Origin of the sequence: Kribbella aluminosa (genome assembly GCF_017876295.1) — a bacterium.
Taxonomy (GTDB): Bacteria; Actinomycetota; Actinomycetes; order Propionibacteriales; family Kribbellaceae; genus Kribbella; species Kribbella aluminosa.
Window position 1 is genome coordinate 1,410,089 of the sequence record NZ_JAGINT010000001.1, and the last position, 228,443, is coordinate 1,638,531.

At 68.4% G+C, this 228,443-nt stretch carries 221 protein-coding genes, 1 tRNA gene and 2 pseudogenes (2 of these 224 running past the window's edge); 128 read left to right on the plus strand and 96 right to left on the minus strand.

The genetic code is table 11. From position 1 onward, the window contains the following. The 4 genes from JOF29_RS07050 to JOF29_RS07065 form a co-directional block, all read left to right on the plus strand. A protein-coding gene (locus JOF29_RS07050; protein WP_209693415.1) for an LOG family protein crosses the window boundary here: on the plus strand, positions 1-49 show its 3' portion. 797 nt of this gene lie to the left of the window's left edge; the window shows 49 of its 846 coding nt (coding positions 798-846); its start codon lies off the left edge, out of view; it ends in the stop codon at positions 47-49. A gap of 103 nt (positions 50-152) precedes the next feature. Continuing rightward, positions 153-2,531, plus strand: coding sequence for a DivIVA domain-containing protein (locus JOF29_RS07055; protein ID WP_245358102.1), 2,379 nt, complete (start codon positions 153-155; stop codon positions 2,529-2,531). 47 nt (positions 2,532-2,578) lie between these two features. After that, entirely contained in the window at positions 2,579-3,004 is a 426-nt protein-coding gene (locus JOF29_RS07060; protein ID WP_209693417.1) for an SRPBCC family protein, read from the plus strand. Beyond that, entirely contained in the window at positions 3,001-3,561 is a 561-nt protein-coding gene (locus JOF29_RS07065) for a DNA-3-methyladenine glycosylase I (RefSeq protein WP_209693418.1), read from the plus strand. The genes JOF29_RS07060 and JOF29_RS07065 overlap by 4 nt, the downstream gene beginning before the upstream one ends. 191 nt (positions 3,562-3,752) lie before the next feature. Here the strand turns inward: JOF29_RS07065 and JOF29_RS07070 are convergent, their stop codons facing one another. From JOF29_RS07070 to JOF29_RS07080, 4 genes are all read right to left on the minus strand, one after another. Then, positions 3,753-5,306, minus strand: a complete 1,554-nt coding sequence (locus tag JOF29_RS07070; protein ID WP_307863186.1) for an SBBP repeat-containing protein — start codon at positions 5,304-5,306, stop codon at positions 3,753-3,755. Beyond that, positions 5,209-5,844 carry an alpha/beta hydrolase gene (locus tag JOF29_RS42775; protein WP_307863187.1) on the minus strand — a complete coding sequence of 212 codons (636 nt, stop codon included), beginning with the start codon at positions 5,842-5,844 and terminating at the stop codon, positions 5,209-5,211. The genes JOF29_RS07070 and JOF29_RS42775 overlap by 98 nt, the downstream gene beginning before the upstream one ends. Positions 5,845-5,983: 139 nt before the next feature. After that, on the minus strand, positions 5,984-6,775 hold the full coding sequence (locus JOF29_RS07075) for an enoyl-CoA hydratase/isomerase family protein (protein WP_209693420.1): 792 nt from the start codon (positions 6,773-6,775) through the stop codon (positions 5,984-5,986). 34 nt (positions 6,776-6,809) lie between these two features. Next, entirely contained in the window at positions 6,810-7,628 is an 819-nt protein-coding gene (locus JOF29_RS07080) for a PaaX family transcriptional regulator (protein ID WP_209693421.1), read from the minus strand. A gap of 176 nt (positions 7,629-7,804) precedes the next feature. On the opposite strand from JOF29_RS07080, the gene JOF29_RS07085 reads away from it, so the two are divergent. Both JOF29_RS07085 and JOF29_RS07090 read left to right on the plus strand, forming a co-directional pair. After that, the gene (locus tag JOF29_RS07085; RefSeq protein ID WP_012923066.1) at positions 7,805-7,972 is read left to right on the plus strand and encodes a DUF3117 domain-containing protein; all 168 of its coding nucleotides are present in this window, start codon (positions 7,805-7,807) and stop codon (positions 7,970-7,972) included. A gap of 195 nt (positions 7,973-8,167) precedes the next feature. After that, positions 8,168-9,613 carry a leucyl aminopeptidase family protein gene (locus JOF29_RS07090; protein WP_307863188.1) on the plus strand — a complete coding sequence of 482 codons (1,446 nt, stop codon included), beginning with the start codon at positions 8,168-8,170 and terminating at the stop codon, positions 9,611-9,613. Positions 9,614-9,619: 6 nt separating this feature from the next. Here the strand turns inward: JOF29_RS07090 and JOF29_RS07095 are convergent, their stop codons facing one another. Beyond that, positions 9,620-10,594, minus strand: coding sequence for an alpha/beta hydrolase (locus tag JOF29_RS07095; RefSeq protein WP_209693423.1), 975 nt, complete (start codon positions 10,592-10,594; stop codon positions 9,620-9,622). Between the two features lie 72 nt (positions 10,595-10,666). On the opposite strand from JOF29_RS07095, the gene JOF29_RS07100 reads away from it, so the two are divergent. Further along, entirely contained in the window at positions 10,667-11,218 is a 552-nt protein-coding gene (locus JOF29_RS07100; RefSeq protein ID WP_209693424.1) for a TetR/AcrR family transcriptional regulator, read from the plus strand. A gap of 48 nt (positions 11,219-11,266) precedes the next feature. On the opposite strand, the gene JOF29_RS07105 is transcribed toward JOF29_RS07100, so the two are convergent. From JOF29_RS07105 to JOF29_RS07120, 4 genes are all read right to left on the minus strand, one after another. Next, entirely contained in the window at positions 11,267-12,121 is an 855-nt protein-coding gene (locus JOF29_RS07105; protein WP_209693425.1) for an oxidoreductase, read from the minus strand. A gap of 207 nt (positions 12,122-12,328) precedes the next feature. Then, positions 12,329-13,591 (minus strand): dienelactone hydrolase family protein, encoded by a 1,263-nt coding sequence (locus tag JOF29_RS07110; protein WP_209693426.1) that lies wholly within the window; start codon positions 13,589-13,591, stop codon positions 12,329-12,331. A 70-nt stretch (positions 13,592-13,661) separates the two neighbouring features. After that, positions 13,662-14,819, minus strand: a complete 1,158-nt coding sequence (glgA, locus tag JOF29_RS07115; protein ID WP_209693427.1) for a glycogen synthase — start codon at positions 14,817-14,819, stop codon at positions 13,662-13,664. A gap of 16 nt (positions 14,820-14,835) precedes the next feature. Continuing rightward, positions 14,836-15,384, minus strand: a complete 549-nt coding sequence (locus JOF29_RS07120; RefSeq protein ID WP_209693428.1) for a GNAT family N-acetyltransferase — start codon at positions 15,382-15,384, stop codon at positions 14,836-14,838. Positions 15,385-15,612: 228 nt separating this feature from the next. On the opposite strand from JOF29_RS07120, the gene glgC reads away from it, so the two are divergent. The 9 genes from glgC (at position 15,613) to JOF29_RS07165 (ending at position 24,059) form a co-directional block, all read left to right on the plus strand. Continuing rightward, the gene (glgC, locus tag JOF29_RS07125) at positions 15,613-16,872 is read left to right on the plus strand and encodes a glucose-1-phosphate adenylyltransferase (protein WP_209693429.1); all 1,260 of its coding nucleotides are present in this window, start codon (positions 15,613-15,615) and stop codon (positions 16,870-16,872) included. Then, entirely contained in the window at positions 16,869-18,104 is a 1,236-nt protein-coding gene (gene kynU / locus JOF29_RS07130; protein WP_209693430.1) for a kynureninase, read from the plus strand. Before glgC ends, kynU begins: the two co-directional genes overlap by 4 nt. Then, positions 18,101-19,399, plus strand: a complete 1,299-nt coding sequence (locus JOF29_RS07135) for an FAD-dependent oxidoreductase (RefSeq protein ID WP_209693431.1) — start codon at positions 18,101-18,103, stop codon at positions 19,397-19,399. The genes kynU and JOF29_RS07135 overlap by 4 nt, the downstream gene beginning before the upstream one ends. A gap of 136 nt (positions 19,400-19,535) precedes the next feature. Then, the gene (locus JOF29_RS07140; RefSeq protein WP_307863189.1) at positions 19,536-21,038 is read left to right on the plus strand and encodes a 2-hydroxymuconic semialdehyde dehydrogenase; all 1,503 of its coding nucleotides are present in this window, start codon (positions 19,536-19,538) and stop codon (positions 21,036-21,038) included. Beyond that, entirely contained in the window at positions 21,035-21,448 is a 414-nt protein-coding gene (locus JOF29_RS07145; RefSeq protein ID WP_209693433.1) for a RidA family protein, read from the plus strand. The genes JOF29_RS07140 and JOF29_RS07145 overlap by 4 nt, the downstream gene beginning before the upstream one ends. Before the next feature lie 3 nt (positions 21,449-21,451). Continuing rightward, positions 21,452-21,967, plus strand: a complete 516-nt coding sequence (locus JOF29_RS07150) for a 3-hydroxyanthranilate 3,4-dioxygenase (RefSeq protein ID WP_209693434.1) — start codon at positions 21,452-21,454, stop codon at positions 21,965-21,967. Then, positions 21,964-22,977 (plus strand): amidohydrolase family protein, encoded by a 1,014-nt coding sequence (locus tag JOF29_RS07155; protein WP_209693435.1) that lies wholly within the window; start codon positions 21,964-21,966, stop codon positions 22,975-22,977. The genes JOF29_RS07150 and JOF29_RS07155 overlap by 4 nt, the downstream gene beginning before the upstream one ends. Continuing rightward, positions 22,974-23,696, plus strand: a complete 723-nt coding sequence (locus JOF29_RS07160; protein ID WP_209693436.1) for an alpha/beta hydrolase family protein — start codon at positions 22,974-22,976, stop codon at positions 23,694-23,696. The genes JOF29_RS07155 and JOF29_RS07160 overlap by 4 nt, the downstream gene beginning before the upstream one ends. Before the next feature lie 87 nt (positions 23,697-23,783). Beyond that, positions 23,784-24,059: a hypothetical protein gene (locus tag JOF29_RS07165; protein ID WP_209693437.1), complete on the plus strand. Its 276-nt coding sequence runs from the start codon at positions 23,784-23,786 to the stop codon at positions 24,057-24,059. Positions 24,060-24,307: 248 nt separating this feature from the next. Here the strand turns inward: JOF29_RS07165 and JOF29_RS07170 are convergent, their stop codons facing one another. Then, positions 24,308-24,997 (minus strand): O-methyltransferase, encoded by a 690-nt coding sequence (locus tag JOF29_RS07170; protein ID WP_209693438.1) that lies wholly within the window; start codon positions 24,995-24,997, stop codon positions 24,308-24,310. Between the two features lie 148 nt (positions 24,998-25,145). After that, positions 25,146-25,928 (minus strand): DeoR/GlpR family DNA-binding transcription regulator, encoded by a 783-nt coding sequence (locus tag JOF29_RS07175; protein WP_209693439.1) that lies wholly within the window; start codon positions 25,926-25,928, stop codon positions 25,146-25,148. Positions 25,929-26,047: 119 nt separating this feature from the next. Between JOF29_RS07175 and JOF29_RS07180 the strand changes: the two genes are divergently transcribed. The 5 genes from JOF29_RS07180 (at position 26,048) to JOF29_RS07200 (ending at position 31,297) form a co-directional block, all read left to right on the plus strand. Continuing rightward, positions 26,048-26,911 carry an SIS domain-containing protein gene (locus JOF29_RS07180; protein ID WP_307863190.1) on the plus strand — a complete coding sequence of 288 codons (864 nt, stop codon included), beginning with the start codon at positions 26,048-26,050 and terminating at the stop codon, positions 26,909-26,911. A gap of 387 nt (positions 26,912-27,298) precedes the next feature. Further along, the gene (locus JOF29_RS07185; protein ID WP_209693441.1) at positions 27,299-28,672 is read left to right on the plus strand and encodes an extracellular solute-binding protein; all 1,374 of its coding nucleotides are present in this window, start codon (positions 27,299-27,301) and stop codon (positions 28,670-28,672) included. A gap of 34 nt (positions 28,673-28,706) precedes the next feature. After that, entirely contained in the window at positions 28,707-29,549 is an 843-nt protein-coding gene (locus JOF29_RS07190; protein ID WP_307863191.1) for a carbohydrate ABC transporter permease, read from the plus strand. After that, on the plus strand, positions 29,546-30,430 hold the full coding sequence (locus JOF29_RS07195; RefSeq protein WP_307863192.1) for a carbohydrate ABC transporter permease: 885 nt from the start codon (positions 29,546-29,548) through the stop codon (positions 30,428-30,430). The genes JOF29_RS07190 and JOF29_RS07195 overlap by 4 nt, the downstream gene beginning before the upstream one ends. A gap of 39 nt (positions 30,431-30,469) precedes the next feature. Continuing rightward, positions 30,470-31,297, plus strand: coding sequence for an NAD-dependent epimerase/dehydratase family protein (locus JOF29_RS07200; protein WP_209693442.1), 828 nt, complete (start codon positions 30,470-30,472; stop codon positions 31,295-31,297). On the opposite strand, the gene JOF29_RS07205 is transcribed toward JOF29_RS07200, so the two are convergent. Beyond that, on the minus strand, positions 31,270-32,268 hold the full coding sequence (locus JOF29_RS07205; protein WP_209693443.1) for a LacI family DNA-binding transcriptional regulator: 999 nt from the start codon (positions 32,266-32,268) through the stop codon (positions 31,270-31,272). The two genes, JOF29_RS07200 and JOF29_RS07205, sit on opposite strands and share 28 nt — an antisense overlap. A 100-nt stretch (positions 32,269-32,368) precedes the next feature. Here JOF29_RS07205 and JOF29_RS07210 point away from each other — a divergent pair, with 100 nt between their 5' ends. From JOF29_RS07210 to JOF29_RS07240, 7 genes are all read left to right on the plus strand, one after another. Beyond that, entirely contained in the window at positions 32,369-35,131 is a 2,763-nt protein-coding gene (locus tag JOF29_RS07210) for a sugar-binding protein (protein WP_209693444.1), read from the plus strand. Positions 35,132-35,264: 133 nt separating this feature from the next. Beyond that, complete coding sequence (locus JOF29_RS07215; protein WP_307863193.1) at positions 35,265-35,474, plus strand: biotin/lipoyl-binding carrier protein; 210 nt, start codon at positions 35,265-35,267, stop codon at positions 35,472-35,474. Between the two features lie 150 nt (positions 35,475-35,624). Then, entirely contained in the window at positions 35,625-36,290 is a 666-nt protein-coding gene (gene sigE, locus JOF29_RS07220; protein WP_209693446.1) for an RNA polymerase sigma factor SigE, read from the plus strand. Continuing rightward, positions 36,287-36,925 (plus strand): anti-sigma factor family protein, encoded by a 639-nt coding sequence (locus tag JOF29_RS07225; RefSeq protein WP_209693447.1) that lies wholly within the window; start codon positions 36,287-36,289, stop codon positions 36,923-36,925. The genes sigE and JOF29_RS07225 overlap by 4 nt, the downstream gene beginning before the upstream one ends. Positions 36,926-36,928: 3 nt before the next feature. After that, positions 36,929-37,981, plus strand: a complete 1,053-nt coding sequence (locus JOF29_RS07230) for a transcriptional regulator (RefSeq protein ID WP_209693448.1) — start codon at positions 36,929-36,931, stop codon at positions 37,979-37,981. A gap of 82 nt (positions 37,982-38,063) precedes the next feature. Further along, positions 38,064-39,581 (plus strand): trypsin-like peptidase domain-containing protein, encoded by a 1,518-nt coding sequence (locus JOF29_RS07235; protein ID WP_209693449.1) that lies wholly within the window; start codon positions 38,064-38,066, stop codon positions 39,579-39,581. A gap of 57 nt (positions 39,582-39,638) precedes the next feature. Then, on the plus strand, positions 39,639-39,974 hold the full coding sequence (locus tag JOF29_RS07240; RefSeq protein WP_209693450.1) for a sec-independent translocase: 336 nt from the start codon (positions 39,639-39,641) through the stop codon (positions 39,972-39,974). 110 nt (positions 39,975-40,084) lie between these two features. Here JOF29_RS07240 and JOF29_RS07245 read toward each other — a convergent pair whose 3' ends face one another. From JOF29_RS07245 to JOF29_RS07265, 5 genes are all read right to left on the minus strand, one after another. Then, complete coding sequence (locus JOF29_RS07245) at positions 40,085-41,230, minus strand: Mrp/NBP35 family ATP-binding protein (protein ID WP_209693451.1); 1,146 nt, start codon at positions 41,228-41,230, stop codon at positions 40,085-40,087. A 77-nt stretch (positions 41,231-41,307) separates the two neighbouring features. Beyond that, positions 41,308-41,871 (minus strand): PspA-associated protein PspAB, encoded by a 564-nt coding sequence (pspAB, locus tag JOF29_RS07250; RefSeq protein ID WP_209693452.1) that lies wholly within the window; start codon positions 41,869-41,871, stop codon positions 41,308-41,310. Between the two features lie 4 nt (positions 41,872-41,875). Beyond that, positions 41,876-42,775, minus strand: a complete 900-nt coding sequence (gene htpX, locus JOF29_RS07255; RefSeq protein WP_209693453.1) for a zinc metalloprotease HtpX — start codon at positions 42,773-42,775, stop codon at positions 41,876-41,878. Between the two features lie 43 nt (positions 42,776-42,818). Next, positions 42,819-43,331: a DUF1003 domain-containing protein gene (locus JOF29_RS07260; RefSeq protein WP_209693454.1), complete on the minus strand. Its 513-nt coding sequence runs from the start codon at positions 43,329-43,331 to the stop codon at positions 42,819-42,821. After that, entirely contained in the window at positions 43,321-44,604 is a 1,284-nt protein-coding gene (locus JOF29_RS07265) for a magnesium transporter MgtE N-terminal domain-containing protein (protein WP_209693455.1), read from the minus strand. The genes JOF29_RS07260 and JOF29_RS07265 overlap by 11 nt, the downstream gene beginning before the upstream one ends. 88 nt (positions 44,605-44,692) lie before the next feature. Between JOF29_RS07265 and JOF29_RS07270 the strand changes: the two genes are divergently transcribed. Beyond that, positions 44,693-44,938 carry a hypothetical protein gene (locus JOF29_RS07270; RefSeq protein WP_209693456.1) on the plus strand — a complete coding sequence of 82 codons (246 nt, stop codon included), beginning with the start codon at positions 44,693-44,695 and terminating at the stop codon, positions 44,936-44,938. Between the two features lie 11 nt (positions 44,939-44,949). Beyond that, positions 44,950-45,198 carry a helix-turn-helix domain-containing protein gene (locus JOF29_RS07275; protein WP_209693457.1) on the plus strand — a complete coding sequence of 83 codons (249 nt, stop codon included), beginning with the start codon at positions 44,950-44,952 and terminating at the stop codon, positions 45,196-45,198. A gap of 16 nt (positions 45,199-45,214) precedes the next feature. Here the strand turns inward: JOF29_RS07275 and JOF29_RS07280 are convergent, their stop codons facing one another. After that, complete coding sequence (locus tag JOF29_RS07280; protein ID WP_307863194.1) at positions 45,215-45,745, minus strand: hypothetical protein; 531 nt, start codon at positions 45,743-45,745, stop codon at positions 45,215-45,217. Positions 45,746-45,844: 99 nt separating this feature from the next. Between JOF29_RS07280 and JOF29_RS07285 the strand changes: the two genes are divergently transcribed. Next, entirely contained in the window at positions 45,845-46,807 is a 963-nt protein-coding gene (locus JOF29_RS07285) for an HpcH/HpaI aldolase/citrate lyase family protein (RefSeq protein ID WP_209693458.1), read from the plus strand. 46 nt (positions 46,808-46,853) lie between these two features. On the opposite strand, the gene JOF29_RS07290 is transcribed toward JOF29_RS07285, so the two are convergent. Both JOF29_RS07290 and JOF29_RS07295 read right to left on the minus strand, forming a co-directional pair. Continuing rightward, on the minus strand, positions 46,854-47,468 hold the full coding sequence (locus JOF29_RS07290) for a VOC family protein (RefSeq protein WP_209693459.1): 615 nt from the start codon (positions 47,466-47,468) through the stop codon (positions 46,854-46,856). A 40-nt stretch (positions 47,469-47,508) separates the two neighbouring features. Further along, positions 47,509-48,168, minus strand: coding sequence for a peptidylprolyl isomerase (locus JOF29_RS07295; RefSeq protein WP_209693460.1), 660 nt, complete (start codon positions 48,166-48,168; stop codon positions 47,509-47,511). 151 nt (positions 48,169-48,319) lie between these two features. Between JOF29_RS07295 and JOF29_RS07300 the strand changes: the two genes are divergently transcribed. Both JOF29_RS07300 and JOF29_RS07305 read left to right on the plus strand, forming a co-directional pair. Beyond that, positions 48,320-49,729, plus strand: a complete 1,410-nt coding sequence (locus JOF29_RS07300) for a serine/threonine-protein kinase (RefSeq protein ID WP_245357477.1) — start codon at positions 48,320-48,322, stop codon at positions 49,727-49,729. Between the two features lie 91 nt (positions 49,730-49,820). Beyond that, positions 49,821-51,011: an acyl-CoA dehydrogenase family protein gene (locus tag JOF29_RS07305; protein ID WP_209693462.1), complete on the plus strand. Its 1,191-nt coding sequence runs from the start codon at positions 49,821-49,823 to the stop codon at positions 51,009-51,011. A 91-nt stretch (positions 51,012-51,102) separates the two neighbouring features. Here JOF29_RS07305 and JOF29_RS07310 read toward each other — a convergent pair whose 3' ends face one another. Both JOF29_RS07310 and JOF29_RS07315 read right to left on the minus strand, forming a co-directional pair. Beyond that, positions 51,103-52,125: an ArsR/SmtB family transcription factor gene (locus JOF29_RS07310; RefSeq protein WP_209693463.1), complete on the minus strand. Its 1,023-nt coding sequence runs from the start codon at positions 52,123-52,125 to the stop codon at positions 51,103-51,105. A 204-nt stretch (positions 52,126-52,329) separates the two neighbouring features. Then, entirely contained in the window at positions 52,330-53,436 is a 1,107-nt protein-coding gene (locus JOF29_RS07315; RefSeq protein ID WP_245357478.1) for a magnesium and cobalt transport protein CorA, read from the minus strand. A gap of 76 nt (positions 53,437-53,512) precedes the next feature. Here JOF29_RS07315 and JOF29_RS07320 point away from each other — a divergent pair, with 76 nt between their 5' ends. Both JOF29_RS07320 and JOF29_RS07325 read left to right on the plus strand, forming a co-directional pair. Further along, positions 53,513-54,043 carry a YflT domain-containing protein gene (locus JOF29_RS07320; protein ID WP_209693464.1) on the plus strand — a complete coding sequence of 177 codons (531 nt, stop codon included), beginning with the start codon at positions 53,513-53,515 and terminating at the stop codon, positions 54,041-54,043. 108 nt (positions 54,044-54,151) lie between these two features. After that, the gene (locus JOF29_RS07325) at positions 54,152-54,658 is read left to right on the plus strand and encodes a MaoC family dehydratase (protein WP_209693465.1); all 507 of its coding nucleotides are present in this window, start codon (positions 54,152-54,154) and stop codon (positions 54,656-54,658) included. Positions 54,659-54,985: 327 nt separating this feature from the next. Here JOF29_RS07325 and JOF29_RS07330 read toward each other — a convergent pair whose 3' ends face one another. The 4 genes from JOF29_RS07330 to JOF29_RS07345 are packed head-to-tail and all read right to left on the minus strand — an operon-like array spanning position 54,986 to position 59,320. Next, a complete protein-coding gene (locus JOF29_RS07330) occupies positions 54,986-56,281 on the minus strand; it encodes an alpha-L-fucosidase (protein WP_209693466.1) in 1,296 nt (431 codons plus the stop codon). 18 nt (positions 56,282-56,299) lie between these two features. Continuing rightward, a complete protein-coding gene (locus JOF29_RS07335) occupies positions 56,300-57,130 on the minus strand; it encodes a carbohydrate ABC transporter permease (RefSeq protein ID WP_209693467.1) in 831 nt (276 codons plus the stop codon). Beyond that, a complete protein-coding gene (locus tag JOF29_RS07340; protein WP_209693468.1) occupies positions 57,120-58,046 on the minus strand; it encodes a carbohydrate ABC transporter permease in 927 nt (308 codons plus the stop codon). Before JOF29_RS07340 ends, JOF29_RS07335 begins: the two co-directional genes overlap by 11 nt. 5 nt (positions 58,047-58,051) lie before the next feature. Next, on the minus strand, positions 58,052-59,320 hold the full coding sequence (locus JOF29_RS07345; protein ID WP_209693469.1) for an ABC transporter substrate-binding protein: 1,269 nt from the start codon (positions 59,318-59,320) through the stop codon (positions 58,052-58,054). Between the two features lie 189 nt (positions 59,321-59,509). On the opposite strand from JOF29_RS07345, the gene JOF29_RS07350 reads away from it, so the two are divergent. After that, complete coding sequence (locus JOF29_RS07350; protein WP_209693470.1) at positions 59,510-60,271, plus strand: FadR/GntR family transcriptional regulator; 762 nt, start codon at positions 59,510-59,512, stop codon at positions 60,269-60,271. Here the strand turns inward: JOF29_RS07350 and JOF29_RS07355 are convergent. From JOF29_RS07355 to JOF29_RS07380, 6 genes are read right to left on the minus strand one after another with little or no spacing between them, the layout of a single operon-like run. Then, on the minus strand, positions 60,165-61,988 hold the full coding sequence (locus tag JOF29_RS07355; RefSeq protein WP_209693471.1) for a GH39 family glycosyl hydrolase: 1,824 nt from the start codon (positions 61,986-61,988) through the stop codon (positions 60,165-60,167). The genes JOF29_RS07350 and JOF29_RS07355 overlap by 107 nt on opposite strands. Further along, the gene (locus JOF29_RS07360) at positions 61,989-63,530 is read right to left on the minus strand and encodes a glucoamylase family protein (RefSeq protein ID WP_209693472.1); all 1,542 of its coding nucleotides are present in this window, start codon (positions 63,528-63,530) and stop codon (positions 61,989-61,991) included. A 10-nt stretch (positions 63,531-63,540) separates the two neighbouring features. Next, complete coding sequence (locus tag JOF29_RS07365) at positions 63,541-64,353, minus strand: carbohydrate ABC transporter permease (protein WP_209693473.1); 813 nt, start codon at positions 64,351-64,353, stop codon at positions 63,541-63,543. After that, positions 64,353-65,294 (minus strand): carbohydrate ABC transporter permease, encoded by a 942-nt coding sequence (locus JOF29_RS07370; protein WP_209693474.1) that lies wholly within the window; start codon positions 65,292-65,294, stop codon positions 64,353-64,355. The genes JOF29_RS07365 and JOF29_RS07370 overlap by 1 nt, the downstream gene beginning before the upstream one ends. A gap of 5 nt (positions 65,295-65,299) precedes the next feature. After that, positions 65,300-66,598 carry a sugar ABC transporter substrate-binding protein gene (locus JOF29_RS07375; RefSeq protein WP_209693475.1) on the minus strand — a complete coding sequence of 433 codons (1,299 nt, stop codon included), beginning with the start codon at positions 66,596-66,598 and terminating at the stop codon, positions 65,300-65,302. 12 nt (positions 66,599-66,610) lie between these two features. Further along, positions 66,611-67,660, minus strand: coding sequence for a LacI family DNA-binding transcriptional regulator (locus JOF29_RS07380; protein WP_209693476.1), 1,050 nt, complete (start codon positions 67,658-67,660; stop codon positions 66,611-66,613). Positions 67,661-67,776: 116 nt separating this feature from the next. Between JOF29_RS07380 and JOF29_RS07385 the strand changes: the two genes are divergently transcribed. Beyond that, positions 67,777-68,352 carry a histidine phosphatase family protein gene (locus tag JOF29_RS07385; RefSeq protein ID WP_307863195.1) on the plus strand — a complete coding sequence of 192 codons (576 nt, stop codon included), beginning with the start codon at positions 67,777-67,779 and terminating at the stop codon, positions 68,350-68,352. Positions 68,353-68,378: 26 nt separating this feature from the next. Here JOF29_RS07385 and JOF29_RS07390 read toward each other — a convergent pair whose 3' ends face one another. Both JOF29_RS07390 and JOF29_RS07395 read right to left on the minus strand, forming a co-directional pair. Next, entirely contained in the window at positions 68,379-69,359 is a 981-nt protein-coding gene (locus JOF29_RS07390; RefSeq protein WP_209693477.1) for a PDDEXK family nuclease, read from the minus strand. A gap of 77 nt (positions 69,360-69,436) precedes the next feature. Next, entirely contained in the window at positions 69,437-70,015 is a 579-nt protein-coding gene (locus JOF29_RS07395) for a TetR/AcrR family transcriptional regulator (protein WP_209693478.1), read from the minus strand. 90 nt (positions 70,016-70,105) lie between these two features. Here JOF29_RS07395 and JOF29_RS07400 point away from each other — a divergent pair, with 90 nt between their 5' ends. Next, positions 70,106-70,513: a DUF4267 domain-containing protein gene (locus tag JOF29_RS07400; protein WP_209693479.1), complete on the plus strand. Its 408-nt coding sequence runs from the start codon at positions 70,106-70,108 to the stop codon at positions 70,511-70,513. Here the strand turns inward: JOF29_RS07400 and JOF29_RS07405 are convergent. Continuing rightward, a complete protein-coding gene (locus tag JOF29_RS07405) occupies positions 70,477-71,238 on the minus strand; it encodes a GNAT family N-acetyltransferase (protein ID WP_307863196.1) in 762 nt (253 codons plus the stop codon). The two genes, JOF29_RS07400 and JOF29_RS07405, sit on opposite strands and share 37 nt — an antisense overlap. Positions 71,239-71,255: 17 nt before the next feature. Continuing rightward, a complete protein-coding gene (locus tag JOF29_RS07410; RefSeq protein WP_209693480.1) occupies positions 71,256-72,065 on the minus strand; it encodes an NAD(P)H-binding protein in 810 nt (269 codons plus the stop codon). Positions 72,066-72,151: 86 nt separating this feature from the next. Here JOF29_RS07410 and JOF29_RS45205 point away from each other — a divergent pair, with 86 nt between their 5' ends. After that, positions 72,152-73,045, plus strand: a complete 894-nt coding sequence (locus JOF29_RS45205; protein WP_209693481.1) for a helix-turn-helix domain-containing protein — start codon at positions 72,152-72,154, stop codon at positions 73,043-73,045. Here the strand turns inward: JOF29_RS45205 and JOF29_RS07420 are convergent. Next, a complete protein-coding gene (locus tag JOF29_RS07420) occupies positions 73,042-73,440 on the minus strand; it encodes an NUDIX hydrolase (RefSeq protein WP_209693482.1) in 399 nt (132 codons plus the stop codon). The two genes, JOF29_RS45205 and JOF29_RS07420, sit on opposite strands and share 4 nt — an antisense overlap. A gap of 151 nt (positions 73,441-73,591) precedes the next feature. Between JOF29_RS07420 and JOF29_RS07425 the strand changes: the two genes are divergently transcribed. From JOF29_RS07425 to JOF29_RS07455, 7 genes are all read left to right on the plus strand, one after another. Then, positions 73,592-74,476 (plus strand): PHP domain-containing protein, encoded by an 885-nt coding sequence (locus JOF29_RS07425; RefSeq protein WP_209693483.1) that lies wholly within the window; start codon positions 73,592-73,594, stop codon positions 74,474-74,476. Further along, positions 74,473-75,090, plus strand: a complete 618-nt coding sequence (locus tag JOF29_RS07430; RefSeq protein ID WP_307863197.1) for a MarC family protein — start codon at positions 74,473-74,475, stop codon at positions 75,088-75,090. Before JOF29_RS07425 ends, JOF29_RS07430 begins: the two co-directional genes overlap by 4 nt. 14 nt (positions 75,091-75,104) lie before the next feature. Beyond that, entirely contained in the window at positions 75,105-75,974 is an 870-nt protein-coding gene (locus tag JOF29_RS07435) for a RecB family exonuclease (RefSeq protein WP_209693484.1), read from the plus strand. A gap of 144 nt (positions 75,975-76,118) precedes the next feature. Next, positions 76,119-76,958: an alpha/beta hydrolase gene (locus tag JOF29_RS07440; RefSeq protein ID WP_209693485.1), complete on the plus strand. Its 840-nt coding sequence runs from the start codon at positions 76,119-76,121 to the stop codon at positions 76,956-76,958. A gap of 263 nt (positions 76,959-77,221) precedes the next feature. Beyond that, positions 77,222-78,019: an ABC transporter permease gene (locus JOF29_RS07445; RefSeq protein ID WP_209693486.1), complete on the plus strand. Its 798-nt coding sequence runs from the start codon at positions 77,222-77,224 to the stop codon at positions 78,017-78,019. Beyond that, on the plus strand, positions 78,012-78,827 hold the full coding sequence (locus JOF29_RS07450) for an ABC transporter permease (protein ID WP_307863198.1): 816 nt from the start codon (positions 78,012-78,014) through the stop codon (positions 78,825-78,827). Before JOF29_RS07445 ends, JOF29_RS07450 begins: the two co-directional genes overlap by 8 nt. A gap of 3 nt (positions 78,828-78,830) precedes the next feature. Then, complete coding sequence (locus JOF29_RS07455; protein WP_209693487.1) at positions 78,831-79,781, plus strand: ABC transporter ATP-binding protein; 951 nt, start codon at positions 78,831-78,833, stop codon at positions 79,779-79,781. Here JOF29_RS07455 and JOF29_RS07460 read toward each other — a convergent pair. The 4 genes from JOF29_RS07460 to JOF29_RS07475 form a co-directional block, all read right to left on the minus strand. After that, entirely contained in the window at positions 79,771-80,613 is an 843-nt protein-coding gene (locus JOF29_RS07460; RefSeq protein WP_209693488.1) for a hypothetical protein, read from the minus strand. The genes JOF29_RS07455 and JOF29_RS07460 overlap by 11 nt on opposite strands. A gap of 126 nt (positions 80,614-80,739) precedes the next feature. Next, on the minus strand, positions 80,740-81,054 hold the full coding sequence (locus JOF29_RS07465; RefSeq protein ID WP_209693489.1) for a hypothetical protein: 315 nt from the start codon (positions 81,052-81,054) through the stop codon (positions 80,740-80,742). Between the two features lie 17 nt (positions 81,055-81,071). Continuing rightward, positions 81,072-81,386 carry a hypothetical protein gene (locus tag JOF29_RS07470; RefSeq protein WP_209693490.1) on the minus strand — a complete coding sequence of 105 codons (315 nt, stop codon included), beginning with the start codon at positions 81,384-81,386 and terminating at the stop codon, positions 81,072-81,074. Next, on the minus strand, positions 81,383-82,207 hold the full coding sequence (locus tag JOF29_RS07475; RefSeq protein ID WP_209693491.1) for a hypothetical protein: 825 nt from the start codon (positions 82,205-82,207) through the stop codon (positions 81,383-81,385). Before JOF29_RS07475 ends, JOF29_RS07470 begins: the two co-directional genes overlap by 4 nt. Positions 82,208-82,398: 191 nt before the next feature. On the opposite strand from JOF29_RS07475, the gene JOF29_RS07480 reads away from it, so the two are divergent. The 5 genes from JOF29_RS07480 to JOF29_RS07500 all read left to right on the plus strand — a co-directional run bounded on the left by JOF29_RS07480 (position 82,399) and on the right by JOF29_RS07500 (position 87,694). Then, entirely contained in the window at positions 82,399-82,938 is a 540-nt protein-coding gene (locus JOF29_RS07480) for an RNA polymerase sigma factor (RefSeq protein ID WP_245357482.1), read from the plus strand. Next, the gene (locus JOF29_RS07485) at positions 82,935-83,951 is read left to right on the plus strand and encodes a hypothetical protein (RefSeq protein WP_209693492.1); all 1,017 of its coding nucleotides are present in this window, start codon (positions 82,935-82,937) and stop codon (positions 83,949-83,951) included. The genes JOF29_RS07480 and JOF29_RS07485 overlap by 4 nt, the downstream gene beginning before the upstream one ends. Before the next feature lie 109 nt (positions 83,952-84,060). Next, positions 84,061-85,578: a family 43 glycosylhydrolase gene (locus tag JOF29_RS07490; RefSeq protein WP_209693493.1), complete on the plus strand. Its 1,518-nt coding sequence runs from the start codon at positions 84,061-84,063 to the stop codon at positions 85,576-85,578. Then, on the plus strand, positions 85,575-86,369 hold the full coding sequence (locus tag JOF29_RS07495) for a hypothetical protein (protein ID WP_209693494.1): 795 nt from the start codon (positions 85,575-85,577) through the stop codon (positions 86,367-86,369). Before JOF29_RS07490 ends, JOF29_RS07495 begins: the two co-directional genes overlap by 4 nt. 56 nt (positions 86,370-86,425) lie before the next feature. Next, the gene (locus JOF29_RS07500; protein ID WP_209693495.1) at positions 86,426-87,694 is read left to right on the plus strand and encodes a hypothetical protein; all 1,269 of its coding nucleotides are present in this window, start codon (positions 86,426-86,428) and stop codon (positions 87,692-87,694) included. 40 nt (positions 87,695-87,734) lie between these two features. Here JOF29_RS07500 and JOF29_RS07505 read toward each other — a convergent pair whose 3' ends face one another. After that, the gene (locus JOF29_RS07505) at positions 87,735-88,610 is read right to left on the minus strand and encodes an alpha/beta fold hydrolase (RefSeq protein WP_209693496.1); all 876 of its coding nucleotides are present in this window, start codon (positions 88,608-88,610) and stop codon (positions 87,735-87,737) included. A 133-nt stretch (positions 88,611-88,743) separates the two neighbouring features. Between JOF29_RS07505 and JOF29_RS07510 the strand changes: the two genes are divergently transcribed. Beyond that, positions 88,744-89,496: a ParA family protein gene (locus JOF29_RS07510; protein ID WP_209693497.1), complete on the plus strand. Its 753-nt coding sequence runs from the start codon at positions 88,744-88,746 to the stop codon at positions 89,494-89,496. On the opposite strand, the gene JOF29_RS07515 is transcribed toward JOF29_RS07510, so the two are convergent. After that, positions 89,490-90,425 carry a DUF4349 domain-containing protein gene (locus JOF29_RS07515; RefSeq protein ID WP_209693498.1) on the minus strand — a complete coding sequence of 312 codons (936 nt, stop codon included), beginning with the start codon at positions 90,423-90,425 and terminating at the stop codon, positions 89,490-89,492. The two genes, JOF29_RS07510 and JOF29_RS07515, sit on opposite strands and share 7 nt — an antisense overlap. A 2,158-nt stretch (positions 90,426-92,583) precedes the next feature. After that, positions 92,584-93,960: pseudogene (locus JOF29_RS46265) on the minus strand (DEAD/DEAH box helicase); the annotation flags it as partial. A gap of 372 nt (positions 93,961-94,332) precedes the next feature. Between JOF29_RS46265 and JOF29_RS07525 the strand changes: the two are divergent. Then, entirely contained in the window at positions 94,333-95,013 is a 681-nt protein-coding gene (locus JOF29_RS07525; protein WP_209693500.1) for a ferritin-like fold-containing protein, read from the plus strand. 421 nt (positions 95,014-95,434) lie between these two features. On the opposite strand, the gene JOF29_RS07530 is transcribed toward JOF29_RS07525, so the two are convergent. From JOF29_RS07530 to ligD (JOF29_RS07550), 5 genes are all read right to left on the minus strand, one after another. Then, positions 95,435-95,710: a GlsB/YeaQ/YmgE family stress response membrane protein gene (locus JOF29_RS07530; RefSeq protein WP_209693501.1), complete on the minus strand. Its 276-nt coding sequence runs from the start codon at positions 95,708-95,710 to the stop codon at positions 95,435-95,437. Between the two features lie 146 nt (positions 95,711-95,856). Then, positions 95,857-96,084, minus strand: a complete 228-nt coding sequence (locus JOF29_RS07535) for a DUF3107 domain-containing protein (RefSeq protein WP_209693502.1) — start codon at positions 96,082-96,084, stop codon at positions 95,857-95,859. Between the two features lie 155 nt (positions 96,085-96,239). Then, positions 96,240-96,869 carry a TetR/AcrR family transcriptional regulator gene (locus tag JOF29_RS07540; RefSeq protein WP_209693503.1) on the minus strand — a complete coding sequence of 210 codons (630 nt, stop codon included), beginning with the start codon at positions 96,867-96,869 and terminating at the stop codon, positions 96,240-96,242. A gap of 176 nt (positions 96,870-97,045) precedes the next feature. After that, positions 97,046-97,255, minus strand: coding sequence for a hypothetical protein (locus JOF29_RS07545; RefSeq protein WP_209693504.1), 210 nt, complete (start codon positions 97,253-97,255; stop codon positions 97,046-97,048). Positions 97,256-97,275: 20 nt separating this feature from the next. Beyond that, positions 97,276-98,205, minus strand: coding sequence for a non-homologous end-joining DNA ligase (gene ligD / locus JOF29_RS07550; protein WP_209693505.1), 930 nt, complete (start codon positions 98,203-98,205; stop codon positions 97,276-97,278). 42 nt (positions 98,206-98,247) lie between these two features. On the opposite strand from ligD (JOF29_RS07550), the gene JOF29_RS07555 reads away from it, so the two are divergent. The 3 genes from JOF29_RS07555 (at position 98,248) to moeZ (ending at position 103,391) form a co-directional block, all read left to right on the plus strand. After that, entirely contained in the window at positions 98,248-99,165 is a 918-nt protein-coding gene (locus JOF29_RS07555) for an alpha/beta fold hydrolase (protein WP_209693506.1), read from the plus strand. Positions 99,166-99,342: 177 nt separating this feature from the next. After that, positions 99,343-101,982 carry a Calx-beta domain-containing protein gene (locus tag JOF29_RS07560; protein ID WP_307863199.1) on the plus strand — a complete coding sequence of 880 codons (2,640 nt, stop codon included), beginning with the start codon at positions 99,343-99,345 and terminating at the stop codon, positions 101,980-101,982. A 218-nt stretch (positions 101,983-102,200) separates the two neighbouring features. After that, the gene (moeZ, locus tag JOF29_RS07565; RefSeq protein WP_209693507.1) at positions 102,201-103,391 is read left to right on the plus strand and encodes an adenylyltransferase/sulfurtransferase MoeZ; all 1,191 of its coding nucleotides are present in this window, start codon (positions 102,201-102,203) and stop codon (positions 103,389-103,391) included. On the opposite strand, the gene JOF29_RS07570 is transcribed toward moeZ, so the two are convergent. Continuing rightward, entirely contained in the window at positions 103,388-104,167 is a 780-nt protein-coding gene (locus JOF29_RS07570; RefSeq protein WP_209693508.1) for a maleylpyruvate isomerase family mycothiol-dependent enzyme, read from the minus strand. The genes moeZ and JOF29_RS07570 overlap by 4 nt on opposite strands. Further along, positions 104,164-104,805: a TetR/AcrR family transcriptional regulator gene (locus tag JOF29_RS07575; RefSeq protein WP_209693509.1), complete on the minus strand. Its 642-nt coding sequence runs from the start codon at positions 104,803-104,805 to the stop codon at positions 104,164-104,166. Before JOF29_RS07575 ends, JOF29_RS07570 begins: the two co-directional genes overlap by 4 nt. Before the next feature lie 78 nt (positions 104,806-104,883). Here JOF29_RS07575 and JOF29_RS07580 point away from each other — a divergent pair, with 78 nt between their 5' ends. From JOF29_RS07580 to JOF29_RS07600, 5 genes are all read left to right on the plus strand, one after another. Then, a complete protein-coding gene (locus JOF29_RS07580; RefSeq protein ID WP_209693510.1) occupies positions 104,884-105,150 on the plus strand; it encodes a DUF2277 domain-containing protein in 267 nt (88 codons plus the stop codon). A gap of 47 nt (positions 105,151-105,197) precedes the next feature. Beyond that, the gene (locus JOF29_RS07585; protein ID WP_209693511.1) at positions 105,198-106,037 is read left to right on the plus strand and encodes a TIGR03560 family F420-dependent LLM class oxidoreductase; all 840 of its coding nucleotides are present in this window, start codon (positions 105,198-105,200) and stop codon (positions 106,035-106,037) included. A gap of 39 nt (positions 106,038-106,076) precedes the next feature. Next, on the plus strand, positions 106,077-106,373 hold the full coding sequence (locus JOF29_RS07590; protein WP_209693512.1) for an MGMT family protein: 297 nt from the start codon (positions 106,077-106,079) through the stop codon (positions 106,371-106,373). A 168-nt stretch (positions 106,374-106,541) separates the two neighbouring features. After that, positions 106,542-109,670 carry an ATP-dependent helicase gene (locus tag JOF29_RS07595; protein ID WP_372446237.1) on the plus strand — a complete coding sequence of 1,043 codons (3,129 nt, stop codon included), beginning with the start codon at positions 106,542-106,544 and terminating at the stop codon, positions 109,668-109,670. Between the two features lie 133 nt (positions 109,671-109,803). Further along, on the plus strand, positions 109,804-113,028 hold the full coding sequence (locus tag JOF29_RS07600) for an ATP-dependent helicase (RefSeq protein WP_209693514.1): 3,225 nt from the start codon (positions 109,804-109,806) through the stop codon (positions 113,026-113,028). 276 nt (positions 113,029-113,304) lie between these two features. Here JOF29_RS07600 and JOF29_RS07605 read toward each other — a convergent pair whose 3' ends face one another. The 4 genes from JOF29_RS07605 to JOF29_RS07620 all read right to left on the minus strand — a co-directional run bounded on the left by JOF29_RS07605 (position 113,305) and on the right by JOF29_RS07620 (position 116,778). Beyond that, a complete protein-coding gene (locus JOF29_RS07605; RefSeq protein ID WP_307863200.1) occupies positions 113,305-113,847 on the minus strand; it encodes a Uma2 family endonuclease in 543 nt (180 codons plus the stop codon). Between the two features lie 124 nt (positions 113,848-113,971). Then, positions 113,972-114,463 (minus strand): Uma2 family endonuclease, encoded by a 492-nt coding sequence (locus tag JOF29_RS07610; RefSeq protein ID WP_307863201.1) that lies wholly within the window; start codon positions 114,461-114,463, stop codon positions 113,972-113,974. A gap of 39 nt (positions 114,464-114,502) precedes the next feature. Beyond that, a complete protein-coding gene (locus tag JOF29_RS07615; protein WP_209693516.1) occupies positions 114,503-116,191 on the minus strand; it encodes an IucA/IucC family protein in 1,689 nt (562 codons plus the stop codon). Then, complete coding sequence (locus tag JOF29_RS07620; RefSeq protein WP_209693517.1) at positions 116,191-116,778, minus strand: GNAT family N-acetyltransferase; 588 nt, start codon at positions 116,776-116,778, stop codon at positions 116,191-116,193. The genes JOF29_RS07615 and JOF29_RS07620 overlap by 1 nt, the downstream gene beginning before the upstream one ends. 119 nt (positions 116,779-116,897) lie before the next feature. Here JOF29_RS07620 and JOF29_RS07625 point away from each other — a divergent pair, with 119 nt between their 5' ends. Then, on the plus strand, positions 116,898-117,569 hold the full coding sequence (locus JOF29_RS07625) for a GOLPH3/VPS74 family protein (RefSeq protein WP_209693518.1): 672 nt from the start codon (positions 116,898-116,900) through the stop codon (positions 117,567-117,569). Here the strand turns inward: JOF29_RS07625 and JOF29_RS07630 are convergent. Genes JOF29_RS07630 through JOF29_RS07640 form a run of 3 tightly spaced genes read right to left on the minus strand, consistent with a single transcriptional unit; the run spans position 117,555 to position 121,044 of the window. Next, the gene (locus JOF29_RS07630) at positions 117,555-119,114 is read right to left on the minus strand and encodes an AMP-binding protein (protein WP_209693519.1); all 1,560 of its coding nucleotides are present in this window, start codon (positions 119,112-119,114) and stop codon (positions 117,555-117,557) included. The two genes, JOF29_RS07625 and JOF29_RS07630, sit on opposite strands and share 15 nt — an antisense overlap. Continuing rightward, positions 119,114-120,238 (minus strand): DUF5938 domain-containing protein, encoded by a 1,125-nt coding sequence (locus JOF29_RS07635; RefSeq protein WP_209693520.1) that lies wholly within the window; start codon positions 120,236-120,238, stop codon positions 119,114-119,116. The genes JOF29_RS07630 and JOF29_RS07635 overlap by 1 nt, the downstream gene beginning before the upstream one ends. Next, positions 120,238-121,044, minus strand: coding sequence for an SDR family NAD(P)-dependent oxidoreductase (locus tag JOF29_RS07640; RefSeq protein ID WP_209693521.1), 807 nt, complete (start codon positions 121,042-121,044; stop codon positions 120,238-120,240). Before JOF29_RS07640 ends, JOF29_RS07635 begins: the two co-directional genes overlap by 1 nt. 161 nt (positions 121,045-121,205) lie before the next feature. On the opposite strand from JOF29_RS07640, the gene JOF29_RS07645 reads away from it, so the two are divergent. Next, on the plus strand, positions 121,206-121,832 hold the full coding sequence (locus JOF29_RS07645; protein WP_209693522.1) for a TetR/AcrR family transcriptional regulator: 627 nt from the start codon (positions 121,206-121,208) through the stop codon (positions 121,830-121,832). Positions 121,833-121,835: 3 nt separating this feature from the next. On the opposite strand, the gene JOF29_RS07650 is transcribed toward JOF29_RS07645, so the two are convergent. After that, positions 121,836-122,213, minus strand: a complete 378-nt coding sequence (locus JOF29_RS07650; protein ID WP_209693523.1) for a hypothetical protein — start codon at positions 122,211-122,213, stop codon at positions 121,836-121,838. 182 nt (positions 122,214-122,395) lie between these two features. Then, complete coding sequence (gene deoD, locus JOF29_RS07655; protein ID WP_209693524.1) at positions 122,396-123,109, minus strand: purine-nucleoside phosphorylase; 714 nt, start codon at positions 123,107-123,109, stop codon at positions 122,396-122,398. 39 nt (positions 123,110-123,148) lie between these two features. Between deoD and nudC the strand changes: the two genes are divergently transcribed. Continuing rightward, a complete protein-coding gene (gene nudC, locus JOF29_RS07660) occupies positions 123,149-124,063 on the plus strand; it encodes an NAD(+) diphosphatase (RefSeq protein ID WP_307863202.1) in 915 nt (304 codons plus the stop codon). Here the strand turns inward: nudC and JOF29_RS07665 are convergent, their stop codons facing one another. Both JOF29_RS07665 and JOF29_RS07670 read right to left on the minus strand, forming a co-directional pair. Further along, the gene (locus JOF29_RS07665) at positions 124,064-126,421 is read right to left on the minus strand and encodes a PQQ-binding-like beta-propeller repeat protein (protein ID WP_245357483.1); all 2,358 of its coding nucleotides are present in this window, start codon (positions 126,419-126,421) and stop codon (positions 124,064-124,066) included. A gap of 90 nt (positions 126,422-126,511) precedes the next feature. Beyond that, positions 126,512-126,751: a mycoredoxin gene (locus tag JOF29_RS07670; RefSeq protein ID WP_209693527.1), complete on the minus strand. Its 240-nt coding sequence runs from the start codon at positions 126,749-126,751 to the stop codon at positions 126,512-126,514. A 99-nt stretch (positions 126,752-126,850) separates the two neighbouring features. Here JOF29_RS07670 and JOF29_RS07675 point away from each other — a divergent pair, with 99 nt between their 5' ends. The 4 genes from JOF29_RS07675 (at position 126,851) to JOF29_RS07690 (ending at position 130,449) form a co-directional block, all read left to right on the plus strand. Beyond that, positions 126,851-128,968, plus strand: coding sequence for an ATP-dependent DNA helicase UvrD2 (locus JOF29_RS07675; RefSeq protein WP_209693528.1), 2,118 nt, complete (start codon positions 126,851-126,853; stop codon positions 128,966-128,968). A 592-nt stretch (positions 128,969-129,560) separates the two neighbouring features. Continuing rightward, a complete protein-coding gene (locus JOF29_RS07680; protein WP_209693529.1) occupies positions 129,561-129,758 on the plus strand; it encodes a hypothetical protein in 198 nt (65 codons plus the stop codon). A 151-nt stretch (positions 129,759-129,909) separates the two neighbouring features. Then, on the plus strand, positions 129,910-130,197 hold the full coding sequence (locus JOF29_RS07685; protein ID WP_209693530.1) for a WhiB family transcriptional regulator: 288 nt from the start codon (positions 129,910-129,912) through the stop codon (positions 130,195-130,197). Between the two features lie 33 nt (positions 130,198-130,230). Continuing rightward, positions 130,231-130,449: a putative WhiB-interacting protein gene (locus JOF29_RS07690; RefSeq protein ID WP_245357484.1), complete on the plus strand. Its 219-nt coding sequence runs from the start codon at positions 130,231-130,233 to the stop codon at positions 130,447-130,449. Between the two features lie 67 nt (positions 130,450-130,516). On the opposite strand, the gene JOF29_RS07695 is transcribed toward JOF29_RS07690, so the two are convergent. Beyond that, a complete protein-coding gene (locus tag JOF29_RS07695) occupies positions 130,517-131,038 on the minus strand; it encodes an NUDIX domain-containing protein (protein ID WP_209693531.1) in 522 nt (173 codons plus the stop codon). 95 nt (positions 131,039-131,133) lie between these two features. On the opposite strand from JOF29_RS07695, the gene JOF29_RS07700 reads away from it, so the two are divergent. Genes JOF29_RS07700 through JOF29_RS07715 form a run of 4 tightly spaced genes read left to right on the plus strand, consistent with a single transcriptional unit; the run spans position 131,134 to position 133,502 of the window. Beyond that, complete coding sequence (locus JOF29_RS07700) at positions 131,134-131,583, plus strand: PGDYG domain-containing protein (RefSeq protein WP_209693532.1); 450 nt, start codon at positions 131,134-131,136, stop codon at positions 131,581-131,583. Positions 131,584-131,587: 4 nt separating this feature from the next. Continuing rightward, positions 131,588-131,755 carry a hypothetical protein gene (locus JOF29_RS07705; protein WP_209693533.1) on the plus strand — a complete coding sequence of 56 codons (168 nt, stop codon included), beginning with the start codon at positions 131,588-131,590 and terminating at the stop codon, positions 131,753-131,755. A gap of 22 nt (positions 131,756-131,777) precedes the next feature. Next, positions 131,778-132,008: a hypothetical protein gene (locus JOF29_RS07710; RefSeq protein WP_209693534.1), complete on the plus strand. Its 231-nt coding sequence runs from the start codon at positions 131,778-131,780 to the stop codon at positions 132,006-132,008. A gap of 30 nt (positions 132,009-132,038) precedes the next feature. Further along, positions 132,039-133,502, plus strand: a complete 1,464-nt coding sequence (locus tag JOF29_RS07715) for an MFS transporter (protein WP_209693535.1) — start codon at positions 132,039-132,041, stop codon at positions 133,500-133,502. Here JOF29_RS07715 and JOF29_RS07720 read toward each other — a convergent pair. Beyond that, the gene (locus JOF29_RS07720; RefSeq protein ID WP_209693536.1) at positions 133,489-134,802 is read right to left on the minus strand and encodes an ABC1 kinase family protein; all 1,314 of its coding nucleotides are present in this window, start codon (positions 134,800-134,802) and stop codon (positions 133,489-133,491) included. The two genes, JOF29_RS07715 and JOF29_RS07720, sit on opposite strands and share 14 nt — an antisense overlap. Positions 134,803-134,896: 94 nt before the next feature. After that, positions 134,897-135,055, minus strand: coding sequence for a DUF5679 domain-containing protein (locus JOF29_RS07725; protein WP_012922897.1), 159 nt, complete (start codon positions 135,053-135,055; stop codon positions 134,897-134,899). Positions 135,056-135,578: 523 nt separating this feature from the next. Here JOF29_RS07725 and JOF29_RS07730 point away from each other — a divergent pair. The 6 genes from JOF29_RS07730 (at position 135,579) to JOF29_RS07755 (ending at position 142,318) form a co-directional block, all read left to right on the plus strand. Next, a complete protein-coding gene (locus tag JOF29_RS07730) occupies positions 135,579-136,115 on the plus strand; it encodes a M48 family metallopeptidase (protein ID WP_209693537.1) in 537 nt (178 codons plus the stop codon). Positions 136,116-136,290: 175 nt separating this feature from the next. Further along, positions 136,291-138,489, plus strand: a complete 2,199-nt coding sequence (locus JOF29_RS07735; RefSeq protein ID WP_245357486.1) for an MMPL family transporter — start codon at positions 136,291-136,293, stop codon at positions 138,487-138,489. Between the two features lie 523 nt (positions 138,490-139,012). Then, on the plus strand, positions 139,013-139,678 hold the full coding sequence (locus JOF29_RS07740) for a nucleoside/nucleotide kinase family protein (protein WP_209693538.1): 666 nt from the start codon (positions 139,013-139,015) through the stop codon (positions 139,676-139,678). 238 nt (positions 139,679-139,916) lie between these two features. Further along, entirely contained in the window at positions 139,917-141,422 is a 1,506-nt protein-coding gene (locus JOF29_RS07745; RefSeq protein WP_209693539.1) for an RHS repeat-associated core domain-containing protein, read from the plus strand. Positions 141,423-141,438: 16 nt separating this feature from the next. Further along, the gene (locus JOF29_RS07750; RefSeq protein ID WP_209693540.1) at positions 141,439-141,915 is read left to right on the plus strand and encodes a hypothetical protein; all 477 of its coding nucleotides are present in this window, start codon (positions 141,439-141,441) and stop codon (positions 141,913-141,915) included. 13 nt (positions 141,916-141,928) lie between these two features. Then, entirely contained in the window at positions 141,929-142,318 is a 390-nt protein-coding gene (locus JOF29_RS07755; protein ID WP_209693541.1) for a hypothetical protein, read from the plus strand. A 101-nt stretch (positions 142,319-142,419) separates the two neighbouring features. Here the strand turns inward: JOF29_RS07755 and JOF29_RS07760 are convergent, their stop codons facing one another. Next, positions 142,420-143,016, minus strand: coding sequence for a CGNR zinc finger domain-containing protein (locus tag JOF29_RS07760; RefSeq protein ID WP_209693542.1), 597 nt, complete (start codon positions 143,014-143,016; stop codon positions 142,420-142,422). 107 nt (positions 143,017-143,123) lie between these two features. Between JOF29_RS07760 and JOF29_RS07765 the strand changes: the two genes are divergently transcribed. Then, on the plus strand, positions 143,124-144,251 hold the full coding sequence (locus JOF29_RS07765; protein WP_307863203.1) for an MFS transporter: 1,128 nt from the start codon (positions 143,124-143,126) through the stop codon (positions 144,249-144,251). Here JOF29_RS07765 and JOF29_RS07770 read toward each other — a convergent pair. Beyond that, on the minus strand, positions 144,226-146,481 hold the full coding sequence (locus JOF29_RS07770) for an FdhF/YdeP family oxidoreductase (RefSeq protein WP_209693544.1): 2,256 nt from the start codon (positions 146,479-146,481) through the stop codon (positions 144,226-144,228). The genes JOF29_RS07765 and JOF29_RS07770 overlap by 26 nt on opposite strands. A 147-nt stretch (positions 146,482-146,628) precedes the next feature. On the opposite strand from JOF29_RS07770, the gene JOF29_RS07775 reads away from it, so the two are divergent. The 6 genes from JOF29_RS07775 to JOF29_RS07800 all read left to right on the plus strand — a co-directional run bounded on the left by JOF29_RS07775 (position 146,629) and on the right by JOF29_RS07800 (position 151,892). Further along, positions 146,629-147,357, plus strand: coding sequence for a 3-hydroxybutyrate dehydrogenase (locus JOF29_RS07775; protein ID WP_209693545.1), 729 nt, complete (start codon positions 146,629-146,631; stop codon positions 147,355-147,357). 15 nt (positions 147,358-147,372) lie between these two features. Continuing rightward, the gene (locus JOF29_RS07780) at positions 147,373-148,674 is read left to right on the plus strand and encodes an MFS transporter (protein ID WP_209693546.1); all 1,302 of its coding nucleotides are present in this window, start codon (positions 147,373-147,375) and stop codon (positions 148,672-148,674) included. A 4-nt stretch (positions 148,675-148,678) separates the two neighbouring features. Then, the gene (locus tag JOF29_RS07785) at positions 148,679-150,445 is read left to right on the plus strand and encodes a helix-turn-helix domain-containing protein (protein ID WP_209693547.1); all 1,767 of its coding nucleotides are present in this window, start codon (positions 148,679-148,681) and stop codon (positions 150,443-150,445) included. Positions 150,446-150,657: 212 nt separating this feature from the next. Continuing rightward, complete coding sequence (locus tag JOF29_RS07790) at positions 150,658-150,855, plus strand: hypothetical protein (protein WP_209693548.1); 198 nt, start codon at positions 150,658-150,660, stop codon at positions 150,853-150,855. A 270-nt stretch (positions 150,856-151,125) separates the two neighbouring features. Further along, positions 151,126-151,284, plus strand: coding sequence for a hypothetical protein (locus tag JOF29_RS07795; protein WP_209693549.1), 159 nt, complete (start codon positions 151,126-151,128; stop codon positions 151,282-151,284). Continuing rightward, positions 151,281-151,892 (plus strand): DUF2064 domain-containing protein, encoded by a 612-nt coding sequence (locus tag JOF29_RS07800; RefSeq protein WP_209693550.1) that lies wholly within the window; start codon positions 151,281-151,283, stop codon positions 151,890-151,892. The genes JOF29_RS07795 and JOF29_RS07800 overlap by 4 nt, the downstream gene beginning before the upstream one ends. Positions 151,893-152,338: 446 nt before the next feature. Here the strand turns inward: JOF29_RS07800 and JOF29_RS07805 are convergent, their stop codons facing one another. Both JOF29_RS07805 and JOF29_RS07810 read right to left on the minus strand, forming a co-directional pair. Next, complete coding sequence (locus JOF29_RS07805; RefSeq protein ID WP_245357487.1) at positions 152,339-152,818, minus strand: NUDIX hydrolase; 480 nt, start codon at positions 152,816-152,818, stop codon at positions 152,339-152,341. 174 nt (positions 152,819-152,992) lie between these two features. Beyond that, positions 152,993-154,327, minus strand: coding sequence for a zinc-dependent metalloprotease (locus JOF29_RS07810; protein WP_245357488.1), 1,335 nt, complete (start codon positions 154,325-154,327; stop codon positions 152,993-152,995). 304 nt (positions 154,328-154,631) lie between these two features. Here JOF29_RS07810 and JOF29_RS07815 point away from each other — a divergent pair, with 304 nt between their 5' ends. The 5 genes from JOF29_RS07815 to JOF29_RS07835 are packed head-to-tail and all read left to right on the plus strand — an operon-like array spanning position 154,632 to position 160,015. Further along, complete coding sequence (locus tag JOF29_RS07815; protein ID WP_209693552.1) at positions 154,632-155,057, plus strand: molybdenum cofactor biosynthesis protein MoaE; 426 nt, start codon at positions 154,632-154,634, stop codon at positions 155,055-155,057. A 30-nt stretch (positions 155,058-155,087) separates the two neighbouring features. Continuing rightward, positions 155,088-155,360 carry a hypothetical protein gene (locus JOF29_RS07820; RefSeq protein WP_209693553.1) on the plus strand — a complete coding sequence of 91 codons (273 nt, stop codon included), beginning with the start codon at positions 155,088-155,090 and terminating at the stop codon, positions 155,358-155,360. Then, positions 155,357-156,391, plus strand: coding sequence for a YlbL family protein (locus tag JOF29_RS07825; RefSeq protein WP_209693554.1), 1,035 nt, complete (start codon positions 155,357-155,359; stop codon positions 156,389-156,391). The genes JOF29_RS07820 and JOF29_RS07825 overlap by 4 nt, the downstream gene beginning before the upstream one ends. 46 nt (positions 156,392-156,437) lie before the next feature. Further along, positions 156,438-157,049, plus strand: coding sequence for a PPA1309 family protein (locus tag JOF29_RS07830; protein ID WP_209693555.1), 612 nt, complete (start codon positions 156,438-156,440; stop codon positions 157,047-157,049). Further along, on the plus strand, positions 157,046-160,015 hold the full coding sequence (locus JOF29_RS07835) for a UPF0182 family membrane protein (RefSeq protein WP_209693556.1): 2,970 nt from the start codon (positions 157,046-157,048) through the stop codon (positions 160,013-160,015). Before JOF29_RS07830 ends, JOF29_RS07835 begins: the two co-directional genes overlap by 4 nt. 86 nt (positions 160,016-160,101) lie before the next feature. Here JOF29_RS07835 and JOF29_RS07840 read toward each other — a convergent pair whose 3' ends face one another. Both JOF29_RS07840 and JOF29_RS07845 read right to left on the minus strand, forming a co-directional pair. After that, a complete protein-coding gene (locus tag JOF29_RS07840) occupies positions 160,102-160,662 on the minus strand; it encodes a hypothetical protein (RefSeq protein WP_209693557.1) in 561 nt (186 codons plus the stop codon). Between the two features lie 128 nt (positions 160,663-160,790). After that, positions 160,791-161,756 carry a GNAT family N-acetyltransferase gene (locus JOF29_RS07845; protein WP_209693558.1) on the minus strand — a complete coding sequence of 322 codons (966 nt, stop codon included), beginning with the start codon at positions 161,754-161,756 and terminating at the stop codon, positions 160,791-160,793. A 104-nt stretch (positions 161,757-161,860) separates the two neighbouring features. Between JOF29_RS07845 and JOF29_RS07850 the strand changes: the two genes are divergently transcribed. The 3 genes from JOF29_RS07850 (at position 161,861) to JOF29_RS07860 (ending at position 164,614) form a co-directional block, all read left to right on the plus strand. Then, positions 161,861-161,934, plus strand: a tRNA-Met gene (locus JOF29_RS07850). A gap of 697 nt (positions 161,935-162,631) precedes the next feature. Next, complete coding sequence (locus tag JOF29_RS07855) at positions 162,632-163,330, plus strand: FadR/GntR family transcriptional regulator (protein ID WP_209693559.1); 699 nt, start codon at positions 162,632-162,634, stop codon at positions 163,328-163,330. A 96-nt stretch (positions 163,331-163,426) separates the two neighbouring features. Beyond that, a complete protein-coding gene (locus JOF29_RS07860; protein ID WP_209693560.1) occupies positions 163,427-164,614 on the plus strand; it encodes a mandelate racemase/muconate lactonizing enzyme family protein in 1,188 nt (395 codons plus the stop codon). Between the two features lie 211 nt (positions 164,615-164,825). Here the strand turns inward: JOF29_RS07860 and JOF29_RS07865 are convergent, their stop codons facing one another. The 4 genes from JOF29_RS07865 to JOF29_RS07880 are packed head-to-tail and all read right to left on the minus strand — an operon-like array spanning position 164,826 to position 169,001. Next, positions 164,826-165,632, minus strand: a complete 807-nt coding sequence (locus tag JOF29_RS07865) for an SDR family NAD(P)-dependent oxidoreductase (protein WP_209693561.1) — start codon at positions 165,630-165,632, stop codon at positions 164,826-164,828. Beyond that, positions 165,629-166,471, minus strand: coding sequence for an amidohydrolase family protein (locus JOF29_RS07870; protein WP_209693562.1), 843 nt, complete (start codon positions 166,469-166,471; stop codon positions 165,629-165,631). Before JOF29_RS07870 ends, JOF29_RS07865 begins: the two co-directional genes overlap by 4 nt. After that, positions 166,468-167,655: a mandelate racemase/muconate lactonizing enzyme family protein gene (locus JOF29_RS07875; protein ID WP_209693563.1), complete on the minus strand. Its 1,188-nt coding sequence runs from the start codon at positions 167,653-167,655 to the stop codon at positions 166,468-166,470. The genes JOF29_RS07870 and JOF29_RS07875 overlap by 4 nt, the downstream gene beginning before the upstream one ends. Before the next feature lie 2 nt (positions 167,656-167,657). Beyond that, the gene (locus tag JOF29_RS07880; RefSeq protein ID WP_209693564.1) at positions 167,658-169,001 is read right to left on the minus strand and encodes an aspartate aminotransferase family protein; all 1,344 of its coding nucleotides are present in this window, start codon (positions 168,999-169,001) and stop codon (positions 167,658-167,660) included. Between the two features lie 218 nt (positions 169,002-169,219). Between JOF29_RS07880 and JOF29_RS07885 the strand changes: the two genes are divergently transcribed. The 11 genes from JOF29_RS07885 to JOF29_RS07935 all read left to right on the plus strand — a co-directional run bounded on the left by JOF29_RS07885 (position 169,220) and on the right by JOF29_RS07935 (position 182,736). Beyond that, positions 169,220-170,041, plus strand: coding sequence for an IclR family transcriptional regulator (locus JOF29_RS07885; protein ID WP_209693565.1), 822 nt, complete (start codon positions 169,220-169,222; stop codon positions 170,039-170,041). Positions 170,042-170,232: 191 nt separating this feature from the next. Further along, positions 170,233-172,338 carry a putative phage tail protein gene (locus JOF29_RS07890; protein WP_209693566.1) on the plus strand — a complete coding sequence of 702 codons (2,106 nt, stop codon included), beginning with the start codon at positions 170,233-170,235 and terminating at the stop codon, positions 172,336-172,338. Positions 172,339-172,357: 19 nt separating this feature from the next. Further along, positions 172,358-174,526: a putative phage tail protein gene (locus tag JOF29_RS07895; protein WP_209693567.1), complete on the plus strand. Its 2,169-nt coding sequence runs from the start codon at positions 172,358-172,360 to the stop codon at positions 174,524-174,526. Between the two features lie 16 nt (positions 174,527-174,542). Further along, complete coding sequence (locus JOF29_RS07900) at positions 174,543-175,820, plus strand: Gfo/Idh/MocA family protein (RefSeq protein ID WP_209693568.1); 1,278 nt, start codon at positions 174,543-174,545, stop codon at positions 175,818-175,820. Next, positions 175,817-177,055 carry an extracellular solute-binding protein gene (locus tag JOF29_RS07905; RefSeq protein ID WP_209693569.1) on the plus strand — a complete coding sequence of 413 codons (1,239 nt, stop codon included), beginning with the start codon at positions 175,817-175,819 and terminating at the stop codon, positions 177,053-177,055. The genes JOF29_RS07900 and JOF29_RS07905 overlap by 4 nt, the downstream gene beginning before the upstream one ends. Further along, on the plus strand, positions 177,052-177,993 hold the full coding sequence (locus tag JOF29_RS07910) for a carbohydrate ABC transporter permease (protein WP_209693570.1): 942 nt from the start codon (positions 177,052-177,054) through the stop codon (positions 177,991-177,993). The genes JOF29_RS07905 and JOF29_RS07910 overlap by 4 nt, the downstream gene beginning before the upstream one ends. Continuing rightward, the gene (locus JOF29_RS07915) at positions 177,990-178,808 is read left to right on the plus strand and encodes a carbohydrate ABC transporter permease (protein WP_209693571.1); all 819 of its coding nucleotides are present in this window, start codon (positions 177,990-177,992) and stop codon (positions 178,806-178,808) included. Before JOF29_RS07910 ends, JOF29_RS07915 begins: the two co-directional genes overlap by 4 nt. A 4-nt stretch (positions 178,809-178,812) precedes the next feature. Beyond that, positions 178,813-179,835 carry an NAD-dependent epimerase/dehydratase family protein gene (locus tag JOF29_RS07920; protein ID WP_209693572.1) on the plus strand — a complete coding sequence of 341 codons (1,023 nt, stop codon included), beginning with the start codon at positions 178,813-178,815 and terminating at the stop codon, positions 179,833-179,835. Further along, the gene (locus JOF29_RS07925; RefSeq protein ID WP_209693573.1) at positions 179,835-180,860 is read left to right on the plus strand and encodes a dihydrodipicolinate synthase family protein; all 1,026 of its coding nucleotides are present in this window, start codon (positions 179,835-179,837) and stop codon (positions 180,858-180,860) included. Before JOF29_RS07920 ends, JOF29_RS07925 begins: the two co-directional genes overlap by 1 nt. Next, a complete protein-coding gene (locus JOF29_RS07930; protein WP_209693574.1) occupies positions 180,848-181,837 on the plus strand; it encodes a hydroxyacid dehydrogenase in 990 nt (329 codons plus the stop codon). The genes JOF29_RS07925 and JOF29_RS07930 overlap by 13 nt, the downstream gene beginning before the upstream one ends. Further along, complete coding sequence (locus tag JOF29_RS07935; RefSeq protein WP_209693575.1) at positions 181,825-182,736, plus strand: GNAT family N-acetyltransferase; 912 nt, start codon at positions 181,825-181,827, stop codon at positions 182,734-182,736. Before JOF29_RS07930 ends, JOF29_RS07935 begins: the two co-directional genes overlap by 13 nt. Positions 182,737-182,784: 48 nt before the next feature. Here the strand turns inward: JOF29_RS07935 and JOF29_RS07940 are convergent, their stop codons facing one another. The 3 genes from JOF29_RS07940 to JOF29_RS07950 are packed head-to-tail and all read right to left on the minus strand — an operon-like array spanning position 182,785 to position 187,358. Beyond that, positions 182,785-183,513 carry a polysaccharide deacetylase family protein gene (locus JOF29_RS07940; protein WP_209693576.1) on the minus strand — a complete coding sequence of 243 codons (729 nt, stop codon included), beginning with the start codon at positions 183,511-183,513 and terminating at the stop codon, positions 182,785-182,787. Then, positions 183,510-184,538, minus strand: a complete 1,029-nt coding sequence (locus JOF29_RS07945; RefSeq protein ID WP_209693577.1) for a beta-propeller domain-containing protein — start codon at positions 184,536-184,538, stop codon at positions 183,510-183,512. The genes JOF29_RS07940 and JOF29_RS07945 overlap by 4 nt, the downstream gene beginning before the upstream one ends. 57 nt (positions 184,539-184,595) lie before the next feature. Next, a complete protein-coding gene (locus tag JOF29_RS07950; protein ID WP_209693578.1) occupies positions 184,596-187,358 on the minus strand; it encodes a DOMON domain-containing protein in 2,763 nt (920 codons plus the stop codon). 169 nt (positions 187,359-187,527) lie between these two features. Between JOF29_RS07950 and JOF29_RS07955 the strand changes: the two genes are divergently transcribed. The 5 genes from JOF29_RS07955 (at position 187,528) to JOF29_RS07975 (ending at position 194,202) form a co-directional block, all read left to right on the plus strand. Further along, positions 187,528-188,607 (plus strand): LacI family DNA-binding transcriptional regulator, encoded by a 1,080-nt coding sequence (locus JOF29_RS07955; RefSeq protein WP_209693579.1) that lies wholly within the window; start codon positions 187,528-187,530, stop codon positions 188,605-188,607. Positions 188,608-188,764: 157 nt separating this feature from the next. After that, on the plus strand, positions 188,765-189,757 hold the full coding sequence (locus tag JOF29_RS07960) for an ABC transporter permease (RefSeq protein WP_245357490.1): 993 nt from the start codon (positions 188,765-188,767) through the stop codon (positions 189,755-189,757). Next, entirely contained in the window at positions 189,754-190,680 is a 927-nt protein-coding gene (locus JOF29_RS07965) for a carbohydrate ABC transporter permease (protein WP_209693580.1), read from the plus strand. The genes JOF29_RS07960 and JOF29_RS07965 overlap by 4 nt, the downstream gene beginning before the upstream one ends. Positions 190,681-190,720: 40 nt before the next feature. Continuing rightward, complete coding sequence (locus tag JOF29_RS07970) at positions 190,721-192,355, plus strand: type 2 periplasmic-binding domain-containing protein (protein WP_209693581.1); 1,635 nt, start codon at positions 190,721-190,723, stop codon at positions 192,353-192,355. 5 nt (positions 192,356-192,360) lie between these two features. After that, a complete protein-coding gene (locus JOF29_RS07975) occupies positions 192,361-194,202 on the plus strand; it encodes a DUF8769 domain-containing protein (protein ID WP_209693582.1) in 1,842 nt (613 codons plus the stop codon). 661 nt (positions 194,203-194,863) lie between these two features. On the opposite strand, the gene JOF29_RS42785 is transcribed toward JOF29_RS07975, so the two are convergent. After that, positions 194,864-195,598 (minus strand): FadR/GntR family transcriptional regulator, encoded by a 735-nt coding sequence (locus JOF29_RS42785; RefSeq protein ID WP_209693583.1) that lies wholly within the window; start codon positions 195,596-195,598, stop codon positions 194,864-194,866. 56 nt (positions 195,599-195,654) lie between these two features. Between JOF29_RS42785 and JOF29_RS07985 the strand changes: the two genes are divergently transcribed. From JOF29_RS07985 to JOF29_RS08015, 7 genes are read left to right on the plus strand one after another with little or no spacing between them, the layout of a single operon-like run. Further along, entirely contained in the window at positions 195,655-196,905 is a 1,251-nt protein-coding gene (locus JOF29_RS07985) for a lyase family protein (protein ID WP_209693584.1), read from the plus strand. Positions 196,906-196,938: 33 nt separating this feature from the next. After that, on the plus strand, positions 196,939-197,079 hold the full coding sequence (locus JOF29_RS07990; protein ID WP_209693585.1) for a hypothetical protein: 141 nt from the start codon (positions 196,939-196,941) through the stop codon (positions 197,077-197,079). Between the two features lie 9 nt (positions 197,080-197,088). After that, complete coding sequence (locus tag JOF29_RS07995; RefSeq protein ID WP_245357491.1) at positions 197,089-198,138, plus strand: ABC transporter substrate-binding protein; 1,050 nt, start codon at positions 197,089-197,091, stop codon at positions 198,136-198,138. Then, positions 198,135-199,004, plus strand: coding sequence for an amino acid ABC transporter permease (locus JOF29_RS08000; RefSeq protein ID WP_245357492.1), 870 nt, complete (start codon positions 198,135-198,137; stop codon positions 199,002-199,004). Before JOF29_RS07995 ends, JOF29_RS08000 begins: the two co-directional genes overlap by 4 nt. Beyond that, the gene (locus JOF29_RS08005; protein WP_209693586.1) at positions 199,001-199,768 is read left to right on the plus strand and encodes an amino acid ABC transporter ATP-binding protein; all 768 of its coding nucleotides are present in this window, start codon (positions 199,001-199,003) and stop codon (positions 199,766-199,768) included. The genes JOF29_RS08000 and JOF29_RS08005 overlap by 4 nt, the downstream gene beginning before the upstream one ends. Beyond that, positions 199,765-200,907, plus strand: coding sequence for an N-methyl-L-tryptophan oxidase (gene solA, locus JOF29_RS08010; protein WP_209693587.1), 1,143 nt, complete (start codon positions 199,765-199,767; stop codon positions 200,905-200,907). The genes JOF29_RS08005 and solA overlap by 4 nt, the downstream gene beginning before the upstream one ends. Beyond that, a complete protein-coding gene (locus JOF29_RS08015; protein WP_209693588.1) occupies positions 200,904-201,896 on the plus strand; it encodes an aldo/keto reductase in 993 nt (330 codons plus the stop codon). The genes solA and JOF29_RS08015 overlap by 4 nt, the downstream gene beginning before the upstream one ends. On the opposite strand, the gene JOF29_RS08020 is transcribed toward JOF29_RS08015, so the two are convergent. Together JOF29_RS08020 and JOF29_RS08025 are read right to left on the minus strand one after the other, a co-directional pair. Further along, positions 201,884-202,999, minus strand: coding sequence for an aminotransferase class I/II-fold pyridoxal phosphate-dependent enzyme (locus tag JOF29_RS08020; protein ID WP_209693589.1), 1,116 nt, complete (start codon positions 202,997-202,999; stop codon positions 201,884-201,886). The two genes, JOF29_RS08015 and JOF29_RS08020, sit on opposite strands and share 13 nt — an antisense overlap. A 10-nt stretch (positions 203,000-203,009) precedes the next feature. After that, positions 203,010-203,906, minus strand: coding sequence for an ornithine cyclodeaminase family protein (locus JOF29_RS08025; RefSeq protein WP_209693590.1), 897 nt, complete (start codon positions 203,904-203,906; stop codon positions 203,010-203,012). 33 nt (positions 203,907-203,939) lie between these two features. Between JOF29_RS08025 and JOF29_RS08030 the strand changes: the two genes are divergently transcribed. Then, a complete protein-coding gene (locus JOF29_RS08030) occupies positions 203,940-204,506 on the plus strand; it encodes a helix-turn-helix domain-containing protein (RefSeq protein WP_209693591.1) in 567 nt (188 codons plus the stop codon). An 18-nt stretch (positions 204,507-204,524) separates the two neighbouring features. Here JOF29_RS08030 and JOF29_RS08035 read toward each other — a convergent pair whose 3' ends face one another. The 7 genes from JOF29_RS08035 to JOF29_RS08065 all read right to left on the minus strand — a co-directional run bounded on the left by JOF29_RS08035 (position 204,525) and on the right by JOF29_RS08065 (position 211,534). Beyond that, the gene (locus JOF29_RS08035; RefSeq protein WP_209693592.1) at positions 204,525-206,126 is read right to left on the minus strand and encodes a S53 family peptidase; all 1,602 of its coding nucleotides are present in this window, start codon (positions 206,124-206,126) and stop codon (positions 204,525-204,527) included. Between the two features lie 105 nt (positions 206,127-206,231). After that, positions 206,232-206,555 carry a putative quinol monooxygenase gene (locus JOF29_RS08040; protein ID WP_209693593.1) on the minus strand — a complete coding sequence of 108 codons (324 nt, stop codon included), beginning with the start codon at positions 206,553-206,555 and terminating at the stop codon, positions 206,232-206,234. 49 nt (positions 206,556-206,604) lie between these two features. After that, positions 206,605-207,561: a proline racemase family protein gene (locus JOF29_RS08045; RefSeq protein ID WP_209693594.1), complete on the minus strand. Its 957-nt coding sequence runs from the start codon at positions 207,559-207,561 to the stop codon at positions 206,605-206,607. Positions 207,562-207,639: 78 nt separating this feature from the next. After that, positions 207,640-207,837, minus strand: a complete 198-nt coding sequence (locus JOF29_RS08050) for a hypothetical protein (RefSeq protein WP_209693595.1) — start codon at positions 207,835-207,837, stop codon at positions 207,640-207,642. A 451-nt stretch (positions 207,838-208,288) separates the two neighbouring features. Further along, positions 208,289-209,254 carry a non-homologous end-joining DNA ligase gene (gene ligD / locus JOF29_RS08055; protein ID WP_209693596.1) on the minus strand — a complete coding sequence of 322 codons (966 nt, stop codon included), beginning with the start codon at positions 209,252-209,254 and terminating at the stop codon, positions 208,289-208,291. Between the two features lie 35 nt (positions 209,255-209,289). After that, positions 209,290-210,426: a branched-chain amino acid aminotransferase gene (locus JOF29_RS08060; protein ID WP_307863204.1), complete on the minus strand. Its 1,137-nt coding sequence runs from the start codon at positions 210,424-210,426 to the stop codon at positions 209,290-209,292. A gap of 22 nt (positions 210,427-210,448) precedes the next feature. Then, positions 210,449-211,534, minus strand: coding sequence for a helix-turn-helix domain-containing protein (locus JOF29_RS08065; protein ID WP_307863205.1), 1,086 nt, complete (start codon positions 211,532-211,534; stop codon positions 210,449-210,451). A 166-nt stretch (positions 211,535-211,700) separates the two neighbouring features. Between JOF29_RS08065 and JOF29_RS08070 the strand changes: the two genes are divergently transcribed. Both JOF29_RS08070 and JOF29_RS42795 read left to right on the plus strand, forming a co-directional pair. Beyond that, entirely contained in the window at positions 211,701-212,048 is a 348-nt protein-coding gene (locus tag JOF29_RS08070) for a hypothetical protein (RefSeq protein ID WP_209693598.1), read from the plus strand. Positions 212,049-212,396: 348 nt separating this feature from the next. Then, positions 212,397-212,702: pseudogene (locus JOF29_RS42795) on the plus strand (response regulator); the annotation flags it as partial. A 32-nt stretch (positions 212,703-212,734) separates the two neighbouring features. On the opposite strand, the gene JOF29_RS42800 reads toward JOF29_RS42795, so the two are convergent. Then, on the minus strand, positions 212,735-213,067 hold the full coding sequence (locus tag JOF29_RS42800; protein WP_245357493.1) for a hypothetical protein: 333 nt from the start codon (positions 213,065-213,067) through the stop codon (positions 212,735-212,737). Between the two features lie 68 nt (positions 213,068-213,135). On the opposite strand from JOF29_RS42800, the gene JOF29_RS42805 reads away from it, so the two are divergent. Then, positions 213,136-214,059 (plus strand): NAD(P)/FAD-dependent oxidoreductase, encoded by a 924-nt coding sequence (locus JOF29_RS42805; RefSeq protein WP_307863206.1) that lies wholly within the window; start codon positions 213,136-213,138, stop codon positions 214,057-214,059. Continuing rightward, complete coding sequence (locus JOF29_RS44375; RefSeq protein ID WP_209693599.1) at positions 214,059-215,543, plus strand: ATP-binding protein; 1,485 nt, start codon at positions 214,059-214,061, stop codon at positions 215,541-215,543. Before JOF29_RS42805 ends, JOF29_RS44375 begins: the two co-directional genes overlap by 1 nt. Here JOF29_RS44375 and JOF29_RS08085 read toward each other — a convergent pair. Continuing rightward, positions 215,540-216,445, minus strand: coding sequence for an alpha/beta hydrolase family protein (locus JOF29_RS08085; RefSeq protein ID WP_209693600.1), 906 nt, complete (start codon positions 216,443-216,445; stop codon positions 215,540-215,542). The genes JOF29_RS44375 and JOF29_RS08085 overlap by 4 nt on opposite strands. 55 nt (positions 216,446-216,500) lie before the next feature. Here JOF29_RS08085 and JOF29_RS08090 point away from each other — a divergent pair, with 55 nt between their 5' ends. Then, the gene (locus tag JOF29_RS08090) at positions 216,501-217,037 is read left to right on the plus strand and encodes a helix-turn-helix domain-containing protein (RefSeq protein ID WP_209693601.1); all 537 of its coding nucleotides are present in this window, start codon (positions 216,501-216,503) and stop codon (positions 217,035-217,037) included. A 57-nt stretch (positions 217,038-217,094) separates the two neighbouring features. Here JOF29_RS08090 and JOF29_RS08095 read toward each other — a convergent pair whose 3' ends face one another. Together JOF29_RS08095 and JOF29_RS08100 are read right to left on the minus strand one after the other, a co-directional pair. Continuing rightward, positions 217,095-218,093 (minus strand): sugar kinase, encoded by a 999-nt coding sequence (locus JOF29_RS08095; RefSeq protein WP_209693602.1) that lies wholly within the window; start codon positions 218,091-218,093, stop codon positions 217,095-217,097. A 61-nt stretch (positions 218,094-218,154) separates the two neighbouring features. Next, positions 218,155-218,775 carry a bifunctional 4-hydroxy-2-oxoglutarate aldolase/2-dehydro-3-deoxy-phosphogluconate aldolase gene (locus JOF29_RS08100; RefSeq protein ID WP_209693603.1) on the minus strand — a complete coding sequence of 207 codons (621 nt, stop codon included), beginning with the start codon at positions 218,773-218,775 and terminating at the stop codon, positions 218,155-218,157. Positions 218,776-218,876: 101 nt separating this feature from the next. Between JOF29_RS08100 and JOF29_RS08105 the strand changes: the two genes are divergently transcribed. Next, positions 218,877-219,062 carry a hypothetical protein gene (locus JOF29_RS08105; protein WP_209693604.1) on the plus strand — a complete coding sequence of 62 codons (186 nt, stop codon included), beginning with the start codon at positions 218,877-218,879 and terminating at the stop codon, positions 219,060-219,062. A gap of 2 nt (positions 219,063-219,064) precedes the next feature. On the opposite strand, the gene JOF29_RS08110 is transcribed toward JOF29_RS08105, so the two are convergent. The 4 genes from JOF29_RS08110 to JOF29_RS08125 are packed head-to-tail and all read right to left on the minus strand — an operon-like array spanning position 219,065 to position 222,394. Beyond that, the gene (locus JOF29_RS08110; RefSeq protein ID WP_209693605.1) at positions 219,065-219,796 is read right to left on the minus strand and encodes a hypothetical protein; all 732 of its coding nucleotides are present in this window, start codon (positions 219,794-219,796) and stop codon (positions 219,065-219,067) included. Positions 219,797-219,804: 8 nt separating this feature from the next. Then, positions 219,805-220,950, minus strand: coding sequence for a galactonate dehydratase (gene dgoD / locus JOF29_RS08115; protein WP_209693606.1), 1,146 nt, complete (start codon positions 220,948-220,950; stop codon positions 219,805-219,807). Continuing rightward, a complete protein-coding gene (locus JOF29_RS08120) occupies positions 220,947-221,699 on the minus strand; it encodes a FadR/GntR family transcriptional regulator (RefSeq protein ID WP_281067217.1) in 753 nt (250 codons plus the stop codon). Before JOF29_RS08120 ends, dgoD begins: the two co-directional genes overlap by 4 nt. After that, positions 221,672-222,394, minus strand: a complete 723-nt coding sequence (locus tag JOF29_RS08125) for an SDR family NAD(P)-dependent oxidoreductase (protein WP_209693607.1) — start codon at positions 222,392-222,394, stop codon at positions 221,672-221,674. The genes JOF29_RS08120 and JOF29_RS08125 overlap by 28 nt, the downstream gene beginning before the upstream one ends. Positions 222,395-222,574: 180 nt before the next feature. Here JOF29_RS08125 and JOF29_RS08130 point away from each other — a divergent pair, with 180 nt between their 5' ends. The 5 genes in view from JOF29_RS08130 to JOF29_RS08150 are tightly spaced (at most 25 nt apart) and all read left to right on the plus strand, a layout consistent with a single transcriptional unit that may run on beyond the window. Beyond that, positions 222,575-223,858, plus strand: coding sequence for an ABC transporter substrate-binding protein (locus JOF29_RS08130; RefSeq protein WP_209693608.1), 1,284 nt, complete (start codon positions 222,575-222,577; stop codon positions 223,856-223,858). Continuing rightward, positions 223,855-224,778 (plus strand): carbohydrate ABC transporter permease, encoded by a 924-nt coding sequence (locus JOF29_RS08135; RefSeq protein ID WP_307863207.1) that lies wholly within the window; start codon positions 223,855-223,857, stop codon positions 224,776-224,778. Before JOF29_RS08130 ends, JOF29_RS08135 begins: the two co-directional genes overlap by 4 nt. Further along, the gene (locus JOF29_RS08140) at positions 224,775-225,590 is read left to right on the plus strand and encodes a carbohydrate ABC transporter permease (protein ID WP_209693609.1); all 816 of its coding nucleotides are present in this window, start codon (positions 224,775-224,777) and stop codon (positions 225,588-225,590) included. The genes JOF29_RS08135 and JOF29_RS08140 overlap by 4 nt, the downstream gene beginning before the upstream one ends. Continuing rightward, positions 225,587-227,563 (plus strand): alpha-galactosidase, encoded by a 1,977-nt coding sequence (locus JOF29_RS08145; protein ID WP_209693610.1) that lies wholly within the window; start codon positions 225,587-225,589, stop codon positions 227,561-227,563. Before JOF29_RS08140 ends, JOF29_RS08145 begins: the two co-directional genes overlap by 4 nt. Before the next feature lie 25 nt (positions 227,564-227,588). Continuing rightward, a protein-coding gene (locus JOF29_RS08150; RefSeq protein WP_209693611.1) for an NPCBM/NEW2 domain-containing protein crosses the window boundary here: on the plus strand, positions 227,589-228,443 show its 5' portion. 1,209 nt of this gene lie beyond the right edge of the window; the window shows 855 of its 2,064 coding nt (coding positions 1-855); the start codon lies at positions 227,589-227,591; the stop codon falls past the right edge of the window.

Below are 228,443 nucleotides of genomic sequence, written 5' to 3' on the forward strand. Positions count from 1 at the left end.
GGTCGACGGCAGCTCGCGCTCCCACCCACTCGGCTCCGACGGGAGCTGAGACGTCACGCTGGTGGATGACGCCTGCTACGCGCTGGCGTGACCCCGCAAATCCCGGGTGATTGTGCGGTTGACTCGGGCGGCATGGCACGATCGGTCCCGTGATGTGGTTCTTCGGGCTGATCGTGGTGCTGTTGATCGGGGCTGTCGCGGTGGTGGCCTCGGGTCGTTGGGGTGCCATGAGCACGGCGTACGACGACCGTCCCGACATGTCGGTGCCGGCCCGGCAGGCGCTGACCTCGACCGACATCGAGTCGGCCCGGTTCGCGGTCGGCGTGCACGGATACCGGATGGACGAGGTCGACACCCTGCTCGAACGCGTCGCGAAGGAGGTCGCCGAACGCGACCGCCGCATCGCCGACCTCGAACGCGCCGTCGCCCCCATCGTCGACTCCCCCGAGGGCCACGGCTTCACCTCGAACCCGTACAGCACCCCCGAATTCGACGACACCGGCACCCACCAGCCCATCCTCGTCGGCGGCACGTTCCCGAACCCCGCCACCACACCCGAAACCACCCAAGCCGCAGCCCCCAGCCCCGAAGCCCCCACCACCGAACCCGGTGCCGTCGACCCGATGGGCGAGCGGACAGAGCCCGGCGCCCTCGCCGAACAGACGGGTGCAGCAGTCGCCGCTGGTGGAGCCGCCGGCGCGGCGAACGCTGGCAGGTCGGAGGGCGCTGCGCCCGGTGGGACGAATGCTGGCAGGGCGGGTACGCCGGATGCTGCAGCCGGCGCTGGCACCGCAGCAGGCTCCGGAATGGCAGCTGCTGGGGCGGCGGCTGGCGCAGCGCTTGTCGGAGGAACCGCTGGTACGACGGACGCCCGGAGAGCTGCTGGTACGACGGATGTCGAGGGAGCGGCTGGTACGACGGATGCCGCAGGAGCGGCTGGTACGACGGATGCCGCAGGAGCGGCTGGTACGACGGATGCCGCAGGAGCGGCTGGTACGACGGATGCCGTCGCCGGGGCGGATGACGACGAGCCGGAGACACGTGAGCTCCCCCGGGCGAGCCAGGCCGCCGCGGACGAGTACGAACGCCTGCAGGCCGAAGCACGCGCCGTACTGGAAGCCCAGTCGCAGCCAGTAACCCCCCGCCGCGCCCCGGCCCCCCACGAGCCGGCCAGCACGCAGCCGCCGCACGAAGCGCCTCCCACGCAGCCGCCTGAAGACGCGCTGTCGCAGGCGCCACAAGATGAGCAGCCGCAGGCTTCCTACCAATCGTCCCAGGCTCCTTACCAGCCTTCCCCGGACTCCTTCCAGCAGTCCAGCCAGGGCGTGTCGCCCGTGGAGGCGGTGCCGCTCACCCCCGCGCAGCAGTACGACCAGTTGAAGCTCAACCAGCCGGCGCCCGTACGGCTGCAGCAGCCGACAGCACCACCTGCGACCGACGAGCAAACCCACACCGAGCCCGCGCCGGCATCCCCAGCACCCGCGGCTCCCGCGGAGCAGTCAGCTGCCGCGGAGCAGGCAGCACCCGCGGAGCAGTCCGCGGGAGCTGAGCAGCCGACCCGGGTGGAGTGGCAGCAGGCATCGGCCGCGTCAGCTGACCAGCCGTCCCGCTCGGAGTGGCAGCGGGCGCCGGCCGGGTCGGGTGAGCAGCCGTCCGACGTGGAGTGGCAGCAGGCATCGGCCGCGTCAGCTGACCAGCCGTCCCGCTCGGAGTGGCAGCGGGCGCCGGCCGGGTCGGGTGAGCAGCCGTCCGACGTGGAGTGGCAGCGGGTGCCGGACGCGTCAGGTGAGCGACCATCCCGCGGGGATTGGCGGCAGGCGTCGAGCGAGCTGACTGCGTCGAGCGAGCAGCAGGCGGGTGCTGGCCAGGCGGACGGGCTTGGTGGGCGGGCTGCTGCTGATGGAGACGTGGGTACGGCGTCCGCGGTGCACTGGACGGCGCAGCCGGCAGTACAACCGGAGCAGCCAAACGATCGACACCAGCCCCAGCCGGAGACCCAGCCACAGCAGGAGCCGCAGCACCAGCGGGAGCCGCAGCAGAAGTACCAGCAGGAGCCGCAGCACCAGTACGAGCAGGAGCCTCAGCACCAGCAGGAGCTGCAGCACCAGTACCAGCAGCACCCGCAGGAGCCCGAGTACCCGCAGGAGCCGCAGCACCAGGAGCACCAACAGGTGGCGCGGCAGCCGTACGACGGTGGTCAGCGGGACGGGAACCTCGGGCAGGGGCAGGACGGTTGGCAGCAGCGCGGTGGCCCTGCGCGCAGTGAGGGTGCGCAGCAGGCAAGTGTTGAGAGGCCGGGCCGGGCGGAGCCAGCTAGCGGACCGCAGTCGGCTGACGAGGCGCGGTCGGTTAACGGGCCGGAGTCGGCTAGCGGGCCGGAGTTGGGTGACGGGTTGGGCTCGGCGGGCGGCGGGGTGGGGGACGAGTCTGGGAACGGGGCGGTTGATGGTGAGGCGAGTGGTGCGGAGGGGTGGCGGTTTTGGCCGCCGGCGGGGCAGGAGGGGGAAGGGGCCTATCAGCGGCCTAGCTGATGGGGGTTTCGGGGAGTTGTCACGCGGCGGCGTCGGTGGAGTTGGGGTTGGCGCCTGAGGATGCGTGGGCGGTGGTGATGGACTGGGAGCGGCAGTCGCGGTGGATGTTGTTCACGCGGGTGTGGGCGACCGGGAACGCTGGCTCCGGCGTCGGCGGGGGAGTTGCGGCGCGTACTTCTGTCGGTGGCATCGGGTTCACTGACGACATGGTCATCACCCACTGGGATCCGCCGCGCGACTGCACGGTGAAACACCTCGGCAAGGTCGTCCGCGGCACTGGTACGTTCACGATCGAGCCGAGGGCGTACTGCGGTGCGGGGCCGGACGACTTGTACGGCAGCGCGTTCATTTGGTCCGAGGACGTCGTGCCGCCGTTCGGACGGCTCGGTGTGTTCGCCTGGCCGATCGTCCGGCCGGTGTTCGAAGCCATGATGCGGATCTCGCTCCGCCGGCTCGTGAAGGAGATCCAGTGACGGTGACGGGCCCGGACGGGCAGCAGCGGTGTGGTTGGGCGACGTCGGCTCCGGAGTACGTCGAGTATCACGACACCGAGTGGGGCAAGGAGATCCGGAACGACGTCGGGCTGTTCGAGCGGATGACGCTCGAAGGGTTCCAGTCGGGCCTGTCCTGGATCACGATCCTGCGCAAACGGGAGAACTTCCGGACCGCGTTCGCGCACTTCGACCCGGAGACGATCGCGAAGTACGGCGACGCCGACTTCGACCGGCTGATGGCCGACCCGGGGATCGTCCGGAACCGGTTGAAGATCAACGCGACGATCTCGAACGCCCGCGCGCTGCTGGACCTGGCCGACGGCGAGTTCACCGAGCTGCTCTGGTCGTTCCGGCCCGCGAAGCAGAAGATCCCGAAGACCCTCGCCGACGTACCGGCCACCACGCCGGAGTCGATCGCCCTGTCGAAGGCGTTGAAGAAGCACGGATTCGTGTTCGTCGGACCCACCACGGCGTACGCGTTGATGCAGGCTACAGGCATCGTGAACGACCACCTGAAGACCTGCATCGCACGCTGAATCTCGTGCACGTGCATCTGCAAAAGGCAACTGCATAAGGCTCTTTGCCGAAATCCAAAGACAAACGGCTGAACGAGTTGTGCTCCGGGCACAGAACGTGATGAGGTATTCAGCGGGCTCCCCGACTGTCAGGTGGTTGTCCGGCCGTGACTCGCCCGGCCGGAACGCGGTCGTGGAGCCCACCAAACGTTCTACGGGTGCCTGTTGATCCCGTCCGAAGTGAAGCTGGTCCGGAACACATCTGTTCCGGTCAGCCCGCTCAGTTGGGTGCCGTCCGCGGTCGTGGTGAGGTACAGGTTGGCTTCCGCGTAGGCGTCCGCGGCGTCGTCGTTCGCAGTACCGAACTGTCGCGTCCAGGTCGGCGTGTGATCCGGCGAGTACTTCGCCAGCACGCCGTCGAACTTCCCGAGTGGCGTCTCCAGCGCGCCGTCCGTGAACCCGCCGACGTACACCGAACCGCCTGCGTCCACAGCGATCGCGGCGCCCTTGTCGTTGCCGCTCGTCCCGAACTGGTCGCGCCAGGTCAGTACGCCGTCCGCGTCCGCGCGGGCGACCACGATGTCCTTGTCGCCGATCGACGTCCGCGCGAAGTCGCCGGCCGTGTACCCGGTCAGATACACCCCACCAGCAGGATCCGCCGCGAGCCCCCACACCTCGTCGGACTCCGACGTACCGAACTGCTTGGTCCACACCGCATCACCTGCGGTCGAGTACCTCGCAAGGAACCCGTCGACGCCACCGGCCGACGTACCGAACGAGCCGCCCGTCATCCCGCCGACGTACACCGAACCATCGGACACGGCGACAGCCATCCCCTTGTCCTCGCCCGCGCTGCCGTTCTGCCGCAGCCACACCTGCTTCCCGTCGCCGTCGTACCGCGCGACGAACACGTCCTTGTCGCCCTGGTTCGCACCGCCCAGCGCGCCCTTCGTATAACCACCGACGTACACATCCGTCCCGTCGATGGCCACCGAATAGCTGCGATCCGCCACCCCCGGTACGCCGAACTGCGTCAGCCAGCGCCGATTCCCGTCACCGTCGTACTGCGCCACGAACGCATCGTCGGTGGAGTTCCCCGGATGCGCCCCGTCCAGGTCGCCGTTCGTGTACCCGGTCACCACGACCCGCCCGTTCGCGTCCACCGCAACGCCGTACGCGCGGTCGGTCCCGCTCGACCCGAGCGACCGCGTCCAGGCCCTCGACCCGTCCGCGGCGTACTTGACCAGCGACACGTCCGTCCCGGAAACCGCCTGGTAAACGTTGCCCGAGGCATCGGTCGCGATCCCGCCCGCGCGGTCGTCGCCGCCGGTGTCGGTGATCTCGGCCTGCATCGGCGTGGCCGGCGGCTTCCCGAGGTACTGGAAGATGTACTTCGCGCCTTCGGCGAACGTCGGCCCCCAGACGTCCCAGTCGTGCCCGCCGTCGACGACGCGGAACTCCGACGTCAGGTTCGGCACCCGGGACGCCTGGTTGAACACCACGTGTGCCTCGAAGTCGAGGTCGTGGGTGGCGTCGATCGGCTTCGGGTTCTTGTACTCGTCGTCGCCGACCGCGATGAACACGTGCGACTGCTGTCCGCTCGCCGCGAACGACTTCAGCGCCGCCGGCCAGTTCAGCTTCAGGTACGTCGCCTCGACGAACGGATCCTTACCCTTGCCGAAGGCACCGAAATCGCGGGTGCTGGAATCGCTCGGCGGCAACGGGAAGTACACCGCCGGGCTGAGCACGATGCCGGCACCGAACACGTCCGGGTGCGCCAGCGTGTACCGCAGCGCGCCGGCCCCCGCCCATCGAGTATCCGGCGATCGCGCGGCCGGTGCGGTCGGCGATCGTCCGGTACGTCGCATCGACCTGCGGCACCAGGTCCTTGAAGAACGCGGTCTCGACGGGCCGGCCGGGGTCGGCGCCCTTGTACGCCGAGTCGACGTACCAGCTCGCCCGGCTGCTCCACGGCGCGTCCGGCATGATCGCGATCGCGGGCGGGATCTCGCCGCTGCCGATCAGCTCGTCCAGGCGGCTCTTCACCTGCGTCCACGCGCTCATCGAGTCGCCGCGGCCGTGCAGCAGGTAGATCACCGGGTACCGGCGGGTGGACTCGTCGTACCCGGCCGGCAGGTAGACGTTGTAGTTGATGTCCTCACCGAGCGTCGCGGAGCGAACGGCGGCGGACTTGATGACTCCGGGCGGCCCGGGCGGCGCAGGCGGCGCGGCACCGGATCCAGGGACGACGAGACTCCCGACCAGCGTGGCAGCGGTCAGGACAGGCAGCAGCAGTTTCCTCACACGGCAGTTTGTAATCGCTTACGTAAACGATTACAAGAGGCTGGGCTGTACCGAAGAACGGGCAGTGGTGACCGATTGCGCGGCGTGTCGGGCCGCCGGCGCCTCGAACAGGCGACCACTGCTCGTTCTTCGGTACGCCCTACCGCCCGTTGAAGGTCGGCTTCTGCTTCGCGACGAAGGAGGCGACGGCGTTGTGGTGGTCTTCGGTGGCGCCGGTCTCCTGCATCTTGCCCGCCTCGAAGGCGAGGGACTCCGCCAGCGTGTGGCTCGCGGAGTGGCCGAGGGACTGGCGTACGGCGCCGTACGCCACCGTCGGGCCGGCCGCGAGCTTCCCGGCCAGCTCGGCGACCGTGCTCTCCAGGTCGGCGGCAGGTACGACGGAGGTCGCCAGGCCGAGGCCGAGTGCCTCGGCGGCGGGGACGGTGCGCGGGAAGTAGAGGAGTTCGAGCGCCTTCGCGTGGCCGATCAGCCGGGGGAGTGTCCAGGAGATGCCGGTGTCGCAGGACAGCGCGATGCCGGTGAACGCGAGGTTGAAGCCGGCCGTGTCCGCGACCACCCGGAAGTCGCACGCGAACGCCATCGACGCGCCGGCCCCGGCGGCCACCCCGTTCACCGCGGCGATCACCGGCTTCGGCATCTCGGCGAGCGCCAGCGCGATCGGCGCGTAGTGGTCCGGCACCGTGCTCCATAGTGCGGCCTGGTCGTTCGCCTGTAGCAGTCCGATGTGCTCCTTCAGGTCCTGCCCGACGCAGAACGCCCGCCCGGTCCCGGTCAGCACGACGACCCGCACGGCCGGGTCGTCCGCGGCGGCCTGGATCGTGTCGCGGAGCAGCACCTTGGTCGGCGTGTCGAGCGAGTTCATCGCGTCCGGCCGGTTCAGGGTGATGGTCGCGACACCTTCCGCTACGGCGTACGTGACGGAATCACTCATCGTGGTCAGCTCCTTGACTGTCGGTAAGGGAATTTCAGTGCTGCGTCAGGCAGTCGTCGACGAAACGCCCGGCCGCGGGGCCTAATCGGTCGGCGTGGAAATCGAAGAACGCGGCCGCCTTCGTCCCGGCCCAGCCGGCCGGCAGCAGCTCGTCCGGCAGCCCCGGATCCCGGAACAGGAACTTCCGCCATTCGTGCACCAGCTCGGACCGGACCGCGAACGCCTGCTCGTCGCCCGCGTCCGCGCCGCCGCCGTCGACCAGCGCCTTCGCCTCGATCAGCCAGCTGTCGTACGACGCGCCGAGCTCGTCGAGCTTCCAGACCCGGCGGGCGAACTCGACCGCGCCGGCGTCGACCGGGGCCCGGAACCGGTCCGCGGCGATGCCCTCCATGTCGAGGATCTGGTCCACTTCGATGTCGTTGCGCAGCCCCACCCAGGCGCCGTCGGACAGCGGAGCCCAACCCAGGAAGGAGAGTTGGCTCGCCAGCTGGTCGCGGCGCCGGGCGTTCGGCACCTCGCGGAGGATGCCCAGGTGCCAGTGCCGGTCCCAGTCGCCCGGCCCCTCGGAGCCGGTCACCACCGGCGTGCCGTCCGGCGCGGTCCGGTAGATCCGCGCGGCGGCGTCGTCGAGCCGGCGACGCGCCCGGGAGGTCAGCCCGTATCCGGGTTGTCCTTCGATCCGGACCGGCTCCAGCCAGCCCTGCCGGACCATCCGCGACACGGCGGTCCGGACGGCCGGTGGATGCACGCCCAGCGGCGCGAGCAGCCGGACGAGAGCCGCGACCGGGGCCTGCGCACCTCGCGCGCGCAGGTGGTCGCCGTACAGGTCGAAAAGGGCTGAACGGGCGTGCACAAGACTCGAGTCTGCCGTATGGTGCACGGCCTTGGCCTGAGATCGGGAATAATGGGGTGCGACACACACCGATACACACTGCGATACGCGCCGACGGCGCATCACCGCAACGGCGCCGGCCACGGTCCGCCGCGCGGTGTCGTCGCTCAACACCGACACTGGGAAGGGGTGCGCGCATGGCGGCGATGAAGCCGCGGACGGGCGATGGTCCGCTCGAGGTCACCAAGGAGGGCCGCGGGATCGTGATGCGGGTTCCGCTCGAGGGCGGCGGACGGCTCGTCGTCGAGCTGAACGCCGACGAGGCGACCGAGCTCGGCAACGCACTGAAGGCCGTCGTCGGCTGATCACAACCTCCGGGGGTGCCAGCGCCCCCTGTCTATCACTCCGACCCCGGTGGGTGCCTTCGCAGGCACCGGCCGGGGTCGTTACGGTTGTCCAACCTATTTGATCAAACCAGTGAGGTCGTCCTAGTGGCTCGGCGCAGCAGTTCGTCTCCTTTCCCCAGTCTTCCGGGTGTCAGCTGGCAGCCCGGTCTGCCGGTGCACGGGTCGTCGACGTGGGTGGTCGTCGTCGGCGACGAGTTGCCGGCCGCCGCCAAGGAGGCGGGGGAGCGGCTCGGGATCGACCTCGACCGGCTGCTCGAGGTGCAGCGGGATACCGGCTTCACGCCGTCCGCCGGCAGTACGGCGGCGTACCCGCTGCTGACCGGAGACGTGACCGAGATCCTGCTGGTCGGGGCCGGCGACGGCAGCGCGAAGGACCTGCGACACGCCGGGGCGGCGATCGCCCGGTTCGGTCGCGGCAAGGACGAGCTCACCACCGTCGTTGCCGAGGGCATCGACGACGCGGCGCTCCAGGCGTTCGCGGAGGGCGTGGTGCTCGGCTCGTTCTCGTACACCCAGAAGACCGTCGACCCGGGCAAGCCCGCGGTCGGTACGGTGACGCTGACCGACGGGTCGGCCGCGGCACGGCAGGACGTGCTGGACCGCGGCATCGTGATCGGGCGCACCGGCTGGCTGGCGCGGCAGCTCGCGGTCACCCCCTCGAACGAGAAGGACCCGTCCTGGCTGGCCGCGCGGGCGACCGAGATCGCGGCGGCGACCGGGCTGGTGGCGACGGTCTGGGACGAGAAGAAGCTCGCCGCCGACGGCTTCGGCGGGATCCTCGCGGTCGGTCAGGGCTCGACCCGCCCGCCGCGGTTCATCCGGCTGGACTACGCCCCCGCCGGTTCCGGCAAGGACACGCCGTACGTCGTGCTCGTCGGCAAGGGCATCACGTACGACACCGGCGGCCTGTCGCTGAAGCCGCGCGAGGGCATGGTGTCGATGAAGCGCGACATGACCGGCGGCGGCTCGGTGATCGCGACCATGTCGGCGCTCCGCGACCTCGGTGCGAACGTCCGCGTGACCGGCCTGGTCTGCGCGGCGGAGAACATGCCGTCGGGTACGGCGTACCGCCCGGACGACGTGATCCGGCACTTCGGCGGTCGCACCACCGAGGTGAAGAACACCGACGCCGAGGGTCGGCTGGTGCTCGCGGACGGTCTCGCGTACGCCGTCCAGGAGCTGAAGCCGGACGTCCTCGTCGACATCGCCACGCTGACCGGCGCGATCAAGGTGTCGCTCGGCGCGATGCTGTACGGCGGGCTGTTCGCGACCGACGACGCGCTCGCGGACAACCTCGCCGACGCCGGCCGGGTCTCCGGTGAGGAGCTGTGGCGGATGCCGCTGCCGGCCGAGTACGAGGAGCTGATCGCGACCCCGGTCGCGGACTCGGTGAACAGCTCGAAGGGCCCGGGGTCGATCACCGCAGCCCTGTTCCTGAAGGCGTTCGCGGGCGACGTCCCGTGGGCGCACCTGGACCTGTCGTCGATCGCGGAGTCGCCGCGGGACCGCTTCGAGTACTCGACCGGCGCGACCGGGGCCGGCGCGCGGCTGCTCGGCACCTGGCTGGCCTCCGACGCGCCGACCTCGGGCATCAGCTGAACGGCATTACCTGAACCTCGCGCAGAGGAAGTCGACGATCCGGTCCCGGGCCGGTTTCGCCTGCGGTACCAGGCCGGGCATGCTGATGAACGCGTGCCCGGCCTTCGCGTACTCGCTCACCTCGACCGTGGTCCCCGCCGCGCGCAGCCGGTCGGCGTACACCCGGCCGTGGTCCGCGACCGGGTCGAGCACCGGGATCACCACGAGCGTCGGCGGCAGCCCGCCCAGCTCGTCGGCGTACAGCGGGGACAACGACCGCGGATCGGTGCCCTCTGGTACGGCGAGGCGCCGGAAGAACTCGAGGCCCTCGCGGGTGAGCGTCGGCGTCTCCGGGTACTGCGACACCGAGTCGTAGTCGAGCGCCGTCGAGGTCACGTCGACGCAGGGGTTGACCAGCACCTGCGCCCGCAACGACAGGCCGGCGTCCCGGGCCCGGAGCGCGGAGAGCGCCGCGACCATCGACCCGGCGCTCTCGCCGGCGACCGCCACCCGGGTCGGGTCGATACCCCAGTCCGCCGCGTGCTGGAACACGTACCGCAGGACGTCCCAGCCGTCGTCGACGATCGCGGCCAGCGGGGTGTCGTGGTCCATCAGCCGGTGCTCCACGGACACCACCACCGCTGACGCGCGGGCGGCCAGGTGGCTGTTGATCCAGTCGCACTGCACCGCCGTACCGACGTAACCGCCGCCGTGGACGTGCAGTACGAGCGGGAGTTTTGCCTGGCTGTCCGGGCGGTAGACCCGGACCCGGATCGTGCGGTCGGGGAGCTGGACCTGCTGCCAGCCGATCGTCACGCCGCTGTGCGGGAAGCCCGTCAGCAGGTGGGCGAACCGGGAGGTGACGATCCGGTTCGCGACCTCGCCGAACGCGGCCAGGTCCGCGGGCGACATCGTGCGGTAGTCGGGCTCCTTGCGGAGCGCGTAGACCAGGCGAACACCCAGCGGCGGCTGGTGCGTCGTGCTGGCGGCGGTCTTGAGCATCGGGCACCGTCCTGCGGTTTCGCTACGATTAGTATCGATACCGACGGTAGCATAACTGGGTAGGGTAGGCCCATGGCTTCCAGCACCCGGCCGCCCGGCCGGCCCCGGTCCAGCGTCGACGCGGAGGTGTTCGCGGCGACGCTGCGGACGATCGACCAGCTCGGGTACACCCGGGCCACGGTCGACCGGATCGCCGCCGCGACCGGGATCGCGAAGACGACGATCTACCGCCGCTGGCCGTCGAAGGGTGCGCTGGTCACCGCGACCCTGGTCGACTCGTTCGGCCCGTTGCCGCTGACCGGGCGGGACGGCGCCGCGGACATCGCCGCCGCGATCCGGTACGGCGTCCGCGCGGTCGCCGAGCCCGGCGTGGCCGCGGCGTTCGCCGGGGTGTTCACGGACGCGATCGGGGATCCGGCGCTGCGGGAGATCCTCGCCACCCAGCTGCAGGACCCGTACCGCAAGGTCCTGATGGAGACCCTCGGGCTGTCGGAGCAGCGGGTGCTGTTCGTCATCGACGTGGTGATCGGCACGCTGCTGCACCGGATGGGCATGACCGGCGAGCCGATGGTCGAGGCGGACGTCGACGCCCTGATCCAGATGCTCCAACGCGAACTGGCCTAGCTTTCCGGAACTTTTCCTGCCTGGAGCGACGGAAAAGTACCGGAAAGCCTAGGCGCCGATCGCGTCCAGTTCGGCGACCGCGTCGGCGGGCAGTTCCAGATCGCGGGCCGCGACGTTCTGGCGGAGGTGGTCCACCGACGACGTACCCGGGATGACCACGCTGGTGCTCGAGCGCTGCAGGAGCCAGGCGAGGGCGACCTGGTACGGCGTGGCGTCGAGCCGGGCCGCGACCTTCGACAGGGTCTCCGACTGCAGAGGGCTGAATCCGCCGAGCGGGAAGAACGACGCGAACGCGATGTTGTGCTCCTCGGCGTAGTCGACGACGTCGTCGTCCGCGCGCTCGACCAGGTTGTACAGGTTCTGCACGGTGACGATCGGGGCGATCGTCTGCGCCTCGCGGAGCTGGGCGACCGAGACGTTGCTCAGGCCGAGATGCTTGATCAGGCCCTGCTGCTGCAACTCGACGAGCGTCGTGAACGGCTCCTCGATCGATTCGGCGCGGCCGCCCTCGCGCTCGGCGGTCCGCAGGTTCACCACATCGAGGACGTCGACGCCGAGGTGCTCGAGATTCCCGTGTACCTGCTGCTTGAGCTCGTCCGGCGACAGCGCCGGGAGCCAGGACGCGTCGTCGCCGCGCCGGGCGCCGACCTTGGTGACCAGGTGCAGGCCGTCCGGGTACGGGTGCAGCGCCTCCTTGATGATCTCGTTGACCACGGTCGGGCCGTAGAAGTCGCTGGTGTCGATGTGGGTGATGCCGAGGTCGACGGCCTCCCGCAGTACGGCGATCGCCTGGTCGCGGTCCTTCGGCGGTCCGAAGACGCCGGGGCCGGCGAGCTGCATCGCGCCGTACCCCATCCGGGTGATGGTGAGGTCGTCGGCGAGCGTGATGGTTGAGTTCGTCATGTCTCCAGTGTTCGCCGGCGCGCGCGGAACAGGGAGTGCCCCGTTGTTCCTGGTAGTGACAGGGCACAGGCTATTGCGGCGGACCCGGTCTACCGTGGACAGATGGAGAACGCGCTGGGCGACCAAGGTCCTGGCTGGTGATCCAGCGCAGCGGCGGGGTGGTGCGCCGCCGGACGCGGGCGGCGCGGCCGAGTGGCGGGGCTCGGGTCAGGCCCGGGGAGCGTAGGCCCGAATGATTTCCGGGTAGGCCGCGAAGGCGGTGCCCGTGTGATCCACCGCGCCCATCGAGTGCACTGTCACGTCGGTTCCGCGCCGCCTGAGTGAGGCCGCGCAGGAGTCGGCGTTGGCGGCGGCGACGTCGGTGTCCTTGGTCCCGCTGTACAGGTGCACCGGGATGCGCGGCGTCCAGTCCTGGCAGACCTGATCGGCGGCTTGGGTCGCCCGCAGCAGTCGCCCTGTCGGGTGCTGCAGCCGAGCGGCGAACTCCGGCGTGAACAGCTTCTCCGGCGAGTCCGGCAGCCCGGCGACGATCTCCTCGTCGGTGTGCGACCCGTCGAACAACCCCTCGACGGTCGACGCGTACGGCGCTTGGAACGCCTGCCGCGGGTCGTCGTACAGCCCGACCGTCCGGTTCCACGCGGTCACCAGGTACGCCAGGTAGAACGTCGCGGTCGGCGGGATCACGCGTCCGTCGAAGGCGGCCGGCAGCTCCTCGCCGAGCAGGTCGTACGGCCCCGCGACCGCGTGCAGCGCCCCCAGCCGGAACGGCCCGACCTCGCCGCGACTCAACGCGCGACCGAAGGCAAGCGACGCCCGGCCGCCCTGCGAGAACCCGGTGACCAGTACGTCGCGCTTGAACGCCACCCCGTGGTTGGCCGCGAACGTCCGCGCCGCGAGCAGCAGGTCCGCCGACGCGGACGTCTCGGTCTTCGTGTCGAGGTACGGATGCGGTCCCGGGCCAAGTCCGAGCCCGAGGTAGTCCGGCGCCACCCCGACCAGCCCCTGCCCGGCGAACAGCGCCGTGACCAGCCGATCCGTCGACCGGTCGTCGACCGACGCGGCGGCCGCCTTGGTCGCGTTCGTCCCGTGCAGGTACTCCGTCACCGTCAGCGCACCGCTTCGACCGTCCGGCAGCACGACGATCCCGCTGGCCGTCGTGGGCCGCCCGTGAGTGTCGACGGTCCGGTAGATCAGCCGGTACGCCGCGACGCCGTACGACGACTTCGGCGTACCCGGGAAATCCGCCGCTGCCGCATCGAGCTGAGCCGCTGTCAGTTGCCCAACAGGAACCGCCGAGACCAGCGCACCACGTGGCGTGTGGACGCTGGACACAGCCGCTTCGGACAGCGTCGGCCGATGAACGGCGGCGAACGCCGACGCGGGGAAGGCGAGCAGAGCGGCGGTGGCGAGGGTGGCGGCGACGGTCTGTGTCAGGCGATGGGTCAGGCGATGGGTCAGGCGAGAAGTCATACCCCAACCCAACCGCCGCCGGCCTCGTCACAGAATGGTGCGAAACCCCCGGATACCGGTGGGGTTTCCCCTACCCGAGCAGGCTGTTGTACAGCTCCACGGTCCGTTGCGCCACCGCGTCCCAGCCGAACTGCGAGACGGCCCGTTCGCGCCCAGCCTTGCCCATTGCTGCCGCCCTCGCCGGGTCGTCGACGAGTGCGTTGATCCCGTCCGCGAGCCCGCGTTCGAACGTGTCGGTGTCGTTCACGTCGTACGGCACCAGGATGCCGGTGACGCCGTCGTCGACGACCTCGGGGATCCCGCCGACCGCGCTCGCCACGACCGCTGTCTCGCAGGCCATCGCCTCCAGGTTCACGATGCCGAGCGGCTCGTAGATCGACGGGCAGCAGAACGCCAGCGCGTGCGTGAGGACCTGCCGGACCTCCTCGCGCGGCAGCATCTCCGACACCACGAACACGCCGTCGCGGGCCAGCCGCAGGTCCTCGATCAGCGCGTCGGTCTCGGCCTTCAGCTCGACCGTGTCGGCCGCGCCGGCGAGCAGCACGAGCTGCACCGACGGGTCCAGCCGCAGCCCCGCGCGGAGCAGGTGCGGCACGCCCTTCTGCCGGGTGATCCGGCCGACGAACGTCACGTACGGCCGGCTCAGGTCGACGCCCAGCCGCTCGAGCACTGTCGTCGACGGGTCCGGGTGGTAGAAGTCCGCGTCGATCCCGTTCGAGATCACGTGCACCTTGGCCGGGTCGATGGACGGATAGCATTCGAGTACGTCGTCCCGCATCCCGCGGCTGACCGCGACGATCGCGTCGGCGGCCTCGTACGCGGTCCGCTCGGCCCAGCTCGACAGCCGGTACCCGCCGCCGAGCTGCTCGGCCTTCCACGGGCGCCGCGGCTCCAGCGAGTGCGCGGTCACCACGTGCGGTACGTCGTACAGCAGCTTCGCCCAGTGGCCGGCCATGTTCGCGTACCAGGTGTGCGAGTGCACGAGCTGCGCGTCCCCGACCGCCGCGGTCATGGTCAGGTCGGTGGAGAGGATCCGCAGCGCCGCGTTCGCGGTCGGGATCCGCGGGTCGTCCTCGGAGTGCGCGGTCGCGCCCTGCCGGGGCTCGCCCATGCAGTGCACGTCCACGTCGATCAGCCGGCGCAGCTCGCGGACGAGGAAGTCCACGTGCACTCCCGCCCCGCCGTACACGTCCGGAGGAAACTCACGCGTCAGGATGGCGACCTTCACAATCTCCGACCATAGGTCATCTGGCGACGTGTGTCGGCACCCAGAAGCGCAGCTTTCCGTGTCGTTCGCCTTCCAGTTCGCCACCAGCTGCCTCGATCACCTTGCGCGATCCGGTGTTGTCCACGTCGCAGGTGACCAGCGCCGGGTCGATCCCGAGGGCGCCCGCGATCGGGAGCGACTGGGCGAGCATCTGGGTCGCGTACCCCTGCCGGCGCGCGGACGGCCGGACCCAGTACCCGATGTGGCCGCCGACCTCGGTGAGCGGCGGAGTCAGGTCGTGCCGGATCGAGAGCCGGCCGAGGAGCTCCACGCCGTCGACGAACCACAGCACGGTCTGGTGCACGATGCCGGGCGGCAGCACGGTGTCCGGTTCGGCCTCCCGCCGGATCGCCTCGACCAACTGCCGGAACCCGGCCGGATCCGCGGCCCGGTCCCGGCTCCACAGCTCGTCGTCGCCGGCGATCGACTTCGGCCCCAGCCAGTGCAGGTCCTCCGGAGCGAGCTCGTCCCAGGCCGCGAGGAACGAACGGTGAACGGCAGCGGTCGGAACGACGAGGATCGGCATCTTTACAGTGTCGCGACACTCGCAACCGCTTATGTACCGGGGCATCCGGAGTAAGGCCATGCACCCCCCTCCTGCACAGCGCGATCGCGCACTCGGTGGGCACCTCGCGGCACCGGAGCGGCGTCCACGATGCTCCGCATCGAGGACGCCACTCCGGCACCCCGATGCACTCCACCGAGCACACGCTCGCACTGCACATGAGGGGGGCGCATGGCCTAAGGTGCGGACATGGCAAAGGCGCCCAGAGTTCTCGGAATCGTGCTGGCCGGTGGTGAGGGGAAGCGGCTGATGCCGCTGACGGCCGACCGGGCCAAACCGGCTGTGCCGTTCGGCGGCAGTTATCGGCTGATCGACTTCGTCCTGTCGAATTTGGTCAATGCCGGCTATCGAAATCTCTGCGTGCTGACCCAGTACAAGTCGCACTCGCTGGACCGGCACGTCACGCTGACCTGGCGGATGTCGACCCTGCTCGGCAACTACGTGACCTGCGTCCCGGCGCAGCAGCGGCTCGGTCCGCAGTGGTACCAGGGCAGCGCGGACGCGATCTACCAGTCGATGAACCTGATCAAGGACGCGGACCCGGAGTACATCGTGGTCTTCGGCGCCGACCACGTGTACCGGATGGACGCGTCCATGATGGTCGCCGCGCACATCGAGCGCGGGAACGGCGTGACCGTGGCCGGTATCCGGGTCCCGAGGGCCGAGGCGACCGAGTTCGGCGTGATCAAGACCGCCGCCGACGGGCACGCGATCGAGGAGTTCCTGGAGAAGCCGGCCGACCCACCCGGGCTGCCGGACTCGCCGGACGAGGCATTCGCGTCGATGGGCAACTACGTGTTCAGCCGCGACGTCCTGGTCGAGGCGCTCCGCAAGGACGCCGCCAACCCGGCGTCCCGGCACGACATGGGCGGCGACATCGTCCCGATGCTCGTTGCCGAGGGCAAGGCGGGCGTCTACGACTTCCAGGAGAACGATGTACCGGGGGCCCTGGACCGGGACCGCTCGTACTGGCGGGACGTCGGGTCGCTGGACTCCTACCACGAGGCTCACATGGACCTGGTGTCGATCCAGCCCGTGTTCAACCTGTACAACTCCGACTGGCCGATCTTCACCTCGCATCCGCAGCTGCCGGGCGCGAAGTTCACCGACGACGCGACCGTCGGTGAGTCGATCGTCTGCCAGGGCTCGATCGTGTCCGGTGCGCATGTCGACCACTCGGTGCTCGGATCGAACGTGGTCGTCAGCGCCGGCGCCGACCTGCTGAACTGCGTGATCATGGACAACTGCAAGATCGGCCGGGACGTGGTGCTGAAGAACGTCATCCTGGACAAGAACATCGTGGTCCCGGACGGTACCGAGATCGGCGTCGACCCGGACTACGACCGGCAGCGCGGGTTCACGGTCTCCAAGGGCGGCGTCACGGTGCTCGGCAAGGGGCAGGTGATCGAGGCCGCTGTCGCTCCCGCCGCTGAGGTTGCTGAGGCGTGACCCTCTCGGAGACAGGTGCACTGCAGCTCGATGCGGCGGATCCCGGGCATCGGGAGCTGTTCGACGTACCGCCGGCGCAGGGTGGTGACTACCCCGACGTCGCGTACTTCGCCGGGAACTCGCTCGGCCTGCGCCCGAAGGCGACGCGCACCGAGCTGCTCGAGGACCTGGACGCCTGGGCCGCGCTCGGGGTCGAGGGGCACCTGGACGCGGCACGGCCCTGGCTCCCGTACCACGAGCTGCTGACCGGTCCCGCGGCGCGGCTGGTCGGTGCGCTGCCGAGCGAGACGGTCGTGATGAACTCGCTGACCGTCAACCTGCACCTGCTGATGGTGTCGTTCTACCGGCCGACCCGGTCGCGGCACCGGATCGTGATCGAGGACGCGGCCTTCCCGTCGGACAGCTACGCCGTACGGTCGCAAGCTCTGTTCCACGGGTACGACGCGGAGGACGCGGTCATCCGGCTGCGGCCGCGGCCGGGGGAGAACAGCCTGCGTACGGCGGATGTCGTCGAGCAGCTCGGCGGTGACGTCGCGCTCGTCCTGCTGGGCGGGGTGAACTACCTGACGGGGGAGCTGATGGACATCCCCACGATCACGAAGGCCGGACATGCTGCCGGTGCGGTCGTCGGGTGGGATCTTGCGCACGCCGCCGGGAACGTGCCGTTGTCCTTGCACGACTGGGATGTGGACTTCGCGGCGTGGTGTTCTTACAAGTACCTGAACTCGGGGCCGGGGGCGCTCGCCGGGGCGTTCGTGCACGAGCGGCACCTCGGCGGGGATCTGCCGCGGTTCGAGGGGTGGTGGAGCACGGAGGCGGCGACCCGGTTCGAGATGCGGCCGGAGGCGCGGCCGCCGGCGACCGCGGACGCGTGGCAGGTGTCGAACCCGCCGATCTTCTCGATGAGCCCGGTGCGGACGTCGCTGGAGCTGTTCGACAAGATCGGCATCGGCGTACTGCGGGAGCGGAGCGTGCGGTTGACCGGCTGTCTGTCGGAGTTGCTGGCGACATTCGAGGTCATCACGCCTGCTGATCCTGGGCGCCGGGGTGCGCAGCTGTCGCTCCGGGTTCCCGGTGGGGCGGGTGCGTTGTCGCGGCGGCTACGGTTCGAGTACGGCGTGATCGCGGACGCGCGGGAGCCCGACGTACTGCGGCTCGCGCCGGTGCCGCTGTATTCGACGTACCACGACTGCTGGCGGGCCGCCGCCGCGTTGACCGAGGTGCTGGGATGAAGGTCGCGATCGTCGGAGCCGGACTGACCGGGTCGCTGCTCGCCTGCTACCTGGCGCGGCGCGGGCTCTCGGTGGCGCTGTACGAACGGCGGCCGGATCCTCGGGTGGCCGAGGTCGAACGCGGCCGGTCGATCAACCTGGCGATCTCCGAGCGCGGGCTGGACGCGCTGCGGCGGATCGGTCTCGTGGACCACGTGATGGCCGACGCGCTGCCGATGAAGGGCCGGATGATCCACCCGGTCAGCGGGCCGCTGGACTTCCAGGCGTACTCGGCGTCCGGTGAGCGGGCGATCAACTCGATCAGCCGGGGCGCGTTGAACAACGCGCTGCTGTCCGCGGCGGCGGCTGCCGACGGGGTGACCGTGGAGTTCGAGCACCGGTTGGTGGAGCTGGACTCGGCCGCGGGGGAGCTGGTGTTCGCGACGCCGGCCGGGAAGGTGTCGGCGACGGCGGACGTGGTGCTGGGGGCGGACGGGTCCGGGTCCGCCGTACGCGAGCAGTTGCTTGCCGAGGGCATCGTCGCGGAGAACGTCGAGTTCCTGGACTACGGGTACAAGGAGCTGTCGATCCCCAGTGCTGCCGGGGAGTTCGCGCTGGATCCGGGGGCGTTGCACATCTGGCCGCGCGGTACGTCGATGATGATCGCACTGCCGAACCCGGACCGCTCGTTCACCTGCACGCTCTTCTGGCCGGCCGGATCCTTCGACGCGCTGACCACGGCGAGCGGGATCGCCGAGCACTTCCGGGAGAACTACCCGGATCTGTTGCCGCTGGCCCCTGACCTGGTCGACGACTACCTGAACAATCCCGTCGGGGTCCTGGGCACGGTCCACACCCTCCCGTGGCAGGCGCACGGCCGTACGGCGCTCCTCGGCGACGCGGCCCACGCGATCGTCCCGTTCTACGGGCAGGGCGCCAACTGCGCCTTCGAGGACGTCGTGGAGCTGGACCGCTGCCTCGACGACACCGGCGGTTCCTGGGCCCGGGCGCTCCCGCTCTTCGAGGCACGCCGCCGCGAAAACACCGAGGCGATCGCGGACATGGCCCTCGCCAACTTCGTGGAAATGCGCGACAAGGTGGCGTCCCCCGTCTTCCGCCTGCAGAAGCGGCTGGAACACGCCCTGGAACGTGCTCTCCCCGGCACGTACGTCTCCCGCTACGAACTGGTCTCCTTCTCCACCACCCCGTACGCCGAAGTCCAACGCCGCGTCCGCCGCCAGCATCAGGTCGTCGGCGCCGGGGCGCTCGCAGTGGCCGCCGCCCTCACCCTCGCCCGTCGGAAGCTGCGCCGATGACACTACGCCGGCCCCGGCCCCACCCCGCGGCATACGCGACGGGGTTATCCACTCGTCTGTGGGGTTCTGCGCTGGTACACCGATGGAGAAGCCAACACTTCAGTGGATATCCACTCGTGCCGGGGAGGTGGGCAGGGTGACGTTGTGGTCGGCTGAGCTGTTGACAGGGCAGCCGCGGTCTGTGGGGTTGTTGCGGCACTTCGTGGATGGCGCGTTCGTCGAGAGTGTGGCGCGGTTTGCGAAGGTTTCGCCGGTTACCGGGGAGCAGATCTTCGACGTCTGTGAGGCGGACGAGGGGACTGTGGATGCGGCAGTGGGGGCTGCGCGGGCGGCTCTGAAAGGGCCGTGGGGACGGATGAGCGAGCAGGAGCGGGCGGCCGTGCTGCGGCGGGTCGCGGACGGGCTCGAGCAGCGGTTCGAGGAGTTGGTAGCGGCGGAGGTGGGGGACACCGGGAAGTCGGTGGCACAGGCGCGGACGTTGGACATCCCGCGCGGCGCGGCGAACTTCCGCACGTTCGCGGACTTCGCGAGCACGCTGCCGACCGAGTCGTACACCACGGTTCTCCCGGACGGCCGGCGCGCGGTGAACTACGCCGTACGGAAACCCGTCGGCGTGGTCGCGATCGTCGTACCGTGGAATCTTCCGCTGCTGCTGCTCACCTGGAAGGTCGCCCCGGCGCTTGCCTGCGGCAACACCGTCGTGGTGAAACCGTCCGAGGAGACCCCGGCGTCGGCGACCGTACTCGCCGAGGTGATGGCGGAAGCCGGCGTACCCAACGGGGTCTTCAACCTCGTCCACGGCTTCGGGCCCTCGTCAGCAGGGGAGTACCTCACGAAACACCCCGGCGTGGACGCGATCACGTTCACCGGCGAGTCCGCCACCGGTACCGCGATCGCCAAGGTCGCCGCGGACCGCGTCAAGGCGGTCTCCTTCGAGCTCGGCGGCAAGAACGCCGGCCTGATCTTCGCCGACGCCGACCTGGACGCGGCTGTCGAGGGCTCCGTCCGCTCGGTCTTCACCAACGGCGGCCAGGTCTGCCTCTGCACCGAACGCCTGTACGTCGAACGCCCGATCTTCGAGCAGTTCGCATCCCGCCTGGCGGCCCGCGCCGGCGAGCTGACGTACGGCTGGCCCGCCGACGAGGCAACGATGAACATGCCGCTGATCTCCAAGCAGCACCGCGACAAGGTCCTCTCGTACTACGACCTCGCCCGTCATGAGGGCGCCGACGTACTGACCGGCGGCGGCGTGCCGACCTTCGGCGACGCCCGCGACGGCGGTTGCTACGTGCAACCAACCGTGGTCACCGGACTCGGCGCTGACGCCCGCACCAACCGCGAGGAGATCTTCGGCCCGATCTGTCACATCGCGCCCTTCGACACCGAGGAAGAGGCCCACGCCCTGGCCAACTCGTCGGACTACGGGCTGGCGGCAACGGTCTGGACCCGCGACGTCGGCCGTGCCCATCGCGCCGGCGCCGCCCTTGACGTCGGCCTGTGCTGGGTCAACACGTGGTTCCTTCGCGACCTCCGCACGCCGTTCGGCGGAGTGAAACTGTCCGGCGTCGGCCGTGAAGGTGGGCGGCATTCGGTGGACTTCTACACCGAAACCACCAATGTGTGCGTGGAGTTGTCGTGACGGTCGTACCGGGGAAGGCGACGCCGCGCGGACGGTTCCCCCATGTGCGGGTGTCCGGCGGGTTCGCGTTCGTCTCGGGTACGTCGAGTCGCCGGCCGGACAACTCGATCGCGGGCGCGTCCGTGGACGAACTCGGGACCGTGTCGCTGGACATCCGCGCGCAGACGCGGGCGGTGCTGGAGAACATCCGGGACATCCTCGGCGCGGTCGGGGCGGGGCTCGAGGACCTGGTCAGCGTGACGACGTACCTGGTGTCGATGAACGACTTCGGCGGGTACAACGAGGTGTACGGCGAATTCTTCGACGAGTCCGGCCCGGCCCGGACCACCGTCGCGGTTCATCAGCTGCCGCATCCCCAGCTGCTGATCGAGATATCCGGCATCGCGGCGATCCCGCGTCAGGAGGAGTAGGACATGGTCAACCTGGAGTCGACGAACTTTCCGCAGTGGATCGAGGACAACAAGCACCTGCTGAAGCCGCCGGTCGGCAACAAGCAGATGTTTCCCACCGGGGACGACTTCATCACGATGGTGGTCGGCGGCCCGAACCAGCGCACCGACTTCCACGTCGACCCGTACGAGGAGTTCTTCTACCAGATCTCCGGCGAGCTCAAGGTCAACGTGATGACGGACGACGGCCCGGCGACGGTCGCGGTGAACGCCGGCGAGATGTGGGTCCTGCCCCGGAACATGCCGCACTCCCCGCAACGCGGCCCGAACTCGATCGGCCTGGTGATCGAGCGGGTCCGCGAGCAGGGCACGCTGGAGAAGTTCCGCTGGTACTGCGCCAACTGCAACGGGATCGTCCACGAGGTCGAGCTCCAGGTGAACGACATCGTCGAGGACCTGCCGCCGGTGTTCAAGGCGTTCTACGAGAGCGCGGAAGCCCGCACCTGCCCGAACTGCGGGACGGTGCACCCGGGTAGATGACGGTCGACGTCCACACCCATCTGGTCCCGCACGGTTGGCCGGATCTCGCCGCGGCCTGCGGCGGGGGCGGCTGGCCGTGGTTGCGGATCGACTCCGAGCGGGCCGCGATGATCATGATCGGGCAGACCGAGTTCCGGCCGATCGGACCGCAGGCCTGGGATCGCGGCGTACGGCGTGCCGACATGGATGCCGACGGCATCGACCTGCAGGTGGTGTCGCCGACGCCGGTCTTCTTCTCCTACGATCGACCCGCCGGGCAGGCGGTCAAGCTCGCGGAGATCTTCAACGACCTGACGCTGCAGACGCTGGCCGGAGATCCGCGGTTCGTACCGTTCTGCCAGGTGCCGCTCCAGGATCCGGACCTCGCCTGCGCGGAGCTGGACCGCTGCCGCGCGAACGGGCACGTCGGCGTCGAGATCGGCAACCACGTCGGCGACAAGGACCTCGACGACGCCGGGATCGTTGCCTTTCTCAAGCACTGCGCGGAGACCGGTACGCCGGTTCTCGTGCACCCGTGGGACATGCCGGGCGGGCCGCGGCTGGACAGGTGGATGGCCCGCTGGCTGACCGGGATGCCCGCCGAGACGCACCTGTCGTTGCTGGCGATGATCCTCGGCGGGGCCTTCGACCGGTTGCCGCCGTACCTGAAGATCTGTTTCGCCCACGGGGGCGGGAGTTTCGCGTTCTGGCTCGGCCGGCTGGAGAACGCCTGGCACCGGCGCGGCGACGTCGTCCGCGGTTGCTCGGAGCATCCACCGTCGACGTACCTGGACCGGATCCTGGTCGACACGGTGGTGTTCGAATCAGCGCCTTTGCGGCTACTTGTCGATACCTTGGGGGAAGACCGCGTTCTGGTCGGCAGTGACTATCCCTATCCACTGGGTGAGCGGCCGGTCGGGGAGGTGGTACGGAAGTCCGGCTTCCTGACCGCGGAACAGCAACACAAGCTCCTGACCGCGAACGCCCTGCACTTCCTTGGAATCGAACACAGTCTCGGGAGGTCTGTATGAGTGAGGACCGGTCGGTTCTGTCGCGCAAGGCGCCCGAGCCCGATCAGGAGCTGCGGTACGGCGACCACGCGGACCAGGTGATCGACTACTGGCACGCGAAGGACTACCGGCCGCTCGTGGTGTTCATCCACGGCGGTTTCTGGCGGCCGCAGTACGACCGGCTGCACGCCCGCTCGCTCGGCGCTTCCCTGTCCGACCTCGGCTGGCCTGTGCTGCTGCTGGAGTACCGCCGTGAGGCCGGCAACCCCGACGTGTCCACGGCTGACGTCCGTACGGCGCTGGACGCTCTGCCGGACCTGCTGGACGTCCCGGCCGGGTACGTGCTCATGGGGCACTCCGCAGGCGGTCAGCTGGCGCTGTGGGCCGCGGCGACGCTCAACCCGGTCCGCCTGCGCGGTGTGCTCGCTCTGGCGCCGGTGGCGGACCTCCTGATGGCGGACCGGCAGAAGCTCGACAAGGGCGCCGTACAGGACTTCATCGGCGGCGGAGTCCGCAACGACCTGGACCCCGTCCACCTCCCCGCACCAATAGCCCCGGTCACCCTCCTCCACGGCGTCAACGACTCCGTAGTACCGATCTCCCTCACCGAGTCGTACTACACCGCCCACCCCACCTCCCACTTCCACCGCATCGAACACTGCGGCCACTACGAACTAATAGACCCCCAGTCCGACCCGTGGCACGAAGTACCCGCCCAACTGACCCGCCTCACCGGATGACCCTTCGGACCCCCTCGAAAGGGTTGGTCCCACCTCCAACACCAACCAGACTGGCCCAGACCAGTAAATCGAGTGTTGGAGCCGAACATGCGCAAGCTGATTCCCGCGGCGGCCGCCGTCGCGTTGGCCGGTAGTGCTCTGATGGCCACACTGCCCGCGCAGGCCACGACGTACCCTGCCGTCTGCACCGTCATCCATGACGGCGCCCACTGGGTCTATGCCGGCGGGCAGATGGTCGGGGTCGCGTCGTACGGAGACACCTTCTATGCCGACCATGAGGCCGCCGGCAACCTGTACGGCGCGTTCAGCCCTTCCGGCGGCAGCCTCTGGCAGATGCGAGCCACTGACCTCAGCTGCCCCTGACGATCGCCGGCAGGCGCGGCGGGCCCGCAAGCCGGAACACCGGTCCGGCGTGCCGAAGCAAATGCGTTCGTACCCGTTCCTGCGTCGTGCCGCCAGTCCGATCGGCGGCCGCTCGGCGCACTGAATCCTTCAAGGAAACCGACAAACATACTAATCGGGTTCGATTTTAGTATGTTTGTTGGTTCTATTGGCGAATTCTAGGCGGATTCGACGACCTAAAGCGGTCGAGTGGTCGCACTAAGTCAAGATCACTTCAGGCGTTTGGCGGCGGTGAGGAGGCCTTCGGAGGTGGGGAGGAGGGCGGAGACCAGGTTGTCGTCGTCGCGGACGGCGCGGATCAGGTCGCGGAGGGCCATCGTGTCGGGGTCGCGGTGGGCGGGGTCGGCGACCTTGCCTGCGGTGAGGATGCCGGCGAAGGCGACCGTGCCGCCGGGGCGGAGCAGCCGGAGGGCCTCGTGCAGGTACGCCGTGTTCTCGCGGCGGTCGGCGTCGCAGAACACCAGGTCGTAGTGGCCGTCGGTGAGCCGGGTGACGACGTCCAGGCCGGCGCCCGCGATCAGCCGGAACCGGTTCGACGCGACGCCGGCGTCCAGGAACGTCTTGCGCGCGAGCCGCTGGTTCTCCGCGTCGATGTCGACCGTGGTCAGGGTGCCGTCCGTGCGCATCCCACGGAGCAGTGCGAGTCCTGAGACGCCGGTCCCGGTGCCGATCTCGACGACTGCCTTCGCGCCCGCGCCGGCGGCCAGCAGACTCAGCGCGGCGGCCGTGCCGGGGCCGATCGGGGCGACACCGCTGTCCGCGGCGCTCGCCCGCGCACCGGTGACGACTTCGTCCTCACCGGTGTAGTCCTCGGCGTACGCCCAGGACGTCGGGTCGATGCCGGTGGCGATGGCGTCCTCCCAGTGGTCGGCTGCGTGATGTGCGGCTGCGGTACCCATGCTGAACCGAAGCCTAGCGTCTGGCGGTGCGCTTTCCGTGCTGCACGCGCGGAGGTTGCGCACTCCTGCTCATAACAACCTTGCCCTGATCAGATATGATCGCTAGCACGAGACATGACTCACCTGTTGAGGGAGGTGCGGAGTGGGGTCAGGCGCGGATGACGTCGATGCCGGCTTCCTTGAAGACGGTCAGCTGGATGTCGTCGGCCTGGGCGTCGGTGACGAGAGTGTCGATCTCGCTCAGCTCGCAGATCCGGGCGAAGGCGCGCTGCCCGAGCTTGGAGGAGTCGGCCACCACGCACACCTTCGCGGCCCGGCTGACGATCAGCTGGTTGATGTTCGCCTCGCCTTCGTGATGAGCGGTGGCGCCGGTCTCGTCGATCCCGTCGACGCCGATGAAGGCGATGTCCAGCGACAGGTCGGACAGGATCCGGTGCGACAGCGGCCCGATCATCTCGTAGGACTGCGGCCGCGCGACGCCGCCGGTCAGCACCATCTTCACGTGCGGCCGGACGATCAGCTCGTTGGCGATGTTCAGCGCGTTGGTGACCAGCGTGAAGGCCGGCTCCCCGTGCTCCGCGGACAGCTCCGGCCGGGTGGCCAGCGTCCGCGCCACCTCGGAGATCGTGGTCCCGCCGTTCATCCCGATCACCATGCCGCGACGGACCAGCGTCGCCGCCGCCTGCGCGATCCGCTGCTTCTCGGACGCGAAACGCGCAGTCTTGTAGCGCAGCGGCAGGTCGTACGAGACCGCGTTGGCCACGGCGCCGCCGCGGGTCCGGGTGAGGAGCTGCTGCTTGCCGAGATGGTCCAGGTCACGCCTGATCGTGGCCGCGGACACGTGCAGTTGCTCGGCGAGCTCGTCGACGTCGATGGCGCCCTTCTCGGCGAGCGACTCGAGCAAGGTGTTGAGGCGTTCGTAACGCTTCACCCGGGGCTCCTCCTTCACACAATCGGTCAGCCGGGTGGCGGCTGGTTGGCACCATTCGATCACGTTCGAGCAGTTTCGACCATGAGAAGTGCGGAGACGACATGACCCAGACGCCTTTTGTGAGCACTGAGATCGCCACTCAGCCCGACCTCTGGCGACAGGTCTCGGAGGGTTTCGCGCAGTACGGCGGTGCACTTCCGAAGGCCGGCCAGCGGGTCGCCGCGGTCGGCTGCGGTACGTCGTGGTTCATGGCGATGGCGTACGCCGCGCTCCGCGAGGACCTCGGCCAGGGGGAGACCGACGCGTTCGCCGGCTCGGAGTTCCCGGCCGGGCGGACGTACGACGCGATCGTGGTGATCAGCCGCTCCGGCACCACCACCGAGGTACTGGAGCTGATCCGGGACACCGACCTGCCGACCGTGGCGATCACCGCGACCCCGGACTCGCCGATCTTCGAGCTGGCCGACGAGACGATCCTGCTGGAGTTCGCCGACGAGCAGTCGGTGGTCCAGACCCGGTTCGCGACCACGACGCTGGCGCTGCTGCGTGCGTCGCTCGGCGAGGACCTGTCGAAGGCCGCCGCGGACGCTCAGACCGCGTTGACCGTCGACGTCGACGACCTCGCGAAGCTCGAGCAGGTCACGTACGTCGGTACGCGCTGGACCGTCGGACTTGCACACGAGGCAGCGCTGAAGCAGCGGGAGGCCGCGTCGGCGTGGACCGAGGCGTACCCGGCGATGGACTACCGGCACGGCCCGATCGCGATCGCGCAGGCAGGTCGCGGCGTCTGGATCTTCGGTGACGCCCCGGCCGGCCTGATCGAGGACGTCCAGGCCACCGGCGCGACGATCGTCCAGCACGCCGACCTGGACCCGATGGCATCCCTCGTCGTCGCCCAGCGGGTCGCCGTCGCCAAGTCCCTCGCCCTGGGCCTGAACCCGGACCAGCCCCGCAGCCTCACCCGCTCGGTCATCCTCGACTGAAGCTCGACCGTTTGAGTGGTTAACCATCGGCCGTGCCCGTTCGCCTCCTGCATGCCGGGGGTGATGGGCCAACCTCCGTGGTTAACCCCTCAAACGGGCCAAGGGGCGGGCAGGCGGCCGAGGAGGTGGCGGGCAGGAGGCCGGTGCCCGCGAGGATCAGAGCGCGACCGCTGCCGACCGCCCGGACCTGGTCACGCCGCCGCCCGACGTCAGGGCCACGCCGCTCCACTTGCCTGACTGCCCGGCACCTCTTTCCACCGCTTCGGGTGGACCGATACCAACTTGTTGCGAAAGCAGTTTCGCTTGAGGTCTGGTATTTGCGAAAGCGCTTGCGCTACCGTGCGGAACGGTCGGCCTGCCGACCGACATCCCCGCAGAGGAGTTCCGATGAACAGGTTTGCAATCCGTTGTGCTGCAGGGCTTTCCGTGCCGTTCCTGCTCGTGGCCTGCTCGAGTGCACCGTCCGCGGGCGGTGGTTCCGGTACCGGAACAAGCCCAGGCGGACAGGTCACGATCACGGTCGGTGACCGGCCGCCGAGTTCCGATCCGGAGAACCGCAAGCAGTTCGACCAGAAGGTGGCCGACTTCGAGACGGCCAACCCGGACATCAAGCTGAAGCCGGTGGAGACCATCTGGGACGCGACCACGTTCCAGGCGCAGGCGGCCGGCGGGCAGCTCCCCGACGTACTGAACGTGCCGTTCACCGAGCCGCAGGGCATGATCGCCCGCAAGCAGGTCGCCGACCTGACCAAGGTGCTCAAGGACGACGGCCTGCTGGACCAGCTGAACCCGAACGTGCTGAAGATCGCCCAGGACCGGTCCGGCAACGTGTTCGCGGTCCCGACCGCCGCCTACTCGGTCGGCCTGGTCTACAACCGGGACCTGTTCACCAAGGCGGGGCTGGACCCGAACAAGCCGCCGGCCACCTGGGACGAGGTCCGCGCGGACGCCAAGCAGATCGCGCAGAAGACCGGCCAGGCCGGCTACGCGCAGATGACCACGAAGAACACCGGCGGCTGGATGTTCACCACCCAGACGTACGCGTTCGGCGGGTCGATCGAGAACCCGGACGGTAGCAAGGCGGCGTTCGACGACGCGCCGTCGAAGGCCGCGCTGCAGGCGTTGCACGACATGAAGTGGGTGGACAAGTCGATGGGCCAGGCGGTGCTGTACGACATCGACGGCATCTCCAAGGCGTTCGCGGCCGGCAAGATCGGGATGTACATGTCCGCTCCGGACGCGTACCACACGCTGGTCGACATCAACGGCCTGAAGGCGTCCGCGCTCGGCATCGGCCCGATGCCGCAGCAGGGCGGCGACCACGGCACCCTGACCGGTGGCAGCGTGCAGATCGTCAGCCCGAGTGCCACCGACGCCGAGAAGGCGGCGGCGATCAAGTGGATCAGGTTCAACTACCTGAACAGGTACGTCGACGAGACCGCCGCGGTGAAGAGCGCCAAGAACGGCGTGGCGGCGAAGTTGCCGGTCGGCGTACCCGGGCTGCCGGTGGTCGCGGCCGGCCAGTACTCGAAGTACCAGTCCTGGATCAAGCCGTACGTCAACGTGCCGCTGGAGAACTTCGCTCCGTACACGAAGGTGGCGGCCGACCAGAAGATCATCCCTGAGCCGCCGGTGAAGGCTCAGGAGGTGTACGCCGCGCTCGACCCGGTCGTGCAGACCGTGCTGGGCAACGAGAAGGCCGACATCGCCTCGCTGCTCACCAAGGCCGCGGGCACCGTGGACGCGAAGCTCGGGCGCTGAGTTGCTCCGCCGTCTGCGCAACGGAGTACCGGCAGTGCTGTTCGCGCTGCCGGTACTCCTGGTCTTCCTGGTGTTCTCGTGGGGCCCGATCGTCAAGGGCCTCGTGATGAGCCTGCAGCAGACCAACCTGGTCGATCCGGTCAAGTGGGTCGGGCTGGAGAACTTCCGGTACGTGCTGACCGACCCTGGAGTCGGTCAGGCGTCGCTGAACACGCTCTGGTTCACCTTGCTGGCTTTGCTGTTCGGCTTCCCGGTGCCGGTGCTGCTGGCGATGTTCTTGTCCGAGCTGCGCGGTAGGTCGTGGCTTTACACCACGCTGGCCTATCTGCCGGTCATCACGCCGCCTGTGGTCGCCATCCTGCTCTGGCGGTTCTTCTACGACCCGTCGCCCACCGGCATGTTCAACAGCATCCTCGGCACCGTCGGGCTGGGACCGTACCTGTGGCTGGACAGTCCGTCGTCAGCGATGCCGTCGATCGTGCTGGAAGCCACCTGGGCCGGTGCGGGCAACGCAGTGATCATCTACCTGGCCGCACTGACGTCCGTACGCGCTGACCTCTACGAGGCGGCCGAGCTGGACGGTGCCGGAGTCGTACGCCGGGTGTGGCACGTCATGCTGCCGCACCTACGGGGAGTACTGCTGCTGATGCTCCTGCTTCAGGTGATCGGGACGATGCAGCTGTTCACCGAGCCACTGCTCTTCACCGGTGGCGGACCACAGGGGTCGACGATGACGATTCTGTTGCTCATCTACAACTACGCCTTCGTCAATGGGGACTACGGCGCAGCCACTGCGTTGAGCGTCCTCCTGGCACTGGTACTCGCAGTACTGTCGGCTGTCTTCCAGCTGGCGACACGTGGTTGGAGTACCGAGTGAGTGCGGAGCGCAGTGCGCTGTCCGACGCGGACCGGAAGCTCTCACGAGTACGGGTGCCGTTCGTCATCGGACAGGTCGTCGTACTGATCGGGCTGCTCGTTGCTGGTCTGGGGCCGATGCTGTGGTTGCTCAAGGCAGCTATCTCGCCGACCCAGGACAGCATCCGCTCACCGCTCGGATGGTTCCCGTCCGGGCGCGTGGAGTGGCAGAACCTCGGCACCGCGTGGCAACAGGGCCACATCGGCTACTACCTCGGCAACACCGCCTACATCGCAGCAGGTACGGCGGCTGTGTCGCTGATCGTCTGTACGACGGCCGGCTACGTGCTGAGCGTGCTACGACCGCGCTGGGGCGTGCTGCTGTCCGCCGCGATCCTGGCCACGCTGTTCGTCCCGCACATCGTCTCGCTCGTCCCGCTGTACCTGACCGTGCTGAAGCTGCCTCTGGTGCACACCAACCTCACCAACACGTTCTGGGCGGTCTGGCTGCCACCTGCGGCCAGTGCGTTCAACGTACTGATCGTGAAGCGGTTCTTCGACAGCATCCCTCGTGAGTACTTCGAAGCGGCGCGCATCGACGGTGCGGGGTCGCTCCGGGTGTTCACGTCGATCGTGCTCCCGCTGTCGCGGCCGATCCTCGGTGTGGTCGTGCTGCTCAGCATCATCTCTTCGTGGAAGGACTACCTGTGGCCCCTGCTGGTGCTGACGAATCCGGATCTGCAGCCGGTCTCGGTCGCGTTGCCCAAGATCGCCAAGGTGACGGAGCTCAACATCCAGTTGGCGGGGCTGTTCCTGGCGCTGCTGATCCCGGTGTTGCTGTTCCTGGTCTTCCAGCGGGCCTTCCTGCGCGGCGTGGGTCTGTCGGGCGGAATCAAGGCGTGAAACGAGTTCTTGTCACCGGTGCTGACGGCTCGATCGGCCGTGCCGCGGTCATCGGTCTGCAGCAGGGCCGGGTACGACGTGACCGGCCTGTCGCTGCGCTACGACCACACCAGTACGGCAGACCGCCCACTGGTCGGTGATGCGCGGTCAGCGACGGACGTGGCCGCTGCACTCGACGGTGTGGACGCAGTACTGCACCTGGCGGCCATTCCGCACCCCAGCCTCGGTACGCCGGAGGAGGTGTTCGAGAACAACGTGGCCGCGACGTTCAACGTGCTGGCGCAGGCGGGGCAGCTGGAGGTACGGCGGGCCGTGATAGCGAGCAGCATCAACGCGTTCGGCGTACCGATGAACGTGAACGACGTGACCCCGGCGTACTACCCGCTGGACGAGGACGTGGAGGCTGACATCGCCGACGCGTACTCCTTGTCCAAAAGCGTCGACGAACAGAGTGCACGGATGGCCTGGCGGCGTTGGGGGACCGACGTCATCGCACTGCGGTTCCCACTGGTCAAGAGCCGCGAGGAGCTGCTCAAGTTCGCGGCCATGGCCGAGCGGGACCCGTCCATGATGGCCCGGGAGGGCTGGGCGTACCTGGACCTGCGCGACGGCGTACGGGCGATTGTCGCCGCGCTGGAGTCACCTGCGGCCGGGGCGCACGTCGTAGGGCTGGCGGCTGACGACATCCTCGTCGACCGGCCTACCGACGAGCTCCTGCGCGAGTACGCCCCCGCGGTCCCGCTGCGGCGACCTGTGCAGGGACGCGCCTCACTGGTCGACACCACGAGGGCGCAGGAGTTGCTCGGCTTCCGCCCGCAGTACTCGATCCACCAGGAAGATCAGACGGTGTCCGCGACGACCACGTGAGGTTCGACGTACTGGACACCAGGCTCGAGGTCGCCTTCGAGCAGCCGGTTGGCGACCCGGCGGCCGATCTCCTCGAGACCCACGTCGATCGTGGTCAGGTGCCGGGTGCCGCGCTGGTCGTGCATCAGGCTCTCCCAGTTGTCGACGCCGATCAGCGCGACGTCACCGGGCACCTGCCGGCCGCTGGCCCGGATGACCCGTTCGACACCGCGGCCGATCGCGTCGCTGCCGCAGAAGATCGCGTCGACGTCGGGGACCTCGGCCAGCAGCTCGGCCGCCGCCTGCTCACCCCACTCCTCCCGCCAGCGCCCGAAGCGGACCGGTGCCGCCCACTCGAGTCCGGCGTCGGCGAGCAGCTGCCCGGCGCCTTCGGCCCGGCGTTGCGCGGCCATGTCGTGCGGCTCCGCGGTGAGGTGCGCGATCCGGCGCCGGCCGCCGGCCAGCAGATGGCTGATCGCGAGCCGCCCGATCGCGAAGTCGTCGGCGGTGATCGTGGTGTCCTGCGGATCCTCGGGGACCGTGAACGCGTTGATCACCGGGACGTCGAACCGGCTGGTGAGCGACGGGGTACGGAACGACGTACTGGTACCGATCACGATCACGCCGTCGATCCGGCGGGCGCGCAGCTGCAGGATGCTCTCGGTGACGTCGTGCTGCTCGTCCATGCGGGCGTCGTACAGCAGGATGGCCTGCTCCTTCGCGCCGAGCTCGGTGGCGGCGGTGGCCAGCACCACGCGGGTGAACGGGTTCGACGCGCGGTGCGTGAGCACGCCGATGGTCTGGCTGCGGCCGCGGGCGAACGATCGGGCCAGGGCGTTGTGCCGGAAGCCGAGCCGGTTCGCGGTCAGCCGGACGTGTTCCCGGGTGGCCTCGGAGATCCGGTCGGTGCCGTTCAGCGCCTTGGACGCCGTCGACAGCGAGACACCGGCCGCGGCGGCGACATCGGACAGCGTGATCACCTGGTCGGCCATTTCCCCATCGTAGTCAGCTCCGAGCCGTTGACACGGGGCGCACCGGGCATCAGGGTGTGATTTGCGAAACCGCTTTCGCTTCCCCTGAGAGGAGAACTCGATGACCCGTCGCCGTACCGGCGCAGTCAGTGTTCTCACGGCCGGCCTGTTGCTGGCCGCCGTACTTCAGTCACCCGCCCGCGCCGCGACCACCGCTGCGCCGACACTCACGATCACGCCGACCACGGTCGGCAACACCTTCACCGTCGGGCAGCAGGTGAAGCTGGGCTTCAGCACCGACGCAGCCACCGTCAACTGGACGGTGCGGGACGCCAGCGGCACCGAGGTCGCCAAGGGCTCCGCCGCAGCCGCCACGCTGAACGGCCAGCTGCCCTTGTCGATCAGTACGCCCGGCTGGTACCAGACCGACCTGAGGGCGGTCGCCGCGGACGGTACGACGACGCTCGGCGGCACCGACTTCGCCGTACTGACGCCGCACGACTTCTCCGCGTCCACGGACACCCGGATCGGCACGGCCACCGCCCTGGGGTTCGGGGGCATGGCCAACCCCGGTCTGGACGCCGTACCGCTGCTGGCGAACGGCGGTATCTCGACCGCGCGCGACGAGGCGTTCTGGGCGGCGGCCGAGACCACCAAGGGCGTCATCCAGTTCCCGCAGAACGTCAAGAACTACAAGGCCGCGCTGGACGCCAACCACGTGGACTTCCTGAACATCCTCGACTACGGCAACTCGCTGTACTACCCGGACGAGGCACCGTCGACCGACGAACAGCGTGCGGCTTTCACGCGGTACGCCGTGGCGGCTGTTGACGAGTTCGGGACCGACCACACGACGTACGAGCTGTGGAACGAGTGGAACCTGCGGGACCCGAACGGCGCCGCCAAGGCCAGCCCGGAGAACTATGTCGCGCTGCTGAAGACGGTGAGCGCCGCCGTACGGGCGAAGCACCCGGACGTGAAGCTGACGGGTCCGTCGCTGGCGGTCATCAACGACTGGCAGGGCTGGTTCACCAAGTTCGCGGACCTCGGCGGGCTGGACTACGTGGACGCGGTGACCATCCACCCGTACGTGCAGCCGCTGGACCCTGAGGCCTCGGTGGCGTACGTGAACACCATTCGCAGCATCATGGCCGCGCATGGCTCCACCAAGCCGATCTACATCACCGAACAGGGCTGGGCGACCGGCACCAACCCCAGCGCGGTGTCGGAGCCGGCCCAGGCACGTGACCTGGTCCGCGGTCAGCTGCTGGCCTACGGCAACGGTGTGGCGCGCTACAGCTCGTACAACTTCATGGACTCGGGCAACGACCCGTCGAACGTCGAGCACCGGTTCGGCCTGGTGCGCAACCGGCTCGACGCACGGGGTGCGCTGGTGCCCAAACCGTCGTACGTCGCCACCGCCGTACTGGCACGCCAGATCGACCAGCTGCCCCTGACCGGGCAGACGCGTTTCGGGACCAGCGGGTACGACGTGGCGTTCGACGCCGGTGCTGGACAGAGCGTGCATGCGGTGTGGTCGACGACGCCAGGCCCGGTGAACCTGGCGGCGCCGGCCGGCTCACAGGTTCAGATCACCAGCCTGTACGGCGAGACGACCACGCTGACGGCTGACGCCGGAGGGCATGTGTGGGTGAGTGCAGGGCCTGACCCGTTCTATGCACGGGGTGCTATCAGTGGGGTGGCGCCGTCCAACCGGTTCGGGCTGTCGGTGGCACCTGAGATCGCAGGTGACCCGGCTACGGGCACGGTGACGTTCAGCAACCCGGATGCGGTTGCGCACTCCTTCACGGTCTCGGCTGGTGGAGCTGAGACGAGTGGTTCGGTTGCTGCTGGCGCGACTGCTACCGCAGCGGTCTCCTACCCGGCCCAGGACTCGACCGGTGCCCGCACGTACACCGCAAAGCTCAGCGTTGACGGGCAGGCCGTCGCCCTCGTGTCTACGACCGGCACCGCGACCCCACCGCTGTCTGTGACCGCCTCTCACGTGCTCAACGGGAGTGGGAAGAACCTGTTGCGATTCCGGGTCACCAATGCGTCCTCCCACGCCATTGCAGTTGCTGGGTTGGACTGGGTGTCGGGTACGGCGTCCGGGACGTTGCTGGCGGGGTGCACGATCGGTGCGAATGCCACGCGAGAGGTGGACGTGCCGCTAACCCTGACAGGTCCTTCCAGCTGGTCTGCGACTCTGCGGCGAGCGGGGGAGGCGTCCATCACCTCGGCTGGGACCCTGACGCCTGCGAGCTCGTTGACAGTCGCCAAGCGGCACACGGTCACGCTGGACGGGGTCATCGACCCAGTGGTTGCCAAGCAGCCCGCCATCGCGCTGGAAGGCACCGGTACGCCGCCGATTACCGGCTGGGGCGGCCCTAGCGACCTGTCCGGGAAGCTGTGGCTCACCCACGACGACCAGAACCTGTACCTGTCGGCCAAGATCACCGACGACGTGTTCTCGCAGCCGAACCGTGGCGGCAACATCTGGGGCGGGGACGGGATCCAGCTCGGTATGACGGCCGGTGCGCCCGGTGAAGCCACCGCGGCGCAGGAGATCGGTGTTGCGCTGACGGATGCCGGTCCGGTGGACACCTGGCGTTGGACGCCGACCAGCCAGGCCGGTGTGCCGCCGGGTGTTCAGGCCAAGGTGGTGCGGGACGAGGCCGCGCACACCACGACGTACGAGATCGCGGTGCCGTGGAGCACGCTCGGGTTCGCGGCCAAAGACCGGCTGCTGTCGGCGACCGTCGTGGTCAACGAGAACGACGGCACCGGCCGCCGTGGCTGGCTGAGCTGGGGCAAGGGGGTCGCGGAGACCAAGAACCCGGCCCTGTTCAACGCCATCCGGCTCGACCCGGCCGCCGCCAAATAGCCGCCCGGTAGCCGCCCACTGACTCGGCGTAGGTGCCCTGGAACCGCTGCCCGAGGGGCACCTGCGCCGACCTCGGCCCGCACGCCTAGGATCGGTCCTGGGAGACGAGAAGGAGTGCGAGTTGAGTCACACCGTGCTGGCCGAGCTGGTGGCCAACGTGCTGAAGGTCACGGCCAAGGCCGGGGACACGGTGCGACCTGATGACACCCTGGTCATCCTGGAGTCCATGAAGATGGAGATCCCGGTGCTGGCCGAGGTGGCCGGCACCATCACCGAACTGAAGGTCGCCGAGGGCGAAGTGGTCCGCGACGGCGACCCGATTGCCGTGATCGACGAGAACTGATTCAACCGAAATGACCTCCTACGCGTCTTCAGAGGTGAGGGCCACGGCCGGGAACTTCCGGTCGCGGCGCCGCGTTGAGCCGTCGTACGAACAAACCAGGGTCCAACCCGGGTTTTCCCGACGTGCGCAGAGGACGGTGACCGCGGCACCATGGCCTTCACGCTTATTGCCGAGAGGACCCAGGGAGGCGTTGCGGTGAAGCCGTTCGACACCTCGACGGTGCCGGCCCCGCAGCCAGTCGCGGACGCGCTGCCGTCGTGGGACGAGATCGTCCGCACGCACTCGGCCCGCGTCTACCGCCTGGCGTACCGCCTGACCGGTAACAAGCACGACGCCGAGGACCTCACCCAGGAGGTCTTCGTCCGGGTCTTCCGCTCGCTGTCGTCGTACACGCCGGGCACCTTCGAGGGCTGGCTGTACCGGATCACCACGAACCTGTTCCTCGACGGCGCCCGCCGCAAGCAGCGGATCCGCTTCGACGGCCTGCCCGAGGACGCCCACGACCGGCTGCCGGCCAAGGGCGAGGGGCCGGCCGAGAAGCTGGACTCGGACCTGTTCGACCACGACGTACAGGATGCGCTGGACGCCCTGCCCGAGGACTTCCGCGCCGCCGTCGTGCTGTGCGACATCGAGGGCATGACGTACGACGAGATCGCCGACGTCCTGGACGTGAAGCTCGGCACCGTCCGGAGCCGGATCCACCGCGGCCGGTCGATGCTGCGCAAGCACCTGGAGCACCGGGCCCCGCGGTCCGGCCAGACCCGTGTCGGCGGCCCGCCAACCGACGGACTGTTCGACGGGGGTGACCTCGGATGACGCACCCGCTGGACAAGCTGAGCGCGGTCGTCGACGGTGAGCTCGACCACGACTCCCGGGACAAGGTCCTGAGCCACCTGGTCGGCTGCGACACCTGCCGTGCCGAGGTGGACGCGCAGCGCCGGCTGAAGGCGCGGATGGCGGCGCTGGAGCTGCCGGACGAGCCGACCGACCTGATGCAGCGCCTGATGGGCGTCTCGTCGTTCTCGACCGAGCCGCGGGAGGAGGTCCGCCCGGTGCTCACGCCGGCGGTCAGCCTGTTCCCGCAGCGGTCGGCGTTCCCGGCCGGGCGGACAGGTGGCACCCGGCCGGGGACCGCCCGCTCGCGCTCCCGCCGCCGCGCCGGCGTGCTGGGGGCAGCCGGCTCGGCCGCGGCCGTGGCCTCCCTGCTGGGTACGGCGTTCGTCGTCGGCGACCCGTCCCGCTCGGAGCAGCCGCCGACGCTGCAGCCGCCGGTCGCGAGCTTCTCCTCCGACCACGCGACCACGTCCGGCGGAGCGCCGTTCGCGGACCCGGTCGCACTGATGAGCACGTACAGCCCGACGGGGTACGCCGGGCTGAGCCCGTCCTTGGGCCCGTCCTTGGGCCCGACCTTGGGCTCGACGCTGCGGCCGGTGGCCCTGACCGGGCGCTGACCGGTGAGCCTGTCGCGGCTCGCCATGCTGGTCAGCACTGCCCTGATCGGTCTTGGCCTGCCCACGTCCGCTGCCGCCGTACCCGAGGTCTCCAAGGCCGACTCGCCCACCGCGGTCAGCTGGCTGCGCAGAGCGGCCGCCGCGCCGAACCACGTCTCGTACCACGGCACGCAGATCATCACCGCCTGGGGACCGCAGGGTGCCAGCTCGGCGATGTTCGACATCCTGCACGCGGCGTCGCAGGGCTCCGAGATCAGCGTGCTCGGGTCGTCCGCGCCCGGCGCCAAGGCGTTCGTGCAGCGGGCGACGACGACGGATGCCGCGATCGACGGTGGGCCGTTGGCCTTGCTGCAGTCGACGTACCAGCTGGTCGACAAGTGCTGCACCGACCTGATCGGCCGGGCCGCGATCCTGGTGGAGGCCCTGCGGGACGACCAGACGCTGGCCGCCCGGTTCTGGATCGACAAGGCCACCGGGTTGTTGCTTCAGCGCCAGCTGTTCAGCCCCGACGGCAAGACGATGGTGCGCGCGACCGTCTTCACCGAGCTGCACATCGAGAGCTCCGAGTTCCTCGGCCACCTGCCCCCGATGCTGCCCAGCGGTGTCGAGGCGGTCGGCATGGGCAAGGTCGACGAGCTGCGCTCCGCGGGCTGGGTGTGCGCACCGGACCTGCCGGCCTCACTGAAGCTGTACGACGTGCACCAGGACACGACCAACGGGTCCCTGCAGTTCTCGTACTCGGACGGGCTGTTCAACGTGTCGCTGTTCGAGCAGCGCGGCGCCCTCGACCCGTCGGCGGTGAAGGGGTACAGCACCACCGACAGTCCCGGTGTCTACCTGCGGTACGGGATGCCGTCGTACGTGGTCTGGTCGTCCGGTGGAATCGTCTACACGCTGATCGGCGACCTGCCGCCGGACCAGCTCGGACAGGTGGTCAGGTCGTTCCCGCACGACCTGCCGGAGAAGCTGTCCGCGATCCAGCGGCTGGGGACCGGGCTGGCCAAAATCGCGACCTGGCTCACTCCGATGGGTGCACTGTCCCCGAAGCTGGGATAATCACATCTGGAAGCACCTCCGGTTACCTCTGGGCGGCTTCCGACCGACGACCACGACGAAGACGTGAGGCGGGGACCGTCACATGAGCGACGACGCCGAGCCGACAGTTCCAACCCCGGCAACCGCGGAACCAACCGCACCCCAGCCAACCACCCCTGCCTCCCCTGGACCGCTTCCGAACGGCCCCACCGCCCCGCATCTCGAGGCGAACGGGTCTACCGCCGCCGGGCCCGCTCCGGAGGCCGGGTCGGGGGTGTCGGCGTTGGCGCCGCCGGTGCCCGGGGCGGGGGCGATGCCGTTGCAGGCGCCGGGGTCGGATGCCGCCTACCGGCAGACGAACGGTGGTCGTTCCAGCACGCAGCGCAGCTTCGGGCGGCCGGAGCCGCAGCAGGGGACCTTCCGCCCGCTCTACCCGGGGCAGGCGTGGCCGACCGAGCTGCCGCCGTACCGTCCGGCGTACCTGCCGCCGCCACCGGCCGACTGGCACCAGCAGCAGGCCCGCTCGTACACGTCCGAGCCGCCGAAGGTGAACCGGGTGGTCACGATCGCCGCCCTGGTCGCCCTGGTCATCGGCGTCCTCGCCGGCGCCGGTGCCGCGACCGTCGTGGTCGCCCTGGACGGGAACAACGCCCCGATCGCCCAGCAGCCCGATCCGCCGATCGGCACCGGCGCGGACCCCAGGATCCGTACGGGCTCGGTGTCCGCGGTCGCCGCCACCCTGCTGCCGAGCGTCGTCCAGCTGAAGGTCCAGGGCGCGGACAACTCCAACGACACCGGATCCGGCTTCGTGATCGACAACGTCGGCCACATCCTGACCAACAACCACGTGGTCGAGGCCGCGGCCAAGGGCGGCTCGATCCAGGTCGTCACCAACGACAACAAGACCGCGACCGCCCGTCTCGTCGGTCGCTCGCCGGCGTACGACCTGGCCGTCGTCCAGGTAGCCGGGCTGACCGCCCCCTCGGTGCAGTTCGGCCGGTCGGAGGCGGCGATCGTCGGGCAGGACGTGGTCGCGATCGGCTCGCCGCTCGGGCTGGCCGGCACCGTCACCTCGGGCATCATCTCGGCGAAGAACCGGCCGGTGACGACCGGCGACGACACCGGCCAGGCGTCGTCGTACATCAGCGCGCTGCAGACCGACGCGGCGATCAACCCGGGCAACTCGGGCGGTCCGCTGGTCGACATGAACGCGCGGGTGATCGGGGTGAACTCCGCGATCGCCACGGTCCGCGGCGCCACCGAGGGGCAGAGCGGCAGCATCGGGCTCGGGTTCGCGATCCCGATCGACCAGGCCCGGCGGACCGCGCAGCAGCTCATCGCCACCGGTCAGGCGTCGTACCCGGTGATCGGGGCCAGCGTCGACATGACGTTCGCGGGCGGCGGCCGGGTCAGCGCGGTGACCCCGCGGTCGCCGGCCGCAAGGGCCGGGCTGCGGGTCGGTGACGTGATCACCGCGCTCAACAACCAGGCGGTGGACAGCGCCGAGGTGCTGATCGTCGCGATCCGCACGCATCAGCCGGGCGAGGCGGTCCGGCTCGCGTACGAGCGCGCCGGACGTTCCCGCACGGTTACGCTCACTCTCGGCCAGGAGATCGGCTGAGGCGCTGCAGCCGGTCTGGGGATAGGCTGGCCCGGGAACGTACGGAGAGGTGAGGACATGTTCGGCATCGGACCGCTGGAACTGGTCGTGATCGCGATCGTCGCCGTACTCGTCTTCGGGCCGGATCGGCTCCCGGAGTTCGCCCGGACGGCGGGCCGCGTGCTGCGCCAGGTCCGGCAGCTGGTGAACAACGCGCAGACCGACCTGCGCAACGAGCTCGGCCCGGAGTACGCCGACCTCGACCTTCAGGACCTGAACCCGAAGAACTTCGTCCGCAAGCACCTGCTCGACCCGATCGAGGACGAGGTCAAGTCGGTCACCGAGATGAGCGACAGCACCCAGCAACGCCTCCCGGCCGGCGCCAAGCCGCCGTTCGACCCCGAGTCGACCTGATCAGCTCCACCAGAACAGCAGCCCGGTAGCGACTGCACCGGCAACGCCGTACAGCGCGGCCCGTTGCGGAGTACGTCGGCGAAGGGCTCGACGTACTCCGTCCGAGCTGGTCAGCGACCGGCGGGGGAGAGGCCTAGCTGGCGGCCGAGCAGCCCGCGCGGCTTGCCGCCGAGCGTCGCGGCGATCTTGCCGAGTATCTGCGCGGCCGGGGTGTCCGGGTCCGCCAACGTCAGCGGCTGACCGAGGTCGCCGCCGGAGCGGAGCCGCTCGTCGAGCGGGATCTCGCCGAGCAGCGGGATCGGGTAGCCGAGCCGCGCGGACAGCGTCTCCGCGACCCGGGTACCGCCACCGGAGCCGAAGATCTCGATCCGGTGCTCGGGACCGCAGTGCGGGCAGGGCAGGTACGACATGTTCTCGACCACGCCGGCGACCCGCTGGTGCACCATCTGCGCCATCGTGCCGGCCCGCTCCGCCACCTCGGCGGCGGCCTCCTGCGGGGTCGTCACGACGATCACCTCGGCGCTGGTCAGCCGCTGGCCGACGGAGATCGCGATGTCGCCGGTGCCCGGCGGGAGGTCCAGCAGCAGTACGTCGAGGTCGCCCCAGTACACGTCGGCGAGCATCTGGACGAGCGCGCGGTCCAGGATCGGGCCGCGCCAGGCGACCACCTGGTCGCGCTTCGGCTTCAGCATGCCGATCGAGATCACCTTCACGCCGTGCGCGGGCACCGGCATGATCATGTCGTCCACGGCGGTCGGGCGCTCGTCCGCGACGCCGAACATGGCCGGCACCGAGTGGCCGTAGATGTCCGCGTCCAGGACGCCCACCGACAGGCCCTGGCGGGCCATCGCGACCGCCAGGTTGACGGTGACGGACGACTTGCCGACGCCGCCCTTGCCGGACGCGATCGCGAACACCTTGGTCAGCGAGTCCGGCCGGGAGAACGGGATCTCCTTCTCGGCCACGCCGCCGCGCAGCTGGGTCTGCAGGGCCGCCCGCTGCTCGGACGACATCACGCCGAGATCGATCTCCACGCCGGTGACGCCGTCGAGCTTGCTCACCGCGGCCGTGACGTCGCGGCGCAGCGTGTCCTTCATCGGACAGCCGGCGACGGTCAGCAGAACCCGTACGGCGACCACGCCGTCGTCCCGGACGACGACGGACTCGACCATCCCCAGGTCCGTGATCGGCTTCTTGATCTCGGGATCGAGCACTCCACCGAGCGCCGCGGTCACCTGCTCAGCAGTGGCAGCCATACCCCAAGGCTACGTGCTCCCCCGAGTCCACCGGACCACGGTCCATGTGACATACCCCCAGCAAGGCAACCCTTACTTCACAGGCCGGGTGCGCCGTAGATGGGGAACCAGCGGGTGAGGTCTTGTTCGAAGTTCAGGTCGGTGCCCACTACCGACTTGATCTGGAGCTCCTTGGCGTTGTCTCGGCGGTCGGTGCCGACGGGGACGAACGGGTACCAGGAGCCGCGCTTGTAGAGGTACACCAGGCCCAGGGGCTCGGTGCCGTTGGTGAAGGCGACCAGGGTGCACAGGAGGGCACCGCCGAAGCCGGCGTCGACCAGGGAGGTGTTCACGGCGTGCAGGTCGGTGACGAGTGTTTCCAGGTCGTCAGGTGCCGTCTGCCGGACCAGCCAGGTGAAGCCGTACGAGTCCGTCGTACTCGTGAACTTGCCGTTGTCGAGGGCGAGCAGCTTGTCGACCTCGTCCCGGAGCGCCGTGAACCCACCGCCCTCGGCCGCCTTGAAACACACTGAGCCGCTGCCGGTCGGACGGTAGTCGGCCGCGGTCTCCAATGTGATCGCGGCCGACGGAAGCGAGAACAACTGATCGAGGTTCGGCGGAACGGCTTTGCTCCGCCCGAGCAGGATGTCGAGGAGTCCCATAGGCCTAAGCTTGCTCGCCCAGCTCGCGGGACAGGGCACCGAGGCGGTCGAGGCGTGTCTCGAGCGACGGGTGCGTCGAGAACAGCGCCGAGACGCTCTTGCCGCCGGAGATCGCCGGGGCGAAGAAGAACGCGTTGAACGCCTGCGCCTGGCGGAGGTCCCGCGACGGTATCCGGGCTATGTCTCCGCTGATCTTGGTCAGCGCCGAGGCCAGCGTGGACGGTCTGCCGGTGAGCATCGCCCCGGCACGGTCGGCGGCCAGCTCGCGGTAGCGGGACAGCGCCCGGGTGAGCAGGAACGAGATCGCGTACACCGCGACCGACACCGCGATCACGGTCAGCATCACCAGCGCCGCGTTCTGGTCGCGGTTGCCGCGGCCGAGGCCGCCGTACAGCCCGAAGCGGGTGATCAGGCCGGCCAGCACGCCGAGGAACGACGCGATCGTCATCACCGCGACGTCCCGGTGCGCGACGTGCGAGAGCTCGTGCGACAGCACGCCCTCGAGCTCGTCCTGGTCGAGCCGGCGCATGATGCCGGTGGTCACGCAGACCACCGCGTTGTTCGGGTTCCGGCCGGTCGCGAACGCGTTCGGCAGGTCGACGTCGGCGATCGCCACCCGCGGCTTCGGCATGTCGGCCAGCGCGCACAGCCGGTCGATCGCACCGTGCAGCTCCGGCGCCTCCTCCGGCGTCACGATCCGCCCGTGCATCGCGTACAGCGCGATCTTGTCGGAGAACCAGTACTGCGCGAACAGCATGCCGCCCGCGATGACCACGGCCAGCACCGCGCTTCTGGTCAGCGCGATCAGCAGCGCCACGAACGCCACGTACAGCAGTCCGAGCAGGAAGCTCGTGATCACCATCCGGCTGGACAGCCCTCGGTCGGGCGCGAATCGAGTCTTCATCCCACGTCCTTCTTCCTCACCTGATAGCGAGGGTAGCTCGGAGTCAAACCCGATCGTCCTCGCGCGTGTCCAGATCCGCCAGCAGCGACCGCAGCTCGGAGCGCAGGAAGTCCCGGGTGGCGACCTCGCCGACCGCCATCCGCAGCGACGCCATCTCGCGGGCCAGGAACTCCATGTCCGCACGGGTCCGGGCGTCGACGTCCCGGTCCCGCTCGTACTGCACCCGGTCCCGGGCCTCCTGCCGGTTCTGCGCGAGCAGGATCAGCGGGGCGGCGTACGACGCCTGCAGGCTGAGCGCCAGCGTCAGGAAGATGAACGGGTAGGTGTCGAAGCGCAGGTTCGCCGGCGCGAAGATGTTCCAGCCGATCCAGAACAGGATCGTCACGGTCATGTAGACCAGGAACTGCCCGGTGCCGAGGAAGCGCGCGATCCGCTCGGACAGCCGGCCGAACGCGTCCGCGTCGTACGTCGGCCGCGGGACGAACGTCCGCCGCCAGTCCCGCGGTACGTCGAGCCGCGTGCTCCCCCGGGCCGTCCTGCGGTCGCTACGTGGCATCGTGGCCCACCTCCTGCGGCGTGTCCGGGCTGTCCGGGTGGTCGTGCTCCCGCCAGTCCTCCGGGAGCAGGTGGTCGAGTACGTCGTCGACAGTCACCGCACCGAGCAGCCTGCCCTCGTCATCCAGTACCGGTGCGGCGACCAGGTTGTACGTCGCGAGGTACTTGCTGACGGTATGCAGGCTGTCGTCCGGCCGCAGCCCGTCCAGGTCCGTGTCGAGTGCTGCCGACACCAGCTCGGACGGGGGCTCCCGGAGCAGCCGCTGGATGTGGCCGATGCCGATGAACCGTCCAGTCGGTGTCTCGAGGGGTGGTCGGCAGACGTAGATCATGGCGGCCAGTGCCGGGCTCAGGTCGGCGTTGCGCACGTGGGCGAGTGCATCGGCCACGGTGGCGTCTACAGGCAGGATGACGGGCTCTGACGTCATAAGACCGCCCGCTGTGTGCTCCTCGTACGTGAGCAGCCGCCGTACGTCCTCCGCTTCCTCAGGCTCCATCAGCGTCAGCAGGCGCTCTGCGATCTCGGTAGGCAGCTCGGCGATCAGGTCGGCCGCGTCGTCCGGGGACATCTCCTCCAGCACGTCCGCGGCGCGCTCGGTGTCCAGACCGTCCAGGATCTCCACCTGGATGTCCTCGGGCAGCTCTTCGAGTACGTCGGCCAGCCGCTCGTCGTCCAGCGCTGTCGCGATCTCCTTGCGGCGCTTGGCGGACAGGTCGTGCAGTACGCCGGCCAGGTCGGCCGGGCGCATCGACTCGAAGGCCGCGAGGATGTGGGTCGCGCCCTGGCCCTCTTCCACCTGGGTGAACCCGCTGACGTCGCTCCAGTCGAGCACATGCGTCTGGCCGCGTCGCCGGAACCGTTTGGAGCCCTCCCGCACCGCAACCTTGGTCAGCAGCCAGTCCCGGGTCCGCCACTGCTCCATGGCCATGTCGTACACGACCGCGGTGGCACCGGTGTCGGCGATGGTGACGGTCCGGTCCAGCAGCTCACCCAGCACGAGTACTTCGGTCGGACGCTGCTCGAAGCGCCGCATGTTCAGCAGGCCGGTGGTGATGACGTGCCCGACCTCCACGGAGGTCACCCGGGTCATCGGGAGGAAGATGCGGCGCCGGGTGAACACCTCGACGACCAGGCCGAGGACCCGCGGAGGCTGGTCGCCCTGGCGCATCATGGCGACCACGTCCCGAACCTTGCCGACCTGGTCGCCGTTCGGGTCGTACACCGGCAGCCCTGCGAGCCGAGCGACGTACACCCGCGACGGTGATCCAGTCATGCCGGAAGGCTAACCCGCCGAGCCGGAGTCTCGGCTGAGGACGCTTCGTAGACTTTTGCACCTCGGGTGCGGACGAAGTGGGGTGGGGATGCTGGGAACCACCGGGTTGGGCGTGGACGAGGAGACGGCGTACCTGGACCTGATCCGGCGTCAGGAGGAGGAGTTCGAGCGGATCCGGAAGTCGGCGTACCGGCTGGCCGCGGAGGCGACCCGGCAGGGCGGTGCACGGCGGACCGAGGAGCTGATCGAGATCGTCACCGGCGAGACCGCGGTCGCGCTGGCCTTCGACCGGGTCCAGCGGACGGCCCGTGCCGAGATGCGCGAGCGGACATGATGTTCGAGACCGTGTGGAACAGAGCGAGCCCGCTGAGCGTGACCGACTCGGACGGGCTGCGGCCGGAGGAGGCCTTGTCCTCGGAGGACAGGCACCTGCTCTCGTTGCTGGTCGCAGGACTGACCGACGACGCCGCAGGCGCACGACTGGGCATCAGCCGCCGCACAGTCGCCAGACGCGTCCAGCAACTGATGGAACAGACCCACTCACGTTCCCGTCTGCAACTCGGCTGGCACGCCCGCGACCGCGGCTGGCTCTGACGCTTGCTGACGGCAACTAGCTCAGTTTGGGGCGGCGGCGGATCGGGCGGTGCAGGGTTTTCGGTGGTTTGCCGCGGGTTGTGGCTCTGGTCGGTACCGGAGTCTCGGCTCGGGGCGAGTCGTCGTACAGCCCGGTGAAGTCACCTGCGGGGTCCAGGGCGAGGATGTCGGCCTGGGTGCGCCAGCGCTCGAGCTGGGTGTCCAGGTCGGCCGCGTTGAGCCGCTCGGTACGCAATACCTGCGCGGCGGCGGTCCACTCGTCGCTGCCGGGTTCCAGCCGCCGTACCGTAGCCGTCCAGCTCGCCAGCCGGTTGGTCGCGGGCTTGGCCGGTACGACGACCGTGACAGAGCCTGCCGTTGCGAGCCCGGGGAGTGGCTGCTCGTCACCGTCCGCCGAGTCGGCGAGTACGACGTACTGCCCGTCGACGTTCGCGAACCAGGCAGGTGCCGGGCGGCCGCCGTCCCACGACAGCCAGACGAGGCCCGCCTTCTTCATCACGGCGGCGATCTCCGTGGCGATCTCTGTCACAGCCCGCTCGGTGTCCACGGCCCAAGACTGTCACAGTGAGCGATGTCACCGGGCCGGGCGCGTGCCTTTCGCCGTACGCTGCCGGTGACCGGTGGGTAACCGAGTGGAGGTCGACGGATGACGGACAAGGGTTTGCGGAGCAGGCGGTCGTGTCTGGCCACCCCGGGGTCGAACCCGCGGTTCCTGGAGAAGGCGAAGGGGCTGGACGCGGACCAGGTGTTCCTGGACCTCGAGGACTCGGTCGCACCGCTCGCCAAGCCGGACGCCCGGAAGAACATCGTCGCCGCGCTCAACGAGGGCGGCTGGGGGAACAAGATCCGCGTCGTCCGGGTGAACGACTGGACCACCGAGTGGACGTACGCCGACGTGATCGAGGTCGTCGGCGGCGCCGGCGCGAACCTGGACTGCATCATGCTGCCGAAGGTGCAGACCGCCGAGCAGGTGGTCGCCCTGGACCTGCTGCTCACCCAGCTCGAGAAGGTGCACGGGTACGAGCCGGGACGGATCGGCATCGAGGCGCAGATCGAGAACGCGCTCGGCCTCACCAACGTGAACGCGATCGCTACCGCCTCGCCGCGGGTCGAGACGATCATCTTCGGCCCGGCGGACTTCATGGCGTCGATCAACATGAAGTCGCTGGTGGTCGGCGAACAGCCGCCCGGGTACGACGTCGGCGACGCCTACCACTACATCCTGATGCAGATCCTGATGGCGGCCCGCGCCCACGACAAGCAGGCGATCGACGGCCCGTACCTGCAGATCAAGGACGTCGACGGTTTCCGCCGCGTCGCGGGTCGCTCGGCCGCCCTCGGCTTCGACGGCAAATGGGTCCTGCACCCCGACCAGATCGCCGCCGCCAACGAGGTCTACTCCCCGCGCCAGGAGGACTACGACCACGCCGAGAACATCCTCGACGCCTACGACCACTACACCTCCGCCGCCGGCGGCGCCCGCGGCGCGGTCATGCTCGGCGACGAGATGATCGACGAAGCCAGCCGCAAAATGGCCCTCGTCATCTCCGCCAAGGGCCGCGCCGCCGGCTTCACCCGCACCAACATCTGGCAGCCGCCCGCCGACTAGCACCACGTCCGTGATCCGTACGCCGGTCTTGTCCTGCCCGCGCTCCTCAGGTCGTGGGGACCGCCTGGGCCATGATCGCCAGCAGGTGGCCGTCAGGGTCGGGGAAGAATGCCATCCATTCCTCGACGCCGTTGTCGTGTTTGTGGATGAGGTGCGGCGCCTGCTCGAATTCCACGCCGCGGGCGCGGAGCTCGTCGTACGCCGTCTGGATGTCGTCGACCCGGAAGTAGAGGATTGATGGCTGGGCCGGCTCCTCGGTGGCGCTCAGGAACAAGCGGGTCCCGCCGCAGTCGAAGAAGGCGAGATCGCCGAACGTGTAGAGATGCGGCAGTCCCAGCACCGTCCCGTAGAAGTCCACCGCCACGTGAATGTCCCGCACCGGGCGGGCAATCTGCCCGATCACACCTAGCTCCATGGGTTGGGCTCCTTGTGCTCGCAGGGGGCTGTCGGCGGGTACGCCGCGCCAGCCGCGGAGTTCGGTCCGGCGAGTCAGGCCGAGCTTCATCAGCGCGTTGGCGACGTGGAACTTGACCGCGTCGACGCTGACTCCGCGCCGGCGCGCGATCTCCTGGTTCGACATCCCGTGCCGGACCGCGTGCACGACCTGCCACTCGGCGGGCGTCAGTACGTCGGGATGCCGGGGCCGGCCTCGTGTACCCACGGGCTCACGTTAGCCCCGGCGACCGCCGAATTACCCTCCCCTAGAAGGTCCAGACCTTGAGGATGCGGATGGGCTTGACCGGTGGGCCGTCCTGGTCGGGGTCGGCGATGCCGGCGGCGACCATGCGGTCGAAGGTGGACATGCCGGCGATCACGTGGCCGAGGACCGTGTAGTTCGGGGCGATATGGGCGAAGGAGTGGACGACGAAGAACTCCGAGCCGTTGGTGCCCGGGCCCTGGTTGCCGTAGGCAACGGTGCCGCGGTCGTAGGTCTCCTTGCCGGTGACCTCGTCGGGGAACTTGTAGCCGGGGCCGCCCTCCTCCTGGCGGTAGATGTCGCCGCACTGGAGGACGCCGAGCCGGGCCGAGTTCGTCAGCCGGAAGCACTGGGTGGCGTCGTAGAACCGGCTCTGCACCAGGTGCACGAAGTTGTGTACGCCGCACGGGGCGTTCGCGCGGTCCATCCGGACCACGAACGGGCCGTAGTTCGTCACGAAGTACACGTCGACCGTGCCCTTGGCGCGGGCGTTCGCGGACGGGATCCGGACCGGCTTCGCGGCCGGGTTCTCCGGGGTCGGGGTGAACTCGCACTTCACTACCGGGCGCGGGTGCCGGTCGGGCGCGGCGGACGCGGTGGTCGTGGTGAGAGTGGTCAGCGTCGTCGCGACCAGCACTGCCGCGATCAGGGCGGGGAGTTTCATCCACCCACCGTAGTACTCCGATCGCTGTCCGCAGAGGTTTCTGAACCTTTTCGTCGTGGACTCGATCATCCGCGATTCGCCGCCTAAGGTGATCCGGTCCGCTGCGGAAGGTGAGTGTGTGAACGGCGAGGTACTGGTAGGTCGGTACCGTTTGCTGACTCTGCTGGGCAGGGGCGGCGCGGGCGAGGTGTGGCAGGCCGAGGACACGGTTCTCGACCGGCAGGTGGCGGTGAAACTGCTCCGCAGCCTTGACGGCGACCCGATGGATGCCGTCCAGCGGTTCCGGGCCGAGGCTCAGTCAGCCGCTCGGCTGACCCACCCGAACGTGGTGGCGACGTACGACGTCGGCACCGAGGGCGACCGCGTGTTCCTGGTGATGGAGCTCGTCCAGGGCCCGGACCTGGCGAAGCTGATGCGTACGTCGGGACTCCCGCCCGCCGAGCTGGTCGAAAGCATCGCGACCCAGGGCGCCCGCGCGCTGGACGCCGCGCACGAGGCCGGCATCGTGCACCGCGACGTGAAGCCGGGCAACCTGCTGCTGGCACCGGACGGCACGCTCAAGATGACCGACTTCGGTATCGCCAAGCGTGCCGGCAACGAGACGACCGGTCTGGGCGTCCTGCTCGGTACGGCGTCGTACGTGTCGCCTGAGCAGGTCCGAGGCGAGCCGGCAACGCCTGCCAGCGACTGGTACTCGTTCGGCTGCGTCCTGCACGAGCTCCTGACCGGTACGCCGCCGTTCACCGGGCCGACCGCGGACGTGGTGATGCGGCAGCACCTGGACACACCACCTCCGCCCGTGACGCGTACCGACGTACCAGCTCAGCTGGCCGGCCTCGTCACGCACCTGCTGGCTAAGAACCCGGCCCAGCGGCCGTCTTCCGCCCACCAGGTGACGGCGCTGCTCGCGCCGAGCAACCAGACCCAGGTGCTGGCCTACACCCCGGCCGAGGTGGTCGGGGTCGGGACGTGGGAACAGGACGAGCCGCAGACCAGCACCCACCGGGCGCCGAGCGGTGGGTTCCCGCTGGCGAAGGCCGGCATAGCCGCCGCCGTGCTGGTGGCTGCTGTGCTGGGCGCGCTGCTGTTGCGGTCGGGTGTCTCCAACGACGCGCCGGCACAGGCGGGCGGTACGCCCTCGGCCCCGGTGCAGAAGGTCACGGCCGCGCCCAGGACAACAAAGCCGACCACACAGAAGCCCACGCCTACGCCTACGCAGACCACGCCCACGAAGAAGCCGACGCAGGACCCGCAGACAGTCCTGGTGCAGCGGCTGCGGACACTGGCCGCACAGGTACGCGCAACCCAGCAGGGGAACGGGAATCGCAGCAAGGCTCCACGTGACGCAGCGAACCAGCTGGACCAGGCTGCGCAGGCGGTCGACCACGGTGACCTGCAGGCCGCCGCGCAACACTTCTACGCCGCCGGGCAGCGTCTGGCCGAGGCACGGCAGCGCCACCGCTGGCAGGCCACGCAGCAGGTCGCCTCGCTGTTCTCGACCATCGGGCAGTCACTTCCGCGGCCGAACGGTGACAACCACGGGAACAACAACAACGAGTGAGCCACGCGACCTTCCCCAGGTGGTCGGTGTCACAGCGAGTGTCACGCTGGTACCAGGATACTCACTGGTACGCAGGCCAAGGAGGCGCAGCATGAGCAGGTTGCAGCAGACTGACGGGCTGACCGACATCCAGGAGGAGATCCTGAAGACGGTCCGGGCCTTCGTCGAGGCGGAGATCCTCCCGGTCGCCACCGAGCTCGAGCACCGCGACGAGTACCCGACCGAGATCGTCGAGGGCCTCAAGGAGCTCGGCCTGTTCGGGCTGATGATCCCCGAGGAGTACGGCGGACTCGGCGAATCGCTGCTCACCTACGCCCTGTGCGTGGAGGAGATCGCCCGCGGCTGGATGAGCGTCTCCGGCATCATCAACACGCACTTCATCGTCGCGTACATGCTGCTCCAGCACGGAACCGACGAGCAGAAGCAGAAGTACCTGCCGCGGATGGCGACCGGCGAGGTCCGCGGCGCGTTCTCGATGTCCGAACCGGGCTGCGGCTCCGACGTCGCCGCGATCAAGACCAAAGCCGTAAAGGACGGCGACGGCTACGTGATCAACGGCCAGAAGATGTGGCTCACCAACGGCGGCTCGTCGAACCTGGTCGCGGTGCTGACCAAGACCGACGAGGGCGCGGAGTCGGTCTACAAGAACATGACCACTTTCCTGGTCGAGAAGGAGCCCGGGTTCGGCGAGGTCGACAAGGGCCTCACCATCCCCGGCAAGATCGAGAAGATGGGCTACAAGGGCGTCGACACGACCGAGCTGATCTTCGACGGCTACCGGATCGACGGCGCCCAGATCCTCGGCGGCGTACCGGGCAAGGGTTTCTACCAGATGATGGACGGCGTCGAGGTCGGCCGGGTGAACGTGGCCGCGCGCGGATGTGGGGTCGCGCGGCGGGCGTTCGAGCTCGGGATCTCGTACGCGCAGCAGCGCGAGACGTTCGGCAAGAAGATCGCCGAGCACCAGGCGGTGCTGTTCCGGCTGGCCGACATGGCGGTCAAGGTCGAGGCCGCGCACGAGCTGATGGTGAAGGCGGCGCGGAAGAAGGACAGCGGCTCCCGCAACGACTTCGAGGCCGGCGTCGCGAAGTACCTGGCCAGTGAGTACTGCTCGCAGGTCGTGGAGGACTCGTTCCGCATCCACGGCGGGTACGGGTTCTCGAAGGAGTACGAGATCGAGCGCCTCTACCGCGAGGCCCCGATGCTGCTGATCGGCGAGGGAACGGCCGACATCCAACGCATGATCATCGGCCGCCGCCTGCTGGAGGACTACAAACTCTAAGAGGGCGTCTGAGCTGCCCGGCGCGCTGGGTCGACGGGCGGGGCGGTGCCGGTCGGCCCAGCGCGCATTGGGGCAGGGCTCGGGGGACGCGCTAGGCGGGTGCTCGTCCGGGGATGGGGGTCGGGACCCGGCCGGAGCCGTGGCCGGAGAGCAGCCAGATGCCGAGTTGGGTGATCTCGTGGCGGACCGAGGCGCCGGAGCGGCGGGTGGTGATCAGCCCGGCTTCCCGCAGTACGGTCGCCTGGTGGCTGGCGGCCGCCGGGGAGATCTTGCAGCGCTTCGCCAGCTCGGTCGTCGTACAGCCGCTGACGGCCGCCTCCAGCGCGGCGGCCCGGGTCGATCCGAGCAGGGATCCCAGCGGGTCGCTCGACGGTGCGGCGTCCATCGACGCCTGCCGCAGGATCCCGGGCGCGTGCTGGATCGGGTAGACCAGGATCGGTTTCAGGTCCGGGTCCCGCAGCTTCGTCGGTACCTGCCAGCAGAACGCCGAAGGCTGCAACTCGATTCCCCTGCCATCGAGATACAGATCGCGGTCGTTCATGTCCAGCACCTGCAGCACCGGTGCGACCCACCGGACCCGCGGATGCAGCGACGACAGCAGCCGGTGGACGCCGAACCGCGCCAGCGTCTCGCCGCGGTGCGCGTGGTCGGCGGACACGTGGGTGCCGATCGACTTCCAGTACGGCCGGATGGCCACGTCGTGGTACGTCCGGATCGCCCGGCCGAGCTTCTGCATCGACGTACTGTCGCCGTGCGCGAGCTCCCGTGTCCACGGCGACACCGGGCGGTACTTCTTCAGCAGGTCGAGCTGGCTGCGCACCTGCTGCCGCGGGGTCGCCAGCGTCTGCTCGAGCGCGGTGTCGAAGTCCGGCGCGGACTCGGCCGGTGTCAGGAAATCCGGCGAGTACCCGCGGGCCGGGGTCAGCTCGAGCAGCAGCCGCATCTGGTCCGGGCCGACGGTGGTGCGCACGTGGCGCCGCCAGTCCTCGAAGATCAGCCGGCCTTCCGAGTGCTGGAGCATGTGCAGGCTCAGCAGCACCTCCCAGAGCGGTGCCGGCCTGGTGGCCACCGTGACCCGGGTCAGGTCGCGCGGCGTGAAATGGATTCGCAGCATCGCAGTCCCCTCCCGTTCCTCGCTGTCACCGCGTCCCCCGGCGCCGATCGCGGAAAGTAGTGGTTTCCTGACCGAACGCGACTCCGGAATTCAATCAAGGCAGCGGAGTGGGCGACAACTGTTTGAACATTCCAATCAGGTAGTACTCCTGGCCATGGCAAAAGGTTGCCACCTCACCTCAACGCGTTCAGCGGCGCCGGAGGTTCAAAGCCAGTGGTTCCGCTTGAACAGTCGGTAAAGGGTGAAACAAGCGCAGGCCATCACACCGAGCACCACGAAGTACGCGTACTTCAGCCGCAGCTCCGGCATGTAGTCGAAGTTCATCCCGTAGATCCCGGCGATCATGGTCGGTACGGCGAGGATCGCGACCCAGGCGGAGATCCGGCGCATGTCCTCGTTCTCGGCGACCTGCACCTGGGCCAGCCCGGCCTGCAGGATCGAGCTGAGCAGCTCGTCGAACGAGATCACCTGCTCCTTCACCCGCTGCAGATGGTCGTCGACGTCGCGGAAGTAGTTCCTGGTCTCGTCGGCGATCAGCGGGTGCCGCGCCGTCGCCAGCGCGCGCATCGGCCCGGTCAGCGGCGCCACCGCCCGCTTGAGCTCCAGTACCTCGCGTTTCAGCTGGTACACCCGGTCGATGTTCCGCCAGCCGCGCGGCGTGAACATGTCGGTCTCGATCAGGTCGATGTCGGCCTGTACGGCGTCCGAGACCTCCAGGTACCGGTCGACGACATGGTCCGCGATCGCGTGCAGTACGGCGCCGGGGCCGGTCGCCAACCGGTGCGGCTCCTTCTCCAGGTGCTGGCGGAGCCCGGTCAACTCGCTGTGTTCACCGTGGCGCACCGTGACCACGAAGCCGGGGCCGCAGAACACCATCACCTCTCCGGTGGCCACCACCTCGCTGGTCGCGGTCAGGTCCCCGTGCGGGACGTACGTGACCGTCTTGAACACCGCGAACAGCGTGTCGCCGTACCGCTCGAGCTTGGGGCGCTGGTGTGCCTCGGACGCGTCCTCCAGCGCCAGCGGGTGCAGCCCGAACTCGGCGCCGATGATCGCCAGCTGATGGTCGGTCGGCTGGAACAGGCCGATCCAGACGAACCCCTGCCCGCGACGGGCCCGGTCGAGTGCCTCGGTGTACGACGCGACCCGGTGGTCGCGGACACCGTCCCGGTACAGCCCCCAGTCGACCAGGGCGCCCTCGAGCTTCCCGGTGACCACCTCGTCCGAGGGCCGTCCGGCAGCGCCGCCGCGGCGGGCGAACACTCGTCCCACACGGCGTGTCGCGCCCATGTCCCATCGTCGCCCGGCCATCAACGGCGAGGCTATCAAGACGTGGTAACCAGCCGTCGGCAATGATGGGGGTGCAAGCACGTGGAGAGGAACGACGATGACCGCGCAGGGCATGCCCTCGATGGACCCCAGGCCGACCGGCCTCACGATCGGGACGTACGACACCTACCGGGAGGCGCAGCGAGCAGTCGACTACCTCTCGGACGAGAAGTTCCCGGTCGAGCACACGACCATCGTCGGCAACAACCTCCGCCAGGTCGAGAAGATCACCGGCCGGCTCACCTGGAGCAAGGCGCTGACCGCCGGAGTTGCCAGCGGCGCCTGGTTCGGGTTGTTCGTGGGTCTGTTGCTGGGGCTCTTCACCACCAACAACTGGATCGCGGCGGTGCTGACCGGTGTGGTGCTGGGCGCCTTCTTCGGGCTGGTGTTCGGCGGCCTCAGCTACGCGCAGTCGGCCGGCCGGCGGGACTTCACCTCGCGGACCGCCGTGGTGGCGACGACGTACGACGTACTCTGCGACTTCAAGTTCGCGGAGGAGGCGCGCAACCACCTGGCCAAGCTGGCGCTGAAGGGCGAGGTGCACCCGCTGCTGCCGGACCACACGGCCCAGCAGCGCACGCAGGACTGAGAGGCGTCTGCCCGGGTGACGTAGATCTCGCCCGAGTGAGAGCCAGACCACGGTCCGGATGCGCCCGGACCCGGCAGCATGGGGAATCCAGAACCTAGGAGGACCGCGATGCAGTTCGGGCGCAGCTACGAGGAGTTCGAGGTCGGGGCGATCTACAAGCACTGGCCGGGCAAGACGGTGACGGAGTACGACGACCACCTGTTCTGCCTGCTGACGATGAACCACCATCCGCTGCACCTGGACGCGAACTACGCGGAGGAGACCACCCAGTTCGGCAAGAACGTTGTGGTGGGCAACTACATCTACTCGATCCTGCTCGGGATGTCGGTCCCGGACGTGAGCGGCAAGGCGATCGCGAACCTGGAGATCGAGTCCCTGCGGCACGTCGCGCCGACCTTCCACGGCGACACCGTCTACGGCGAGACGGTCGTCCTGGACAAGTGGGAGTCCAAGTCCAAGGACGACCGCGGCGTCGTCTACGTGGAGACCAAGGGCTACAAGCAGGACGGTACCGTCGTCTGCCTGTTCCGCCGCAAGGTCATGGTCCCGAAGAACAACTACCTGGAAGCCCGCGGCGGCGAACAACCCGGCCGCCCGACACCCGCCGCCGACTGACCCCCCACCTCAACCTCCACGCCCCGGCTCCACTTCCACGCCCCGGCTCCACCTCTACGCCCCGGCTCCACCTCTACGCCCCGGCTCCACCTCCACGCCCCGGCTCCACCTCTACGCCCCGGCTCCACGCCCCGGCTCCCGCCGCCCGTCCGAGACCGTTTGAGGGGTTAACCCCCGAAAGGGGCCCTTCGCCCCCCGCATGCGAGAGGTGAAGGGCCCATCTCAGTGGTTAACCCCTTAAACGCCAGCCGCCCGACCGGCCGGGTGGGGTGGGCGGGGTGGCCGGCCGGGCGGGGTGGCCGGCCGGGCGGGGTGGGCGGGGTGGGGTCAGTTGAGGAACAGCTCGATCACCGGGACCAGCACGTTCGGGCGCTGGATCGGCAGCGTCAGCGTCAGCGTCTCGGACGAGACCCCGCCCATGGTGGTGTTCTGGGCCTCCTGGTGCGGGTCGCTGACGACGCGCTTGATCTCGGACGCGTCGTTCAGGAGCTGGGCGTACTTGACCTTGCCGGCCAGGCCCTGGAGGTGGATGTGACCCATCGGCCAGGAGAACAGGTGCAGGTAGAGGCGGTTGCCCTTCTGGGTGAAGCGGCAGTCCACCGGGGCGGTGTAGTCGGCCGGCCGGGCGCCGCGGATCGAGCGTTCGTGCAGGTGCATCCATTCGCCGATGTCGGCCAGCGTCGCCAGCGCGCGCGGGTCGAACTCGCCGCGGCCGGTCGGGCCGACGTTCAGCAGTAGGTTGCCGTCCTTCGAGACCGAGTCGACCAGCATCTTCACCAGCGTCTCCGGCGACTTCCAGTCCAGGTTGTCGCGGTCGTACCCCCAGCTGCCGTTCAGCGTCTGGCACGCCTCCCACAGCACCGGTACGCCGTCCCGCTCCATCGGCGCGTCCGGCTGGTACTGCTCCGGCGTCACGAAGTCGCCGGGGATGTCCAGCCGGTCGTTGATCAGGATGTCCGGCTGCAGCTCCCGCACCATCGCCATCAGCTCGACGGATCGCCAGTCGTCCCGCCCCTTGCCGTGGCCGTCGCGCCCGTCGGGGTAGTTCCGGCCCGGGTACGAGAAGTCGAACCACATGATGTCGATCGGCCCGTAGTTCGTCAGCAGCTCACGGGTCTGCGCGTGCAGGTAGTCGGCGTACACCTGGACGTCCCGCCCGGCCGCCTTCGCGATCGCCTCCTCGTCGTCGCGCTGCGGGTGCATCAGGTCGATCGGGAACTCGGGGTGGTGCCAGTCGATCAGCGAGTGGTAGAACCCGACGCCGAGCCCCTCGGCCCGGCACGCCTCGACGAACGGCCCGACCAGGTCCTTGCCCCAGGCGGTCTTCGCGACCGTGTAGTCGGACACCTGCGAGTCCCAGAGGCAGAAGCCCTCGTGGTGCTTCGTCGTCAGTACGGCGTACTTCATCCCGGCCTCGCGGGCCGCCCGGGCCCACTTGGCCGGGTCGTACAGGTCCGGCTCGAAGTGGTCGAAGTACGGCTGGTAGTCCTCGTCGGTGAGCCGCTCGCGGTTCTTCACCCACTCGTGGCGGGCCGGCAGTGCGTACAGCCCCCAGTGGACGAACAGGCCGAACCGCCAGTCGCGGAACTTCTCCACAGAAGCCGCGGGAGGCGTATCAGTCATCTCAATTCTCCTTAAGGGTTAGCGGCCGCCCAGACCGGTGACGAGCAGGCCGCGGACAAGGTGTTTCTGCAGCAGGACGACAAGCAGCACGGTCGGGATCATCGCCATGATCGAGGCCGCCATCATCAGGTTCCACTGGGTGCCCTGCTGGCCGATGAACTGGGCCAGGCCGAGTGGGACGGTGCCCTTGTCCTCGACGCTGTTCACGATGATCAACGGCCACAGGAAACTGCCCCAGAAACTGATGAAGGTGAACACGGTCAGTACGGCGATGGCCGGCCGCGCGAGCGGCAGCATGATCCGCAGGAAGGACCTGAACGGACCGCACCCGTCCACCCGCGCCGCCTCCTCGAGCTCGGCCGGGACGGTCAGGAAGAACTGCCGGAGCAGGAACGTGCCGAACGCGGTGAACGCCCACGGCAGGATCAGCGCCCAGTAGCTGTCCACCCAGCCGAGCGACTGCATCAGCCAGTACATCGGCACGATCAGGACCTCCTGCGGCACCATCAGCGTACCGAGGAACAGCACGAAAAGTTGCTCCCGGCCCCTGAATTTCAGCCGTGCGAAGGCGTACGCCGACATGCTCGACGCGCAGACCACGACCAGCGTCCCGGTGACCGCGACGAACAGGCTGTTCAGGAAGTACTTGCCGAACGGCGCGAACGTGAACGCGTCGGCGTAGTTCTGCCAGCGGAGCTGCGACCCGAACAGGTGCGGCGTCGGGGTGAACACCTCGTCCGCGGGCTTCAGCGACGTGGAGACGGCGTACACCAGCGGGCCGAGGAAGACGATCGCGACCGCGATCAGCAGCACGTGGGAGACCACCCGGCGGAGATTCTCAGACGTCATAGTTCACCCACTTCCGCTGGCCGACGAACTGGATCGCGGTGATGCCCATGATGATCACGAACAGCACCCACCCGGCCGCCGACGCGAGCCCCATGCTGAGGAACTGCCAGCCCTGGTTGTAGACGTACATGACGATCGTCTGGGTGGCGACACCCGGACCGCCCTGGGTGAGGATGAACGGCTGCGCGAACACCTGGAACGAGGTGATCAGCGTCATCGTGGTGGCGAAGAACAGCGACGGCGTGATCATCGGCCAGGTGACGTACCGGAACCGCTGGAACGGGCCGGCGCCGTCGATCTGCGCCGACTCCAGCTGCGACTGCGGCACCTGGTCGATGGCCGCGGAGAAGACCAGGAAGTTGTACCCGAATCCCTGCCAGATCGACATCGCGACGATCGCCGGCATCGCCCAGTTGGAGGAGCCGAGGAAGTTCGGCGCGTGGATCCCGAACCAGCTGCTCAGGCCCGCGTCGAGCAGTCCGCCGGGCTGGAACAGCAGCCGCCAGACCATCACGTTCGCGACCATCGGCGTCATCACCGGGATGAAGAACAGCACCCGGAACGCCTGCCGGCCCTTGATCTTCGGCCCGAGCCAGGTCGCCAGCCCGAGCGAGACGATCACGTTCAGCGGCACGTACAGCGCCACGAACAGCCCGGTGTTCAGGACCACGCGGCGGAACACCGGATCGCTCAGCAGATGCGAGTAGTTGCCGAACCCGAGGAACTTCCGCTCGCCGAACACCGGCCAGTCGAACAGGCTGATCGCGAGCGCCATCGCGGTCGGGAACAACGTGAACAGTGCCAGCCCGCCCAGGCTCGGGGCCAGGAACACCGACGCGTAGCGCCCGTCCTTCCGGAGCGCGGGCCGGCGCCCCGACCGAACGTTCTCGGCCGGGGCGACGGTTTCGTTCAGCATGACCATCAGGAGCCGGAGCCTGCTTGGTCCTGGATGGTCTTCAGCGCCTGGTCGGGCGGGATCTCGCCGTTCAGCGCCTGGGTGCCGAACCGGGTGAGCAGGTCGTTGACCTGGACCCAGTTCTTCGAGGTGACCAGCGGGACCGAGTTCTGCGACGCGTATTCGATGACCTCCTTGGCCTCGGGGATCTTCGCGGCGGTGAACCAGGTCGGGTGCGCGGCGGTCCGGGCCGGGTACGCGCGGCCCGCGGCGGCCAGGGTGGTCAGCGGCTTCTCGCTGGTCATCGACATGATCGCCTGGAACGCGGCGTCCGGCGTCTTGCAGGACCGGGAGATCCCGAACCCGGAGCCGGCCGTGAAGGTCTTCGAACCGTCCGGCCCGGCCGGGATCGGCGCGATCCCGAGGTTGAACTTGACCTTGCCGAGGGTGTCGATCAGCGACCACGGGCCGTTCAGCTGCATCGCGGACTTGCCGGAGGTGAACTGGGTGGTCTCGAAGTCGCTGTTGCCGGACGGCACCTGCGGCGCGATCTTGTCGGTCCGGACGAAGTTCGCGTACGTCGTGAACCCGTCCACGAACTTCTGGTCGGTGAGGTTGAGCTTGCCGCCGGCCAGCGGCTCCGCGCCGGTCAGCGTGCGCACCCAGGAAGTCACGCCGAGATCTCCGGGCGTCGTCACCAGGCCGGTCCGGCCCCCGGTCGTGAGCTTCTTCGCGGCGGCCTCGAACTCGGCCATCGTCCACCCGGGCTTCGGGTCGGCGACGCCGGCGGCCTTGAACAGGTCCTTGTTGTAGAAGATCACCATCGGGCCGGAGTCGTACGGGATCGCGACCTGCTTCCCGTCCGCCTTCAGGCCGTCCATGATCGGCTTGTCGAAGTCCTCGGTCTTCAGCCCGTACTTCTTCATCAGGTCGTCGAGCGGCAGCATCGCGCTCGCGTACGACGCCAGCCGCAGCGACTGCATGCCGATGATGCACGGCGCCTTCCCGCCGGCCAGCAGGGTGCCGATCTTGGACCAGTAGTTGTTCCAGTCCGTGCCCTGGAGCTTGACGGTGATGCCGGAGTGATCGACGTGCGCCTGGTCGGCGACCTTCTGCCAGGCCGCCTGGTCCGCGGTACCGCCGATCCAGAACTGCCAGGTCAGATCGGCTTTGTCGGCCGACCCTGACCCGCTGCTGCCGCCGTTCCCGCCACCGCAGGCGGCCACGGCGGTCAGGGCCAGCACCGCACCGGCCGCGGTGAGCCAGCGGCGTGCCCGCGCTGGTGTTCCTCTCATCCTGACCTCCAAGGAAAGCTGTGAGTCATCCGATCAATATGTTGGATTCTTGAGAGGAGTCAACAGCTCGAGCCCTTATTTCAGGAAGAAAATGAAGGCACCACGCTCTAGCGGAGCACCTAGACGTCCGATGTATGGTCCGGATACATCGGAGGTTTCAGGCAGTTCGAGGCGGTGGGGAGGGATGCCATGGCGGTCACCGACACTGCGATCGAGGCGATCAAGCAGATGATCGTGAGCGGTGAGCTGCAGCCCGGCGACCGGCTGCCGCGGGAGGCCGACCTGGCCGCGCGGCTCGGCCTGTCCCGGAACTCGTTGCGCGAGGCGGTCAAGGCGCTGGCACTGATCCGGGTCCTCGAGGTTCGGCAGGGCGACGGTACGTACGTGACCAGCCTGGACCCGGCGCTGCTGATGGAGACGATGGCGTTCGTCCTGGACCTGCAGCAGGACGCCTCGGTGCTGGAGTTCTTCGAGGTACGGCGGATCCTCGAGCCGGCCGCGGCGGCCCGGGCCGCGGTGCGGATGGCGGACGCCGAGGTTGCCGCGATGCGTGCGCTGCTCGACGACCTCGGCGAGGACCCGTCGGCGGACGACCAGCTGGCCTGTGACGTGGAGTTCCACCGGTTGCTCGCGATCGGCAGCGGCAACCGGACGCTGGCCTCGATCCTCGAGAGCTTCCGGCAGCCGACCTACCGGGCCCGGATCTGGCGCGGCCTGACCCAGACCGGAGCGGTGCACCGCTCACTGGCGGAGCACCGCTCGATCCTGGACGCGATCGCCGCCCGCGAGCCGGAGGTCGCCCGGGCCTGGGCGACCGTGCACGTCGCGGGCGTCGAGCGCTGGCTCAACGAGATGGTCGGTCCCGAGCCGGACGGAGCTCCAGCAGTACTGCGGACGGCATCGGCAGCGTCACCGCGACCGCCGAACCATTCCATTCGGCGGCTGCCGTGACCAGCTGGGTGCGCTCGGCCAGGTCGGCCAGCTCCGCATCCGTCGGCCAGTCGGGGAGACCTGCGGCGGCGGTCGCGACGTCCGCGGTGCCGATCGCGAGAGTGGTGGTGCTGAGCTGCCAGGACGGGTCCGCGCCGGGCAGCCGGACACGGACCGTCCTGGTCAGATCGGGGTCGCCGTCGGCCTTGGTCTGATCGAGCGTCAGGTTCCACAGCAGTACGGCGATCCGGTCGCGGTCGCGGGACGCCCACGCCTCGACGAGGCTGCCGCCGCCGTCCCCGTCGTACGTCACCGGCAGCTCGACCGGGCCGAGGCGGCTGAGCAGCGTCATCGCGTGGTACCGCGGTTTCCGCAGGCCGCCGACGGTCTGCAACCCGAACCCGCCGTGCAGGAACCGCGGCGGCCGGCCGAGCTCCTCGAAGTGGTCGGAGGCGACCCAGTACGAGAGCGCGTCGATCCGGCCGGACGCGGACCGCATCCCGCGGAGCAGGAAGACCCCGGCGAACACCGAGTCGTTGATCGGGTTGAAGTGCGTCGGTGTCACGCCCCACTCGGTCCAGAGGATGCGCGCATCGCCGTATCCATGCCGGTCCAGCGACGCCCGCACGTCGAGCGGCGGCGAACCGTACGTGTGCGTGGACACGAAGTCGACCGGCGTGCCATACCGTTTGGTGTGGTCGAGCAGGTCGTCGACCCAACCGGCCGCGGCCGAGGACGGGCCGCCGACCTGCAGGCGCGGGTCCACCGACTTCACGGCGGCCGCGGACACGTCGTACAGGTGCAGGAACTCGGCCTTCGTGCCGGACCAGAACACCTCGAGGTTCGCCTCGTTCCAGACCTCGAAGTCCCAGGTCAGTACTTCGTCCAGCCCGTACCGGTCGACCAGGTGCTGCACGAGCGCCCGGACCAGGTCGTGCCAGCGCTCGTACGACGCCGGCGGCGAGATGATCGCGCCGTACTCGAAGACAGTCCTGGTCGGGTCGCTCGCCAGCTCGCGCGGCATGAACCCGAGCTCGACCACCGGCCGCAGCCCGATCCCGAGCAGCCTGTCGTAGATCTTGTCGACCGTCGAGAAGTCGTAGGTGTCCCCATCGATCACGTGCGTGTCGTCGTGGAAGATCGCGTGCGCGCGCACCGTCCGGACGCCGATCTCGTCATGCATCCGGCGCAACGCGTCCTCGAGTTCGGCGCCGATCTCGTGACCGCCGGTCAGGTCCCTGCAGAGCAGCTGGCTGAGTCGTTCGCTGCCGATCATCGGCGCCCACGGGCGGTGCAGCTCGGTGCCCTCGGCAACCACATCGACGGTCACCTGGGTGGTCGGCGCGATCCGGCCGGCGACCAGCGGTACGGCGCCGACGGTCTGGCTCGGCCGTCCGTGAGCGGTCACCTCGGGCACGCTCGCGACGGCGTAGCGGTACGGCGTACCCGGGGTGCACGTGGTGTCGACGTACGGCGGCGACGGGACCGAGAGTACGTCGCCGCTGTGATGATCGACCGGTTCCAGCGGACCGTGCGCGCCGGCTCCCCGCAGGATCAGGTAGCCGGCCGCGCCGTCCACCGGCGACCAGTCGATCGTCACCTGGCCGACGCCGCCGACCGCCCTGACCTCCTTCGGCGGATCGAGGTCCGGGAAGGCGAACTCGCGCTCCTCGTCACTGCGGAGGGCGATTCGTTCGTCCCAGTCGGCCCGTGCGTCCAAGGGGGCGTCGTCCTGCATCTATGCGTCTCCTGATTCGAATTGCTCCATTGCGATCAACGGCCGGATCCGTTGCTCGACCGTGCGGCTGGCGAAGTTCCGCCGGACCAGGTCGTTGCCGAACACGTTGCCGATCGCACCCATCACCATCGCCTGGTCGAGCGCGAGGTACCGCTTCGCGATCAGCCCGGACTTCGTCGCGACCGAGTCGTAGAACCCGCCGGCGCCGTACGCGTGCAGCGTGTTCTCGATCTTGCTCAGGTTCTCGATCGCCTGCCGCGGTGCGTACGCCATCGCGAGGAACGCCGCGTGCGGGGTGACCACGCCGTCGCCGTACGTCGGGTTCGGGTTGGTGCCCTCGCGACAGCCCTCGAAGCCCGCGTCGTAGTTGGTACCCTCGAGGTCGGACGGGTAGCCGGTCGGGTCCATCCCGATCGCGTCGACGCCGTACACGGAGTACCCGCCCTTCGGGTTCGACGCGGGGGAGAAGCCCCAGTAGCCGTACTTCGCGTCGTCCAGGCCGTGCTCGATCTGCGCGCGGACCGTCAGCGGGTGGTTGATCCCCCAGCTGCGCGGCGCCCAGGTCGCCTCCGGCACGAACAGGTCCGGCATCAGCGACTCGAACATGTCGCCGCCCCAGGACGGGACCAACCGCATCCCGCGGTACTCGTAGGTGCCCTCGAAGACGTCGAGGCCGAGGTACGTGCGGTGCACGCCCTTGGGCTTCTGCTCAACCCAGGACCAGTCGCAGGTGTCCGGGAAGGTCCGGTACGTCGCGAAGTACTGCGTGTGCGGGACCTGGTTGAGCGCGAACCCGACGTAGCCGGCGATCCGTGCCTCGGTGTTGCAGGTGTCGTAGTGGAACTTGCGGTAGTACACGTCCGGGCCGACGCCGGCGTGGTTGCCCTTGTCGGTCGCCTCGTCCGGCGGCGGCGTCTCGAAGAAGCCACCGCGCATCAGGCCGCCGGAGCGGGCCGCGGGGTTGTAGTAGTACTTGAAGTTCATCCGGTTCAGCAGCAGGTCCGCGAGGGCGCGGGCGCGCGGCTCGGCGTTCCGGACGACCATCAGCGCGCAGGCGAACCACGCGTTGTCGACGCTGGACACGAACGGCGTGATCGGCCGGGTGCCGTCCGGGTCGACGTACCGCACCGCACCGGTCGCCTCGTCGTACCAGTTGAAGTACATACCGCTCGGCACGTGGTGGACGGCGTCCCGCATCGTCGTCAGCGTCTGCGTGATCCGCCGCAACGACTCCTGCGGCGAGATGATCCCGAGGTGCCGGGCGACGACCGTGCTCCACAGGTACCCGCCGATGTTCGTCGGCGAGGTGTAGTTGCTCCGCGCCGGGTTCGTCACCGAATCCCCGATGTTGTCGGCGGGCAACCCGGTGCGTTCGTCGGTCATCGCGACCAAACTGCGCCAGGTGTCCCGGGCCCACCGCCCGACCAACGCTCGATCGTCCGGGTTGGTCCGGGTTCCTCCGAAGGCGGGTGATTCGACCCCCGCAAGTGCAAGCGCTCCAGTGGAGGCGAGCAAGGTACGACGACTGATGAAGGCGGTCATCTGAGGTCTCCTATTTCAGTCCGGTAATAGCAATGCCTTTTGTCACATGCCGCTGGAACGCCAGGAAGATGACGAGCACCGGTACGACGACCACGACGGCACCGGCCATCAGCAGGCCGTAGTTCTGCGCGTTCTGTCCGGTCGAGTACAGCGCGAGGGCGACGGGCAGGGTGTACTTGTCCTCGGTCTGGGCGATCACCAGCGGCCAGAGGAAGTTGTTCCAGGATCCGAGGAACGTGAGGATGCCGAGCGTGGCCAGCGCCGGGCGGGTCAGCGGCAGCATGATCCGGGCGAAGATCCCGAGCTCGCTGGTGCCGTCGACCCGGCCGGCGTCCATCAGGTCGTCGGGCAGCCCGAGGAAGAACTGCCGCATCAGGAACACGCCGAACGGCGAGACCAGGAACGGCAGGATCAGGCCCGGGTACGAGTTGGCCAGGCCGGCGTTCGTGACCAGCACGAACAGCGGTACGAACGTGACCATGCCCGGGATCATCAACGTGGCCATGACCAGTACGAACAGCGCGTTGCGGCCCTTGAAACGAAGCTTGGCGAGCGCGTAGCCGATCATCGAGCAGAAGATCAGGTTGCCGGCCGTCACCGCCAGCGCGACCAAGCCTGAGTTGAGGAAGTACCGCGGGAAGTTCGCCTTGCTGAACAGATCGTCGTAGTTCTGTGTGGTCGGCTGGTCCGGCCACCACGTCGGCGGGACCCGGAGCAGTTCGCCCTGGGTCTTGAAACTCCCGAGCACCATCCAGAGGAACGGCGCCGCGACGGCGATCAGGCCGAGCAGCCCGATCAGATAGATCCACCAGGTACGGCGCATCACTTCTCCTTCAGCAGCCGGAACTGGATGAACGTGACCACGGCGATGACGACGAACAGGATGTACGCCATGGAGGTGGCGAGCCCGTAGTTGCCGAAGCCGAACTGCTGGTACGCGTACATCGACACCGACGTCGTACTGTTCAGTGGGCCGCCCTTCGTCATCACCATCGGTTCCTCGAAGAACTGCAGGTATCCGATGCCGGTGGTCACCGTGGTGAACAGGACGGTCGGGCGGAGCAGCGGCAGGATCAGGTACCGGAACCGTTGCCAGGAGCCCGCACCGTCGAGCTGACCGGCCTCCTCCACGGACTGCGGGATGCCCTGCAGCCCGGCCAGGAAGATGATCATCGCCGACCCGAAGTTCCGCCAGACCGCCATCGCGATCAACGACGGCATGGCCCAGGTGGTCGAGCCCAGCCAGTTCGGTCCGTGGATGCCGAACCAGCCGAGGACGGTGTTCACCAGGCCGTTGTCCGGCGAGAGGACGAACCGCCAGATCACCGCGATCGCCACGATCGACGTCACCACCGGCAGGTAGTAGCCCACCTTGAACAGCGCCTGGAACCGCTTCACACCTCGGTCCAGCAGCACCGCCGCCCCCAACGCCACGATCAACGTCAACGGCACCCCGAGCACGACGAAGTACGCCGTGTTGAACGCCGCCTTCCGGAACGTCTCGTCCTGGAGTGCCTTCGCGTAGTTGCTGAAGCCGACCCCGTTCACCGAGAACGGCGTCCGCAGATCCCGCTGCTTGATATCCGTGAACGACATCCCCAAAGACCCAAGCACCGGGCCCGCTGTGAACGCCAGAAACAGCACGACAAACGGCAGCACCAGCACCCAAGCGGCAACCGTCTCGCGGCTGACCTTCCGTCGCGGACGGCCGGGCGGCGCAGAACGCCGTACCGCCCGGGCCTCCGACTCAGTGACGACTGCCATCGTGCTCAGCTACCGCCGGTGCCGATGGCCGTCGCCTTGGTCTGGATCGCCTTGGCGGTGTCGGCGGGGGACTGGCCGGACTTGGCCATCTTCTCGACCTCGGTGTCGAACGCCTTCGCGACCTGCTCCCAGTTCACGATCGCCGGCGGCGCCTTGGCGTCCTCGAGCTGCTTGCCGAAGACCGGCAGCAGCGGATCCGACGCGATGCTCGGGTCCTGCCACGCGCTCTTCACCGCCGGCAGATCGGACGACATCTTGAACCAGGACGCCTGCGTCTTCGCGTCGGACAGGAACTTGACCAGCTTCCACGCGCTGTCCTTGTTCTTCGACGACTTGAACACCACGAAGTCCGACCCACCGACGAACGACGTCGCAGTCTTGTTCTTCGGGATCTGGAACACCCCGATGTTCGGCTTGATCGCAGCACCGCCGGCCTTGGCGACCGACCCGGCCATCCACGGACCGGAGATGAACATCGGCACCTGGCCGTTCACGAACTGGGCCTCGGTCTGGTTCGGCGGCAGGTCCGTCCCGGCGAGCTTGTCGGTGAAGAAGCTCTGGTAGTACTTCAGCCCCTCCTGCATCTCCGGGGTGTCGAACGTGAACTGCTTCTGGGCGTCGTTGGTGATGTTCGCCCCGGCCGACCACGCGAACGGCATCACGGTCTGCCAAGAGCCGTCGCCGCCCGGCTGCAGGTTGATCCCGTACTTCGCGCCGGCCTTCTCCTTCATCGCCTTGGCCATCGCCTTCAGGCCGTCCCAGTCCGTCGGGGGTGTGCTGAAGCCGGCCTTCGCGGCCAGGTCCTTGCGGTAGAACACCAGCCGCGTCTCGACGTACCACGGCACGCCGTACTGCGTACCGCTGACCTTCGTCGTGTCGAGCGCGCCCTGGTAGAACCCGGAGTTGTCGAAGCCCTGCGGTGTCGGATCGAGCGCGCCGAGGTCGGCGAACTCGCCCATCCAGGTGGTGCCGACCATCGCGGCGTCCGGTGGGGTGCCGGCCGCGATCGCGGTGGTGAACTTGTCGTGCGCGGCGTCCCACGGGATCGGCGTCACGGTCACGTCGACGCCAGGGTTCGCCTGCTTGAACTGGTCGATCAGCTTGGGCAGGTTCTCGCCCTCGGTGCCCATCGCCCAGACGGTCAGCTTGCCGGTCGCCGGTCCTTGGCTGACGCTCGTGGTCGGCTGCGAACCGGTGCCGGTGCCGGTGTCACTCGAGCGGCCACAACCGCCGAGCGCGAGCGCCGCCGCGGTCAGTGCAGCGCTGCCGATCACCAGCCGGCGGCGGATGCTGTGGGTGAACATGTGCTGACTCCCTCACTCGGTTACTGCGTGCATCCCCCGGTTGGTGCCGCAGCTGTCCCGCAGCACCAGTTCTGTTGCCAGTACGTCGTTCCGTGCCCGGGTACGCGCCCCGGTCACTCGCTCGTGCAGCCGCTCCGCCGCCGTCCGCCCCAACTCGGCCATCGGCTGCCGCACCGTCGTCAACCCCGGCGACACGTACCGCGCCGCCATCACGTCGTCCCACCCGGTAACCACGATCTCGCCCGGTACGTCGACCCCGTTCGCGGCAAACGTCGCCAAGACCGCCAGCGCAAGCTCATCATTCGCACACACCAGCCCATCCGGCCGAACGGTCTCGCCCTGCCGGGTGGTTGCCTGGAGCACCTTCTCGGCGACGGCCCGTCCGGCCTCCTCCGTCAGGGGTACGCGGACCGGCTTCGGCACCTGCAACCCGCGCAGCTCGTGGGCCTTGGCGAATCCGGCGTACCGCTCGGACACGTCGTACGAACTGGCAGGGTCGCCAACGAAGTACAGGCTGGTACGCCCGTGGTCCAGCAGCCGGGTGGTGAGCTGCTCGGCACTCGCCGCACTCTCGCTGCGGACCGAGTCACACCCGGTCGCCGGCGGATGCGCGATCAGCACCACCGGTACGCCGGCCTTCCGCAGGCTCTGCACCGTCGGCAGGTCCAGAGCGTTGCCGTGGACAACGATCCCGTCGACCCGTCCGGCCAGGTCCATCACGCTGCGTCGCGGATCCGGGTTCCCGTGCGTCACCGTGATCACCACGCTCTGCCCGTGCTCACCGGCCCACCGCTCGTACCCCATCAGCAGGTCCCCGTAGAACGGACCGGCGAGATCGGGCAGTACCAGACCGTGTGCCTCGTGCCGCTGGACGGCGAGACTCCGGGCGGCCCGCAGCGGCACGTAGTTCAGCTCCTGCGCCGCCTGGTCCACCCGCGCCCGCGCCTTCGCCGACACCGGTCCGGTCCCTTGCAGGACACGCGAAACCGTCGCGATCGACAGCTTCGCGCGGGCCGCGACGTCGTAGATCGTCGCCGGCCGGCCGGTGGGTCCGGAAGGCATCGGGTTCACTCCAGGGCGAAAGTGGAAGCGCTTACAGTTTGAGTACCCTGCCCTGGATCCTTCGAACGGTCAAGACCTCGGCCCCGTTCGAAGGCAGGCTCTGAGAAGATGCAGGCGTGACCACAGAGGAGCGAGTGGACCGGGTCTTCCTGGTCCGGCACGGGGAAACCGAGTGGAGCAGGTCCGGACGGCACACGTCCGTCACCGACCTCCCGCTGACGCCCGAGGGTGAGCGCGTCGCCGCGGGTTTGAAGGAGCGGCTGGCGGGGGAGTCCTTCGACCTGGTGCTGACCTCACCGCGGCAACGCGCCCGGCGTACGGCGGAACTCGCCGGATTCCCGGACGCCCAGGTCGACGACGACCTGGTCGAGTGGAACTACGGCGACTACGAGGGCATCACCACCGCCGAGATCCGCGAGACCGCTCCCGGCTGGACGATCTGGGACAGCCCCGTCCCGAACGGCGAAACCGCCGAACAGGTCGCGGCCCGCCTCGACCGCGTGAACGCCCGCCTGGCCGCGGTCCCCGGCGACGCCCTGGTCTTCGGCCACTCCCACGCCCTCCGCTCCCTGACCGCCCGCTGGCTGGAACTCCCCGTCAGAGAAGGCCGCCACTTCGTCCTCAACACCGCCACCATCTCCACCCTCGGCTGGGAACGAGACGCCCCCGCCATCCTGCACTGGAACAGCTGACCTCGATCATCGGAACATTTCCCGCACTATCCAACGGAAAGGTTCCGATGATCGGTGATGGGGCAGGCCGGGGAGCATGGGGTGGCGGTGAGGGAGGGGTTGGTGCGGCGCAGCACCCGGAGGACCTGTACTGCGGCGTCGCACGGACGATTGGTCACGTCGAACCACCCGTAGCGCAGGGTCGACTCGGTGCGAAGCGTGGCGCGATTGTCCCGCTCGAGGTCCCGCCATCGCTGGTGTGGTATGAGGTGGAGCCGACCGTCGAGTTCCACGTTCAGTCCGAAGCCGGCGTAGTACACGTCGGTAATCGTGCCGTCGACGCCGCGCTGTCGTTGCCCGCGCGGCAGCCCATGCCGGCGCTCGACGTCCCGGAGGTACCGAATCTCCAGCAACGAGTGCGACCCGGCGACGACATCGGCGATGATCGGCCGCAGACCGCCGCGATGCCGTAGCCGCGGACGATCCGCGAGCGCGCTCAGGATGTCGTCCGCGCCGACTCTCCCGCTTTGGCACGCCTCGGCGATCACCGCGGCGGCGGAGTCCAGCGACGGTGCGATGCCGACGATGTCGAGCACGGCGTCGGCCGGCGTACGCCGAGGCGGAGCAACCGCGGCGAGACGCCCGGCCCAGTGGGCGTCCCGACAGACGATGAGTCCGGAACGTCGCCGAACCTTCCGGTGTTCGGGGATGGTGACGTACACCTGCCTGTCACGATCCGGCTTGAGCAGCCCGAGCTGCTCCGCGGCGGTGTAATGGCTCCACGCCGCATCAGGCCCGGCGTACAGCAGCGCCGCCAGCAACCGCTCGCTGTACCCGACCGGCCCGGTGTGGGCGACGTACACGCCCGGATGAACGGTTCGCCAGCGCCGATTGCGCAGCGGTCTGTCGATCTGCGCCTGCGACCACCCCGCCGCGAGGAGTTGCGCCCGCGACACGATCTCGTCCTGGTCGTGGATCAGCCCATCGATCCCTTTCTCCCGCAACTGTCGCGCCCACCACCAATCCACCCGCCCCAGGATGACAGATTCCCCGCATCCTTGTCGTACCCCCTGTGGACAACCTCGGCCCCCGCGCTTTGCGGAAGTTATTCGGCGGTGAGCGACGAATTGTTACCGGAGAGGCGACCTACCAAGAGGTCTGCGCGGGCTCGGACGTGGGTGGGGCGGAGGCGGTTGGTGCGGTTGAGGGTGGCTTGGCCGTGGAGGGAGCTCCAGAGGACTTCGGCGAGGGTTTCGGGGTCGGCGCCGGCGGAGGGTTCGACGGCGGCGATGAACTGGTCGAACGCGGACTTCAGTGCGGCAGGGCTGTCCGGCGTACCGAAGGACAGCGCCGTCGGGCGGACGAACATCGCCTCGTAGACGGCCGGGTGGTCGGCGGCGTAGTCGAGGTACGCGTGGGCCAGGGCGCGCAGCCCGCCGGTCTCGCGGGCCTTGCGAAGTACGGCGGTCATTTCCTCGATGCCCTGGACTGCGACGGCGTCGGCGATCGCGTTCATGTTCTTGAAATGGCCGTAGAGCACGGGCTGGCTGTAGTCGACGGCCTCGGCCAGTCGGCGGGTGGTGACCGCGTCCCAGCCGTCGGTCTCGGCGAGCTCGCGGGCGGTGCGCAGGATCAGCTCACGGCGCTCCTCGCGGGCTCGCTCGCGGCGTGACTGGGTCGGCATGGTCCAGATACTAGCACCGCTAGACAATCTAGCGATGGCAGGGTTAGCATCGCTAGGAAAGTTAGCGCTGCTAGATCAAGGAGAACTTCGATGCGCCGCTTCACCACCGTCCTGACCGTCCTGCTGGGCGTCTTCCCGCTCACGTTCGGCGCCCAGTTCCTGTTCGCCGGGCACACCGCCGCCCCCAGTTTCGGGATCGACCCGTGGCCGACCGGCATCGCCGCCGGGTACTTCGCGGTGAAGGGCATCCGCGACATCGTCCTCGGGCTGAACCTGCTCGCCCTGTTCGCGCTCCGCCAGCGCCGCGCGACCGGCATCTACCTGGCGATCAGCGCGATCATCCCGATCGTCGACATGATCATCGTCCTCACCCACGGCGGCCCGGCCGCGACCGCGTTCGGCGTGCACGGTCTGACGGCCGTCGTCATGCTGTTCGACGCCGCCCTGCTGCTCCGCGAACGTCAGCGGGCCGAGGTGCTCGAGCCGGTCCACTCGTAGAGGTCGATCGTGCAGTACTCGCGGAACCCGAGCGCCGCGTACACCGAGCGCCCGGCCGGCGACGATCCCAGTACGGCGTACTCCACTCCGGCATCACGGAGTACGCCGTACGTGATCGCCGCTCCGATCCCGCGTCGTCGCGCCGCGGGCACCGTCATCACGAAGTACAGCCCGGCGACGCCCGCGCCGAGGAACACGGTCGCGGTCCCCACCGGCGTACCGTCGAGCCACGCGAGGTAGTGCCGCCACGGATCGCCGTACCCGAGCGTGCGGTACGTCGACGCGACCCACCGGGCCTCCCGCTCGCCCTCGCCGAAGCCCTGGCCGAGCGTCGCCTCCCACACCGCCAGCGCGTCGTCGTCCGCGACCCGCGTGATCGACAGTCCCGGTACGTCGCGCGGCGCGATCAGCTCCGGGATCCGGACCGCCATCCCGGGCTCCGACCCGGCCGCGACGAAGCCCGCGGCCGTCAGCGCCGTACGGTCGATCCGCAGCGACGGGCCGGCGTGCCAGGTTCCCGGTACGCCGTGTTCTCGCAGCTCTGCAAGGGATTCCGCGACCACGTCGACGTCGGACGCGCGCACGACGGCGTTGTGGTAGTCGATCGGCGACCCGCCGATCGTCCAGGTCGCGCGCTCGTCCACGCGCTGCGAACCGCCGCCCGCGGCACCCATTGCCATCAGCAACTCGGCCGCGTTGTCCTCGATCGCCCGTACGACGTCCACGGCAAACAGTCTGGTGGTCAGGCGAAGTAGGCGCGAGCCCATTTCCGGAAGGTCTGGGCGGGTCGACCGAGTACCCGCTCGACGTCGTCCGTGATCGTCTCCTCGCCGCCCGACCGGATCAGCTCCGCACCGCGGACCGCGACCGTCACCACGGCTTCGTCCAGCCCGGCTGCGCGCAACTGCTCCGCGTAGACGTCCGGCGGTACGTCGACCACGCTCAACGGCGATCCGAGTACGTCGGAGAGCACCGCGACCTGGTCCGGGACGCTCAACAGTTCGGGGCCGGTCAACGTGTAGGTCTGGTCGTGGTGATCCGACAGCAGCGCTTCCGCGGCGACCGCGGCGACATCGCGCGGATCCACGAACGCGTGCCGCCCGGCGCCGGTCTGGTTGGGGATCGGCTGCCCGGCCTGGATCGCCGGCATCCATCGCAACACGTTCGACGCGAACCCGGCCGGGCGCAGGATCGTCCAGGCCAGCCCGCTGTCGCGGACCGCCCGCTCGCCGGCGGCGTGCCAGTTCCCCGGCATTTCCTCGTCGGTACTGCCGATCGCCGACAGTTTCACGATCTTCTGTACGCCGCCGTCCACCGCCGCCTCGACCAGCGCCCGGTCGTGCGCCGGGACCCACGGGCCGGGCGCGGTCAGCACGAACACCGTGTCCACCCCGGCGATTGCCTTCCGCAACGAATCGGGATCGTCGAAATCGCCCTGCACGAACGATTCGTGCGGCTTCCGCGTCATCCCACGCACCGCGGCACCGCGGGCCTCCAACTGCCGGACCAGCTCACTGCCGATGGTGCCGGTCGCACCCGTAACGAGAATCATGCCGCCCACCCTGCCCACCACCTCCTACCCCCGGATAGGAATTTTCGGTACTACGGACTCGCCCGCCGACTGGCTACGCTCGAAGGGTGCATCCGTGGATCGAGACCGTGGCGCTGACGCCGACGACCACGCCGATCACCGTCCTCCCGCCCGACCCGGCGACCACGGTGGTCTGGCGGATGACGCCCGCGGGGGACAGCGACGTACTGGTAGCAGGCCCGCGGACCACGGCGGCGTACCACACGACGAAGGACCTGCCGGTCTGCGTACGGCTCCGCATCCGCCCCGGTGGCGTCATCCCGCTGCTCGGCACGCCGCCCGACCAGCTGGTCGACGAGGTAGTCCCACTCCACGACCTCTGCGGCCAGACAGCAGTCGACCTCGCCGCGCATCTCGTCACGTACCGCGACCACCTCGAGCGGGCGGCCGAGGAGCTCGGCGCATACCTGGTCGCCCGCATCCCGCCCCGCCTACCGGCCCAGCTGAACCTCGTCAACGAAGCAGCCGCCGCCCTGGCGCCACCGCCCGCCGGACCAAGCCCGGCGTCGGGAGTGCTGGCGGCTGGGCGAACCACGGCGCTGGTTCGTGGAGTGGACGGCGTGCGGGTGGGTGGGGGAGACGCGGCGCTGGTTCGTGGGATGGACGGGGTGCGGGTGGGTCGGGGAAGCGCGGCGCTGGGTCGCGGGGGAGAGGCGGTGCTGGTGGGTGCGGGGTGGCGGGTCGGTGAGACGGCTGCTCGGCTCGGGGTGAGCGAGCGGTACCTGCGGCGTGTGTTCCGGCAGGCGGTCGGCGTCTCACCCAAGCACTTCGCCCGGATCGCCCGCGTACGCAGGGTGATCGGCACCCACCACTCCTGGGCCGACACCGCGGCGTACGCCGGCTACACCGACCAGTCGCACCTGATCGCGGACTTCCGCGCCCTGATGCACGTCACCCCGAACGCCTACACGGCGGGCAACGTCCCGCTCAGTAACTGTTAACCAGGCAGCGCATTCCACTGCTCCAACGTGGAAATCAGCAGACTGGCGGTCGGCAGCGCCGCGAACTCCGACCGCGTGACGAACCGCGCATCCGACGCGTCGTCGCCAGCCTCGAGCGTCCCACCGACAGCAGTCGCCTCGTAATCGCGGATCACGTACAGCTGCCCGCGCGGCCCCGGACGCTCGACCTCGCCGACGAGATCGCCGACGACGACCGTCAGCCCGGTCTCCTCCGCGACCTCCCGCGCCACCGCGGCCGGATCGTCCTCGCCGGGTTCGACGCGGCCGCCCGGGATCGACCACAGCCCCCGTCCCGGCTCGTTCGCACGACGTACGACGAGGAGCCGGTGCTGCTCGTCGTACACCAGGGCACCCACACAGTCGACGCGCTCCATGCACCCCGAGGTTAGCGCCCCGTGCGCGATATAGCTCGACGCCGTCGCGCACGGGGCGCAGGGCGTCTGTGCACAAGTACCAGAGCAGAACGGTGAACGCGGATAGCATCAGCGGTGACAACCGGCTCCGGCGAAGGGACAAGGCCAGCTCGTGCGCATCGACCTGCACACCCACTCGAACCGTTCGGACGGCACCGACCCGGTGGACGTGCTGATCAGGCACGCGCAGCAGGCCGGGCTCGGTGTGATCGCGCTCACCGACCACGACACCGCGGCCGGCTGGGCCGACGGCCGGCGCGCGGCCGAGGAGCTCGGGATCGGGTTCGTGCCGGGGCTGGAGATCTCCTGCAAGCTGGACGGGATCAGCGTGCACCTGCTCGGGTACCTGCCGGACCCGGCGTACGCGCCGCTGGCGAAGGACCTGCAGATCGTCCGTGACGGCCGCACCGACCGGATCCCGGCGATCGTCGCCCGGCTGAACAGCATCGGCGTACCGCTGACCGTCGACGAGGTGTTCGCCCAGGCGACCGGTACGCCGTCCGTCGGCCGCCCGCACGTCGCCGACGCCCTGGTCGCGAACGGCACCGTCGTGAACCGGAGCGAGGCGTTCGACAGGTTCCTCGCCGACGGGCGGGCCGGCCACGTTCCGCACTACGCGATCGAGCCGGGGCGTGCGATCGACCTGGTTCGTGAGGCCGGCGGCGTCCCGGTGATCGCGCACCCGTGGGGCCGGTCGAGCTACAAGGTGATGACCGAGGACACCCTCGGCCGGCTGGTCCAGGACCACGGGCTGGCCGGGATCGAGATCGACCACCAGGACCACTCGCCGGAGTCCCGCGAGGCGCTGCGCGCGATCGCGCGGAACCTCGGCATCATCCACACCGGCTCCAGCGACCACCACGGCGCCGGCAAGATCGACCACGACCTGGGCGTGAACAGCACCGATCCGGAGCAGCTCGAGCGGTTGCTCGAGGTCGCCAAGACGAACGCCGCCGCCTCCGACAACGCCGCAGTACCCGAGGCCTACCTCCCGTGAACAGCGTCATGAACGTCGGGCTGTTCACCTCGGTCTTCGTCACGCTGTTCGTGATCATGGACCCGCCGGGCACGGTTCCGTTGTTCATCTCGCTGACCGCGGGCCAGTCCCGTGCGGTGCGGAAGAAGGCGGCCTGGCAGGCGGTGCTGGTCGCGTTCGGTGTGATCGTGGTGTTCGCCGCGTTCGGGCAGCAGATCCTGAAACACCTTGGCATCACCCTCCCCGCGCTGCAGTGTGCGGGCGGCCTGCTGCTTCTGCTGATCGCCTTGCAGCTGCTGACCGACACCGCCGAGGACCCGGTGCAGACCAAGAACGTGAACATCGCCTTCGTCCCGCTCGGTACGCCGCTGCTCGCCGGGCCGGGCGCGATCGTCGCGACGATGGTGTTCGTGCAGCGGGCCAACGGTTCGCTGCCGGACGTGGTCGCGATCTCGGCCGGGATCGTCGCGATCCACCTGGTGATGTGGCTGACGCTGCGGTTCTCCGGCGTGATCATGCGGATCCTCGGGGAGAACGGCGTACTGCTGATCACCCGGATCGCCGGTCTGCTGCTGAGCGCGATCGCGGTGCAGCTGGTCGCCGGGGCCGTCCGTGACTTCATCAAGGCGGGTTGAGCGTGCTTCCTGGAATGCCGACCCGGTTGTTCGTGGCGACGCCGACGAAGCTGCTGACGTTCGCGGACTGCAAGCGGAAGTACCGGTACACGTACCTCGAGACGCCGCGGCCGCCGAAGGGTCCGCCGTGGGCGCACAACACGGTCGGCGCGATCGTCCACGAAGTCCTCGCGGACTTCTTCGGCCGCTGGCCCGCTTCCCGACGTACGCCGGACGAGGTGGTCGCGAAGATGCGGTCGAGCTGGCGCAGCGAGGGATTCCGCGACGAGCAGCAGTCGCTGGACTGGCGCGACCGCTCGACCGAGATGGTCCTCGGGTACCTGCGGGACTCCGATCCGTACTACGAACCGCGCGGCGTCGAGCGCACCGTGGCGTTCACGACGGAACGCGCCTCGCTGCGCGGCCGGGTGGACCGGATCGACGAACGCCCGGCGCGCGACGGGAGCGACGGCACCGAGCTCGCAATCGTGGACTACAAGACCGGCCGCCGCCCGCTGACCTCGACGGATGCGCGGTCCTCGCTGGCGATGGCGCTGTACGTGCTCGGCGCGCGGCGAGTGCTGCACAAGCCGTGCACGCGGGTCGAGCTGCACCACCTCCCGACGAACACGGTCGCCGCGGCGGACCACGACGAGGCGTCCCTCGGCCGGCACCAGAAGCGCGCCGAGTCGATGGCGGACGACGCGGCCGCCGCCGAAGCCCGCTGGGCCGAGGGCCTCACCCCGGCCGAGGCCGACGAGGCGTTCCCGCCGGAGCCGTCGGCCCTCTGCGGCTGGTGCGACTTCGCCAAGATCTGCCCCCAAGGCCGCCGCGAGTCCCCAACCCGCGACCCCTGGTCCGGCCTCGACGAACCCGCCCAGATCCCACTCGACGAAACAGGCTGACCCACCAGCCGAGTGCCGCCCCAGTCTCGGCCCGCCCATCTCAGGGGCAACCCCGGAGACGGGATCCGGACGCGTGTCAGCGGCGTGTGCGTGGCGTGCCAGCGGGGTGGGGGAGCCTGAGGGTGGATGAAAGGGGCTCGCCTGATGGGTGCGAAGACTGTGAACAAGCTGGCGGTGCAGGGGGCCGCACTGCACTACGAGGTCGCCGGTTCCGGCCCGGTGCTGCTGCTGATCGCCGGCGACGGAGCGGACGCGGGCGTGTACTCGGGAATCGTCGGGCAGCTCGCGGCGGAGTACACGGTCGTGACGTACGACCCGCGCGGCAACTCGCGCAGCCGGTACGACGGAGACCCGGCAGACGAGTCCGTCGGACAGGCGGCCGCGGACGCGCTCGCGCTGATCGACGCGGTCGCCGGTGACGAACCGGCGGACGTCTTCGGCAGCGGCTCCGGCGCGATCACCGGGCTCGAGCTGATCACCCGGCACCCCGACCGGATCCGGATGCTGGTCGCGCACGAGCCGACGTGCACCGAGGTACTCCCGGACGCCGCCGACGCGCGTGCGTTCTTCGAGGAGGTCTGCAGCACGTACCACGAGGACGGGCTGACGGCGGCCGACGTGGTGTTCATGATGGGCACCGGCATGGACGGCGACGCGATGCCGCCGATGGTGGACCTGCTGCCGGAGTACCGCGAGCTCGCGGAGCGGATGCAGGCCAACGCGGCCAACTTCTACGAGCACAAGCTGCTGCCGTACACCCGGTACGTCCCGGAGCTCGACGCACTGAAGCGGGTCGCGGACCGCGTCGTACCGGCGGCCGGCCTGGAGTCGTACGGTCACCTGCCGGGGCGGCCGATCGAGGTCATCGCCGACCATCTCGGCTGGCCGGTGGTGATGTTCCCGGGCGGGCACGGCGGCTACTCGAGCCACCCGGCGCCGTTCGCCACGCATCTGGCGCAGTTGCTCAAGACCGACACGTTGTAGGTCCCCGGGCACCGGTCCGGGCGCGGGTCCCCTTCGCGATCCAGCACAGGGGTCCCGTGCCCGGACCGGTTATTCGTTTGACGGCCTGCCCGGATGCGGCGTACTGTCCCTCGTCTGCCTTGACAATCGGCGTGGATCAACCATGCCGTCACAGTGGTGTCCGAACCCCCGGGTCGTTCTCGAACCGGGGCGGTTCTGCGTGCCCTGTGACCAGAACTGGGCCTCTCGGACACCACTTTTGCGGCGTTCGAGAGGAGGTAGTGGTGGGTGTCTACTGGGCGATCGCCGTACGGTCGTTCCGGCGGTTCTCGACGTACCGGATCGCCACCGTGTCGGGCGTTTTCACCAACTCGGTCTTCGGGTTCATCCTCTGCGGCGTCTACCTGACGCTGTGGCGCGAACGGCCCGGGCTCGGCGGGTACGACGTACCGGACGCGCTGACGTTCGTGTGGCTGCAGCAAGGGATGCTGGCGCCGGTCGGGATCTTCGGTGCGACCACGACGAACGAGCTCGGGGAGCGGGTCCGCAGCGGCGAGATCGCGGTGGATCTGTACCGTCCGACGCAGCTGCTGCTGTGGTGGCTGTCGGTCGACTTCGGCCGCGCGGCGTTCCAGCTGCTCGCCCGCGGCGGGGTACCGATGGTGGTCGGTGCGCTGGTCTTCGACCTCAAGTTCCCTTCCAGTGTGTGGCTCTGGCCGGTGGTCGTGCTCGGGCTGGTGCTCGGGATCTTGGTGAGCTTCACGATCCGGTACCTGGTCGCGCTGTCCGGGTTCTGGATCACCGACTCCCGCGGGATGGAGCAGCTCGCGCTGGTGCTGTCGCTGTTCTTCGCCGGCACGATCCTGCCGCTGGTCGCGTTCCCCGGCTGGATCGGCGTGGTCGCGCGGGCGACGCCGTGGGCCGCGACGATGCAGGTGCCGATCGACATCTGGCTCGGCCGGAACCCGGGCGGGACCGGTGCAGCGCTGCTCTTCCAGGTGGGCTGGCTGCTGGTGCTGCTCCTGACCGCGCAACTGATCACCACCGTGGCGACCCGGAAGGTGGTGATCCACGGTGGTTGAGCGCGTCCTTCGGGCGCCGGCGCAGTACTGGCTGCTGATCGTGATGTGGATCCGGTCGGTGCTCGCCTACCCGGCGTCGTTCGTGCTGATGCTGGTCGGCTCGACGCTGGTCAACCTGACCGACTTCGTCGCGGTGCTGATCATGTTCAGCCACATCACCGCTTTCGGCGGGTTCACGTTCGGGGAGATGGCGTTGCTCTATGCAACATCTTCGCTCGCGCTCGGGCTCGCGGACCTGATCACCGGGTCGGTCGAGCGGGTCGGCGAACGGATCCGGACCGGGGCCTTCGACGCGTACCTGATCCGCCCGGTGCCGGCCTTCCTGCAGGCCGCGGCCGACGGGTTCGCGCTCCGCCGGCTCGGGCGTCCGCTGCAGGCCGGGACCGTGCTGGTCATTGCCCTGAGCAAGGTCGACATCGACTGGACGGTTGCCCGCGGCATCATGTTCGTGGTCTCGGTGGTCACCGGGGCGATCATCTTCGGGTCGCTGTTCGTGCTCGGCGCCGCGTTCCAGTTCGTGTCGATCGACTCGGCGGAGCTGGCGAACTCGGCGACGTACGGCGGGCAGGCGCTGACCCAGTTCCCGTTGACGATCTTCGGCAAGGAGATCGTCCGGGCCGTCACGTTCGTCGTACCGCTTGCCTTTGTCAACTACTACCCGGTGCTGTTCGTGCTGGGCAAGCCGGCGCCGTTGGGGTTGCCGTCCTGGATCGGTCTGCTGTCGCCGCTGGTGGCAGCAGCGATGGTCGGGCTGGCGTCGCTCGGGTGGCGGGCCGGCCTTCGTCGCTATCGCAGTACAGGGAGCTGAGCTGTGTCAGTCATCGAGTTGCAGGATGTGTCGCGGACGTTCACGGTCTCGTCGCGGACCGGGCTCCGGCGTACCCGGCGGGAGGTCCGGGCGGTCGACGGGCTGTCGTTCACCGTCGAACCGGGGGAGGTGGTCGGGTACATCGGCCCGAACGGCGCCGGGAAGTCCACCACGATCAAGATGCTGACCGGCATCCTGGTGCCGTCCGGCGGCACGATCCGGGTGGCCGGCGTCGACCCCTCCAAGCACCGGCTGAAGCTCGCGAAACGGATCGGGGTGGTGTTCGGGCAGCGCACGACGCTGTGGTGGGACCTGCCGCTGAAGGACTCGTTCGCCGTACTGCAGAAGATGTACGACGTACCGCTCGCACGGCACCGGGAGAACCTGGCGACGTTCGTCGAACTGCTCGACCTGGGCGACCTGCTGGACGTCCCGGTCCGCCAGCTGTCCCTGGGGCAACGGATGCGCGGCGACATCGCGGCCGCCCTGCTGCACGACCCGGAGATCGTCTACTTGGACGAACCAACGATCGGCCTGGACGTGATCAGCAAGGCCCGGCTCCGCGAGTTCCTCGCCGAGCTGAACGCGGAACGGCGTACGACGATCATCCTCACCACCCACGACCTCGACGACATCGAGGCGCTCTGCACCCGCGTCATGGTCATCGACCACGGCCACCAGATCTTCGACGGTACGCTCACCGGCCTGAAGGCCAGCCAGTCCGCCCCGCGCACCCTGGTCGTGGACCTCGCCGCCTCCCTCCCGCCGATCGAGGTCGCCGGCGCCACCGTCACGAAGGTCGACGGCCCCCGCCAGCACCTGACCTTCCCCACCACCGCGAGCGCGGCCCCCCTCCTGGCCGAGATCGCGGCCAACTACCCCCTCGTAGACCTCTCCGTCTCCGAACCCACCATCGAGTCCGTCATCACCCAGCTCTACACCGTCAACGACTGAGCCCTCGCGGGTTGGCGGACCGGCTCGCACCGCCCGCCCTGTTCGCTCCCGGCCTGGTCGACTCGGTCGTCTGGGCGGCGGCCGCGTTGTTCTGTGCGGCCTTGGGTACGAGTCGCAGCTGGTCCCGCATCACCTGGTTGAAGCCGTCCTGGCCGCGGACCATCCCGTCCAGATCGATTGCCTGCGGCAACACCGGGGCCACGTCGAACACCCGGGCGTGCGCCGCGACCAGGAACGTCCGCATGATCGCGTCACTCCCGCGCTGGAACTCCGGCCCCTGGACGAGGAAGTACGCCGCGTCGGCGAACGCCTGACGGTGCTCCGGGTTCTTCGGATCGGCCTTCGCCTCCTCGAGCTCCGCCAGCGCCTCGAACGCCGCCCTCCGCAGTACGTCGCGATCCTCCGGCCCCGCGGTCTGCGTGATGACCTCGTCCGGGAACCCCTGCGGCGCGGGCACGAAGTGCAGGAGGTTTCCGTTGACCGTCCGGCCGTCCCGCATTGTGACGACGTTCTGCAACTCGTGCTGTCCGTCCAGGCGGTCGAGCGCGACCCGCTCCAGCTCCGTCAGAAACTCGAACGCCGGCGATCCCGGCTCCCGCCGCCCGATGGTCGGCGTCAACCGGTAGTTCATCCCGAACTCGATCCGCGCCCGTACATCCTCCGCACTGGCCCCCGGCCGCACCCACTTCCCCTCAAGAGCCAGCTGGTACCGCCACTCCGCCACATGCCGATAAGCCGCCTCGAACCCCGCCACGCGCTCCGCCGGCGACCCGGCCCGCGCCAACTCCCGGTCCAACACCCCCAAGGCCGCATTCGCCTCAACGGCCTGCACCGCGGCAAACCCCCGCAACTGATCCGAAACCGCCGGATCAACCGAAGTCATCACCACCGCCGGCGTAGGAAAACTCCGCCCCGAGATCCGCACCATGTCAGCACTCTACAAACCACCCGCCGACCCCTAGCCCAGATCCGCCACCAACGACGCGAACACCACCTCAGGATCCATTCCCCCAGCGTCCTCCCGCCACCGCCGAACGGAGTCCGCGAACTGCCCCTCGTCCACCGTCCCCACCCCCGCCGCGATCAGCCGCTTGGCCTCCGCAATACCGATGTCGACGTACTGCAGCCCGTTGAGGAAGTAGTAGTCATGCCGAGCACCCTCGTTGTAGTGAAACTTCCCGGTGTTCCCGACATAAGTCCAAACATCCTCCTCCACCAACGCCGCCACCCACAGCTCCCTCTCCCCGTCCTTCACCAAGAACAACCGCGTCATCGTGTGTGCCTCCGGTTCTAGGCGAGGTCGGCGGCCATTGAGGCGAAGACGATTTCCGGGTCCATCGCGTCATCGTCCTGCCGCCAGTCCCGGACCGGGTCCGGGTTCTGCTCCTCGTCGACCTGTCCGACGCCATCAGCGATCAGCCGCTTGGCTTCGGCGATCCCGATGTCGGCATAGCTCGCCTCGTTGCCGGCGAAGTAGTCGTCCCGCACGCCCTCGTTGCGATGGAACTTCCCGGTGTTCCCGACGTACGTCCAGACATCCTCGTCCACCAACGCCGCCACCCACACCTCCCGCCCACCCTGACTGACCAGGAACAGCCGTGTCATTTCGCCATCCCACCCTTCCGCTTGTAGTCGATCGACTGAATCGCAGCAGACCGCCCCGTAGACGTAGGCCCGGTTGCCCTGTCCGGTCGTGCGGACCGGCGGTCCTGTCTACCGTAAACTCTGACCTCGACCGGCACCCCGCCCAGGGCGGTCAAGTCGTCGATGCCGCGGGGCTGACGCATCTGGGCCGACAGCGCGATCGCCGCCTCCCGCGCGTCTGCTCGTTTTTCTCGCGGCTGGGTCGAATCCCGTTCGACCACGTAGAGCGGCGTGGTCCGGTCCTTCACCTCGATCGATTCGTGCGAGTGAAGCTGCAACTCGACCCGCTGGCCATGCTTCTGCAAGTGGAGGTGCAGTCCCTTGTACCTGCTGCCCTCGGCGTACGAGTGAACGGCCCCGTTGATGGTCCAGCCGTGCCGATGCAGAGAGTCGTGGACGTCAACCGATGCCGGCACCAGATCGTCCGGGTCCGAAGTGACGATCGTGTAGCGCACCACATCGTCCAAGGGCTGCTTGCTGAACTGTGTGCCGGCCATCTTGCGGATCTTTCGTGCCAGCGACTGTGGGGACTTCAGGCGGCTCTCGAGTTGGTACGAGGTGGTGCCGTCGCGGATCGAGGCCACCAGCTCGTCGGTGAGCTCCGCCTCGACCTCTGCCGCGCGCGTCAGCAGCGTCAGGCTTTCCACGGCCGCGCCGGACCCGTACAGGCCGGCGATCTCCGCCTTGGTGGGAATCGGCTCTCCCCAGTCCAGCGGGCGGGTCCTGGCCAACCGCGCATGAAGGTCGCCAGGCTCTGGCAGGTCGTCGAGACCGGTTTGCATCTGTCCCCCAGGCATGGTCGGGCTTTCAATCGACGGTAGATACCTGCGAAGGGGCTGTGGGGTGGGTTTTGGGATTTGTGGATAACTCGGGTGGGTTACGGAATGGGGTGGGGTGGTGACGTGGGGGTGATGAGGGTCGTTGTGTGCGGGTAGGGACCCAAGCGGATGTGGGGGATCGGGGTAGAGAAGGTATGCCGACGATGGTGGGTGAGGTGGTTGGGGCTGCGCAGGCGCCGCCGGGGGACGGGCCTGGGTTTGTGGCGTGGGTTCGGCCTTGGCTGGGGGCGATGGCGCGGCTGGCCGGGCGGTTGGCGGCGGGGGTGGATCGGGACGACGTGGTGCAGGAGGCGCTGGCGCGGGCTTGGGTGAAGCGGGGGCAGTACGACGCTTCGCGGGGTACGCCGGCCGCTTGGCTGCTCGCGATCACCGCGGATCAGGCGCGGAAGGCGGTACGGCGGACTCGGCCGGGGCTGGTGGCGCTCCGGGACGTGGAGGACGACGGGCGCGTGCAGGAGCTGGACGCTCGGATGGATGTGGAGGACGCGGTGGCGGGATTGCCGGCGCGGCAGCGGCTGGCGGTGGACTGTTACTACTTCGCGGATCTGTCGATCGCCGAGACGGCCGCGGTGATGGGGTGCTCCGAGGGCACCGTGAAGTCGACGTTGTCGGATGCCCGGACCCGGCTCCGCGTCCGGCTCGAGGTCAGCGAATCTGTGGAGGCTGTGCGATGAACCCCGTCGACGAGATGGACGACCTGCTCAAGCGCGCGGGCGCCCGCTGGCGGGCCGATCAGGTGCAGCCCCCGGAGCCCGATCTGGAGCGTACTGTCGGCGGCAGGCGGAAGAGCTGGATTCCCGCGGTGGCCGCCGCGAGTGTTGCTGTGGTGGTCGCGGGCGCCCTCGCCGTACTGCCGAACCACACCACGGGAGGTGCTGCGGCGATGAACAGCCAGTCATCCACGCCGCGGTCCCTGCTGGTGAAGCCGGGGGATCGGGTGCAGGTCAGCGGGCTGGTGATCGCCGCGCCGGGGACGGCGCAGGTGTTCTGTGCGCTCGAGGACGGGTTCGGCGTCGGCTACGCGCCAGGCGACGAGCCGGCGCCGAATTGTGCGCCGGAGTTCTCGATCGCGCTGACCGGGGTGGATCTGAATCGGCTCAGCGACGCGAAGACGACGAAGGGCGTGCGGAGCGGGCGGGCGAAGCTGGTCGGGATCTGGGGTGACCGGACGATCGACGTACAGGAGCAGTCCGCGCCCGAGACGCCGGTCCGGTGGGCGTTCCCGGAGCTGCCGTGTCCAGCGCCCGCAGGTGGCTGGGTATCGAAGCCGAGCAACATCTACTCGCCTGCTGTGACCGCGTTCCTGGCGGCCCACGCCGACCAGATCTACGGGCCGGTGATCCACTACCCGAACGGTCACTCGCGGAATGCTCCCTTGGTGATCATGGTGGGCGTCGCGCACGGTGACGTGGACGCGTTCCGGCTGGCCTTCGAGGAGGTGTACCGCGGGAACCTCTGCGTCGCGCCAGTACTGCTGAGCCGCGCTGACAACGAGCGGATCCAGAACGCGCTCGTCAAGCTGACGTCGGACAAGTCGCTGGGCATCCTGGCCGTCGCCGATTCGGGCCCGTCCGGCGGCCGGATAGGGGTTCCGCTGATCGCCTACACCGAGCAGGTGCGGACCGCCTTCACGCCGATCGGCCTCGACGACATCGAGGTGCAGCCGGTGGTCAAGCCGGCCGGCTGACGGCCGCCGCGTCGGTAAGAATCTTTCGACCACGGTCGAAACGGCGGACGTCGTCGCTAACCCGTGTCATCGTGTGCGCATCCGTTCGCCCACGGTGAGGTAGGGACCCATGGCCAAGTTCGCGACCGCGGCCTTCGGAGTGGTCACGCTGGTGGTGTCGGCCTTCCTGCCGATCACCGGCGACCACATTGCTGACCGTACGACGGCAAACCGAGCGGCGGTGACCGACGTACAACTCCCGGCCCGGCCGAACGCCGCCCGGAACCCGGTCCGGGAGAACGCCGCCGACCCCTGGATGGTGTTTGCCGAAGGCAACTACAACCTGCTCTACACGCGCGGCGACAAACTTGTCGGAGTCGCCAGCCCTTCGGTCGACGGCCTGGCCGCGGCGCCGGAGCAGACCCTCTGGCAGCCGCCGGCGGGGGAGGCCTGCTGCAACCTGTGGGCGCCGGAGATCCACCAGCTCGACGGCAAGTGGTACCTGTACTACACCGCCGACAACGGCACCGACTCCCAGCACCGGATGTTCGTCCTGGAGGCCGACCACCCGATGGGGCCGTACGGCTTCAAGGCCAAGCTCGACACCGGCAACGAGCACTCCATCGACGGCAGCATCCTGAACCTCCCCGACGGCCGCCTGTACCACCTCTGGTCGAGCGGCCGCCCCGACGGGCAGGACCTGTACATCGCCCCGATGAGCAATCCGTGGACGATCAGCGGTCCGCCCGCCCTCCTCGCCCGTCCCGACCAGCCGTGGGAGCAGAACGGCCGCAAGGTGACCGAGGCCCCGAACGCCCTTGTCCACAACGGCAAGGCGTACGTCTACTACTCCGGCAGCGCCTGCGAGTCGCCCGACTACGCACTCGGCGTACTCGAACTGACCGGCACCGACCCGCTCGACCAGAGTGCCTGGACCAAGTCCGGCCCGGTGTTCAAGCGCAACGACGCCAACTGGGTCTTCGGCACCGGCCACAACGGCTTCTTCACGTCCCCGGACGGCAAGGAGACGTGGATCGTGTACCACGCCGTCACCAGCTCCAGCGGTACGCCGGCCGGCAGCTGCAACGCCGGCCGCGCCGTACGGATCGGCAAGGTCACGTACGACGCCGCCGGCAAACCCCAACTCGGTACGCCGAGTGCCGCCTGGCAGAGCTTCACCCTGCCGTCCGGCGACCCGGGCGGCGATATCGTTGCCGACGGCATCTACGAGATCTCCCCGCGGAACGCCCCGACGAACCGGCTGGAGGTGGACGCCTGCTCGGCCGCCGACGCCGCGACCGTCCAGGTCTACACCCGGATCGCGGCCAGCAGATGCCAGAAGTGGCGGCTGAGCTACCTCGGCGACGGCTCGTACAAGTTCCTCAACAACGACAGCGGCAAGGCGCTCGACGTCGGCGGATGCTCCGGGGCGAACGGCGTCAAGGTCATCCAGTGGCCGTACTGGGGCGGTGACTGCCAGGAGTGGTACCTGGACGCGATCGGCAACGGCTACTACAAGGTGACGTCGAAGGTCGGCGGCCGCACCCTGGACGTCGGCGGCTGCTCCACCGCCCCCGGAGCAGACGTCGACGTCTGGCCGTACTGGCAGGGCGACTGCCAGCAGTGGAAGCTGGAGAAGGTCGGATGAGGCGCTGGATCGCTGCGCTCGCCGCCGTCGCCCTGGTCGCCGTCGGTCAGCACGCGACCGTCCGGGAACACCAACAGCAGGCGTTCCCGGACGTGAAGACCCGGACCAAGGGCATCATCCCGCCCGGCGGCGTCCTCAGCTCGAAGACCGGCGGGAACACGATCGACGCCGAGCTCCGCGAGGAGACGCCGCGCGCCGACGGCCGGCACCACTACGACTCCCGCAAGCTGATCGAGCGCCTCACGGCGATGCACGCGAACACGTACCTGTTCGGCATCTGGGAGTCGCCGACCGACTGGGACGACCTGCGCAGCGAGTTCGCGCCACTCGCCCGCGCGGCCGGGATCGACGTCTGGGTGGACCTCGTCCCGCCGAGCGAGTGCCAGGCCGACCGCCCGGAGGGTGCGTACCTCGAGGGCTACTGTTCACGCCCGTTCAAGCTCGACTTCATCGCCTGGGCGCGGAACATCGCCACGCTGTCCCTGCAGTACCCGAACATCAAGGCCTGGCAGGTCGACGACTTCCTGGCCGGCGAGAACGCCAAGCTGTTCACGCCCGACTACCTGAGCAAGGTCAAGGCGACCCAGGACGCGATCAATCCGAACCTCGGCCTGCTCACCACGATGTACCACTGGGACTACAGCGACGCGAACCTCGACCGGCTGGCGCCGTACATCGACGGCGCGATCTTCCCGTACCTCGGCGGCGCGCTGAGCGCCAGCGACTCGCGGTACGTCGCCACCCAGCTCGACGAACTCCGCGCCAAGCTCAATCCGCGGCACTCGACCTGATCCTGCTGCTCTACACCGACCGCTTCCTCGACGGAGCCCTCCCGCCGACACCGGAGGTGGTCACCGAGGAGCTCAAGCAGGCGATGCCGTACGCCGCCGACGGCCGGATCGGCGGGATCGTCGCGTACGGCGCGCCGGTGAACTACGACCGCCGCCCGACGATCGCCTCGAACAACCTGGCGCAGACCGGCGACGGCCGGCTGAGCTTTGCCCAGGGCAACTACACGACCGCGGCCGCCGGCGGGTACGCCGAGGCGTACCAGCAGGTCACCGTCGACCCGAACGCCGGCAGCTGGAAACTCGGCTTCGCCACCTACGACCAGGTCAGCCGGACGCCGTCGAAGTCCGGCAAGCTCGACAAACAGGTGCTGATCGACGACACGGTCGTCTGGCAGTCCGACATCGCCGACGAGTTCGGCTTCACCTGGGCGCCCGCCTCGGTCGACCTGACCGCGGCGCTGAAAGGCAAGACGACCGCGAAGCTCGCCCTCCGCCTCTACACCCAGGCCGCCGCGAACTTCCCGATCGACGTCGGGTTCGACAGCCTGGTACCGACCGGGTTCACGGTCCCGAACTTCGGCTTCGAGGACGTCAACCCGGCGACCCGCGGGTGGCAGCTCAACCAGCAGAGCCAGAGCGTCGTCGGCTCGTTCGAGAAAGTCACCCCGCACCAGGCGAAGGACGTGTACGACGTGATCTCCGCGGCGTACGCCGGCGTGCCCGCTCCCGCCGTACCGACGACGCCGTCCGGCCCGATCCCGAGCAACCTGCCGCGGACCGGGGCGCCGTACCAGCCAGGGGGCGCGAACACGATCCACGACAGCGCGATGTACGGGAAGGGGCGGCTGAGCCTGTTCGTACCGGAGAAGACCGCGACCGGGACCGGCACCTGTATCTGGGCCGAGCAGCGGATGGCGGTGGATCCGGCGGCGCCGCGGTACGAGATCTCCTGGTGGGACTACGACGGGTATGCCGCGGACCTGTTCGGGTACCACCTGAAGCAGGTCTCGATCGTCACGTCGAAGGGCAAGAAGCTGCTCAGCAACGTCGACGCGGCGAGCGCCCCGAAGCTGTGGATGAACGGGCAGGGCGGCTGGGGGCCGATCGACATCACCGAGTTCGCGCGCGGCGAGAGCTCCGTCGTGCTGCAGTTCGCGCTCTGCGAGCAGCAGGGCGTCGGCGACTACCTGGTCGACGTCGGGTACGACGACATCACGGCCGTCGGGCTGACCGTGACGAACGGCGACTTCGAGCAGGGCAGTACCGGATGGACGATCGTCAGCCCGCATCCGGGCATGCAGGCCAAGGTCATCACCGCACCCTGACCCACTAACCAGGAGGCACCGCCATGCTGCCCCTCGGCGCTCAGACCGTCCTGAGGCTCGGGTAGTCGTGGAAGAAGTCGACGAGCATCCTGGCGGTCTTCGCGGGCTGATCGATCGCGGGTGAGTGACCAGCCTCCGGGATGACCTCTGCCTCGACGCCCAGCGCAGCAGCCATCGCGTGCTGCGCTGGGATCGGCCAGCCGTCGTCGGTGGCGCCGTGCAGGACCTGCTTGCGGACGTTGGTCTTCGCCAGCTGCTTGGTCCTGTCCTCGGCGTCCGTCAGCCGGCGGGTGATCTCGGCCAGGCTCGTGGGTACGTTGCTGGTGAACCGCTTCCGGAGGAACGCCGCGACGTCCGCGGGCGGAGCGACGTACCCAGGGGCCTTGTTGTCGTGGTCGAGCTTCATGTCGTACACCTGCTCGATCGGGAGGTTCTCCAGACCGTACGCGAGCATCTGCAGGCTCTGCAGCGTCGCCTCGTCGGTGAACGCGCCAGGGCCCGAGCAGAGCAGGCTGATCGTGGAGAACACCGAGGGGTCGGTCAGCACCGCCTCACGCGCCACGAGCCCGCCGAACGAGTGCCCGACCAGCTGGCTGAACCCACCGAGCGCCTTGCTCATCGCGACCAGGTCCGCACCCAGCTCCGCCAGCGAGTACGCCGACTTGTCGGCCGGGCCCGCGGTCTCGTACTGGCCCCGCTGGTCGACGGCGACCGTACGCCAGCCGTAGCGGCACAGGTGGTCGACCAGGGGCGTGAAGTCCTCCTTGCTGCCCGTCCAGCCCGGCACGAGCAGCACGGTGCCCAGCGGCGTGCCGATCGACGGCACGGCGGTCAGCGTGGCGAAGGAGCCCCGCTCGGTCTCGAGCGTCACGGGGTGAACCCCGTCGGGCAGCGTCAACGTACGCGGCGTACTCACAGGTCGAGAGCGTACCGAAGAACGGGCAGTGGTGGGCGTCAGAGCGGCGCCGGCCGCTCGCCTGAGCGTGCGGGTCGTCGACGCGGGCGACCACTGCCCGTCCTTCGGTACAGCGGTACGGCACAATGGCCGCGTGCCTCGCACTCTCGCGGTCGCGAATCAGAAAGGCGGCGTGGCCAAGACGACCACCGTCGCCACGCTCGGCGCAGCCCTGGCCGAGCTCGGCCTCCGCGTGCTGCTCGTCGACCTGGACCCGCAGGCCTGTCTGACGTTCTCGGTCGGCATCGACCCGGAGGACCTGGACAAGTCCATCCATCACGTTCTGCTCGGCGGCGTCCGCGCCCGCGACGTACTGATCGAGCTCGAGGACGGTCCGGACCTGCTGCCCGCGACGATCGCGCTGGCGACCGCGGAGGTGCAGCTGTCCCGGGAGAGCGGCCCGGAGCAGGTACTGCGGACCGCCCTGCGCCCGCTGCGGCCGGCGTACGACTGGATCATCGTGGACTGCCCGCCGACCCTCGGGCTGCTGACGGTGAACGGGCTGTCCGCGGCGTCCGACGTACTGATTCCCTTGCAGTGCGAGACGTTGGCACATCGTGGCGTAGGGCAACTACTCGACACCGTGCACGACGTACAGCGGCTGACGAACCCCGGTCTGCAGGTGCTCGGGGTGCTGCCGACGCTGTACGACGGCCGGACGACGCACGCGCGGGCCGTGCTGGAGACGATCGCGGACACGTACTCGCTGGACGTGCTGCAGCCGGCGATCCCGAAGTCGATCCGGTTCGCGGAGGCGCCGGCGATTGGTGAGACCGTGCTCAGTACGGCGCCGGCCTCGCCCGGCGCGACGGCGTACCGGGCGTTGGCTGCCGCGCTGGTTCACTGACCGGCCGGCTGCTTGCGCAGCTTGTGGCGGAAGCGCCACAGCGGTACGGCGAGGATCGCCAGCAGGATCAGGAACGGGAGCAGCGCGCCGATCGCCGTCGCTACCGCTGAGAAGGTCGCGGTGAAGGCGTGCCAGCCGCTCTTCAGACCGGCGACGAAACCCTTGTCCGGTTTCTGGGTCTGGACCGGTGGCTTGCCCTTCTCGGTCAGGGTCAGCGTGAGCGTGGCCAGATCGGTCTGCAGGGAGAGGTTCTTCTGCTTGGCCAGTAGGGCTTCCAGATCCGACTCGCGGCGGGTGAGCTCGCTCTCGACCGAGACGATGTCGCCGATCGTGTTCGCCTTCGTCATCAGCGCACGCATCCGGTCCAGGCTGGCGCGCTGCGACTCGATCCGGCTCGCCACGTCCACGACCTGCTCGGTGACGTCCTCGGACTCCTGGTGTACCTGCAGGCGCTTCCCGAGGCCCGAGAGCTGCTGGATCGCGGTCTCGAAGGACTTGGTCGGAACCTTCAGGACAAGGTTCGACTGGGTGATCTTGCCGTCCTGGTTACTGCTGGTGTCCTCGGACGCAACCTGACCGTCCAGTCCCGCGATCGCAGTGACAGCCTTCTGCCGCATCGCCGACACGTCGTCCCCTTCGACGATCAGCGAACCCGTCTTGATGATCGCCCGGGTGATCGTCGGATCGTTCTGCCCCGCCGACGTCCCTTGCGCCGATCCTTGCGCCGACCCCTGCGACGTGCCCTGCGACGTGCCCTGCGCAGACTTCCCCTGGGCCGGCACCTGCGCCGGTACCTGCGGCTTGGCCACCGCCCCCGAGTCCTGCTTCGCCGGTGCCCCACTACTCGCCTGCTCGCCGTTCGAGGCCCCACCACACCCCGCCAACGCCAACACACCCACCACAACAGCAACAACCCTGATCGGCCCCATCACCCAGCCCCTCTCATCGTGATTCCCGCCCTAGGACGGCCCACACAGAGCTACGCGTTGCACCACCAGATCACCATTAGAAAACGTTCCTCCCCAGAACCCCACCCGCCCCCCAACTCCATCCCACACCACCGACACAACTGACACTCACCCAGAACCCTGGCGCGCCCACACCGCGCAAAACCCCGCGCGTCCGCACCGCGCAGAACCCCGCGCGTCCGCACCGCGCAGAACCCCGCGCGTCCGCACCGCGCAGAACCCCGCGCGTCCGCACCGCGCGGAACCTGACGTCTGCGCCGGGGCAAAAACCGGGCGTCGGTCTCCGGGCAGAACGTGGCACGGAGCTTGGGCCAACCCGGCGTAGGCGCTCGGGTCGAGCGTGGTGTCTGCGCGTGGGCAGGAACCCGGCGTAGGTGCCCGGCCAGAATCAGGCGTAGGCGCTCGGGCCGAACGCGGCGTCTGCGCGTGGGCAGGTACCTGGCGTAAGTGTTGGAGTGGAACGTGGTGTCCGCATCCGCCGCAGGTACCTGCGGCAGGTGCTGGGGGCGAACGCGGTGCCTGAGCGTGGGCAGAGCCTGGCGTCTACGCCGGGCGAGAACCTGGCGTAGACGCCTAGTGAAACGTGGTGCCTGCGCCCGGGCGGGACGACGCGCTCGGGTTGCCGGCCGGGTGGGACCCGGCCGGCCTCACCTCACTCCGGCGCCTTGAACAGCGGCGCAGCCGCAGCCTTCTTGACGCTCTTGGCCGGCGTTTGAGTCGCCTTTGCAGCAGCCTTCTTAACCGACTTCGCAGTTGCCTTCTTGGCCGGCTTCTCCGAAGTGTCGGCCGCCTTGGCAGCCGTCTTCCGGGCCTGCTTGACCGGCGCCTCTGCAGCCTTAGCCGTCGTCTTTCGCGCCTGCTTGGCTGGTGCATCAGCAGCAGATGCCCGACCAGCTGACTCGGCGGTCTTCGCCGCAGCAGTCGTTCGCGTCCGCTTCGCAGGCGCTTCCACAACCGTCTCTGGCTCGCTGGCGGCTGCCTTTCGCGTCCTGGCCCGCTTGACCGGCGCGTCAGCAGCAGGCGCCTGCGCGGCAGGTACGTCGGCAGCAGATGCCTCGCCGGCAGGGGTAGTCGCCTTCGTCGCGGCCGTCTTGCGGGTCCGCTTCACCGGCGCTTCCTGAGCCGTCTCCGGCTCGCTGGCGGCTGCCTTTCGCGTCCGCGCCCGCTTGACCGGCGCGTCAGCAGCAGCCGCCTTCTCAGCAGGTACGTCGGCAGCAGATGCCTCGCCGGCAAGGGTAGTCGCCTTCGTCGCGGCCGACTTGCGGGTCCGCTTCGCGGGTGCTTCCACAACCGCCGCCGGCTCGCTGGCAGCTGCCTTCCGCGTGCGCTTCGCCGGCGCTTCCACAGTCGCGACTGGCTCGGTCGCGGCTGCCTTCCGCGTCCTGGCCCGCTTGACCGGCGCTTCCGCAGCAGGTGCATCAGCAGTCGGTGCCTCGGCAGCAGGTTCGGCAGCTGCCCTAGCAGTTGCCTTCGCCGCTGTCTTCCGCGTCCGCTTCGCGGGCGCTTCTTCAGCAGCGGCTACGTCGACGGGCTCGGCCTTCGCAGCGGCGGCTACCTCAACGGGCTCGGCCTTCGCATTGGCAGCCTTCCGAGTGCGCGTCCGCTTGGCCGGCTTCTCCGCAGGTACGTCGACTACGGCAGGCGCGGTCGACTCGACCGTCGGCGTGCCCGGCTCGGCAGGCGCGCTGAACTCAGCCGCCCTGTCCGAGTCAGCACCCGTCCTCGACTGAACGCCCGCGTTCGAGTGAGCACCTGCGTTCGACCGGGCACCCGTGTCCGACCTGGCGCCCGTGTTCGACCGGCCCCCCGTCTTCGAGTGAGCACCCGTCTTCGAGTGAGCATCCGTCTTCGAGTGAGCATCCGTGTTCGACCCGGCACCCGTGTTCGAGTGAGCAGTAGTGCTCGGCGGGGTGGCGGTTGTCTCGGTCTGCGCGTCGGGGGTTGCCTTTGTCTGCAATGCCTCGGTTGGGCGGTTGTCGCCCGAGCGGCGGTTGCGATTGCGTTTGCGGGGCTTGCGGGTGGCGGACTCGTCGGCGATGACCGCGGTTACTTCGGTCTTCGTGGTGACGTCGGCGAGTTCCTCGACCGGCTCGCCGGCGCGGGTGCGTTTGCGGGTGCGGTTGCGCTTGCGGTTCCTGCTCCGTCCGGAGCGCTCGCCGTCGGCCTCCTGGTGCTCCCGCCGGCCCCGCGGTTCCCGGGACTCTCGCGGCTCGCGCGCCTCTCGCGACCCGGTCTCCCGGGACTCTCGCGTCCCGGTCTCCCGGGACTCTCGCGCGTCTCGCGAGCCGGTCCCGCCGGACTCTCGCGCCGCGCGGATCCGGCCCTTCGCGTCCGACGGGATACCCAGGTCGTGGTACAGCTCCGGCGAGGTGGAGTAGATCTCCTGCGGCTCGTCGTACGGCAGGTCGAGCGCCTTGTTGATCACCTTCCACCTGGTCAGGTCCGGCCAGTCGACGAAGGTGACGGCGATGCCGCTGGCCCCCGCGCGCCCGGTCCGCCCGATCCGGTGGATGTAGGCCTTCTCGTCCTCGGGACAGGTGTTGTTGATGACGTGTGTGACGCCCTCGACATCGATCCCGCGTGCGGCGACATCGGTACAGATCAGTACGTCGACCTTGTCGCCGCGGAACCGGGTCAGCGCCCGCTCGCGCGCCTGCTGGTTCAGGTCACCGTGGATCGCCGCCGCCTTGAACCCGCGGTCCTGCAGGTCGTCGGTCAGCCGGGACGCCTCGCGCTTGGTCCGGCAGAAGATCATCACCCGGCCGCGGTCGTCGGCCTGCAGGATCCGGGCCACCACCTCGGGTTTGTCCAGATCGTGCGCCCGGTAGACGAACTGGGCCGTGGTCGGCACCATCTCGGTGTCCTCGTGGGACTCCGCGCGGATGTTCAGCGGGTGCCGCATGTGGGTGCGCGCCAGGCCGATCACGGCCGACGGCATCGTTGCCGAGAACAACATCGTCTGCCGCAGCTCGGGCGTCTTGCGGAGGATCCGCTCGACGTCCGGCAGGAAGCCGAGGTCGAGCATCTCGTCGGCCTCGTCGAGGACCAGGACCTTGATGTGGCCGAGGTCCAGGACGCCGCGATTCGCCAGATCCAGCAGGCGTCCCGGCGTACCGACGACGACGTCGACGCCGGTCTTCAGGGCGTCCAGCTGGGGTTCGTACGCGACCCCGCCGTAGATGGTCAGGATCCGTACGTCGCGGACGGTCGAGGCGGTCGCGAGGTCCTTGGCGACCTGGATGGTCAGTTCCCGGGTCGGGGTGACGACGAGCGCCTGCGGCTTGCCGGGGGCGACCAGTTCGGCGTAGTCGGCCTCGTGCGGCGCGATCGTGCGCTGCAGCAACGGGATGCCGAAGCCGAGCGTCTTACCGGTACCGGTGCGGGCCTGCCCGATCAGATCGGTGCCCATCAGGGCCACCGGGAGGGTCATCTCCTGGATCGGGAAGGGTTCGACGATGTTGACGCGGTCGAGCGCGTCACAGATCTCGGGGAGCACCCCGAGCTCTCGGAAGGTGGTCAGGCTGATCGCCTCTCACATGCTTGTGCGGACAGATGCTGTGTGGCCGGGCGCCTGGGGCCGAACAGCCCCGATCGTGAGGCGCGGGGACACTGTGCAAGCACCTCGCACCAGCTTGCCCATCTGGGCGCGTCACCGGCGAATCGCTCACCAGTGTAACCACAGCAGCTGTCAACGCCGCCTCGTGTGGCGTGCACCACTCACAGTGCCCGCCGTACGGCGCCTCGCTTGCCCCTTCATCTGGAGGCTTGCCCTCCGAATTATGAGTGGGCGACCCTCCAGCTCAGGGGATGCCCCCTCAGTTGGAGGGTTTCCCACCTGCACCCCCGTACGGCCGATAGGGTGCCGGGCATGGAGCAGACGGCCTTTGACGATCCCGCCTACCGGGCCGCGGCGGTGGACCTGCTGGGTGTGCTGGCGTACGGCGAGCTGACCGCGTTCGAGCGGATGGCCGAGGACGCCAAGCTGGCGCCGACGCTGAACGACAAGGCGGAGCTGGCGGCGCTCGCGACCACCGAGTTCGGGCACTTCCAGCGGCTCCGCGACCGGCTGGTGGAGCTCGGCGTGGATCCGATGGAGGCGATGCGGCCGTTCGTGACGCCGCTGGACGCGTTCCACGACCACACCGCGCCGTCCGACTGGCTCGAGGGCCTGGTGAAGGCGTACGTCGGGGACGGCCTGGCGAACGACTTCTACCGGGAGATCGCCTCGTTCGTGGACGCCGAGACGCGGGCCTTGGTGCTGGACGTGTTCGCGGACTCCGGGCAGGCCGAGTTCGTCGTGGACCGGGTCCGGGCCGCGATCGACGAGGACCCGAAGCTCGGCGGCCGGCTCGCGCTCTGGGGCCGCCGGCTGGTCGGCGAGGCGCTCAGCCAGGCGCAGCGGATCGCCGCCGACCGCGACTCGCTGGCCGCGCTGCTGGCCGGCAGCGTCGACCGCCCGGGCCTGGACCTGGCCGCGATCGGCCGGATGTTCACCCGCCTCACCGAGGCCCACACCGCCCGCATGACCGCCCTCGGCCTCCAGGCCTGACCCCAGACGCCCCGCACCGGATCCCGGGCGGGCCTTTGTACCGGTTCCCGGGCAGGCCTTTGTACCGGTTCCCGGGGCGGTCCCCGGCGCGGGATCCCGGGCGGGCGGGCCCTCGTACCGGATCCCCGGGCAGGCCCCTGGACTGGACCTGTTAGCTGGCTGTCGCGTTTGAGGGGTTGACCCCTCAAATTGTCCCTTCACCGGTCGCATGAAGGGGGCGAAGGGACAACGCGGGCGGTTAACCCCTCAAACGGCCCGGTGGGCGGACGACCGCGCTCGGTCTGAACGCCGTGCCCGGGTGGGGTGACGGCGGCGTTCCGCGAGTGGGCGGTTCTCGGGTGGGGTGAGGGCGGTGGTGTCCGGGTAGGGCAACGGCCGCCCTCCCCGGTGGGGTGGCGGCCGTTTGGTGGTGCTGCCTGGATCAGGCGGTTGTGGCTTTGTTGTTGCGCGCGGAGATGATCGCGATGACGATCGCGGCGCAGACGATCTGGATCAGGTACTGGATCCAGTCGGGGCCGGGAGTGTCCTTGACGCCGAGGAAGTAAGCGATCAGACCACCGATGAAGGCGCCGATGCCGCCGCCGAGGATGGTCCAGCCGAGGCTGATGTTCTGTTTGCCGGGGAGCACCAGCCGGGCCAGCGGCCCGAAGATGATGCCCGCGATGAGGCTGACGATGAGCATCCAGACCCAGTACACGGTTCCTCCTTGTGAGGGTTGGTGACCTGCGGCCCTGGCCCGGTGCCCCGTGACAACCAGACCACTGCGGACGCAGGTCTACCGCAATCGTGCCCGCTGAATGCTCCCGTGCAACCCGGACACGCGCGACTGTGTCCGGAATGCGATCAGATCGCGCCGAAGCCGACCTTGCGGGTCGAGACCTCGCCGATCTCGACGTACGCGAGCCGGTCGGCCGGGACGAGGACCTTCCGGCCCTTGTCGTCGGTCAGCTCGAGCAGACCGGACTTCCCGCTGAGCGCGTCCGCGACCAGCTGCTGGACCTCTTCCGGGCTCTGATCGCTCTCCAGAACCAACTCACGATTGGCGTGCTGTACGCCGATCTTGACCTCCACGAAACCCTCCGGGCACAAGCTCCGACCGGCGGCTCTCGCCGGTGACGGTTCGAGCCTATCCGCTACCCATCGCCAGCTCTCACCCGTCCGCCCAGAGCAGAACCCCAGAGCAGAACCCCAGAGCACAACCCCAGAGCACAACCCGGAGCGGAACCTCAGCCGTCGGTACGGGGGAAGCCCCGGATGCCGCGCCAGGCCAGCGATGCGACCAGGTCGGCGGCGTGTTCCTGGGGGAGGGTCGGGTTGCCGGCGCCCAGCCAGTACCGGGCGCTGACCTGGGCCATGCCGACCAGGCTGACGGCCAGCACCATCGACTGCTCTCGGTTCAGGCCGGCGTCGGCGCTGATCACCTCGGAGACCGCCTCGGCGCAGGCGTGGGTGACCCGGTCGACCCGCTCCCGGACGGCCGGCTCGTTGGTCAGGTCGGACTCGAACACCAGCCGGAAGGCGCCCTGCGCGTTCGCCACGTAGTCGTAGAACGCGTGCATGGTGGCGGCGACCCGGAGCTTGTTGTCCTCGGTCGACTTGAGCGCGTCCTGCACGGAGGCGACGATCGCCTCGCAGGACGTGTCCAGCAGCGCCAGGTACAGCTCCAGCTTGCCGGGGAAGTGCTGGTAGAGGACCGGCTTGGACACCCCCGCGCGGTCCGCGATGTCGTCCATCGCGGCGGCGTGGTACCCGTTCGCGACGAAGACCTCCTGGGCCGCCTCGAGCAGTTGCGCGCGTCGCGCCAGCCGGGGCAGGCGGCTGCCTCGCTTCGGTGCGGTCTCCGGTGTCGTCGACACGGCGGGCTCCTTCGGTGGTGCGCTCCGGTGACGGTCTGCGTCCGCCACCAGGTCGTTCCACGAATCCTACCCAGCAGTCCTCCCGGTCAGTAGCTTCCCCGCCGTCCGGTGTTCCATCGTGGTAGCCCGGAGGCGTTCCAGCGTGGTAACAATCGGTCGCCGGTGCGAGCGTTCGCTCAGCGGTACTCGTCCTCGCCGCCGTCGTCGCTCACGACGTGACGTTGTTCCTCGACGTCGGCCGGATCCGCCTCGTTCGGCAGGTCGTCCTCGCCGGACCGGTCGTCCGTCACGGTCGGCCCCTGACGCTGCTCGAGGACGTCCGCCTCGGGCGCGTCGTCGGGCAGGTTGCCGTTGCCCGGACCCTCGTAGTCGGTCTCGCTGGTCATTCCGGCTCGTCTCCTTCCGGTCAGCTCTGCGGTAGTGGTTGCGGGTCGTCGTACAGGCCCTCGAGTACGTCGCCGTACTCCTCGATCCTGGCGAGTACGTCGTGCGGCAGGAACTTCAGGTCCGGCGGTGCCGTGGCGGCGGCCACCTCGTCCCAGTCGATCGGTGTCGAGACCCGTGGCTCCTCGGCGCCGCGGAGCGAGTACGGCGCGAGCGTGGTCTTGGCGCTGGCGTTCTGGCTCCAGTCGATGAAGACCTTGCCGGGCCGTAGCGCCTTGGTCATGTTCGCGGTGACGTTCTCCGGCAGGGCCTCGGCCAGCTGCTCGGCCAGCTGCTTCGCGAAGGCACTGGCGTCCCTGGACGACGCGGGCTCGATCGGTACGTACAGGTGCATGCCCTTGTTGCCCGAGGTCTTCGGCCAGCCCTCCAGGTCGTAGTGGTGCAGCAACTGCCGCAGGGCCAGCGCTACGTCACAGCACTCCACAATCGAAGCTCCCGGACCAGGGTCCAGGTCGAACACGATCAGGTCGGCCTGCGGGTCCTTGCCCTGGTCGGACAGCCCGATCCGCCACTGCGGGACGTGCAGCTCGAGCGCGGCCAGGTTCGCCAGCCACACCACGGTCTGTACGTCGTCACAGACCACGAAGCTCATCTCGTCGCGTCCGGTCGAGCTCCCGGGGGTCGGCAGGGTCTCCGTCCGTACCCAGGACGGCGTACCGCGGGGAGCGTTCTTCTCGAAGAAGAACGGCGCATCCGTACCGTCAGGCCACCGCTTGCGGGTCAGTGGACGGTCGGCCAGGTGTGGCAGCAGCAACGCGGCCACCTGGTGGTAGTAGTCGATCACCTCGGCCTTGGTAAACCCGGACTGTGGATACAGCACCTTGCCGAGGTTGGTGAGCTTCATGGTCTGCCCATCGACCTCGGTCGTCAGCTGCTGCTGCGCACCCGCCATAAGTCCCAGTCTCCATCAGCAGACCGGCCTAACATGGGTCCTGTGGATAGTTACGGGCCAGTAACCGGGGACGCCGTACCCGTGGAACTGCAGGAGTGGCCGGAGCGGCGGGTGCCGGTCGCAGGGGTGGAGCTGCTGGTCCGGGACCTGCCTGCGGCCGCACCGGACCTGCCGCCTGCGCTGTTCGTGCACGGCCTCGGCGGGTCGTCGCTGAACTGGACGGCGCTCGGCCTGCTGCTCAAGGACACCATCCGCGGCATCGCCCCCGACCTGCCCGGTTTCGGTCGTACGCCGTTGTCGGGCGTGACCGGGATCACCGAGCAGGCCGACGTACTGGTGCGGCTGCTGGAGCAGGAGGAGTACGACAGGCCGGTGCACGTCTTCGGGAACTCGATGGGTGGGGCCTCGTCGGTGGCGCTGGCCGCACAGCGTCCAGACCTGGTGGCGTCTTTGACTCTCGTCTCGCCGGCCCTGCCGCATCCACGCGTGTCTGCGAGTGCCCTGTGGTTCACGGCATTGGCCACGCCGCGGCTCGGTCCCGCTGTGCTGGAGCGGACGCAGCGGCTGCCGTTCGACCAGCGGTTCGAGGCGTCGCTGGCGATGGTGTTCGGTGACCCGCTGGCGCTGTCTGCAGAGGTGCGTGCGGCGTATGAGGCTGAGCTCCATCGACGGGATACCGACCCGTGGGGCCGGCAGGCGACCGTGGAAGGTGCTCGCAGCATCCTGCGCTCGTCGCTTGCGAGGCCGCGCCGGTCGTTGTGGGCAGATGCAGCCACGGTGCAGTGCCCGGTGCTGTTGATCTACGGCGGCAAGGACCGTCTCGTCGACGCGCGGATCCGTACCAAGGCGCAGCGCGCGTTCCCGAACGCACACCTGCTCTACCTTCCGCAGTCCGGGCATGTGGCGCAGATGGAACACCCCGGCGAAGTGGCCCGCGCCTTCCGGCACCTGATCGCCTGATCGAGTCGATTCCGACGCGCCACTGAGACACGACCGAAGATCTCGTCAGGTCAACTTGGGCGCGTGATTGGCAGAACCGCCCGTAATCTGTCGTTGGGGATCGCCGTACTACTGGGGGTCGGGTCGCTTCCGGCGACCGCCGCGCCTCCAGTTGTTGCTCAAAGCAACCAATGGGACGTGCGACCGCTCGCAGACGGCTATCAACTGACCCTGCACCTCGACGCGCCGGCACCGCTGCGCGCATCCCTTCCGCTGCTGGAGGTCGACGGCACCGCCTTGGGCGTTGCCAAGCAGTCGCCCGACCGCAGGACGATGACCCTGGTCACCACTGACCCGGCCGTCCTGACCGCACACGACGTACGCCTCGTCTGGTCCGGAGACCTGGGCAAGGAGGCGGGTAAGAGCCGTGGCATCACCGCCGCAGCCGGCCCGACCGATGCCTACTGGCTGAAAGCACGGCGTGGTCCGCTGCTGCCGGCCGACCCGGGAGCACTGGGCAAGTACAAGGTGGACACCGCCGAGTACAACCTGGGCGACGAGGCCGTGTACCTGCCCGGCCTCGGGCACCGGTCCGAGCTGCTCGGCAAGGTGTACACGCCGCACGGTGCGATCGGACCGCGACCACTGGTCGTTTTCCTGCACGGCCGGCACGAGAACTGCTACGGGGAGCCCACAGACCCCAACAGCCTCGACAAGCCGTGGCCGTGTCCCAAGGGGATGAAGCCGGTCCCCAGCTACCGCGGGTACGACGGTCCGGCGACAGCACTGGCCAGCAACGGCTACCAGGTCGTGTCGATCAGTGCCAACGCCATCAACGGCTGGGACGGTGACGCGTACGACGCCGGCGCACAGGCGCGGGCCGAGCTGATCCTGGACCACCTGGCGCTCTGGCGGAAGTGGTCCACCATCGGCGGCGGGCCGTTCGGTACCCGCTTCGTCGGCAAGGTGGACCTGCAGAACGTCGGGCTGATGGGTCACTCACGTGGCGGCGAGGGAGTAGCCCGGGCCGCGGTGCTGAACGCGGACCGCGGCGGCCAGTACGGCATCCGTGCGGTACTCCCGCTCGCTCCCACGGACTTTGCCCGTGCCACGGTGCCGGGCGTTGCCATGAGCGTCGTACTGCCGTACTGCGACGGGGACGTGTCCGATCTGGAAGGACAGCAGTTCTACGACGACACCAGGTACTCCGTGAGTGGTGACACCGCACCGCGGTCGACCGTCACGGTGCTGGGCGCAGACCACAACTTCTTCAACACCGAGTGGACGCCGGGGCAGTCGGTGGCCCCGTCCATCGACGACTGGGCCGGCGACGAGAAAGAGTCGCCGTGTGGTGCGAAGACTCCGGGCCGGTTGACAGCGAAGCAGCAGCAGGCTGTCGGTACGGCGTACGTCGCGGGCTTCTTCCGCCTGCAGCTGGGGCACGAGAGGCAGTTCCTGCCGCAGTTCGACGGCTCCGACTCGCGGGCCGCGTCTGCCGGTAAGGCCGTAATACGGGTGGTGTCGCAGGCGCCGCTGGCGTCGCGGGAGGACCTGAACCACTTCGACACCGCACTACCGGCCGGCGCGGTCAGTGGGAAGGCTACGGCGACGGTGTGTGCCGGTGTGACCAGTACTGCGGTCAGGGCTGCCCTGCCGACGTGCATGAGCACCGACGACTGGGCCAACGCACCGCACTGGACGACAGCGTGGTTCGCGTCGAAGACACCGACCACCGCGGTGACCAAGCTCAAGTGGAGCGGTGCGAACGGAGTAGTGCGTATCGCTGTGCCTGCCTGGCAGCGTGACGTACGGCGGTTCGCTGCACTCACGTTCCGCGCCGCACCGGACCCTGCTGGCAAGCCCACGACGGACCTGACCGTCCGCGTGGTCGACGGGCACGGGCGGGCAGCCGCCGTACCGGTGTCTACCGTCAGCGACGCACTGGTACGAATGCCTGGCGCTAACGGGAACGGGCTACCTAAGAACCTGCTGCGGACGGTACGTGTCCCGTTGACGTCGCTGGTGGGCGTGGACCTGAGTGACGTACGCAGTGTGGAGCTGCGGACGGACAGGGTCGCCACCGGGTCGGCGTACGTGAGTGACTTGAGCTTCTCGAGTCCCGGGCTCGGGCTGTCGGCCCCTGCGGTCCTGCTGCCGAAGGTGTCCGCTTCCAACGTCACGGTGAAGGAAGGGGACAAGGGCATACACAACGTGGACTTCTGGGTCCGGCTGTCGCGGCCGAGCATTCGGCCGGTCACGGTGTACGCCGAGACCAACGGGGACCTGGGGGAGTCAGTAGGCGAGGTAGCGCGCCGGCTGGTGTTCAAGCCGGGGCAGGTACGTCAGAAGGTGACCGTGCCGATCAGGGGGAACACGCGGGACAGCTACGACCTCCCGTTCAGCCTGGTGTTGTCCGCACCGCACGACGCGCTGCTGAACGAGTCCTTCGGGCACGGCCTGGTCCTTGACGACGACCCGACGCCGACACTCACCCTCGGCAACGTGAGGACCGTGGAGAAGGCGGGCGTCGTCAACCTCCCCGTCAAGCTGTCCGCGCCGAGCGACAAGTACATCACCTTCTCCGGCGTCCTGAAGGACGGTACGGCGGTGATCCGGAAGGACTACGCCAGCGTCAACGACGACGGCACCGGCCCCGCGATCCGGGCCATCGACGGGTACGTCGAACCGGGGAAGACCACCGGCGAGCTCCAGGTCAAGATCGTCGACGACAAGGTCAAGGAGCCGACCGAGACGTTCAGCGTCGTGATCGACACCGTGGACAGCGCGCTGCTGAAGCTCCCGACCACGCTCACAGTCACGATCACCGACAACGACTGAACACCCCGGCTTCGCGTCTTTGAGCACCTGCCAACCAAAACTCCGGCGTCGGAACGGTTGGTGGGTGCTCAAGGTGGGGGCGGGGGTGTGGAGAGTGAGACGGGGGTACCGGGATGTGGACTCTGTCGGGGGCTGTTGGGATAGTGCGGGAACATGGAGGTGGGACAGATGGTTGAAAACCGGAGATCCCGTCCGACGTCTTCCTGAGGAGCCGACACGTGTCACTGCCACCGCTGGTCGAACCGGCCGACGAGCTCACGATCGACGAGGTGCGGCGGTATTCGCGGCATCTGATCATCCCCGAGGTCGGGATGGCCGGGCAGAAGCGGCTGAAGAACGCCAAGGTGCTGGTGATCGGCGCCGGCGGTCTCGGCAGCCCTGCGCTGCTGTACCTGGCCGCCGCCGGTGTCGGCACGCTCGGCATCGTCGAGTTCGACACCGTCGACGAGTCCAACCTGCAGCGCCAGATCATCCACGGCCAGTCCGATGTGGGGAAGTCCAAGGCCCAGTCGGCCAAGGAGTCCATCCTCGAGGCCAACCCGTACACGAACGTCGTCCTGCACGAGACCCGGCTGGACAACGACAACGTGTTCGAGATCTTCGAGCAGTACGATCTGATCGTCGACGGCACCGACAACTTCGCCACCAGGTACCTGGTGAACGACGCCGCGGTGCTGCTCCACAAGCCGTACGTGTGGGGTTCGATCTTCCGCTTCGACGGCCAGGTCAGCGTGTTCTGGGCCGACAACGGCCCGTGCTACCGCTGCCTGTACCCGGAGCCCCCGCCTCCCGGCATGGTCCCGTCGTGCGCCGAGGGCGGTGTGCTCGGCGTGCTCTGCGCGTCGGTCGGCGCCGCGCAGGTCACCGAGGCGATCAAGCTGCTCACCGGCATCGGCGACCCGTCGCTGGGCCGGCTGAACATCTACGAGGCGCTCGACCTGAACTGGCGTTCGCTGAAGGTCCGCAAGGACCCGAACTGCGCCATCTGCGGCGAGCACCCGACGGTCACCGAGCTGATCGACTACGAGAGCTTCTGCGGCGCGATCACCGAGGAGGCGGCCGACGCGGCCGTCGGCTCGACGATCTCGGTGAAGCAGCTCAGCGAGTGGATCAAGCTCAAGGAGAACGGCGAGAAGGACTTCGTCCTGATCGACGTCCGGGAGCCGAACGAGTACGAGATCAACCGGATCCCGGGCTCGGTGCTGATCCCGAAGGCGGACTTCCAGACCGGTGTGGCGCTGGAGAAGCTGCCGCAGGACAAGCAGCTGGTCTTCCACTGCAAGTCCGGCGTCCGCTCCGCCGAGGTCCTCGCCATCGCCAAGGGCGCGGGCTTCTCGGACGCCGTCCACGTCGGCGGCGGCGTCGTCGCGTGGGTTGACCAGATCGACCCGAGTCAGCCGTCCTACTAAAAGGGCATCCTGCACGAAGCGACCGCCTCAGTGGCCACGGGATCACCTGTGACCACTGGGGCGTCGTCGCGTCCGGACAAGGTGCGCATGTACGCGACCGCGTCGACGGCCGCGCGACCCACCGGCGTACCCCTCCCGAGCTGGTAGGTCCCACCTCCCGCGCCCGTGAGCTCCACCTCGACCGCGGGCCGCTCGCCCCACCACGGACCGTCGATCACGTCGTACATCACCTGCGCGACGAGCTCCTCGCCGTACGACCCGGCGTCGAACGGCCGGCCGAGGGCTTGGCAGACGTCGTCGCGATGCATCCACAGGTCGCGCGCCAGCAGGATGTCGTGGATGTACCCGAGGTTCATCCGGAACCCGTTGAACGTCATCGACATCCGCCGCATCAGTCCCGGCTCCGTCGAGATCCGTTGGGTCGCCCGCGCCCACCGCGCGTCGAACTCGGTCCGCAGCTGCGCAGGCGGCGTACCCCGGTGCTCGTCGGCCTGCACCATCATGTGCGCGTCGATCCGCGGCACGTCCGGATGGACCCGCTTCGCCTTCCGGTACCGCCGCGAGAACGACGCGAGCTGGTTCACGTCCTCCGCCTGCCCGATCAGGTGCCCGGCGATGTCCGCGACATCCCATTCGTCGCAGACCGTACGGCGCTGCCACTCGACCCCCTCGATCGACGCGAGCAGTTCGTGCCACGCCTGGAGCTCGGCGTCCCGGTGGATCCGGCACCGCGGGCGCCCGGCCCGCCCGATCCGCTCCGCGAGTACTGCGGTCATGTCGTCCCCCTTGTTGGTGCGTAGTACCGATAGAACATCTCGAGTACGACGGGGAGCAGCCGGCTGAACCGCCCCTCGTCGAACGAAGCGTCCGGCTCGTTCGCCAACTGCTGCGAGAGCACCCCCGCTGTGACCGACGTGAACACCGCCAGCCCTTCTTCGCTCGCGGCGTCCGGATGCAGCCGACCGGCGTCCACGCCTGCCTGTAGCTGCGCGCGGAGGTCGGCCAACGCCTGCTGCGCCGGCGCGAACGCCTCCGGGCTCGGCTCGAAGCCGGGGACCGTCCGCCAGAACAGGAGCTGCGTGTAGACCGGGTTCTGCATGCTCCACCGGGCGAACGCGGTGGTCCCGATCAGGTGCAGCTGCACCACGTCGTCGGTCGTCGCTGCCGCGATCGCCTCCCGTTGCGCGGCCAGGAACAGCTCCGCGCCGCGCTGGAACAACGCGTCGTAGATCGCCATCTTCGACGGGAAGTACTGGTAGAGCGACGGCGGCTGCAGGCCGAGCCGCCGCGCCACAGCGGACAGGCTGAGCGCCGCGACCCCCTCGCTGCTCATCAGCTCGATCGCGACGTCGAGGATCTCCGCGATCGTCGCCTGACGACGGCGGGTACGGCGGTCCGGTGCGGCAGTGCTCATACCTTGAGGAAAACCTAATACTGTTAGGGATGTCAATACCTCGTAGACTGTCCTCGGCGGCGCGTACTGTCTTAAGGCATGTGCAGAAACATCACCGTGCTCCGGGGACTCGAGCCGTCCGCGACCTCCGAGGAGATCTACGCGGCCGCATTGCAGTACGTCCGAAAGGTGACCGGCGTCGGCTCGCTGAGCGCGACCACCCGCGCCCCGATCGAGCGTGCGGCCACCGAGGTCGCCCGCATCACCGAGCAACTCCTCGAGGAGATGCCGGCCCGCCGCACCCCACCCCAGACCGTCCCACCACTACGCCGGCCCGAAGTCCGCGCCCGCCTCGGCCTCGACTAGGGCGTAGTGTCGCCCTCGGGAAACGGTTGCCTCTAGGGAGGGCGCAGATGCGGTTCGCGATCAAGACCAGGCCGGAGCACACGACCTGGCAGCAGATGCGGGACGTGTGGGTGGCGGCGGACCAGTTCGAGATCTTCGAGTCCGCCTGGCACTGGGACCACTTCTACCCGCTCACCGGTGACATGCAGGGGCCGAACCTCGAGGCCTGGACGACGCTCGCCGCGCTCGCGCAGGCGACGTCCCGGATCCGGCTCGGCTGCCAGGTGACCGGGATGATCTACCGGCACCCGGCGGTGCTCGCAAACATGGCCGCGACCACGGACATCATCAGCAACGGCCGCCTCGAGCTCGGCATCGGCGCCGGCTGGAACGAGATGGAGACCGCGGCGTACGGCATCGAGCTGTACGGCCTGAAGGAGCGCTTCGACCGGTTCGACGAGGGCACGCAGGCGATGATCGCGCTGCTCACCGAGAAGGTGGCGAACTTCGACGGCAAGTACATCAAGCTCACCGACGCGTACTGCAACCCGAAGCCCGTGCAGACGCCGCACCCGCCGATCACCATCGGCGGCAGGGGCCCGAAGCGGACGCTCGGCGCGGTCGCCAGGTGGGCGCAGCAATGGAACGCCATCGTCCAGGGCACCGAGGACTGGAAGTCGCTCAAGGACGTACTGGTCCAGCGCTGCGAGGAGGTCGGCCGCGACGTCGACGAGATCACCTGCTCGGTCAACGTCCGCATCGACCCGGACAGCCCGCTCGACAAGGCGGTCTCCGAGGCAGAGGCGTACGGCGCGGCCGGCGTGGACCTGGTCATCATGAACCTCCCGCTGGACGCGGGGCCGTCCGTCCTGGAGCCACTCGCGAAGGCGCTCGCCCCGCTCGCTTAGGTCCTGTCTGGTGATCCAGACAGGACCTAGATTGGTCCCGTGGATCGGGAGGAGTACGTCGAGGCGGTACTGCAGGCCGTGGAGTCGATCCCGGAGGGCAGCGTCGCGACGTACGGCGACATCGCGGAGTACGTCGGCCAGGGCGGACCGCGGCAGGTCGGCGCGATCATGCGCGAGTACGGCGCGAGCGTGCCGTGGTGGCGGGTGATCCGCGCTTCCGGCGTACCGGCGGACGAGGTCGGCGACGAGCAGTTGCACCGGCTGCGGTCGGACGGCGTACGGATCGCCAACGGCCGCGTCAACCTCCGCCAGGCGCGTTGGGATCCGCAGGTCTGACCGTCCGGTTTCCGACGATCTGGGGACCGGGCGGGGTGCCCGTCGGGTTTTGTCGGTGGGGTCTGCTGAGATGGGGCGATGGTCGGCAAACAGGGGTCTCGGTACCGGTTGGTCCGGGAGGTGGAGCGGAGGGCGGAAACGCCTGTCCTGGATGGCGATCAGCAAGCCGTGGTGGACCATGCCGGCGGACCGTTGCTGGTGCTCGCCGGGCCGGGCACCGGGAAGACGACGACCTTGGTGGAGGCCGTTGTCGATCGCGTTCGGAGCCGTGGGCTGAGTCCGGACGAGGTACTGGTGCTGACGTTCGGGCGCAAGGCCGCGACCGAGCTCCGGGACCGGATCACCAGACGGCTGGGCCGGACGACGCGGGTGATGCCGTCGATGACGTTCCACTCGTTCTGCTACGCGTTGCTGCGCCGGTTCACGCCGGCGGACGCGTTCGACGTACCGCTGCGGTTGCCGTCCGGGCCGGAGCAGTCGTCGCGGTTGACCGAGGCGCTGTCGGGCAGCCGTGAGGTCGGTGCGGTGCACTGGCCGGGCAGCCTGCATCCGGCGTTGAAGACGCGCGGGTTCACCGACGAGGTGCAGGCGGTGATCGGCAAGGCGCGGCAGTTGGGTCTCGACCCGGAGGACCTGTCCGCGATCGGGCGGTCGGCGGAGCGGGCCGAGTGGGTCGCGGTGGGGGACTTCTTCGAGGAGTACCTGCAGGTTCTCGACGCGGAGCAGGTGCTGGACTACTCCGAGCTGATCCACCGCGCGGTGATCCTGGCGCAGCAGCCGTCGGTGCAGGCCAAGTTGCGGACCGAGTTCAAGGCCGTGTTCGTGGACGAGTACCAGGACACCGACCCGGGGCAGACCAAGCTGCTGCAGGCGATCGCGGGCGACGGGCGCGACCTCGTCGTGGTCGGCGATCCGGACCAGTCGATCTACACGTTCCGCGGCGCCGACGTGCGCGGGCTGCTGCGGTTCACCGACGAGTTCCGGACGCGGGACGGAGCGGAGGCGGCGCAGATCGCGCTGGGTACGACGCGGCGCTTCGGGACCACGCTGCAACGCGTCTCGCGGAACGTCGTCAACCGGCTCGGCGTACCGGGATCGCTGGATCGGGACACGTTCGAGCGGTTCCGGAACCCGGATGCGTCGTCGTGTGTCTACGGTCCCGGAAAGGTCGAGGCGAACCTGTACTCGACCGGCGGGGCCGAGCTCGAGCACATCGCGGACCTGCTGCGGCGGGCGCACGTCCAGGACGGCCTCGGGTGGAGCGAGATGGCCGTCCTCGTCCGGTCCGGCAGCCGTTCGATCCCGCCGTTGCGCCGGGCGTTGGCGGCGGCGGGGATCCCGGTGGACGTCGCGGGTGACGAGCTGCCGCTGTCGCGTGAGCCCGCCGTACGGCCGATGCTGCTGGCGTTGCGGGCGGTGGCCGATCCCGAGACGCTGACCGTCGACGTCGTACGGGCGTTGGCGCTGTCGCCGTTGGGGGCGATGGACGCGGGGCAGTTGCGGCGGCTGGCACGGGTACTGCGGCGGCGTGACCGGGAGGCGGCGGGTGGTCAGCGGTTGCCACGGTCGTCGGACGAGCTGTTGCGCGAGGCGCTGCTGAATCCGTTGCTGCTCGACGAGGAGGCGTCGCCGGCCGAGGCGCGGTTCGCGGCCCTGGGCGAGCGGTTGCTCAAGGCAAGGAACATCGTGACCGCCGGTGCGGCGCCGGACGAGGTGATGTGGTCGCTGTGGGCGGACTCGCCGTGGCTGCGGCGGTTGCGCGGGCAGGCCGGTGCCGGCGGCGAGACGGCGCGGACCGCGAACCGGGACCTGGATTCGTTGTGTGCGCTGTTCGACGCGGCCGGGCGGGCGGAGGAACAGGTCGGTTTCAAAGGGGTTTCGGCGTTTTTGTCGGAGCTGGAGTCGCTGGACATCGCGGGCGACAACCGGTTCGACGGGACGTACCGGGAGGCCGGCGTACAGCTGATGACGGCGCACCGGTCGAAGGGTTTGCAGTGGCGGCTGGTCGTGGTGGCGTCGGTGCAGGAGGGGCAGTGGCCGGACCTGCGCAGGCGCGGGTCGTTGCTGGAGCCTGACCGGTTGGGGCCCGACGGGCTGATCGACCGGTTGTCGCCGGGCGCGTTGCTCGCCGAGGAGAGACGGCTGTTTTACGTCGCGATCACGCGGGCGCGCGAGCGGTTGATCGTAACCGCCGTACAGGCGCCGGAGGCCGACGGCGATCAACCGTCACGATTCCTTGCCGAGCTGGACATTCCTTTGAAGGTGGTGGCGGGGCGGCCGCGGCGGCCGTTGTCGTTACCGGGGCTGGTCGCGGATCTGAGGTGCGTGCTGGCGGATCCGGCGTCGTCGCCCGCGTTGAAGCGGGTGGCGGCGGATCGGCTGGCCCAGTTGGCTGACGCCGTCGACGACCGGGAGCAGGCGTTGGTGCCGACGGCCGATCCGGCGCGGTGGTGGGGCGTTCGGGAGCGGACCGAGTCGGTGCGGCCGATCGCGGACCCTGCGCAGCCGGTGCCGCTGTCCGGAAGTACGTTGACGACGATCGTGGACTGTCCGCTGCGCTGGTTCCTGACCCGGCGGGCCGGTGGGGAGACGCCGAGTACGTCGGCGATCGGGTTCGGCATGGTGCTGCACACGCTGGCCGACGCGGTCGCGACCGGGACGCTGCCGCCGTCGGTCGACGAGCTGAACGGGTGGCTGGACAAGGTGTGGACGCAGCTCGAGTTCGAGTCGCCGTGGATCTCGGACCGGGAGCGGGCCGAGGCGGAGCTGGCGCTCCGGCGGTTCGTCGCCTGGCATCAGGGACGGCCGGATCGCACGCTGGTCGGCACCGAGGTGGACTTCGACGTACTGCTGCCGGACGAGGAGAATCCGTCGGTCCGGGTGAAGGGCCGGATGGACCGGGTCGAGACGGATCCGGAGGGTACGGTCCGGGTGGTCGACCTGAAGACCGGGCGGAACATCCCGACCAAGCCGGCGCTGGCGCGGCACGTGCAGCTGGCGATCTACCAGCGCGCGATCAACTCCCGCCAGCTGAAGAAGCTCGGCGAGAACGCGACCGCCGGCGGCGCCGAGCTGGTCCAGCTCCGCCACGACGACAACGGCGGCTTCCCGAAGGTCCAGCACCAGGGCCCACTGGACGCCGACGAGGACGGCAGGACCTGGCTCGACGAGGCGATCGATGATGCCGAGAAGCTGATCCGCTCCGAAGATTTCGTCGCCACCCGCAACGACGGCTGCGCCCGCTGCGAAGCCCGCGCGCTCTGCCCGATCCAGCCCGAAGGCCGGGAGATCGTGTGATGAGCGCGGTCGTCGGTGCCCAGGTGCTGGGGGCGTGCACCCCCTGCGGGGGCCAGGGACAGGAAATCGCGTGTCTCCGGTCCCCAGTTCCTGTGCAAGGGTCCAGTTGGTGGTTGGTTCGGGAGGGGGCGCGGTGACGCGGGTCGAGCTGAGGTCCACGTCGGAGCTGTGCGATCTGCTGGGGATTCCGTTCTCGGATCAGCAGCTGGCTGCTATTACCGCTCCGTTGGCGCCGGGCGTGATCGTGGCCGGCGCGGGGTCGGGGAAGACGACCGCGATGGCGGCGCGGGTGGTGTGGCTGATCTGTACGGGGCAGGTGCAGCCGGAGGAAGTGCTCGGGCTGACCTTCACTAAGAAGGCGGCGAACGAGCTCGACGTCCGGATCCGCGAGGACCTGACCAAGGCGGGCGTACTCGGCTCGACGCTGCCCAAGGAGCAGTACCCGATCCTCGCCGCGCACCTGCGCAGCAACATCCCGAACTGGGAGCCCGAGGAGCCGGGCGAGCCGGTCGTCTCGACGTACCACGCCTTCGCGGGCACGCTGATCGCCGAGCACGGGCTGCGGCTCGGCCTCGAGCCGGACTCGCGGGTGCTCGCGGACGCCACCCGGTTCCAGCTCGCCGGTCGCGTCGTACGCCGGTCCGCCGGGCCGATCCGGTTCGCGTCCCACCATGTGCCGACGCTCGTCAACAGCCTGCTCGCCCTCGACGGTGAGCTCGCCGACCACCTGCTCCGTCCGGACGACATCCGCGAGCACGACGACGCCGTACGGCTGGAGGTCGCCGCCGCGCGGAAGCAGACTGTCGAAGTACGCAAGCTCGCCGAGACCGCGTTGAAGCGTGGGGAGATCCTGCAGCTCGTCGAGGAGTACCAGACGTACAAGGGGGAGCGCGGCGTCGTCGACTTCGCCGATCAGATGGCGCTCGGCGCGCGGCTGGCGGAGGAGTGCCCGGAGGTCGCGGCCGTCGAGCGCGCGCGGTACAAGGTGGTGCTGCTGGACGAGTACCAGGACACCTCCGTGTCGCAGCGGCGGATGCTCACCGCGTTGTTCGCCGCCGGTGACGGTCGCGGGCATCCGGTGACCGCGGTCGGCGACCCGTGCCAGGCGATCTACGGCTGGCGCGGCGCGTCCGTCGCGAACCTGGACGAGTTCCCGTCGCATTTCCCGCAGGCCGACGGCTCGCCGGCTTCGCGTTATGTGCTGAGTGTCAACCGCCGCTCCGGCAGCCGCATCCTCGCCGCCGCGAACCAGCACGCGGCCGAGCTGTACGAACGACACCCCGGCGTGATCCCGCTCGAGGCACCCGACAACGCCCCCGAGGGCGCGATCACCGTCGGACTGTTCGAGACGCGCTCGGAGGAGATCGAGTGGGTCGCGGACGCGATCGTCTCCGCCCACCGCACCCGCAACCGCCGCTGGAAGGACATCGGCGTCCTGATGCGGACGAACGTCGACCTCAGCGCGGTCCACGAGGCGCTGATCGCGCGCAAGGTCCCGGTCGAGGTCGTCGGCCTCGGCGGACTGCTCGCGCTGCCCGAGGTCGTCGACGTGGTCGCGACCCTGCAGGCCGTCAACGACCTCACTGCGAACGCCGCGATGCTGCGGATCCTGACCGGCCCGCGGTACCGGATCGGCCACCGCGATCTCGCCCTGCTCGCCAACCGCGCCCGGATGCTCGCCGACGCCGGCTCGCATCAGGCCGACGACCTGGTGTCCGCCCTGGATGCCGCCGTCGCCGGGATGGACTCGACCGAGGTCAGCTCGCTCGCCGAGGCCGTCGACGATCCGGGGCCGCTGGAGTACGCGCCGGAAGCCCTGGTGCGCTTCAAGGAACTGTCGACCGAGCTGCGCGAGCTGCGCGCGCATGCGGGCGAGCCGTTGCTGGATCTGGTCCGCCGGGTGATCAGCACGATCGGCCTCGACGTCGAGCTGACCGCGACCCCTGACCACGTCGACGCCGGCCGCCGCGACCACCTCGCCGCGTTCCTGGATGCGGTCGGCAACTTCGTGTCGACCGAGTCCGACGGTTCGCTCGACGGTCTGCTCGCGTACCTGGCCGCCGAGGAGGAGTACGCCGCCGGTCTCGATCTCGCCGTACCGAGCGAAGCCGATTCGGTGAAGCTGCTGACCACGCACCGGTCGAAGGGTCTCGAATGGCCGATCGTGTTCGTGCCGACGCTGGTGGCGAAGGTGTTCCCGTCGGACCGCGGCCGGGACAAGTGGACGACGAACGCGAAGGTGCTGCCGTGGCCGCTGCGCGGTGACGCGGACACGCTGCCGGACATCCACGACCTGACGAACGCCGGGCTCAAGGTGTTCGCCGACGAGTGCAAGGACATGAACGCGCTGGAGGAGCGCCGGCTCGGGTACGTCGCCTTCACACGCGCGAAGGAGTTGTTGGTCGCGACCGGTCACTGGTGGGGCCCGACGCAGAAGCGGCCGCGCGGACCCTCGTCGTACCTGTCGGCGTTGAAGCAGCACGCCGGCGAGCGCGTGGTGGCGTGGGCCGAGCAACCCGACCTGTCGGACGAGAACCCGGAGCTCGCCGAGCAGACCCAGGCGCCGTGGCCGGCGCCGTACGACCGGGACTCGTTCCAGCGCCGTCTCGACTCGGCCGCCCTGGTGCAGCAGGCGCGCGCCGAGGGGCCGTCGCCGGATGCCGAGGAGTCGCTGCTGCTCGACGAACAGGCGACGGTCGCGCGCTGGGACTCCGAGCTCGAGCGATTGTTGTCGGAGGCAAGGGAAAGCCGGAGCCGGAAGGCGTACGACGTGACGCTGCCGGTTGCGCTCTCCGCGACCCAGCTGATGCGACTCGCGAAGGACCCGAACGGCCTGGCCGCGGACCTCGCCCGCCCGATGCCCCGCAAACCCAACCGGGCGGCCCGTTTCGGCACCCGCTTCCACGCGTGGGTGGAGAGCTACTTCGGCCAGCAGCTACTGCTCGACCCCGACGACCTTCCCGGCGCCGCGGACGAGGACATCGTCGACGACACGGACCTCACCGACCTGATGGACGCCTTCCGCGACGGCCCCTTCGGCGACACCACGCCGTACGAGATCGAGGCCCCCTTCGCCCTGGCCCTCGACGGCCGGGTCATCCGCGGCCGCATCGACGCCGTCTACCAGGTAGTCCGCCCCGACGGCTCCCGCGGCTACGACGTCATCGACTGGAAAACCACCCGCGGCGAAACCGCCGACCCCCTCCAACTGGCCATCTACCGAGTCGCCTGGTCCGAACTCCTCAACATCCCCCTCACCCAAATCACCGCCGCCTTCTACTACGTCCGCACCGGCGACATAATCCGCCCCGACTCCCTCCCCGACAAACAACAACTCACCAACCTCCTGAACGGCTGACCTCGACCCGCACGGGATCAACCGTGCGCGTGGTCGACACGATGACCTCAACAGCAAGCGCCAACTCCTCGACCCACCGCGTCGTACTGTCCTCGTACGGCACACCAACAGATCTGGGACCACCGCGCACCTACGTCCGGGCCGCGTCGAGGCCAGCAGTCGTGAATGCACCGGGTCCGATCGGGACCCTGCACCAGGCGGAGACCGTCGCGGGAGGGCAGATGAGCATCTGCCCCAGGTTGCCCCGAGCGCCGGACTGCTCGCCGTGGTGAGTGGCTAGTGCAGTCGGAACAGGTCGGCCGGGACGATCCGCACCGGGAAGGGCATCGTCGCGTCGAAGATGTTCTCGCCGTGAACGACATCTCGCTCGACGTACGCACCGTCCATCAGTTCGAGCACGGTGAGGCTCTCTTTGTCCGGATCCAGGATCCAGTAGGAGCGAACGCCGGCCTGCTCGTAGACTCCCCCCTTCAGCAGGAGGTCGAGCATTCTCGAACTCGGGGAGAGAATCTCGACGGCGAGGAGCAGCGGCCTCTCGGCGTGCTGCGGATTTGTATCGCCTGGACCGCAAACCAGCACGTCAGGCTGCAACGAGCGCTCCGATGTCGGCTGGTAATCGAACGGTGCCTGGAAGATGTCCAGTCCGCCGGGCGACGCAAGTTTCAGCTGGAAGTGCAATTCTGCGGCAGCTCGCTGGTGGATCCGCGAGGGCCCGGGAGTCACGTACAGCCCACCATCGATGATCTCACGCCGCCTGCCGTCGTCGGGCGCGCTGTCGAGGTAGGCCAAGGTGTAGGGCCCCGACTCAAGTGGTTCCACGGACACAATGGTGCCTCCTTCTCGGTCACAGGACCAGCATGGCGCCGCGTGGTTGGTGGTTGGCGCCGTTTGGGCGATCTGCCCCGGGTTGCCCCGTGATCTGCCCCGTGATGCCCTGGTCTGGTCATTTGGTGAGGAGTGCGGGGATGAGAGTGATGGGAAAGGGGCGGGTGGTTTCGTGGGTCTCTTCGGACTGGATGACGGCTTGGCAGGTGTAGCCGGTGGGGGTTAGTTCGAGGACGGTCAGTTCTTGGCTGGTGGGGTCCAGGAGCCAGTAGGACGGGATCTGGTGGGTCTCGTAGAGGAGGCGTTTGAGGACTACGTCGGTGGTGCGGGTGGTGGGGGAGATGACCTCGACCGCAAGCACGGGTGGATCGGTGACGGGGGCGTTGCGGTGGCAGACCAGGAGGTCGGGGCGGAGGGTGGTGGTGGGGGTCGGGCGGAACGGGAGGGATCCGTCGGTCACCAGCAGGTGCGGTGGGCAGGCGTGTTTCAGCTGGACCATCAGGGCGATCACGGCCGCGTGGTGGGCGGGTGGTTGGGGTCCGGTGACCAGGAGGCGGCCGTCGACGATTTCGTAGCGGCGGCCGTCTCGGGTGGCTTCTGCTGTCGGCACCACACCAGCGTGGACTAGGTCGTCGTACCGCCGCTGGAGTTATCCACAGGGCAGTGGGTTGTCCAACGTGCCGACGAACTGCAAGGAGCCGGCGACGTCGGTCAGGTCGACCATCTGCTGGTTGTTGCGGAGCTGCAGCCGGTTGAGGCAGGAGAGTGCGAACGACGGTGCGAAGATGTCGTACTTCGCGAACGCCTCCGCCAGTTCGGGTGTCGCCGCCTGGTAGTCGCGGATCGACGACGCCACCACCGCCCAGAACTCGTCCACGGTCAGCACTCCCTCGCGGTCCAGCAGCGGCGCGAGGAACCGGAAGATGCAGTCGAAGACGTCGGTGAAGATCGACAGCAGCTTCTCGTCGTCCGGTACGTCGGCCCGCACCCGCTCCGCCTCGGCCGGTACCTCGGTCGACGGACTCAGTACGGCGATCTCCTCCGCGATGTCCTTCATCACGACCCGGATCGGGATCGCGTCCCGCAGTACCAGGATGAGGTTCTCCCCGTGCGGCATGAACACCAGCTCGTACGCGTAGAAGCTGTGCAGCAACGGGATCAGGTACGCGTCGACGTACGCCCGTACCCAGTCCGCCGGCGCCAACCCGGATGCGCGCACCAACGCGGCCGCCAACGAAGCACCATGCCGATCGACGTGCAGCAACGACGCCATCGTCGCCAGCCGTTCGCCGGGCTCCAGCGACGGCAGCGGGCTTTCCCGCCAGAGCGCAGACAGCATCTTCCGGTACGGCGACGTGGTGTCCGTCGCGTTCTCGTAGTACCGGTTGTGGTACCCGACCGCGGCGATCTCCCGCAGCACGCTGAACCCGTACCGCTTGAAAACAAGGTCGTTCGAGACGACCGCATGCACCCAGTCGTTGATCGCCGGCGTCGCGGCCATGTACGACGGCGACAGCCCGCGCATGAATCCCATGTTCAGCACCGACAACGCGGTCTTCACGTAGCACCGGGCCGGATCCGACCGGTTGAAGAACGTCCGGATCGACTGCTGCGGTTGATAGACATCCTCCGTCGATCCGAGATGAACGATATGCCGCAAAGCAATGTCGGCCGCGAACGTGATCGAGGTCTTGTTGTCCCACTGCCACGGATGAACGGGCATGTACACGTAGTCACCAGGATCGGCGGCCGCGGCGAACCGCGCAAGCACGTCCGCACCCAACTCCGACCGCTGCAACTCGTCGAACGTCAACGACGAGCTGCAGGACACCGTTGTCCGGTCCCGCCGGGTCGCGATCCACGTCAGCTGCACGCCCGCGCCGGTCTCGGGCGCATACGCGAGATAGTCCGACAGCCCGAACCCGAGCCGCCCGTTGTTCGCCACGAAACACGGATGCCCTTCGGTCATCGCGGCCTCGATCGTCTGGAAGTCCGCGCCGACCAGGTCCGCCGCGGTCAGATCGGGTTTCGACAACTTGTACGCCGCCGACGCCAGCGTGCTGCTGATCTCCTCCAGGTACACGGGCAGCATCTCGCGCCGGATCCCGAGCTCCTCATGGAACTCGGTGATGAACTCCAACGCATCCACGGGTAGCCCGTCGTCGCGCACCACCGAGGAGATGTCCCAATGATTCAAGGGATAACGCCGGGCCATGAAACGGAACCGGCCGACAACGTACTCATTGCCATCGGCAACAGGCGAGAGAATGCGTTCGTGCGTGAACTCCGCCAGCGCTTTCCGCACCAATGCCTCGTTGACCACGGACCACGTATCCATCAGCCGGCCTCGTTCATCCGCAGCGCGTCGGCGTACTGGTCCCGCGTGCAGAAACTCAACCACGCCTGCTTGTCCGGCAACGCCACGATGCTGTGCTTGCGGAATCCCATCCGCGCATTCAGCGCCTGGATCTTCGAGTTCCGTACGTCGGGTTCGACCACCACCCGATCCACCAGCGGATCGCTGAACAGGCTGTCCATGATCGTCTCGAACACCGCACCGGTGAATCCGGCGATCGGCGCGACCGGCGGCCCGACCAGTACGTGCATCCCGACATCGCCCGGCGCTACGTCGTACACCTGACCGACTGGGTCGTGCGCCGGCGCGTACCGCTCCATCAGGAACGCGGGCCGCCCGTCGTGCTCGCCGAGGAACGCGCGGTGATGCCCAGTCGCGGCGATCCGCTGGTACTCCGCGTGCACGTCGGCGACCGACGCGTTCAGCAGCCCCCAGTACCGCGCGTACGGCTGGGTGACCCAGCTGTGCAGCGTGCGTACGTCGGCGCCGAGGTCGAACGGCCGGAGGCTGAGGGTGCCGAGTCCGGCGACGAACCGCCGGTGCGTCGGCTCGGGCAGTGCTCTGGGCATAGCAACTCCAATGGGCGGCGGACTTAGCTAAGGCTTACCTTACTAAACGTCAGGGTGGATTCATCAAGTAGTCCGCGAGGCGGATGCGTCACACTGCGAGTCCTGCCTACCTTGGTGACATGTTGATCGCAGAGGACGTGCTGCTGCTCCTGTACGACGACCAGACCGGCAAGCCGATCACCGGATCCCCCGGGCTGGACTTCGCGCTGGCCGGAGCGGTGCTGATCGAGTTGACGCTGCAGCAGAAGCTGGACATCACCACGGAGGGCAAGGTCGGGCGGCTGCAGGTGCTGGACGGCGCCCCGACCGGTGACCCGATCCTGGACGAGCGCTTGTCGCACCTGGTCGACAAGCCGGGCAAGAAGCCCAAGGACCAGATCAAGCCGCTCTCCAAGCACCTGCGCGACCAGTTGCTCGCCAGGCTCGCCCAGAGAGGCGTACTCGAAGCAGAGCAGGGCAAGGTGCTCGGGCTGTTCCCCGTGACTCGCTGGCCGGCCAAGGATGCGCGGCACGAGCTGGAGGTGCGCGCTCAACTGGAGAGCGTGCTCACCCAGGGCCTGGCGCCCGACCAGCGCACCGCTGCGCTCATTGCCCTGCTCAGTGCGCTGAACGTCGTACCGAAGGTCATCACCGACTCGGTGGATACCCGTGCGCTCAAGCAGCGTGCAAAGGAGATCGCTGACTCCGACTGGGCGGCCGCTGCAGTCAAGAAGGCAGTCGCCGAGATGCAGGCCGCCGTAACAGCAGCCATCGTGGTTTCTGCAACCGCAGGAGCCTCAGCCAGCAGCTAGCCGGGCCTTGATGTCCGGCTTGACCACCTTGCCGACCTTGGAGCGTGGCAGGTCGGCCCAGACCAGGACCTCCTTCGGTGCCTTGACGCTGCCGATGCGGGCTTTCGCGAACGCGATCAGCTCGGCAGTGTCCACCGAAGCGCCCGGCTGCAGCTGTACGACGGCCACGACCCGCTCGCCCCACTTCTCGTCGGGCTGACCGATCACAGCACAGTCCTGGACGGCCGCGTGCGCCATCAGCGCCTGCTCGACCTCGGTGGAGTACACGTTGAAGCCGCCGGTGATGATCATGTCCTTCGCCCGGTCGACGATGTAGAGGTAGTTGTCGTCGTCCAGGTACCCGATGTCGCCGGTGTGGTGCCAGCCGTAGGCCGACGCGGCCGCCGTGGCGTCGGGGTCGTGGTAGTACCCCTTCATCACCAGCGATCCGCGGACCACGATCTCGCCGCGTTCGCCGTGCGGCAGCAGCGCGCCGTCCGCACCCATGATCGCGACGGTGACCAGTGGTGCCGGCCGCCCGGCCGACGAGAGCCGATCGAGGGCAATGCTGCCCGCGGCATCGAAGTGCGCGGCCGGCGGCAACATCGAGATCATCATCGGCGCCTCGGTCTGCCCGAACAGCTGCGCCATCACCGGACCGATCCGGCGCAGCGCCTCCTCGAGACGGGCGACCGACATCGGCGCAGCGCCGTACCAGAAGCACTGCAGCGACGAGAGGTCCGTGGAGTCGAGCTCAGGCGCCGCCAGCGCCATGTAGATCAGCGTCGGCGGCAGGAACGTGTGCGTCACCCTGTGCCGCGGTATCAGCTCCAGGAACGCATGCACGTCGGGAGCGCGCATGATCACGATCTCGCCGCCGGACGCGAGCACGGGGAAGCACAGCACGCCTGCTGCGTGCGTGAGCGGTGCCAGCGCCAGGTAGACAGGCCGCGCGCCGAACGGGTACCCCATGAGCGTCAGTGCGGTCATCGTCTCCAGGTTGGAGTTGCCGAGCATGACTCCCTTCGGGCGTCCCGTCGTACCTCCGGTGCCGACGATCATCGCCAGGTCGTCGGGGGAGGTCAGGTCAGGCGCCGGCTGGGACGCGCCCCCGCGGAACGCGTCCCAGCCGACAGTTCTCCGGCCAGCAGGGTGGGGGGTGAGGCCGGAGGTCTCTGCGTCGAGACACACGAAGGTGTGCACCTTCGGCAGTGCGTCCCGGATGCGGTCCACCAGCGGCGCGAACGCCGCCTGGTAGATCAGTACTTCGCAGTCGAACTGGTCGAGCAGCTCCCGGTTCTCGGCCGCCTCGTTGCGCGGGTTGATCGGGCACCAGACCGCACCGGCCCGGCTGATCCCGAACACGCAACTGAACGCCACCGGGTCGTTCGCCGACAGGATCGCGACCTTCCCGCCGGGCCGTACGCCGGTCGCCGCCAGCGCTCCCGCAACGACGTACGAGAGCTGCTGTACGTCGGCGTACGTGAGCGTCTCGCCGTCCGTGGTCAGACAGGCAGCGTCCGGCGCGAGCGAGGCGCCCTTGTCCAGGTACTCGACCAGTCGCATCAGCGTTGAACCGTGAGTTGCGGCTCCGACACCAGCCCGAAGCCCCGCAGTACCCCGAGCAGCTCGCGGTGACCGAAGGCCTGGCACCCACTCGCAAAGCCGACCCGCTTCGGTGGCGTCTGCAGCAGCGAGTACGCCGCGTACGCCTGGAGCAGGCCGGTCTGCTGGTAGTTGCTGTTGCCGTGGATGACACAGTGCGCCCGCCCGAGCGGCCCTGACGCGTGGACCGAGTCCAGCGACTTGTTGACGCGCGGGTTCTCCCGTGGCGGCATCTGGTTCGTCACCTGACGTGCTGTCTCGGTGAGAGCCGCGTTGCGGTCGTCGGGCGCCATGTCCTTCGTGGCTTCCAGTGCAGCCGCAACGATCTGCGGTACGCCGTTCATGAGCGCAGCGTTGAACACACCGCCCTGTGCCTTGCAGTTCGCGACCCGTGGATCCCGCTTGAACCAGACAGGGTGAGAGGTACCTCCCCAGGGCAGTGACAACGCCAGCTCGTGCTGCCCAGGTACGACGAGTGGTACTAGCCCCTGCTCCGGGAACTCGACGTACGCGTTCTGGTCGAGGTAGTGCGCCTTGGACGTCGCAGCGTTCACCAGGATCGTGCGGGTCGAGGCGATCGTCGGACTGCCTCCCCAGAACACTGCGATGTCGAGCGTGTCCAGCCCAGGCTCCTCCAGGCACAGCTGCGCAGCGATCTCACCAGTGGTGTACATCTGCGCGACACCAGGTGCCAGCAGTAGACCTGCTTCTGCGAACTGTGCTCCGTACTTCTCGTCGCAGGTGATCAGCCAGTCCTGCTCGCCGGAGGTGTCCGTGTAGTGCGCACCTGCTGCGAGAGCTGCCTCTACTGCAGCAGGGCCGAGCTCACTGAACGGGCCGACGGTGTTGAGCACCACCGAGGCGCCGTTGAACAGTTCTGTCAGCGCTGCGACGTCATGGTCGACAGCAGCGATCTCGTAGTCCGCGGTCTCGATGCCGGGGACGTTGGACTCCATCGACGCCTTCAGCTTGTCTTCACTACGCCCGGCTGCGACGAACGGCACGTGATAATGACGTAAGTACTCACAGACCAGGCGCCCGGTGTAGCCCGAGGCTCCGTACACAACCACAGGTTTCGTAGCCATCACATCCCCATTCCGCCGTCGACCGGCAGGCCGATGCCGGTGATGAACCGGGCCTCGTTCGACGCCAGGAAGACGACCGCGTCGGCCATGTCCGAGACCTCGCCGAGCCGGCCGGCCGGAGTCAGCCCGATGACCGCGGCGACCGCGGCGTCCGGCGATTCGAACAGCCCGAGCTGCGCCACGTCGTTCGCCAGCCCGGCGCCCATCGCGGTCGGCACCAGCCCGGGATAGATGCAGTTGACGCGTACGCCGTACCCGAGCTTGCCGGACTCCATCGCCGCGACCCGGGTGAGCCGGTCGACCGCGGACTTGGTCGCGGAGTACACCGCGATGCCGGGGAACGCGATCGTGGCCGCGACCGACGAGACGTTGATGATCGCGCCGCCCTGACCGGCGAGCCCTTCGGGCCGCATCGTGCGCAGGCCCCACTTGATGCCGAGCGTGGTGCCGAGCACGTTCACCTCGAGCATCTTGCGGATCTGGTCGGCGGTGACCTCGGTGAGCAGGCTGGTGATCTCCACCCCCGCGTTGTTCACCAGGATGTCCAGGCCGCCGAGGATGTCGTTCGCGGCGACCACCGCGTTCTCCCAGTCGCCGTCGTCGGTGATGTCGTGGGCGACGAAGCCGTTGCCGCCGCCGTACTCCTGGTCGAGTGCGTCGGCGACCGCCTTGCCGGCGTCCTTCTGGATGTCGCTGATCACGACTTTCGCGCCGGCCGCCGCGAGGGCTCGTGCCATGCCCTCGCCGAGACCCTGCGCGCCGCCGGTGACCAGGGCCTTGCGGCCGGAGAGATCGAGTGCGCCCATCTGAAGCTCCTTTGCTCGCACGGGTTGTTCACACTGTGCTCAGCCTTTTGACACTCGTCAAGACTTTGTTTGACAGTTGTCAAGAAAATTCGTCCGAGGGGACGCGCCCGGTCCGGCGCCGGGGTACTCTGACGCAACGACCCGAGAGTGAGGTGATTGCGATGGCGTCCACAGCCGAGGAGCGGCCCGCCCGCGTCTCCGGGATCGACAAGATCGAGCGCCGCCGCGTCGCGCTCGCGGAGTCCGCCCTGAAAACGCTCGGCGAGCTCGGGTACGCGCGTACCAGCCTGCGCGAGATCGCGAACAACTCCGAGTTCACGCACGGCGTCGTGCACTACTACTTCCGCGACAAGATCGACCTGATCAGCTACTGCGTGCGCTACTACAAGACCAAGTGCGCCCGGCGGTACGACGAGGTCGTGGAGACCGCGACGTCCGCGGAAGAGCTCGCGACCGGCTTCCTGGGCAAGATGACCCAGACGCTGGTCGAGGAGACCCCGATGCACAAGCTCTGGTACGACCTGCGCGCACAGAGCATGTTCGAGGACCAGCTCCGCCCGGACGTCGAGGAGATCGACAAGCTGCTCGAGGCGATGATCTGGCGGATCCTCTCCCGGTACGCCGACCTCACCGGCACGTCACCGTCCGTCGACGGGCCGACGGCGTACGCCCTGGTCGACGGCCTGTTCGAGCAGGCCGTCGTGGGCTACGCCGCCAACCCGGACAAGACCCCCGCACTGCTGACCGACCGCATCATGCAGGTCCTGCCGAAGCTGGTCGCGGCGTAGCTCCTACTCCGCTCCGCAGTCGACCTTGCAGAGGGTGTCGGTGAGGGTCAGGATCGCGCCGGGCTGGTCGGTGTCGGACTCTGTGGAGTACTCGACGGTCCAGGTGCCGGCGCTGGTCGTGCCGGCTGTTTTGCCGGACTGTTGCTTGAGCCAGTCGACGATCTGACCGCGTGGGTTCACATGCGCCAGCTCCAGCGCCTGTGGTGCGAAGGCGGTCAGTGCGGTGGCCGCCTCTCCTGCGGCGCCAGTTGCCTGCAAAGACAGCACTGCTGGGCGTGGCTGGGTGCCGAGCAGCACCTGTGCGGAGGTAGTGCCCTTGCTGCAGGTCTGGTACGCCTCGTCGGTGCTGCACTGGTACTGCTGGCCGGTGAACGCAGCCACGACCTGTGCCGGTGTGAGATCCGGCAGCTTTCCCTCTGGACCAGAGGGTGTGCTGTTGGCTTCAGCTGACGGTGCACTGGATGTACTCGGGCTGCTCCCCGACGCGGGCTGCTTGCTGCTGGAGCAGGCCGTCGTCCCGGCGAGCAGCACGGCGCAGGCGAGCGCTGCGCCGAGCCGGCGGTTCAGACCGGCACCTCGATCGCCGCGTCGAGCGCGATCGTGATCATCTCGGAGAACGTCGTCTGGCGTTCCTCCGCGGACGTCACCTCGTGCGTGATCAGGTGGTCCGACACGGTCATGATGCCGAGCGCGCGGCGGCCGAACTTCGCGGCCAGCGTGTAGAGCGCGGAGGCCTCCATCTCGATGCCGAGTACGCCGTACTCCGCGGTCCGCGAGACCAGGTCCGCGCGGTCGTTGTAGAACAGGTCGCCGGAGAACACCTGGCCGACGTGCACGTTCAGCCCGGCCGCCTCGGCCGCGTCGACAGCAGCGCGGAGCAGCTTGTAGTCGGCGGTCGGCGCGTAGTCGATGCCGTGGAAGCGCAGCCGGTTCATCTGCGAGTCGGTGCTCGCGGACATCGCCACGATCACGTCCCGGACCCGGACCGCCTCGGTGAGCGCGCCGCAGGTACCGACCCGGATCAGCGTCTGGACGTCGTAGGACTCGAACAGCTCGTTCGCGTAGATGGACGCGGACGGCTGGCCCATGCCGGAGCCCTGGACGGAGATGCGCTCACCCTTGTAGGTGCCGGTGAACCCGAACATGCTGCGGATCTCGGTGTAGCAGATCACGTCCGACAGGTAGGTCTCCGCGATCCATTTGGCCCGCAGCGGGTCCCCCGGAAACAGCACCCGCGGTGCGATCTGCCCCTTCTCGGCGGCGATGTGAATACTCATGCCGGGATGCTCTCACGGTGCCGGGGTAGGTTGTGCGACGTGGCCTACTCCATTGCACCTGGCTCCCTGACCCTGTCCCGCTCGGTCCTGGACCGTGCCGCCGACCGCAGGCGGGACGCGGATTGGCTGGAGAAGGCCTGGGCTGCCACTGACACCCAGGTGGTCGCCGTGGCCGGTGACAGGGTGCAAGTGACCGACGACCGGACCGCCCTGCGCTTCGTACGTCCGTCCGAGGCGCCGGACGGGCTCCGTGTGTTCTTGGGCATCGACCGCGTGTCCGGTGCCGGTATGACGGCGGACGGCCGGGCCGTGTTCGCCGTACTGGTCGAGGGCGAGGCAGACGAGTCGTACGCCGGGCTGCGTGAGATCGGCGGCGTACTGGACGACCGGGAGGCCGGAGCCGCAGTCCACGTGATCGGGCTGGCCAACTGGCACGCCGTGAACACGCACTGCGCCAACTGCGGTGAGCACACCGAGATCATCGACGCGGGTCACGTCCGGCAGTGTCCAGCCTGCGGTATGTCGCACTTCCCGCGCAGCGACCCGGCGATCATCGTGCTGGTCACCGACGACCAGGACCGTGCCCTGCTCGGCCGCAACGAGAAGTGGCCGGAGGGGCAGTACTCCACGCTGGCCGGCTTCGTGGAGCCTGGTGAGTCGCTGGAGGGCGCCGTACGCCGTGAGGTGCTCGAGGAGAGCGGCGTGATCGTCGGGCCCGAGGTGGAGTACGCCGGCAGCCAGCCCTGGCCGCTGCCGGCCAGCCTGATGCTCGGGTTCTACGCGAAGGCGTCGAGCTTCGACATCGAGGTGGACGGCGACGAGATCTCGGATGCGCGATGGTTCACCCGGGAGGACCTCCGCGCGCTGATCGAAGCCGGCACGATGCGCCTCCCGGGCGCCATTTCGATCTCCCGCCGCCTCATCGAGGGCTGGTACGGCGAGAGCCTCGGCTGACTACTTCCCCACGTCGGACCGGGCCGCGGCGACCAGAATCAGCACGCCCTCCCAGCGCTGGATCGACCCGTCCGCCTCGAGCTGACGGACCTTCCGGTCGACAGCCAGCACGTACGCGCCGTGGTTGGGCCAGCTGGCCGTCGCACTCGGCAGTACGTCGGTCAACGTGCAGCCGTACGTCAGGAATCGGTTCTGCACGTGGCTGTCGATGTTGCCGGTCCACACCGTCGGCCGTACGTCGGACTGCGGACACGGGTCCGCGGGCGGGGTGTACGACGCCAGGTTGGTCGGGTTGATGTAACCGTCCGGACGCAGCAGCGTGTAGTAGGTGCCGTTCGGCGTCTGGGTGAGCCGGTTGAGGCCGTGGTCGCGCAGGATCGTCGCATGCCCGCTGAGGATGTCCAGAACGAACAGCCGTCCACCTGTCACGCCGTACAGGTACCCGTCGCGCCAAGAGAGCGCGCCGTCCTGTGAACCGGTCGCTCCGCTGAACACCGGCAGCTGCCGCTGCACTGCGCCCGTGGCTGGGTCGACGGCGAACACGATGCCGTCAGCCAGACCCCACACGTTGCCGTCCGGCCCGGTGATCAGCTCGTTGATGCTGGCGGCACCTGGCACCGGTACGACGTCAGTGAGCACCTGTCCCGTTGCTGGATCCACTTTGACCAGGTGCGCCTCGGTGGCCTTCGGGTCGGTGCCCTGGCCGCCCTCGATGCTGGAGCCGAGCCAGACGTCGTTCCCGTCCGGAACGATCGACGCGATCGTCTGGTCGGTCACGAGGTTCCGGTAGACGGTGTGGCTGCCTGTCGGTACGTCGTACACGGTCAGCGCGCCGCCGTACTCGCCGTACGCCGGTGTTGTGCCGACGTACACGTGGTCGCCGTCGGGTACTACGGCGACCGGCCTGTTCTGGTGGTCGCTGTCGACGAGGCTGAACAGCTCCTTCGGGTTGGTGGGGCTGTCCGGTTGCGTCGGGTCCCAGAGCGAGAGCCGTCCGTACGGGTAGATGCCGACGTACATCTTGCCGTGGCCGTCCCAGGCCCAGCCCTCCACCTGGCCTTGGCGGGTAGTCACAGTGGACTTACCGGTTGCCGGGTCGTAGATGGCGGTAGAGCCGTTCAGGTAGACGTTGACGAACACCTTCCCCGTGCTGGGGTCGGCCAGCTCGTGCATGAGCGGAGAGGGCACGTACTGGAACGGGGAGCTCCACTGCGCGAGTGTTCCGTCCGCAGGGTTGTAGCGGAACGTCCCACCGGAGTAGTTCCCTGCCAGGCCGTAGAGGACGGGTACGCCGTTCTCCGTCACCCAGCCGTACCCGATGGATGCTCCACGGGTCAGAGTGCGTGCCGGTGTCACCGGACCGACCGTGTTGGTGTCCAGGTCGTAGTGCGTGAGGGCCAGCTTGTTGTCTGTGAAGTAGACGCCGCCTGGTCCGGCCGCGGACACACCACGGGCCGCGATCGGGTAGTCCATCACCTGCTGGCCCGTGGTCGCGTCGGTGTACTTGACCTGCTCCCCGGTCACCGCGTCCACCACGACCAGGCGGCTGCTGGCGTTGGCGAACACCTTCCCGCCCGCGTAGTCGAGGTCGATGAAGTCCTTCGCCGTCGTACCCGGGGGCGTGATGTCCTCGACCGCCTTGGTGGCTACGTCGATCCGGAGCAGCCGGGCGTTCGGAGTGGAGACTCCGACGAACAGCTTGTTGTGGTCGGGGTCGTAGACGGTGGACCGCGCGTACTGCTGCACCGGGTCCAGTGAGCCGTAGTCGGTGACCTCACCGGTCGCCGGGTCGTACTTGAAGGCATGGGCGTTCGGGTACGTCCCGGCGTACACGTTGCCCGCTGGGTCCGACGTGAGGCCGTAGATCTGGGACTGGCCCGGGATCGGCTGCCCGAGGTCGGTCACCTCGCCAGTGGCCGGGCTGTAGCGGTACAGGTGAGCGTTGGCGTACGTACCGAGGTACACGTCGCCGTTTGGCACCACGACAATCGCCCAGCCGCCCGCGGCTCCCGGCAGCGGGACGGTGCGCAGCAGTTGGCGCGAATGCAGGTCGACGACGTTCAGCTGGGCGTTCTCACCGGCCGGCACGGCGTACACGACGTCGCGGCCGTCCGGCGTGTGGCCGACGGCGCCCTCCATGATCGTCAGCGAGCTGACGGGCGAGCCGAGGTCCTTGATGACGTCGGTGGACGGCCCGAACGGTTTGGTCGCCGGGCCGAGCGGCCAGTTCTCCGAGGGGAACGGATCAGGCAGATCCCCCGGCGGGGCCGCCGTGGCACGCAGCCCGCCCATGGCGAGCAGGCCGAGCGCGGCGGCGAAGGTGATCAACGCATGGCGGAATTGACGGCGCGAGAACATGGGCGGACTCCCTGCGACGTGGTTCATCGCAAGGTATAACGGTCATGACCGTAAAGTCCATAACCCAGGAATTATGGCCTGCGGCCGTAATTACGCGGCGAGCTTCTCCGCGACCTGGGCCAGCGACGGGTTGGTCATCGCGGTGCCGTCCGGGAAGACCACCGTCGGCACCGTCTGGTTGCCGTTGTTGACCTGCTCGACGATCTTCGCCGCCTCCGGGACCTGCTCGATGTCGACCTCGGTGAACTCGATGCCGGCTCGCTTGAGCTGGCCCTTCAGGCGGAGGCAGTAGCCGCACCACGGGGTCGAGTACATCGTGAAAGCAGCCATGTGGCCGACTCCTTGGGCTGGAGGGGAATTTGTCGGGCGTCCCGTCTAGGGTTGCCTTCGACGTATCCGAACCACGCCGTAGGTGGTGCTTGTTCCCGCATGTCCCAGCCAGTGAGCGAATTCACACGATCGGCCTCCGCCGAGGACCTCCTGGAGGCTCTCGACCCGGAGCAGCGGGCGGTCGCGACCGCCCTGCACGGGTCGGTCGTGGTGATGGCCGGCGCGGGCACCGGGAAGACCCGGGCGATCACGCACCGGATCGCGTACGGCGTGCGGACCGGGACGTTCGACCCGGTCCGGGTGCTCGCGGTGACGTTCACGCAGCGGGCGGCGGGGGAGATGCGCGGGCGGCTCGCCCAGCTCGGCGTCCAGGGCGTACAGGCCCGCACGTTCCACTCCGCGGCGCTCCGCCAGGCGCGGTTCTTCTGGCCGAAGGTGTACGGCGGGGAGCTGCCGCCGATCGTGGACCGGAAGTTCCCGCTGCTGACCGAGGCCGCGTCGCGCTGCCGGATCCGCGTCGACACGCCGGCGCTGCGCGACCTCGCCGGTGAGGTCGAGTGGGCCAAGGTGAGCAACGTCCGCCCGGACGACTACGCGAAGGTCGCGCCCCGGTCGGGGCGGACGCTCGCGGCCTTCGACCCGGCGACGATCGCCCGGGTGTTCGCGGCGTACGAGGACGTCAAGATGGAGCGCGGGCGGATCGACCTGGAGGACGTGCTGCTCTGTGCGGTCGCGCTGCTCGCGGAGGACGAGCGGGTGGCGGCGGAGATCCGCCGGCAGTACCGCACGTTCGTCGTGGACGAGTACCAGGACGTCTCGCCACTGCAGCAGAGCCTGCTCGACCTGTGGCTGGGCGGCCGCGAGGACGTCTGCGTGGTCGGCGACCCGGCGCAGACCATCTACTCGTGGGCCGGTGCCGAGCCGGAGAACCTGGTGCGTTTCGCCTCCCGGCACCCGTCGGCGACCCTGATCAAACTGGTCCGCGACTACCGGTCGACGCCGCAGATCGTGGAGGTGGCGAACAAGATCCTCGACGCGGCCGGCCCGACCGGGCTGCCGGGGCGGGTGACGTTGCGCTCGCAGAAGGAGGCCGGCCCGGTCCCGGTGTACCGGGAGTACTCCGACGAGGTCGCGGAGGCGGACGCGGTCGCGCGCGCCGTCGTTCGGCTGCAGGACGAGGGCGTGGCGCTGCGGGACATCGCCGTACTGTTCCGGACCAACGCGCAGTCGGAGAACTTCGAGCAGGCGCTGGCCGAGCGGAAGATCCCGACCGTACTGAAAGGCGCGGAGCGGTTCTTCGAGCGGGCCGAGATCCGGCAGGCCGCCGTACTGCTGCGCGGGCAGGTGAAGGCCGGGGACGCCTCGGACGAACTGCTGTCGACGGTGACCGGGGTGCTGGCCGGAGCCGGCTGGACCGCGGAGCCGCCGACCGGGACGGGCGCGGTGCGGGACCGGTGGGAGTCGCTGAGCGCACTGGTGACGATGACCTCCGACTTCGCCGCCGCCAACCCGGAGGCGCGGCTGCCTGAACTGATGGCGGAGCTCGACCGGCGGGCGACGATCCAGCACGCGCCGCTGGCCGAGGGCGTCACGCTGGCGACACTGCACGCGGCGAAGGGCCTCGAGTGGGAGTGCGTCTTCATCGTCGGGGCGCACGAGGGGACGCTGCCGATCAGCTACGCCCAGACGCCGTCCCAGGTGGAGGAGGAGCGGCGGCTGTTCTACGTCGGCGTGACGCGCGCGAAGCAGCAGCTGTTCGTCAGCTGGTCGACCTCCCGCTCGCCGGGCGGCCGCGGGACCCGCGGGCCGACCCGGTTCCTGGACCCGATCGGCGTCCGTACGGCGCGCTCCGAGTGGACCCCGTCCACGTCGGTCGGCTGGGAGCGCCCGGCGCGGTCGGTGCGCTCCGACCGGCCGATCCCGAAGTGCCGGGTGTGCGGCAAGGGCCTCCTCGAGCCGGGGGCCCGCAAGCTCGGCCGTTGCGAGGACTGTCCGTCCACGATCGACCAGAAGCTGTACGACGCGCTGATCGAGTGGCGCACCGGGCAGGCGGAGTCCGAGAAGATGCCGGCATTCGTGATCCTCACCGACGCCACGCTCACCGCGATCGCCGAGACCCGCCCGGCCGACGCCCAGGCGCTCCGCCAGATCCCGGGGATCGGCCACACCAAGATCACGAAGTACGGCGAGCACATCATCAATCTCTGCACCCGCTGACCGGCGTCCCCTCCGCCTACGCCGTCCAGCCGACCCTCTACCTGCCCGCTGGCCCACCGCGGAGCGAGCTGTTCGTCGAGTCGTGGGATCCGACAACGCTCACACCTGCGTCCGGAGAGCCCCAATTGAGGGGTTAACCACCGAGGTTGCCCGTTCGCCACCTTCATGCAGTCCGTGAACGGGCAATCTCAGTGGTTAACCCCTGAAACGAGCCGCGGGCCGGAACGGCATGTTCGGGAAACCTGTTGCCGGGTACGAGATGCCCGGCGCATGCTGGAGGACAGGCCGTGTTCTGCTCCTGGCAGACGTGGCAGTTAGGTGACAGAGGCAACGATCCCGGAGCGTGCGGACGGCGTCCCGGAGCGTGCCGGAGGCGTCCAGGATGTGATGCGAACCTGTCGCAGCAGCCAGATTCGGCCGCGGCGGCGGCAACTTCCGGCCAACTTCGCGAACTGGCGTTAAATAGTTTGCGGGCTCCGACATGGTCGGCGTACTGTTCTTTCTGCGGTCGAAGCCTGGCCGAAAACTTCAAACCACCATAGCGATCGAGCTAACCGCCCGCTTCGCCACAACGAGAGGAGGTGCCTTGGAAATGATTACCAACACGGTCAAGAAGCCGTTCAGCGACGCTGCCGCGCTGCCGTGCGCCCAGATCCCGGGTGCCTCGCCGCGTCTGCACGTCGCGACCGTTGTGCTGATGGCCAACGGCGCTGCCCAGTTCAAGGGCGGAGCCGTCGGCGATGTGAAGTACGGCGGTTCGGGTTCTCGAGCATGGAGTCCACCGGTCTGACAAGCGTCAGAGCCGGCACCTCCAGGCCGCGGAACCCACCAAGGGTCCCGCGGCCCTTTTGTTTGTCACAACAGTTTTGGCGACTACCAACCGGTAGTCGTCGAGGACGACAAGAGATCAGCAACAAAACAGTCACTGGGAGGTGACCGGAATGAGCGTGAGCTTCCTCGATGTCTTCACCGAGGTCGCAACGTCGCAGGACCTGCCCTGTCGGTCCTACGCGCCAGAACTCTTCTTCGCCGAATCGCCGGCGGACGTCGAGTACGCGAAGTCGCTCTGCACGACCTGCCCGCTGCAGGCCGAGTGCCTTGCCGGAGCGCTCGAGCGTTCCGAGCCGTGGGGTGTGTGGGGTGGCGAGCTGTTCGTCCAGGGTGTGGTGGTTCCGCGCAAGCGGCCCCGTGGGCGTCCCCGCAAGAGCGACACCGTAACCGCAGCCTGACGACGACAACCCCTACGAAAACGAGTCCGAACGATGACAACCCAGACTTACACCAGGAGCACCGAAATGCATTTACTTCATGAAGATCTCGCCCGTGCTCATTGTCGTTCTTCACTGAAGGACGCAGAGCAGAACCGGCGCTTCCGCCTCGCTCAGCAGATCGAGCGCGCGCAGAAGCAGGCCGAGCGGGCCGGCCGGCGAGCTGAGAGGGCCAGCGCACGCGCGCGCCTCGCACTCGCCCGCCTCGTCTGATCCACCAGAAACACAGCCTGACCAGCTGAAACACCGAGGGGCGGCACCCAAAGGGGGTGCCGCCCCTTCAGCTGTGCACCTGCAGTTGCAGCAGTCCGATCAGCGTGATCCCGCTGACGATCTCGTGCCGCGCGATCAGCCGTTGTACGTCGGCGATCGGCACCCACTCGATCCGGTCGGACTCGTTCCGCTCGGTCGGCTCACCGACGTACGTCGCACTCGTCGCCCGGAACACGAAGTGCCGCGAGTCCATGATCCCGGCAGCCGGCTCCGACCGGATGAGCTCGGTCAGCCCGTCCGCCCGCCACCCGGTCTCCTCCAGCAGTTCCCGGCCGGCCGCGGTCTCCGGGTCCTCCCCGTCCTCGATGATCCCCATCGGAATCTCCCACGCCCACGTGTCGGTCAGAAACCGGTGCCGCCACATCAGCAGCACCTGCTCGTCCCGCGTGACGACCGCCGCGGCGATGTCCTTCAGCCGCACTGCGTGGTAGTCGTACCGCTCCCCATCAGGTTGTTCGACGTCCAACCGCCGCACGCTCATCCACCGGTTACCCCAGACCTCACCCTCGCCGTGAACTGTCCATCGCACCCGGTGCACATTAGGGCATGCCGGTGCATTTGATGCCATTTCTTGATCTGAGCGGGGCGCCGAGAGAGCCTCGGAGCTACCGGAAGACGGCGAAGGTGAAGGCATGGCTTCTGACTGAGGACGCACCTCTGAGCACGGTGCTGGCCGATGGCACGCGTGAGACCGATCGGGTCGCGCCGGCGGGACACTGGGTGGTGGAGAACCCCGGGGGCGAGCGGTACGCCGTCGAGCCGGAGAAGTTCGAGGCCGGTTACGAGGCGTCCGGAGAGCCAGGAGTGTTCTCACCGAAGGGCCGCATCCGAGCTGTCGAGAACCCGACTGGCAGGCCGGTCCGGATCAACGCTCCGTGGGGCGAGCCGCAGTACGGCGCCGTGGACTGCGCGTTCGCCTGCACCGTCGGGCCCGACGGTTCGCTGGATCTCGCCAACCCGTACATCATCGGGCGCGCCGAACTACAGCAGACGTACTCCGAGGAAACCGCGCCGACCGCGGGAGAGCTGCCACCGACGAGGCTCGCTGCCGGGCAAGCGGAAGCCCTACCCTGAAGCCATGGCACGTGCTACCTGTGCGCTGTGTGGTCAGCAGGCGGAGTCAGAGGACGCGCTGTTGACCTGGATGACTTCGATCGAGGACGGCCACAAGCTGCTGTACTGCGATCGCTGTGCCCGCGAGAACGTCCGCAGCATCGAAGGCAAGCTCGACTCCGTCTACTGGTGAGTCAGTACTGATCGGGGAGTACGTGTGGAACACGTCCTCCCCGATCGGCTGGAACGTGCTGATCCCCGGCATCTCCTCGCCGTTCATGTCCACGATCCGCGGCCCGTTCGACCACGCGTACCGCCAGCTCCCGCTGAGTCCGGAAGCGCAGCAGCACCGGCGCACCCGGACGTCGTCAGCGCAGTCTCCGCTCCTGGGCAGAACATCCATTCGAAGGTATGTCGATGCCGAGCCGCTCCGATCGACGCAGTGAGTGAAGACACTCCTGTGAAAGGACCGGATCATGACCCCCACGCTCGTTCCGAACACCGTGGCGACCGGCAGGCGGCAGTGGATCGCGCTGAGCGTGCTGTGCCTCGCGACCCTGCTCGTCTCGCTGGACCTGTTCGTGATGCTGCTGGCGATCCCCGCGGTCACCGAGGCGCTCGGCGCCACCGGCAGCCAGCAACTGTGGATCCTCGACGTGTACGGGTTCATGGTGGCCGGCCTGATGATCACGATGGGCACCCTCGGCGACCGGCTCGGCCGGCGCCGGCTGCTGCTGATCGCCGCGGCCGTGTTCGGGGTCGCCTCGGTCGTCGCGGCGTACTCCGTGAATCCGGGCATGCTGATCGGCGCCCGCGCGGTGCTAGGTATCGCAGGGGCCGCGATCGCGCCGTGCACCCTTTCGCTGATCTCCACGCTGTTCCCGGACGAGCGGCAGCGGGCGACGGCGCTCGGCGTCTGGGGCGGCTGCTTCACCGTCGGCGCCATCGTCGGCCCGATCGTCGGCGGCGTACTGCTGAACCATTTCTGGTGGGGCTCGGCGTTCCTGATCGGCGTACCCGCGATGGTGGTGCTGCTGGCGGTCGGGCCGGTGTTGCTGCCGGAGTACCGCAACGAGAAGGCCGGGCGGATCGACGTACCGAGTGTCGTGCTGTCGCTGCTGGCGATCCTGCCGGCCATCCACGGTCTGAAGCATCTGGCGGCGCACGGGGCCGACCTCCAGTCCGTCGGCGCGCTGGTGGTCGGTGCGGCGTTCGGCTGGATCTTCGTACGGCGGCAGCTGCGGCTGGCGGATCCGCTGGTGGATGTGCGGCTGTTCACGCGGCGGACGTTCAGCGTCACGCTCGGCAGTATGACGGCGTACTCGATGCTGTCCGGCGGCGTGATGGTATTCGTGGCGCAGTACTTCCAGCTGGTCAAGGGGATGAGCCCGCTGCAGGCAGGGCTCGCGCTGGTGCCTGGGATGGTCACCTCGACCATCGGCTTCCAGTTGGCGCCGCGGCTCGCACAGCGGATCCGCCCGGGCGTCCTGATTCCGGCCGGGGTCGCGTTCACGGTCTCGGGGATGATCGTGGTCAGCCTCACGACGTCGACCACCGTGCTGGTGATCGCGTTCGCGGTCGAGTGCTTCGGGCCCGGTGCGCTGGTCATCCTGGGGACGAACCTGGTGATCGGCTCGGTCCCCCCGGAGAAGGCGGGCTCGGCGGGTGCGCTGACGCAGACCGGGAACGAGTTCGGGTACTCGCTCGGCATCGCGGTCCTGGGCAGCGTGGTGACCGCCGTGTACCGCAGCCGGACGGGCGGCAACTCGCTCGTCGAGACGATCACCCAGGGCGCCACGGGCGACGTACTGGCTCAGGCTCGCGAGGCCTTCACGTCCGGACTCCACCTCGCCGCCGGCATCACGGCGCTGGCCCTGGGGCTGATGGCGATCCTGCTCGCCGTCACGCTGCGGGCGCTGCCGGCCCTCAGTCGTCGGTGAAGCCGGGCAGCAGCTCCTCGAGCACCGACCGGAACGGCGCCTCCGCCTCGAGCTGCGACAGTACGGCCATGCCGCCGATCCACACCCGGTGGATCAGCAGGTACGACGGCGGCATGTTCAGGCGCAGGGCGAGCGACGCGTTCGGCGACCGGAAGTCACCCGTCCGGTTCGCCTGCGCGCGCATCCACGTCCGGCTGAACTGGAACGTCGCCTCCCGGGCCGGCTCCGCGAACGGCGCCAGGTAGGCCATCAGCTGCTCCGGATCGATGTCCATCCGCGGCTTGATGAAGCCCTCGGCCTTGAGTCCGTCCCGGACCGCGAGACCGTCGCCCTTCAGCGAGATCCGCAGCAGTCGCCCGATGGCCGGGGGCAGCCCGTCCGGGAGCCGCGCGCAGAGGCCGAAGTCGACCACGCCGAGCCGTCCGTCCGCGAGCACCCGGAAGTTCCCCGGGTGCGGGTCCGAGTGCAGCAGACCGGCGTACTTCGGCCCACTGAACATGAACCGGACGTACTTCAGCCCGATCGCGTCCCGCTCCTCCTGGCTGCCGCCGCTGATGTACGACGACAGCGGACGGCCCTCGATCCACTCGGACACGATCACCGAGGGGGAGTGCTTCACGACCCGCGGGACGACGAACTCCGGGTGGTCCCTGAACGCATCGGCGTACTGCTGCTGCGCCTGCGCCTCGCGGTCGTAGTCGAGCTCCTCGCCGATCCGCTCCTGCAGCTCCGCGATCAGCGGCTTCACGTCCAGGCCGGGGATCAGCGAGCCGATCGTGCGACCGAACCGGCCGAGCTGGCGGAGGTCCGCGCGGAGCGCCTCGGCGGCGCCCGGGTACTGCAGTTTGACCGCGACCTCGCGGCCGTCCTTGAGCCGTCCGCGGTGCACCTGGCCGATCGACGCGGCCGCCGCGGGTACTTCGTCGAACTCGTCGAACCGGTCCCGCCAGCGCTTGCCGAGCTCCCGGGACAGGATCGTGTCCACGGTCGCGCCCGGCATCGGCGGAGCGGAATCCTGCAGCTTGGTCAGGGTGGCCCGGTACGGCGCCGCGAGCTCCTCGGGCATCGCCGACTCCATCAGGCTGAGCATCTGCCCGAACTTCATCGCGCCGCCCTTGAGCTCGCCCAGGACGGCGAACAACTGGTCCGCCGTACGGCGCTGGAACTCGGCCAGCACGGCCTCGGCGGGAGCGCCGCCGATGCGCTTGCCCAGACCGACCGTGGCCCGCCCGGCGGCACCGAGCGGCAGGCTGGCGAGTTTCGCGGTCCGGCTCAGCGCCTTACGAGGAAGGTCCGACACCCCTCCATTCTGTCCGGTCGCCCAAGCCGGGACGACGGAGGGGCGGTGCCGGACCCGTGTTGCAGGTCCGGCACCGCCCCTACGACTTGGTGCGTCAGGCCTTGCCGAGGATCCGGTTCAGGTTCGTACCGCACTCGGGGCACTTGGCCTTCGCCATGCGCGTGCCCTTGTCGTTGACCTTGACCTCGCCGTCGGCGGTGCGCTTGGCCTTGCACTTGACGCAGTAGAACTCGCCGCTCCAGGTCTCTGCCATGAGGGCCCTCTCCTTGCTCTGAATTCCAGCCCGGGGCCTCGCCCCGGGCAGTCGTTGGATGCTAACGGCAGACCGTCCTGCCGTAGGCCGTTCGGCCCAGTCGGGATTCACCCTACGGCCTCCTGGCGCAGGCTCAAGCGCACCTGGTGGTCCGCGCGCCGCCGGAATCCCCCGAGGAAAGCCCTTACCGAAACTTTCGCCGGCGCAGAACAGGCTCCCGGTGGTCCGCCTCCGGAACCGCTCGGCTTCCCCTCCGAGCAGTCCCGGAAGCGGTCCGGGAGCCTGTTGCAGACGACGCTAGGAGTCCCGGGCCGCAGAGGCAAGCCCAGGTTGTCCACGCCTGTGGATAACTCTGTGCGTAACTTGTGGGGCGCGCCGCCTGGTGCTGTGGACGAGCGGGGGAACACGGTGTGAACAACGGGGATCGACGGGATCAAGATCAGGGGCTTGACCTGCGGAAACGCTGATCCACAGGGTGTGCACCGAAGAAAGTTGTCGGATTCGGGGGGTACATTTTTGAGCCATGGCCGACTCTTCAGCGCGCCCGATCCCGCCGTACGTGGATATCCGTCGCAGCAAGCGCCGCAAGCGCACGGTCAGCGCCTACCGGGACGGCGAGCGGGTGGTCGTGCTGATGCCCGACCGGCTGTCCGCCGCCGAGGAGGCGCGCTGGGTCGAGACCATGCTGGCGCGGCTCGAGAAGCAGCGCAGCCGATCGCGCGTGTCGGACGAAAAATTGTTGGCCAGAGCACACGAACTCGCGTGTCGCCACCTCCCCGAAGTGCCCGAACCTGCGTCTGTGAGGTGGGTTTCGAACCAAAACAGACGATGGGGATCCTGCACTCCGGCGGACCGGTCGATCCGGTTGAGCACCCGGCTGCAGTCGATGCCGGCGTGGGTCGTGGACTACGTCCTGGTCCACGAACTGGCCCATCTGATCGAGCCGACGCACAATGCGAACTTCTGGGATCTGGTCCACCGCTACCCCAAGGCCGAGCGCGCCGAGGGCTACCTCGAAGGCGTCTCGGCCGCCGCCTCCCTGGACATCGAGGACTTCTGACGCCTCCCGTACGACGTACGGGAAAGGGACGCGTGGGGTCCTCCTCAGGGTGACTTGGGGGGTCTCCTGCATGGTCGCGACCCGTCTGCGAGAGCCAGGCTTCTTCCCGTAGCCAGCGCCGCGCCAGGTGCGCTGGGGTGGGGCGCCGGTGGGGGCGCAGAGGGGCAGGGAACGTATGGCCAGGGGACAGCTCACGGTACGTGCGGCGCGCTGGAGCGCCACCCATCCGTGGCGGGCGATCGCGATGTGGCTTGTCGTCGTGGTCGCCTGTTTCGCACTCGGCTCCGTGACCGGAACCAAGAAGTCGACCGACGAGGGGAACATCGGCGAGGTCACCCGGGCGGACAACATCGTCAAGTCCGGCAACTTCGACGCCCCGGCCGTGGAGAGCGTGCTGATCACGGCGCCGTCCGGGCAGCTCGACCAGGCGGCCGCCCGGAAGGCCGCCGGCACGGTCATCCAGCAGATGCGCGGCCTCGGTGGCGTCGCGGACGTCGCTCAGCCGATGCCGTCGCCGAAGGGCGACGCGGTGATCGTCCGGGTGACGCTGAAGGACGCGCCGCAGGGCACGACCGACGACTCCAGGGTGCAACCGCTGCTCGACGCCACCGCCAAGGTGCAACAGCAGTACCCGGACCTCCGCGTCGAGGAGGTTGGCGGACTGTCGATCGGCAAGGCGCTCAACGAGACGCTGGGCAAGGACTTCAAGCGGGCGGAGATGTTCAGCCTGCCGGTGACGCTGGCGATCCTGCTGCTCGCGTTCGGCGCCCTGATCGCCGCGTCGGTGCCGCTGCTGCTCGCGCTGTCCGCGGTCGCCGCCGCGATCGGCCTCTCGGCCGCCGCGTCGCAGCTGGTGCCCGCGGTCGACGCCGTGAACAGCGTGATCCTGCTGATCGGGATGGCGGTCGGCGTCGACTATTCGCTCTTCTACCTGCGCCGTGAACGCGAGGAACGCGCCAAGGGCCGCGGCCACGTCGATGCGGTCGAGATCGCCGCGGCGACCTCCGGCCATGCGGTCGTGGTCTCCGGTACGGCGGTGATCATCTCGATGGCCGGCCTGTTCCTGGCCCGGGACGCGGTGTTCTCGTCGTTCGCGGTCGGGTCGATCCTGGTCGTCGCGGTCGCCGTCGTGGGTTCGCTGACCGTGCTTCCCGCCGTACTCGCGAAGCTCGGCCGCTGGGTCGACCGCCCGCGGATCCCGCTCGTCTGGCGGCTGACCGCGAGCAAGGGGCAGCCGCGGTTCTGGCCGACCGTGCTGAAGCCGGCCCTGAAGCGCCCGATCGCCACCCTGCTGGTCGCCGTCACCGCGCTGCTCGCGATCGCGTCACCCGCGCTGGGTATGACGCTGAAGTTCCCGGGAACCGAGGACCTGCCGCGGACAACGTCGGTGATGAAGGCGTACGACCGGCTGACCGCGGCGTTCCCGAGCACGGGCACCAGCCACGAGGTCGCCGTACGGGCGCCCGCCAACGAGCAGTCCGCAGTACAGGCCGCACTGGCGGAGCTGATGCAGAAGACCAAGGGTGATCCGTTGTTCGCAGCGGACGGCCTGGAGAAGCCGCGGTTCTCGAAGGACGGCACGGTCGCGACACTCGAGGTCGCCACGCCGTACGAGGGCGGCAGTAAACAGGCCCGCGACTCACTCGCCAAGCTCCGCAAGGACCTGATGCCGGAGACCGTCGGGAAGGTGCCAGGCGTCGAGTACGCCGTCGGCGGCTTCGTGGCCGCGGACGTGGACTACGCGGCCCACACCCGGGACAAACTCCCGCTGGTGATCGGATTCGTCCTGCTGCTGACGATGATCGTGATGATGGCGACGTTCCGCTCGGTCGTCGTCGCGATCACCGCGATCGTGCTCAACCTGCTCAGCGCAGGAGCGGCGTACGGCGTCGTCACCGCCGTCTTCCAGAACACGTGGGCCGAGGGCCTGCTCCACTTCCGCTCCAACGGCGCGGTCGTCAGCTGGCTCCCTCTGTTCCTCTTCGTCGTCCTGTTCGGCCTCTCGATGGACTACCACGTCTTCGTGGTAAGCCGAATCCGCGAAGCGGTACTGCGAGGCGTCCCAACCCGCCAGGCGGTCGCCGAAGGCATCACCGGATCAGCCGGCGTCGTAACCAGCGCAGCCGCCGTAATGATCGGCGTCTTCGCAGTCTTCGCCACCCTGAGCACCCTGGACATGAAACAGCTGGGCGTAGGCCTGGCGGTAGCAATCCTGATCGACGCAACGATCATCCGCGCCGTAGTCCTCCCCAGCATCATGACCCTCCTAGGCGAAGCCAACTGGTGGGCCCCCAAGTGGCTCCGCCCCACGCCCGCCAAACACTCTGCAGCACCGACCCCCGACGAACAACGAGAACTGACCCCGGTCGGCTGACAACCGACTCGCACACCGCGGACGTCGATGGCGACCGATCCGATGGGCCGACCAACGTTCTCCCGGTCGGCCCACCCAGACCAAGAACCCGGGTGGGCCGCGCTTCCGGCCCAACCTAGGCCCCGCGAAAGGCCGGCCGCACAGTCAGCTGGGTGTGCCGAACCGCCGCAATTTGAGGGGTTCACCTCTCACATTGCCCGTTCACCCCCCGCACACCATTGGCGAAGGGGCGATGTCATGGGTGAACCTCTCACAGCGGGTGCCGCCACCAAGGGAGATGGACCGCTCTGATCGCGACGGCGAGCAGACTCCACGGACCTTCGCCGCCAGCGGCCCCAGGTCATCCCGCCCGAAGACCACGTCTCCGTACGCATCCACTCACCCGAGCTTCGGGAAGCACCCGCCAGCGGGCAGAGCGGCCTCGATGTCGTCCCACCACTCGTGTGGTCGCGGCGCGGAGTTGCGGCTCCTCGGCGATTGAAATCGTTCGGGGTACGGCGGCCGGGGCGGGCAGGATGTGGCTATGGGAGATCGGGCAGCGGTTCTGGAGGAAGTGGCCGGGGCGGTGTTGGGGGTCGAACGGGAGCATCCGGTGCGGGTGGCGGTCGACGGGTGTTCGGCGGCGGGGAAGACGACGTTGGCGGACGAGTTGGCCGACGTACTGCGGCGTCGTGCCGAGCGGGAGGTGATCCGCGCCGGATTCGACTACTTCAAGCGGCCGCCCGAGCTGCGTACGACGTACCCGCTCGAGTCGCCGGAGAGCTACTACTACGAGGTGTACGACAACGAGGCGATCCGTGCGCGTCTCCTGGAACCCCTCGGCCCGGGCGGAAGCCGGCGCTACACAACCGCGCTTCGCGAGGCCAATGCCATCACCGCCCTGGACGCACCCGTCCAAACCGCTTCACCACAAGCGATCCTGATCGCCGACGGTTGCTTCCTGCAACGACCCGAACTGGACGACTGCTGGGACCTCCGCATCTACGTACACATCACCTTCGAGACAGTCCTCCACCGAGGCACCGAACGCGACGCCGCCTGGATGGACTCCCCAGAAGCCGCCGCCCACCGCTACCGCACCCGCTACATCCCAGCCGAACGCCTGTACGTCGACCACCTCAACCCCGCCACCCACGCCCAACTACTCATCAACAACGAAAACCCGACCAACCCGACGCTCAGTCGGTAGCGGCCAACTGATCAGCCCATCCGAACCGAAATCGGGTGGGCTGCTGATCTTTCATGGCAATGTCCCGGCTGTCTTCTCGCGCGCAGGGAACCGGACCCAGGCGCTCACCGACAACGGCACCTCGACAGAGGGTTACGACCCCGACGGGCAGCTCACCCAACGCATCGCCGCCGCCGGCACCGCCGACTTCACCTATCTGAACGGCCGCCCGGCGACCGTCACCGACCCGGTCACCCGGGTGCTGCAGACCCTCGGCTACAACGCGGCCGGGCAGCTCGCGTCGATCGACTACGGCTCCGGCCGGGTCCGCACGATCGGTTACGACCCGTACGGCCGGATGAACTCTGATGTGTTGAAGGCTGGATCGACCTCGGTGTCGTCGATCGCCTACGGCTACGACGCCGACAACAACGTCACCTCGAAGATCACCGCCGGTGTTGCCGGTGCCGGGAACAACACCTACGTCTACGACCAGCTTGGACGGCTCACGTCTTGGACGAAGGGAACCAGCACCACCAGCTACGGGTGGGACGCCGACTCCAACCGCACCAAGATCACCACCACCGCTGGTACCAAGCTCGCGTCGTACGACGAACGCAACCGGCTCCTGGACGACGGCACCTCCATCTACACCTACTCACCGCGCGGCGCGCTACTCACCCAGGCAACCACCAGCACCGGCAGCGATGGCACCACGACCACGACGACTGAGGCGTTCAGCTTCGACGCGTTCGACCGGATGATCACGCGCTCCGCCCGCGACTTCACCTACGACGCTCTCGATCGCCCCGTCCAAGCCGGCACCGCAAGGATGCGCTACGACGGCTTCAGCAACGAGGTCGTGTCCGACGGCACCCAGTTCTTCGGCCGCTCCGTCTCCGACGGACTCCTGGCGGTCGGGTACGACACCACCAAACGCCTCGTCCTGGCCGACCGCCACGGCGACGTCTTCGCCGGCTTCGACCCCGCCGACACCACCCTGTCCGCTGGCCTGCCCGACTCCGGTACTTACGACCCGTTCGGCAACTCCACCAGCGCCACCGGCCTCAAGTACCGCGTCGGCTACCAAGGCGACTGGACCGACCCCCGTTCCGGCGATGTCAACCAAGGCGCCCGCTGGTACAACCCAGGCACCGGCACTTCAACAGCCGCGACACGATCAGCCTCGCAGGCGGCGCAGCCAGCTCCGTCCTCAACCTCTACGCCGGCGGCAACCCCCTCACCTACAACGACCCCGACGGCCACAGCCGTGTCGACCCGGGCGGCAGCGACAGCCAGTGCTACCACGACCGGAAGAAGCCGGTTACTCCCGAAGAGGGTTGGCCGCGTTACGACATTACCTGCGATCCGCCGCCTCCGCCGAAGGGCGGCTGCAAGCAGACCAACACCTGCCCTCCGAAGAAGTGCACGACTCCAGGCGGCGGGAAGAACTGCCCACCGAAGAAGGATCCAGGTAAGACGAACCCGAAGAGGTGCGATGGCGGTGGTGGCGGGGGCTGTAAGAAGAACTGCGGACCCAACTGCAAGACCACCAGTTGCAGGCCTAAACCCCCGCCCCCACCGGTCTGCGACCCCCAGTGCCAGCTCAACAAGAAGATCAAGGCCGAACGAGACCAGATCGACGACAACGCCCAAAACAAGGCGGACACACCCCCTGGCGATCCCGTCTGCGCCAGCGGCAACCCACTCTGCCCAACCGGCCCCTCACAGCCAGCCACCGTCGTCACCTCCGGCAACGACCTAACCAACGAAACCGCCGCTTGGTCGGACCGGCAGGCATAGGCGCCGCTGTCGGCACCGCGGGTGTCGGCGGTCTTATCATCGCAATCCAGCAGATCATCGACCAGATACTCCAAAATGTTGCCCCGGGCTCGGGCTCGTCTTCAAACGCCGGCGGCGCCGACAAGTCCGGCACAGCCGCGCAGCCACCAGACCCGGATGACGATGAGGAAGCAAATCGACTGGCGAAGAACATCACTAAGCATTCCGATGAGTCTGCTGCGCGACCGGACGGTGAGGGGTCGCATTATGTTTCCGGCGTACGGCCAGATCAACTCGAAACCTACGTGGCAGACGTCCTGAAGGGGCGGGTCCCGAATATCGAGACGAGGTATCTGCATAATGGTAGAGTTGGCTATTGGGATCCTGCCAAGAAAGCTGTGGTTCTCGAAGATGGCGACGGTGGCAGCGTGTATACGCCAAAGAACGGCTACGACTATTTCAAGAGGCTGAAGTAGAGCCTGGAGGGAATTGAATGCTTTGGTCTCGCTCAGCCTAGTCGAGTTCGATGTCTTGCAGCGGGTCGCATTGCAGTTCACGGATATATCTTCAAGATTCCTCGAGTCGATCAACGCGACAGATGAGGACGTGGAGCGTATTTGGTCCCTGCTCGATTCTGCTGGAGCGGCGGATGGCGCAGTTCAAGCATTCCAGTTGGATGTCTCCGCCGACGAGGGCCAGTTGGCGAGAATTCATGTCGAGGCCCAGAGCGTGCGTATCTGCGTAACTCGGAGAGAGCATTCTTTGATCTGTCAGCTTGGTACGCGTGCTCAGTCTGGCTTCGGTGATCCAGAATTGTATTATCGGACTGGGTATCGAATGCCTCAGATTCGTGACGTATTCAAGAAAATCTGCGGCTGACTGCGAGTCTGCAGCGGCTGCTATTCCTCGTCGGTGTAAGTGTAGTTGTAGCTGCGGGTCCGGAAAGATCGGCCGCTGGGTTGTGGTTGATGTTCTTCGGGTCAGTTGGTGGCTTGGCGGGCTCGGTGGGTGGCGGCTTTTACTCGGCTTTGGCATTGGGGGGAGTGGAAGCGGCGTTGGCCGTTTTTGGAGGTGTCTACGAAGACTCGGTCGCAGTGGGGGGCTGCGCAGACGCCCAGGCGGCCGGCTAGGTCGCTGCCTACTGCTAGGGCTAGGCCTGCGGCGCAGCCTGCGGCCCAGCCGTTGGCCAGTTGTTCGTCGGGGCCGTGGAAGTGGAGGCTCCAGGGGCGGTCGCGGCCGCGGTCCAGTTGAGGGCGGGCGTTGGTGTCGCGGAGCAGGGTGTTGATTTCGGTGGCGGCTGCGTCCAGGTCGCCGGCGTGGGCGGACTCGAAGACGATTCGCATTCGCTGAGCGAGGTGGACCAGGCGGCGGGAGTCGTCCAGCGGTGGGTGCGTGCTCGGCGGGTATCCGATCGCGGTCAGGGCGTCGGCCACCGCGGACGTGACCGATTCGGGGTCGTCGGTCGGTGCGGAGTACGGCGTACCGCCTGAGTAGCCGGGCGTGAGCCGGTTGACGTACTCGACCGAGGCTGTGAGCACGCTGCGGGCATGACTATCAAAAGACACTTGACCAGTCATGCAGTACCTCCGTAGGCTCGGGCTTGCGTGACCGATCATAGCCACTTAGACAGTCATGGGGGTTCGGTATGAGCGTCGTTGCCGCGACGAGAGGACTCTCGCGAGCCGTGTGGATCCTGATTGTCGCGCGGGCGGTGAACAAGATCGGGGCGTTCACGCTGCCGTTTCTGGGGGTGGTGCTGGCGGTCGAGTTCAAGGCTTCGTTGACCGAGACCGGGGTGATCCTGGCGGTCTTCGGTGCGGCGACGATTCCGTCGCGGCTGCTGGGTGGGCAGTTGGCGGATCGGCTCGGGCGGCGGCGGACGATCGTGCTCGGGCTGGTCGGGTGTGCGGTCGGGCAGTTGTGGATCGCGTTCAGTCACGCGATCTGGTCCGCATTACTGGCGACTGTCCTGCTTGGGCTGGCGTTCGAGATCTACGAGCCGCCGAGCCAGGCGATGATCGCCGACGTCACCGAGCCCGAGGACCGCCCCGCCGCGTACGGCATGTACAGCGCGGCGCTCGCCGCCGCAGGCGTCCTCGCCGGACTACTGGCGGCGGCAATCAGCCACAGGGACCTCCGCTGGCTCTTTGTAGCTGACGCCGTCACCTGCCTTTCCTGCGCAGCCTTAGTAGCCGTCGCCCTCCCGCGCGACGTACGCCGACCCGCACCCGCCGAGGTGCTTCCTGGGGCGGTCTCCGCGTGGCGGGATGGGCGGTTGTTGTTGCTGTTGGGGAGTGGGACGGTGTTTGCGACTATCTATATGCAGCTCGTCATCGGGCTGCCGCTGACGCTGCTGGAGCAGGGGCTGCCGAAGTCCGGTACCGGCATCATCCTTGCCGTTTCGGCGGTCACGTTGATTGCGGCGCAGCGCCTGCTCCGGCTTCAGAAGCTCGACGACTTCCGGTCGATCGCGATCGGCTACGTGCTCTTGGCGGCTGGGCTACTGACCAGTGCGTTCGCCCACACGCTGCTGGTTTTCGTGCTCGCCGCCGTGCTGTGGAGTCTCGGCGACCTGTTCCTGCTGACCCGGTACCTCACGCAGGCGTCCGGGTTCGCGCCGGACGAGGCGCGTGGACGCTATCTCGCGATCTTCGGACTGAGCTGGGGTATCGCGACCACGATCGCCCCGCTCACGGTCACCCAGCTGCTCAAGACGTCCGGCCCGACAGGACTCTGGCTCACCAGCGCCGCGGTCGCCGGCGTGCTCGCAGTACCGCAGCCGTGGTTCAGGAAGCGGCTGGCTCCAGCCTGACGGTCAGGCCCTTGGCGACCGGTGTGTTGCTGCCCTTGGCGAGATCGTCGGCCGACATCAGCACGTTGGTCTCCGGGTAGTACGCCGCGACGCACCCGCGAGCCGTCGGGTACGACACCAGCCGGAAGTGCGAGGCCCGCCGCTCGACGCCCTGGAACTCGCTCACGATGTCGACGTACTGACCATCCTTCAACCCCAGCTCCGCCAGGTCGTCCGGATGCACGAACACCACCTCGCGCGTCCCATGGATCCCGCGATACCGATCCTCGAGTCCGTAGATCGTCGTGTTGAACTGGTCGTGGCTGCGCAACGTCTGCAACAGGAGCCGACCAGGTGCCGTCGGCAACCAGGTCAGATCGTTCGCGGTGAACTGCGCCCGCGCATCCGACGTCTTGAACTCGCGCTTGTCCCGCGCCGCATGCGCCAGCAGGAATCCGCCGTCCCCGTCCCGCAGCCGGTCCTCGTAGTTCTCGTACCCGTCCGCGACCCGCCCGATCCGCTGCCGGATCAGGCTGTAGTCGTCGGCGAAGTCCGCCCACGGAATCTGCCCGACGTCCGGTACGACGGCCTGCGCCAGCCCGCACACGATCCCGATCTCGGACTTCAGCTCCGGCGCCGGCGGAATCAGGTTTCCCTTCGACAGATGTACGGCGCCCTGCGAGTCCTCGACCGACACGGACTGCGGGCCCGCTGCGGTGTGGTCGTGGTCCGTCCGCCCGAGCGTCGGCAGGATGAGCGCCTCGCGGCCGGTGACGGTGTGCGACCGGTTCAGCTTCGTCGACACGTGCACGGTGAGGTCGCACTCGCGCAGCCCACGGTGCACCACCTCGGTGTCGGGCGTCGCGGACGCGAAGTTGCCGCCCATCGCGAAGAAGACCCGGACGTCGCCGTCCCGCAGTCGCTTCACGGTCGCGGCCGCGTCGATACCGTGCTCCCGCGGCGACGTGAACGAGAACTCGTGGTCGAGGCGGTCCAGGAACTCGTCGGGCATCTTCTCCCAGATCCCCATGCTGCGGTCGCCCTGGACGTTCGAGTGCCCGCGCACCGGACACGGCCCGGCGCCCGGTTTGCCGATGTTGCCCTGCAGGAGCAGCACGTTGACGACCTCGCTGATCGTCGCGACCGCGTCCCGGTGCTGGGTCAGCCCCATCGCCCAGCAAACCACGGTTGCCTTGGACTGGATGAAACGCCCAGCGAGCTCCTCGATCTCGGCCCGCCGCAGCCCGGTGGCCTGCTCGACCGCCGGCCAGTCCAGCTCGGTGTTGTGCTTGGCGTACAGCTCGAAGCCGCTGGTGTGCGAGTCGATGAACGACTTGTCCAGCACGGTCCCCGGATTCGCCGCCTCGGCCTGCAGCAGAAGGTGGCCGAGGGCAAGGAACAGCGCCTGGTCGCCGCCGATCCGGATCCCGAGGTGCTGGTCCGCGAGCTGGGTACCCTTGCCGACCAGGCCGCGCGGCTTCTGCGGGTTCATGAAGCGCATCAGGCCGGGCTCGGGCAGCGGGTTGACCGCGACGATCTCGGCGCCGTTGCGCTTGGCGACCTCGAGGTGGGTGAGCATCCGCGGCGCGTTGGTGCCCGGGTTCTGCCCGACGACCACGATCAGCTCGGACTCCTCGAGCATCTTCAGCGTGACCGCGCCCTTACCGCTGCCGATCACCCGGGACAGCGCCGTACCGGAGGACTCGTGGCACATGTTCGAGCAGTCCGGGAGGTTGTTGGTCCCGTACGCGCGCACGAACAGCTGGTACAGGAACGCGGCCTCGTTGCTGGTCCGCCCGGAGGTGTAGAAGACCGCGTCGTCGGGGTCGACGAGCGCCTTGAGGTGTCGCGCGACGACCTGGAACGCCTCGTCCCAGCCGACCGGCTCGTAGTGCGTGGCGCCGGCCCGGAGCAGCATCGGCTCCGTGATCCGGCCGAGCTTGCCGAGGTCGAACTCGGAGATGCGCTCGATGTCGGCCACCGAGTTCTGCACGAAGAAGTCGCGTGGCACCCGCTTGCGCGTCGCCTCCCAGGCCACCGCCTTGGCGCCGTTCTCACAGAACTCCGCCGCGTGCTTGTGCTCCGGATCCGGCCACGCGCAGGACGGGCAGTCGAACCCGCGGTCCTGATTCATCTTCAGGAAGACCCGGCCGCTGCGGACCGGTCCCATCTCGCGGAGACCGAACTTGAACGACGACAGCACGGCGGGCACGCCGGCGGCCTTCTGCTTCGGCGGTTCGATATCGACCATGGTTTCAACAATAGGCCTGCCTATCGTGACGCGCTGCTTCGATAGGCCCGGTTGTGGATAAGTGGCGCACACCACTACAGCCGAGGCGTGGGATATGTGTCCCCATCCCATAGTCCTTGCCGTCGCTGATTCCTACAGTCGTCCGCCATGGAGACCCGTCGAGCCCTTGTCACCGGTGCAGCGTCCGGTATCGGCGCTGCGTGCGCCCAGCGCCTGGCCGCGGACGGTGTCCACGTGGTGGCCGTCGACCTCGACCGGGCTGGGCTTGACGCGCTGGAGGGTGTCGAGACGGTAGTAGCCGACCTGTCGGACCTGGAGCGGCTGCAGAAGCTCCCGGTGGACGTAGACATCCTGGTGAACAACGCAGGGGTACAGCAGGTCGCACCGATCGAGCAGTTCCCTCCGGAGCGGTTCAGCTACCTCATCCGGCTCATGCTGGAGGCACCGTTCCGGCTGATCCGGCAGACGCTGCCCTACATGTACGGCGCCGGCTGGGGCCGTGTGGTCAACATCAGCTCGGTCCACGGGCTACGGGCCAGTCCTTTCAAGGCGGCGTACGTCGCTGCGAAGCACGGGCTCGAGGGACTCAGCAAGGTGGTCGCCCTGGAAGGTGCCGCGCACGGGGTGACCAGCAACTGCGTGAACCCGGCGTACGTCCGTACGCCGCTCGTCACCGCGCAGCTGGCGGACCAGGCCGCAACGCACGGTCTGTCCGAGTCAGAGGTGCTGGACAAGGTCCTGCTCGAACCGGTCGCGGTCAAGCGGCTGATCGAACCGGCCGAAGTGGCGGAGCTGGTGGCCGTACTGTGCGGCCCCGCGTCGGCCTCCATCACGGGGAGCTCGTTCGTACTCGACGGCGGCTGGACCGCCCACTAACTCAGGAGCCCGCCCATGACAGCAACACAACCAGTCCAGACCCGTACGTCGATCGTCCGGGTGGTCGGCGCCAGCCTCGTCGGTACGACGGTCGAGTGGTACGACTTCTTCCTGTACGGGGTCGCCGCGTCGGTGGTGTTCGGCGACCTGTTCTTTCCCAAGGGCGAGCAGCTCACGGGGACGCTGCTGAGCTTCGCCACGTTCGCAGTGGGCTTCTTTGCGCGGCCTATCGGCGGTGTTGTGTTCGGGCACTTCGGTGATCGCCTAGGTCGCAAGCAGTTGCTGGTGCTGTCGCTGTTGATGATGGGGCTCGCTACGTTCGCCATCGGCCTGCTCCCGACGTACGCACAGGTCGGTGCGCTCGCTCCGGTCCTGCTGACCGTACTGCGGCTCATCCAAGGGTTCGCACTGGGCGGGGAGTGGGGTGGGGCAGTTCTTATCGTGTCGGAGCATGGTGATCCGGCACGGCGTGGTTTCTGGGCGTCCTGGCCGCAGGCTGGTGCCCCCGCGGGTCAGTTGATCGCGAACGGCGTACTGGCCGGGCTGGCTGCGTTCCAGTCGGACACTGACTTCAACCGGTGGGGCTGGCGCATTCCGTTCCTGCTGTCCGCAGTGCTCGTCCTGGTGGGGCTGTGGGTGCGTCTGCGGATCGAGGAGTCACCGGTGTTCCAGGAGGCCCGCGCAAAGCAGGAGCCGGCCGACAAGCTGCCGATTCTCGAGGTGATCACGCGCTACCCGCGCGAAGTACTCACGGCGATGGGCGCGCGGATGGCGGAGAACGTCAGCTACTACATCTTCACGATCGTGATCGCGACGTACGCGAAGGAACACCTCGGGATGGGGAAGTCGTTCGCGCTGAACGCGGTACTGATCGGTGCGGCCGTGCACTTCTTCGCGATCCCGCTGTGGGGCGCGTTGTCGGACCGCATCGGCCGGCGGCCCGTCTATCTGATCGGCGCGGTCGGTGTCGGCGTCTGGGGATTCGTGTTCATCGCGCTGGTGGACACTCGCAACTTCGGCCTCGCGACGCTCGCAGTGACCATCGGGCTGGTGCTGCATGGAGCGATGTACGGGCCGCAGGCGTCGTTCTTCACCGAGCTTTTCGGGACCCGGGTGCGGTACTCCGGCGTCTCGATCGGGTACCAGCTCGCGTCGATCATCGCGGGCGGTCTGGCGCCGTTCATCGCGGTTGCCCTGCTCAAGGCGTACGGCTCTGGCTATGCGATTGCGGTCTACATCGCGGTCTGTGCCGTCATCTCGATCGTCGCGGTCACGTCGTACTCCGAAACGCACCGCCGGGACCTCACTACGCTGTAGGACCATGGAGGAGCTTCTGCGCCTACTGGCCGACGATGCGCCCGGGAGCGAGCTGTCCCGGGCGGCGGGCGAGGACGCGGTGGCACGGGACCTCGCCTTGCGCATCCGGGCCGGTATGGACGCGAGCAAGAAGCGTGAGGCGGAGCTGTCCGCACTGGTCGACGTAGCGCGGGAGCTGGCATCAGCACGGGACCCTGGCGGCGTACTGCACACCATCGTCCACCGCGCCCGCACCCTCGTCGGTACGGACGTCGCGTATCTGACCCTGTACGACGAGACGCGTGGCGACACGTACATGCGGGCCACCGACGGCTCGGTGTCTGCCGCGTTCCAGCAGTTGCGGCTTCCTCTGGGTGCGGGGCTGGGCGGACTGGTCGCAGAGACGTACAAGCCGTACTGGACCGCGGACTACCCGTCGGATCGGCGCTTCCGGCACACCCTGCCGATCGACGACGCCGTCAGCGAGGAGGGCCTCGTAGCCATCTGCGGTACGCCGCTCGTGGTGGACGGGGCGTTCGTAGGCGTGCTGTTCGCGTCCAACCGGACACGGAGGCCGTTCAGCCGTGACGAGGTGTCGCTGCTCGGTTCACTCGCAACGCTGGCCGCCGTGACACTCGTGCAGGTGCGGGCCGCGGCTGAGACCGCTGCGGCGCTGGACCAGCTGTCCGCCGCACATGCGGGCGTGGAGCATGCAGCCGCCGCGCATGACCGATTTGCCGAGATCGTGTTGTCCGGTGGAGACGTGGACGCCATCGCGGCTGCACTGGCCGAGCTGCTGGGCGTGTGGGTCGTGCTGGTCGATGCCAGCGGCAACGAGCTGGCCAACGCGGGACAGGCCCCTGGTACGCCGATTCCGTGGCAGGAGTCGTCGTCTGGTCGTTTGACCCGTAGCGGTGACTGCTGGGTCGCGACAGCGACTGCCAAGGGCGAACGGCTCGGTGCGCTGGTCATTGGTGGCGCTGACGACCTGTCCGGCGCCGACCAGCGCATCGTGGAACGGGCAGCCGTTGTCACCGCACTGGTCCTCCTCTTCCGACGGCAAGCGGCTGAGCAATCTCAACGTGCACAGGCGGACCTACTGGCCGATGTACTCAGCGGAAGCGCCGACCCGCGAACCCTGACCGACCGGCTGCGTCTCCTGGCCCCGAACCACCGGAACGACCGCCTGGTTGTCGCAGTGTGCCGCGGCGACCACTCCGGCGTACGCGCTCGACTGTCAGCGCTTCTGGAGGACCGAGTGGTGCTAGCTGGTTCGTACGGCGGGGACTTGGTGCTCCTGTTCGCACGTACCAACGCGGCGTCTGCTGCAGAGGACCTGTCCGAGCTGGCGAAGAGGACCGGCGTCACGATTGCGGTGACGGGACCTGCCGCGTGGGGAGAGCCTCTTGTCGAGGCACATCGGCAGGCGTCGCGTCTGGTCACCACAATGGTCCGGCTGGGGCGCACCGGTGAGTCTGCGACTCCTGACGACCTCGGCGTGGCGGGTCTGGTAGGCGCGTCCGAGGTCGACGTACACACCCACGTGCAGCACGTGCTCGGTCGGGTGCTCGACTACGACGCCGACCGTGGCACCGACCTCATCGGCACGTTGCAGGCGTACTTCGCCGCGGGCCAGAGCCCGACGCGTGCAGCCGCCTCGCTCCACATCCACCCGAACACCGTGCAGCAACGCCTCGACCGGATCACCGCACTGCTCGGCAACGGCTGGCAGTCCCCGGACCGCGCCCTCGACATCCAGGTTGCCCTCCGCCTCCACTCCGCCCTCGGCTGACCGTGTCGGCTGTTCGGCCGACGGCAGGTCACCCGAACGATCTCCTCTGTCGTCCATTCACCCGCTGTGACGGACGTTGTGGGGCGCCCACTCTGTAGGCGAAGTCAACGCCCAGTGCGGTGACACAGAATGGCGCCGGGAGGTGTCAGACGGCGGATGGGCGAATCATCACAGTCTTCGCGGCCAAGGGCGCGTAGCAATGGGCCGGGGCCTTGACGGCGGATCGAATTGCCGCGCTGGTCACGACGTTCCGGCCCGGTCTGGATTGCCTGCTGGCACCGACAGGTCCGGGGGACGCGACGCAGGTCTCGCCCGCATTCGTCGACGAACTGCTGCCCGTGCTGCGCGGTGCATACGACTTCGTCGTCGTCGATACGCCGGCGCCAACTGGTCAGTGCGCCTCGGCCTGATCAAGCCTGAGCTCAGCGCCACCGCCTAGGGCACGAGCGCCTGCCGCGACCACAGGCCCGTGGTCGAGGTCCTTGGGCGGCACAACCGCTCGGAGAGTTACTCTCGGCTGAAAGTTGTATCGCACGGTGAGGAGAGCTATGTCGGCCCAGTTCCGGGAAGAGGCAGCCTGCGGGTACGACGCCTGCGCGTGCTCGCGAAAGGTGTCCGGCAGGCGTTGCCGGCGAGCTGTCCGGCCGGGTACCTCCTCGACCGGATCCGGCGACAGGCGGGTGACACTCGTCGTCAGCGCATTCGCCGACGGACCGCGACGGTATTCCGATCTGTCGCACCGGATCGCCGTGATCCAGAAGGCGCTCCGCTCGCCCGAGCGCGACGGCCTGCTGAGGTGGTCGGTCACACCGGCCGTCGACGTGAGCGCCTCGGCATGACAGATCGTCGAGTCGTGGTCGTCGTCGTACCGGCCGCAGGTACCTGGGCGCCACCCGGGCGGGACGCCGAGGCGTGGCGGCTGGCGCTCGCGGAGGACACCTACGAGGTGCTCGCCGCGCTGGACCGCGTCGACGTCGCGGTAGCGGTCGCCGGCGGGGACGAGGCCGCAGTGGCGGAGGTGAGTGCGTTGACGTGGCCGGGCACGCCGACGTACGCCGTGGATGTGCACCGGCCGGTTCTGCACGCGGTGGAGCTCGCCGGTCCGGCCGCGGCCGTCGTCGCGGTGTCGCATGACGTACCTGATCTGCCTGGACTGCTGATCGGGAAGCTCTTCCGCGCCCTCAGCCACGCCGACCTCGCCGTCACTCCTGCCGAAGACGGCTCGCTGGCGGCAATCGGCGTGAACGTGCCGGTCGCCGGCTGGGTCGCGGACTTCTCCCCGCACTTCGACACCTCGCTTGCGGATTTGGACGCCCGCAAACCCCGACGGCATGCCGTCGCAATCGGCCCGGGATGGCACCGTCTGCGGTCGAATGCTGACATAGCGCGACTGGATCCCGGGCTCGAAGGCTGGGATGCGACGAGATCTCTACTTCGACACTCCTGAGCCGTCACCTTCTCTGGCCCGGCTCGTTCACCATGCAGCGGGGACTTCGGGGGAAGTCCAGCTGACCGCCGATGCCGTTCAGGGGCGGCACCCGACCGTCAGCCACCCAGCAGGCCACATCGGGGGGATGTGGCCGGGGCGGCGGTATGACGGGACTGCACGGGGATCGCAGTACGAGCGGGGATCGCTGTACCAGCGGGGGAACGTGTTGCTGGGGATCACGGGATTGGCAGTACGAGGGGAACGGGGGATCGCGCTGCCTGCGGGGATCGTGGGGGCTCGCGAGGGCAGGCGGTGCGAGGGGGTAGCGGGGGCGGGGCTTGGGGTGCCCTGTTGTGGGGAGGTGGGCCGGCCGACTCGGGTCGGCCCACAGGTCAGAGACTCGGTCGGACCGTCGTGTGAAGGGCGGGCGCCGTCGTGTGAAGGGCGAGTGTCTGGTGTCGCGGTCAGTTGCGTGAGAGGTGGTCGCGCGCTCGTGCGGCCAGGTCGCGGACGGACGAGTCCGTGTCCGGCGGGAGCTCGTCGATCGGGAACCAAGCGAGGTCCTCGGACTCTTCGCTCACGACGTACTGCGTGTCAGCGGTCGCAGTCACGAGGAACTGGACGTCGAGGTGGTACACACCGGCGCATCCACCGGCGAGCAGCAGATGGCGTGAGAGCCGCAGCGGTTCGCGACCGACTGTCAGGTTTGTCAGCCCGGACTCTTCAGTCGCTTCCCGCAGGGCGGCGCCACTCAGGGTGACGTCTCCCGGCTCGCAATGCCCGCCCAACTGGAGCCACCGCCCGACTGTCTTGTGCAATGTCAGCAGGGTGTTGTCGCCCGCGCCGTCAACCACCAGCGCACTGGCCGTCACATGTTCGGGCCGGCAGCCGCGCCACATGCCGTCCACGTGCTCAGCCAGGTGGCGCAGGTAACGCTTCCGCAACTCCTCCTGGTCCCTGTCCGGCGCACACCAGTCATCCAGAACCCGAACCGCATCCCCACGAAGCACCCCGCCAGTCTCCCCGTCCACTCTCGGAGCCATTCACCCGGGTCTGCGCCGACAGCGCCCTCTCGCACGGATCGCACCGCGCGGGAGGGAGGGCTGGAGCAGGTTGGCCTACTTCGTCGGGTTGTCGCCGTCGTCGTTCTGAGGGTGGGACTGGTCACCAGGCTCTGTGTCTGGGGTGTCTTCAGCGTCCAGGAAGTCGGTGATGTCGATGTCGGAGAGCTCGCCGGCGTGTTGGGCGAAGCCGATGGGGTCGTCGAGGTCGCTGGTGCTGGGCATCAGGTCGGGGTGGGACCAGAGGTTGTCGCGGCCGTCGGTGCCACGGGCGTCGCGGACGGCGGCCCAGAGGTTGGCGGCGTCGCGGAGGCGTCGCGGGCGGAGCTGGAGGCCGACGAGGGTGGCGAACGTCTGCTCGGCGGGGCCTCCGGCCGCCCGCCGGCGACGTACGGTCTCGGCGAGCTGGATCGCGGACGGCATCCGGTCCTTGGTGGCTTCGCGGACGACGTCGTCGACCCAGCCCTCGACCAGCGCGAGGGTGGTCTCGAGCCGGACCAGGGCCGCCTTCTGCTGCTCGGAGTCCTCGGGCTCGAACAGCCCGCCGGCGAGCGCCTCCTGCATGGCTTCCGGGTTCTGCGGGTCGATGTCGACCATTGCGCGCTCGATCTTGCCGGTGTCGACCTCGATCCCGGCCGCGTAGTCGGCGACCGCGGCGAGCAGGTGCTGCCGCAGCCACGGCACACCGGCGTACAGCCGCTGGTGCGCGACCTCGCGAAGCGCCAGGTACAGCCGGACGTCCTCGTCGGTCAGGCCGAGCCCCTCGGCGAACTTGGCGACGTTGTCCGGTAGCAGGATCGCCTGGCCGGTCGGGCCGAGCGGCAGGCCGATGTCGGACGAGCTGACGACCTCGCCGGCGAGCTCGCCGAGGGCCTGGCCGACCTGCGCGCCGAACACCGATCCGCCGAGCTGCCGCAGCATCCCGGCCATCGGACCGGCGAACTGCTGCGCCTCGGCGGGCAGGGCGTTGCCCATCGCGCCGGCGACGTGCTCGGCCACCGGGTCGACGATCGTCTGCCAGACCGGGAGCGTGTTCTCGACCCACTCGGCGCGGCTCCACGCCTGCGACGTCGTGGAGACCTCCGGCAGCGTGGTCGCGTCGTTCAGCCAGTGCTCGGCGAGGCGGACCGCGTCGGCGACCCGGTCGCTGTCGGTGGCCGTCATCGACCGGTCCCCGGCGGCGGAGACGGTCTTGCGGGCAATGTCCTTGGCCAGGTCCCAGTTCACCGGCTTGCCGTCGGCCGAACCGCTCAGCAGCTGCTGGACCTGGGCGAAGATCGCGTTCAGGTCCGGGGTGCCGCCCGCGCCGGCCGCACCGGAGAACTGCGAGAACATGGCCTCGAACGGCGTTCCCTTGAACGGGTTGTCCGGGTTGTCCGGTTCGTCGCTCATCGATGGGCCTTCCTGTGCGGGTGGGGCGTACTACTCCAAACGTACTGGTTAGGCCCACCAGTTCCGCCCCGGGTGAACGCAGTACTTCTCCTGTTCGCCGCAGGCAGAGCCGCGCAGCGGCCCGATAACTAGGTGGGCAGGGCAACTGTTCCTCCGGGTGTACGCCGGACCACGCACCGCAGCACCCGGGGTCGCCGAAGCGGGAGCGGATGTCGGGGAACTCCGGGCCGGGAGGGAGAATTGCGGTACGGGGGATGGGATGGTGGGGTGTGCAGGCCGGGGACCAGGCGGGAATGAGGAACGGATGAGCGACGCGATCAGGCTGCTGGACATTCGCGACGGCGCGTTGTCCAGTGACGAGGTGCTGGCAGCCGTCGCCGATCCGACGGCGGGCGGAACTGCGCTTTTCATCGGCACGGTGCGCAACCACGACCAGGACAAGCCGGTCGACAGACTGAGCTACGAGGCGCACCCGGACGCGCTCGAGCACCTTCGGAAGGTCGCGCAGCGTGTCTGCGACGACCCCGCGGTGACTGCGCTGGCCGCCGTGCACCGGACCGGGGACTTGGTGATCGGCGACGCCGCGGTGATCGTGGCGGTGGCCGCATCGCACCGGGACGTCGCGTTCGCCGCCTGCCGCCAGCTGATCGACGACCTGAAGGCCGAGGTCCCGATTTGGAAACACCAGCACTTCATCGACGGTGGCAGCGAGTGGGTAGGAGCGCACTGACACGTACTCTGGGCGCATGAAGGTGGCCGGATGAAGGTTTTGGCGTGGCTGGCGTTCCCGCTGGTCGCCACGCTGCTCGCGATGTGCTGGGCGGCCTGGCGTGGCTGGCGCAGCCGCGAGCCGCGCCGGTCCGGAGGCCCCTTCGCCTCGGTGGACGAGTTCCGCCGCTTCAGCGCCGCGCTGGCGGCTCCGGGTCCGCGGGCCACTCCGGAACGTCGCCGGGCCCTGGGTCGTCGTAATCATCAGCCGGTCTCCGAGGACCGTGGCTCCGGCTCCACCAAGATCGCAGGGCAGGGTTCGTGACACGTCGTACCGCCACATTGGTCACCTCGATCGTCGTGCTTGTCGTCTCGCTGGGACTGGTGACCGCCTTCCCGGTGCCCTTCGTCTCCTTCAGCCCGGGCCCGGTCAAGGACACCCTGGGGACGGCGAAGGACAAACCGGTCATCGAGATCACCGGCCACGAGACCTTCCCGACGTCCGGGCAGCTGGACCTGACCACCGTGTCGGTGACCTCGCCGGACCGGCAGTTGACGCTTCCGCAGGCGATGCGGAACTGGCTGGACCCGCACCACGACCTGTTCCCGCGCGACATCATCTATCCGCCCAGCCAGAGCGCCGACCAGGTGGAGCAGCAGAACACCGCGGAGATGAGCGGATCCCAGGACAGCGCGGTCGCGGCCGCGCTGCAGGCGGCGAACGTCCCGTTCCACACCAAGGTGGCGACGGTGGCCGACAACTCGCCGGCGCAGGGCAAGCTGAAGCCCGGCGACCTGGTGCTGGCGGTCGACGGTCATACCGTGACGCAGATCCCGCAGGTCGGCGACCTGGTCCGCAAGCACAAGGTCGGCCAGAACGTGGTGTTCCTGATCCGCCGCGGAACCGCCGAGCAGACGGTCGAGTTGAAGACCGCCGCCACGCCCGGCGACGCGACCCGGCCGATGGTCGGGATCACGATCGGCGTCGACTCGCAGGTCAAGGTGACGGTCAATCTCGGCCAGGACATCGGCGGCCCGAGCGCAGGCACCGCGTTCGCGCTGGCCATCTATGACAAGCTGACCCCGGGTGCGCTGCTGAACGGGAAGCACGTCGCCGGCACCGGGACGATCGACGCGCTCGGCCAGGTCGGTGCGATCGGCGGTATCCAGCAGAAGATCGCCGGCGCCAAGGACGACGGTGCCACGGTGTTCCTGGTCCCGGCGCCGAACTGCGAGGCCGCGCTGCACGCGGACGTCGGCGGCATCCAGCTGGTGAAGATCAGCACGCTGACCGGCGCGATCAGCGCGCTGAAGGCGATCGCCAGCGGTAAGGGTGACGTCCCGTCGTGCAGCTAGTGAGCGACCTGAACGAACCGGCCAGCCGAAGGGAAGATCAGCCGGCATGGAATCCGTAGGCACGCTGCCTCCTGACGCGCTCAGTCGCGCGGTCGTCGAGATCGAGAAGCACGTGAGCAGCGCGGGCTGGGACCAGCCCGCGCAGCTGTTCGCGCTGGTCCCGACCGCGGAACTGCTCCGCGCCGAACCGCAACTGGCCGCCGAACTCGGCGCCGAGGACGCGTCCCAGCCGCTGACCCCGGTCGCCCAGGGCGAGCTTCCCGGCGGCGTCGACGACGACAACCTGGCCAACACGCTCGGCCGGATCGAGTGGCCCGACGGGGTGGCCGGCTGCGCGGTGGCGATCGAGCGGATCGTGCTGCCCGCGGCGGCCGAGTCCGGGCTGTCCAGCGTCGAGTCGGATGCGGAGCTGGCCCGGCTGGCCGGCAGCGATCCGCGCCGGCACGAGGTCCGGATGGTCGCTGCGGTGCTCCGCGAGGGCGGCCACTTCGGCGCCGTCCGGTTGCGCGCGCACGACGAGGCCAGCGCCGTACTCACCGGCGTCGACCTGGTCCCCACGCTGTGCGAAGTACTGTCTTTGACATTCGAACCTTCGGTCGGCAGCCGGTCGGGCACGGGTTCAGCGGTCGATGGCGACGACGAGGAGAAGCGACCATGAGCGACGGCGTCTACGACATGCCGGACGAGCCGCCTGCCCGGAGAACGCGACGACCGGGCGGTCGTCCTCGTGCCCTGCTGCCCACGATCGCCACCCTGATCGTGCTGCTGATCCTGTTCAGCGTCTTCACCGACGTCTGGACCCAGCGGCTCTGGTACCGGTCGATCGACTTCGGCACGGTGTTCAGCACGGTGCTCGGCACCCGGGTACTGCTCTTCGTGGTGGTCGGCCTGCTGATGGCCGTGGCCGTCGTCGCGAACATCATCGTCGCGTTCCGCACCCGCCCGCGGGTCGCGCTCGCGCCGTCCCCGACCCCGGGATTCGAGCGGTACGGCGATCTGCTTCAGCAGCACGCGAAGATCGCGGTCGGCGTGGTCGCGACCCTGATGCTGATCTTCGGCGGCTCGGCCGCGTCGGGGGAGTGGAAGGTCTTCCTGGCCTGGAAGAACCGGACCTCCTTCGGCATCACCGACAAGCACTTCAACAAGGACATCTCGTTCTTCGTCTTCGACTACCCGTGGCTGCGCGTGCTGCTCGGCTTCGGGTACTCGATCGTGCTGCTGTCGCTGGTCGCGGCGATCATCACCCATTACCTGTATGGCGGGTTCCGCCCGTCGGCCAAGGGACAGAAAGCCTCCGGCGCGGCGCAGGTGCAGTTCTCCGTGCTGCTCGGGCTGCTGGTGCTGCTCAAGGCGTTCAGCTACTGGCTGGACCGCTTCGGCCAGGCGACGTCCGACGGCAGACTCTTCACCGGTATCTCCTATACCGGTGACAACGCGATCCTGCCGAGCAAGGAGATCCTCGCGGTCATCGCCGTCCTGTGTGCCGCGCTGTTCTTCGCGAACGTGGTCCGGCGGACGTGGCTGCTGCCCGGTGTCGGCACGGTCGTGCTGATCCTGTCGGCGATCCTGCTCGGTGCGCTCTGGCCGGCCGCCCTCCAGCAGTTGCGGGTGCGCCCGAGCGAGCCGGTGAAGGAAGCGCCGTACATCTCCAAGAACATCCAGGCCACGCGGCAGGCCTACGGGCTCGAGAACACGCAGATCACCGAGTACCAGGCGCAGACCACGGCCAAGCCGAGCGAGCTCACCGCGGACGCCGAGGTGCTGCCCGGCATTCGGCTGATCGACCCGACCGTGATCGGGCCGACCTTCGAACAGCTCCAGCAGGTCCGCGGGTTCTACTCGTTCCCGACCGATCTGGACGTCGACCGGTACAAGATCAAGGACAAGGTCAGCGATACCGTCATCGCGGCCCGTGAGGTCCAGATCGACAAGCTGCCGGCAGGTCAGCGGAACTGGAACAACGACCACACGGTCTACACCCACGGCTACGGCGTGGTCGCGGCGAACGGCAACCAGCGGGCCCCGGACGGTACGCCGGTCTGGACCGAGAAGGACCTGCCGCCGACCGGTCAGCTCGGCAACTACGAGCCGCGGATCTACTTCGGCGAACAGTCGCCGGACTACTCGATCGTCGGCGGGCCCAAGGGTTCCTCGCCGGTCGAGCTGGACACCCCGGAGGGCAAGAACGGTGGCGACCCGACGCTGAACACCTATGAGGGCAAGGGTGGCGTCAAGATCGGCTCCTTCTTCAACCGGTTGCTCTACGCAACCAAATTCCGGGACGCGAACATCCTGCTGTCCAGCCGGGTGAACACGGACTCGAAGATCCTCTACGACCGCAGCCCGCGCGACCGGGTCGAGAAGGCGGCCCCCTGGCTGACGCCGGACGGCGACCCGTACCCGGCGATCGTCGACGGCCAGGTGGTCTGGATCGTCGACTGCTACACCACCTCGGACAACTACCCGTACTCCGAGAAGGTCGCGCTGGACGACAGCACCCGGGACACCACCACCGGCCGCGGCACGATCGCTCAGCAGCCGAGCGAGAAGATCAACTACATCCGGAACTCGGTCAAGGCGGTCGTGAACGCCTACGACGGCTCGGTCGACCTGTACGCGTGGGACGAGACCGACCCGATCCTGAAGACCTGGATGAAGGCCTTCCCCGGCACGGTCAAGTCGCGTGGAGAAATCTCGCCCGCGCTGATGTCGCACCTGCGCTACCCGGAGGACATGTTCAAGGTGCAGCGCGACCTGCTCGCGAAGTACCACGTCACGGACGCCGGCACCTGGTACCAGAACAGTGACCTGTGGCGTGTGCCCGCGGACCCGACCGCGGTGTCGGCCAGCGGTGACTCGACGACTCAAATCAGTCAGCCTCCCTTCTATCTCTCGTTGCGGATGCCGGATCAGACCGATCCGAAGTTCTCACTGACCTCGGTGTACGTACCGAACGGTGAACGGGAGAACCTGACGGCGTTCATGGCCGTCGATTCCGAGGCCACCTCGCCGGACTACGGCAAGTTCCGGATCCTGCGATTGCCGGGGAACCTGCAGATAGCCGGTCCGGGGCAGGTGTACAACAAGTTCCAGACCGACGAAGGCATCAGACAGGCGTTGCTGCCGATCAACCAGCCGAACAGCGGCGCAAGAGCCCAGTTCGGTAACCTGCTGACGTTGCCGCTCGGCGGTGGTCTGCTCTACGTCCAGCCGGTGTACTCGTCGCGGACCAGCGGGCCGGGCAACTATCCCGTCCTGCGGTACGTCCTGGTGTCGTTCGGGGACAATGTCGCTTACGGGACGACGCTGCAGGAAGCTCTTGGCAAGGTGTTCAACACCAACGTCGACACGGGCGAGAACCCGCCGGGGACCAAGAACCCACCGGCACAGACGAACCAGACGGTCAAGCAGGCACTCGCTGATGCAGAGGCCGCGTACAAACGGGCACAGGCCGCTCTCGTGAAGGGTGACCTCGCCGGTTACCAGAAGAACGTGGACCAGATGAAGGCCGCGCTCGACCGCGCTTCGGCCGGTGCAGCGGCGACGCCGACACCAACGCCGACACCGACACCGTCCGGGAGCCCGTCGGCATCGCCGACACCGTCGAGCTCTCCGACCGGCTGACCGCAGGGCTGCTTCCCGGGGCGGCGACACCGACAACACGTCGGCGTCGCCGCCCCGTCCGTCTGTCCGGGTGGTTGCCTACGGCATCAGGACTGCTCGGGATGGAAGCCGGCCGCGGTGTCGAGCACATCCTCGTCGGTGAAGCGCTCATGGTCGATCGTCACCTCGGCCGCGACACCCGGCTCGATGAAGTAGAAGACCTCGTCGCCGGCGAACAGGCCGTCGTACCCGCCGACCTTGACCGGCGTGAGCTGCCAGCCGGGATCCTTCTCCTCGTACTCGACGAGGAAGTCCTTCAGCGTCTCGAGGTCGGTGAGCTGCTCACCCCGGATCGTCTTCACGGTCAGGTCGACCTTGAACGCGCCCTCCGAATCCGGACCGGTCTCCCAGACCCGGCTGTGGAAGGACACGTCGTTCCACTCGTACTCGAAGTCGCTCGACGTACCGATGCCGTCGGGAAGGTTCTCGATCACGAAGCCGTCCAAGGTGCCAGCCTTCTGCTCGGTGGATGGTGCTACGGAGACCTGCGCCGGTGCAGCTGAGCCGGTGGTCGTCGACAGGCCCAACGAGGCCAGGACAACCGCGGTCCCGGCCACGATACGACGGGCGGACGGCATGACTCGGGAACCGAAGGATGAACACGACATGACTGCCTCCTGGGGGAAGGACGGCGTCCCGCCTGCTGCGAGACGCCCTTCGTGACCAAGAAGATGCCGCGATCGCCCCGCCCCCGGACCGGCGAATCCGAACCTGTGGACAACCGGCAGCCTGCAGCTCAGTACCCGATCAACCGATGCAGCCGATGGAACGTCTGCCGGAACCCGAGCCGCGGCCAGGTCCGCGACGACAACAGGTTCGTCACCCGCCAGTCCGTCACCACCGAGGTGTACCCGGTCTCCGCCGACCACTGCAGCACAGCCTCGCCCAGCGCCCGCCCCGCACCCAGCCCACGAGCCGCCGGCAGTACAGCAGCGAACCCGAGGAACCCGGCGTTGTCCGGCTTCGCCAGCCCACTGTGCGCACTCGATCTGTCCACCGAGCACCCGACCGACGAGCCGATGACCTCATCGTTGTACACGGCAACGAACGTCGCGTAGTCCGGATCGTCGATCGACTCCTCCCAGTCCGCGACCGCCTCCTCGTACGTCCCCAGCTCCGCGGCCGAGAACACCGGCGACCGGCCTTGATGCCGGGGGAGTTCCAGGTCGAGCTCCGCCAATACCGGAATGTCCGCGCGCGTTGCCCGGCGTACGGCGAGATCGCGGGGAGGCGTCAAGTGGTACCCCGGAACCGGGCGGACCGCGTGCGCGTGCTGCGAGCCGAACCCCAGCCGGAACCACGCGTCCACCAGTTCGGCATCGTCGGGCACCAGCACGTAATGCGCCGTACGCCCGGCGTCGACCCATCGCGCAGCCGCGGCGCCGTACAGGTCGCGAATGTGTTCCGGCTCACGTACTGCGTGACCGGCCGCCTCGACCCAGATGTTCGGGCCCCACATCGGTGCGGGCTTCGGTGCCGCCAGCAAGTAACCGGTCAGCTCGTCGTCCTCGACCAGGACCGCACCGGACGCCCCCTCGGTCTCCCACACAGCGGTGACCTCGACGAGCGCGAGCCGCTCGTCCTCGTAGTCGGCAGGGAGCAGCGGGTGACGCTTGCGATGCGCCCGGTGCCGCTGGGCGAGCAGGCCGGCCGCAGCCGGAAGATCCGCCTCCTCGAACGGGCGGAGGACTGGTCGGGACATACTCGGACGGTACGCTCGGTGCCCCGCCGGCGGTACGAGTTTTCGCCGCTCCGGTAACCGATTTGGTTGCTCGGCCCGAATCCTCTAAGCTAAAGACACAACGACGCGGGGTGGAGCAGCTCGGTAGCTCGCTGGGCTCATAACCCAGAGGTCGCAGGTTCAAATCCTGCCCCCGCTACTTGGAAGGGCCCTTTGACCAGGGAAACACCGGTCAGAGGGCCCTTCGTCATTCCCCCTGGATCGAGGCATCAACGTTCTAACCTACGGTCTAGCGATCGCGTCTAGGGTCCTCACCGGCGCAGACGGAGATTGCATAGAGTTAGGACTGCGTTGGAGTTGCCGGCCTTGCGGCAAAATGGATGATCGCGATGTGGCCGGTCGTAGCACGTGGTAGGCGACCGTAAGCCGCGGCCTGCGTGCCGTTGACACTGCGCGGCCTCGACGACGCCTAGGCACTAGGGCAGCTCACCAAGCTGCGATATCGGGCGATGACCACCCAGTCCGGCGAGTTTGACCTCGATGCGCAAGATCAACCACCTCATCGACCTGTGGATCGCGAAGTTCACAGACGAGCTCGTGGCGGACCGACGGCGATCGCCGAACTCACGGATGACGTACCTCCCGGCTCTCAAGAACCACCTACGGCCCGCTCTCGGTGAGCTTCGGATCGCAGAGGCGACCATTCCTCGCATCGACAGAGTGATCGGAAGCGTTCTGCGATTTCGGCTGCGGCTGAGAGTCCGTCGTGCCGCGGGCAGTTGCGCTTCCTCGCTCGGCGTCATAGGTTCGCTGCGCAGCAGTTGTTAGATATCTAATGTCTGTCATCGCAACCCTGCACACTGTCTACTGCACGAGAAGGAACGGGGAGCTCGATCATGAGCGGATCGCCGCTGTTCGTCAGGGCGCAGGAGCAGCTCAAGAGCTACATTCGTGAACACCGCCTCGAGCCAGGCGACCGGCTCCCCTCGGAGGGCGAACTCGCAAAGTGCTTCAGCGTGAGCCGGGGAGCCATGCGCGAAGCGACGCGAAGTCTCCAAACGCTCGGAGTCATTCGCGCCCACCACGGGAACGGCCTCTACGTCGCGGACTTCTCGTTCCGGCCGATCGTCGATCTGCTCCCGTACGGACTCGCCGCCGACACAAGTTTCGTGGAGATCCTGCAGGCCCGTGAAGCCCTCGAAACCGGCCTGATGCCGGCGGTTGCCCTGCGCACGTCACCGCAACTGCTGGATGGCTGCGATGAGATCGTCCGGCGGATGGACGAGCGGGAGAAGGCAGGCGACTCGATCGTCGATCTAGACCGGAACTTCCACCTGTTGCTCCACACCTCGCTGAGCAACCCGCTCATCGACAATCTGATCAGCCTCTTCTGGGAACTCTATTGGCGGTTGGAGGACGAACTGTCTCCGAAGCCGACAGACGTTCCGAGCGCCCCCTTGCATGCGGCGATCGTCGACGCGCTGCGGGTAGGGGACGCGATGCTCGCGATGACACGTATGCAAGAGCACTTCGCAGACGTTCGCCTGCGCAGCGAGTCGCTGCACGCAAGCCGCGTCGAGTCACGCAATGAATAGACCTTTGCGAATTGCGATCACGGCACACCTCGACGAGCGGTCTCTCGCGCTCCGCCGTCAGGCTCTCGCCGTCGACCTGCAAATGGGGTACTGAAGATGAAGATCGCACGAGTGCGAGCCGTCGTGCTGAGCGCGCCGTACGGCGCTGCCCTCACGAGCGCAGAGAACATCCTGCACATCCCGAGCGGCCTGCGCACAAGCGGCTTCGTCGAGATCACTCTCGACGATGGAACGGTGGGACTCGGCGAAGGCTACCTCGCCGTGTTCGCGCCACAGGTCTTCCGCTCGATCGTCGAACTACTCGCGCCGTTACTCGTCGGCAAAGACGTGCTGCAGCTCGATGCCCGGTTCGCGGAGCTTGTTGTCGCCACTGGGTACTGGAGCCTGCAGGGTGCTGCTCGACACGTGCTCAGCGCGATCGAGATCGCGCTACAAGACTGCAACGCACGGCTCGATGGCGTGCCACTCTGGCGGCATCTCGGCGGCATGTACTCGCGGCCGCTCGCGGCGTACGCAAGCGGTGGGGACTCCATCAACCCCGAAGCGATGCAGGGCGAGATCGACGCAGTCGCGGCGCTCGGCATCCGAACCTTCAAGATTCGGGGCCGCGCGCACCAGGTCGACAAGGTGGTCTGGACCCAGCACGCTGCCGCCGGAATCGCCGTGGCGGTCGACATGACGCAGAACCTCGTCGTGCCCTCTCAGAGACCTGAGGAGGTCCTCGACTTCGTGCACGCCGTGGTCGATGCCTCAGGCCGCCCACCGGCCTTCATCGAAGAGGCGCTCGGGCCGGATCGGATCGACGATCTGCCGGCGCTCCGCGCGGCCGCCGGGGTGCCGATCGCGGGCGGGGAGATCGTCACGACCGAGGATGAGCTCGTCGCACGCGTTCGCGCTCGCTCCTACGACATCGTCCAACCCGATGCCACCGTGATCGGCGGGGTTGGCCCGGTGCTCGAGGTGTTCTCGGCTGCGGGTGACGTCGGCGCTGAGGTGTACGTGCACTGCTGGGGTGCTGGTGTGGGCGTACTCGCGAACTATCACGCCGCACTGGCCGCCGGGGGTTCGACCGTGGAATGGCCGCTACCTGATTACCCGCTGCGCTCGGAACTGCTCGGTGGGCTCGTGTCGATCGTGGGCGGCGAGGTCTCACTGTCGAACGCACCCGGACTCGGTATCGAGCTCACCCCCGCGATCGAACGCGAGTTCCCGTTCCGCGCAGACGCCGTGTACGAGTGCCTGGTCGATCCGACCGGCCTGCCAACTCCAGAAGTCTGGCGCTAGGACGACAGGATCAGGCGATGGGGCGACGGCGGACGCCAAGCTCTCATCGTCCGCGAGCACTCCGGGCTCGCTCGCGTCCCAGTCCGACCCCCGACCCCGTGAACGTCACCAGGAACTTGCTGGCGGCGGGCGGGAGGATCTCCTCGTACAGAAGTCATCGATGGCAGAAAGGCCTGCGCCGACCAGCATTGCGCACGTCGTCATCGGAATGTCAGAGGCTGGAGCGGTACGGCGGGAGGAAGCGTAGCCGTGGCAGTTGATCGGCCAAGGCGCCGCCGTCGACGACGAGCGTGGTGCCGGTGACGTAGCGGCTCGCGTCCGAGGCCAGGTAGATCACGGCTCCGACGCAGTCGTCCGGCGTGCCGAAGCGGCCCAACGGGATTCGGGCCTGCCAGGAATCGAACAGGCCTGCGAGGTCTGCGTCGAAGTCGTCGGCGATCGGGGTGGCGATCATTCCTGGCGCGACGGCGTTGCAGGTGATGCCGTGCGGCCCGAGTTCGGCGGCGAGTGATTTGGTGATCAGCTCGAGCGCTGCCTTGGAGGCGTTGTAGTGCGCGAGGCCGGCCTCGGCGACCAGGCCGTTCTTCGAGGAGATGTTGACGATCCGGCCCTCGATGCCGTCGGCAATCATATGTTCGGCAACCCGCTGGGCGAGGAAGAAGGGTGCCTCGGCGTTGACGGCCATGATCTCGTGCCAGCCTGCCGGGGTGATCTCGTTGAACTGCTCCAGCCGGGCGACGCCCGCGTTGTTGACCAGCACGTGGATCGGGCCGGCCTCGCTCCGGATTGTGTCGACCAAGGGTGCCAAGGCCGAGGTGTCGGCGAGGTCGATGACATAGCTGCGGCACCGGCGGCCGAGCGAGGTCACGGCCGCTGCGGTGTCGATGGGCTCGGTGCGGTCGACCAGCACCAGGTCGGCACCGGCGTCCGCGAGGCCGGTTGCGAACGCGGCGCCGAGGCCGCGGGCGGCGCCGGTGAGGGCGACGGTTCGCCCGGCGAGCGAGAACGAGGCGCTCACGTCAGCCCCAGTAGTGGCAACGCGTCACGGTGGATGAGCGCTTCGACTTGGTCGGCGTCCAAGGGATCGAGGCCTGGGATTCCTGGTACGGCGGCGACCCGGCGCAGGCCCTCGATCGAGGCGTCGACGGTTGTGAACGGGAAGTCCGAGCCGAACAGCAGTTTGTCCCAGACCCTGTAGTCCTGGACGAGCCGCAGTGAGTGCCACAGTTGGAATGGGCGGTAGTGCAGTGCGGATACGTCGGCGTACACGTGCCGGTGTTTGCGGATCACCGCGATGCACCCACCCTCGAACGGGTGGCTGAGGTGCGCGAGGACGATCCGCAGTTCGGGATGCCGGATCGCCACTTCGTCGATGTGCACCGGCAGCGCCCAGCGCAGTGGGGCTGTCGACACGAAGGTCGTCCCGGTGTGGATGAGCAGCGGCAGGTTGTGGGATTCGGCGTAGGAGTAGAGGTCGTCGTACGCCGGGTCGGCCGGGTCGAAGCCGGCGTACATCGGCATCAACTTGATCCCACGCAGCCCGAGCTCCTGGTGGCCGTGCCGGAGCTCGTCTCGCCAGCCAGGGTGGGTCGGATCGAGCGACAGGTAGCCGATCAGCTGGTCCGGGTGTTCGGCGACGTACGCCGCCACGTCGTCGTCCTCGACCCAAAGACCGCTGCGCCGTGCTTTGCCACCGACGACGATCGTCCGTGTCCCGTCCGGTGCGGTGGCCGCGTAGTCGGCGTACTTGACCGTCAGGTCGACAGGTCCACCGTGGGCCCGGGAGACCTCGCCGCGGAACGGATCGTCGATATCGTCAGGGCAGGTGAACAGATGTGAGTGAACGTCGACGATCATGTGCGGTTCCGCTTCTCCCAGCCGTCGGCGAACATGTTCCAGAAACGGTGGCTCGGTGGATGCTCCGCGAACACCTCGTCGGCCAGCTCGACACCGAGACCTGGTGCCGTGGGCAACGGCACGTGTCCGTCGACCACCGGTAGTACGCCGGGTAGTGCGTCGAAGACGTAGTCCTCGACCATGCCGTCGAAGGTCTCGAGGATCTTCAGGTTGGTGAGGCCGGCGACGGCGTGCACCGAGGCGGTCGTGCACAGCGGTGAGTTCGAGTTGTGCGGGGCGACGGACATCGCGTGCAGGTCGGCGATGGCGGCGATCTTGCGCAGCTCGGTGAAACCGCCGGCCATCGAGAGGTCCGGTTGCACGATGTCGACGGCGCTGGTGGCGAACAGTTGCTTGAACTCGTACCGGTTGTGGAAGTGCTCGCCGCCGGAGATCGGCATCGAGGCCCGGGCACGTAACTCGGCGTACCGCTCGATGTGGGTCCAGGGCAGGGGCTCCTCGAACCAGGCGAGGTCGAACGGCCGCAGGTCGTCGACCAGCCGGGCCGCGGTCGCGAAGTTGAAGCGGGCATGTCCTTCGACCATCAGGTCGACATCGTCGCCGACGGCGTCCCGGACCGCGGCGACGATGTCGAGTGAGCGGACCCGCTCGGCTCGGGACAACTCACCGAGTCCGGCGCCGAACGGGTCGAACTTGAGGGCACTGTATCCGCGGCCGACGACATCCTTGGCCCGATCCGCGAACGCTTCGGGCAGCCGGTCGCCGGTGTACCAGCCGTTCGCGTAGACCGGCACCCGGTCGCGACAGGCCCCACCGGCGAGCCGGTACGCCGGTACGCCGAGCGCCTTGCCCATCACGTCGTACAGCGCCTGGTCGACACCGGACAGCACGATGCCGCCGATGTCGCCGCCGCGCAGGAAGTCGCCCTGGTACATCCGCAGCCAGATCTCCTCGACGTCGAACGGGTCGGCGCCGAGCAGGTGCCGTCCGGCCATCGCCTCGGTGAGCAGGCACGTCTCGCGGGAGCGGTACGGATGGGTGATCTCGCCGACGCCGGCAAGGCCCTCGTCGGTATGCACCCGCACATAGGAGAAGTCTCGCCAGGCGGTGCCGAGGGTGAGCGTCTCCACCCGGGAGATGCGGCCCGCCGGTCCCACCGGACGGCCGCGGTCCACTGTCAACATGGTCAGGACGCACCTCCCATGGTCGAAGTCCCGGCGAGTTCCTGCTCGCCGCCAACGGCCAGGGTGTCACGAACGGCGGCGCGGGTCGCGCTCAGCAACGCGTCGACGTCGGCGTCGGTGTGTGCATACGACACATGGCTGCGCTTGAGATTGAGCGGCAACTCGAACACTCCGTGCTCCAGCAGCCGCCGACGGTAGCCGATGAAGCGGGAGGCGTCATTTCGGAGCAGGTCGGTGTATGTGCGCGGCGCGGGGCCGTCCATGAAGTAGCTGACGAACACCGATCCGTACCCGTGCGCGACCGCCGGTACGCCGAGTTCGGTGAAGATCTCCGCGAGGCCCGTCCGGATGGCCGCGCCGAGCCGGAAGACGTGCTCGTGCACCGGCTCGGTCTGCAGCTTGCGCAGGGTGGCGTGCGCGGCGGCGACGACCGACGGGTGGCCGTTGTAGGTTCCGGCGAAGAATGCCGGCGCGCCAGGTGTCGTACTGAACAGTTCCATCAGCTCAGCGCGGCCGCCGAGGGCGCCGACCGGATAGCCGTTGCCGATCGCCTTACCCATCGCGGTCAGGTCCGGGGTGACGCCGCTGATCGCCTGCCAGCCACCGAGCGCGTGCCGGAAGCCAGTGATCACCTCGTCGAAGATCAGCACACTGCCGGACTTCGTGGTCTCGTCCCGCAGTGACTGCAGGAACTCCAGGTCCGGCAGCAGGCAGCCGACGTTGTGCGGCACCGGCTCGAGAATCACCGCGGCGATGTCGGCGCCGTACTCCGCGAACGTCTGCCGTACGGCGGGGATGTCGTTGAACGGCAGCACCAAGGTGGCGTCCAGGACCTCGGGCAGGATCCCGGTGGAGATCGGGTCCTGGGCGCCGACCTTGTCGGGCGCGGAGATGACGTTGAGGCTGACCGAGTCGTGCCAGCCGTGGTAGCAGCCCTGGAACTTCACCACCAGCCGCCGGCCGGTGGCAGCGCGCGCCACGCGGAGCGCGTGAAAGGTGGCCTCGCTGCCGGTCGAGGTTAGGAGCACCTTCTCGACGCTCGGTACCAGCCGGACGATCTCCTCGGCCAGCTCGACCTCGCCCTCGGTGACACCGACGCCGGTGAGATCGATCCGGCGACCGGCCTCGGCGACCGCCGCCGCCACCTCGGGGTCGTTGTGGCCGAGCAGCGGAGGGCCGAAGGCGGCGTGGTAATCGGTGTACGTCCGCCCTTTCGCGTCGGTGAATCGTGCTCCCTCGGTCGAGGCGATGACGAGGTCGGTGAGTCCGGGGATCAGTCGCTGGCCTGAGTTGACGCCGCCGGGGATCACCTGGGCGGCGCGCTGCGAGATGGACGTCGGGGGCATATGAGGTCTCCAGAGTCTGATGGCGTACTGCGTCGTCGCGTGGGCGTGCCACCGCGGCCCAGCCCGGCCGCGGCGACCAATGGAAGCTCCGCCAAGAGCATTTTCCGAACACTGTTCGGTATCACCGAACGAACGTGTCATCGACTGTAAGCGTGCGATTTGTTGGCTGTCAACGGATCGCTGCACATCGACGGTGGAGTGTTCTAGACTGTTCGGCTATGACGAACAACGATGCGGATCCGCCGGAGAATTCTCGCTACTGGGTGCGCAGCGTGGCTCGGGCCGCCGAGCTGCTCGAGGTGCTGTCCGGCGCGCCGGCCCGGCAGGGGATGTCGGTGACCGAGTTGGCCGCGGCACTCGGGCTCAGCAAGAGCTCGGCGTTCTCGACCTTGCACACGCTGGCGCACTTCGGACTGGTCGCCGACGACGGTGAGGGGATGAACCGCCGGTACCGGCTGGGGATGACGCTGGCCCGGCTCGGGTCGCGGGCCCGCGACCAGCTCAGCCTCGTCGACGTCGTTCGGCCGCACCTGACCCGGCTGACCGCGGAGATCGGGTTCAGCTCCCGGCTCGCGGTGCCGGAGAGCGATCAGGCGGTCGTGGTCGACCAGGTCGCCACAGCCGAAGGCGTGCAGATCGAGCTACGGATGGGGTTCCGCGAGCTTCCGCACTGCACCGGCCTGGGTAAGGCGCTGCTGTCGACGATGGACGACGACGCGGTCTCCGCGCTGATCGCCCGCACCGGGCTGCCGCGGCGTACCAGCAAGACGATCACCGACGAGGCCGCGCTGCGTGCCCATCTGGAGGACATCAGGGGTCTCGGCTACGCGGTGGACGACGAGGAGGACGCCGACGGCGTGTTCTGTATCGGCGCGGCATTGTTCGGTGCCGGTGACACCTGCGTCGGCGCGATCTCGATCACCGGTCTGAAGGTCGGCCAGCCGTCTTGGCGGTACGCCGAACTCGGCCGCATCGTCCGCGACACGGCGGGCCGGATCTCGTCCGCCCTCGGCTCTGCCCCGGGACAGGAATCGCGATGATCGCTTGACCTCGCCTGGCGATCAGCCTACGGTGATCTGCACTCGCACCGGCGGACCTTGACCCCAGCCCGGGTCATGGATCTACCGCCCGGCCTCCGCCTTGAACCGGCTCGCATCCCGAGCCCCGGCCGCTGCTCGCACCGCACACGGACGACCATCTGTCGATTCGTCCGAAGGCTGAGGTGCAGTGCATGACAAGCACCCGTGTGTTGACGTCCGCCGCTACCGCTGTGCCGGTCCGCAGTGTGGCGACCGTGGAACAGTTGCTGGCGGCACCGATCGCCGCCGTGAGCGCAGGCTCGCTGGTCAAGGTGCTCGGCTACCACGCGGCCGGCGACGGCGGCGGTATGACGGTCCGCTGGGACCCAGGCAGTACGGTGCCGGGCAACGGCGGAACTGTCCTCGATCCAGGTTCGGCCGCCGGCCGTTGGCTTCAGGTGCACGACGGGATCGGTGACTTCCGGCGGTTCGGGCTCTTCGGCACCACCGAGGGGGCTGACGACGCGCTGGACGCGATGGTGAACGATCCGGCGATCCACCGCGTCGAGGCGCACACCGATCTTCGCTTCGCCCGCCGGCACACGTATTTCCGGAGCGATCTCGAGCTGGACTTCGGCGGCCGCACCGTCGTGACCAAAGGCATCGAGCGGAACACCCACGACAATCCCTTCGGTGCGGTGCTGTACTTCCGCGGCAACCGTGCGGCGACGTCGGTCACGGTCACGCTGGCCGCACCACTCGCCGAACTCGGCGACGTGTTCGAGGTGGCCGACTCGGCCGCGTTCGGAGTCGGCACCTGGTGGGCGGTCGAGAGTGACGTCGTACCTGGTGGTGGCCAGTACGAGCGCGAGCTGCAGAAGCTGCTGCAGGTCACCGAGGTGGTAGACGCCACGCATGTGCGCTTCAACTACCAGAACGGCTGGGCGTTCGCGGCCGGACGGAAGCTCACCTACACGAAGGTCGAGCCGGTCGAACAGGTGCACGTCCGCAACCTGGTGTTCATCGGCGCTGACGCAGGGGTGAAGGATCCGTACGTCGACGGCAGTGGCGGCCCGGACGAGTTCGAGTACACCGGCTCGCATCCGGTGGCCTTCGAGTACGCCGTTCACTGCGACGTGTCCGGCATCCACGCCACCGGCACCTGGTGGCCGGTGATCATGCGCCGCTGGTGTACGTACTTCCGCACCACGCAGTGCTCACTGAAGAACCCACCGACGGTCTTCTACGGCGGGGCCGGCTATCTCACCCAGCAGATCTACTGCCTCTACGGGCACATCGCCGACTGCCTGTCGTCCAACGCCCGGCATCTCAACGACCTCACAGCCTCCGCCCATTGCCTGGTGGAGAACTGCCACGGCGACGGGGACGATGCCGGCGGCAACCCGTTCACCACGCACGGCCAGTACGAGCACGACCTCACATTCGTCGGCAACAGCGGACTGATGGACATCGCCAACTCCGGCTCGCTGTGGGGTACGTCGGCCAAACGGATCACGATCCGCAAGCACCGGATGTCGTGGTTCGTGGCGCTCACGAAGATCACCGACCTGACCTTGGAGGATGTGCACGTCACGGCCCGTTCGACCTTCGACCCCGGCGGCACGTTCCAGGTCAACGCCGACGGCCTGCAGGTGCGCGGATGCACAGGAGTGACGCTCAACATCGGCCGGCGCTCGACCAGGTCGAACAGACCCAACCTCATCAGCGACTGCAGTTTCTCGTCGCCGGCCGGTACGACGATCGGTCAGACGCCGATCGATGTTCCCCTGACGTTCCGCCGGTGCACCTTCACCGGGGTGGACGGCTGGGTGTTCAACTCGTCCGGATCCGTGCACTTCGAGGACTGCACGGTGACCGGCACGCCAACCGGTGCTCCGGTCACGTTCAAGAATGCCGACATCGTCGTCACCGGCGGCCGCTGGACCGATGTCGGGCTCCAGCTCACCGCGGTCCGCGACCAGCGGCTGCACGTGGGCGGAGGCGTGCGCTTCAGCGGCACCAACCGCGTGAAGGCGCTGTTGTCCCGCCAGGCCGGACCGGGCATCGTGACCTGGGAACTCGGCGGCTACTCGTCCACAGTGCCCGGGAGCGACACCGCGCACCTGCTGATTGATGCCGGCGGCAATCACTATCGCTGCACCGGTACGACGTTCGAAGGCGGCCGGATCGTACTCACGGCAGCCGCCTTCGCCGATTCGTCGTACGCGCTCCACACCCGCAATGTCGAGACCGCGGTCACCCGCGACGTCCCGGCCGGCTCCGACCGGCTGTCCGTCGGCGACAACCTGACTTTCTGACCACGTAAGGAGAATCGTCATGTCCGGTAAGGGATTCATGGCGCGCAGGTCCGTGCTCCTCGCCGCCGGTGCCGGAGGGCTGGCTATCGCCGGGCCAGGCGCGCTGACCGCGGCGTCCGCCGACGAGAGGAATCGGCCTGTCCCTGCCTTCGGCGTGGCGACCGTTGCCGACCTGCTGGTGCTGCGCACCGCGGGCCAGGCGCCGGGGACCGCGGTCGAGGTACTCGGCTACCTGTCGCCTGGTGATGGCGGCGGCCAGCTCGTTCGCTGGGATCCGGCGAGTCAGGCGGTCGCCAATGGCGGCACCGTGTTCAAGCCGGCCGCCGGAACCGGCCGGTGGCTCGCCGTCCACGACGGCGTCACCGACTTCCGCAAGTTCGGCATCTTCGGTGCGACTGTCACGGCCGACGCCGCGCTGGAGGCGATGGTGAACGATCCTGCGATCCACCGGATCGAAGCGCACACCGATCTGCAGTTCGCGAAGCGGCACGTCTTCCACCGCTCGTTCCTCGACCTCGACTTCGGCGGGCACACCGTGGTCACCTACGCGATCGAGCCGACCGGCCCGGACGAGCCGTTCGCCGCGGTGATGTTCTTCCAGGGCACGTTGTCCGGGACCGTCGTCACCCGTGCACTGGCTGAGCCGGCACCGGAGCTGCGCGACGTGTTCGAGGTCGGCGACTCCTCCAAGTTCGAGGTCGGCTCGTGGTGGACCGCGGTCTCGGACCAGGCCAGCTGGGACACGCCGAAGCCCGGCCGGGACCAGCGCGAGCTGCAAAAGTTCGTCCAGGTCACAGAGATCGTCGATGACTCGCACATCCGCGTGAACTACCTCAACGGCTGGCACCTCGCGGCCGGCCGAGTGGTCACCTGGACCAAAGTCGAACCGGTACAGCACGTCAACGTCCGCAACCTCGTCTTCCGCGGCAAGAAGGTGGCCCCCGACCAGCCCGCGCTCGGGTCCAACCCGTTCGCGTTCGAGTTCGCGGTGCACTGCAACGCCAGCAACATCCACGGTACGGCGACGTTCTGGCCGCTGGTGATGCGTCGTTACAACACGCACTACCGGACCGAGCAGTGCACCCTGGCCAACCCGAGCAGTGTCACGTGGGGTGGCGCCGGGTACCTGACCCAGCAGATCTACTGCCTGTACGGGCACGTGTCCGACTGCCACGTATCGAACAGCCGGCACCTCAACGACTTCACTGGTTCGGCGTACTGCTACGTCACCAACTGCCACGGCGACGGCGACGACCAGGGCCCGTTCGTGACCCACGGACAGTACGAGCACGACCTCGTGTACACCGGCAACTCCGGGCTGATGACGTTCGCGAACTCCGGGGCACAGTGGGGTGGCCGGGCAAAGCGGATCACCGTACGCAAGCACATCTGCTCCTGGTTCGTGGCGCGAGTGAAGATCACCGACCTGACGCTCGAGGACGTCCGGGTGATCGGCAAGCCAGGTCTGGCCGGGTCCGGGATGCTCTGGGTGAACGCCGACGGCGTCCAGCTTCGCGGATGTCAGGCGAGCGACACGCTGATCATCTCGCAGACCACTACGGACTCGGCGCGGCCCAACGTGATCGAAGGCAGCGTCTTCGCCTTCACCGCAGCCGCGACCGAGATCGTCCAGGCGTCTACGATCACTCCGGTTCACTTCGACCGTACGACGTTGCTCAACCTCGACGGCCACAAGTTCAGCGGCACCGGCGCGCTCACGTTCACGGGCTGCACGCTGCGCGGCTCCTCACCGGGCGCGGCACCGCTCACCGTCGCGGCCACGGACCTGGCCGTGCGATCCGGCGAAACGGTCAACACCGGGTTCGTGCTGGGCGCTGCAACCGATCAGCGGGTCGAGCTCGGGTCCGGCGCACGGCTTGGCGGAACGAACTCAGCCAAGGCATTGCTGTCCCGAGTGGTCGGTGCCGGGACGGTGCGTTGGGAGCTCGGTGACTACGCCAGCTCGACGGCCGATACCGCGACGGCTCACCTGGCGCTGACCGGCGGGACGAACACATACCGCGCAGTGGGAGCCCGGTTTACCGGTGGCCGGCTGCTCCTCGCCGCGGCGGCCTTCGGCGGTACGTCGTACCTGCAGCACACAGCCTGCGTCGAAGAAGGCGTCGAGCGGACCGAGCTGCCGCCGGACAGCCCGCGGATCAGCATCGCCGGAAACCTCACGATCTGAGCCTGGGGACACACAGATGACCAACAGGCCGGTCCGTCTGGCGCTGGTGGGTGCCGGCAACCGCGGCCAGACGTACACGCGCTGGGCACACAGCAATCCCGACCGCGTGACGCTGGTCGCGGTCGCGGACCCGCATTCGCGGCAGCGCGAGCGGGCGGCGGCCGGGGCGAAGGACCCTGATGCCGTACGGCGCTTCGAGGACTGGCGGGCGCTGATCGGCAGCGACGTCGAGTACGACGCGGTGCTGATCGCCACCCAGGACCGGGAGCACGCGGAGCCTGCGATCGCCTTCGCCGGCCAGGGGAAGCACATCTTGCTGGAGAAGCCGATGGCGCCGACGGAGGACGAGTGCCGGCGGATCGTCGCCGCGGTCGAGGACGCCGGCGTCTTGTTCGGGGTGTGCCACGTTCTGCGGTACACGCCGTACACCGACCTGGTGAAAGAGGTCATCGACTCGGGCATGCTCGGCGACGTCGTCGACGTACAGCACCTTGAGCCGGTCGGCTGGTGGCACATGGCGCACTCCTACGTCAGGGGACCGTGGCGCAAGGAGGCCGAGTCCACGCCGATGCTGCTCGGCAAGTCCTGCCACGACCTCGACTGGATCGCCTACGTCACCGGTCGGCGGATCGAACGGGTGGCGAGCTTCGGCGGACGTCGCCACTTCCGCGCGGACAACAAGCCCACCGATGCCGCAAGCCGCTGCCTGGACTGCGCCATCGAGCCCGACTGCCCCTACTCGGCGCTGAAGCTCTACCTGCCGGTCCTGCGCGAGCAAGGCAACGTGTGGCCGGTCAGCGTGGTTACCGACGCCGAGGGCGAGGCCGGGATGCTCGACGCTCTGCGGACCGGGCCGTTCGGACGGTGTGTTTACGACTGCGACAACGACGTTGTCGACCACCAATCGGTGGTGATGGAGCTGAACGGCGGCGCGAACGCGACGTTCACGATGACCGCGTTCAGCGAGCAGACGCACCGGCAGACCAGGATCTTCGGCACCCACGGCTGCCTGGAGGGCGACGGCGAGAAGATCACCGTCGTGGACTTCCGGAACGGCGCAACGCTGGTCATGGACGCCCCCGTCGTTGGGGGATCCAACGCCGCGAGCGACCACGGGGGTGGCGACCAGGGCGTCATGGACGCCTTCACCGCCGCGGTCGCCACCGGCGACGCCACCCTGATCCGATCCGGACCGGGGGAATCGCTCGACAGTCACCTGGCCGTCTTCGCGGCCGAGCAATCTCGGCACAACGCCGCGGTGGTCAGCATTCACACGAAAGAAGGTCAATCATGAAACGGCTCCTCGCCCTCGCAGCTGCGCTCTGCCTCGGCGTCGTCACGGCCTGCGGCTCCGGTGGTTCCGGCGAATCGGGCTCCGACAGCGGATCGGTGACGATGTGGATCTATCCGGTGGTACCGGACCAGGCCAAGCACCAGGCCTTCTGGGACCAGCAGATCGCCGACTTCAAGAAGGTCAACCCGAACATCGATGTCAAGGTCGAGATCTTCCCGTGGCCGCAGCGAGACCAGAAACTGCAGACCGCGATCGCCGCCGGCAAGGGGCCGGACGTGGTGTATCTGATCCCGGACCAGCTGCCGAAGTACGCGAAGAACCTCGAGCCCGCCGACTCCTACCTGTCCGACCAGGACAAGGCTGACTACCTGGACAACGCGAAGGCGGCGGTCACCTACGACGGCAAGATGCTCGGCGCCCCGATCCTCACCAGCACCAGGCCGCTGGTCTGCGACCGCAAGGCGTTCCAGGCCATCGGCGAGACGTCGTACCCGAAGACCTGGGACGACCTGCTTGCCCTGGCGCCGCGGTTCAAGGCCAAGGGTATCGACGCGACCAACTACTTCGCCTCGCCGGACGCGACGCTGAACGAGAGCTTCTACCCGCTGCTCTGGCAGGCCGGTGGCGACACCTTCTCCCCCGATGGCAAGTCCGTGGCCTTCGACACCGAAGCCGGTGTCAAGGCGCTGGAGTTCCTGAAGCGGCTGGTCGACGGCGGGTACGTCGAGAAGGATCTGCTGTCATCGATCCCGAATCTCGAGCAGACTCACATCGCTCAGCACAAGGTTGCTTGCACTTGGCAACAGGCGCCGGCCGATGTCGAGAGTTTCTGGGGCAAGGAGAACGTCGTGGTGCTGCCGCCGCTGACGGAGGCCAAGAGCGTCGGGTACGGCACCGTGGGCTCGCTGTCGATTCTCTCGGCCGCGAAGTCGAAGGCCGCCGCCGGCAAGTGGGTCGCGTTCGCGAGCCAGCCGAACGTGGCCAAGCAGTACGACCTGGCGGCGAATCTGTTCTCGCCCCGGAAGTCGACCGGTCAGCTGTACCCCAATGACCCGGTACAGAGCGCCATGGAGAAGACGGTCACGCTCACCACAGTCGGCACGCTGAACGCGAAATCCCGTGACGTGATGGCCGTCCTCGCGCCGGAGATCCAGGCAACGCTGCTGGGGAAGAAGTCCCCGCAGGATGCACTGAGCTCGGCCGCGGACCAGGCGAAGGGCCTGCTCGGCCAATGACCGCCACGATCGAGCGGGGCGCACCGGCAGGGCCGACCAGCCCACCGGCGCGCCCACGGCGCTCGCCGCTGCAGCGCCGCGAGGCGAGGCTCGGGTTGCTGTTCGCGTTGCCCTGCTTCCTGCTGTTCCTCGCATTTCGCTTCGGTCCCGGGCTGGCCGGGGTCGCGCTGGCGTTCTTCCATTACGAGGTAGGCGATACGCCGCGCTTCACCGGGCTGGCGAACCTGAGCCGCTTGTTGAGCGACGACCTGTTCTGGCAGGCGCTGCGGGTGACGGTGGTGTACAGCGTGATCGCCGTACCGTTGTCCCTGGTGTGCTCGCTCGCGATGGCGCTGCTGGTGCGGAAGAAGTTCCGTACCGTGGCGTTCTTCCGGTCGGTGTTCTTCCTGCCCGTCGTCACCAGCTTGGTGCTCGCGGCAACGGTCTTCACCTGGATCTTCTCCTCGGACGGCCCGTGGACCCGGATGACCGGGCCGGCGCTCGGTTGGCTCGGTGGGTACAACGGTTCCTGGTTGGCGAGTTCGGTCTGGGTGTTGCCGGCGATGGCGCTGGTGAGTGTGTGGTCCAGGTTCGGCTACGGGATGCTGATCATCCTGGCCCGCTTACAGGACCTTCCGGCGGAGCTGGAGGAGGCGGCGCTGACGGACGGCGCCAACTCCTGGCAGCGCTTCCGCTACATCGTGCTTCCGCAACTCAAACCGGCGTTGTTCTTCTTGGCGGTGATCGAGACCACCGGATCGTTCCAGGTGTTCGACCTGGTGTATGTGATGACTGGCGGTGGCCCCGCGCACGGCTCGTACACGTTGGTGTTCCAGTTGGTCGACCAGGGCTTCAAGTTCTTCGACCTCGGTTACGCCAGCGCGATCGGGCTCGCGCTGTTCGTGATGACGATCGTCGTCGCCATCGTGCAGCGGCTGACCCTGGGGAGGGAGTCATGAGGACATCACCAGCCTGGCGGGTGCTGCGCGGCCTGCTGCTGTGCATTGCCGCCGTCGTGACGATCTTCCCGTTCTACGCGATGGTGATCCTGAGCCTGAAGCCGGCTGAGGCCGTCAGGTTCCCTCGGAGCCTGTTGCCCGGTGGGCTGACCACCGAGGCGTATCACGCGGTGATCGGTGGGCAGGGTCTGTGGGGCTGGGTCCTGAACACACTGCTGTACTCGGTGATCAGCGTCGTCGCCGTGCTGCTGCTCGCGTCGATGGCCGGCTATGCCTTTGCGAAGAAGCGGTTCCGTGGCCGGGAGGCGATGTTCTGGTCGTTCCTGTCGATGGTGATGGTGCCGTATCACGTCACGATGATCCCGACGTTCATTCTGCTGTCCAAGGCCGGCGGCGTGGACACCTACTGGGGCCTCATCCTGCCGACCCTGGCCAACGCGCAGGCGGTCTTCTTGATGCGTCAGTTCATCCTGACTCTGCCGGACGAACTGTTCGAGGCGGCCAGGCTGGACGGCTGCGGTGAGTGGCGGCTGTTCCTGACCATGGTGCTGCCGCTGTGCAAACCAGTGCTCGCGACGCTCGGCACGTTCGTCTTCCTGTGGCATTGGAACGACTTCCTCTGGCCACTGATCGTGATGCAGGGCCGAGAGCACTGGACCCTCACCGTCGGCATCGCATCGCTGCAGCAGGAGCAGGTGCCGCTCAACGTCGTACTGGCCGGGTCGGTCGTGGCGCTGGTGCCGATCTTCTGCGCGTATCTCGTCGGCCAGCGGTACTTCACCGAGGGCGTGACCATGTCCGGAATCAAGGGGTAACGAAATGTTCTCATCAGTCGACGCGCTGAACGACCGTCTCACCACACCGACCGATGCGCTGATCGCCGACCTGGCGAAGGGCGGCGGCGACCTTGTCATCCTCGGTGCCGGCGGCAAGATGGGCCCGACCTTGTCGTTGTTGGCCCGGCGCGGTCTGGACGCTGCGGGTCGCGGCGACGACCGGGTGCTCGCGGTTTCGCGATGGTCGGATGAGCGGGCCAAGGCCACGGTCGAGGCCAGCGGGATCACACCAGTGTCCTTCGATCTGCTGTCCGACGCCGATCTCGCCGAGTTGCCGGACGCCGCGGACGTGGTCTTCATGATCGGCGCCAAGTTCGGCACGGCCTCGGCGCCGTCGCTGGCTTGGGCGGTCAACGCGGCACTGCCGGCGAAGGTCGCCGAGCGGTACGCCGACGCCCGGATCGCGGCGTTCTCGACCGGCAACGTGTACCCGCTGGTGCCGCTCGGTTCCGGCGGCAGCCGAGAGACCGACACGGTCGGGCCGGTCGGTGAGTACGCGATGTCGTGCCTCGGCCGGGAGCGTGTCTTCGAACACGCCGCCGAGCTCCGCGGCACGAAGGTGTCGGTCCTCCGGCTGAACTACGCCGTCGATTTGCGGTACGGCGTACTCGCGGATCTCGCCACACAGATCGTTGCCGGTGCACCGGTGGACGTCACGACCGGCGCGGTCAACGTGGTCTGGCAGGGGTACGCCAACGAGGTGGCGTTACGCAGCCTCGGTCACGCCAGCAGCGATGTCTTCACGCTGAACGTCACCGGCCCGGAGCTCGCGTCGGTACGACGTCTTGCCGGCGACCTCGCGTCCGCACTGGGACGGCCGGTGTCGTTCACCGGCCAGGAGGCGCAGACCGCGTTGCTCAACGACGCGTCGCGCTGCCACGGTCTGTTCGGCTACCCGGACGTTTCACTGGCAACGCTGGTCGACTGGCAAGCCGAGTGGGTCGCGGCAGGTCTGCCGATGGTGGACAAGCCGACCAAGTTCGCCGTACGGGATGGGAAGTTCTGATGCCCCTCATGCCCCTGGACGTCGCCGCGCTGCTCTCGGCGGGGACGGTGATCCCCGCTCACCCCTTGGCGCTGACCGCTGACCGCAGGCTCGACGAACGCCGGCAACGGGCGCTCACTCGCTACTACCTCGCGGCGGGCGTGGGAGGCTTGGCGGTCGGGGTGCACACCACCCAGTTCGAGATCCGCGAGGCCGGGCTGCTGCGACCTGTGCTCGAGCTCGCCGCCGAAGTATCAGGCGCTGAAGCCGGGCGACCCGTGGTGAGGATTGCCGGGGTGTGCGGCCCGACCGCGCAGGCCGTCGCCGAGGCAGCGCTTGCAGCAGAGCTGGGCTATCACGCCGTGCTGCTGTCGCCGGCGGTCGCTGGCGCTTCCGAGGAGGACCTGCTGGACCGGGCCCGCGCGGTCGGGGAAGTATTGCCGCTGGTCGGCTTCTATCTCCAGGAGGCGGTCGGCGGTCCGGTGCTGTCGCTGGATTACTGGCGAGCGTTCGCGGCGATGGAGTCCGTCGTCGCGATCAAGGCGGCTCCGTTCAACCGGTACCGAACGATGGATGTGGTCCGGGCGGTGGCTGAATCCGGCCGTGAGATCGCGCTCTACACCGGCAACGACGACGCGATCGTGCACGACCTGCTCACGGATTTCGGCGACGACCAGCCGCACTTCGTCGGCGGACTGCTCGGTCAGTGGGCCGTGTGGACCCGGCGAGCCGTCGAACTGCTGGCACAGATCAAGCATGCACGAGCCGGCGCTCCGGAGGCGCTGGCACTCTTGAACGGTCGGGCGGCCGGCATCACCGACGCGAACGCGGCGGTGTTCGACGCGGCCAACGGCTTCGCCGGTGTGATCGCCGGCGTCCACGAGGTCCTTCGTCGCCAGGGGCTGCTGGCCGGGACCTGGTGCCTGGACGAGAAGGAGACGTTGTCGCCGGGGCAGGCCGACGAGCTCACGCGGGTTTGTACGGCGTACCCATGGCTGGTCGACGACGACTTCGTGGCGGAGCACCGGGACACATGGCTGAGCTGAACATCCTGTGTGCGGTGGCCCCCGACCTTCGACGGCAGTTCTTCGGCGTCGACCCGGACCTGCGCGGACTGGGGGGTGTACGACTGCTGGATGATCCGGCCAGGCTGGTCGCGGCCGGCTTGGCCGGTATTGACGTGCTGATTACTTCATGGGCGACGCCCCAGCTGAACGCGCGCCTGATCGCCGAGGCGGACGCGCTACGCCTGGTGATGCACACCGGGGCATCGGTGAAACCGATCGTCAGCGGCGCGCTGTTCGACCGCGGCGTCCAGGTCAGCCAGGCCGGCCAGGGGATGGCGCGGTCGGTTGCAGAAGTGGCTCTGACCTTCACGCTGATGCTGCTGCACCAGGTGCCGCGATTCGACCGCGCGCTGCGGTCCGGCGCGACCTGGGATCAGGCCGAGCATGCACCGCCGCGACACGAGCTCGCCGGTTGCCGGGTCGGCGTGCTGGGAGCGTCCCGCACCGGCAGGGCGTACCTGGCTCTGGTGCGGGCCCTCGGCGCCGACGTCGCGGTATCAGACCCGACGCTGTCCGCAGCGGACGCCGAAGCGCTCGGTGTTACCCTGCTCGGCGTCGACGACCTGCTCCATCGCTCGCAGATCGTCGCCCTGCACGCGCCTGTACTTCGCGAGACGCGGCACCTGATCGGTGCGCGCGAACTGGCGCTGATGCCGGACGGCGGCGCACTGGTCAACACCGCACGATCCTGGCTGACCGACGAGGCCGCGCTGCTGGCCGAACTGCGCAGCGGGAGGCTGTCGGCCGGCCTGGACGTCTTCGACATCGAGCCGTTGCCTGTCGACGCCGAGCTCAGGTCACTACCCAACGTCGTACTGACGCCGCACCAGGCCGCAGGCACCGTCGAAGGCCGGCTGCGGCAGGGCAGCATCGTTCTCGACGAGATCGAGCGGTTCCGGACCGGGCACCCGCTCGAGCACGAGGTGACACGAAAGTCGCTGCGATGGATGGGGTGACGATCCGGCGCGCCGTCGCCGGTGATGCGGTACCCATGGTGTGGCGAGCCGCGTTCGGAGACGTGCCGTGGCAGGTGCCGCTGTATGTGCAGGACGCAGGCAGATTCGAGCGCACATTCGTCGCGGTCTCGGGACGTACGGTGCTCGCGACCGTCTACTACCTGATTCGCCCGATCCGCGGCCTGGACGGGGCACCCGTCCCGGTCGGGTGCGTCGCCAACGTCGCCAGCCTGCCACACGCCCGTGGCCGGGGACTGGTGCGCTGGCTGCTCGCCGAGGCGATCACGGACATGGAGCGTCACGATGTGGCCTGGTCGCTGCTGTTCACCGGCACGCCAGGAGTGTACGAACGGTCCGGCTGGCAGACACTGACACGGCACTATCGCGCCGGCCGCATCGCGCAGCCCGGTCAGACGATGACCGGAGTGGACGTCTGGGACGCGAGCCTGCAGGAGTGGCCGGTCCTCGCCCAGCTGTACGACACCTTCAACGCGTCCCGACCACTCACGACGGTCCGCACCGCCTCGGATTGGCAACGCCGGGTTCGGATCTGGTACGCCGACTCGCAGATCCTCCTCGCCGGGCCGCGAGATGAGCCCAACGGCTACGTTGTGCTGCGATGGGACGCCGGCGAAGCAGAGGTGCAGGAGATCGGTGTCAAGTCCGTCGCGGCGGCCGCTGCGCTGCTTGACGCGGTGGCAAGACGCGCGCTCGCCCGGGGCGTAGACCAGTGCCGACTGCGGCTACCTGACGACCCGCTGCTGACTCGCCCTACCCGCGACCTGCTCACGACACCCCTGTCGGACGTGACGGATGCTACCGCGATGATCCGGCCGGTCACACGGCCCGCCGACTGGTTCGGGCCCGATGCGGTGCACTGGCCTGCAGACTATTTCTGACCACACTCTTGCTCGACAAGACCTGAGTTGCTTGACGGGAAACCAGGACTACATCTTGCTGAGCGGGAGATCGTCGAAGGCTAGGCAGGGAAGGCCGAGTTCGGCGGCCAGGTCGAGCAGGCGGGTGAGACGTGCGGGGGTGATGTAGTTGGCCTCGTGGGTGTCGGCGATCGCGTGCGCGTAGAGCGTCAGGGCCTCGTTGCGCTCGGCGGCCCGGTGGAGCGCCCCGGCGAGGGCGACGTCGGTCAGGCCGCGTGGCTGGAAGTTGCGGCCGTTGTCGGCGCCCGCGCCGAGCAGTACTCGGCGTCCGGGGAGGTCGGCGACCGATGTGAAGATCGCATCGACCTGCGCAGGCTCCATGCCTTCGGGGACAGCGCATCCACCCCGTAGCCGCCCGAATACCTCGGTGAGTACCGCATCCGTGGCATCCGAGCGCACGGAGACCGGATAGGCGAAGCACCGGGGATCCAGCCCTTCCGCCCGCAACCCGGCGACACACGGGTCGATCTCCTCGCGCAGAAAGGCGTCCCCGCCGATCTCGGCCACGCGGACCGCCGCATTGAGGTGACGCCACCCATGAGCACCGACCGTGTGCCCGTCCGCGGCCAGCTCCCGCAGCCGGGGCCAGTCCTCGTCGGAAAGCCGGTCGAGCTCGCTCACGAAGAACGTCACGTGGGCGTCGTACAAGCGCAGAAGATCGCGGGCGGCGCTCCACTCGGGAACGAAGAAGTCGTCGAAGGTGAGCAGCAGGGCGCCGCGGTCGATGTGGCTGTTCATAGCGGAAGGACTGCGACGCCGCGTGCCGCAGAGGTCAGATGGTTGTGGAGAATCGCATCGCCCGGCGGGGTGAAGACCGGGTGCGGGTGCCAGGGGTGCCGGGTGGCAGCGGTTCGGGCGAGCTTGCGGGACCCGCCTGTTTCGAGGTCGATCAGGAGTATGTCGGACACATTCCCGGCGTTCTGCCAGCCACGGCCCGGTGCGTCGGACGGACCGCTGGTGTCTACGACGGCGTACCGACCGTCGCGGCTGATGTCGCAATGCCAGTAGCGTTCGCCGCTACTGACGAGGCGGGGCGGACGGTCGTCGGCGTACGTGAGATAGAGCCCGCGTGGACGGGCCTCGCCGGCGCCGTAGCCGACGACCAGCGCGGCGGTGTCGTGGTGACACCAGCGTTCGTGGCCGACGGCAACGAATGCGCCTGGGGTGTCGGAGATCGCGTGCTGGTCGAGGGCGTTCCGCCCGGCTGGTGCGGTGTCTGGGTGCCAGGACCAGACACGGTCTGGGGTCTCGAGGGCCGGGCCTTCCTTGCTGAAGGCGATCCAGCGCTCGTCGTGTGGGCAGTAGTGGATGTGGTTGGCGTACCAGGGCTTCTGGAAGAGCAATGTCGCGCGATTGGTTGCCACGTCGACCTGCCAACCTGACCAGACCGTCCCGGCGGCCGTGGTCACGGCGACCCGGCTGCCGTCGGCACTGAGGCTGACCAGTTTGTCGAGCGTGTGACCGGCCGGCGGACTCCACACCGCCTCGAGCGCATCGTCGGGGTCAGCGACCTGCAGCACGTTGCCGACGACGATCGCCAGCCGGCCGGAGTCGCGGGCGATGTCGAACCAAGCCGGTTCGTCCTCGCTGCCGACGCGGCCTGGGACGGTGTGCAGCGTCCGCTCGTCGCGGCTCGGCCCATTCCATCGCACGCTGACGATGCGCACGGCGCCGGCGTCGTACCGGACGAGGGCCACCCGTTCACCGCCTTCGTGGAAGCCGTTGCAGTGCGGGTAGGTCAGGTGTGCGTTCGGTGCGAGCATGGCTCCTCCGGAGTACGGCGGTTGTCCCGCGGCACCCTGCCACGGGACAACCGGGGGTCAGTTGGTGACCAGTTGCACTGGGCGCAGCAGCATTGCGGACTTGGTGCTTGCGATGCCGTCGCCCCAAGCCGCCCAGTTGCGGGCCGTTCCGTCGTTGTCGTTGATCAGTACCGACAGGCCGAATCCGTCGGCGGGCGCGCCGGGCAGGCCGAGCGAGGTCCACGGGACCGTGATCTCGTAGTGCGTGACCGTACCGCTGCGGGTGACCGCTGTCTTCGCGCCGGTGGTGGGTCCTGTGGACTGGCCCGGAGGCGGTGACCAGGTGTAGACGGCCGGTCCGGTCGGTAGCAGGGCCGCGCCGAGTTCGACGCGCTGGTTGCTCAGTCCCGGCAGGTGGGGCGTGACAGCGAACTGGATGCTGTCGGCGCTCCACATCAGGCTCGGATCGGAGTTCGGCTGGTACTGCATGTTGTCCGTAACGTCGGCCGTCAGCACCAGCGCGTCACTGGTGTACGACGGCTTGAGCGTCCCCGAGAGGTCGGTCGCGCCGCCGTACCCGCCGGGATACGTCCGGGCCACCTGTGTCCCGAGATTGATGGGTGGAACATTGCTGCTGCCGGCAGGCTCGATCGGGTTCCAGCCGGTCCACCCCTGGCTGGTCACCTGAGCACCGTCACCAGTGGTGACGCGGTCGAAGAACCACCGCTTCTCCCACGCCGGCACCGCCGGTACGTCAATGGTGATTGTGGCGCTCTGGCCGGCCGGTATGTCCGGTACGGCCGCGACCGTTCCGCGGCCGAGGTACGCGGTGCCGTCGTTGAGCTGCCAATACACCGAGGACACCGGCACCGAGGCCGCCCGGCGATTGTTGGTGATCGTCACCTTGAGCTGATTGTGCTGAGGGTTCGTCGACGCGATGGCGGGGGTGGTCGTGACCTCCGTGGCGGGGCGGACGCTGGTCTCCGCGGTGAGGCGGGTGGTCGGTCGTGGCCCGAGGCCCACATTCGCGATCAAGGCCCGGCTGCCGGTCTGGCTGGTGGTCGGTACCTGGACGGTGGCGGTCGCGGTGCCGTCGGCGTTGGCCCTGAGGGTGAAGGGCTTTCCGGCGACCGTGCCGTTGCGGGCGGTCGGCGTCGTGGAGGTGATCGTGGCCGGGATCGTCTCGGCGGTGTTGGAGGTCTGCGGTACCGACAGCGTGACGGCCGGATGCACGACCGCCTTCACCGCCCGGATGGCGGCTGACGATGTGGCGCCGCGGACGAAGATCGGGTGCTTGTCGAGATCAAGGGGCACCGAGCCGTTCACCGGTGTGTAGGTCGACACGCGGCCGTACTCGTCGGTGACAGTCACCGGGCCCGTCGCCGATACCTGCACGGTCGTCGGGGTCGTTGCCCACATCACCCGGGTGGTGTTCGATCCGGAGCCGAAGCGATACGAGTACGCCGGGGCGGCCAGTCCGTCGCTGCCGGCCAGGGCCATCCCGCCGATCTGCCGGAGGATCGTTGCCTGGGTGACGAGCGACGGTTTCGGGGCCTGTGCGACGACGCCAGTCGTCGGTTGCTTGAGCTGGCCGAAGTTGTGTTCCTTGTTGGTCGGGTCGGAGCCGTCGTTGAGCAGGTCGTACCAGAAGTACTTGTCGATCCCGGACGCGAAGGCGAGCACTGGCAGCCGGATTGCGAAGTCGGCCTGGTCGGCCTCCGTCGCCAGACCCGTCATCACGGTCTGGCCTGTCTCGGTGATCCAGAGCGGCATGTCCTTGCCGCCGTTGTGGTTCCGGATCTGCTGTTTCAGCCAGGGCACGTTCGCGTACGCCGTCTCGGGGTTGGAGCCGGCGTAGGTGTGGAAGCTGAACGTGTCGATGTAGGACAGCGCTCCGCCGTCCAGCAATCCCGTGATCCATGGCTGGTCGATGCCGGCGGCAACTGGTCCGATGAGGTTCGCGTCAGCGTGCCCGCCGTCCACCTTGACCGACTGGTGGGCGGCCTTGAGCAATCCCAGGTAACAGCGGACCTTGTCGGACAGCGTGTGGTTGCAGGCGGTCGCGGTGTCGAAGCCGCCGTTGAACTCGTTGTAGATCTCGATGTCCTTGGTGAACTGCCCGAAGTGCTCGAAGATCCCGTTCGTGTAGCGGCCGTATGCGTCCCAGCCGGCCTGGGTGTACGGCGTCACGCCGCCGTCGTAGTTCTTGTTGTTGTACGCCGAGATCAGCAGGGTGGTGATGCCGTTCTGCTTGGCGACCGGCACGTCCTTGTCGGTGACGTAGTTGCTCCAGGTATAGGTGCCGGGCGTCACCTCGACCGGGTTCCAGCTCTGGTCGGTGCGCGTATAGGTGAAGCCGAGGCGGCCCAGCAGCGCGAACAAGGTCGGGTCGTTCGGCTGGTGACCGAAGTGCATGTCCATGCCGAACCGCTGGTCCTGCCTCGATGCGCCCTGAGCGAAGGCGCCGAGGACCGCGAACGTGGTCGGGACGGTTGTCGCCGTGGTGCCGCTGCCCGCGGTGACCGAGAGCTTGTAGTAGCCGGGACCGAGAGCGTTGAGGTTGATCGCGCCGGCGCCGCCGGACACCGCGACGGTGCCGGTGGCAACGATCACACCGGCTTCGTCGCTGACCTGGTACGACGCGGATGCCTGGTCGGAGGTCAGGGTGACCGAGGCCGTGCCTTGGTCGAACACCAGGAGGGGGTTGGTGAGCTGCAGAGCTGCCGTCGCCGCGGCGGCGGGTCCAGCGCCCGGTATCGCGCTGAGCGTGCCGGCGAAGAGCGCGGCGGCCGCGAGTCCGGCGTACGCGGTCCATCTGCGGCGAGTTGTTTGGGGCTGCATGGGCGAAACCTCCAACTGAGAGAGGCGTGCGATGAGGATCGCCATCCTGCCGGGCGAGCGCTTTCCCAGCAAGACCGCAGGACTAAAAATCCTCCTTGCAACACGGAAATATGGTTGGTCCGGCCGATTGGACAGCGCTGTCCCGTGTGAGATCGTTATCATGGCTGTCGTGTCCAACGAACCGAACGGAACCCCGCGGCTCGCCGATGTCGCGCGCGCGGCGGGTGTGTCGCAGTCAACGGCATCCCGCGTCCTGAACGGCAGCGCCCGGCAGGTCGCCGACGGGTACCGGGAGCGGGTGCTGGCCGCGGCGGCGCAGGTCGGGTACACGACGAACCTCGCCGCGCAGGCGATGGCGCGCGGTCACTATCCCGCGGTCGCGTTGGTGGTCGGCGACATTCGCGACCAGTTCTTCGCCAGGATCGCCTACGGCGCTGTGCAGGAGGCCTCCCGGCGCGGGTACATCCTGAATCTGCTGTCGACCGAAGGCGACGCGTCGCGGGAGCGCGATCTGGTCCAGGAGCTGCGCCGGCAGCGGCCGGAGGCGCTGGTGCTGGTCCGGAAACGCGACACGACCGCGCGGGCAGGCTCCAAGCTGATAGAGCAGCTGATGGGATTCCAGCGCGAGAGCGGACGGGTCGTGATCGTCGGTGAACCGTCCGAACCGGTGCTGGCGATCAGGCCGCCGGACTTCGACGGCGGCAAGGCGCTTGCGAGCGCTCTGCTCGAGCTGGGCTATCGGCGGTTCGCGGTGTTCCTCGCGAACGAGAAGATCCCCTCGGAGCGGGATCGGCTCGACGGTTTCCGGGTCGGCCTGTCCGCCGGTGGGGTCGCGCTGCCGGACAGCAACGTCTACCGCACGGCTCAGAGTGTGACGGGCGGGATCGCGGCCGCCAAGCTGTATCTGGCCGATGATCGGGACGCGGAGGTCATCGTCGCGACCGAGGACGAGGTGGCCTGGGGCGCGGCCCATGAGCTGCAGGCGAGCGGCCTGGCGGTACCGGATGACATCGCGGTCGCCGGATACGGCCAGCGCCGGTTCACGGCGTTCGGCGACGATGCGGACTGGCTCACCACGGTGCGGTCGCCGCTGGAGGAGATGGGAGCCGCTGCGGTCAGCGCCGCCCTGGACCCGCTGGCAAGCGATGTCCCGATGCCTGCGCCGGGGATCCATATCGGCGGTAGTACGCCGGGGCGCTCCCGGTCGGCGGCAACGCGCGGGCGGCGCGATGGTCGTCGTACCCACTGAATCGCGTTATCTGTAAGGCGGACCTGCCAAATTGGCCGTGGTTCGCCGACACCGGATCTCCGCTAAGGACGGGCTGGGATCTTGACAGTGTGGCCGTTGCGCCGTAGCTTCTCGGGAAAGCGCATTCCCTGAATGCTTGGCATTATGGAGCAGCTGAATGACGATGACCATTCCGGACACGGACGGTCCGGCTCGTGCCGAACCGGCGGACCGCGGTGGCGGCAGGCCTGGACGGCACCGGATCGGGCTTTTGGCCAAGGTGCGGCGCGACCGGATGCTGCTGCTGTTCGCCGCGCCGGGCATGATTCTGCTGGTCGCGTTCCATTACGTCCCCTTGCTGGGCAACGTGATCGCGTTCCAGGACTACCTGCCGTTCCTCGGCATCCGCGGCAGCGAGTGGGCCGGTCTGCGGAACTTTGCCGTGATGTTCGGCGGGGACGGCGCATTCCTGACCGCGCTGAAGAACACGTTGCTGTTGTCCCTGATCCAGACGGTCTTTGTGTTCCCGATTCCGATCATGCTGGCGCTGGCGCTCAACAGCCTGCTGTCGGAGCGCGTCAAGAAGCTCGTGCAGTCGATCCTCTACCTGCCGCACTTCCTTTCCTGGGTGATTGTCGTGTCGCTGTTCCAGCAGATCCTCGGCGGGAGCGGGATGCTGAACCAGTTCCTGCGAACGCACGGCGGACATCTGCTCAACGTGGTCGGCAATCCGGATGCGTTCTTCGCTCTGCTCACCAGCCAGGTGGTCTGGAAGGACAGCGGGTGGGCCACCATCTTGTTCCTGGCAGCACTGTCCCGGATCGACGTTGAGCAGTACGAAGCCGCGGCGGTCGACGGGGCGTCGCGCTGGCGGCAGATGGTGCACGTCACGCTGCCCGGCATGCGCGGCATCATCGTCCTGCTGCTGATCCTGAAGCTCGGTGACTCGCTCACGGTGGGCTTCGAACAGATCATCCTGCAACAGCCTGCCGTCGGTCAGCAGGCCAGCGAAGTGCTCGATACCTATGTCTACAACAACGGCATCGTCAACGGTGACTGGGGTACGGCGGCCGCGGTCGGCCTGGTCAAGGGGGTCATCGGCGCTGCACTGGTGTTCGGTGCGAACAAGGTCGCCCACCTCCTCGGCGAGGCGGGGGTGTACCAGCGATGACGACCGTGCCGACGTCCACCGTGACATCGCGCCGGAGCCGGGGCACGCTGCAGAATGGGCAACTGCCGCCGAGTGCGCTGTCCCGGGTGCTGCGTGGGATCGCACTCGCTGTCTGCTGTTTCCTGGTGCTGTTCCCGTTCACCGGCGTCCTGACCACCAGCTTCGCAGGCCCGGACGACGTCGCCCGCACCGGCGGTCTGGTGATGTTGCCGCGGAAGTGGAGCCTGGACGCCTACTCGGCGATCTTCTCCGGCGGCGTGGTGACGCGGGCACTGGTGATCAGCCTCGTGGTGACCGTCGTGGGCACGCTGTGCTCGATGGCCGTCACGACTCTGCTCGGCTACGCGCTGAGCTCGCCGATCATGGTCGGGCGGAGCTGGATGCTGCTTCTGGTGCTGCTGAGCCTTCTGTTCTCACCGGGACTGATCCCGAACTACCTGATGGTGAAGCAGCTCGGACTGATCGACAGCCTGTGGGCGTTGATCGTGCCGAGCATGCTGGGCGCCTTCAACGTGATCGTCGTCCGTGCCTTCTTCATGGAAATACCGGAAGAGATCCTGCAGAGTGCCCGAATCGACGGTGCGGGGGAGTGGGCGATCTTCACCAGGATCGTGCTTCCGCTGTCCAAGGCTGTGCTCGCCGTTGTCGGGCTCTTCTACGCCGTCGGGTACTGGAACGCGTTCTTCAACGTGATGCTCTACATCAACGACCCGTCCAAGTGGACCTTGCAGTACGTCCTGCGGACGTACGTCGTCAACAACACCCGGATTGGCGGCAGCGACATCAACGTCGACGCGTTGCCGCCGCAGCCGGCCCTGCAGATGGCGATCCTGGTGATCTCCATCGTGCCGGTCCTCATCGTCTATCCCTTCCTGCAACGGCACTTCGCCAAGGGAGCGCTGACCGGTGCGGTCAAGGGCTGAGTGCACCGGTTCACCTTTCTACTCCAAGATGGAGGCAACAATGTCCTCAAGCTTGTCCCGTCGGGACCTGCTCCGAGCCGGTGCGGCACTCGGTGCGCTGGCGGCGGCTGGTCCAGCGCTGAGCGCCTGCGGTGGCGGATCGTCGTCGAACGGCAACTCGCCGCAGAGCAAGAAGGCCGCGCTTCCGACGTACAAGAGGTTCCCCGGGCTTCCGGCGCCGGATCTTCCTGGTAACGCGGACGGTCTGCTCGATGCGTACACGACGTACCCCAGCAAGCTGATCGACGTCTGGGCCGGCAAGACACCTGGTGACGGCAAGCCGCTGACCGGTCTCGCGCAGCTGAACGGAGCCGCGCCGCCGAGCCTGGACAAGAACGTGTACTGGCAGACCATGAACCAGCGGCTGGGCTCGCCGGTACAGATGCAACTGGTGAACGCCGGCAACGACTTCAACACCAAGATCGCGACGATGAGCGCCGGGAACGACTTCCCGGACATCATGCAGATCAACAGCTCGATACCGGCCCTGGACCGGTTCCTGGAAGCGAAGATGCTCGACCTGACGCCGTACCTGTCGGGTGACAAGGTGCTGAAATACCCGGCGCTGGCAAACATCCCCAGCCGGTACTGGGAGGCCTGTGTCTTCAACGGGAAGCTGTTCGGCCTGCCGATCCCGCGCGGTCTGCTGTCGGCATGGGCGTTGTACTACCGTAGCGATCTGGTCGAGGCGGCCGGCGGAGAGGCGAAGGTCAGCAACTTCCAGGACCTGTACCAGTTGGCCAAGGCAACGACCGACGCGAAGAAGGGCATCTGGGCCTTCGCCAACAGCCCGCTGGACTACATCCGGATGATGCTGTCGATCCCGGCCGGCTGGCAGCGTGTCGATGGCAAGATGGTCAACTACGTCGAGCACGAGCACCAGCAGCAGGCGCTGGAGTCGGCCCGCAAGATCGTGGCCGATGGCCTGGTCAACCCCGATGTGGCCGCCGCGCCGCCGTCGCAGTGGCAGCAGTGGTTCGGTGGTAAGAAGGCCGCGCTGCTCGGCGGAACCTACAGCGCCTGGGGAGGACTCACCCAGCAGGGTGTGCCTGCCGACAAGATCGGCATCTTCAACGTCGTCGGGTACGACGGCGGCGACGCACCGGGCTGGAAGGGTGGTCTGAACAACAACATCGCGGTGATCCCGGCCAAGAACAAAGACCGCGCCGAGACGTTGCTGAAGATCGCCGACTTCCTCGCCTCCCCGTTCGGTACGTCCGAGAACCGGCTGATCAGCACCGGTGTGGAAGGGCACAACTACACGGTGAAGAACGGGAAGATCGAGGTCGACCAGGACCGGGTCAACGAACGGTCCCTCGGTCTCACCTACCTCGGGGCGCCGCCGCCGGTGATCGCGTCCTCGTCCGATCCGGCGTACGTTCAGGGCGAGTACAAGGCGCAGCAGAAGCTGGCCGCCGACGGCACCATGGACCTCGCACTGACCCTGTTCTCGGAAACGAACTCCCGGAAGAGCCCGCAGCTGGAGACCGAGCGCCAGAACATGGAGTTCGACATCATCCTCGGCCGCAAGCCGGTCTCGGCCTGGGCCGACTTCGTCACCAAGTGGCGCACTGAGGGTGGCGACAAGATCCGGACCGAGCTGGAGGCGGCGGCAAAGACCGTCGCCGGGAAGTGAGACCGATGACCGAGCGTCCTGCAGCCTCCGGCTTCGACGCGGAGTTGATCAAGCTGGCACGCGAGGCCGGTGACCGGGCCTACGACCCGGCGGCCGGTCTGTATGCCGAGGCTGCCAGGTACAACCCGATCCACACCCGGATCTGGACAGGTGTCCGGCACAACCATCGAGAGAGCGTTGTGTACGCACTCGCGCTGCTGGAGTCGGGCGACGACGGCGACCAGGAACTGGCCGAGGACATCCTGAACCGCGTGCTCGCCGTTCAGGACACCGACGACGCGTCGGCGACGTACGGGATCTGGAGCTACTTCCACGAGGAGACCCTCGCGGAGATGGTGCCGCCGGACTGGAACTGGGCCGACTTCATCGGCCGGGAGCTGGCCTTCGTGCTGCTCCGACACGAACGGCGGCTGACCGCTACCACCCGCAGCGCCGTACGGACGGCGCTCGGCCACGCCGCTCGCTCCATCATCCGGCGCAACGTCGCGATGAGTTACACGAACATCGCCGCCAAGGGCACCTTCGTCACACTCGCGGCCGGACAACTGCTCGATGATCCGGCGCTCACCGGGTACGGCGTGGCGCGGGTCGGACGGCTACGGGACCAGATCCAGTCGGCAGGCAGCTTCGCCGAGTACAACAGCGCCGGGTACTGGACGATCACGATGGAGGCAATCGCGGCGATCGTGAGCTACATCCATCATCCCGAGGCGGTCGCGGGTGCCCGGTGGATCGTCGACCGGTTGTGGGAGCACCTCACGACGCGCTGGCACTCCCGGATTGGCCAGCTCAGCGGACCGATGGCACGCGTCTACACCGACGAACCCGCGCGCGGCGCCGATCTGCTCGCATTGTTGGCCAAGGCAACAGGATTCACGGGCATCTTCGCGGAACTGCCGCCGGCCACGCCGGTGCTCGGCCTGCTCGGCGTCGCTCTGGTCGATGTCGTCGCCCCGGAGCCGATTGTCGCCCGGTTGCTGGAGACTCCGGTCGGTGAGTTCCGCGAACGCTTCAGCTATGCCGGCGATCAGGTGCCTGTTGTCGGCACCACGTGGCACGGGCGGAACGCGACGGTCGGCAGCGCGAGCGTGGGAGAGTTCTGGCTGCAGCGACGCCCGTTGATCGGGTACTGGCGAGAGCCGGACGACCCGGCCTGGGGACCGGCGCGCTTCACGAAACTCCGTGTGGTGAAGGACGATCACGACTTCTCGTCCGCGGTGTTCAGCTCGGTGCAGTCGGGGGGCCAGGTCCTGTGGTCGGTGGGCTTCGTCTCGCCCGGTGGCGACGAGCACATCGGCCTGCACCAGATCGAGGCCGGCCAGCCGTTCTCGGTCGACTCGCTGAAGCTGATCGTCGAGTTCAACGGTGTCGCGGGCGCGAAGGTGCGGGTCGGTGGGCGACCGGTCACGACGTCGGCGCCGCTCGCCATCGGTGAGCAGCTGACGATCAGCAATGCAGCGGTCGAAATGATCACCAGCATCGATTCGGTGGTCTTCGGCGGGTTCGAGCCGGCGCTCTCGGTCACCGCCACCGGCGACCGAGTGGCCGTTGAGGTTGACCTCGTCCCGGGTGGTGAACAGCAACTCATCCTGCTCGACGTCGGCACCGCCGAGCTGACCGGCACCTTCTCGATGTTCGAGACGCCGTCCGGGCGGCAGGTTGCCGCGCCGTCGGTGACGGTCGAGAACGACCGCGTCCAGGCCACCTTCACCACCCTCGACGGCCACCGGCTCGCGCTGGGTGCCCCCACTCAGGTCGTCGCGCAGGCAGACCGCCTCGCCGCAGTCCACGCAACCATCGACGACCGCCCGGTCCCATCCGGCGGTCTCGTGACGGACGAAGAGTGAACCTGCAGCCTGGTGAGGCGTGAGTACGACTTTGGGCAGCCGGCGGATCTCCCCGTCGACCCGTAGCAGCTCGGTGCCGAAGACGTCGATGAACTGGCTCAGGCGGCCTCGAGTCCCGCGGAGATCCGGGCCGCGGTGTCGCGGACGGTGCGCCCCAGCTCGGCGTACCGCAAGGACGGCTGAGCGAGCTTGAGGCCCGTGATCGAGATGGCCGAGGCGGGTGTTGCCCGCGCCGAGCGGCGTCGTCGACCGCGTAGCCCAGCCCGCGTCGATGTGCGCCGCTACTGCGCTCACGGTGAGGAACTGCTGCCTGACACTGATCCGGCCTGGCTGCCGGACTGGTCTCGTCGATATCGGGACGAAGCACTTTCCCAGTCGGTGGACTTCCAGGCCGGTTTGGCGAGTCGCGGGTGCCGGCCTCGGGCGGTGTGGACGAGCCACCCGTGGTGTCCGGTGAGCGCGCAAAACGACGCAGGGGCCGATTGCCGAACCACGCGACCAGCAGTCGACGCCTGCGAGCTCTCGCGGCAAGTCGTCGAACGGGTCCGCGATAGTTTGCCGTGCTCGGGGCGCCGGACACTACGCCAGTACGTGTCACGGCGTGGGTGCGATGTACTCGTGCTGCGGGTCGCTGACCGTTGCGATGAGGACGGCGAGGCTGTCAGCCGGGTGGGTTGGGGCCGTCGTCGCCGTGGAGGCCGGTGAGCATTTCGTCGCGGAAGCGGATCAGGTGGCGGCGCCAGATGTCGGCGGCCTCGTCGGGGCTTCCGTGGGTGATGGCGTGGATGAGTTGGCGGACCTCGTCGACGTGACCCTCGCGGATGACCTCGGGGCGGAGGGCGGAGGAACGGAGCTCGATCCAGCGGGACGATTCGGTGTGCCGGAGGGCTTCCTCGAGCGCGGTCTCCAGGACGGGGTTGCGGGCGGCGCGGGCGACGGCGCGATGGACCGGTAGGTCGCTGCGGTAGTGACCGGTCTCGGCGAACTCCTTCTCCAGTTCGGCGCCGGCCTCCTCGAGCGCCGCCATGTCGGCCGGGTACTGCTTCTCCGCCGCGAGCCGGGCGAGTTGGGGCTCGATCACCAGTCGAGCCTCGAACACCTGGGTCGGCGTGACCTCGGCACCCCAGTTCGCGACATGCGCCGGGGACGCGATCACGACCGTGCCATGACCTTGTCTGGATCGCACCAGGCCGGCCAGCTCCAGGCCGGCGAGCGCTTCTCGCAGCGTCGGTCTGCTCACGCCGAGGAGCCTGGCCAGCTCGCGCTCGGCGGGGAGGCGGTCGTAGCGCTGGATCTGGCCGTCCCGGATCGCTGCCACGACTTGATCCGCGACCTGGGCGGGTGCGCTCCGGGGTGTGGCCACCGGGGCGAACGGGGATTCGTCGGACGGGTTCACTCCAAAAGTCTAGAACAGGTTGACAGGTGGTCAGGCCAATCGCCATAGTCCTGTCCATGAATTGGTCTGACCACCTGGCGAATCTGAATGGCGGTGAGATCTTGTACGGCGCTCAGACCGCACAAGCTCTCGCCAACTTCCCGCTGGCCGGGCCGCGGCTGTCCGAGCGGCCCGAGCTGGTCAAGGCGGTCGCGGCAGTGAAGATCGCCGCCGCGAAGGCCAACATCGCGCTCGGCGAGCTCGACGACGCACGTGGAGCTGCGATCGTCGCGGCCGGCGAGGAGGTCCGGTCCGGCCGGCATCTCGGACAGTTCGTGCTGCCGGTGGTCCAGGGCGGGGGCGGTACGTCGACCAACATGAACGTGAACGAGGTCCTCGCCGCCCGCGCATCCCAGCTGTCGGGTCTCGTCGTACACCCGAACGACCACGTGAACCGCGGTCAGTCCACCAACGATGTGATGCCGACGGCGATCGCGATCGCCGTCGTCCCGCTGATCGACCAGGCGCTGGTGAGCCTGCATGGAGTCGCCGAATCCCTGGAAAACAAGGCGATCGAGTACGATGACCTGGTCCACCTCGGCCGGACCTGCCTGCAGGACGCCGTGCCGATCCCGGTCGCCGACTTCCATCGCGGGCAGGCCGCGAGCATCCGCCCGGCGATCGATGCCCTGCTCAAGGCTGGTTCCGAGCTGTACGCCGTACCGCTCGGTGGGACCGCTGTCGGCACCGGACTCGGAGCGGCGCCCGGTTTCGCGGAGGCCGCGTTGGACGAGTTGACAAAACTCACCGGCCTCCGGCTCACCGCCGCGCCGAGTCCGTCGTACTCGCTGGCCTCGCTCGAACCACTGACTGCGGTCACCGAGGCCGCGAGCCGCGCCGGGCGGGTGCTGGCGCGGATCGCGCGGGACCTGCGGCTGCTGGCGTCCGGGCCGGTCGGCGGGATCGGGGAGATCGAGCTGCCCGCGGTGCAGGCCGGCAGCTCGATCATGCCGGGCAAGGTGAACCCGGTGATCCCCGAGCTGGTGATGCAGGTGTCGTTCCTGCTGAACGGCGCGACCACGGCGGCGCGGAGTGCGACCGAGGTCGGCGAGCTGGAGGTCTCGGCGATGGCCCCGGTCGTCACGCTCGGCCTGCTGGACGGACTCACCAATCTGCACCGGGTGTCGGAGGTCTTCGCCGAGCGCTGCATCGTCGGCCTGCGCTGGCGCGCGGACGCGGTCGCCCGCAATCTGGCCGGCTCCCTCGAGACCGCCGTACTGACTGCCGCGACCGACGGCTACGAGTCCGCGGTCCGGAAGGACAGCTGATGGTGCCGTTGATGACCGATCCCACGCTGGTCCGTGCCCGAGGCTTCGACGTCGTCGCAGTCGTCGGTCGTCCAAGCAGCCCGGCTGACCGTCACCGACGACGGGGGGCTCTGCTGCGATCGCGATTCCGAGCTGGCGCTCGACCTGACCTGGGCGCAGGGCGCACATCGATAAGGAGATGTCATGACGCATCGATCGCAGGGCTTCTGGGGGTGCCTGCTGACCGCGGGCGTGTTACTGACCGCCGCCGCGTGCGCGGATCCCACTACCGCGTCCGATGCGGCCTCCACTCCGGAGTCGACGACCGCGACGTTGCCGCAGACCAAGGCTGATCCGGCGGTCGAGGCGCTGGTGCCGGCGGAGCTGAAGCAGAAGGGTGTGCTGGTGCTCGCGACCAACGCGCCGTACGCGCCGCTGGAGTACTTCAAGGAGGACAACCAGACCCTGACCGGGTACGACATCGATCTGGGCAACGCGATCGGCGCCGCGATGGGGCTGAAGACGCAGTGGAAGAACATCTCGTTCGACTCGATCATCCCGGGTCTCCAGGCCGGCAAGTACGACGGCGGGATGGCGGGGTTCAGCATCGAGCACGAGCGGCTCGGCACCGTCGACTTCGTCTCGTACTACCTGTCCGGCGGCGGGTTCCTGATCAAGAAGGGCAGCGGGATCAAGATCGGCGGGTTCGGTGACCTGTGCGGCTATCGGGTCGCGGTGCAGAAGGGCGTCAGCCAGGTCGACGCGCTGGTCGACCACAGCAAGGAATGTGTTGCCCAGGGCAAGAAGCCGATCACGATCAACCAGATCCCGGACCAGAACGTCGTCGTCCTCAGCCTCGCCTCCGGCCGGGCCGACGTGGTCGTCGGCGACAAGCCCCAGGTCGAGTACGCCGCCGGCCACGCCGAAGGGGTCTGTGTCAGCAGCACCTACCAGACCAGTCACAGCATCGCGGGCATCGCCGTACCGAAGGGGCACAAAGAGCTGACGACTGCGCTCCAGGCATCCGTCAACCACCTGATCCAGAACGGCGACCTCGCGCAGATCTCCAAGGTCTGGAACGTCGGGGTGCCGGTCAGCGGGACGGCGCTGACGGCCGACTACCAGAAGCTCAGTGCGCCTTGGGGGGTCGGTCCGGACGGCACCGTGAACAAGTCGCTGGTCTTCACCGACCCGGCGGCGATCCGGCCCGGGCACACCTACTACTACCAGCCGATCCACGCCGATTGCTCATGATGACCGCACAAGTACAAGACACTCCGCGGACCGACGAGCTCGAGATCCGCGCGATCCCACCGAAACACCCGTGGCGGTGGGCGGCCGCGGCCGTCGTGGTCCTGCTCGCCGCGATGCTGGTCTACTCGATGCTGACCAACCCGCGCTACCAGTGGAACGTCGTGTTCTCGTGGTTACTCGCGCGAACGATCCTGCGCGGCCTGCTGCTGACGCTGGCGCTGACAGCGGTCTCGATGCTGACCGGCATCGTGCTCGGCATCGTCTTTGCTGTGCTGCGCGGTTCTCCGAACCGGCTGCTGTCCGGCGCCGCCGGCGTCTACATCTGGTTCTTCCGCGGTACGCCGCTGCTCGTCCAGCTGGTGTTCTGGTTCAACCTGAGCGCGCTGTACCCGCGGATCGTGGTCGGCGTCCCGTTCGGTGGGCCGGAGCTGACCGCGCTGAACGCGAACGCGCTGATCTCGCCGATGACCGCCGCGTTCCTCGGCCTCGCGCTGAACGAGGCGGCGTACATGGCCGAGATCGTCCGGGCCGGTATCGTCTCGGTGCCGGCCGGCCAGCTCCAGGCGGCCAGTGCGCTCGGCTTCACCCGGATGACGACGATGCGCAGGATCGTGCTGCCGCAGGCGATGCGGGTGATCATCCCGCCGACCGGGAACCAGACGATCTCGATGCTGAAGACCAGTTCGCTGGTCAGCGTCCTGGCGATACCCGAGTTGCTGTACAGCGCGCAGATCGTCTATGCGCGGACGTTCCAGACGATTCCGCTACTGATCGTGGTCAGCATCTGGTACCTGGCGCTGACGTCCTTCCTGACCGTTGCCCAGGGCAGGATCGAACGCCGGTTCTCAGCAGGAGAAGGCACATGACCGAGCCGTTGCTGCGGGCCCAGCGGGTCTACAAGAACTACGGTGCGAACGAAGTACTGAAGGGTGTCGACCTCGATGTCATGCCGGGCACGGTGGTCTGCATCCTCGGGCCGTCCGGCTCCGGGAAGAGCACGTTCCTGCGCTGTATCAACCACCTGGAGCGGATCCGGTCCGGCCGCATCTCGATCGACGGCGACCTGATCGGCTACCGGCAGGACGGCGACAAGCTGCACGAGCTGGACGAGAAGGCGATCAGCAAGCAACGGGCCGAGGTCGGGATGGTGTTCCAGGACTTCAACCTGTTCGCGCACTACACCGCCGCCGAGAACGTGATGGCCGGTCCGGTGCTGGTGCGCGGCGAGGACCGTACGTCGGCGCGGGCCCGGGCCGTCGAGCTGTTGACCCGGGTCGGTCTTGCGGACAAGGTCGACGCGTATCCTCGGCAACTGTCCGGTGGCCAGCAGCAACGAGTCGCGATCGCGCGGGCGCTGGCGATGCGTCCGAAGCTGATGCTGTTCGACGAACCGACGTCGGCACTCGACCCGGAGCTCGTCGGCGAGGTGCTCGACGTGATGCGGGCCCTGGCCGCCGAAGGGCAGACGATGATCGTGGTCACCCACGAGGTCGGGTTCGCCCGCGAGGTCGCGGATGTCGTCGTGTTCATGGATCAGGGCGTGATCCTGGAGCAGGGGCCGCCGACCGCCGTACTGAACAATCCTTCCAATCCACGCACACAGTCTTTCCTCTCGAAGGTGCTGACATGACTTCGTACGACGTCGCCGTTCTCGGACTCGGGGCGATGGGAGCCGCCGCCGCGTGGCGGGCTGCCGCGCGCGGGGCCTCGGTGATCGGCTTCGAGCAGTTCACTCCGGCGCACGCGCGCGGATCGTCGCACGGCGGGTCGCGGATCTTCCGCAGGACGGTGTTCGAAGGCATCGACTATGTGCCCGTCGTCAGGCGCGCGGAGCAGCTCTGGGCCCAGCTCGAGCGGGACACCGGCGCCACGGTGTTTCACCGCTCCGGTGGGCTGTGCGTCGGTGCCGCTGAGGGTGAGCTGGTGCGGGACGCGATGCGGTGTGCCGAGGAAGGCGACGTCGAGATCGAGTTGCTCGATGCCGATGCGCTGGCCGGCCGGTACCCGCAGTTCGCCGTCGCGCCGGGCGATGTCGGTGTGTTCGAGCCGGGTGCCGGCGTACTCGATCCGGAGGGGTGTATCCGCGCGGAGCTGGGCCTGGCGAAGGCCGCCGGCGCCGAGTTGCGGTTCGAGACACAGGTCAGCGGGCTGCAGTACGACGATGCCGGCGTCCGGATCTCTGTCGGGGCGGAGACGATCACCGCGCGGCGGGCGATCGTTGCTACCGGCGCCTGGTTCACCGACCTGGTGCCGGAGCTGGCCCTGCCGTTGCGCGTGCAGCGGTCGCCGCTCGTGTGGTTCGCCGGTGCGGACCAGGCGGCGTACGGACCGGATCGGTTCCCGACGTTCATCTGGGAGAGCGGAGACCTCGACGGGTGGGGGATACCTGACGTGGACGGCCGCGGGGTGAAAGTAGGCGCGGGCAGGTCGGCGGCCAAGCCGTGGCTGGAGCACGCCTCGGACAACGACTATCCGATCGGCCCGGCCGACACGGGGCCTGTCGAGGCGATCGTACGACGTGCTTTCCCCGGGCTCGACCCGGTCCCGGTGGCGGCGACCCCGTGCATGAACTCGAAGTCGCCCGACGGGGACTTCGTGATCGGGATCCCCGCGGCGGCGCCGGCACTGGTGCTCGCGGGCGCGTTCTCCGGGCACGGCTTCAAGCACTCGGCTGCCGTCGGTGACATCACCGTCGACCTGGCTGTGGACGGTGCGTCGGACATCGCGCTCGGACACTTCTCGCCGGACCGGTTCGGACCGACGGCATGAGGACGCTGGGGCGAGCCGGAGTACGGGTCAGCCCGATCGCGCTGGGGACGATGAACTTCGGCCCGGTGACACCCGAGGACGAGGCGCACTCGATTCTCGACGCGGCGACCGACGCCGGCGTCAACCTGATCGACACCGCCGACGTGTACGGCGCGGACGCGAACCGAACCATCGCCGACGACTCCGCGGACAAGGGGCTGACCGAGCGGATCGTCGGCAACTGGCTGGCGAAGCGTCCCGGGCGACGGGACCAGATCGTGCTGGTTTCCAAGGCGTATGGGCGGATGGGCCCCGGTGCGAACGACCTGCACCTGTCGTCGGTCCACCTCCGGCGGGCCTGCGACGCGTCGTTGCGCCGGCTCCGGACCGACCATCTCGACGTCTTCATGCTGCATCATGTCGACCGCTCGACCAGCTGGGACGAGATCTGGGAGACCCTGAGCGATCTGCGGCAGGCGGGGAAGATTCGCTACGCGGGCACCAGCAACTTCGCGGCCTGGCAGCTGGTCCAGGGCCAGGAAGCCGCAGCTCGCCGCAACCTGCTCGGCATCGTCGTCGAGGAGAGCATCTACAACCTGATGGAACGCACCGTCGAGCTCGAGGTTCTTCCCGCTTGTACGTCGTACGGGATCGGAGTCATGCCGTACTCGCCGCTGAACTCGGGACTGCTGGCCGGCATCCTGTCCAAGTCCGACAAGGCGGCCCGCAGCGAAAGCTCCCGCGCGACCAGCAACCTGGCCACCCACCGGGCGAAGCTCGAACGCTACGAGAAACTCTGCCGTGACTTCGGCCACCCGCCCGCGGTCGTAGCCCAGGCCTGGCTCTGCCACCAGCCCGCCGTCGTCGCGCCGGTCGTTGGCGCCCGTACCGTCCAGCACCTCCAGGACGGCATCGCGGCCGCCGAGCTGACTCTGCCGCGGGAAGTCCTCGCCGCCCTCGACGAGATCTTCCCGGGGCCAGGCACCGCGCCTGAGGCCTACGCCTGGTAGTTCCGCAGGACCTTGGTGATGCTGCTGAGGGCCGCGTCGAGATACTCGGGGGTCAGTCCGTGGGTGATGCGGAGGTGGGACTCGATGCCGAAGTGTTCGCCCGCTCCGACCAGAACGCTGCCTTCGGTACGCAGGGCATCGGCGACCTCGGAGCTGGTCATCGGGAGGTCGTAGCGGACGAAGGCCAGCGCGGTGGACTGCGGCGGGACGACCGACAGCAGGCCGTTGCTGTCGGCAACCCACTTCGACAGGCGGTCGTAGCCGTCGCGGATCAGCGCGCGGTTGCGGGTGAGGAGGCGGTCGCGGGATCGCAGGGCGACCTCCGCGAGGTGCATGGAGAGCATGCTGGTCGCGATCGTGGCGTACTCGTGGTGGCGCCAGGTCGCCTCGACCGTCGCAGGCGACGCGACCAGCCACCCGAGCCGCAACCCGGGCAGGCCGAACGCCTTGGACAGACTCCCGACACAGACGAGCTTGTCGTAACGGCCCCACAGACTCGGTGTGATCTCGTCGGTGAGCCGCTCGGTTCCGCGGTAGACCTCGTCGGCCAGGATCCAGGCACCGACCCGCTCGGCCACCGCTACGACGGCCTCGAGTTCGGCGGCCGTCAGGATCGTGCCGGCCGGGTTGTTCGGGTTGGTGATCGCGATCAGCTTGGTGTCCGGACGTACGACGCTCTCGAGCGCGGCGAGATCCGGGCGCCACCCGTTGTCCGGGTCCAGTGGGAACGCGTCGACCTCGGCGCCGGCGTTCAGCGCGAGGCCCCGCACCTGCCGGTACCCGGGCTCCATCACCACCACGTGATCGCCCGCGGACACCAGGCCGGCGACGGTGATCGCGTTGGCCTCGGCCGCGCCGACGGTGACCAGGACGTTCCCGGCCTCGGCGCCGTGCCACTCGGCGATCAACGCGCGCAGCGGATCCGTCCCGCCGACCGGCGGGTAGTGCAGGTCGATCGCGAGCAACCGACGTACCGCTTGGGGATCGTCGCCGAGCAACTCGCCCAGCGCGACCGGATGACAGCCGCTGTCGGCGAGGTTGTACGCGACCGAGTGCTCGTAGCGCGACTGCCACTCTTCAAGTGCGAACGGGGTGAATGACATGTACGACCTCTCAGCTGGACGGAACGAGCAGGCGAGTGACGGCGAGGTCCTCGATGCCGAGGCCGATCGAGCGGAAGAACACCGGACGATCTCCGGACGGGCGCTCACACGCACCGGTCAGCAACTCGGGTAGATCACCACGCAGTTGCTTCGGTGACCAGATGCCTTGCTCCGCGGCGATCACCATCTCCCCGGCGGAAGCCGTGACCGTCGGCCGATAGTCGCCGTACACGTCGAGGTCCGGCAACGCAGCCGGCGCGATCTCGTGGGCGCGCGGCACGTTGGTGCTGATCGAGGTCACGAGGGTGCCGGCGTCTAGTGCAGTGACGTCGATGACCGCCTCGCCGGCCGAGGTGCAGAGCAGTACGACGTCGGCTCCGGCAGCGGCCTCGTCCGCACTGGCGGTGAGCGTCGTACCGTCCGGCGCCTCGCGCAGGGACCGGCTGTAGATCCGCACGTCGGCAAACGACCGGACCGCGCGGGCGTACCGCAGATGCGCGTGCGCCTGAGCGCCCGCGCCGATGAGGGCCAGTGTGGACGCATCGCTTTTGGCAAGCAGGTCGACGGCAAGCGCGGTCGTCGCCGCGGTCCGCTCGACGGTGAGCGCTTTGGAGTCGCACAGCACGACAGGTCGTCCGGTCCGGGTGCTCAGGACCACGGTCCACGCGGCGACGATCGCGGAACCGTCCGGCTGCGGGAGGTACGGCGACAGCTTCGCGGCGTACGCCTCACTCGTGGCGGCCTGGTAGGCGATCACGTCGCCGCCGCCCGGCAGTAACGTGACGGTCTGCGGCGGCTGGATCGCGGTCCCGGCCGCCAGTTCGGTGAACGCCGACCGCAGCGCGGCCAGGACGTCCTCGGTCGGCAACGAAGGCAACTGCTCCACAATGGGTATACTGGTGCTCATAGTGAGAAATATAGTGCGCATCTCGGAGGGTGGATGTCAACGGACGAGAACCGGAGTACGGCGTTCATCGAGCGCCTGGGCCATGAGGTACGACGACGCCGCAAGGCCGGCGGAATGACCGTGCAGACCCTCGCGGACCGGTCCGGCCTGAGCCGGCGGATGCTCACGCAGATCGAGCAGGGTACGGCGAACCCGAGCCTGGTCACCGTCGACAAGATCGCCCACGCGCTCGGTGTCGACTTCGCGGCCCTCTCGGCGCCGACGTCCACCGAACCACTGCAGGTGTCCGAGCCGACGGAGGTCTGGCGCAACGACGCCGGCAGCCGAGCCGTCCTGCACGCCGCCGGCTCCCGCCGTGGCGGCCCCGAACTCTGGGAATGGACCCTGCAACCAGGTGACCGCTACGACGCGGAACCCGACCCGCCCGGCACCGAGGAACTCCTCCTGGTAACCGCCGGCTCCCTCGTGCTGACCGCCGACCACCAGGCAGTCACCCTCACCCCCGGAATGTCCGCCCGCCTCGCCAGCGACCGCACCTACTCGTACGCCGCCCCCACCAGTCAGACCACCTTCGTCCGCGTAGTCCAGCCCACCGCCTGACTCGAGCTCTGCTCAGCTTTAGCGGAGGGCGTCGGTCAGGCGGAGGCCGAGGATGAAGGGGAGACCGTTCGGGGTGCCGACGCCGGTGACGGTGTCGTAGCCCTTCACGGTGACCTGGTCGGTTTCCGTGCGGTCGTGGGAGTCGAAGACGTCGAGGGATGCGCTGTCGGTGCCGTCGGCCGGGATGAACGCGGCGCGGTTCTGCTGGGGCGTGGTTGCGGGCAGCGGGAGGACGTCGCGGAACGCCGGTGTGCCGTGCAACCGGTAGATGAGCGGGTTGATGAAGCCGAAGGACCGCCGGCCCTGCTGGGCATCGGCGACGAGGCCTGCGACCAGAGGTGCGGACAGACTCGTCCCCGCGTTCACCTGTGTCACGTAGCGCTTGCTGTCAGAGTCGGTGTAGCCCGTCAGCATGCCCGTGTCGATGTCGCCGACGGCAGAGATGTCCGGCACCGTCCGGTTCACCGCGGTCCGCCCGGCGATCCTTACGTGCGACATCGACGCCGGTACGACGCCCTTCTGATAGGCAGGCTGCGCGTACTCCAGGCTGGTCCCGCCGCCGCCCGACGTCAGGCCCACGCCGCTCCACTTGCCGCCGTCCGGGATCGCGGTCTCGTTCGACCAGCCGGTCTCGAACATGCGCTTGTTCCGCGCGTCCAGGCCCAGCGTCGTACCGCCGACGGCCGTCACGAACGGATCCGACGCCGTGGTCGTGAGGCCGGGGGTGTCGCCGGAGGAGAAGTACAGCCCGACACCCTCGGCGGCTGCGCGAACGGCGAGCGCGTGCACGGTCTTCGGCGGTACGTCGCCGATCGGGATCTGCCAGGAGTTGGAGACGATCGAGGCGCTCGGACGGTGGCCGTCACCCTTCAGTACGGCGGCGACCGCGTTCAGCAGGGCCTGGTCCTCGTTGCAGCCACCTCCGACAACCATCAGCTGCTTGGCGTCCGGCGCCATCGCGTAGACCGCTTCGGAGTCCATCTCCGCTTCGTCGTTGTACGGCGCCGCGCTCCGCGACGCCTGGCTGCAGCCCGTGCCGCCGCCGAGGTGGATCTCCTTGTACTGGTCCGCCTTCGGCGCCGGCAGGTGGTTCCGCCGCGCGTACTCGCGGAGTGTCCGGAGCATGTCGGTCGGCGCCAGGCTCTCGGTCAACGCGACGGTCTGCCCCTTGCCCGTGAAGGCCGGGCTCGCGCCGTACGCCGTACGCAGCTGGTTGGCGGAGTATCCGCAGATCGGCAGCGAGGCCTTGGTGAGACCGCGGAACGCCGGCTTGACGGTCTGCACGTGCTGACCCCAGTACTGCGAGCATGTCGGCTTCGGGGCCCGTCCCGTCCGAGCCGACGCGGAGCTCGTACCGTCGAGCCCGGTGATGCCCAGCGCCATCGCCGGCAGCGACTGCACCTTCTCCGCCTGGCCGAACCGGGCCGTGTATTCGTCCGGGCTCAGATAGTGGTGGTACAGGGGATTGCCTGGCGTGGAGACGGCGGTGGCGAACCGTTCAGCTCCGGACAGGTCAGGCGCCAGCCGGACCTGGATCGTCTGCTGTGGAGGGGTCTCCACCGATGCCCCGCCGGCCACCAGCGCGGCACAGCCCACCATCGCACCAACAGTCCTGATCACGACCACTCCCCGTATCAGTCAGTAACAGCTCAGTCACTCTACGCCGTCATCAACGTGAGCCCGTTCTACTGACGCTCGAAGTGGTCGATTCGGTTGATCAGAGATTCACTTCACGGCGAGTTCGCCGAGCTCTGACCAGTCGTCCTGCGGGACCTTGAAGTTGACGATGCGCGGGGTCTTGACCAGGTGCGGCGGGAGGTGCTGCTGGGCCGCCTTGAAATGGTCGGAGGTGACGTGGTGGGTCGCGGCCTCGTCGTCGGCGAAGGCCTCGATCAGCACGTACTCGTCGGTGTCGTCGAGGGAGCGCGACCAGTCGAACCACAGGCAGCCGGGCTCCGCGCGGGTCGCGGCGGTGAAGTCGGCGGTGATCGACGGCCAGTCCTCGGCGTGCTCGGGCTTCACCCGGAACTTCGCGGTAATGAAGATCATGAGGATCAACCTAGCGGGCCTCCGCGGCAAGCGCCGTCGCAATCTGAGATCAGCGCAGGACGAACCCGGTGCCCAACGGGTCGCGCGGATCGAGGGTGAACGTCGCGCTGCCGGTGCGATAGGCGTTCCCGGCGACCTCGGTGATCACGCCGTCCGGCGTCTCCTCGACCACCCGACCGCGGAACGTCGTACCGACGATCGACTCGTGGCGGAGCGTCTGCCCAGGCCTGAGCCGGCCCTCGTCGTACAGCAGCGCGAGGCGGGCCGACGTACCGGAGCCGCACGGGGAGCGGTCGGCCTCACCGTCGGCGAAGACCGCGAGGTTGCGCTGGTGCGGGCCTTCCTCCCACGAGCCGAGGTCGTCGTACAGGATCGTGCCGTAGAGGCCGCTGAGCCGCGGATCGGTCGGGTGCACGGCGACCGGGTCCAGCGCCCACTTGATCTCGCGGCCGATCGCGATCAGGTCCGCGTACGACGCCGGCGTCACCGAGAGGCCGACCGACGAGGCGCGAACGGACGCGTAGAACGCCCCGCCGTAGCTGATGTCCGCCGTCACCTCTCCCCGCGACGTCGTCAGCTGCACCCCGCGCCGAAGCACGTACGACGGAACGTTGCGGAAGGCAACACCATCGGGTCCGACCTGTGCGGTCACCCGTCCGGACGGTACGTCGATGACGACCTCGCCCGCCGGGACCAGACCGGTGGCCACGGCCCAGGTCGCGAGCGCGATCGTCCCGTGCCCGCACGCGGTCGAGTACCCGTCCTTGTGCCAGAACACCACGCCGAAGTCCGCGCCGTCGTCGTCACCCGGTACGACGAATCCGCCGTACATGTCGGCATGACCGCGTGGCTCGTTGACCAGCAACTGCCGGACGGCATCGACCTCCGAGGACGACTGCGCCGTGACCCGGCGGTCCGCGACCGTCGCACCCGGGATCTCCACCGAGGTCACGATCCGGAACGGCTCCCCGGCCGTGTGGTAATCCACAACGTTGACATCGTCCACCCACTCACCCTAGACAAACGAAACCGCTGCGTCCCGGGTAGGGGACGGCAGCGGTTCGAGCGGCCTGAGCGGATGGGGTCAGGCGGCTTGCGGTACCCGGTTCCGGGCGGCCCAGACCGCTCGGCGCAGTTGGGCTTTGTCGGGGTATCCGGCCTCGCGGCCGATCAGGTAGACGTCGTGGCTGCGCATGTTCACCATGCCGGCGACGTACCAGACCGGGCTGCCCTCGGCGAGCATCGTGATGATCATGTTCCGGGTGTCGGTGGTGGTGTTCATTCTGACCCTCTCCTTTGGTCGCTCTTACTGGTACGTCGAACCGGGAGGGCCGGAATCGACACCGGCGACAAGAGAAAAACAGAGCGCCCCGATCGATGATCGGGGCGCTTGTCCGTGTGGGTCCCGGGGGGAGTGGGACCTCCACACGTTGGGGGGACTTTGACGTTAACCCGGCCAAGGGGTCACCACCCCGCGTATTCGTGCTGTGTCGAAAAGTTATCCGGCGGTCCGTCGCCGGCGCCCCGGTGGTCCCGAGCAGCTGCCGCCGCCCGCGCGTCGCCAACTCGACGGGCATGCCTCGTAGGCGGCAGCTGAGTCCAAGATCTGCACTGATGGTCCGGGCTCCGGACGTGTGCCACTCACCAAGCGTGTGCCATCCATGCCGGTCACGCGTACGGGCCCGCGTCGCGAACGCCCAGGGACCGGGTTGGTGAGTGGGGCAGGTCCGCCGTCAGTCCTCGGGTGGGGCCTCGGCGCCTTCGCATTCGTCGCGGTCGGCCCACTCGATCAGGGTGTCGAGCGAGTAGGGGTTGTCGTCGATCGTCGCGTGCAGGTCGCCGAGCTCGGCGTACCGCTGAGGGACTGTCGCGATCGTGAAGTCCTTCGGGTGCACGTCGTCGACCTCGTCCCAGCGGATCGGGGTCGACACGGTGCCTTCCGGGTTACCGCGCACCGAGTACGCGCTGGCGATCGTGTGGTCGCGGGCGTTCTGGTTGTAGTCGACGAAGACCAGCCGCGGGTCGCGATCCTTGCGCCACCACGTGGTCGTCACGTCCTCCGGTGTACGCCGCTCCACCTCCCGCGCGAACGCGAGCGCGGCCCGCCGTACATCCGTGAAGCCGTACGCCGGCTCGACGCGGACGTAGATGTGGATACCGCTGCCGCCGGACGTCTTCGGGTAGCCGACCGCGCCGAGCTCGTCGAGTACTTCGTGCGCGGTGTGCGCGACCCGGCGTACGCGATCGAACGGGCAGTCGGGCATCGGGTCCAGGTCGATCCGCCACTCGTCGGGCTTCTCGGTGTCGGCGCGCCGCGAGTTCCACGGGTGGAACTCGACCGTCGACATCTGCACCGCCCACGCCACGTGCGCGATCTCGGTGACGCACAGCTCGTCCGCGGTCCGGTTGTACCGGGGGAACTTGACCCGCACCGTCTCCATCCACGGCGGCGCCCCGTGCGGCAACCGCTTCTGATGCACCTTCTCGCCCGAAACCCCCTCCGGGAACCGGTGCAACATGCACGGCCGCTCCCGCAGCGCGTTCACGATCCCGTCCCCGACGGACAGGTAGTACTTGACCAGATCCAGCTTGGTCTCACCCCGCGCAGGAAAGTACACCCGCTCAGGATTGGACACCCGAACGGTCCGACCACCCACCTCCAGCTCGACCGCCGGAGACTTCGCCTTGGACTCGGCCATGACGCCAACCTAACCGGCGCCGGGGACAAACGGCATCAGGCGAGGCGGGTGAGCCAGTTGCGGGTGTCGGGGATGCGGCCGTACTGAAGGTCGAGGAGGGTGTCTCGGATCTTGGCGGTGATCGGGCCGACGCCGTGGTCGACGGTGTGGTCGCCGATGGTGAGGTCGCCGTCGGGCCAGGCGAGGCGGCCGATCGGGGTGATCACGGCGGCGGTCCCGGAGGCGAAGACCTCGGTGATCTCGCCGGAGCGGATCCCGTCGCGCCATTCGTCGGCCGAGATCCGGCGCTCCTCGACCGGGTGGCCGAGGTCGGCGGCGAGTTCGAGGACCGAGGCGCGGGTGACGCCCTCGAGGATCGAGCCGGACAGCTCCGGGGTGGCGATCCGGCCGTCGGCGTACACGAAGAACATGTTCATGCTGCCGATCTCCTCGAGCCACTTGTGCTCGACGGCGTCGACGAACGCGACCTGCTCGCAGCCGTTCGCCACCGCCTCGGCCAGGCCGGCCAGGCTGGACGCGTAGTTGCCGCCGCACTTGGCCGCACCGGTCCCGCCCGGAGTGGCGCGGATCGTGGAGGTGGTCAGCCAGATCGAGACGGGCTTCGGGCCGGTGTTGAAGTACGGGCCGGCCGGTGAGGCGATGACGCCGAACAGCACCTCGTTGGAGGGCCGGACGGCCAGGGCGGCCTCGGTGGCGATCATGTACGGCCGCAGGTAGAGGCTGGTCTCCCCGTCCTCGGCTGACGGCACCCAGGCCTCGTCAACGGTCACCAGAGCCCGCAGCGCCGCGACGAACTCCTCTTCCGGCAGTTGGGGCAGTGCAAGCCGCTCAGCGCTCGCGGTGAACCGGGCCGCGTTCCGGTCCGGGCGGAAGGCCCACACTGAACCGTCCGCGTGCCGGTACGCCTTGAGGCCTTCGAAGATCTCCTGCGAGTAGTGGAAGACAGCAGCCGCAGGGCTGAGCGAGAGCGGTGCGTACGCCGTGACCTTCGGGCCGTGCCAGCCGCGGTCGGCCGACCAGTTGGCAACCACCATGTGGTCCGTGAAGGACTGCCCGAACGCCGGGTCCGCCAGTACGGCAGCCCTGGCCTCTGCACTGGCCGGGTCACTCCGCAGCTCGACCGCGAAGTCCCATGCGTCTGTCACCAGCGTTGCTTGCTGTTCACCTGTCACTCACCGCACGCTACCCCGGCCCTCACCTCCACCTCGACCCACCGCCCACACTCCGGCCACTCCGCGCCAGCCACCACGTCAGCTCGGCCGAGCCCGGCTGTGCCTGTACGACGTGCAGCACCCGCTCGGCAGCGTCGTACACCAAGGAGTCGTGCCACTCGTCCGGTAGGTCGACCAGTACACGCAGGGCCATCGCCAGGCCGGCCGCCGCCTCTCCCGCAACCGCCAGGCACTCGGCAAGGCACAAGTCGAGCCTCGCGCGATCGCCGACCCAGCTCTCCGGGCAGAGCTCCCGTGCGCGCTCCAGCAGCACACAGCCGGCCACGCCGTACCCAAGCAGAGTGCACACGCGTCCCTCGGCCCAGTGCAGCTGGTACGTCGGAGCGAGCCCGTCGCCGATGCCGATCAACTCCTGCAACGCACGGTGTGCCTCCTGACGCCGGCCGAGCTCAGCCAGGACCAGTGCTCGCGCGGCGCGCGGCAAGTAGCTCTGACGATCGAGACCGACCGCTTGTTCGGCTAGCTCCAGCAGCTCGGGCAACGGCCGGCGCTCGGCCAATCCGCTGATCGTCTCCTTGGCGCGCACAGCCGCCCCGCTACCGACGCTGTCCGCGGCCGCACGGGCGGCCCACCACCAGCGACGCGCAGTACGGCGGTCGTCCAGCCTGGTCAGCGTCTCCGCGATCAGCGTGCTCAGCTCGGCCGCCTCCGTGCCGTCTGCGCCGCGCAGCTGACTCGCCAGGGCAGGCAGTAGTGCAGCCGGAGGCACCGTACGGCAGTCGCTGAACAGCTCGGCCGGGTCGCCGGCGTCGAGTGTGCCGACCAGCCCCCGCCAAGCCGCCTCCAACGGGTCGGGCTCCGGCCGCGACTGACCTGTCCGCGCAGGCCTTTGCCCGTATGGGGCAGTCCTTTGCTCGAACGTGGCAGTCAGCCGGCCGGCAGTGCCGAGCTCCTTGTCGCAGAGCCGCGCCAGGTCGGCAGAGCCCGGCCGCTGCCCGCGCTCCACCTGCGACAGATAGCTGTGGTCGTACCCGACCTGTGCTGCCAGTTGCCGCAGGCTCAGCCCGGCCGTCTGCCTGCACTGCCGCAGTAGGGAACCGAAAGTCACAGGACCACCCCGTTCGCGCTTCGAGCTCATGTGGTGCGTGCCGGTAAAGCTACAAGCCCTCGCCGACAAAAACCGTTCAAAACAAGGGCATGGGGGCTGTGGGCTGTTCCCACAGCCCACAGCAAACACCTGTTGTCCGCAGTGCGTTCTGGGCAACTGTGAAGAAATGAACCCGCTGCAGCCCCAGGCCCGCCTCTTCCGTCTGGTCCGCCACACCAACCCCACCGCGATCCTCGCCGAGGGCGTGGAGTGGTCCGACGGCACAGCCACCCTCCGCTGGCGCGGCCCGTGGCCCAGCACCGCCACCTGGGACGCCGGCATCCCCGCCCTGCTGGCCACCCACGCCCCCGACGCCCGCACCCAACTCCACTGGACCCCCGCACCCCTACCTCCGCCAACAGACCACACCACCCTCACAACCCCAACCCCCACCGTCTGGCTACCACCCCCAACCCCCGAAGGCCTCTGCACCCACTGCGGCCACCTCTGGCCCTGCCTGAACTGCGGTCCGTAGATGCCGTTGCGGGTGAGGCCTTCTGCCGATTGGAACTGTCTGCAGACTGCTGACGTGGCGGCTGATTCCCGACAGCGTCGGGTACCCGCCGTCGTGATGCGTTGACCGGGGGTTATGGAACGTCTCTACTAAATGGCTGTGCGATGGCTTGCGGTCGTTCTCAGCGCGGGCAACGGCTGCACCGCCCCGGCAGCCGTGCACGAGGCGCTCGACTGCCTGGTGAAGCCACGCGCCGTACCTCGCCTTCCATCCCTGGACTGGTCCGGCTCGCGCGCCGCCCCCGCGAGCCGGGCCGGAGCCTGTGGATTACCGATGTCTGTTGTAGGTCCGCGCTGGTATGAAGGAGGCATGACAGCGTCAACGACCCGTGCGGTGATCCTCACCGTGGACGACGATCCCGGCGTTTCCCGGTCGATAGCCCGTGACCTCCGCCGTCGGTACGGCGAGGCGAACCGCATCGTCCGGGCGGAGAGCCCGGCGCAGGCGCTCGACGCGCTGAAGGAGCTGAAGCTCCGCGGCGAGCCGGTCGCCCTGCTGCTCGCCGACTACCGGATGCCGCAGATGTCCGGCATCGAGTTCCTCGAGGCCGCGATGGACCTGTTCCCGCTGGCCCGCCGGGTGCTGCTGACGGCGTACGCCGACACCGACGCCGCGATCCAGGCGATCAACGTGGTCGACCTCGACCACTACCTGCTGAAGCCGTGGAACCCGCCGGAGGAGAAGCTGTATCCGGTGGTCGACGCGATGCTCGACCTGTGGAGGGCGACCCCGGAGCCGTCCGGCGACGAGACCCGGGTGATCGGCCACCGCTGGTCGGCGCCGTCGTTCGCGGCCCGCGACTTCCTCGCCCGGAACGCCGTGCCGTACCGCTGGCTCAACGTCGACGACGAGGAGGCCAGGCGGCTCCTGGACGCGGCCGACGTGGATGGTACGACGCTGCCGGTCGTGATCACACCTGACGCGAGCGTGATGATCGCGCCGTCCGAAGCCGAGCTGGCGGAGAAGGTCGGGCTGACCACCGCGCCGGCGAAGGACTTCTACGACCTGGTCGTGGTCGGCGGCGGCCCCGGCCGGCCTCGGGGCCGCGGTGTACGGCGCCAGCGAGGGCCTGCGGACTGTCCTCGTCGAGCAGTTGGCGACGGGCGGGCAGGCGGGGCAGTCGAGCCGTATCGAGAACTACCTCGGGTTCCCGGACGGGGTGTCCGGCGCGCAGCTCACCGACCGGGCGCGACGGCAGGCGGTCCGGTTCGGGGCCGAGCTGCTGACGACCCGGCAGGTGGTCGGGTTGGACACGCTCGGAAACGCGCGGCGGCTGGTGTTCGCGGACGGCAGCGAGATCTCGGCGCACTCGGTGATCCTGGCGACCGGCGTCTCGTACCGGACGCTCCAGGCGCCCGGCGTCGACGACCTGTGCGGCCGCGGCATCTACTACGGATCGGCCACCACCGAAGGGCCGGCGTGCGCCGGTTCGGAGGTCTACATCATCGGCGGGGCGAATTCCGCCGGGCAGGCCGCGGTCTATTTCGCCAGGCATGCGAAACGCGTGCATATGCTGGTAAGAGGACCATCGCTCACCGCGACGATGTCGTCGTACCTGATCGATCAGATCGACGAGATCGAGAACATCGAGGTGCACACCTGCACGCAGGTCGTTTCCTGCATGGGCTCGGAGCACCTGGAACATCTCACCCTGCTGAACAGCGAGACCGGGGAGAAGCGCGAGGTGGACACGGAGTGGATGTTCGTGTTCATCGGCGCGGCCCCGCGGACGGACTGGCTGCCCGGTGACCTGCTCCGCGACGAGCGTGGCTTCGTCCTCACCGGACCCGACCTGCACGGCAGACCGCCGGGCTGGGTGCTGGAGCGGGAGCCGTACCACTTGGAGACGAGCATGCCGGGCGTGTTCGCCGCGGGCGACGTACGGGCCGAATCGGTGAAGCGGGTCGCGTCAGCGGTCGGCGACGGGGCGATGGCCGTGACACTGGTGCACCGATACCTGGAGATGCTCTGATGACTGACCATGCTGTGGAGGCTGTGGAAGCTGTGGAACCGCGCCGGCTGACTCCTGACGACCTGCGCACGCTGTTCCTGTTCGAGAGCCTCAGCGACGAGCAGTTGCGGTGGCTCTCGGAGGCCGGGCACGTCGAGGAAGTGCACGACGGGATCGTGTTCAACGAGGGCGACGAGGCGACCTGCTGCTACGTCCTGCTCACCGGTGAGATCCGGCTCTGCAAGCTCTCCCACGGCGAGCTCGTGGAGATCAACCGGACCGGCCAGCGCGGGGTGTACTCCGGGGCGTTCAACGCGTTCTTCGGCGCCAACGACCACAAGTCGTACACCGCGACCATGCAGGTCACGCAGCCGTCGGAGTTCTTCGTGATCGGCGCCGAGACGATGGCGACGATGATGAACACCTGGTTCCCGATGGCGGTGCACCTGATCGAGGGCTTCGTGATGGGCATGCGCCGGACCAACGAGACGCTGGGGGAGCGCGAGCGGCTGCTCGCCCTCGGATCGCTGTCCGCGGGACTCACCCACGAGCTGAACAACCCGGCGGCCGCGGCGGTCCGGGCCGCGGCGACGCTGCGGCAGCGGGTCTCCGGGATGCGGTCGAAGCTGGCGATGCTCGCGGACGGTACGCTCGACGCGACCAAGCTGCACCAGATCGTCGCGTTGCAGGACGACGCGGTCGAGCGGCTGGACAAGAACAAGGACAAGGACATCCCGCCGATGGAGCTGTCCGACCGCGAGGACACGCTCACCGACTGGCTCGACGACCACGAAGTCCAGGCGAGCTGGGACGTGGCACCGGTGCTCGCCCAGGCAGGCCTCGACGTGCCGTGGATGGAGGAGGTGCTGACGGCCGTCGGCCCGAAGTACCTCGAAGGTGCTGTCCGGTGGCTGATGTACACGATCGACACCGAGTCGTTGATGAACGAGATCGACGACTCGGTCACCCGGATCTCGACACTCGTTGGTGCCGCCAAGCAGTACTCGCAGATCGACCGGGCGCCGTACCAGACCGTGGATCTGCGCGAGCTGCTCAAGTCGACGCTGGTGATGATGTCGGGCAAGCTCCAGGGGTACGAGATCGTCAAGGAGTTCGACCCGGAGCTGCCCGCGATCCCGGCGTACGCCGCGGAGCTCAACCAGGTGTGGACGAACATCATCGACAACGCGGTCAGCGCGATGGGCGGTTCCGGGACACTGACGATCCGCACCCGGCTGGACGGTGCGTACGCGGTGGTCGAGATCGGCGACACCGGGCCGGGCATCCCGGAGGAGATCCGGCGGCGGATCTTCGAGCCGTTCTTCACCACGAAGCCGATCGGCGAAGGGACCGGGCTCGGGCTGGACATCTCCTGGCGGATCGTGGTCAAGAAGCACCACGGAGACCTCCGCGTGGAGTCCGCGCCGGGCCGTACGGTCTTCAAGATCGTGCTCCCACTCGAGCCCGAACGAGAGCTGGAGTCGGATCCCGCGCTACTTGCTTAAGGCAACCAGCCGGTGATGGCGGTGACGACTGCCGGGTCCAGGTTTCCGGGGATCTGGTAGTCGGCCATCGTGGACGGGCCGGTGCCGGCGAAGAACACGTGGTTGTCCGCGTCCAGGACGGTGATCGTCGCGTTCGGGAGACCGGCGCGCCACGCGGGGAGGTCGTCGGCGACGGTCACCTGGTAGTCGCGACCGCCTTGCAGGACAAGGATCGGTACGTCGAGTTTCGCGGCCGTCGCGACCGGGTCGTACGCGCGCTGATCCAGCCAGAACGACGCCGGCATACCGAACGGCAGGTCCGACGACGGGGTGTCCGGGGTGACGGTGTCGGCCGCGATCGCCTGTCGTTCGAAGAGTGCGACGGCCTCGGGTGGGACGGCTTCGGGGTTGGCCCGGGCGAGGTGGCGCATGACGCGGACGGCCGCGTGCTGCATCGGCTGGGTGTCGCCGGCCATGATCACGACGCCCGCGACGAGCGGTTCCTCGGCGGCGAGCTGCGGAGCGATCTTGCCGCCCATGCTGTGCCCGGCGAGGAACACCTGGTCGACGTGTTCGGCGAGCAGGCGTACCGCGGCGATCCCGTGCGGGACGTACTCCGAGGTCATCGTGTACCCCGGCGCGGCCATCGCCTCGGGTCGGTTCGCGGTCACCTTGTCGAAGCGCAGTACCGCAACGCCTTGCGTGGCCAGGCCCCACGCGAGGTCCTTCATCGGCTTGTTGGGTCCGCTGGTCTCGTCGCGGTCGTAAGGACCACCGCCGGTCAGCAGGACTACGCCGCGGCCGGTCGGTTCCGTGGGCAGGGTCAACGTTCCGGGGACCGTGTGGCCGTCCGCGTCGAGGGTGATGTCGCGTTCGGTGAAGGTGGCCGGGTCGGCGTACGGCGGGGGAGTCCAGGGCGTCATCGCGATACCTTTCTCATTGTTTGAGAAAGGTAGCACGGCGTGAGATCGTTACGCCATGGGTCCGTTGGAACTGCTGGGGCATCCGGTGCGGTTGCGGATCGTGCACGCGTTGCGCGGCGGCCGCGAGCTGACGACCGCCGAGCTGGGGAAGCGGATCGCGGACGTGTCGAAGGCGACGCTGTACCGGCACGTCGAGCTGCTCGCCGAGGGCGGGGTCCTCGAGGTCGCGGAGGAACGGCGGGTTCGCGGCGCGGTCGAGCGACGTTTCCGGCTGCGGCAGGAGCGGGCCTCGATCACTCCCGAACAGCTCGAGCAGGTGACCGTCCAGGACCACCAGCGCGGGTTCGCGGCGGCGATGGCGGCGATGCTCGCGGAGTTCACGGCGTACACGGAACGCGACGGCGCGGACCCGATCGCCGACCTGGTCGGCTATCGGCAGCACGCCATCTGGTTGACGCAGGCGGAGCTTCACCAGCTGATCGAAGGCATGCGCGCCGCGATCCTGCCGGTCCTGTCGAACGAAGCGACCCCCGACCGTTCCCGCTACCTCCTCAGCCCGATCCTGTTCCCCACCGAAGGCGACAGCCCCTAGGTCACCCGCCGGGGCCCGACGGATGGTCCGGGGTGGTGGTCAGGCGGGGCAGGCTGCTCAGCGGAGGGCGGTGCCTTGGGCGTGGGTGAGGAGGGTGAGGTCTTCGCGGGTGGGGAGGGATTCCCAGTCGCCGTACGCCGTGACGCAGAACGCGCCGGAGGTCGTGGCGCGGTCGAGGCGGGCCTCGGGGGAGAGGTCGTCGAGGGTGGCGGACAGGTACCCGGAGACGAACGCGTCGCCGGCGCCGATGCTGTCGACGACCGTGACCGGGAGAGCGGGTCGGTGGATCGTGAGCACCTCGGCCGTTGACCCGCCCAGGGCCGCGTCGATCGCGGATGCGCTCCGCGCTGCGTCGGGTGTGGGGGTTGCGGTGGTCTTGGTGTGGGACCAGGCGCCCTTGGCGCCGGCTGTCACTACGACGGTTTGGACGGTGTTCAGCAGGTCGGCGATCGGGTCTTCGGCGTCGGTGAGCAGGTCGAGTTCGTCGTCGGAGGCGAACACGGTGTGGATGTGCGGGAGGAGTTCGCGGAGAGCGGTCGCGGCGTCGGCGCGGGACCAGAGGCGGGCGCGGTAGTTCACGTCGAGTGAGACCTGGGCGGTGGTTGTGCGTACGGCGGCCAGGGTCGCCGCTCGTGCCGTGTCCGAGAGCGCCGGGGTGATGCCCGTGATGTGGAGCAAGGTCGGAGACAGCGCGGTGATGGCGGCGGTGGTCTCGTCGGGGGTGAGGGTGGAGGCGGCGGATCCGCGGCGGTGGTAGCTGACCCGGGTGATGTCGTGCGACGGCTGGTCGAACGCGATGAACCCGGTGAACGCGTCGTCGGCGAACCGGACCCGGGCGTCGACGTTCTCGGCGCGGAGCGTGCGCTGGATCAGCCGGCCCGGTTCGTCGTTGCCGACGGCACTCAACCAGGTGACGTCGTGCCCGAGCCGGGCCACCCCGATCGCCACGTTGCTCTCGGAGCCGGCGATCGACAGCTGCGCGTCCCCGCCCAGCCGCATCGGCCGCCCGGTCCGCACCGAAACCATCGTCTCGCCAAGCGTCAGCAGATCTGTCATCTCACGTACTCCGAGGACTGAGGCGACCTGCGGGTCGCTGGGTGATGGGAGGTGCCGTCGGTCAGATGCCGAGTTCGGTGCGGAAGGTGCTGGCTCGGATCGACAGTTCTGCCAGCGGTCCGCCGGTGGCGGCGTCGCCCAGGAGCGGGGAGCCTACGCCTACCGCGAGGGCGCCGGCGGCGAGGTACTGCGGTGCGGACTGGGCGTCCACGCCGCCGACGGCGATCAGCGGTGCGTCGGGGAGTGGGGCGCGGAGTTCGGAGAGGTAGCCGGGACCGTGCAGTTTGGCGGGGAAGATCTTCACCGCGGTGGCGCCGAGGTCGAGGGCGGCGATCACCTCGGTGGGGGTGAGTGCGCCGCAGAGCAGCGGGACGCCGAGCTCGACCGAGCGGTGCGCGCCGCGGGTGATCGCGGGCGTGACGGAGAAGTCGGCGTGTGCGGCGGCGACCTGGTCGGCCTGGTCGGCGGTGACGACGGTGCCGGCCCCGATCAGGATGTGCGGGTCGTACAGCGAGCGCGCCTTCGCGATCGCCTCGACGCCGCCGGGGGTGGTGAGCGAGATCTCGAGTGCGGTGATGCCCGCCTCGATCAGGGTCTCGACGCAGTCGAGTGCGGTGTCCGCGCGGTCGGCGCGGATGATCGCGAGCAGTTTCCGGCTCCGGAGTTCGGCAAGCAGATCCATGGTCTCCAACCTATGTGATCGGGTTAGACATAGGACGTCCCATCATCTCTGGTGTGGACACCCGATCTGTGGCTAACTTTCCAAGTAGAAAACACGCCCTGTTGGTTACTTTCAGGAGGCATTCGCTCCGCGGACTGATCACCACCGGCGGGAACGCCGCCTCCGTGCAGACCACCAAGGCCTACGACGACAACGTCTGGGCGTTGACGTCGGCGGAGATCGACAGCATCCGCACCACCAACAGCACGTCGGTGCCCGACGCCGTACTCGATCTGCCGCTCGGGTGACATCAGACCGGCCTGGCGGACAGTACCAACCGCCAGGTCAGTTCGCCGCTCGCCGGGACCACTGCGGCGTCGTCGGGACCGGCCGCTGCCAGGTCGAACACCTTGCCGAGCATGGGCTCGACGCCGAGGCTTCGGTACGGTGCCTCGGCCGGGAAACCGCCCTGGTTGCGCCACACCGCGGTGGAGGTCGGTTGCCCCGGGCAACTCAGTGTCATGGTGAGTTCGGCGCCGCGGTCGCGGACCGAGACCGTCGGGCAGTCCACCAGAACCGCGCCGACCGCCGTACCGTCGGTGGGGCCGTACGTCGTGACCGCCGGCCAGGTGCTGGTGATCCACGGGCCGTCGTCGGGGTAGAGACGGCACTCGGAGCAGTCGGCCGTGATCGTTGCGCCGGGCACACAGTCGAGGAGTGCGTGCGCAGCCCACACGAACCGATAGCCCGGGACCGCCTGGAGGTGGTAGTCGACGGTCATGCTGTCATGGCCGGTCGAGAAGGTACGGGAGAGGGTTGCGCCGTCGTACGAGACCGACGGGCCCCAGCGCTGGTTCCAGAGGGCGCCGTGGTCAGGTGTGCCGCGGACGGTGGGGAAACACTCGTCCACCCCGCCCGCGTCGACGAAGGTCGTCATACCGGTACGGGCGCCGTCGACGAGCCCCGGCCCGTCCCACAACCACTCGCGTCCACCGAGCCGGAGCGACGTCCAGCGCCCCCCATCTGCAAGGTCTACCGCCACGGCAGCGGTCACCATTCTGCGAAGGAGCCGTCGTCGTGGGTCCAGAGCGGGTTGCGCCACGTGTGACCGGCGCGGTCCGCGGCCCGGACAGCGTCCTCGTCGACCGTGATTCCCAAGCCTGGCAGGGGATTCCACTCCGCGTGCCCGTCGACCCAGGTGAACGGTGCCGGATCCACGACGTACGACGTGAGGTCGCCTGTCACGTTGTAGTGGATGCCCCTGCTCTGCTCCTGGATGAGGAAGTTCGGCGTACTGAACGACACCTGCAACGAAGCCGCCAGCGAGATTGGGCCGAGCGGGCAGTGTGGGGCAAGGAGCGCGCCATGGGTGTCGGCCAGTACGGCGATTCGGCGGAGCTCGGAGATTCCGCCGGCATGGGAGACGTCTGGCTGGACGACCGCAACCCCCGCGTTCAACGGCGCCATGAAATCGGACCGGTGATACAGCCGCTCGCCGAGCGCTACCGGAACGGTCGAGGTCGCGACCACCTCGGGCAGATGCGCCATCTGTTCCGGCAGCACCGGTTCCTCGACGAACATCGGCTGCAGGCCCTCGACGGCCTGCAGGATGCGTCGCGCGCCGGCGACCCCGACCCGCCCGTGCAGGTCGATCGCGACATCGCGCGAGTCGCCAAGAACGGAACGAGCGGCGGACAGTCGCGTGACGATGTCGTTGATCTCGGCAACGGACGGCGACACCTGGAGTCGCCCGCCGGCATTCATCTTCACGGCCGTCATCCCCGCGGCGACCTGCTCGGCGACGGCCTCGCCGATCGAGGACGGCTCGTCGCCACCGACCCACGCGTACACGCGGACCCGATCCCGCACCCGCCCGCCGAGAAGCGCCGCGACCGGAGCGCCGTACACCTTGCCGGCGATGTCCCACAGCGCGTGGTCCAGGCCCGCGACCGCGCTGCTCAGCACCGGCCCGCCGCGGTAGAACCCGCCCTTCGTCAGCACCTGCCAGTGCCGCTCGATCTGCAGCGGATCCTGGCCGATCAGGTACTCCGCCAGTACGTCGATCGCCGCCCGGACGACCTCGGCACGACCCTCGACCACCGGCTCGCCCCACCCGACGACGCCGTCGCTCGTCTCGATCCGGCAGAACAGCCAGCGCGGCGGGACGAGGAACGTCTCGATCCGCTCGATCTTCACCGGCGCCCCTTACGAGACGAGCCGCGGACCTCGGTCAGGTCCTCGGCCGCCTTCGCCAGCAGTTCGCGCATCGCGAGCTCGGCGCCCTCCGGGTCGTGTGCGCGGACCGCGTCCACGACTCGCCGATGGCTCGGCACCGGGTCGTCGGACGGCTTGACCTTGTGCACGAGCCGGTCGCGGTCGGCGAGCCCGGTCTCCATGATCACTTCCATCTTGGTCAGCAGCTCGTTACCCGTTGCCGCGAGCAACGCCCGGTGGAAGGCGAGGTCGGCGACCACCGCGGCGAGGTCGTCGCCCGCGGACTCCATCGCCGCGAGCGCCGCCTCCAGGGCTGCCAGATGCGAGTCGTCACCTCGTACGGCGGCCAACCGGGCGGCGGCCGGCTCGACGATGCCGCGTACCTCGTGCAGCTCCTCGAGCAGTTCGGGGCGCGCGTCGGCGTCCTTGAAGTGCCAGCGGATCATGTCTGCGTCGAGCAGGTTCCAGTCCGCGCGCGGCCGGACGAACGTGCCGCGCTTCTGCCGCGCGTCGACCAGCCCCTTGGCGGTCAGCACCTTCAGTGCCTCGCGTACGGCGGTCAGGCTGACGCCGAGGTCGGCCTGCAGTTCGGTGACGCTGATGGTCGCCCCCTCCGGGATCGTCCCGGACAGAATCCGCTGTGCCATTTCCTCCACGATCTGTCCGTGCAACCCGCGCTGAATCCCCGTCACACTGCTCTCCCTCACGCCGAATCCTTCACAGCCGACCATCCGCCGTCGACCACCAGGCTGGTGGCGGTCACGAACGATGCCTCGGACGACAGCAGGAACGCCACCGCCTGTGCCACCTCGTCCGGCTGTCCGAGGCGTTTCAGCGCGGTCGCCTGGGCGCTGCGCTCGCGGGCCTCGGCGTCGACGCGGTCCCACAGCGCCGTCACGACCGGGCCCGGGAGCACGGTGTTCACGCGGATGTCCCGACCGTACTCGACGGCGAGCTGGCGTCCGAGCGAGACCAGTGCACCCTTCGTCGCGGCGTACGCCGGATGTCCGGGCAGCCCGGCGATCGCATGCACCGATGACACCAGTACGACGGAGCCGGCGCCCGCGACGAGGTCGTCGTACAGCGCCCGGAAACCGAGGAACGCGGCGGTCAGGTTGACGTCGAGCTGACGTTGCCAGGACGGCGGGGAGAGCTCGTGTGCCGGCTTCACGTCGATGACGACCGCGTTGCTGACCAGACCGTCGATCGGGCCGAGCTCGTCGCGGCCGCGGGACCGCACCTCCGCCCAAGTGTCCGGCGACGCGACGTCACCGACCACGGCGATCGCCCTGCCCGGCAGCTCCTTGCAGGGCCGGATGTCCACCTGCACGACCTGCGCGCCCTCGGCCAGCGCCCGTTCGGCGCACGCCGCACCGATCCCCGACGCGGCCCCGGTCACCGCGATCACCCGCCCAGCCAGCCGCACGCGCGCCTCCTCAGAGTCCAGTTAGGGCATCAGTTCACCGCGACGGCGCCGCCCGGTCAAGCGATTTGCTCGTAATTTACGAATTAATATTGACACCCGTGACGGGCCGCCGCAAGATCGTCCGCAACACACCACGTACTCGACTGGCACGCCGGTCGGGCAGAGCTCAGGAGTTCAGGCATGACGGGTCTGGCAGCGGATCGGCGGACATTCCTCAAGGGACTTGGACTGCTCGGGGCAGCGACCCTGGTTCCGGGGTGCGCGACTTCGGCGACGAGTCCCGGCAGCGGCGGTCCGGCGAGCGGTGAGGTGGCGCTGCAGTCGAACCTCTCCAGCGCGCAGGCCAAGGCCGCGATCGAGAAACTCGTTGCCGCCTACAACAAGACCGGTGGGTCCCAGGTCAAGCTGAACACGGTTGCCGCGGAGATCTTCCGGACCCAGCTGCCGACGTACCTGACCTCGGCGAACCCGCCGGACGTCTACACCTGGTACGCCGGTTCGGTCGCGGACTCGTACGCGAAGAAGGACCTGCTGCTCGACGTCTCGAGCGTCTGGGAATCGATGGGGAACTACTCGAAGGCGATGCAGACGCTGTCCACGAGCAGCGCCGGGCAGAAGATCTTCGTACCGACCAGCTACTACTGGTGGGGGATGTTCTACCGGAAGTCGAACTTCACCAAGTGGGGCGTGACGCCGCCGAAGACCTGGGCCGAGTTCGTTGCCGTCTGCAAAACCATTCAGGGCAAGGGGATCCCGCCGATCGGGATCGGGCTCGGGGACACGCCGTGGGTGGCGTCCGCGTGGTTCGACTACCTGAACATCCGGATCAACGGGGCGCCGTTCCACCGCAAACTGCTGGCCGGCCACGGCGACTTCACCGACCCGAAGGTGAAGGCGGTCTTCACCAAGTGGCGCGAGGTGCTGCCGTACTTCGACCCGAAGGGCAAGTCGTTCCCGTTCCAGGAGGCGACGTCGGCGCTGCTCGCGGGGAAGACCGGGATGTTCCTGATCGGCACGTTCTTCGCGGACTCGGCGCCGAAGGACGCGCTGGACGACATCGACTTCTTCCAGTTCCCGATCATCGACCCGGCGGTACCGGTCGCGGAGGAGGCTCCGACCGACGGGTACTTCGCGTCGAAGAAGGTGCGGGACCCGGACGGGGTGAAGAAGTTCCTGACCTGGCTGGCGACGGCGGAGGCGCAGGAGATCTACGTACAGAACTCCTCCGGTACGGCGATCCCGGCCAACCCAGCCGGCAAGGCGGTGGACTCGCCGCTGGTGAAAAAGGGCAAGGCGATGATCGAAGGTGCCGCCGAGATCACCCAGTTCTTCAACCGCGACTCGTCGGACGCCCTCCAGCCGACGGCGGACGCCGCCCTCACGAAGTTCCTCGACAAGCCCGACCAGATCGACCAGATCCTGAAGGACTGGCAGGCGGCCGCAACCAAGGTGTTCAAGGCGTGAGTTCCCCGGGAGATGCCGTGCTCTCGTCCGTGACCCGCCCGTCCCGCCTGCGGCGGGACGGGCGGGTGTCTCCTCTCATCCTGGCGTTTGTCTTGGTGCCGTTCGTCATCGAAGCGGTCTGGGTGTTCTGGCCGGCTCTGCAGGGGTTCTGGTTGGCTTTGACCAGTTGGGATGGATTGTCGGCGCCGCGGTTCGTCGGGTTCGGAAACTTTGCTGACATGGTGTCGGATCCGATCTTCCGGACGGCGCTCAAGAACACCGCGATCTGGTTGGTGCTGTTCGGTGGGTTGAGTGTGATCGGCGGGTTCGGGATGGCCTTGCTGCTGCAGAAGGAGCGGCGGGGTGTGGCGATCTACCGGGCGGCGTTGTTCACCCCGGTGGTGTTCTCGCTGGTGGTGACCGCGCTGATCTGGCGGGTCTTCTACCAGCCGGATGGACTTGTCGACACGGTGTTCCGGTCGGTTGGCCTGGGCAACTTCGTCCGGCCCTGGCTGGCCGACCCCGGCACCGCGCTGTACGCCGTGATCGTGCCGGCGCTGTGGCGTCAGATCGGGCACGTGATGGTCCTCTACCTGGCCGGCCTGAAAGCGGTCGATCCCGCGTTGTACGAGGCCGCGAAGGTCGACGGCGCCTCTGCCTGGCAGCGCACGCGGTACGTCACGATCCCGCAGCTCAAGGGCGTCAACTCCGTCGTACTCTCGGTGATCGTCATCGACTCGCTGCGGTCCTTCGACATCGTCTGGTCGATGACCAGAGGCGGCCCGTACCACTCGTCCGAGCTGCTCAGCACGTACATGTACTCGACCGCGTTCCAGTCCACGCAGCTCGGCTACGCGTCGGCGCTCGCGGTCGTGATCTTCCTGCTCGCCCTGGCCGTCATCCTCGGCTACCTGATCCGCGCGTTCCGGGAGGAATCGTGATCCGCCGAGTTGGCTTCCACGTGGCGATGGGGTTGATCTCGTTCCTCTGGGTCGCGCCGATCCTCTGGGTGATCGTGATCTCGTTCCGTTCGTTCGACGACGTCGCGGCGAACGGGCTCGGGTCGTTGCCGCACTCGTTCACGTTCTCGACGTACAAGTCGGCATGGCAGGACGCGGACGAGTTCCGGGCGCTGGTGAACAGCCTGCTGGTGACGATCCCGGCGGTGCTGCTGAGCCTCGGGCTCGCGTCGATCGCGGCGTACGGGCTGGCGCGGTACTCGATCCCGTTCCGCCGGACGATCCTGTTGCTGATGTTGATGGGCAACCTGTTGCCGCCGCAGATCCTGCTGATCCCGATCTCGCGGTTCGTGGAACTGATCGGGTACTACGACACCCTGATCGCACTGATCGCTGTCCATGTCGGCTTCGGGCTCGGGTTCTACACGTTCGTCCTGCACGGTTTCATGCGGGACCTGCCGCGGGAGATCCAGGAGGCGGCGACGATCGACGGCGCCGGGCCGGGGAAGATCTACTCGGCGGTGATCCTGCCGCTGACCCGTCCGGCGCTGGCCGCACTCGGGGCGCTGTCGTTCACCTGGATCTTCAACGATCTGCTGTGGTCGATCACGGTCATCCGGACCGGCGACAAGATGCCGGTGACGCCGGCCCTGCTCGGGTTGCAGGGGCTGTTCGTGTCGTCGTGGAACGTGATCGCTGCGGGGACGGTGATCGCGGCGGTACCTACTGTCGCGGTGTTCCTGCGGTTCCAGAAGCACTTCGTCGGCGGATTGGCGATCGGGGCGGTCAAGTGAGGACTTGGACGTTGCGCGGTACGACGACGTCGTACGTGGTCGGTGTTCCGGAGCATGGTCGGTGGGCGCAGCTGGTTGCCTGGGCGCCGGGGGACGGGGGTGCACCGGTCGAGGTCGTCGGGACGGAGCACTTCGTGCCGCGGGCAGACGTGGAGCCGTTGGAGTATGCCGTCCGCGGGGTCCGTTACACGTCGCCGGTCGAGTTGGTGGTGAGCGGACTGGACGGGTCCGACGAACTCCGCCCACTCTTCACCGAAGTCTTTGAATCCGCAGACGAACTGCAGTTGGTGTTTGTGGACGAGGTTCGGCTCGTACTGCACTACCGGATGGTCGGGGACGTGGTGGAGCGGTGGGTCTCGGTAGCGAACGAGGGGACTGATCAGCTGGTGCTGCATCGGCACGACTCGGCCGCGTTCGTGGTGCCGGTGGGGAACACCGTGAAGTACTTGTGGGGCGAGTGGAACAGCGAGTTTCAGCAGGCCTCTGTGACGTTGCCGCGGGGGCGGTTCGTGATCGGGAGTTCGCAGGGGATCACGGGGCATACGTACTCACCGTTCCTCGCGACGGACGGGGACGTTACGTACGGCGTACAGCTGGCATGGTCCGGGTCGTGGGAGATGTCCGCGGAGGTGGACACGACCGGACTGCTCCGTATTCAGGCCGGGCGTACCGCTTCGAGTCTGGGCCTACGGCTCGGTCCGGGGGAGACGTGGGTGTCGCCAAAGGCCGTCGGTACATGTAGTGCTGAGGGGGCTGACGGGTTGGCACGGGTCTTTCACTCGTACGAACGCGGCCTGTCGCGCGGGCGGACGCCGCACGTGTTGTACAACTCGTGGTTCGCGACCGAGTTCGACATCCGCGCGGAGCATCAGCTCGAGTTGGCGCGGCGGGCGGCGGGGATCGGTGTCGAGACGTTCGTGGTGGACGACGGGTGGTTCGTCGGGCGGTCGGACGACACCGGCGGGTTGGGCGACTGGGAGGTGGATCCGGCGAAGTTTCCCGGCGGGCTGGACGGGTTCATTTCGGATCTCCGCGGGCTGGGGCTCGGCTTCGGGTTGTGGATCGAGCCGGAGTCGGTCAGTCCGCGATCCCGGCTGGCGGTCGAGCATCCGGAGTGGATTCTGCGTACGGCGGGGCGGGAGCCGGTGCTGATCCGGAATCAGTTGCTGCTCGATCTGAGCCGGGACGATGTCGCGGAGTTCGTGTGGGGGACGCTCGACCGGTTGCTGTCGGCGTACGACATCACGTATTTGAAGTGGGATGCGAATCGGCCCAGGCTTGACGCGGGGGATGTGCGGCGCGATGTCGACGGACTGGTGGTGGCGAATCTCTACTCCGTTCTGGATCGCCTGAGAGTCCAGCACCCTGGTGTTTATGTGGAGGGCTGCGCGGGTGGTGGGGCGCGGGTCGACCTGGGGATGGTTGCACGCGTCGACACGCTGTGGCCGAGTGACAACACGGCCCCGTTGGATCGGCTCAGGATTCAGGAAGGGTTTCGGACCGGGTTCGCGCCACAGCTGATGAGCTCGTGGGTGACCGACGCCGTCGGCACTCACGACGGCCGCGAGCGTTCGCTCGACTTCCGGTTTCGCGTTGCGATGGCGGGTGTGCTCGGGATCGGGGCGGACCTGTCCCGGTGGACCGATGACCAGTTGCGGATCGCTGCCCGGCACATCGCGCAGTACAAGGGATTCCGGGATCTTGTTGCTAACGGCAACGTCTACGGGTTGACGCACGGAGTGCAGTACGTGGGGGACCGGCGGTCCGTGGTGCTCTTGTGGGAGACCGGTGACGGCAACGTGCGCGGCACCTTGCCGACCCGGCCGCGACGGGTTCCGTTGGCGGGGCTGGATCCGGCCAAGAACTACCGGGTGGGTGACCAGACTTACCCGGGCAGCTATCTGCTGCAGGTCGGGATCGCGTTCGACGACACCGTGGACTCGCTCTGCGTCGCTGTCGAAGCACTCGACTGACCGTCCGCTCGAAGGAAGGCAAGGGATGAAACGACTGCTGGGCGGTGTACTCGCGGCGGCCTTGACGGTCGGCGCGCTCGCCGCCACCAGCACCGGAGCCGTGGCGGCTCAGGCCACGGCTCCGGTGCTCAGCCCGACCCCGTACATGGGGTGGAACACCTACTACGGACTCGGCGGCGACTTCACCGAGGACACGATCAGGTCGGTCGCGGACTCGCTGGTGAGCCGCGGCCTCGCGAAGGCCGGGTACGACATCGTCTGGCTGGACGGCGGCTGGCAGGCCGACCAGTCCCGCAGCGCCGCCGGCGACCTGGTCCCCAACCCGGCCAAGTTCCCGCACGGACTGAAGCCGCTCGTCGACTACATCCACGGCAAGGGCCTTCGCGCGGGGATCTACACGGATGCCGGTCCGTACATCCCCGGCCGCTGCGGGCTCGGCAGCGGTGGTCACTACCAGCACGACGCGGACACGTTCGCCGCCTGGGGTTTCGACGCGGTCAAGGTCGACTACCTGTGCGGGATCGCGGCGGACCTCGACCCGAAGACGGCGTACACCGAGTTCGCCCAGGCGCTGCGCGACAACGCGAGTCACCGGCCGATGATCTTCAACCTGTGCAACCCGGTGACGTCGCCGGACTGGGGCAACTACCCCGACTCGCAGCAGTCGATCAACTCGTGGTCGTACGCGCCGGGGATCGCGCAGTCCTGGCGTACGTACACCGACGTGGGGTTCCAGGGCGACATCAAGTTCAAGGACGTACTGCGGAACTACGACGCGAACGCGCGGCACCCGGAGGTGGTCAGGCCCGGTGCGTTCAGCGACCCGGACTACCTGGCGCCGGAGCTCGGGATGACCGACGAGGAGTTCCGTACGCAGCTC

Coding starts and splice junctions, on each gene's coding strand:
- JOF29_RS07740 (WP_209693538.1), top strand. CDS start 139,013: ATGGGAGATCGGGCAGCGGTTCTGGAGGAAGTGGCCGGGGCGGTGTTG.
- JOF29_RS07800 (WP_209693550.1), top strand. CDS start 151,281: ATGACAGATCGTCGAGTCGTGGTCGTCGTCGTACCGGCCGCAGGTACC.
- JOF29_RS07135 (WP_209693431.1), top strand. CDS start 18,101: ATGAAGGTCGCGATCGTCGGAGCCGGACTGACCGGGTCGCTGCTCGCC.
- JOF29_RS07615 (WP_209693516.1), bottom strand. CDS start 116,191: ATGGATACGTGGTCCGTGGTCAACGAGGCATTGGTGCGGAAAGCGCTG.
- JOF29_RS07890 (WP_209693566.1), top strand. CDS start 170,233: ATGACAAGCACCCGTGTGTTGACGTCCGCCGCTACCGCTGTGCCGGTC.
- JOF29_RS07265 (WP_209693455.1), bottom strand. CDS start 44,604: ATGACTGGATCACCGTCGCGGGTGTACGTCGCTCGGCTCGCAGGGCTG.
- JOF29_RS07160 (WP_209693436.1), top strand. CDS start 22,974: ATGAGTGAGGACCGGTCGGTTCTGTCGCGCAAGGCGCCCGAGCCCGAT.
- JOF29_RS07580 (WP_209693510.1), top strand. CDS start 104,884: ATGTGCAGAAACATCACCGTGCTCCGGGGACTCGAGCCGTCCGCGACC.
- pspAB (WP_209693452.1), bottom strand. CDS start 41,871: ATGGGACTCCTCGACATCCTGCTCGGGCGGAGCAAAGCCGTTCCGCCG.
- JOF29_RS07355 (WP_209693471.1), bottom strand. CDS start 61,988: ATGCAGGACGACGCCCCCTTGGACGCACGGGCCGACTGGGACGAACGA.
- JOF29_RS07995 (WP_245357491.1), top strand. CDS start 197,089: ATGACGCATCGATCGCAGGGCTTCTGGGGGTGCCTGCTGACCGCGGGC.
- JOF29_RS07780 (WP_209693546.1), top strand. CDS start 147,373: ATGACAGCAACACAACCAGTCCAGACCCGTACGTCGATCGTCCGGGTG.
- JOF29_RS08095 (WP_209693602.1), bottom strand. CDS start 218,093: ATGACAGATCTGCTGACGCTTGGCGAGACGATGGTTTCGGTGCGGACC.
- JOF29_RS07110 (WP_209693426.1), bottom strand. CDS start 13,591: ATGACTTCTCGCCTGACCCATCGCCTGACCCATCGCCTGACACAGACC.
- ligD (WP_209693596.1), bottom strand. CDS start 209,254: ATGGCCGAGTCCAAGGCGAAGTCTCCGGCGGTCGAGCTGGAGGTGGGT.
- JOF29_RS07840 (WP_209693557.1), bottom strand. CDS start 160,662: ATGTCGTGTTCATCCTTCGGTTCCCGAGTCATGCCGTCCGCCCGTCGT.
- JOF29_RS07335 (WP_209693467.1), bottom strand. CDS start 57,130: ATGACGTCTGAGAATCTCCGCCGGGTGGTCTCCCACGTGCTGCTGATC.
- solA (WP_209693587.1), top strand. CDS start 199,765: ATGACTTCGTACGACGTCGCCGTTCTCGGACTCGGGGCGATGGGAGCC.
- JOF29_RS07360 (WP_209693472.1), bottom strand. CDS start 63,530: ATGACCGCCTTCATCAGTCGTCGTACCTTGCTCGCCTCCACTGGAGCG.
- JOF29_RS07570 (WP_209693508.1), bottom strand. CDS start 104,167: ATGACCGCAGTACTCGCGGAGCGGATCGGGCGGGCCGGGCGCCCGCGG.
- JOF29_RS08005 (WP_209693586.1), top strand. CDS start 199,001: ATGACCGAGCCGTTGCTGCGGGCCCAGCGGGTCTACAAGAACTACGGT.
- JOF29_RS07170 (WP_209693438.1), bottom strand. CDS start 24,997: ATGGGTACCGCAGCCGCACATCACGCAGCCGACCACTGGGAGGACGCC.
- JOF29_RS08040 (WP_209693593.1), bottom strand. CDS start 206,555: ATGATCTTCATTACCGCGAAGTTCCGGGTGAAGCCCGAGCACGCCGAG.
- JOF29_RS07310 (WP_209693463.1), bottom strand. CDS start 52,125: ATGCTGCGAATCCATTTCACGCCGCGCGACCTGACCCGGGTCACGGTG.
- JOF29_RS07830 (WP_209693555.1), top strand. CDS start 156,438: ATGGAATCCGTAGGCACGCTGCCTCCTGACGCGCTCAGTCGCGCGGTC.
- JOF29_RS07490 (WP_209693493.1), top strand. CDS start 84,061: ATGGCCAAGTTCGCGACCGCGGCCTTCGGAGTGGTCACGCTGGTGGTG.
- JOF29_RS07340 (WP_209693468.1), bottom strand. CDS start 58,046: ATGCTGAACGAAACCGTCGCCCCGGCCGAGAACGTTCGGTCGGGGCGC.
- JOF29_RS07075 (WP_209693420.1), bottom strand. CDS start 6,775: ATGAGTGATTCCGTCACGTACGCCGTAGCGGAAGGTGTCGCGACCATC.
- JOF29_RS08050 (WP_209693595.1), bottom strand. CDS start 207,837: ATGAACACCACCACCGACACCCGGAACATGATCATCACGATGCTCGCC.
- JOF29_RS07380 (WP_209693476.1), bottom strand. CDS start 67,660: ATGCCTTCCGGACCCACCGGCCGGCCGGCGACGATCTACGACGTCGCG.
- JOF29_RS07705 (WP_209693533.1), top strand. CDS start 131,588: ATGGCACGTGCTACCTGTGCGCTGTGTGGTCAGCAGGCGGAGTCAGAG.
- JOF29_RS07260 (WP_209693454.1), bottom strand. CDS start 43,331: ATGCCACGTAGCGACCGCAGGACGGCCCGGGGGAGCACGCGGCTCGAC.
- deoD (WP_209693524.1), bottom strand. CDS start 123,109: ATGAGTATTCACATCGCCGCCGAGAAGGGGCAGATCGCACCGCGGGTG.
- JOF29_RS07965 (WP_209693580.1), top strand. CDS start 189,754: ATGACGACCGTGCCGACGTCCACCGTGACATCGCGCCGGAGCCGGGGC.
- JOF29_RS07470 (WP_209693490.1), bottom strand. CDS start 81,386: ATGACACGGCTGTTCCTGGTCAGTCAGGGTGGGCGGGAGGTGTGGGTG.
- JOF29_RS07895 (WP_209693567.1), top strand. CDS start 172,358: ATGTCCGGTAAGGGATTCATGGCGCGCAGGTCCGTGCTCCTCGCCGCC.
- JOF29_RS07315 (WP_245357478.1), bottom strand. CDS start 53,436: ATGGCCGGGCGACGATGGGACATGGGCGCGACACGCCGTGTGGGACGA.
- JOF29_RS07155 (WP_209693435.1), top strand. CDS start 21,964: ATGACGGTCGACGTCCACACCCATCTGGTCCCGCACGGTTGGCCGGAT.
- JOF29_RS07735 (WP_245357486.1), top strand. CDS start 136,291: ATGGCCAGGGGACAGCTCACGGTACGTGCGGCGCGCTGGAGCGCCACC.
- JOF29_RS07285 (WP_209693458.1), top strand. CDS start 45,845: ATGACGGACAAGGGTTTGCGGAGCAGGCGGTCGTGTCTGGCCACCCCG.
- JOF29_RS07210 (WP_209693444.1), top strand. CDS start 32,369: ATGACCCGTCGCCGTACCGGCGCAGTCAGTGTTCTCACGGCCGGCCTG.
- JOF29_RS07495 (WP_209693494.1), top strand. CDS start 85,575: ATGAGGCGCTGGATCGCTGCGCTCGCCGCCGTCGCCCTGGTCGCCGTC.
- JOF29_RS07165 (WP_209693437.1), top strand. CDS start 23,784: ATGCGCAAGCTGATTCCCGCGGCGGCCGCCGTCGCGTTGGCCGGTAGT.
- JOF29_RS07370 (WP_209693474.1), bottom strand. CDS start 65,294: ATGGCAGTCGTCACTGAGTCGGAGGCCCGGGCGGTACGGCGTTCTGCG.
- JOF29_RS07915 (WP_209693571.1), top strand. CDS start 177,990: ATGAGGACATCACCAGCCTGGCGGGTGCTGCGCGGCCTGCTGCTGTGC.
- JOF29_RS07400 (WP_209693479.1), top strand. CDS start 70,106: ATGCGCCGCTTCACCACCGTCCTGACCGTCCTGCTGGGCGTCTTCCCG.
- JOF29_RS07875 (WP_209693563.1), bottom strand. CDS start 167,655: ATGTTGACAGTGGACCGCGGCCGTCCGGTGGGACCGGCGGGCCGCATC.
- JOF29_RS07960 (WP_245357490.1), top strand. CDS start 188,765: ATGACGATGACCATTCCGGACACGGACGGTCCGGCTCGTGCCGAACCG.
- JOF29_RS08020 (WP_209693589.1), bottom strand. CDS start 202,999: ATGTCATTCACCCCGTTCGCACTTGAAGAGTGGCAGTCGCGCTACGAG.
- JOF29_RS07575 (WP_209693509.1), bottom strand. CDS start 104,805: ATGAGCACTGCCGCACCGGACCGCCGTACCCGCCGTCGTCAGGCGACG.
- JOF29_RS07870 (WP_209693562.1), bottom strand. CDS start 166,471: ATGATCGTCGACGTTCACTCACATCTGTTCACCTGCCCTGACGATATC.
- JOF29_RS08100 (WP_209693603.1), bottom strand. CDS start 218,775: ATGGATCTGCTTGCCGAACTCCGGAGCCGGAAACTGCTCGCGATCATC.
- JOF29_RS07105 (WP_209693425.1), bottom strand. CDS start 12,121: ATGACGAACTCAACCATCACGCTCGCCGACGACCTCACCATCACCCGG.
- JOF29_RS07435 (WP_209693484.1), top strand. CDS start 75,105: ATGCCGACCCGGTTGTTCGTGGCGACGCCGACGAAGCTGCTGACGTTC.
- JOF29_RS07410 (WP_209693480.1), bottom strand. CDS start 72,065: ATGATTCTCGTTACGGGTGCGACCGGCACCATCGGCAGTGAGCTGGTC.
- JOF29_RS07810 (WP_245357488.1), bottom strand. CDS start 154,327: ATGAGCGACGAACCGGACAACCCGGACAACCCGTTCAAGGGAACGCCG.
- JOF29_RS07815 (WP_209693552.1), top strand. CDS start 154,632: ATGAGCGACGCGATCAGGCTGCTGGACATTCGCGACGGCGCGTTGTCC.
- JOF29_RS07845 (WP_209693558.1), bottom strand. CDS start 161,756: ATGTCCCGACCAGTCCTCCGCCCGTTCGAGGAGGCGGATCTTCCGGCT.
- JOF29_RS07365 (WP_209693473.1), bottom strand. CDS start 64,353: ATGCGCCGTACCTGGTGGATCTATCTGATCGGGCTGCTCGGCCTGATC.
- JOF29_RS07770 (WP_209693544.1), bottom strand. CDS start 146,481: ATGGTCGATATCGAACCGCCGAAGCAGAAGGCCGCCGGCGTGCCCGCC.
- JOF29_RS07900 (WP_209693568.1), top strand. CDS start 174,543: ATGACCAACAGGCCGGTCCGTCTGGCGCTGGTGGGTGCCGGCAACCGC.
- JOF29_RS07640 (WP_209693521.1), bottom strand. CDS start 121,044: ATGGGCGCACTCGATCTCTCCGGCCGCAAGGCCCTGGTCACCGGCGGC.
- JOF29_RS07585 (WP_209693511.1), top strand. CDS start 105,198: ATGCGGTTCGCGATCAAGACCAGGCCGGAGCACACGACCTGGCAGCAG.
- JOF29_RS07325 (WP_209693465.1), top strand. CDS start 54,152: ATGCAGTTCGGGCGCAGCTACGAGGAGTTCGAGGTCGGGGCGATCTAC.
- JOF29_RS07950 (WP_209693578.1), bottom strand. CDS start 187,358: ATGCAGCCCCAAACAACTCGCCGCAGATGGACCGCGTACGCCGGACTC.
- JOF29_RS07295 (WP_209693460.1), bottom strand. CDS start 48,168: ATGAAACTCCCCGCCCTGATCGCGGCAGTGCTGGTCGCGACGACGCTG.
- JOF29_RS07715 (WP_209693535.1), top strand. CDS start 132,039: ATGACCCCCACGCTCGTTCCGAACACCGTGGCGACCGGCAGGCGGCAG.
- JOF29_RS07945 (WP_209693577.1), bottom strand. CDS start 184,538: ATGCTCGCACCGAACGCACACCTGACCTACCCGCACTGCAACGGCTTC.
- JOF29_RS07270 (WP_209693456.1), top strand. CDS start 44,693: ATGCTGGGAACCACCGGGTTGGGCGTGGACGAGGAGACGGCGTACCTG.
- JOF29_RS07625 (WP_209693518.1), top strand. CDS start 116,898: ATGTTGATCGCAGAGGACGTGCTGCTGCTCCTGTACGACGACCAGACC.
- JOF29_RS07725 (WP_012922897.1), bottom strand. CDS start 135,055: ATGGCAGAGACCTGGAGCGGCGAGTTCTACTGCGTCAAGTGCAAGGCC.
- JOF29_RS07485 (WP_209693492.1), top strand. CDS start 82,935: ATGAACCCCGTCGACGAGATGGACGACCTGCTCAAGCGCGCGGGCGCC.
- JOF29_RS07525 (WP_209693500.1), top strand. CDS start 94,333: ATGGAGCAGACGGCCTTTGACGATCCCGCCTACCGGGCCGCGGCGGTG.
- JOF29_RS07440 (WP_209693485.1), top strand. CDS start 76,119: ATGGGTGCGAAGACTGTGAACAAGCTGGCGGTGCAGGGGGCCGCACTG.
- JOF29_RS07785 (WP_209693547.1), top strand. CDS start 148,679: ATGGAGGAGCTTCTGCGCCTACTGGCCGACGATGCGCCCGGGAGCGAG.
- JOF29_RS07480 (WP_245357482.1), top strand. CDS start 82,399: ATGCCGACGATGGTGGGTGAGGTGGTTGGGGCTGCGCAGGCGCCGCCG.
- JOF29_RS07835 (WP_209693556.1), top strand. CDS start 157,046: ATGAGCGACGGCGTCTACGACATGCCGGACGAGCCGCCTGCCCGGAGA.
- JOF29_RS07375 (WP_209693475.1), bottom strand. CDS start 66,598: ATGTTCACCCACAGCATCCGCCGCCGGCTGGTGATCGGCAGCGCTGCA.
- JOF29_RS07630 (WP_209693519.1), bottom strand. CDS start 119,114: ATGCGACTGGTCGAGTACCTGGACAAGGGCGCCTCGCTCGCGCCGGAC.
- JOF29_RS07975 (WP_209693582.1), top strand. CDS start 192,361: ATGACCGAGCGTCCTGCAGCCTCCGGCTTCGACGCGGAGTTGATCAAG.
- JOF29_RS07185 (WP_209693441.1), top strand. CDS start 27,299: ATGAACAGGTTTGCAATCCGTTGTGCTGCAGGGCTTTCCGTGCCGTTC.
- JOF29_RS08090 (WP_209693601.1), top strand. CDS start 216,501: ATGGGTCCGTTGGAACTGCTGGGGCATCCGGTGCGGTTGCGGATCGTG.
- JOF29_RS07235 (WP_209693449.1), top strand. CDS start 38,064: ATGAGCGACGACGCCGAGCCGACAGTTCCAACCCCGGCAACCGCGGAA.
- JOF29_RS07930 (WP_209693574.1), top strand. CDS start 180,848: ATGGCTGAGCTGAACATCCTGTGTGCGGTGGCCCCCGACCTTCGACGG.
- JOF29_RS08025 (WP_209693590.1), bottom strand. CDS start 203,906: ATGAGCACCAGTATACCCATTGTGGAGCAGTTGCCTTCGTTGCCGACC.
- JOF29_RS07095 (WP_209693423.1), bottom strand. CDS start 10,594: ATGCTCAAGACCGCCGCCAGCACGACGCACCAGCCGCCGCTGGGTGTT.
- JOF29_RS07620 (WP_209693517.1), bottom strand. CDS start 116,778: ATGCCCAGAGCACTGCCCGAGCCGACGCACCGGCGGTTCGTCGCCGGA.
- JOF29_RS07330 (WP_209693466.1), bottom strand. CDS start 56,281: ATGACTGATACGCCTCCCGCGGCTTCTGTGGAGAAGTTCCGCGACTGG.
- JOF29_RS07985 (WP_209693584.1), top strand. CDS start 195,655: ATGAATTGGTCTGACCACCTGGCGAATCTGAATGGCGGTGAGATCTTG.
- JOF29_RS07680 (WP_209693529.1), top strand. CDS start 129,561: ATGATTACCAACACGGTCAAGAAGCCGTTCAGCGACGCTGCCGCGCTG.
- JOF29_RS07760 (WP_209693542.1), bottom strand. CDS start 143,016: ATGACTGGTCAAGTGTCTTTTGATAGTCATGCCCGCAGCGTGCTCACA.
- glgC (WP_209693429.1), top strand. CDS start 15,613: ATGGCAAAGGCGCCCAGAGTTCTCGGAATCGTGCTGGCCGGTGGTGAG.
- JOF29_RS07055 (WP_245358102.1), top strand. CDS start 153: ATGTGGTTCTTCGGGCTGATCGTGGTGCTGTTGATCGGGGCTGTCGCG.
- JOF29_RS07970 (WP_209693581.1), top strand. CDS start 190,721: ATGTCCTCAAGCTTGTCCCGTCGGGACCTGCTCCGAGCCGGTGCGGCA.
- JOF29_RS07320 (WP_209693464.1), top strand. CDS start 53,513: ATGACCGCGCAGGGCATGCCCTCGATGGACCCCAGGCCGACCGGCCTC.
- JOF29_RS07690 (WP_245357484.1), top strand. CDS start 130,231: ATGACAACCCAGACTTACACCAGGAGCACCGAAATGCATTTACTTCAT.
- JOF29_RS07420 (WP_209693482.1), bottom strand. CDS start 73,440: ATGGAGCGCGTCGACTGTGTGGGTGCCCTGGTGTACGACGAGCAGCAC.
- JOF29_RS07730 (WP_209693537.1), top strand. CDS start 135,579: ATGGCCGACTCTTCAGCGCGCCCGATCCCGCCGTACGTGGATATCCGT.
- JOF29_RS07150 (WP_209693434.1), top strand. CDS start 21,452: ATGGTCAACCTGGAGTCGACGAACTTTCCGCAGTGGATCGAGGACAAC.
- sigE (WP_209693446.1), top strand. CDS start 35,625: ATGGCCTTCACGCTTATTGCCGAGAGGACCCAGGGAGGCGTTGCGGTG.
- JOF29_RS08120 (WP_281067217.1), bottom strand. CDS start 221,699: ATGGTCGGCTGTGAAGGATTCGGCGTGAGGGAGAGCAGTGTGACGGGG.
- JOF29_RS07305 (WP_209693462.1), top strand. CDS start 49,821: ATGAGCAGGTTGCAGCAGACTGACGGGCTGACCGACATCCAGGAGGAG.
- JOF29_RS07245 (WP_209693451.1), bottom strand. CDS start 41,230: ATGGCTGCCACTGCTGAGCAGGTGACCGCGGCGCTCGGTGGAGTGCTC.
- JOF29_RS07860 (WP_209693560.1), top strand. CDS start 163,427: ATGAAGATCGCACGAGTGCGAGCCGTCGTGCTGAGCGCGCCGTACGGC.
- JOF29_RS07940 (WP_209693576.1), bottom strand. CDS start 183,513: ATGAACAGCCACATCGACCGCGGCGCCCTGCTGCTCACCTTCGACGAC.
- JOF29_RS07465 (WP_209693489.1), bottom strand. CDS start 81,054: ATGACGCGGTTGTTCTTGGTGAAGGACGGGGAGAGGGAGCTGTGGGTG.
- JOF29_RS07515 (WP_209693498.1), bottom strand. CDS start 90,425: ATGGGGCCGATCAGGGTTGTTGCTGTTGTGGTGGGTGTGTTGGCGTTG.
- JOF29_RS07685 (WP_209693530.1), top strand. CDS start 129,910: ATGAGCGTGAGCTTCCTCGATGTCTTCACCGAGGTCGCAACGTCGCAG.
- JOF29_RS08015 (WP_209693588.1), top strand. CDS start 200,904: ATGAGGACGCTGGGGCGAGCCGGAGTACGGGTCAGCCCGATCGCGCTG.
- JOF29_RS07905 (WP_209693569.1), top strand. CDS start 175,817: ATGAAACGGCTCCTCGCCCTCGCAGCTGCGCTCTGCCTCGGCGTCGTC.
- JOF29_RS07855 (WP_209693559.1), top strand. CDS start 162,632: ATGAGCGGATCGCCGCTGTTCGTCAGGGCGCAGGAGCAGCTCAAGAGC.
- JOF29_RS07885 (WP_209693565.1), top strand. CDS start 169,220: ATGACGAACAACGATGCGGATCCGCCGGAGAATTCTCGCTACTGGGTG.
- JOF29_RS07920 (WP_209693572.1), top strand. CDS start 178,813: ATGTTCTCATCAGTCGACGCGCTGAACGACCGTCTCACCACACCGACC.
- JOF29_RS07395 (WP_209693478.1), bottom strand. CDS start 70,015: ATGCCGACCCAGTCACGCCGCGAGCGAGCCCGCGAGGAGCGCCGTGAG.
- JOF29_RS08130 (WP_209693608.1), top strand. CDS start 222,575: ATGACGGGTCTGGCAGCGGATCGGCGGACATTCCTCAAGGGACTTGGA.
- JOF29_RS07645 (WP_209693522.1), top strand. CDS start 121,206: ATGGCGTCCACAGCCGAGGAGCGGCCCGCCCGCGTCTCCGGGATCGAC.
- JOF29_RS07635 (WP_209693520.1), bottom strand. CDS start 120,238: ATGGCTACGAAACCTGTGGTTGTGTACGGAGCCTCGGGCTACACCGGG.
- JOF29_RS07545 (WP_209693504.1), bottom strand. CDS start 97,255: ATGACCAGCGAGACCGACTACGAGGGTCCGGGCAACGGCAACCTGCCC.
- htpX (WP_209693453.1), bottom strand. CDS start 42,775: ATGAAGACTCGATTCGCGCCCGACCGAGGGCTGTCCAGCCGGATGGTG.
- JOF29_RS07775 (WP_209693545.1), top strand. CDS start 146,629: ATGGAGACCCGTCGAGCCCTTGTCACCGGTGCAGCGTCCGGTATCGGC.
- JOF29_RS07350 (WP_209693470.1), top strand. CDS start 59,510: ATGGCGGTCACCGACACTGCGATCGAGGCGATCAAGCAGATGATCGTG.
- JOF29_RS07880 (WP_209693564.1), bottom strand. CDS start 169,001: ATGCCCCCGACGTCCATCTCGCAGCGCGCCGCCCAGGTGATCCCCGGC.
- JOF29_RS44375 (WP_209693599.1), top strand. CDS start 214,059: ATGACTGACCATGCTGTGGAGGCTGTGGAAGCTGTGGAACCGCGCCGG.
- JOF29_RS07665 (WP_245357483.1), bottom strand. CDS start 126,421: ATGTTCTCGCGCCGTCAATTCCGCCATGCGTTGATCACCTTCGCCGCC.
- JOF29_RS07675 (WP_209693528.1), top strand. CDS start 126,851: ATGTCCCAGCCAGTGAGCGAATTCACACGATCGGCCTCCGCCGAGGAC.
- JOF29_RS07225 (WP_209693447.1), top strand. CDS start 36,287: ATGACGCACCCGCTGGACAAGCTGAGCGCGGTCGTCGACGGTGAGCTC.
- JOF29_RS07120 (WP_209693428.1), bottom strand. CDS start 15,384: ATGCCGATCCTCGTCGTTCCGACCGCTGCCGTTCACCGTTCGTTCCTC.
- JOF29_RS07100 (WP_209693424.1), top strand. CDS start 10,667: ATGGCTTCCAGCACCCGGCCGCCCGGCCGGCCCCGGTCCAGCGTCGAC.
- JOF29_RS08070 (WP_209693598.1), top strand. CDS start 211,701: ATGAACCCGCTGCAGCCCCAGGCCCGCCTCTTCCGTCTGGTCCGCCAC.
- JOF29_RS07820 (WP_209693553.1), top strand. CDS start 155,088: ATGAAGGTTTTGGCGTGGCTGGCGTTCCCGCTGGTCGCCACGCTGCTC.
- ligD (WP_209693505.1), bottom strand. CDS start 98,205: ATGGCGGGTGCGCAGCAGCAGCTGACGACCGAGGTCGATGGGCAGACC.
- JOF29_RS07910 (WP_209693570.1), top strand. CDS start 177,052: ATGACCGCCACGATCGAGCGGGGCGCACCGGCAGGGCCGACCAGCCCA.
- JOF29_RS07925 (WP_209693573.1), top strand. CDS start 179,835: ATGCCCCTCATGCCCCTGGACGTCGCCGCGCTGCTCTCGGCGGGGACG.
- JOF29_RS07475 (WP_209693491.1), bottom strand. CDS start 82,207: ATGCAAACCGGTCTCGACGACCTGCCAGAGCCTGGCGACCTTCATGCG.
- JOF29_RS07205 (WP_209693443.1), bottom strand. CDS start 32,268: ATGGCCGACCAGGTGATCACGCTGTCCGATGTCGCCGCCGCGGCCGGT.
- JOF29_RS08000 (WP_245357492.1), top strand. CDS start 198,135: ATGATGACCGCACAAGTACAAGACACTCCGCGGACCGACGAGCTCGAG.
- JOF29_RS07345 (WP_209693469.1), bottom strand. CDS start 59,320: ATGAGAGGAACACCAGCGCGGGCACGCCGCTGGCTCACCGCGGCCGGT.
- JOF29_RS08030 (WP_209693591.1), top strand. CDS start 203,940: ATGTCAACGGACGAGAACCGGAGTACGGCGTTCATCGAGCGCCTGGGC.
- JOF29_RS07670 (WP_209693527.1), bottom strand. CDS start 126,751: ATGGCTGCTTTCACGATGTACTCGACCCCGTGGTGCGGCTACTGCCTC.
- JOF29_RS08085 (WP_209693600.1), bottom strand. CDS start 216,445: ATGACGCCCTGGACTCCCCCGCCGTACGCCGACCCGGCCACCTTCACC.
- JOF29_RS07240 (WP_209693450.1), top strand. CDS start 39,639: ATGTTCGGCATCGGACCGCTGGAACTGGTCGTGATCGCGATCGTCGCC.
- JOF29_RS07935 (WP_209693575.1), top strand. CDS start 181,825: ATGGATGGGGTGACGATCCGGCGCGCCGTCGCCGGTGATGCGGTACCC.
- JOF29_RS07085 (WP_012923066.1), top strand. CDS start 7,805: ATGGCGGCGATGAAGCCGCGGACGGGCGATGGTCCGCTCGAGGTCACC.